The following is a 230,686-nucleotide window of genomic DNA, read 5'->3' as shown; positions in this document are numbered from 1 at the left end:
CAAACTGTATTGCCCATCTTCATACTCCGCCATTACTTTCCTCTATTGCTGCTGAAGCGATGATTGCTGCGCTTAATCAATCGATGGATTCGTGGGATCAAGCCTCATCAGCAACCTACGTAGAGCAGAAAGTAATAGATTGGGTATGTAAAAAATACCAATTAGGTGCAAAGTCTGATGGTGTATTTACCAGCGGTGGGACACAAAGCAACCTCATGGGATTATTGCTTGCCCGTGATTGGATAGCAGACAAAGTAAGCCAACATTCGATTCAAAAATTGGGCTTACCAGAGTATTCGAGTAGATTGCGTATAATATGCTCTAAAAAATCACATTTCACCGTGCAAAAATCTGCATCTTTGTTAGGATTAGGTGAGCGTTCTGTATGTTGTGTTGAGACAAACTCAAATGGCACTATTCATATCAATTCATTAGAGGAAACACTTGGTGAATTGAAAGCAGAAGGGTTAATTCCGTTTGTTTTAGTGGGAACCGCTGGTACGACAGATCACGGAGCCATTGATGATTTATCTGCATTGTCCTCTATAGCACAAGCAGAAGGTATGTGGTTTCACGTTGATGCCGCTTATGGTGGCGCATTAATATTAAGTGAGAGTAAGCAACGATTAGCTGGCATTGAACATGCCGACTCACTCAGTGTAGATTTTCATAAATTGTTTTACCAAACCGTTAGTTGTGGTGCGATCTTAATTAAAGATAAATCTAATTTTGGTTACTTGCGACATCATGCCGATTACTTAAATCGAGAAGATGATGAACTGCCTAACTTAGTCGATAAATCCATCGCGACAACGAAACGTTTTGATGCCTTAAAAGTCTTTATGACAATGCAAAATGTAGGGGCAGAGCAATTAGGAAAAATGTACGACCATTTATTGATACAAACCAAACAAGTCGCAGATTTAATTCAAAACAATGATCGTTTTGAATTACTGGCAGAACCGTCACTTTCAACCGTATTGTTTCGCTCTAACAGTAAAATTATCAAGGATCTAGATAAGCTAAATAAAACAGTCAGGCTAGAAGCGTTAACGCGTGGTATAGCCGTGTTAGGTGAAACGGTCGTTAATCATAATGTCGCGTTGAAACTAACCATCTTAAATCCATGTTTGAAGGTTTTAGATTTTGAATCTTTATTGGAACAAATTGATAACTTAGTAATTGAACAAGAACAAATAAGGGTAAAACAATAATGTCTATTCTACAAATTGGCGCTGGTGGCGTTGGATGGGTTGTTGCACATAAAGCAGCACAAAATAATGACACACTGGGTGATATTACGATTGCTTCTCGCACTATTGAAAAGTGTGAAAAAATTATCGAATCGATTAAGGGTAAAAATAACCTGAAAGATACGACTAAGAAATTGGAAGCAAAAGCAGTTAATGCTGATGATGTTGATGCACTTGTTGCTCTTATCAAAGAAGTTCAGCCTGATCTTGTTATTAATGCTGGCCCTCCTTGGGTTAACATTTCAATCATGGAAGCGTGTTATCAAGCACAAGTTTCTTACTTAGATACGTCTGTTGCTGTTGATTTATGCTCAGAAGGCCAACAAGTGCCTGAAGCTTATGATTGGCAGTGGGGCTATCGTGAGAAGTTTAAAGAAGCGGGCATTACCGGTATTCTTGGTGCGGGTTTTGATCCAGGTGTGGTTAGTGTTTTTGCAGCATATGCGGTTAAGCATTTGTTTGATGAGATTGAAACTATTGATGTAATGGACATCAATAACGGTGATCATGGTAAAAAGTTTGCGACAAACTTTGATCCAGAAACGAACATGCTAGAGATCCAAGGTGATTCTTTCTACTGGGAAAATGAAGAGTGGAAACAAGTACCATGTCATACCCGTATGTTAGAATTTGATTTCCCACATTGTGGTAGCCATAAAGTATATTCAATGGCGCATGATGAAGTTCGTTCAATGAAAGAATTTATTCCAGCAAAACGCATTGAGTTCTGGATGGGCTTTGGTGACAAATACTTAAATTACTTTAATTGTATGCGCGATATTGGTCTGTTAAGCCCAGAACCATTGACTTTGCACGATGGTACTGTTGTTCAGCCACTACACGTATTAAAAGCATTATTACCTGATCCAACCTCACTGGCTCCAGGTTATACTGGACTAACGTGCATCGGTACTTGGGTTCAAGGTAAAAAAGACGGAAAAGATCGCAGCGTATTCATCTACAATAATGCTGATCACGAAGTTGCTTATAAAGATGTAGAGCACCAAGCTATTTCTTATACTACAGGTGTACCTGCAATTACTGCCGCTCTGCAATATTTCCGTGGTAAGTGGGCTGAAGCGGGAGTATTTAATATGGAGCAGTTAGACCCAGATCCGTTCCTAGAAACAATGCCTGAAATTGGCCTAGATTGGCATGTTCAAGAGCTAACGCCAGGACAACCAGACATTAAAACTCTAAAATAATAGAGTATATCTATCGTCATTATCAATGATGGTGAATTAATTTTAAGCCGATGAATTCATCGGCTTTGTTCGATTTATAGAGAAGAGAATCATGACAACTCAATTGAAAAAAAATGAGTTAAAAACCCCATATTTCATGATTGATGAAGCCAAGCTGATAGCGAACCTTGAAGTAGCGAAGCGCTTGAAAGATCTTTCTGGTGTTAAATTGGTACTGGCATTGAAATGCTTTTCAACGTGGGGCGTTTTTGACATCATCAAGCCTTATCTTGATGGTTCAACCAGCAGTGGTCCATACGAAGTAAAATTAGGCCATGAAACCTTTGGTGGTGAAACGCACGCTTACAGTGTGGGTTACAGTGAAGATGACGTAAAAGAAGTGGTCGACATTTGCGATAAGATGATCTTTAACTCACAATCGCAATTAGCCGCTTATCGTCATCTTGTTGAAGGTAAAGCGTCGATCGGTCTACGCTTAAACCCTGGCGTAAGCTATGCAGGACAAGATCTTGCGAACCCTGCGCGTGAGTTTTCACGTTTAGGTGTACAAGCGGATCAACTCGATCCTCTTGTGTTTGAAAGCTTGAATGGCGTTATGTTTCACATGAATTGTGAGAATAAAGACGTTGATGTCTTTTCATCGCTATTAGATGCTATTTCAACTAAATTTGGTACACATCTAGATAAATTAGAGTGGGTGAGTTTAGGTGGTGGTGTTTTCTTTACTTGGCCTGATTATGATGTTGAAAAACTGGCATCAGTACTAAAAGCTTTTGCTGATAAACACCAAGTTCAGTTATATCTTGAGCCGGGTGAAGCAATCATCACTAAAACCGCGGATCTCGTAGTAAGCGTGGTTGATATTATTGAAAATGGCAAAAAAACGGCCATTGTTGACTCTGCAACTGAAGCGCATCGCCTTGATACGTTAATCTATAATGAGCCTGCCTCAATATTAGAAGCATCAGAAAATGGTGAACACCACTACGTTATTGGCTCATGTTCATGCCTAGCTGGTGATCAGTTCTGTGAAGCCCAATTTGAAAAGCCATTAGTGATTGGTCAAAAACTGCATATGTTGGACAGTGCCGGTTATACCATGGTGAAATTGAATTGGTTTAATGGCTTAAAAATGCCTTCGGTATATTGCGAGAGAACCACCGGAGAGATCGAGATTTTAAATCAATTTGGCTATGATGATTTTAAGCGTTCATTATCACAGTGGACGGTGAGTTAATCCTAATTCAGAGTCGTTAGAACTAAAAATGGCAGCGTATTTAGGCTGCCATCTTTAATTATGTCAACCAAGCTTAGATAATAGTAACGACCATATCATTACTCAGTGCTTCAATCTCTGCTGCTAAGTCATTTATATTAGCTGATATCGGTAACTTTAAGCTTAATGTAGCGGTAAATACACTGGTGCCATTTGCTGGAACTCCAATACGATGACTGTCCATATCAATCAATTCAACCGATTCTTTTTGCAGTATATTACTGATATCATTGACGATACCGGCTCTGTCTTCTGCATCTACTTTCAATTGAGTATGTTGACTTTCAATAATCGTTTCTAATGCGTCGGTAAAAGTAACCAGTAAGTCATCTTGTGAGGCAAAGTAGTCTTGGACCGCTTTTTTATGAGCCGTAGGGACTTCTATTTTAATTACTGCAGAAATATGGGTATCAAGGTAATTGATTTTACTTACTAACCATTTTCCCCCTTCTTCATGAGTCACCGAAGCCAAGCGTTTAATTAGGTCTGGGCTAGAAATACCAACAAAAGCAGCAATAAATACACTTTTCATAGTGAAGCCTCCAACTAAGGTTATTATTGTTCTATTCAATAAGTAATAGCATTAGTATCAGTGTAGACGTCTTGTTGTGAAAATGTTTGATAAACATCAACATATTAACCGCTCAAATAGATCAACTTCAAAGTTTACTGTTCTATTTTGTCTCTCTTAGTTCTCGTGCTTAGTATTTCTGAAAGAGAGTGCATTTCTGGTAAAATTTGATGAATTAAATGCAGTTGTTGCAATACCATTCTTACTGAATTTTCATCTTCATCACGCCATTCAGAAAGCTTCCTTTCAATGCTCTCTTCCGCAAAAATATTTAATCTATCACTGCAATCCGTATTATTGAGTTGGCATTGAATTTGATTTAAATGCGCATGAATAATACGGTGAGACTCTGCGACTAGCTGATGTGTTTCTTCATCTTTTAAGCGCGTACGATGAGCACCAAGAGCTGAAATATAACTTAACATCGCATGGCATAAGCAAAGAAAACGGAATGATTCATCAACTGCGGTTTGATACTTACCGGGTTCGATAAGCATATTGCTGATTGCAGAGCTAAGTGCCGCTTCATTATTGTGAGCTTGTCGACGAGATAAGCGGTACTGTAAAGAATCTTTTTTGCCGGCTCGATATTGTGAAATTATATTAGCTAAATAATCTTGATGGGCATTTACCGTATCAGCCATGACCTTATGTAAACGCTTAGATTGCCAGTCGGGTAAGATGTAAGTTACAGCAACTACGGCTAAAATACAGCCAACAATAGTATCACCTAATCGAGGTAGAATAACCGCATAACCTTCACCTAATTGGTTAAAACAGAACAGAACCAAAATGGTGATAAAGGCCGTTGCAAAGCCGTAGTTAGCAAGACGGAAAGCAAAAAATAATACTCCGGCTATGACCATGAGAACCAGTTGACTATCAAGAGACGGGAACAGGACTAAGAGTGCGGTTCCTGCTAATAAACCAATAATAGTTCCTGCAACACGAGCAACGAGTTTTTCTTTTGTTGCGCTGTAGTTTGGCTGACAAACAAACAGAGTGGTTAATAAAATCCAATATCCACGATCTAAATCAAAGGCTTGAATAATGCCATACCCAGCAGTGAGGGCGAGAGCCATTCTAATAGCATGACGGAACAGAACGGAATCAGTTGTCATGTTTGCTTTTAAACGCTGCCACATTGCTTTTGGCGTGTGTGCAACTTGGTCTGCTAAAACGGTGTCTTCTTCAAGCTCTAAACTGTGTTCAGGGTTACTGATATTGGCAAATTGGCGCTCTACTGTCGCTAGATTACTAAACAAATATTCAAGCTGAATAACAGATAATCGCCATTCTGGTCGTTGTTGTTCCTTTAATGCAATTAACGATTGTTGTAACTCGTCTAAAGCAAAAATTGAAGTTTGGGCATGTTGATAGGGTAAGCCAAGCGATAAGCAGCGCGCAACTTCCTTACAGGCTAAAGATTGGCTATGAAGCAAATGCTTAAAGCGAAAGAGAATATCGCTACGATTAAAGGTATTCGCAAGATCTTGATAGCGATAATGGCTAGAGCTGACGCGTTCATGAATATCTTGGGCAATGAAATAGATCTTTAAAAAACGGTCACTGGCTCCCACAACATGTCCGCCTTGAGCACGAGTGAGTAACGACGTTTTACTGTTATTTAGTGCTGTTACCATCTGAGCATTATTTTTGGCTTCTTGAAGACGGTACGGTTGAGGCGTTAAGTTAGTAACCGGATGAAATAGTTCACTTTTAATATCTAAATATCTTGCCATGGTTTCAAATACGGTGGCGAGATTTTGTTGCACAGGCTGCAAAGGCCAGAAAATTTGCCAAATAAGTGAGATGGAATAATACCAAGCGGCACCTCCTAGCAGTAGCATCGGTTGATACCACAGGTTTGGACTATCAGCAGCCCCCAGCATGGTATAAATAGCAATCAGTAATGAACCAAACGCGATACTTGCGTAACGAGGCCCCAATGCCCCAAGCATAATAAAGGAAACTGTTGAACAGAAGAGCCCAATCGCAAATAAAATAGGGGTATCAAAAAGTAGCTCGATAGAGAAAGCAGCAATAGCAAAACAGATAAAGGTTAAAAAAAGCGCCTTAAGTCGGCCTGAAAGTTTATCTTCTGTTTCAGCTAAAGCGGCAGCAATGATGCCAAGGATTAAAGGGATAATTGCAGTGTTTTGTTCTAAATACCAACAAGGAATGACAGCACCAACTAAAGCGAGCAATACTCGAACGCTAAAATTGATGGTTTTATTGGCCCAGTATTGGCGAAAAATTTGGCGATAAGTCACAATAGGTATTATCTAATCGAGTGGAAAAAATCCATCATAACAAAGTCCTATCGATAAAAAAGTATAAGAGACTAGATCATTGTCTTAATACTGATCTGGGACAACAAAAAAAGAACCTGATATCCTAGGCACTCTTCGAGTTAACTTATCTTTAGGTAGTATTGAATCATGCAGATCAAAGCAACCACTTTCGCTCAGTGGTTAGTTCAGGGTGACTATTATCAGCTTGAATTAGAAGCAGAGCAGCTGTTGTTTACCTCACATAAATTCCAAGTATCGGTGCCATTTGATAAATGGAGTGGAAAGGTGACTTTTCAAAGAGGGTTGGTTTGGGGTTCTCTTTGTTTTTACAATCGTAATGAGAAAGTGGCATGGCGAGTTTCAGGCTTACCGTGGCAAGAGTGTGATGCCATTATCAATACGGTTTTAAATGCCTATGCCGATTGGAAAGAATCTAAGATAGCGATGTTAAATCAGCTAAAACCACAAATGCTGGATTTAGTAGAGAGTTTTGTTTCTCAACGTCGTTTTCTTAAACAAACTGAAGCCTTAATGATGGTTGAAAAGCTGTATGATCTTTTTGAGCAAACAGGTCTTTCAATACCACTTGCCGAGCAGCTGCAACCAGACTGTATTGCTCCGGTATTAAATTGGCTCACCGATCCAGAAGAGCAACTAAAAGAGCTGAATGAAACATGGTTAGAAGCGCAAAAAGTAGAATGGAAAGCGTTCTTTTCTGAATGTGAATCTCAGCCATTAAATGAATCTCAACAAAGTGCATTATTATTAAATGAAGATCACACCTTAGTATTAGCTGGGGCGGGTTCAGGAAAAACCAGTGTACTTGTAGCACGAGTACGCTATTTAATTGAAAGTGGCCAAGCTCAAGCTGATGAGATTTTATTACTTGCTTTTGGTCGTCAAGCAGCTCAAGAAATGTCAGGTCGGATTATAGAAAAGCTGGGATCTGATATTGGACAAAAAGTAAAAGTAGCGACCTTTCATCAACTTGGTTTAGATATTATTCGTCATGTTGAATATCAACAACCAAAACTGTCTTGTTTAGTGACCGATGTTAAGTCACGTAAAGAGTGGTTTAGTCATGTTCTTGATTCTGAATGGAAAAATGCGACAGCAACCAATCGTTGGAAAAAGCACCTTAAAAAGTGGCCGATAGCCTACTTGAGAGGGGATGTTGATTTAAAAGAAGAGTCACATAACGAAAAGTTGCAAGAGTGGCTGTATAAGCAAATTTGCCAATTAAATGCTTTGCAACTTGATAAGAAAGTGATTGTTGAACGAATTGAAACCCATGTGGATTCTGCTCGTTTGAAAAGTGAATTAAATATCGTTTGGCCATTTTTTAAAGCGTATGAGCGAACATTAAAGCACGAAGAAGCCATTGATTATGAATTAATGATTTCAAAAGCTAAGCAATACATTAATGACAAAAAATACGATTTGCCTTGGTCTTTTGTGATGGTTGATGAGTACCAAGATATTTCGCCTCAACGTTTGGATTTAATTGAAGCGATTTGTCATAACGAAAATACTCACAATACTAAAGCGACGTTATTTGCTGTTGGTGATGATTGGCAAGCTATTTATCGCTTTGCAGGGGCAGATGTATCGCTAACGACTGGATTTGAAAAGCGTTTTCAATCAACTCAAATAGCTCAGTTATCGACAACTTATCGCTTTAATGATCAAATTGGTGCGGTTGCGAATCGCTTTGTTCAAGAAAACCCAATGCAGCTTAAAAAAGAGTTGATAAGTTTTACTAAGCAAAAGAGAAAAGCGGTTAAAGTCATAGAGCACAGTTCAATAGAAAAAGAATTACTGTCTTTATCTAAGAATGCGCGTAAAGGTGAGAATGTCGTTATTTTAGGGCGCAATCATAACCATAAACCGGATAATTTTGACGAATGGCTGAAATATTACCCAGGGCTAAACTTGGAATATAAAACCTGTCATGCCAGTAAAGGAACCGAAGCGGATTATGTCTTTATTGTGGAGATGACAGAGGGGCAGTTCCCAATGAAATCAAGAGCAGAGTCGCTTGATGGGGCGTTACTTCCTCACGAAGAAGAGTTTAGTTATGCGGAAGAGCGTCGTTTATTTTATGTGGCATTAACCAGAGCAAAAAGAAAAGCGTGGGTGGTTTATCACGGTAAACCTTCTCCTTTTGTTCAGGAATTAGTAGATAAAGATTACCCAGTGATCATTGAATAATATGTAGCTATATCATAGTTATAAAAAAGCCCTTACTTCTATTGCTGACTGTGAGTAATAGAAATAAGGGCTTTTTATTTATTTGAGAGAAAGAAAAGTAATTATAGGCGTTCTGCTAAATACGCTTCGTAATCAGGGATTTCAATTTCAAGCTCTTTAGTCATATTTGGTGATGTGATCATTAATTTCGCACTAGAGCGGTTCATTGCAACAGGTACGTTCCAAACTGTCGCGATACGTAATAATGCTTTTACATCAGGGTCGTGAGGCACTGCGTTGAGGGGATCCCAGAAGAAGATCATCATGTCGATTTTACCTTCTGAAATCAATGCTCCTAATTGTTGATCTCCCCCCATAGGCCCACTTAATAGACTTTTAATTGCTAGGCCAGTTTCTCTGCTAAGCATGTTGCCTGTAGTACCTGTACCAAATAAAAAATGACCTTGTAATGCTTCCTTGTTTTCTTTTACCCAACGTAGAAGTTCTGGCTTGTAATGATCATGAGCTACAAGCGCGATATTTTTATGGCCTGGGATAATCCGTGTTGTCTTTTTCATTAAGGTTCCTTATTTTTTAATTTCTTACAGACTAATTCTTTTTTATCTCAATCAAATGACAATGCAATTATTGTGGTGCTGCCACAAAAAACGTTGGACGGTATTCCGCCGGAGAAAGAGAATCAAGTAATACATTTTTTGGTAAATATTGAGGTGTTAATACCTCAATGGTTGGCGATAATCTAAAAGGCAATGGAGACTTATTTAAATAGCCAATAGCTTGCTGAATACTGAGTCGGCCTTGTAGTACCATTTTATCGGTAGGAGAAAATAACACACGTTTACGAAGTAAACCGCGATAGACCGCATGGCTTAGATAAGTTGAGACCAGTTTTACTTGGTTTTGCATCTTTCGGCTCGCTAATTCGCTGATAGCCACCTCAATTGCGACAGCACCACCGACCAAATAGTCTAATTTTTCACTTTGAAGCGCATCTTGAATAAGATTACGTTGCAGCTCTTTACTGTTATCGCCCCAATAGGTTGCACTAACGATAATATCGCTCTCTTTAATTGCATCATTAAAGCCTTTGGTTACTGGTTTTGTACCCCCACGAGTTTTAGGTCCAGGAAGCCACCCGACATAGGTAAGCCCTGAATCTTTTGGGTGCTTCTCGGCAAGAAATTGACCCGCTTTAAACCCCATTTGGTACCAATCAACGCCGACTTCGCCTAGATGATAAGGCGCATTCGGAGGGTATGAACTGATTAATTGATTTACTGTTGCAAAAACAGGTATGTTTCCAGTGAGCGCTTTTAAGTCATTTTGATAAGCAACGGGATCAACCGTTCCTAAAATAATTGCATCTGCACCAAGTGAGACACATTGCTTTATTTGTTCTTTTTGACGTTCCACATTTGGGTAGCCGCCAGACTCATAGACAGTTAATTCAACGTTATTGAGTTTTGCCTCCTCAACCATGCCGTAATTAACAGAAAGCCAGTAAGAATCTTTTAAGTGTGGATAAATAGCACATAATTTCCATGGTTCATTTGCGTTCGCAAGGGGAGACAGCAAGATCGAAAATAGTAGAATAATTATGGGATTAAAAGTAAGTTTCATGGTCTCTTCGCACTGACTTTAGGTTGGTGATATGATACTCGCATTACTTCTTTTTCTAAAGTGTATTCAAGATTATGTTATTTGCTTCTACAGGGATCGGTCGCAAGCTGTTTCTTACTTTCATGGTAATGATCGCCCTGATGGCTTTTGGGTCTGTCGTGGGGGTTCTTGGCTTCTCATATGTTGAAAAAACCGAAAGAACGGTGATTGATTCTGCTATTCCTGCGGTAATTGAAGCTCGTTATATCTCGGACTTGAGCACTAAGATCATTTCTACATCCCAGTTATTATCCCAAGTCGATTCTGAACAAGAGCGAAAAACTTACGGTAAAGAGTTATTCACGTCGATTGAAAGTTTATACGTTCGTTTAAAAGGGTTAGGGGTCTATCCGTTTGATAAAGCGCTACTGACTCGATTGGATCGTCAAGTTCAAGAGATCGTCGATAATTTAGCAACAATGGGTAATAACGTTGGTGAAAAGGTCGTTTTACATCAGCTTATTCAAGAAAAAAGTCAGAAATTAACAAAAACCGCACTGCAGTTAGAAGAGCTATCACGCTCTCAAGTATTGAATTCGAATACAATTACGATTGCAAATGTCGTTAAGATCTACGATTTAGTCGATAATGGTGATAAAGAGGCTGTTTATAAAGCATTGGATACTTTGGTTGAGATCGATCTTGATTTAGCGGAACGGTTACATGAATTACGTCTATTGACCTTTAAAGTCGTCAATACTATCGATGATGCACGAAATAGCCACAATATCGCTAAAGTTGAGAAACTGCGCCAAGATTTTACTCGTGATATGACGATTATTACTCGTCGTGTGCAAGCGGTAGAAGATCCGAGTCGAACGCAACAAATGTTAATGCTAGCGAATAATCTTACCAAAAGTGAACGCCTTTTCAGTGAACTGATCCAATTGGTTAATATTAATAAGAAACTCAAAGCATTAAGTGACGAGAATATACATCAATTTCAAGAACTAAACCTCACGATAGCTCAGTTGCTTGAACAAGCCAATGACGTAACTCAGCAAGCGGTTGCTGATGTGAATTTTGTACTTAAAGTGGTACAGCAGCTACTGATCTCAATCACCTTATTAGGGCTATGTTTAGTTATTTATATTATGTGGCGCTATGTTTATGCTCGCGTGATCATGAGATTAAACCAATATGAACAAGCGATTACCGATGTTGCAAATGGAAAACTGGATATTGAGTTAGATACCTCTGGTGATGATGAACTAGCTCAAATGGGGCGCTCGATCTTAGTTGCCCGTGATACAGCACAAGAGCTTCAAGATTATAAAGACAGTTTGGAATTACAAATTGCACAGAGAACCCAAGAATTAAAATCCAGTAACGAACTGTTGAATGTGGAAATTATCAATCATGACAAAGCACGAGATTTAGCAGAACAAGCGAACCGAGCGAAATCTGCATTCTTAGCAACCATGAGCCATGAAATTAGAACACCTCTTAATGGTGTGCTCGGTACAGGAGAATTACTCCGAGGTAGTGGCTTAACGGCACAACAGAAGCAATATGTCGATATCATTAACCGCAGTGGTGAAAACCTTCTTGATTTACTTAATGATATTTTGGATTACTCAAAAATAGAAGCCGGTCATTTATGTATTCGGGCAGTCAATTTTAATATTCATTCAATGATCTCTGATGTTCACCACCTATTTAGCTCCAGAGCACAACAAAAAGGTATTACCTTAGCGTTTGATGTTCCTGCTGACTTACCTGCGTGGTGGATTGGAGATTGCACTCGAATTCGACAAGTACTCAATAACTTTGTTGGTAATGCGGTTAAATTCACTCATACCGGAAGTGTCACAATTCAATTACACGTTATTTTAGATACCACACTGCTATTTGAGGTTGTAGATACTGGTGTTGGAATTGCTAAACATGAAATTGGCAGCTTATTTGAAGCCTTTACTCAAGCTGAAGAAGGTCAGAAAGTGTATGGCGGCACAGGTTTAGGGTTAGCAATTAGTCAGCGTCTTATTGAAGCGATGGATGGTGAAATCGGTGTGGAATCTAAAGAAGGGTTAGGGAGCACATTTTGGTTCTCTTTAGAATTAGAGGAAGGGCACTGTATTACTGTACCTAACGAGGATAGCATTATTCCCGAAGTACCTTCTGCTCATTTACTTTTAGTTGAGGATAACCCTGTAAATCAAATGGTTGCAGTTGGTTTTCTTGAACGTTTAGGGCATAAAGTAACCGCTGTTGATACAGGTTTACTTGCCGAAGAAGCCTTGGAAAAAGAACAGTTTGATATGTTACTTCTTGATATTAATTTACCAGATACAGATGGCGTATCATTACAAAAAAGATTAAGAGATATTGAGCAAGAAAAAGAAGGTAGCAATGAATACACCCCAATACTTGCTGTTTCTGCTCATGTATTTGATGAAGATGTAGAGAGCTATTTAGCTGCAGGCTTTGATGGTTTTTTAGCAAAACCTTTAGTTGAAAATCAATTAATTAAAATGTTGAATCGCTTTTTGAGTGAGGCGTATCAAACTCAAGGTATAAATGAGTGTATCGAGACTGAGAATTGGCCCCAAATGGCCACTGAGATAACAGAAGAGAATTCAATGATATTAAATGAAAAAGTACTTCAAGGTGATTTAGCTGTATTAGGCGAAGAACGCATGCTTAAAATCATTGGTTTATTTAAACACTCATCTAAAGAAAATGTCCTTTTATTGCAAAAAGCGATTAACAGTGGAGAGGCGTACCAAGTAAATCAGTTAGCTCATAAGTTGAAAGGTTCAGCAGGAAGCTTAGGACTAATGCAGCTTCATGCTCTTTGCCATGCTTATGAAGATAATGGTAAAAAAGGGAATGTCTCAGACTGTGATTCAATAGAGTTAAATAAAGTTTATGAAGACGCATTGGTAGCGATTGAGCAGTTTTTCGACAAGTGAAATTAAATTCAAAAACATTTAATATTAAAATAAATTTAATTTCATGTATTCATGATATTTATCAGTTAATTATTGTTATTTCTTTATATAATTCAATTTATTAGTTGTTTTTATCTTGGAGAGATTAGTGAAACAAATTGGACGTTTATCGGTAGGATATAAAATAGCAATTCCATTATTGGCGATTGTTTTTCTATTTAGCATTATTTCTATTTTAACGGTTGTAAAATTAAATCAGCAGGAAGAGATTAACTATAAGCTTGTTGAACTTGTTCAACCTGTGAATGAAAACTTGGAAGATGCTTATCGAGATCTTTATCAAGTAACAGCGGCAGTGCAGGGGCTAATGTTATCAACAACAGTAGCAGAAATTGAGCATCATACTTTTGAATTTAAAGATAATGCATATAAAGCACTTCCTCGCATGAAGAAAGTACAAGAGCTCTATCAAGCAAATATTTTGCCTTCTAACACACAGTTTGAATTGACTACTTTAATTACGGCTGCAGAAAAATGGATTCAACTATATGAACCTTTATTTTCTGACCCAAATAATGCTCAACAGTACTATCAACAAAATAGTGAGCAGTTAGATGAACAATTTAAGACTATGCGTAAGCAATTAAAGTCTATTAGTCGTTTGATCATGGCTGAGCAACTTAAGCTAAGGGAGTTGAATCGTGAAGGTATCGACTCTATAAAGCTTATTGCAGAGGTTGGTGCAGGAAGTGCAATCCTGTTTGCTTTATTTACTATTTGGTTACTAATTAAGTGGATTGTAAAGCCGATTAAATCTCTTGAACAAGCAATGTCAGATGTTGCTTCTGGTGATGGGGATCTAACACAACGTATTATTGTGTCTTCTGAGGATGAAATTGGAAAATTAGCGCAAGCATTTAATTTATTTGTCTCAAAAATCCATTGCACTGTATCTGATGTTATTGTTTCATCTAATACCGTTCGAACTGAAATGGATAATATTCAAGGTATAACAAAAAATATTGCTGAGTTTTCTTCGAGTCAGCAACAAGAGAGTGAAGTTGTTGCTGCTGCTGTACATGAAATGCAAGTGACAAGCAGTACTGTAAATGAGAGTGCAAATGAAGCAGCTCAAGCAAGTCTAGGTGCAACATCAGAAGCCGAAACAACAGAAACTATTTTACAACAGACGGTTATTTCGATTCAAAGCTTAGCGGATGAGATTACACAAGCTGGTTCAGTCATACATACCTTAGATAGTGATGTATCTAATATTGCCTCAATACTTGATGTTATTAAAGGCATTGCTGAGCAAACAAACTTACTCGCATTAAATGCAGCAATTGAAGCGGCTCGTGCCGGCGAACAAGGTCGTGGTTTCGCTGTTGTAGCAGATGAGGTAAGAGCGTTAGCAAGTAAAACTCAAGACAGCACTGGTGAAATTCAGAAAATGATTGAGCGCTTGCAAGCTGGAGCAAAAGAAGCGGTTACGGCAATGGAATCAAGCACTCAAAGTGGCCAAGAAACGATTGAATTAGCAAATCAAGCTTCAAAGTCATTACAACAAATTACGAGCGCTATTGTTATTATAAATGACATGAATACTCACATTGCAACCGCGGCTAATGAGCAAAATCATGTTAGTGGTGATGTGAATGCTAACGTGCAACGTATTGCAGATAATAGTACGCAAATGGTAGTTATGGTGAGTAGTTCTGAGAATGCTTGTATTGCTTTATCTGAGCAGTGTGAGCGATTAGATGATTTAGTTTCGCAATTTAAAGTTTAGTATTTATATTAATTTTAGTTGGTAGACAAGGTTATAAATAAAGCAGCCCATAATACGTTATGGGCTGTTTTTTTACTTATGGTAGAGAGTTATTTATTATCTAAGACTGATGAAATAAAACGCTCTTTTGTTTCTTTATCTGCTTTTTCATACCAATAATGCAGCATTTGCTCTGCAGTATTTTCACCTTGTTCGTTTTTGATCTCTTTATGAGTAACGGTCACCATGCCTTCTTTGAAAGCGGCAGGGTTACTTGTGGTATTAAATTGTGCTAATTCAAATTGAATATTACGACCCACTTGAACACCATGGTGAATGAGTTGAGCTTGAGCAAATGGGATTGTTTTTTCGTTTTTATCAATTAAGTTCCAATTCAGCTCAGTATTAAAAGCTTCTGCTTTTTCTGGTGAATTATAGGTTGGGAATTTAAACGTAACGTCAGTATCTGACGCTGAAAATTTAGAAATGATAATGTCACTCGATACAATGATATTATCTTTTCCTTGCTTAAATACTGGGTTATATCTAAAGGCAATTTGGTGCTCGCCATTTTCTAATTCAAGCGTAGATGATGTTGAGAAAAAAGAACTTTCAAGTTCCACTTCTTGGTTATCAACCAGTAATAGCTCAACGTCACCAGGAACGGTTAATTGAATCGCAGCTTGTGCACTGACAGAAGAGAGAATACAAAGGCTGGCAGCAAAGAGAGAATGGATTTTCATTTAGTACACCTAATCATAATAATTTGATTAAGTGTACTTAGATTATAAGTGTAAGGGAATGATAATATTGATTTAGAAGTTGTAGCTAATTCCAGCATAAGTTGTGCCAAAGTCATAACCAATACCATCCATTATTGCACGCGCAATATTATGACCAGCAGTAAGACTAAAGTGTTCATTGATGTCATACCCCGCTTCAAAGCCATAAGATAGGCCTAAAGCACTACGACTTTGGCTTCCTTTTCCTATATAGCCTAAGTTGTTGTCTTCTAGGTAAAAATCAATATCCATATCTAGATAGTAATAACCATAACCAAACATACTGGTAATAAAGAAATCTGATTCAAAAACATAAGCTCGATATTTTAAATTTGCTCCAAAAAAGTGTGCGTCAATATGGCTTTTAGCGTATTCATTACCTTCTTTCCAATCATAATCAAAACTCCCCATATTATTATATTCAAGCTCTACTGACATATAAAAGGTTTCACTTATCGGGAAGTCATAACCTCCTTTTAAATTAAATCCTCCATCTAAGTCAGTTTGTACTCCCAAGAAAGTGACGGAAGAGTTTTCGATATTGGTTGTAATGTAATAACCTGATTTGTCTGCTTTTACTGAAAATGAAAAAATAGTAATTAAAAAGAAATAATAGAATCGCATAGATATATCACCGATAAGTATTTATTTAACCTAGTCTAGTTTGTTTTGAGAGTAAATTAAACAATTTGGTAACATTTTCATACATAGTTCCCAACAACCTTCGGTAATATTTACTCACAAAACAAAAATACGTTATATTAGAATTCACCTCGCTTTATAAACGTGTTTGGAATTATTTTATGTCAACAATTCGAGTGCTTGTTTCTATTTCTTATGATCCTTGGTTTAACTTAGCCGTTGAGGAAAGTATCTTTCGTTCTATGCCTAACGATCAACGTGTGCTTTTTTTATGGCGCAATACAGATTGTGTCGTAATAGGCCGAGCTCAAAATCCATGGAAAGAATGTAATACTCGAAAAATGGAAGACGATGGAATTACTCTTGCTCGCCGACAAAGTGGTGGTGGGGCTGTATTTCATGATTTAGGTAATACTAATTTTACGTTTATGACAGGTAAGCCAGAATACAATAAAGAACAGTCGACTCGTATTATCTTAGATGCGCTTACCACACTGAACATAGAAGCAAAAGCGACGGGGCGAAATGATCTCGTAGTTGAGAGTAAAGAAGGGGAAAGGAAGTTTTCAGGCTCAGCGTATCGAGAAACAATGGATAGAGGCTTTCATCATGGAACTTTGCTATTAAATGCTGATCTAAGCCGACTAGCGAATTATTTAAATCCAGACCCTAAAAAACTTCAAGCAAAAGGCATTACCTCAGTACGTTCTCGCGTGACCAATTTAAGTGAAATCAATCCAGATATTAGTCATGAAAGTGTTTCAGAGGCTATTTTATCGGCTTTTTTCTCTTATTATAATGAAACGGTAGAACCTGAATATATCTCACCGGATTCATTGCCAGACTTACCTAATTTTATCGCTAATTTCGAACAGCAGAGTAGCTGGGATTGGAACTTTGGTCGTAGCCCTGAGTTCACGCAAACATTAAGTGAGCGTTTTGTATGGGGTGGGGTAGATCTTCATTTAGACATAAAAAAAGCCCAGATAGTTAATGCAAAACTCTTTACTGATAGCCTTGATCCTGCACCATTAGAGATGTTAACAAACGTCTTGATTGGCCAACCTTATAACGTTGAAACGTTCAACCAAGTTATTAATCAGGTAGGTGATGTTTTTCCTAACAATCTAAATGAACTCGCAGAATTAAAAGCGTGGATTAAAACGGCTATTGCATAAATAGAGAGACATAAAAAAGCCCCTAGCTAGTAGGGGCAAAAGTTTCCATCGCTTTGTTATTATTTGGTATTCAATTAACCAAAGTCGCCGTTTACGTAACCTTGCGTGCGGTCGTCTTTAGGGTTTGAGAAAATAACGTGTGTGTCATCGTGTTCAACTAATTCACCCATTAAGAAGAAAGCCGTTTTATCTGAGATACGACGAGCTTGCTGCATTGAGTGAGTCACAATAACAATGGTGTAATCCTTCTTTAGGGTTTCCATTAGCTCTTCAATCTTATGCGTAGCTATTGGATCCAGTGCCGATGTTGGTTCATCCATTAGAATAATATCTGGCTCCATTGCAATCGTGCGTGCAATACATAGACGTTGTTGTTGGCCGCCTGATAATCCAAAAGCATGAGATTTTAAACGATCTTTAACTTCATCCCATAATGCAGCACTGCGTAATGATTTCTCTACAACGGCATCTAATACTTTCTTATCTTTCACGCCTTGTGCTTTTAAGCCATACGCAACATTTTCATAAATACTCATTGGGAATGGGTTCGCTTTTTGGAAAACCATTCCTACCTTGATACGCAGGTCGGCAACATCAATATTACCGTAGATATCGTCACCATCTAGACTTACAAGCCCTGTGATTTTTACGCCTTCAATCAAATCGTTCATGCGGTTCAAACAACGAAGTAAGGTTGATTTACCACAACCAGATGGCCCTATTAACGCGGTCACTTGTTTTGCAGGAATAGGTAAGTTAATGCTTTTTAGTGCTTGGTTTTGGCCGTAAAAAAGATCTAGATTTTCAATATTAAATTTGTTCATTGTCGTTTCCTTACTGACTGCATCTTATGCCGTGCAATCAGCGAATAATAAGTGATAATTAATAAGTTGATTAATAAATTAGTAAGACGCTTTGCTGATTTTTCGAGCCAATAACTTGGTTAGCGTGTTAATTATTAATACAAGCACAATCAATACTGTTGCTGTGCCGTAAGCTTGGTTCCACTCTTCAATCGTAAATAGCTCTGTGGTTAGCTTGTATAGGTGAACCGTTAACGTTCGGCCTGAATCAAGCAGTGAATCAGGAATACGAGCAACCATACCTGCCGTTAAGAATACAGGAGCCGACTCACCAATAACGCGACCAATACTCAAGATAACAGAAGTGATGATACCAGGCATCGCACTTGGTAAAATCAGACGCCAGATAGTGTATATTTTTGATGCGCCTAGTCCGTATGAGCCTTCACGAAATGTTTGAGGTACTGCCATCAATGCTTCTTCGGTGGTACGAATGATTACAGGCAAAATCAAGATACTTAGTGTTAATGCACCCGATAAGATAGAGAAGCCTAAACCTAGAATTCCTACAAAGAAAGTCATACCAAACAGACCAAAGATAATCGATGGAATACCAGCTAATGATTCAGTACAAAAACGGATAACCTTGACTAGTTTACTGCCGACTTTGGCATATTCTGTTAAGTAAATGGCGGTCATGATCCCAAGTGGCGCAGCAACGGCAATCGATGCTAATACCATATAAAGAGTTGCGACAATCATTGGGAAGATGCCGTGCTCTTCGCCTGTACGAGTATAATTATCTGTGATGAATGACCAGCTTACGTGTTGTAGGCCATTCGATAGGATGTACCAGATAATCCAAAATAAGAAACCGACGGTAACTGCTGCTGATAACCAAATGAATCCTGCGGCAATTTGGTCTTTAATATGACGTTGCTTTTTTAATTTATTCATTGTCTTATCTCGCTGTTTCACGATTTAGATAAAGAAGGATGCCATTAAGAGACATGATAAATACAAGAAGCACAACGCCTGTTGCATACAATGCACTGGCGTGAATACCACTTGCATAAGACATTTCAATCGCGATGTTTGCTGTTAGCGTTCGAGCTGAATCTAAGATACCTTCAGGCATTGCTGGTGCATTACCCATAACCATGATGATTGCCATGGTTTCACCAAGAGCACGAGCGATACCAAGAATAACGCCTGTCATGATGCCTGAACGAGCAGCAGGAAGAAGAATACGGAAGATGGTGAATATTTTAGAAGCACCTAACGCCAATGAACCTTCTTTGTACGTTGCAGGAACGGCTCTAATCGATGTTTCTGATACTGTAATTACAGTAGGTAAAATCATGACGCCTAGTACGATAATACCAGCAAGGATGGTGTTACCTGCAGGAACTTGGAATACGTCTTGGATTAATGGAACAATAATAACCAGACCAAAAAAACCATAAACAACGGATGGGATACCAGCAAGTAGTTCAACGGCTGGGCGAATAATATTAGCAACGCGCTTTGGTGCGATTTCAGCGATAAAAATAGCGGTTAATATCCCAACCGGAACACCAACAACGACAGCACCAAGAGTAGAAACTACTGACGCTACAATCATGGTGAAGACACCATACAATGCAGGTGGTAGCCAATCTTGTCCTAGGACAATGCCACTTACGCCAGCTTGTTGAAATGCAGGGATACTTTCTTTAACGATAAAGTAGGCAATAGTAGCCAAAGATAGCGTACCGATGACGGCACAGCTAAGAAATAATGCATGGAAAATACGCTCTCGCCAATCTACGCGCTTCTTTTGGCGTAATGGACTTTGAGACGGTTTATCTTGCTTGAGTGTATTTTGATTATTCATTGCGATGGTCATAATAAATACTCACATGTCGAAAAATTCGAAATGGAAAAATGCCTGACCTTCGCAGGTCAGGCAAAAAGGTAATAATTAGTTTACTGAGATGTAGCCTTTCTTTTCTACAAGATTTTGAGCTGTTTCTGATGTCATCCAGTTTAGGAATTTGTCAGCTTCAGCAGATGGCTTACCTTCTTTGTAAAGAACAAGGAAAGGACGAGATACTTTGTATGTGCCATTTTTAATGTCAGCAACACTTGGTTCTACGTTATCAATAGCCAGTGCGTGAACTGAGTTATCAACGGTGCCTAGAGAGATATAACCAATGGCATATGGGTTACTTGCAACCATTGTTTTTAGCGCACCGTTACCATTAGCAACTTGAGCTCGTTGCGAAATAGCAGAAACTTTCATTCCAGATATTTTCTTCTTAAGGCTCATGATGTCTTCAAATGCGCCACGTGTACCTGATGCTGTATCACGAGTGATAGCAACGATTGGCTTATCTTCACCACCAACCTCTTTCCAGTTTTTAACTTCGCCTTTATAGATAGCAGTCACTTGCTCTGATGTTAGTCCTTTAAGTGTATTGCTTGGGTTAACGACAACCGCAATACCATCATGTGCAACAATCAGTTCTTTTAATGTTGCTTCTTTTTCTGATGATTTAAGGTTACGTGATGACATGCCTAAATCAGCAGAGCCATTTTTTGCCGCCTTTACACCAGCTGAAGAGCCAGGTCCTTGAACTTCGATGTATACGTTTGAATGTTCTTTCATGTAAGTTTCAGAAAACATTTCCATAAGAGGTGTCACGCTGCTTGAACCAACGGCAGAAATAGTTTCTTTCGCTGATGTTGGTAATGCTACTACTGAACTCAGAATTGCTAGTGCGCCGATAACTGACTTTTTCATTTTCATTTCCTTTATGAGGCATACGTGCCGGATTAAGTTGACGAGGCCACTTTAGAAAATTTATGTGACAGTAATATTTCAGTTTTCTTAAAAGTGTATGACAGAAGGGAGAGGTGGGAATTTTTATTAAGTGATTTTTTTTATTTCTATTTGTTTTTAATAGATATTTTTATTGTTCGAATAAAAATAAAGGCGGTGAGCCTTATGGGGTCACCGCCTTTAATTAAATGAATAAAACTGTTTTTAGTAGCTGCAAATAGAACAATTAGGCATTTTTGCTAGCTTCATTTCACGCCAACTCATAGAAAGTGCATCTAGCATTAGCAATTTACTGATTAATGGCTGACCATAGTTCGCTAATACTTTAATAGCTTCTAGCGCTTGTGTAGCACCAATGATCCCAACAACAGGAGACATCACTCCCGCTTCTACACAGGTAAGTGCTTGTTGACCAAATAAACTGCTTAGGCATTGATAGCACGGCTCGTTAGCTTGATAAGTATAAACACTTACTTGACCTTCCATTCGAATCGCAGCACCAGATACAAGCGGTGTTTTAGATTCAAAGCATAAACGATTAAGTTGATTGCGAGTATCTACGTTATCTGTGCCATCTAAAACCAGATCATGACTTGCAATAAGTGAACGCAATTCATCATCAGATAAGCGCTTATCAAACGTATCAATCTGGCAATGAGGGTTAATGCGATTTAATGCCATTTTTGCAGAGATGACTTTTTTCTCACCAATCGTCTCATCACAATGCAGCACTTGACGTTGTAAATTAGAGAGCTCAACGGTATCGTCATCAACAAGTGTGATCTTACCTATCCCTGCGGCTGCTAGGTATTGGCTTGACGCACAGCCTAAGCCTCCGGCACCAATAATAAGTATTGAGCTCTCTTTTAAGCGTTCTTGGCCATCAAAATCAAAGTTGCGTAAAATGATTTGACGGTTATAACGTAGCATTTCTTGATCGGTTAATTCAGTCATTGAAAATACTCTTAATATAGAGAGGAATTAAACAATTCAATAGTGACCATTTCACCGGCTTCAACACGGCCACGTTCTCGCTCTAGTACCACAAAGCAGTTAGCCATGCTCATTGAACTAAACGCGCCTGAGCCTTGGTTGCCTGTGGTTGCTACTTCAAACTGACCTTGAGTATTAATAGAGTAAATACCACGTTGGTAGTCAGTACGACCTGGACGTTTTTTAAATAGAGTCGTTGCAACGGCAGGAATCGCTTTTGGAGCTTCCCACTGCGTATGACCTGCTAATTTCGCTAGCATTGGTTGTACTAATACGTACATGGTTAGCATGGCAGAAACAGGGTTCCCCGGTAATCCACAGAAATAAGAGTCTGGTAAATTACCAAATGCGAAAGGTTTACCTGGTTTTATTGCTAGCTTCCAGAAACCAATTTGGCCAAGTTCATCTAGAATGTCTTTTGTATAATCCGCTTCACCGACGCTTACGCCACCCGAAGTAACAACGACATCCGCTTCTTTATCTGCTTTTAAGAACACTTCTTTTAGTGTTTCAGGACAGTCAGGAATGATGCCTAAATCAATGGCTTCACAACCAAAGCGTTCGATGAGTACTTTGATACCATAGCGGTTACTGTCATAGATCTGACCATCTTCTAGCGGCTGACCTAGTGGTTTAAGCTCATCACCTGTCGAGAAGAAAGCCACTTTTGGTTTATTAACTACCGGAATATCATTAATGCCTAACGAGGCAATTAAGGGAATATCACGCGGTGTTAAGCGGTGACCTTTTGCTAATACAGTTTGACCTTGAGCAACATCGTCACCAATTGGGCGAATGTTGGTCTGTGGTTTTACATCAGCTAAAGTAAGATCAAAGGTAATGTTGCCTTCTGAATCAGATGTCAGTTCTTGCATAATAACAGCATCGCAACCTTCAGGGATTTTTGCGCCTGTCATGATACGAATGGTTGTTTTCTCTGGCCATTGACCTTCAAAAGGAGTCCCAGCAAAAGATTTACCAGCTAGAGGTAGTGTTAAAGATTGTTTTAAATCAGAGATACGAACGGCATAACCATCCATTGCAGAGTTAGCAAACGGAGGAACATTGATTGGTGAACAAATGTCTTCAGCCAATACAAAGCCAATTGCGTCAGCTAATGCTAATGTGCTTGTTGATGAAATAGGAGAAACTTGAGATAAAAGGGTCTCTAAAGCGGTTTCTACTGGGATCAAACCTTGAGTTGCGCAGCAATCCATCATGGTACTCTCTAGATTAATAGTAATAATGACAGAACATTACCATATTTTGACTAATAACATCTAATAGACCTAGCAAAATCAGGGTGTATTTCTGTCACAGAGCGGGTATCCTTAGCGAAGTTCAATTGATTATGGAATTTGGAGTATACGATGTCATCACTCAGTGAATCAGCCATATTAGTACGTGACGCTCTCGTTGCGCGTGGTCTTGAGACGCCAATGAAGGAAAATGGAATTAGTCGCGAAGAGAAAAAAGAACGTATAAAAGAACACATGCGTGAAATCTTAACGTTATTAAGCCTCGATCTTACTGATGATAGTTTAGAAGAAACACCTCATCGAATTGCGAAAATGTACGTAGATGAAATTTTTTCTGGTTTAGATTATACAAACTTCCCAAAAATCACTGTAATTGATAATAAAATGAACTGTGATGAAATGGTGCGAGTAAACGATATTACGCTAACCAGTACTTGTGAACATCACCTAGTCACTATTGATGGAAAAGCTACGATTGCTTACATTCCTCGTGAAAAGATCATTGGTTTATCAAAAATTAATCGTATCGTTCGTTTCTTTGCGCAGCGTCCACAAGTTCAAGAGCGTATGACACAACAAATTTTAGTGGCATTACAGACCTTACTTGGCAGTGATGATGTGGCGATTACGATGGAAGCGACGCATTACTGTGTTAAGTCTCGCGGTGTTATGGATGCAACAAGCAGCACGACAACAACAGCGCTTGGTGGGATTTTTAAAAGAAATCCAGCAACAAGACATGAGTTTTTAAGCGGTATCCGCTAGATATTAGTTATTTAAAGATTAAAGATAACAAACAGACAGTAGAAAGCCCGTGATTTAATAAGTCACGGGCTTTTTTATCGTTTAATTTTTACAGAAGGGGACTGAACATTGAGAAGAAGCGTTCAGTAAATCTATGCGGTAAGTTTCGCTGTTGCCATACCGCAAGTTCAATAGGGGTCGATTGTTCTAGATAACCGTTTAAAACCCAAGCTAGTTGTTTGGTAAATTCAGGATCATCAACGATTAAACTGACTTCAAAATTTAACCAAAAGCTACGCATATCTAAATTAACGGTACCGATAATACAATAGCTATCATCAATCACTACTGATTTGGTATGTAGTAGGCCGCCATTGAATTCATAAATATGAACGCCTGCTTTTAATAGAGTCTCAAAGAAAGATTTTGAGGCCCAGCTAACCATTAAAGAATCATTCTTTTTAGGCAAAATTAGCTTAACTTCAACCCCACGATGAGCAGTAGTCCGTAACGTATGCAACAGTATTTCGCTTGGTACAAAATAAGGCGTAGTGATGGTGATTGATTTTCTTGCCTGATTTATTGCGGTAATTAGAACTTGTTGAATAATATCATCTGGCATACCAGGCCCAGATGGAACCACTTGTGTTGTATGGTTAAATGGGTCGATTGAAATAGGGCATTCAGGCAGGGCGGGTAATTCTCTTATCCCTGTTTCTACTTCCCAATCCCATGCGTGAATGGTATTTAACACGGCGACGTTAGGTCCTGTAAGACGAATCATAACATCTACCCATTGTCCTACGCCTGAGTTTTGTTTGAAGTACTGAGGATCAACCAAGTTCATTGAGCCTGTGTAAGCCACCTTATTATCAATGATAACTATCTTACGATGTAGGCGTAGATCTAATCGACGGAAGAACATACGAAATGGACTTACGCTTAATGCTTCTACGATGTTAACACCCGAATCTTTAAGCAGCTTTGGCCAGTGACTTTTGAAAAAATCGATACTACCTGCCGAATCTAAAAGTACGTTAACTGTTACTCCTCGTTTTGCGGCTTTGATTAATGCACTGGCAACACTATCGGCTAATCCACCATGATGCCAAATGTAAAACTCCATATTGATTTCATGTTCTGCTGTTTCAATATCTCGAACAATCGCGGTTAGTATTTCTGAGGGGGTATTAAGTAGAGATAAGGTGTCCCCACTGAGTGCGGGAATGCCTACTCTATTAGAACAAAGGTTGTGTATTGATGAAATTCGATGAGATATCGAGTTTGGTTGGTGATGCTGACAGTGATGAACTTGTGCAAACCACTCTTCATAAGGCGTAAACATTGCTTTCGCTCGCTCGCCTCGGGTACGGCCTAAATTTAACTCACCAATAAGAAAGTAAGCGATTACCCCAAGAACAGGGATAATGTATATGATCATTAACCAGGCGAGTGAGACGCCAACGGGTCTTGGTTTGAAAACAACACGTATGGTTACCCCAGCTACTAAAAGCCAGTATAAGATAAAACCGATAAGAGTAAGCGCTTGATAAAATTTATCCATTAGCCTTCGATAATAAGAATAGTAAGTGAATCTATATTAAATCAGGAGTCGCAAGAAATAAGTAGGAATTAAGGAAAATATTTACAAAATAAAGGGTATTGATGGTTTTGTAAACACTTGAGTTAAAAAAGAGGGCTATACGTTAAAAAATATAGCTATTGGGGTTTCAATTTTATTCTCAAACTGTTTTACTTGCAAATATTGAGCATTACTTAACATTTTTTAGAGTGTACATAATTATATACACCACTTTGATGCTCATATACAAACACAGTGCATATGCAACAATATAGAATAATTGGAGAACTTGTGGCTATGAGCAATACCACTAAGCCCCGTGATACCTGGGGTTCAAAATTAGGATTTGTAATGGCTGCAGCAGGATCTGCTGTTGGTCTTGGTAATATTTGGAAATTTCCATATACAGCTGGTGAGAATGGTGGTGGTGCATTTGTTGCTATTTACTTATTCTTTGTAATTTTTATTGGTTTTAGCGTAATGCTAACCGAATTTGCTATTGGCCGTCGTACTCAAAAATCTGCAGTTGGCGCATTTAAGTCAACAGATCGTCGCTGGACGTTTGCAGGTGTTATTGGGGTTGTCAGTGGTTTATTAATAATGGGCTTTTACCCTGTTGTAGGTGGTTGGGCTATTGCTTACATCGGTAAGGTTGGTACAGGTCTTTTAGATGCGCCTGAGGCGATTGGTGATAGCTTCGGTGGGTTTATCTCTGATCCAGTGCAACCATTAATGTGGATGGGCTTCTACCTACTGCTAAATATCGTTATCGTAATGAAGGGTATTTCTGGTGGTATCGAGAAGGCTGGTAAGGTATTGATGCCTTTACTATTTTTGATTCTTGTTATTGTTTCAGTAAAAGGACTAATGCTTCCTGGTGCAATGGCAGGTCTTGAATTCCTATTTAGCCCTGATTTCTCTAAGATTGACAGTAACGTTATTCTTGCTGCACTTGGTCAAGCATTCTTCTCTCTGTCTCTGGGTATGGGTTGTATGATGACTTATGGTTCTTACTTGAAGAAGAAAGAGAACTTAGTTCAAACAACAGCAATGGTTACTGCGATGGATACGGGTGTTGCTATCCTTGCTGGTGTTGCAATGTTCCCTGCAATGTTTGCTTTCGGTATGGCACCAACAGCTGGCCCTGGTCTAGTGTTTGTTGTTGTTCCTCAACTGTTTGCTGAAATGGGCGGTGTAATTGGTCTTTTACTTGCTCTGATGTTCTTCATTGGTTTAAGTGTTGCGGCATTAACATCTTCAGTATCTTTACTAGAAGTTGTGGTTTCTTACTTAATTGATGAGAAGAAATTTACTCGAGTGAAAGCCGTAATTGCAGCAAGTACTGTAATGGCTATTTTATGTGTATTTGCTTCTTTATCGTTAGGCGGCTTAGGGCCAACTCTGTTTGATACTGGTGCATTTGATATCTTTGATTTATTAACAGACAAGATCTTCCTAGCGGTAGGCGGTATGTTGGTATGTATCTTTGCTGGTTGGAGACTGAAGCGTGAAGATCTTGAAGATGAGATCACAAACGGCGGCGAAGTGAAATTCCCATTGTTTGGCCTATGGTACGCTCTAGTTAAGTACATCATCCCTGTTGCAATCGCAATCGTTGCATTTATGGGTATCTCATCTGGATTTGATGGTGGCAAAGGTCCTATCATGTTACTAGGTGTTGCTATCATTGCTGGTTCAGCGCTAATCTCGAAGAAATTCTAATCTAGATAGCACTGGCAGCAAGTAGATAAATAAAAACGAGAGTCTCATCGCTCTCGTTTTTTTATGTCTAAAATTAGGGAATATCAATTCAAGTACTATTTGATTAATCATTAATTGTATAGCTATACACAAAACATAAAAGTTATAAATATAAAAAAGCCTGATAAATAATCAGGCTTTAATTTTAAATTTTAGTGTTCAATTAGCTTATTCAATCTCGCCATCAATGTAATACCACTTACCATTTTCTTTTAAGAAACGAGAGTGCTCTTTTAATTGATGTAGTTGACCATCTTCAGAATAGGTAGCTTTGAATGATACAAAACCTTCATCGTCAGTTTGATTAGATAAGTGCGCGGAGATCACTTTTAGTTTACGCCAATTGAGCTGGATTGAATCCTCAATACCTTCTCTAAATTCTTCCGCTTTACATGATGGATGATAAGTATCAATAATGTATTGGGTGAGCTGTTTTACATGAGCGCTGTAACGAGAGCGCATTAATAGCTCAGGTGTTGTTGCTAAGACGTGGTTGTTGTGAATTGGCTCACAACACACTGAATAATTCTTCTTGGTGCCACATGGACAGTGATTCGATTTAGACATGAATAGGTATTACTCTTAGTTTGCTATGTCATCTACCCATTCGGCAGATTCTTTATAGCAGGTAGTAAATTCTTGTTCGCTCATCTTTAATGCTATACAACATTTCGATACGACCGACCAATTGGCTTTTTCATAACTTTCAATTGCCAATATCAGCATACCAAGGGCTCCTTTACGTTCTGTCAGGGCCAGTTTTATTTCTGTAGAAATAGGCAAGTGTTGAATTAAGCTATTTAAAGGTTGGTCTAATAATGGTTCTAACAATGAAAATAAGCCGACCAAAAAGGCTTGGCTTGGTTCAAGGTTAATATTTGTTTTCGTCACGATAAGTTCACAGAGCTTAGCTCGATGAATGGATAACGTATATAGGGATTGCGGTTTGTGTTGTGTCGCGTGAGCTACAGCAACTAAAGAGACAAATTGACGTAGTTTCGTTTCGCCTAAATAAACTAATGCCTGTTTAAAAGAGGTGATAGGTTTATCAATAATAGAAGAGGCATTAACAAAACGCAGTAATTTATAAGACAGTGATACATCTTGTACTAAGTATTTTTCGACCGCATTAAAATCAACAATAGGTGCTGAAATTTCTTGATACAGCTGCATTATTGATAATTGATTAGGTTGAATTGCGCGTTGTTGTAGCATTTCTGGTTTACTAAAAAAGTATCCTTGAAAATAAGTAAAGCCAGCTTCTTTGGCTTGTTCAAATTCCTCATAGGTTTCTACTTTTTCAGCTAAAAACGCAATTTTATATTTATCACAATGACGGATAAATAGTTTTGCTTTTAATATTGGGATCGCACGGATATCAAATTTAATGATATCAATATAAGGAAGAAATGGCGTCCAGTCTGGGCTCGGCTCAAAATCATCCAGTGCGAGTTTATACCCACGTTCTGAGAGAGTCTTAATAGCATCAAGAAGTTCTTGATTTGGAATGCAATCTTCAAGTATTTCAATAACTAAATTATTAGAATTAAATAGCGCAGGAACAAGGTTGATTAAACTCTGCTGAGGAAAGTTCACAAAACCTAATTTATCATTGGTTGCATTACAGTGTGAGCTAAGAAAGTGGTCAGACAATAATCGACTTGTTGCTTCTTCCGCTTCAACGGCTGGAAACGTATTTTTTGGTCCATCACGGAACAATAATTCGTAACCAATTGTATTTTTCTTTATATCTAAAATTGGCTGACGGGCAACATATGAGTACATAACAACTATTCTCTACAGCGTGTTGAATCGAAACTTGAGTCATCATAATCCCTTTATTACAAAAAGACTATGATTCTCCTTATGGCAAAGATAAAGAGGGGTCAGTAATGTGATTTATTTAAAACTTTTATTATGAAGCGTATATTTATTGTTCTTATATTCGAGAATAGATCCTTGTGTATACCAGTCTCCTAGCACTATACGGGTCATTTCTTTAGTCTTGTGATTAAAAGTATGCACATTAGGACGGTGTGTATGACCGTGGATCAGTCTTTCTACCCCTTCTTCTAACATCACTCTTTCAACTTCACTTTGCGTTACATCCATTATAGTCAATGTTTTGTGTTGCTTCTTTGCTTTTATTTTATCTTGAACATTTTTAACTATGCGCTGGCGTATAAATAGGGGAATGCGATTGAATACCCATTGCAGCCATGGTTGATGCACTTTAGCGCGAAACTCTTGATATTTAATATCATCAATACACAGAGTATCTCCATGCATGATAAGCACTTTTTCGCCATCGAGTTCAATGACTGTGTGATCTGCTAAAAGTTGAACGCCTGTTTCTTTGCAAAAACGTTTATTTAATAAGAAATCACGATTACCTTGAATGAAGTAACACTCAACACCTTGCTGAGTTAGGGCTTTAAACGCTTCTTTAATTAGGACATTAAATGGTGAATTATCATCATCGCCAATCCAGAATTCAAATAAGTCGCCTAAGACATACAATTTATCTGCGTGAATAGCTTCATTCTTCATAAAATCGATAAAACAATCTGTGATATCGGGACGAAGTGGGGAGAGGTGGAGATCTGAGATGAATAAAATAGTCATAAAATGCTTTTAGTCATGAAAAAGATGCCAGCCCGAGAGCTGGCATAAAAACAGAATTATTCTGTAATTGTAGTACCAGTGATGAATACTTCTTCAACTGGAACATCTTGGTGTACATAACCGTAGTTACCAGTTGCAACGTTTTTAATTGTATTAACTACGTCCATACCTTCAACAACTTCAGCGAATACACAGTAACCCCAACCATCCATAGACTCAGATTTAAAATCTAGGAATTTGTTGTCGTTTACGTTGATGAAGAATTGAGAACTTGCAGAATGCGGTTCCATAGTACGAGCCATTGCTAATGTACCTACTTTGTTGCTTAGGCCATTGTTTGCTTCGTTTTTGATTGTTGCACGGCTTGTTTTCTCTTCAAGACCAGAAGTCATACCGCCGCCTTGAACCATGAAGCCATCAATTACACGGTGGAATAGAGTATTGTCGTAGAAACCTTCTTGACAGTATTGTAGGAAGTTAGCACAAGTAGCCGGTGCTTTGTCTTCGTGAAGTTTAACTGTGATGTCACCAAAAGATGTGTGAAGGATGATCATTGAATTACCTTTGTAATTGTATTAAATAGAATTTGATTTTACCTAAGATTAACGCGGATCTACAGGGAATTTTCTTGCTATCATTACTTAATATAGGTTTAATAGCCTTTATATATCCTTTAAACAAATAATGAGTAAAAAAAGAGCATGTTGAAAATATATAACTCAATTACACGTCAAAAAGAAGAATTCAAACCAATTACCGAAGGTAAAGTCGGTATGTATGTGTGTGGGGTTACCATTTACGACTTGTGTCACATTGGTCATGGTCGTACGTTTGTCTCTTTTGATGTGATTTCTCGTTATTTACGTTTCTTAGGTTACGATCTAACTTTTGTTCGTAATATTACTGATATTGATGACAAAATCATTAAGCGTGCTGCTGAAAACGGTGAAACGTGTGATGCATTAACGGAACGTTTAATTGCAGATATGCATGCTGATTTTGATTCGTTGAATATGAAACGTCCAGATGTTGAGCCAAGAGCAACTGAATATATTGCTGAAATTGTTGCTTTGGTTGAGCGTCTAATCGAGCGTGGTTTTGCTTATGTTGCGTCAAATGGTGACGTAATGTTTGAAGTAAAGAAATACGATGAATATGGCCGCTTATCGCGTCAAGACCTTGAGCAACTTCAAGCGGGTTCTCGTGTTTCTATTGAAGAAGCAAGTGTTAAACGCAGTAGCATGGACTTTGTTTTATGGAAAATGTCTAAGCCAGGTGAACCAACATGGGAATCTCCATGGGGAGCGGGTCGTCCAGGTTGGCACATTGAATGTTCTGCGATGAACTCTTCAATTTTAGGTAACCATTTTGATATTCATGGTGGTGGCTCTGATTTGATGTTCCCACATCATGAAAATGAAATTGCACAATCATGCTGTGCTCATGACTCTAAGTATGTAAATACATGGATGCACAGTGGCATGGTTATGGTTGATCGTGAAAAAATGTCTAAGTCACTAGGTAACTTCTTTACTATTCGTGATGTATTAGCGCATTACGATTCTGAAACAGTGCGTTACTTCTTAATGTCTGGTCATTACCGTAGCCAATTAAACTACAGTGAAGATAACCTGAATCAAGCTCGTTCATCACTAGAGCGTTTATATACCTCTTTACGTGGTCTTGATCTAACTGTTACGGCTGCAGGCGGAGAAGAGTTTGTTACCCGTTTCTCTACGGCGATGAATGACGACTTCAATACACCAGAAGCTTATTCTGTTCTGTTTGAAATGGCCCGTGAAGTAAACCGCCTAAAAACAGAAAATATAGAAGCAGCATCGAAATTAGGCGCATTAATGCGTGAGCTAGCGGATGTATTAGGTTTGTTATCACAAGATCCAGAAGCTTTCTTACAAGGTGATAATGGCAGTGACGATGAAGTTGCTGAAATTGAAGCTTTAATTAAAGCGCGTAATGATGCTCGTGCAGCAAAAGATTGGGCAGCTGCTGATGCGGCTCGTGATGCGATTGCAGCATTAAACATTGTTTTAGAAGATGGCCCAGAAGGGACGACATGGCGTCGTAAGTAATCTTAACTAATTATATTAAAGGGGCTGGTTTTCCAGCCTTTTTTATTGCCAAATTTATAACTTTTTAAACTTTAATAGAGGACACATTTGTGGCTCAAATGTACTTTTATTACTCAGCAATGAATGCGGGTAAATCTACAACACTTCTTCAATCATCTTTTAATTATCAAGAACGCGGAATGAATCCTGCTATTTTTACTGCTGCGATTGATGATCGTTACGGTGTGGGTAAAGTTAGTTCTCGTATTGGTCTAGATGCTGATGCTCATTTATTTAATACAGATATGAACCTATTTGAAGCAATTAAAACGCTTCATGAAAAAGAGAAACTTCATTGTGTGTTAATTGATGAATGCCAATTCTTAACGAAAGAGCAGGTTTATCAATTGACCGAAGTCGTGGATAAGTTAGATATCCCAGCATTATGTTATGGTTTAAGAACTGACTTCTTAGGTGAGCTGTTTGAAGGAAGTAAATATTTATTGTCTTGGGCTGATAAATTAGTTGAGCTTAAAACAATTTGTCATTGTGGTCGTAAAGCTAACATGGTTATTCGTACTGACGAACATGGGGTTGCTATTGCTGACGGTGATCAGGTTGCTATTGGTGGTAATGAATTGTATGTATCAGTTTGCCGTTTGCATTATAAAGAAGCACTAGGTAAGTAATACAGAACCTTGGTAACTTATACTTAGAGTAAAAAATGAAAGGCCATGTTCAAATAAACGAACGTGGCCTTTTTTATATTTATGGATTATTAAGGGTATTAGTTACAAGTAGAAATACCGACGCTTTTCCATACTCCCCAATCACCAGATTGGCTTGGGTTATCGCCTGTAGTCCACCATTTAGCTTCCCATACACTGCCTGAATGTGAAACTTGGTCTCCGCCGTTATAGATTGCAGATGAGTCCCATGCATTATCACAAGTGATAGGAGGTTCTCCCGCATCTTTCAGAACAGTTAGGGTAACGTTTGAAGTATCTGATGCCTGACCATCATTCACTGTGACAGAGAAAGTAAAAGGAGTATCTACAGTATAAGAGCCTGCTGTAAAGGTTGCTTGAGAGCCAACAACAGTAGCATCAATACCAATAGGGATTACCCATGAATAGGTTAATGGATCACTGTCTGCATCAGTTGATGTTGATGCATCAAGCGTAACAACATCGCCTTTGTTTACTGATATTGGAGCAACGATAACAGCTACAGGTGGGGTATTTACCGGCCCTGTACCTTCAACACTTACGGACACTGCTACTGAGTCAGATGCAGTAGCACCTTTATCATCAGTAACGGTTAGCGTGAATTGAAGTATTTCAGACTGAGTTAACGTATCCGTTGTAAAGCTTGGATTAACTGCATCTGCACCATTTAATGTAACGCTAGATCCAGAGACTTGCGTCCATGCATAAGAAACAATAGAACCATCACTATCAGATGATGACGAAGCATCAAGCTGTACCGATGCAGGGGCGATAACTGAAACATCTACGCCAGCATTAGCCACTGGTTTTTTGTTTGCAGGAGGAGTAACTGTACCGTCACCAGCAAGCCCTTCTTGCATTGCATTTAGAATGTCACCATTATCTGCATCGATTTCCCATGCAAATAAACCAGCTAAACCGAGTGAACGAACATACTCACCTTTAGCTAATACCGACTTCTTATTATCGTAAGTAACAAGATCACCATTACTAGGATCATAAGCATAAGCGGCTTGAGCGACTTCATCATAACCAACTTCAACACCGACTTTATCTACGTAGCGAGTCACGACATCTTTATAGTCAATTACACCTGCTTCCCAAGAACCAGCAACTTTACCATTACCAACACCAGTCATTGGGTTTGTTGGATCAGTCATGCTTTCACGCGTGACGCCTGTCCAACCACGAGCATACATTGCAGTACCTACGACTAATTTTTTAGCGTCAACACCTTGGGCAAGTAGTAAGTCAATCGCATTTGTAATGGTGTATGCTGGGCCTTTACGCGGTTCACCTTTATCATCAAGACCAGTACCATCGCATTCACCTTGTGACATATGTGAGCCACAATTTAATGCAGTTTGATGGCCAACTACGTTGTTCCAACCGCCGAAGAAATCGTATGTCATAGCAAAAATATAATCCATGTACTGCGATGCAGCAGCATAGTCAACATCTTCAATCTTGTCATAGCCAGCACCGATTGCAGAGGTTAACTCATAGGTTTTTCCTGTTTCTGCACTTAGCTCATCGAGCATTGCTCTTAGTTCTTGCATTAGGGCTACATAAGCTGGGCCGTCATTTACAGGATCACCACCAGTTGCACTTGCACCATCGCCGCCAGGGAATTCCCAATCAATATCTACACCATCATAAAACTTCCATGTTTTAAGAAATTGCTTAACAGAAGAAACAAAGATGTCACGTTTAGATTTATCAACAAAGTCATAGAAAGGATCTGATAATGTCCAACCTCCAATAGAAGGAACAATTTTTAGGTCTGGATAGCGTTGTTTAAGAGCCATCATTTGACCATAAGTCCCTTTATAAGGTGTGCTGTGGACATGACCTGATTGAGGTTGTGGCATTTGTACTGCTGCCCATGGGTCATGGATAACCACTTCATAATCAGGAGTTCCAGCACAAGCACGATTAAGAGCAGCTAAACTATTGCCATTTTCAATCTCACCTAAAGAGGGGTTAGGGCCACAAATTGGAACAAAGCCATAGAGGATATGAGTGAGGTTTTGAGCAGGGATCTGATCAACTGCAAATTTACGTCCATAGACGCCCCATTCAACAAAATAAGCACCTGATACCATTCCTTCTGGTGTTGTGTAATTTCCGTTTGTTGGGTCAATATTCATTGGTAGGGGATCTAAATGACTACCATCAGTATCAGCAACGACAATCGACTTTGCATCACTGGTGCTACATTCTTCTGTTGCTCCAGCGCCATTACAAAGTTGTACTGTCATCGAATATTGGCCACCTTGACGAACTTGAAGAACGGTAGAGGCTTTTTGTGAAGCAGCAGGAGAAACGGCTTCTTCATGAACAACAACCCCATTTAATAGCACGCGCCATACTTCCGCTGATTCTCCAGACCATCGGTCCCATGTTACAGGAACTTCTGCAAAGTCTTTTAGCGTGACAAGATCTTTATATGATGTAGCAGCTTGATCTACTTCAATAATAGCAAAATCTGTTTCCATCCAAGAAATAATGGCTTGTCCTGGCGTTGCTGCATAAGTTGGGGCTGAGAGGGCAAGAGTAATTGCCGCGGAGCACAGCCCCAGTTTATTTTTAAACATAAATAACATCCTTGATTGATTAATCCAGTTGGATTACAGCTGAAATACTCAGCTCTGCTATTTATATTTGTATGTATTTTATAAATTTCCAGTTGTTGTATTTAGTTTGGCAGCAGGCTTATACATTCAACATGCTCAAAATGTAACCAGTATAAAAAAGTGAAGGCTCACTCGAAAATATTGTTTTTACATGTTGTGTAATTGGGTGAAGTTATTTTTCGAGTGAAATTAATGTTTTTTTAGGTGAAGGAGCAGATTAATCAATGAATTATCGGTTATTTTGTTGAGTAAATATTGGTTTTTTATATTGTAAACTGTATCTAAAATGTTATTAACGGTATTGAATTCTAGTCTTTGCTAGTTTTCTATATATTTGAATACGGCTATAGGCTAATAACTGGTCATTTATGCTGTAAAATGTGATGATTTTAAAAATTATCAGGTGTTTTGTGACAAAAATGTGGCAAAATGCTTCGATGGTTGCTAATGTCCCACACGATTCTTCGAAGGATTTATTTTTTTTAAGACGTATTTAACGTTTTTTAGATCATAAATGATTGGCAAGTCGTTCTGCCCGAAGAGTGTCATGGATGCAAAATAGAATGTATTGGAGTTAATGCATGTATAAGAATAAAATTACACAAGCAATCTTGCTTGGTGGCCTGTCACTAACACTAGCTGGCTGTGGAGATAAAACTGCAGAGCAACCAGTTAAAGAAACAAAACCTGCTGAAAAACCAATGTCGACAGAAGTGGTTTATGCTGATGTTCAAGAACTTACACGTGGTAACGGTACTGAAGTTGCTACTCTTGATCCTCACAAATCTCAAGGTGTTCCTGAATCTCATGTAATTCGTGATCTACTAGAAGGTCTTGTAAACCAAGATGCTGATGGTAATACTATCCCTGGTGTTGCGGAAAGCTGGGAAACTGCAGATAATAAAAAATTCATTTTCCATTTACGTGAAGACGCTAAATGGTCAAATGGTGATCCTGTAACAGCAGATGACTTTGTATACAGCTTCCAACGTGCTGTTGATCCTGCTACAGCATCACCATATTCTTGGTATATGGAATATACTAAGATGGTAAATGCAAAAGACATTATTGCTGGTAAAAAAGACAAGAGTGAACTAGGTGTTAAAGCGGTCGACGCACACACACTAGAAATTCAACTTGACACAGCAGTACCATACTTTGTAATGATGATGGGTCACACAACAGTGAAACCTGTGCATCAAGCAACTGTTGAAAAATTCGGTGATAAGTGGACTAAACCAGGTAACTTTGTTGGTAATGGTGCATTTGTTGTAAATAGCTGGGTTGTAAATGAGCGTTTAGAACTGCTTCGTAACGAACAATACTGGGATAATCAAGATACAAAACTTGATAAAGTAACGTACCTACCAATTGAAAACCCAGTGGCAGAAATGAACCGTTTCCTTTCTGGTGAAATTAACTTTACATCAACACTGCCTACTGAACATTTCAAGCGTCTAAAGAAAGAGAACCCAGAGTCTGTTTCTGTTGAAGGTAGCCTGTGTACTTATTACTACTCATTCAATACTCAAAAGAAACCATTTGATGATGTTCGAGTTCGTAAAGCAATTTCTTACGCAATCGATCGTGATATCGTATCTGGCGCAATCCTAGGTCAAGGCCAAAAACCGGCTTACTTCCTAACGCCTGAAATCACAGCTGGATTCAATCCAGAGCTACCAGCTTACGGTAAGATGACTCAAGATGAGCGTAATGCAGAAGCAAAACGTTTACTAACAGAAGCGGGTTTTGGTCCTGAAAATCCACTGAAATTTACTCTTCTATACAACACATCTGAAAACCATAAGAAAATTGCTGTTGCAGCAGGTTCTATGTGGAAGAAGACACTTGGCCTAGAAGTTTCTCTAGAAAACCAAGAGTGGAAAACCTACCTAGATTCAAAAGACCAAGGTCAATTTGAAGTAGCACGTGCTGGCTGGTGTGGTGATTACAATGAAGCATCTTCTTTCCTTACTCTAATGGTGAGCAAAAACACAACAGGTGGTAAACACTACCTAAGTGCTGAATACGATGCGTTAATCGAAAAAGCTCTAAAATCAACGTCTGAAGAAGAGCGTACCGCTATCTACCTACAAGCTGAACAGCTTCTAGCTAAAGATATGCCAATCGCACCTATCTATCAGTATGTTCGTTCTCGTTTACTTTCTCCACAAGTAGGTGGCTTCCCAGCTGAAAATGCGGAAGAGAAAATCTACTCAAAAGATCTATATATCAAAGCTAAGTAATCATTAGCAAATAAAACTATAAAAAAAAGCCACTGCACGCAGGATAGCGTGTAGTGGCTAGATCTATCTTTATTTTATTTTTGTCACAGACTGGAAGAGTGAATTATGTTTCAATTCATTATCAAACGGATCCTTGAAGCAATCCCAACTATGTTGGTATTGATCACCATCTCATTTTTCTTAATGAGATTCGCCCCTGGTAACCCATTTTCTACCGAACGCCCACTTCCACCAGAAGTAATGGCGAACATCAATGCAAAATATGGTTTAGATAAGCCTGTATTTGAACAATACACAACTTACCTTGGAAACATTCTGCAAGGTGATTTTGGCCCATCATTTAAATACCAAGATTATACAGTTAATGAACTTGTTGAAGCGGCATTACCGGTCTCTGCAATAGTAGGTTTTTTTGCCTTTATCTTTACTGTAGTACTTGGTGTATCAATTGGTACGCTAGCCGCATTGAGGCAAAATACCTGGCTTGATTACAGTATAATGTCCACCGCCATGGTCGGGGTGGTAATGCCATCCTTTGTGTTGGCACCTGCTCTTATTTATTTATTTTCTATTGAGCTTGGTTGGTTCCCAGCAGGTGGCTGGCATGATGGTTCATTTAAATACATGTTCTTACCAATCTTGGGTATGTCATTCCTGTACGTTGCAACTTTTGCTCGTATTACCCGCGGTAGCATGATTGAAACTCTTAACAGTAATTTTATCCGTACTGCTCGTGCAAAAGGGCTAAGCTACCGCTACATCGTTCTAAAACATGCGTTAAAACCAGCAATGCTGCCTGTTGTTTCTTATATGGGGCCCGCATTTGTAGGTATCATCACCGGTTCAGTTGTTATCGAAACTATTTTTGGTTTACCAGGTATTGGTAAGTTATTCGTAAACGCTGCTTTTAACCGTGATTATTCGTTAGTAATGGGGGTTACCATTTTAATTGGTTTCCTATTCATCTTATTCAACGCGATTGTTGATGTATTACTAGCTGTAATTGACCCGAAAATTCGTTTTTAATAGGGGACGGACGTATGTTAACTAAAAAAGAAAATTTAGAAGCGATCGAATCTTTCTCAGAAAATCTTGAGATTGAAGGTCGTAGTTTATGGCAGGATGCTCGCCTACGTTTCATGCGAAACAAAGCAGCAATGATCAGCCTTTGTGTACTTACAGTAATGACACTAGCGGTAATCTTCTTACCAATGTTCAGTCAGTACGCTTATGATGATACGGATTGGTATGCACTGCACGAAGCTCCAAGTGCTGCTCACCTTTTTGGTACGGATAGTTTAGGTCGTGACTTATTTGTTCGTACTCTAGTTGGTGGCCGTATCTCATTAATGGTAGGTATCTTAGGCGCATTAGTTGCGGTACTTATTGGTACTCTTTATGGTGCCACATCAGGGTTTGTTGGCGGTAAAGTTGACCGAATCATGATGCGTTTCATTGAAATTTTATATGCGGTTCCATTTATGTTCCTAGTAATCGTACTAGTGACTTTCTTTGGTCGTAATATTGTACTTATCTTTGTTGCTATTGGTGCGATAGCTTGGCTAGATATGGCTCGTATTGTACGTGGTCAAACGCTTAGTTTGCGTAGTAAAGAATTTATTGAAGCAGCCCACGTTTGTGGTGTGAGCAAGTGGGGTATCATCACTCGCCATATCGTTCCAAACGTATTAGGTATTGTTGCTGTTTACTCAACACTACTGATCCCAAGCATGATCTTAACGGAATCTTTCCTATCTTTCCTAGGTCTTGGTGTTCAAGAGCCAATGACAAGTTGGGGTGCTTTGCTTCAAGAAGGTGCTCAAACAATGGAAGTGGCGATTTGGCAGTTAACTTTCCCAGCTTTATTTATGGTTGTTACCTTATTCTGCTTTAACTATGTAGGTGATGGTTTACGTGATGCGCTGGATCCAAAAGACAGATAACCCTCTGTATGGACAGTTAGTTATTAAACAAATTTGAGCAGGAAAGAATTATGAGTTTATTAGATGTAAAAGATCTGCGTGTAGAGTTTACAACTCAAGATGGCAACGTAACCGCAGTAAATGACTTAAACTTCTCACTACAACAAGGTGAGACATTGGGTATCGTAGGCGAATCTGGTTCTGGTAAATCACAGACTGTATTTGCATTAATGGGCCTTTTGGCTAAAAACGGTATCATTACTGGTAGTGCAAAATTTGAAGGGAAAGAAATTCTTAACCTTCCTGAAAAAGAGTTAAACAGCATTCGTGCTGAGCAAATGGCGATGATTTTTCAAGATCCTATGACATCACTTAACCCATACATGAAAGTTAGCGAGCAGCTAATGGAAGTATTAATGCTGCATAAAGGCATGGGTAAAGCGGAAGCGTTTGAAGAATCAGTTCGCATGCTAGAAGCGGTTAAAATACCAGAAGCTCGTAAACGTATTACTATGTACCCTCATGAGTTTTCAGGTGGTATGCGTCAACGTGTAATGATTGCGATGGCATTATTATGTCGTCCTAAGCTACTTATTGCGGATGAACCAACAACAGCACTAGATGTAACTATCCAAGCACAAATCATGCAGCTATTGAATGAACTAAAAAGTGAATTTAATACCGCTATTATTATGATTACCCATGACTTGGGTGTGGTTGCAGGCTCGTGTGATAAAGTATTGGTGATGTACGCAGGTCGTACAATGGAATATGGCTCAGTGAATGAAATTTTCTATGAACCAAGCCACCCATACGCAGAAGGTCTGTTAAAAGCTATTCCTCGTTTAGATCAAGAAGGTGAGATTTTACCAACTATCCCTGGTAATCCACCAAACTTACTTCGTTTACCTACAGGTTGCCCTTATCAAGAGCGTTGCCATCGTGTAATGGACCGTTGTAAGCAAGAAGCTCCGATCCTGCAACCATTTGCAGCTGGTCGTTTACGTGCTTGTTTTTCTGATCAGGAGACGTGGTAATGTCAGCAGATAAAAAATTAATACTAGATATAAAGAACTTAAAAGTTCACTTTAGCATTCCATCAAAGTCAGTATGGCCTTGGGCGAAACCTGCAAATTTGAAAGCCGTAGATGGGGTTAACGTTCGTTTATATGAAGGCGAAACTCTGGGGGTTGTAGGTGAATCTGGCTGTGGTAAATCAACATTTGCTCGTGCCATTATTGGTTTAGTAGAAGCAACAGAGGGTGAAGTGGTTTGGTTAGGGCAAGATCTAACTAAGCTGGAAGATGAGCCTCTACGTCAGAAGCGTAAAGAGATCCAAATGATCTTCCAAGATCCATTGGCATCTCTTAACCCACGTATGACAGTTGGCGATATCATTGCTGAGCCACTGCAAACCTTTTACTCGAAGTTAACGAAAGAAGAAGTGAAAGATAGAGTAAAAGAGATGATGGCGAAGGTAGGCTTATTGCCTAACGTAATTAACCGCTATCCTCATGAATTTTCTGGTGGGCAGTGTCAGCGTATCGGTATTGCTCGAGCGCTTATCTTAAAACCAAAAATGATCATTTGTGATGAGCCAGTATCAGCTCTTGATGTATCGATCCAAGCACAAGTAGTAAACCTACTGAAAGAACTGCAAAAAGAGCTTGGTCTAAGTTTAGTATTTATTGCCCATGATTTATCAGTAGTAAAACACATCTCTGATCGCGTACTGGTTATGTATTTGGGTAATGAGGTTGAACTTGGCGAGTCTGATGCGTTGTTTAGTGATCCTAAGCACCCATACACTAAAGCACTAATGTCTGCGGTTCCAATTCCAGATCCAAAGCTTGAGAGAGCAAAAGTGATTGAGATGCTAGAAGGTGATTTACCTTCACCTATTAATCCACCATCTGGTTGTGTATTCCGTACTCGCTGTCCACAAGCAACTGAAGCGTGTGCACAAACAAGGCCAGAGCTAAAAGGAACAGATGTACATGCTGTTTCTTGTTTGGCAGTAACCGATATTTAATATAAAAATAACCACTATTATCAAGATTGATTGTGGTGGTTTATTTACAGTTTAGATGTATTCAGCCTGTGACAGGCTTGAGCGCGATAGTCAATTTATATCGCGCTTTTTTTATATTTAAAATTCAAATGTTATAAATGTATAAAATTGGTTAAATGTTATTTAATTGATGCCGATATAAAAATGAACTCATATTAAAAGGATATTATATGCATTCGTTATCCCTTCAGTGGAAGATAACCATTGCTGCCGCAATTGGACTTTTTACGCTCGCATCATCATTGATTGGTTTCTCAATCTATTCTTCGATTGAGAATCAGAAGATCGTTCAAAAACAAACATCAGATTCTGTTATTCAACAAACTCAAACGTTATTAATGGCAGAAGCAAAAAATCAATCGAAGCAAATACAGACTTACTTAGATGAGGCTATTTATCGAGCAGAGATGCTTGCTGAAAGTGCGCTGTTTTTTCAAAAGAGTGCAGAAGATACTTTTATGGATAGTAGTGATTTACGCCAATCTTTAAGTGAGATGATGAAGAGGCCTGTGGAGCAATATTCTAATATTTACGGTACTTACAATATTTATTTACCTGACATGTTAGATGGAGAAGATTTTAACTATCATGATGCTGCTTATGCGAGTTCAAATAAAGTAGGGCGCTTTGCTCCTTACTGGTTTAAATCGGTCTCTGATAACGCTCAAATGCGTGTATTTTCAGAGAAAGAGTTAGCTAATACAGCTGAAAAATCTAATGGTGATGCTGCGAATTATTGGTTTACCTGTAGTTTAAAAGAAAACCGATTATGTATTATGGACCCTTATTATTACGACAGCGATGGCGTAACAAGATTAATTAGTTCTATTACTGCGCCATTAATAAAAGAGAATGAAATTATCGGTATGGTTGGTATTGATCTTGATATTGCCCGATTATCGGGATTAATTACTCAAGCCGATAAAGCGATATTTAATGGTGAAGGGGCGATCTATGTGGTTAACGGAAAAGGGCAACTCATCTTATCTGATCAGAAAGAGGCAGCCTTTGGTCAGAGTCTTGGATCTTACAATCGTACATTATCCTCTGTGCCTTCTTGGGTCTCCCAAGGGACGACACAATTAATATGGTCGGATAGCCAGGATAAATTATTTGTCTTTGTACCTATTAATTTAAAATCGCAAAATTGGGGAGTAATTATTGAAGTTGATAGAAAAACTGTTTTCTCTGATGCTAAAAAATTAGATCAATTGCTTATAGAACAAGGTAATGAATTTTTATTTATGCAGGTTGGTGTTGGCCTAGGATTGACCTTTTTAGTTTTGATGGCTTTATGGTTTGCAACAAAGCAGATTATTAGACCTATCTCATTAGTCGCGGCACGCTTAAAAGATATTGCTTCTGGTGAAGGGGATTTAACCCAACGTTTGGTTATACAGAGTAAAGATGAAGTAGGGCAACTGGCACATTGGTTTAATGCTTTCTTAGAAAAACTGCAATTTACAATTAAAGATGTCGCTCAAAGTAGTGATGAGCTATCTAATGTTGCTGCGCGATCGAGTGTTATTGCAAGTGAGTCTAAAGAAGGTAGTGATGTTCAATTTAAAGAAGTTGATATGGTTGCAACTGCTGTTGAGGAGTTAACTCAAACAGCAAGCTTAGTGGTTGATCACTCTACATTAGCAGCTGATGCGGCTAAACAAGCAGAATCAGCATCAAACCAAGGAAAAGAGTTAATACTCACAACTGAATCTGTGATCCAATCTTTAGTCGCTAATATGGAAAAAGCGGTTCCCGTAGCCCAAGAATTAGAAAGTAATAGCATTAATATTACGACGATTTTATCGGTTATCGAAGGTATTTCAGAGCAAACAAATTTATTAGCATTGAATGCAGCTATTGAAGCAGCACGAGCAGGTGATCAAGGGCTAGGTTTTGCTGTTGTGGCTGACGAAGTTCGTCAACTTGCAAGTCGTACTGGGGATTCTGTTGATGAGATCCGTACGGTTATTGAGCAGTTGCAATCAGGAACTAAATCAGTCGTTTCTGCAATAACCGAAGGAAATACGATAGCGCTAGATGGTGCATCAACTATTAAATTATCAGTAGAAAGTTTGCAGCAAATCAGTGATGCGGTGGTAACGATACAAGACATGAATATGCAAATTGTAAGAGCAGCAGAAGAGCAACAAGCGGTATCCAATGAAGTTAATCAAAGTGTCAGTAATATCAGAGATTCAAGCCAAAAGATGCTAGAGCAAGCGAACTTAGGTGAAGAGGTTGGTTTAGAACTGTCTTCTTTATCTACGCAACAAAAAGAGCTGATGTCACAGTTTAAAGTCTAAGGCTTTGTGCTATGAAAATAAAAACGCCCATGAAGTTAAACTCATGGGCGTTGTTGTTTAATCTGTACAATTAATTACATTGGTAAAAAATCAGATTAGTATAGTGATTGCTATTCTTCGTCTTCTTCTTCTGATTCTACGAACCAGTAGCCTATATTAACAAACTGCAGTAAGTTAGATACTGAGTGTGGATCTTGCAGTAAATTCTCAATATCAAGCAGTGTAAATTCTGATGTTTCACATAGAGCAATGACATCATTTTTTACAGCTAGTGGGAAAACATAGCTTTCGCCATCAACATAAAGCGTCATGTTATCTTCACAAGCTTCTGTTTCATGATAGAAAGCACGAAGACCTGCAACTTTGATCAGAGCTTGACCTGATTGTAAGTAACCAAGTAACTCTTCAGTTGTCCATTTTTCAGAATCAGGAAGGATATTTAAATGATGGCGAGAGTTACTTAAATATTCACCCATAAATTGTTTAAGGCTCTGTTCATCAGACATGGCATTTAACATCATGGTTTTTAAGCCTTCAAAGCTTTGCGTTGTAATCTCTGTTCCGTGAGTTTGCGCTTTAAGCTCTGGATTGTGGTAATGCACATCACTTTTTTCATTTTCAATAATGAAATCCGCAAAATTACTCACTAGCTCTTGTTCTTTTGGAGAACGGAAGCCCGCAGAATAACTCATTGATGGTTCTAATGCATAGCCGTCATGTGGGAAGCCTGGTGGAATATAAAGAATGTCACCAGGTTCTAAGATTTGATCGATAATAGGATCAAACCCAGTGATTTGCTTTAATGCACTATGGCGGTGCTCTTCTTGATATTCACCGATATCACCCACACGCCAGTGACGCTTACCTTGGCCCTGAATAATGAAAACATCGTATTGATCAATGTGTGGACCAACGCCACCATCTGGCACAGAATAGCTGATCATGATGTCATCAAATAACCAGTTCGGCATTTGTTTGAATGGTTTAAATAGCTCAGCAGCACCTTCGTGCCAATGGTTCGCGGCTTGAACGATAATAGACCAATTGGTTTCACCCAGCGTATCGAATAGTTCTTCGCTTAATGGACCGTGTTCTGCTTTCCATTCGTTGTTTAAGTTAGAAACAAAGCGAGAATCTACGTCATTTTCTAGTGTTAAACCGGCTAACTCTTCAGGCGTTACTGGATCTTGAAAGTTTTCAAAACCACCTTTGATGATAACGGGTTTTTTCTGCCAATATTCTGAGAGAAACTCTTGTAGTGAAAAGCTTAATTGATACATGATTATTTTCCAATAAAAATGCCCGATAGTCGGGCATTTAGAATAAATTTAGGGTGAAGTTCGAGCTTAGAATTTCACGTTGTTATGGTATTGGCTCAGGATCTCTACCATTTTTTCCATGGTTTCTTTAGAAGGAGGGTTTACTCCATCAAGAGGGTATTCAAGTCCCATCGCTTCCCATTTATGCGCACCTAATTGGTGGTAAGGAAGTAGTTCAATTTTCTCGATATTATCCATGTCTTTAATGAATTCACCAAGTAGGTGTGCTGATTCTTCATCGTCAGTATAGCCAGGAACAATAACGTAGCGGATCCATGTTTTCTGGCCAACTTTATGCAAATAACGCGCAAAATCTAGAACTCGAGTATTCGATACACCAATTAGTTCTTTATGCACGTCATCTTTCATCTGTTTAAGGTCAAGCATAACAAGATCAGATACTTCTAATACTTCATCGATTACATCGGTGTGCTTACGAATATAGCCATTTGTGTCTAGACAAGTATGCATGCCTTCAGCTTGTGCTGCACGGAAGAAATCACGAACAAATTCAGGTTGAAGCATCGCTTCGCCACCAGAACAAGTAATACCGCCGCCAGACGCTTTCATGAAGTGGCGGTAGCTTTTAGCTTCTTCAATTAATTCAGTTACGGTAACTTCTTTACCTTCATGGGTATCCCAAGTATCGCGGTTATGACAATACATACAACGCATTAAGCAGCCTTGTAAAAAGATGATAAAGCGAATACCTGGACCATCAACGGTACCACAAGATTCAAAAGAGTGAATACGACCTACAGACATGACGACATTTCTCCGAACTATAATTATGTAGTCATTTTATTACACTTTGGGCTAATTAAGTAGGGTAAACCAGAGAGAAATAGGGGGAATTATGAGGAAAGTGGAAATAAAAAAGCCCCACCAAAATGGCAGGGCTTAATGCTACTTAATTAACGCTGAAATTATAAAGTTTCAGTGAAAGTACGTGCGATTACGTCTTTTTGTTGTTCAGTAGTTAGAGAGTTAAAACGCACAGCGTAACCCGATACACGGATAGTCAGTTGTGGGTAGTTCTCTGGGTGCTTAACTGCGTCTTCTAGAGTTTCACGGTTAAGAACGTTTACGTTAAGGTGTTGACCACCCTCTACGTTAGCTTCGTGGTGGAAGTAACCATCCATTAGGCCAGCAAGGTTAGAACGACGGTTGTCATCGTCTTTACCTAGTGCGTTAGGAACGATAGAGAATGTGTAAGAGATACCATCTTGTGCATCAGCAAACGGTAGTTTACCTACTGATGTTAGTGATGCTACAGCACCTTTCTCATCACGGCCGTGCATTGGGTTAGCACCAGGAGCAAAAGGAGCACCTGCTTGACGACCATCTGGTGTGTTACCAGTTTTCTTACCGTATACAACGTTAGATGTAATAGTAAGGATAGATTGAGTAGGGATAGCATTACGGTACATAGTAAGCTTACGGATTTTACCCATGAACGTAGAAACTAGTTCACATGCGATATCATCAACGCGAGCGTCGTTGTTACCAAATTTAGGGTAATCACCTTCGATGTCGAAATCGATAGCGATGCCATCTTCGTCACGAATTGGTTTAACTGTAGCGTATTTGATTGCAGATAGTGAATCGGCTGCAACAGATAGACCAGCAATACCACATGCCATTGTACGACGAACGTCACGGTCATGAAGAGCCATTAGAGACGCTTCGTAGCTGTATTTGTCGTGCATGTAGTGGATAGAGTTCAATGCTGTAACGTATTGAGTTGCTAACCAATCCATGAAGTGATCTAGACGATCCATTACTTTAGCGTAATCAAGAACTTCATCTGTCATTGGCGCTTCTTTAGGACCAACTTGGATTTTCAGCTTCTCATCAACGCCGCCGTTGATAGAGTAAAGCATTGTTTTCGCAAGGTTAGCACGAGCACCGAAGAACTGCATTTGCTTACCAACGATCATTGGAGATACACAACAAGCGATTGCGTAATCGTCAGAACCTAGGTCAGGACGCATTAGGTCATCATTTTCGTACTGGATAGAAGAAGTATCGATAGATACTTTTGCACAGAAACGTTTGAAGCCTACAGGCAGTTGCTCAGACCAAAGAACCGTGATGTTTGGCTCTGGAGAAGGACCCATAGTGTAAAGGCTGTTTAGGAAACGGAAGTTAGTACGTGTAACTAGTGTACGACCATCAATACCCATACCACCCATAGATTCTGTAGCCCAGATTGGGTCACCAGAGAACAATTCATCGTATTCAGGAGTACGTAGGAAACGAACCATACGTAGCTTCATTACGAAGTGATCGATCATTTCTTGAGCTTGTTCTTCAGTTAGAAGACCCGCTTCGATATCACGTTGGATGTAGATGTCTAGGAAAGTCGAAGTACGACCTAGAGACATTGCAGCACCATTTTGAGATTTAACAGCAGCTAGGTAGCCGAAGTAAGTCCACTGAATAGCTTCTTGAGCTGTAGTTGCTGGCTCAGAGATATCACAACCGTATTTAGCTGCCATAACTTTGATTTGACCTAGAGCACGGTGTTGCTCAGCAATTTCTTCACGAAGTTGCATTGTTGCTGTTAGATCTTCGCCTTTTTCAAAACGTTCTTGTAAAGAAGCGAATTGAGCTAGCTTGTCTTTGATTAGGAAATCAATACCGTAAAGTGCAACACGACGGTAATCACCAATGATACGACCACGGCCGTATGCATCAGGAAGACCTGTTAGAACACCTGATTTACGACAGTTTAGAATGTCTTTAGTGTAGATATCGAAAACACCAGCATTGTGTGTTTTGCGGTATTCAGAGTAGATTTTTGAAACCATAGGATCAAGTTCACGATCATATGCTTTACAAGAACCTTCAACCATACGTACGCCACCGTTAGGGATGATTGCACGTTTTAGAGGAGCATCAGTTTGAAGACCAACGATTGTTTCTAGGTCTTTGTTGATGTATCCAGCGTCATGGGCTGTAATGGTAGAGATAAGAGAGGTATCAAAATCAACAGGTGCATGAGTTGCGTTTTCCTGTTTGATGCCTTCCATTACTTTAGCCCAAAGCTTGTTAGTTGCTTCAGTACCTTCAGAAACTAGGAATTCTTCGTCACCTTCATAAGGTGCATAGTTCTTTTGGATGAAATCGCGAACGTTAACTTCGTTTTGCCACTCACCGTCTGCAAAACCTGTCCAAGCTTTAGCAAATTGCTCTGCCATGATATACCTACCTTTCTTAGTAGAAAAAATACGTACTACTTATAATGAGTTGAGTTACTCATATCCCCATAGAGAGGTTAAATAGTACACTCTAATATTAATAACAATATGGATGATTATAAAACCTAGCTTATAAGCATTCATATTGCGACTAACCGTTCGATTTTTCAAGAATACATTAAACTTTTTTTGTAAACCTTAAACTAAATCAATAAATCTTCAATTTTTTTAATAAAGTTGGGGTAACTGTTGACGCTACCCCATAAGTATTATAGTTCTGAACCTAGATTACCATACTAAGTTACAGAAATGCAGGAATGCCGTACTGACCTTCAAGCATACCAACCGCTAGCATAGCGATTAAACAAATCACTAATACACCACCTGGAATAACGATACGGTCAATAAAAGAAAGGTTCTTAGGACGTTCTTTATCACCGATTAAACCGTTGTTATCAAGTAGCATTGTCATAGCCCAAGCTAATACAGGGTTTGCAACAGCAGCAGCAAAGATACAGATACCCGCAGATTGTGCATCTTTATTTTCTTTAACCATTTGTACGCCAGCTTCAAGCATTGGTAAGAATACACCAACCAATAGAGCCATACACATTACTGGTGGCCATACCGCAACATCCATTGGGAAACCAAGGATCGCAATAGTCATTACAATAATACCAAGAAGAATAGCACCGCCTGGAATAGGGCGTTTAGCAATAGCCGCTGGGATCATGTATGTCCCCCAAGACGATGTAATGTTACCACCACCAACAGCAGTACCTACCATTTGACGGATAGAACACATTGTCATTGTATCATCAACATCCATCAATACTTTTTCAGTACGACGTGGGTAGTTTAGCTCTTGGAAAATACGGTGACCAAGGAAATCTGGAGACCACATTGCAACAGCAAGAATTGCAAATGGTAAAGACGCTAAGAAGTGTTGTAGGTTTGGAAGACCTAGCATCCAACCTTCAGTAGTAGATCCCCACCAATAAACAGGGTTTAGGTTAGGAATACCCATCTGAGTTTCAAACTTAAGGTCAAAACCAGCGCCTAGGGCAAGCGCTACTGCTAAACCAGCAAATGCACAAGCAGGAATAGCTAACCAGCGTTTGTTAATACGAGCAAGGTAAGCGTATAGAACGATGTTTACTGCAAGTACGACTAAGCCAATGTAGCCTAAACCACCTTCAAGGCCAGTAGACCAAGATTGGATTTTACCAATTTGCCCCATTGCGCCGCTAAAGCCTAAGAAAACAAGAAGACCACCTGCGACTCCTTCAGAGGTCAAGTTAACAAGCTTGGAACCCCCTTTGAAGTAACTTAATAGTAATCCGAATACACCTAATAAAATGGCAAGAGCAAGAGGGTGTGCACCGGCTAACGCGATCGCACCGATAAGTGGGATCATTGGGCCGTGATTACCTGCAAGGTTAGCGCGAGGGTTAAAGAAACCAGATGCTAAAATACAGAATAAAAACGCAGGGATTAGCATTTCAACACGAGCAACTTCAATGGCAAATTCTTTACCTAAGTTGATGTGCGGCCATGCTTGTGTAAGACCATCGGCCCAAGACATCATTACAGCAGAGTACATCGCGATGATACCAATAGTACCTGCTAATGCTGGAACAAGATCTTCAAGTTCGAAACGGAAATCACGGCCAGGTAGGTTTAAACCAAAGCGACGCGGTTTCATTATTTGCAGTTCATGATCTAAATAGTCTGAACGGCTATTGAACTCAGAAGCTGGGCGGTGTAACTCGCTATAGCTTTTTTCGTTCTGATCTTTGTCTATAGACATAGAATCCTCATAAATAGAATTTTAAGTAATTAAAAATCAATAAATAGATATTGATGTTGTTTTTGTTATTTTCGCCGAGTGTAGCACACGAAAATTAAGCCAATGATTGATCTTGATCACTATATAATTGTATATGAAAGAAAACTACAAAATGAGACCGTTAATACTTTGGTGTTATTATGTTAATGATAGAAATAGTGATAACTTTTTCCTTTATAAACATACCACTACAGTGTTTTTGATGCATTTCTATAATGATATCAACAATATTGAAGTTGTTAATATTTTTTAATAAATAACAAATAATAGCAGTAATTCATTTACATGTACCACGCATTTTATGTGCCTTAATGGTTATATTTAAACATAAATTGCCACAATTCAATGTTTCATTATTGTTAATTTTATTGTGCATAGAAATGTTACAGTAAAAGTAATAAGTGACTAATATTGATTTTTATATGAATTAAAATTCCTTATGGATTTGGTTTATGTTTTCCCCTCATAGTTTGGTTAATAAATTGTTGCTTGTGATAATTTTGAGTGTTAAATTCTAAGAATAAAGAGAAAAGCAAACGATTAACGTGTGATTGAATTAGGAGTATATGGCGCATGAAGGATGCTGTCGCGCTAGAAGTAAAAGACTTACACAAGCACTTTGGGCAAAATGAAGTTTTAAAAGGCATTTCGTTAGAAGCCAATAAAGGTGATGTAATCTCTATTATTGGTTCGTCTGGTTCAGGTAAAAGTACTTTCCTACGTTGTATCAATTTACTTGAAACACCAACTCAAGGAGAAATTTGGGTTAATGATGAGTTGATTGAAATGAAAAACAATCGTTTAGGAGAGTCAATTCCTGCGAATGAAAAACAAGTTCAACGAATTCGCTCACGTCTTGCGATGGTTTTTCAAGGCTTTAACTTATGGTCACATATGACAGTGCTTCAAAATGTTATAGAAGCACCGATACATGTTTTAGGCGTCCCTAAAGCAGAAGCGATTGAAAAAGCTGAGCAGATTTTAAAGCAAGTAGGCTTGTATGAGCGTAGAGATTATTACCCAGGACATTTATCTGGTGGGCAACAGCAACGTGCAGCCATTGCTCGTGCTTTAGCGGTTGATCCTGAAGTTATGTTATTTGATGAGCCGACCTCAGCGCTTGACCCTGAGTTGGTTGGAGAGGTTCTCGGAGTAATGCGAGATCTTGCTGAAGAGGGGCGCACAATGTTAGTGGTAACACACGAAATGGCGTTTGCTCGTGATGTATCAAATCATGTGATGTTCTTACATCAAGGCTTGGTGGAAGAGCAGGGCGATCCCGCTAAGCTTTTTACTAATCCAGAATCTGAACGTTTAAAACAGTTTATTTCATCTATTTATTAGAAGTCGATGAATACCAGAGCAAGAAAAGAAACACAACAAATAGTATAAATATAAAAATCGTTAGTTACAGGAGCAAGGAAATGAAGAAGTGGTTACTAGCAGCAGTTGTTGCATCTACAGCCGTTACTGGCGCAGCTCAAGCAAAAGAATGGAAGCAAATTCGATTTGGTATTGAAGGGGCTTACCCTCCTTTTAGTTGGACAGAGCCATCAGGTGAGCTTAAAGGCTTTGATGTTGATATGGCTAACGCACTATGTAAAGAGATGGAAGCACGTTGTAAGATCGTAGCGCAAGATTGGGATGGTATTATTCCATCACTGCTTGCTCGTAAATATGATGCAATCATTGCAGCAATGTCGATTACTGAAGAGCGTAAAAAGAAAATTGATTTCACTGAAAAATACGCACTAATTCCAAATAAATTTGTAGCCAAAAAAGGCACAGATTTAGTAATGACAAAAGCGGGTCTTAAAGATGTAACTGTCGGTGTTCAGCGTGCGACAACACACGATAAATACCTAACAGATAACTTTGGTAAAGGTGTAGATCTAAAACGTTATGGTTCATTTGATGAAGCTTATCTAGATCTTAAAGCAGGTCGAATCGATACTGTTCTTGGTGATGCATCTGCATTAGAAGAAGGTCTTCTTAATAAACCAGGTGGTAAAGCATATGAGTTTGTTGGACCATCATTAACAGATCCAAAGTGGTTTGGTGACGGTTTTGGGATTGCGACTCGTAAACAAGATAAAGATTTAACTAAGCAACTAAATGCAGCGATTCAATCACTGCGTGAAAAAGGCATTTATCAAGAAATTGCCGCTAAATACTTCAACTATGATGTTTATGGTGAATAAGCAGTAGTAAGTATAAAAAGGGAAGAGGCACGTCTAGTGTCTCTTTCATTATTTCTAATAGTTATATCCACTCCAATAAATAGCGACTGATTTTTATTGGAGTAGGTATTAAAGCGAAAGCTTGGAAGCAGTATGTTAGATTTACAAGGATATGAATCCTCCATCTTAGACGGAGCAATAGTGACGCTACAAGTTGCATTATTGTCTCTTATCTTAGCTGTGTTTCTAGGTTTACTAGGCGCACTGGCTAAAATGGCGCCTTATCGTTGGGCGAGAGGAATCGCAACTATTTATACAACGGTTGTCCGTGGTATCCCCGATCTTGTGTTAATGATGTTGTTATTTTTTGGCGGTCAGATGCTGCTTAACAACGGGTTGTACGCAACGAATGAGTGGATTAATGAGTGGATGACTAATTCAAATCCAGATCATGAGTGGTTTTCTTACCTTCCAGACTATATTGAAATTAGCCCATTTATCGCCGGTGTTTTAACTATTGGTTTTATCTTTGGTGCTTACATGGCTGAAACTTTCCGTGGGGCAATCATGGCAGTTGACCGTGGTGAGATGGAAGCAGCAAAAGCCTATGGAATGAGTGGCGCAATGGCATTTCGTCGTATTTTATTTCCACAAATGATCCGTCATGCCTTACCTGGATTTGGTAATAATTGGTTAGTTTTATTAAAAACAACCGCGTTAGTTTCGATTATCGGTTTAGAAGATATGGTTCGAGTCAGTTCAATGGCGGCAGGAACCACTAAAATGCCATTTACGTTCTATATGTCTGTCGCATGTATCTTTTTACTTTTCACTGCTATATCAACAGGTGCTTTAAAGCTTGTTGAACGCAAATTCAGTATTCATATGAGGTAAGCATGGATTTTTCAATTATTATTGAGAGCCTACCTGTTTATTTAGAAGGGCTTTGGACTACAGTTTGGTTAGTGGCACTTTCTCTCGTTATTGGCTTGTGCATCGCAGTACCTTCTGCGATAGCAAGGAATAGCGACAACCCATTAATTTGGGGGCCAGCTTGGGCTTATATTTATTTTTTCCGCGGAACTCCGTTATTAATCCAGTTGTACCTTATTTACTATGGTATGGATCAGTTCTTCCCAGTGAAAGATACACTATGGGAGCACGCATCATTTTGTGCTTTAGTGGCTTTTGCTCTAAATACAGGGGCATACACTTCTGAGATTGTTCGCGGTTCAATTAATGGTTTACCACAAGGTGAAATAGAAGCAGCGAAAGCCTATGGTATGAGCCAATTTCAAACCTATAAACGCATCATTTTACCAAGTGCATTGCGTAGAGCACTTCCAGCTTACAGTAATGAAGTTATCTTTATGCTTCATGGCTCTGCTATTGCGGGAATTGTGACCTTGATGGATTTAACGGGCGCAGCTCGATTGGTAAATTCTCGTTATTATGCGCCGTTTGAGTCATATATTGCAGCAGGTTTATTCTATATGTGCTTAACGTTTATTATCATTTTTGTATTTAAACAATTAGAAACTCGAATGCTTAGATTTATGAGACCGCTAAGTTAACTGTTTTTTAAGTACTAATCAAAAAGAGCACTGAATGTGCTCTTTTTTTTATAGCTATGTAATTAATTAGATGATCTATTTATTACGCAGAAAAATCGCTTAAGAATAAGGCGTAAATTATTATAAATAGTTATTCTACAATAAAAATTTTTAACGTAATTATTAAGTGATTTAACCAGTAATAATGATTAGATAATTACTGGAATTGGTATTAATATCAATAGAACAAGTAAATGGTCAGATTGTGCTCTTGAGGAGATGGTTATGAACTTATCATTTTTATTGATAAGGCTAGTAAAATTAGTCGTGATTTGTGCATTGTTTTTAAGTGTTTTTGATTTCATAGAGCATGGTGAAATACTTTGGTACCAACGCTGGTTCTAATTGTAATGATAAAAAAAGAGCACTTTTATGTGCTCTTTTTTATTTTATAACCATTAATTAAAATGACGACTATACTGCGTTATTAAAAAATAAATTAACGTCAGTCAGTTCACTTATCTCATCTAAGTAATTTTTTAGGTGTGGAGGAAAATCCAAGCCTTTTACTACCGTCAGGTTACGAAGGAATGGGAACAAATTAATGTCATCCCAAGTGATCTTATTGCCCTTTTCTGATGGTAAAGTAATGAAATTAATGTCAACCAAAAGAGGCTTTAACATATTAATGTATTCATCACTTTGAGCAAGTGCCTCTTTAAAGCTCATGCCAATGAAGGCTTCTTTTTTCTCAGTATACCAAGTGACAGCTTCAGGGCGTTGAAACTCTTGTAAATTTAGTTGAGTCCAGCGAGGGAATGTTAAGTTAAAGAACAAAGGACGAGCGGTATCTAGCCATTCTGAAATTTCATCAGCGTGGGTCGCTTGCTCAATAACAGAATGATGATCGTGTTTATCAAAAAACTCTGCGATATCAAGGCTTTCAGCCATGTAACTACCATCTTCTTTCTCTAAAATTGGAACCATATTTGCACCGACTTTTTCGATTCGGCTATCAACATCATCATTTTGCATATAAATGAATTTAATAGGCAGTTTTTTAATACCTGCCACCATTTTAGCTTTCATGCAAAATGGGCAATGTTCAAATAAGAATAATTTCATACTACTTCCTTATTAAAAAAGCCTCACTTATAGAATATAAAGTAAGGCTCAAATCGTTATTTAAATGTAGACCAGATTGGCGCGTGATCAGATGGTTTCTCAATGCCGCGTAATTCGTAATCAATACCGGCTTCAGTACACTTAGCTGCGAGTGTTGGTGTCGCCATTACCACATCAATGCGAAGACCGCGGTTATCAACAAACCCCTTAGAGCGGTAATCAAACCATGAGTACTGATCAGTGACATCAGGATGAAGGTTACGGAAGGTATCTTCAAACCCCCAATCTTTTACTGTTTGTAGCCATTCACGTTCTTCTGGTTGGAATGAACACTTACCTGTTCTTAACCAACGTTTCGCATTTGGTTCACCAATACCAATATCTAAATCAATAGGGCTGATATTAATGTCACCCATAATAATGAGTTCTTCATCGCTATTGTGGTGAGTGTTTAGATGCGTCATTAAATCTTTATAGAATTGACGTTTATACGGGAATTTAGTTTCATGCTTGATGCTATCACCCTGTGGGAAATAACCGTTCATAACAGTGAACTGTGAGCCATCTTCACGTTGATGTGTTGTCATGATCATGCGTTTTTGATGCTCTTCGGTATCAGTATCAAAACCGTACTGAACAGAGATAGGCTCTTGCTTGCATAACATAGCAACACCGTAATGCGCTTTTTGGCCATGGAAGTAGACTTTGTAGCCCATAGCTTCAACAGCTTCGACAGGAAACATCTCGTTATGTACTTTGATCTCTTGTAGACCAATAACATCAGGGTTGTGCTTATCAATAATAGCTTGAAGTTGATGAAGGCGAGCACGAAGGCCATTTATGTTGAAACTAATTACTTTCATTATAGTTAAAGTCCTTGTATTTATTTTGAATCCTAAACGAAGGCAGGATCTTTTAATACAATGATATTACCATTATTTTAAGTGATAAGTTAATTCATTAGCTTGGAAGAAGGCTGACAAGTCTCACAGCGCCAAGTGCATTTCTGCTGCCCAAAGCCTGCTTTTATCCATGCCATCGTGACGCTAGCTGAAGGGTTACAAAAAGCCTCTTTATTACATAAGCTACAGATTTTCCATTGGGAAGGTTCTTGCTGCTTTTGAGTTTGTACTATGTGCATTTTAATGCCTCTTTTATATTATCGAAAAACAAAGTAACTGTATATTTGAACAGTGATTTTAGCAAGCAATAAAAAGAGGAAATTTGCCATTTTATTTATTACAGGCACAAAAAAAGCCAACTCATTTCTGAATTGGCTTTTCGATCTCTATCGAGATAAATAATGGTGGGGGGGGACGGATTCGAACCATCGAAGCTTACGCGGCAGATTTACAGTCTGCTCCCTTTGGCCACTCGGGAACCCCCCCAACGAGGATTTTTATACTTAACTAACTCGTTTCCCAACGGAGTAATCAAGTTATCTTAATCGTTAATACAATTAAGAAGAATAATGGTGGGGGGGGACGGATTCGAACCATCGAAGCTTACGCGGCAGATTTACAGTCTGCTCCCTTTGGCCACTCGGGAACCCCCCCAACGAGGATTTTTATACTTAACTAACTCGTTTCCCAACGGAGTAATCAAGTTATCTTAATCGTTAATACAATTAAGAAGAATAATGGTGGGGGGGGACGGATTCGAACCATCGAAGCTTACGCGGCAGATTTACAGTCTGCTCCCTTTGGCCACTCGGGAACCCCCCCAACGGAGATTTTTATACTTAACTAACTCGTTTCCCAACGGAGYAATCAAGTTATCTTAATCGTTAATACAATTAAGAAGAATAATGGTGGGGGGGGACGGATTCGAACCATCGAAGCTTACGCGGCAGATTTACAGTCTGCTCCCTTTGGCCACTCGGGAACCCCCCCAACGGAGATTTTTATACTTAACTAACTCGTTTCCCAACGGAGTAATCAAGTTATCTTAATCGTWAATACAATTAAGAAGAATRATGGTGGGGGGGGACGGATTCGAACCATCGAAGCTTACGCGGCAGATTTACAGTCTGCTCCCTTTGGCCACTCGGGAACCCCCCCAACGAGAGATTTTTATACTTAACAAGAGTTTTCCCAACGACCTTGCCAAGTTCGGAGCGAATAATAGCAAACTTCGTTTTTCTGTAAAGCACTTTTCTTTGTTTTTTGGTTTGAATGATTGGTTTTTCGTCAAAAAGGGGTAAAAAGCCCCATTTTTGAACAAATAATATAAAAAAGGGTCATATGGAAGTGATTGTTTTTACAGTTTATTGCACCATCTTTACATTCATTGACGAACAAAACCGCTTTCACTTGGTAAACTAGAGTCAGTAAGTAATTTTAATAATTCAAATAATAAGTATCAATATGAATCAAACTAAGTCTATTACTCTTGCTGTTTTATTAGCATGCACTTTATCAACACCTTCTTATGCTAAGAAACCAAGAGGAAATCAATCGGTTGCTGTTGTCTCTGAAGAGGTTGCAACACATGAAATATCTCAATCATTATCTTTAATCGGTAAATTAGAAGCGGCAGAGTCTGTCATTATCTCTCCTGAGGTTTCTGGAAAAATTGACCGAATTGCGGTTAAGGCAAATCAAGAGGTCAAAAAAGGCCAGCTTTTAATTCAATTAAATGATGATAAAGCCAGTGCTGCTATTAAAGAGGCTCAAGCGTATTTAAATGATGAAAAACGTAAACTAAAAGAATTTCAACGCTTAGCGAAAAAGAATGCTATTACTCAGACAGAAATTGATGGCCAAAAAGCCAGCGTTGATATTGCCCAAGCACGTTTAGAAGCGGCAAATGCAAATTTATCAGATCTTCACATTTCAGCTCCTTTTTCTGGCACGGTCGGATTCATCGATTTTAGCCGCGGAAAAATGGTTAATGCTGGAGCTGAATTACTGACCTTAGATAATTTGTCTTTAATGCAGTTAGATCTACAAGTACCAGAGCGTTATCTTTCTATGTTATCTACAGGCATGAAAGTAGATGCTATGAGTCAAGCATGGGGAAAAACGGTATTTTCAGGAAAAGTAGTAGGTATTGATTCTCGTATTAATGCTGAAACCTTGAATTTACGTATCCGTATTGAATTTCCAAATAAAGATCTAAAAATGAAACCGGGTATGTTGATGGCTGCAGAGTTGGACTTCCCTGCGATTAATGCACCAATAATTCCAGTTCAAGCATTAGAGTACTCAGGTACAAAACGCTATGTTTATGTCATCGGTGATGATAATAAAGTGACACGTACTCAAGTTACACTGGGCGCTCGTGTTGAAAACCGTGTAGTGATTGAATCTGGTTTAGAGATTGGTCAAGATATCGTAGTTCAAGGCTTAGTTAATATGCGTGAAGGCGTAACCGTTAAGTTACTTGAACAAGAGACTCAACCTGCTGCTAAAGGACAATAATCATGTGGTTATCTGATACCTCAGTAAAAAGGCCCGTGGTTGCCATTGTTTTAAGTTTGTTGTTGTGTGTGTTTGGTGCGGTGTCGTTTAGTAAACTAGCCGTACGTGAAATGCCTGATATTGAAAGCCCTGTGGTTTCTATTAGTACTCGTTATGAAGGCGCTTCGGCGACGATTATTGAAAGTCAGATCACGACTGTATTGGAAGATCAGCTTTCAGGTATTAGTGGTATTGATGAAATAGAGTCAACCACTCGTAACAGCATGTCTCGTATTACCATTACCTTTGATTTAGGTTACGACTTAAATACCGGTGTGAGTGATATTCGTGATGCGGTAGCTCGTGCCCAGCGAAGTTTGCCTGATGAAGCGGATGATCCAGTTGTCTTTAAGAATAACGGCAGTGGCGAAGCGTCTTTATATATCAATTTAAGTTCAAGCGTTATGGATCGAACTGAGCTTACCGATTACACCGAGCGTGTATTGGTTGACCGTTTTAGTTTGATTACAGGTGTGAGTTCGGTTGATATTTCAGGTGGTCTTTACAAGGTTATGTATGTAAAGCTCAAACCTGATTTAATGGCAGGGCGAGGCGTTATTGCTTCTGATATTACCGCAGCACTTCGTTCTGAGAATATCGAAAGCCCGGGTGGTGAAGTACGTAACGACGCCATTGTGATGTCGGTTCGAACTGAGCGCCTCTATAACCAAGCAGAAGACTTTAATTATCTTGTAGTTAAAACCGCCAGCGATGGAACATCAATTTATCTAAAAGACGTTGCAGATGTGTTTATCGGTGCAGAAAACGAAAATTCGACCTTTAAAAGTGATGGTGTTGTTAACGTAAGCATGGGCATTGTTCCACAATCTGATGCGAATCCATTAGATGTGGCGAATTTAGTTCATGAAGAAGTAGAGAAGATCCAACAGTTTCTACCTGAAGGTACTCGTTTAGCCATTGATTATGACTCTACCGTGTTTATTGATCGCTCGATTTCTGAGGTATACAGCACACTCTTTATTACGGGTGGTTTGGTTATCTTAGTGCTCTATATCTTTATTGGCCAAGCACGAGCAACGTTAATACCGGCAGTTACCGTACCCGTTTCATTAATTTCGTCGTTTATGGCGGCGTATTACTTTGGTTTTTCAATTAACTTAATCACCTTAATGGCACTGATCTTATCGATTGGTCTAGTGGTTGATGATGCCATTGTGGTCGTAGAGAACATTTTCCATCATTTAGAAAAAGGGGAGTCGCCACTATTAGCCGCCTATAAAGGTACAAGAGAAGTGGGTTTTGCTGTAATAGCAACGACCTTGGTTCTGGTAATGGTATTCTTGCCGATCTCATTTATGGATGGTATGGTTGGTCTACTATTTACTGAGTTCTCAGTATTGCTTGCGATGTCGGTCTTATTTTCTTCTTTGATAGCTTTAACGCTGACTCCAGTGTTAGGCAGCAAGATCTTAAAAGCGAATGTTAAACCAAATCGTTTTAATCTCTTTGTCGACAAACTGTTCGCTAGTTTAGAAAGAGGTTATCGTAAATCGGTTAGTAAAGCGGTGGCATGGCGTCTATTGGCTCCTGTGATTATCTTAGCCTGTATTGGCGGTAGCTATGGGCTAATGCAGCAAGTCCCATCACAATTAACACCGCAAGAAGACCGTGGTGTATTATTTGCGTTTGTTCGTGGTGCTGATGCTACCAGTTATAACCGAATGAGCTCAAACATGGATATTGTTGAAGAGAGATTGATGCCATTACTTGGTCAAGGATTCTTAAAATCATTCAGTATTCAATCACCTGCATTTGGTGGTAATGCAGGCGACCAGACTGGTTTTGTTATCATGATCTTAGAAGATTGGGCAGACAGAGATCTGACCGCTCAAGAAGGATTAGGCTTAATTCGTAAAACCTTAGTCGATATTCCAGATGTTCGTGTATTCCCAATGATGCCAGGCTTCCGTGGTGGTTCAAGTGAGCCTGTGCAATTTGTGCTTGGCGGTTCAGATTACAAAGAGCTACAAAAATGGGGTGATGTATTAAAAGCAGAAGCGAATAATAGCCCATTGATGGAAGGTGCAGACATTAACTATTCTGAAAAAACACCAGAGTTAGTTGTGTCAGTTGATCGCAACCGTGCTGCAGAGTTAGGCATTAAGATCTCTGATATTTCAGATACCCTTGAGATCATGCTTGGTGGTAAAAGTGAAACAACGTATGTGGATCGTGGCGAAGAGTACGATGTGTATTTACGAGGTGATGAAAATAGCTTCAATAATGCTGCGGATCTTAGCCAAATTTACATGAGAACGGCGACTGGGGAATTAGTTACTCTTGATACGGTAACTAAAATCAATGAAGTTGCGTCTGCTATTCGTCTATCACACACCAATAAACAGAAATCCATTACCTTAAGTGCCAACCTAAAAGATGGTGCAACGCTAGGTGATGCTCTGGATTATTTGGATGCGAAAGCGATTGAAATGTTACCGAGTGATATTTCAGTAGCTTATACCGGCGAGTCTAAAGACTTTAAAGAAAACCAATCAAGTATTTTGGTAGTATTTGGATTGGCGCTGCTCGTTGCTTATCTTGTTCTTGCGGCACAATTTGAAAGCTTTATTAACCCAATGGTGGTGATGTTTACTGTTCCAATGGGGGTATTTGGTGGTTTCTTAGGGCTAGTGATTATGGGCCAAGGACTGAATATTTATAGCCAGATTGGTATGATTATGTTGATCGGAATGGTAACCAAAAACGGTATCTTGATTGTTGAGTTTGCGAACCAGTTGCGAGATAAAGGCATAGAGCTAGAACAAGCGATTATTGATGCATCAGCTCGTCGTTTACGTCCTATTTTAATGACAGCATTTACGACATTAGCAGGTGCTATTCCATTGATCATGTCTACAGGCGCTGGTTATGAAAGCCGAGTGGCAGTAGGTACGGTTATCTTCTTTGGTATGGCCTTTGCGACTTTGGTAACGTTATTTGTTATCCCTGCGATGTATCGATTAATTTCAGGACAGACGCACTCTCCAGGTCATGTGGAAGCGTTATTAAATAAAGAATTAGATCATGATATTACAGGGCGTATTTCGCATTAATATTGAAGTGATAATTCGATAAAAAGAAAGGCCATTACTTACTTTGAAGTGATGGCCTTTTTTTTAATTAAATAATTATACTTACAGCTTAGCGTTTAAATCAGCCATTACTGCGTCTTTATTTTCTAAATACTCATCTAGACCATTCCTACGTAAGTCACACGATGGACAATCACCACAGCCGTCACCAATCACACCGTTATAGCAGGTTAGTGTTTGGTTGCGAACATAGTCTAGCTTTCCGTATTTATCAGCCAGTGCCCACGTTTCAGCTTTGTTTAGCCACATCAATGGCGTATCAATACGAAGTTTACGATCCATACCTAAGACGAGAGATTGGTTGATTGATTTTACAAACTCATCACGGCAATCAGGGTAGCCAGAAAAATCAGTTTCACACACACCAGTGATCACAGATTCAGCACCTAATTGATAAGCGTAAATACCAGCAAGGGTTAAAAATAGAATATTACGACCAGGAACAAACGAATTTGGTAGGCCATTTTCTTGCAGTTCGTGAGAGACAGGAATGTTATCGCGAGTTAATGAACTAACAGCAAGCTCATTAAGTAAACCGACATCCATCACTTTGTGAGAGGCTGCACCCAGTTCAAGCGCGACTTTTTTGGCTACTTCAATTTCCTGATTATGACGTTGGCCATAATCAAAAGTAATACAATGAACATGATCATATTGAGTAAGTGCTTGAATTAAACAGGTAGTGGAATCTTGACCGCCACTAAATACAACGATTGCTGTAGACATAATAGAATGAATCTCAGTAGGATTATTTATTGGTATTGTAATAAAAAAGCCACCGATGATCGATGGCTTTTATTGTTATTACCTATTGGTTTAATCCTAACGGGACGTTATTATTTTATTGGTTTTTTATAATTGACCCGTTTTCTCAAAGCGGCTTAGTTGTGCTAAAAACGGAGTTAAGTCGCCAATGTTATTAGCCACCCATTGATCATTATAGTAGGTATCAAGGTATCTCTCGCCGCTATCACACAGTAAAGTCACGATTGAGCCTTTCTCACCACGTTGTTGCATTTCACAAGCCAATTGCAACGCGCCAAATAGGTTAGTACCAGTAGATGCTCCCGCTTTTCTGCCGAGGATGCTTTCTAGCCAACGCGCTGTTGCTACACTTGCTACATCTGGAATCGTGCGCATTTCATCGATAACTCCAGGAATAAAGCTTGGCTCTACACGAGGACGGCCAATGCCTTCGATTTTACTGCCACACTCTAATGTTAGCTCTTTATTGCCCGTTTTATAGAACTCATGGAAAACTGAATTTTCAGGGTCGACGACACACAATTTAGTATTGTATTTTTGGTAACGAATAAAACGACCGATGGTTGCAGAGGTACCGCCAGTACCTGGGTTCATTATGATCCACGTTGGTTCTGGGTGATCTTCTAATTGCATTTGACTAAAAATACTATCGGCAATGTTGTTGTTTCCACGCCAATCTGTTGCACGCTCTGCGTAAGTAAATTGGTCCATATAGTGACCATTTAACTCTTCTGCAAGTCGACGAGATTCAGCATAAATTTCATCAGAACGTTCTACAAAATGTGCTTTGCCACCGTAAAAATTGATCATCTCGATCTTTTTGCTTGCTGTTTTACGAGGAACAACAGCAATGAATGGCAAACCAAGTAGGCGGGCAAAGTAAGCCTCTGACACCGCAGTGCTACCTGATGAAGATTCAATAATTGGCGTATTTGGACCAATCCAACCATTAGAAATGGCATAAAGGAAAAGAGAACGAGCTAAGCGATGCTTAAGAGAGCCTGTTGGGTGTGTACTTTCATCTTTTAGGTACAAATCAATGCCATCAAGCATAGGTAAATCAAGTTTAATAAGGTGCGTATCTGCAGAGCGTTGGTAGTCCGCTTCAATTTTACGAATAGCGTTGTTAATCCAGTTATGATCTGTACACATAATGCTTTCCTTAATACTGTTAATGCAAATAGTAGCGATGTGATTAATTTACCTCTGTACGTTGAGAAAAACTTTGCTATATTTACTTTAAATTAAGTATAAAAGAGAAAGTTTTTCTATTTTGGAGTTTTTATGGGAAAGCATGAGCTAGATAAGGTCGATACTACCTTACTTTCGTTACTGCAAAAAGACAGCACCATCTCGTTACATGATTTAGCAGAAGCGGTTAACTTAACTACAACACCGTGTTGGAAGCGATTAAAACGTCTAGAAGAAGATGGGGTGATTGAAAAGAAAGTAGCTTTACTTAATCCTGAAAAATTAGGGTTAAGCTTTAATGCATTTGTATTGATAAAAACATCCAATCACTCACAAGAGTGGTATAACCAATTTGTGGATACTGTTTCGGATTTCCCTGAAGTGATGGAATTTTATCGAATGGCGGGAGAGTATGATTACATGATGAAAGTGTTATCAGCAGACATGAAAGCCTTCGATGGTTTTTATAAAAAACTAGTCAACAGTGTTGATGGGATCTCGAATGTCACCAGTACATTTGCGATGGAGCCTCTAAAATATACAACAGAGCTACCGTTATAGTTATATGGTAATTATGTGTGAAAAAGAAGGTCAGGTGGTAACTACCTGACCGATAAATTATATGATTGAAGAGGTGGGTTTATTTTTTCTTCATTCTCATCACGCCTTCCTGCATAGCTGATGCAACAAGTTCACCTTTTTGATTGAATATTTCCCCACGAACTAGGCCACGAGAACCACTCGCATTGGTACTTTCAATAGAGTACAACAACCATTCATCCATCTTAAATGGACGGTGGAACCACATTGAATGGTCAATCGTCGCCACTTGGAAGTTTGGCGTTAATAAGCTGACTTCATGTGGATGAAGGGCGGTTGGTAAGAATCCCCAATCAGATGCATAAGCTAATAAGTATTGATGGATTAATTGGTCGGCTGGTAGCTCACCATTGGCCTTAATCCACAGATGTTGTGTTGGCGCCGCTTTTTTAGGGGCTAGTGGATTAACAATATTAACAGGACGAACTTCAATTGGTTTTTCACCACAAAATATTTTTTGAACCGCGGGTGGAAGGACGTGTTTAATGGCTTCTGCAAGTTGTGTTTCTGAGGCGAAATTTTCAGGCCCTGCGATATCAGGCATACTTGATTGGTGCTCAAAGCCCGGCTCATCACCGTGATAAGAAGCGGTTAAGTAAAAGATAGGTCGGCCATTTTGAATCGCTTTAACGCGACGTGTGCTGAAGCTTCTGCCATCTCTTAAATTTTCCACATCATAAATAATCGCTTTTTCTGGATCGCCAGGATAAAGAAAGTAGCTATGGAAAGAGTGAACGGTTCTAGCATTATCAACAGTATAACGAGCAGCAGAAAGTGCCTGCCCAATGACTTGGCCACCATACACTTGTGGCAATCCAAGATTTTCACTTTGACCTCTAAATAAGCCTTGTTCTAATTGTTCTAACTGCAATAGTGTAAGTAATTCATTTAATGGTTTATTCATTCTATATGCCTTAATGCCTCTGACGTGATTACTCTATTGTGAGTCAGATTCAGGTTCAGTTCAATAAGTTAAACACTATGTTAACTGAGTCAGATTTGTATCAAAACTGTGCAATTTTACTCTGGTTGAGTTAGTTTTCTGTCAAAGATGAAGTCGTTAAGCAGACACGGTGAGATATTAGGTCTATATTCGTGTCAGTTTGTTAGATAACGATAATATTATAAGAGAGAAAAACATGAAAAAATCATTATTAATTGCTTTTTCTGTAGCGACAGGGATCACGATGGTTGGCTGCAATTCAACAGATAAAGCAGAAAAAGAAGTGGTTAAGCAAGAAGTGGTAGTGCAAGAAGATATGGCTCAAACAGATGCGTCTGGCACTGAAGTAATTGAAGCATCTGAAACACAATTAGTGACAGGTAGTGTTGGTTACCGTGAGCGTATTGCTTTACCTGCAAACGCGGTGATTACCGTAACATTGGCTGATGTGTCTTTAGCGGATGCACCATCAAAAACGATTGCTGAGCAAACTTTTGAAGCGGCAGAAAAGTCATCACCATTTGATTATTCTTTAGAATTTGATACGGCTGATATTCAAGCGAATCATCGCTATTCTGTACGTGCAACAATTAAAGTTGATGGTAAGTTACGTTTCACAACAGACACAAACTACGCTGTGATCACTGATGAAGCAAAAACAATGCAACAAGATTTATTGTTAAAAGGCGTTCGTCAATAATATTGATTGGCTTTATGTAAACAGGCCGTTGTGTCTTAAGGCATGACGACTTGTTTAAAATGGCAAATTTTCCCATCTTCTCGAATCAATATCCCTTCTTCTTCAAGCAATCTTCTCTGTTTTTCAAATTTATCACCTAGTAATGAAATCTTCCCCTGTGCATTGACAACTCGATACCAAGGTAACAGTGTATCTTCTGGGAGTTTAGCTAACACTTTTCCCACGTGTCGTGAGTGATTAGGAAACCCTGCTAACGTTGCAAGCTGTCCATAAGTGACGACTCGGCCTGACGGTACGTAATATAAATTCGTATAAATACTTTGAGTAAATTCATCCATTGAAATAAATATCTTCTATTAGAAAAGAGAGATTGGTCAGTGATAAAGCTAAGTATTACCGCTAAACTGAAATAGTAGCAAAGTAAACCGCTTTGTACCAAGGAGGGCTAGCGATGGTATTAACCGTGTTGTCTATTATATTAAGTATCCTACTTGTTGTTGTTGGCGTATTGGCTTTTGGGATTAGTGGAGGAGAGCTTCCTTTACTTGCTTTAGCCATTCCTATGTTATGGCTCATTCCTCAAGGTGGTGTTGCTACATGGGTGTTACTTGCTGGAATGTCATTGTTTGGCTTAACGCTCAGTGAGCAGCCATTATCACTCTCGATTGCTGTTTGGACTCTATTTCCCTTATTAATGGTGATTTTTTCACGACGAAAAAGCATTCATCTGGTGGCCTTTATTATTGCGGTTGTGGTGGCAATGGAAGCTGGGATCATGGCCTTACAATATGAAGGTAAATTAGAAGGCAGTGCCTCTTTAACATTGGTTCAAATAATCAGTGTTATTTTGGTCTGGATAGCGGCGAGAAGTTGGAAACCTGTGAATCGAAATGCGTGGTGGCCTCTGGTACTCGTTATTCCATTATGGATAGGGGGCTTACAACACGCGGCACTTGTTGCCTTGTCAATTACTGGTCTTATTGTATGTTTACAGAGTCTTGGACGATCTAAATATAGAGATTGGCTTTCTATGCTATCGTGGCTTTTACCCGTCATTGCCTTTGCAACCTTAATTATATCTCCTAAGTTTGAGGTGCCAGCATCGGTCATGGTTTCTTGGCTAATGATTTTAATGATTGGGTGGGTTACTGATTTTATGATGCAAGTAGATGATGAACCTATCGATTAAGCGATTAAGTTCATCATCTATATTTACTGTTAAGCGTTAATGGCTACGACAGTTGTTTCTTTTGTTTTTGTATTATCGCACTTAGTTTCAATCGCCTCTTTAATGGCTTCAGAAGATTGAATTAAATCATCGTAATGGCATGCTTGATCTCGACCGCGCCCTTTTGCTTCATACAGCGCAATATCAGCAAGTTTGGTTAAATCATCTGATTGTTGCCCATTTTTAGGGTAAGTAGAAATACCGATGGAAACACTTAGTTTCCCTAACGATAGTTCCTTAATTGCAAGGTGGAGATCACTTACGGAAGCACATAGCCCGTTTGCTACAGCAAGAGCGTCTTCAGCATTGGTACTTGGTAAGATAATAGCGAGCTCTTCACCACCAAGACGACAAATTGTATCTTCGCCACGCATTGTATTAAGCAGTAAAGTACCAATAGTTTTTAGGACATAGTCACCAGCATCATGGCCGTAGTTGTCATTAAAGCGTTTGAAATGGTCAAGATCTAGCATAAGAATAGACATTTCTTGTTTATGTCTATGCGCACGCATGATTTCTTGATTGATGGTTTCTTCGTAGTAACGGCGATTGTATAAACCGGTCAATGGATCACTGATCGCTTGTTCTCTCAGTTTTTCTTGTAAGTTTAAGTTAGCTAAAGCTAGACCGAGATGTTCTGCAACCGTAAAGGCTAGTTTTTGTACATCAGGCTCTAAATCTTCTTTATCACCAAGGTAGATGTGCATCATACCGATAGTATTTCCATGAGCAGTCAGAGGAATACAAAGTGTTTGATCTTCCCCTGTTGCTGACATATGAGAGCAAGGCAACGTTGTGTACTTATCGTTTGCTAGGTGGAATTTACCTTTACGTAGCGCCCAGCACTCTTCTGGTGCATAAGTTTTGCTTCCTGGCCATACTCCGCCCCAGTCAAGCTTAACAAGCAATTGGTTACGAGAAGAACGCATTAATGAAATAACGCCATTTACGTTACCAAGAATTCGAGGAAGGATATCTTCAACCACCATCTGAGCTTCATTAATTGAATTACAGGCAGCAAGCATAGTGGCAAGGCGATGTAATAATTCAATCTCTTGAGTACGCTGTTCAATACGATCTTCTTGTAAATCTTGCTCATTTTGTACTTGCTGCTGAATCAATTTGTTACTTAATAAAGAAGAACCAATAACAAGTGAAATATTAATACCCATTAAAATTATTAGGATATTCATCAATTCTTCTACCATTGCGTCTATACGCGTTAATGGTGTCGCGACTCTAACAATATAAGTTTGACCTTGGTAATCGAATGATTGTGCTGAATACAGTAAATTTTTAAAGCGAGAAGTACTGAAGCGGGTCGTGGTGCCATAATTTAAGTTTTTAGCGTCAACAACTTCTTTTCTATTTAGGTGGTTTTCAAGTCGTAATACGGCTTCTAAAGAAATATCACTATCTGCGATAGGTGTACCATCAGCTTTGATGATTGTTACGTGATCTTCTTTAGCTAGTTCTAGCTTGGTTTTTATATAAACATCTAAGGCTTTTAAATCAGAAAAAGAAACTTGATCATCATTTATTTCTTTTATGACGCGTGAGATTTCTTCAGACATTCCACCTTCGACCTTTTTTTCAAGCCAATCAGAAAGTGTTGAGTTAAAAATAAATAAACCAAGAGACATAGTAAATATCATGCATATGATAGGTAGGTAGAGCCATTTTTTGCTGATTGTGTTTTTGTTCATCTAACAATATCCAATAATTCATTAGGCCAATTAATCGGCTTTAATACCATATATAGGGTATCTGAATTAAAGGTGAAATAATAGATTATTTACAATAAAGTTAATACGATGTGATTGATAAGGTTGGTTGGTTAAGTTTTTGTTCTGAATGATTTTAATTTGAAACTGTAAAATAAATAAGTTAAAACGAGGAGATGCAGATACTGCCTTTAGCTTAAAACTAAGAACAGTATCTGAAATTATGAAGGAGAATTATTGTGAGCTAATTTATAACTGCTTTCTTAGTTCACATCTTGTTTCCGATGAAACAACAGACCAATGTGTGCCTTTAATTGCTCCCTCAAGAGACCACAATAATTCATCACTAACATGGCTAGAATGAGTTTGTTGAATTGCTTTATAAGCATTTACTGAGCCTGTACTACGTAGTTCTTCTACTGTATTAATCCCTGCTTTCTTTAGCATTCTTTCTGTAGCTAATCGAAGGTTTGGTAAATCTTTAATACGTGATGGTTCTGCGGTTTTCTGTTTTTCTTTATCTTTTTTCGCGACATCTAAAGCTATAACAGCTTGAAGCAAGATGGAATCTGGTTCATTCCAACACTCCTCAGGAAGAGCAAAATATTTAGTAACAACTGGAAAACCACGTTTTTTATAAACGTAAGGTTCAAATCCTTGCTCTTTAAATAAATTAATCGTTTCTTCGCTTGATCGTAAATGCAGTTTGTCTTGAACGACAAGGGCAAACATAGTGTCATCTATAAAGACACCAAAGCCACCAAACATTGAACGCGAAGAGATCTTCCCAAGAGAGGAAAGTAAACGAAGTGATTCTTTTAGTATTGGTTTATCCATTGCAATAATTCTCGGTTAGTAAGTCTATGTCACTAAACAACTGAGCCCGAGGAAATAGTAGCAAGCTTAAAAGAAATCATTGTTATTTTAACGTAAAAATTAACAACGATTGACAGAATACTCGCCGTCGGCAACCCCGCTACCTTATATATAATACGTAGGCCGGAAGCTTTGCGTCCTATACTTTCGCATAGTTTGCCATGTTCGTGACACTATTGATGATATAGCAATCAATAAGGTGTGTTATAGCAAAAAACGCCATTATGTGATCTTGGTTCACATAATGGCGTTGTTTTTTTGTTATCTCTGTTCAAGTTTTAAATAAAAAAGAGAAATAAATAAGTTTTTGATATAAAAAGAATTGTAATTATTATTTTAAACGATTAAGAACACTACTGCGAGAAACAACCTCTGGCTGCATTTCAAAAACACGACGTTCGTGATGTTTATCCTTAATTCGCTCTAATAATATCTCTACCGCGGTTTTTCCTACACGACGTTTAGGTTGGTGGATCGTCGTTAGCGGTGGTGAGAAGTAAGCTGAAAGTTCTATATTATCGTAGCCAATAACAGAAATATCTTCAGGCACTCGCAAACCAGATTGCTTAATTCGACTGATTGCAGCCAGAGCCATTATATCGTTAAAACAAAATAAAGCAGTTGGACGTTCTTGCATGGCTAATAGTTTATCAATCGCTTTTGATGCAGAAGCGCATTCAAAGTCACCTTCTAATATCCATTCTGATTTAAATGGTAAGTTAGCTTCTTCATGAGCGCGTTGAAAACCATGAACACGTTCTTTACATGTGGTTTTTTCAGCTTGACCTGTAATACAAGCAATTTGAGTATGGCCATTTTCGATCAAATGTTTTGTTGCTAAATAGCCACCTTTTTCAGAGTTATCAATGATTTTATCTGTGTGTGGACTATCAGGGCCCCAGTCCATAATTACCATTGGTAACTCGGTATTCTTTTCAAGTAGTGCTAATAATTGTTCATTAAGATCTGAACACATAACCAATAAGCCATCTACTCGTTTTTCAGAAAGCATACGAAGGTAATGTTTTTGTTTATCTAAATCGCCCTCGGTATTACACATAAATAGTGTGTAACCTTGTTTGTAGCAGTAGTTTTCAACCCCATGCATTACTTCAGCAAAAAATGGGTTAAATGATTGAGTTACTAGCATACCAATAGTACGTGTCGTATTGCACTTTAAACTACGAGCAACAGCACTTGGTGCATAGTTAAGTTCTTCAACTGCTTCCCATACGCGCTTTTGAGTTGCTTCGGCGACAAAGCGTGTTTTGTTAATTACGTGCGATACCGTGGTGGTTGAAACCGAAGCAAGTTTTGCAACGTCTTTAATAGTAGCCATATAAAAGCCTTAAATGATTATTAAGGGGCTATTTATCTTCCAACAAAAATGAGTTTTGATCTGTAAAGAACTGATGGAAGATAAATAGGCCCTAAGTCTAGGTATAAATAAAAAGGTATAAATAAAAAAAACCGCCAAAAATGCGGTTTTCATTTAGTTTTCAAATTTTATCGTTTGCGTTCACATTTTATAGGTAAAGCATAGTGCAAACAATTATTGATTTAATAAATTTTGGTTGTAATCTGATTTACATCACGGACTTGTTAGTTTATTGCATCAATTTTAGCATTTATATTACTCACCGGTAAGGAAAGTCGCATCTAATCGTAAGAACGCAACTAAAAAGTCGGTAACAGAAGCATAAAAACCAAACTCATCTCTTTCTTTACATATTTGACTAAATCTTGGAACCCATGAAAGTAATTGTTCGTTGATAAACGTTAGTTGAGCATTCATGTAAGTTTCAAAATCTTCTTCAGATGATTGCTGATTTGTCATGGCAATTAAGTTACCAAGAAAATCTAATTCAATAGCAATATGGTCAGCAGGTTCGTTAAACTCAGACTTTTGTGCAATGTCATATTTTGAAAGTAGATCTCGCATATCTTGAGCTGGCTTGCCATTTAGGATGCCTGCCTTGTCTAAATATATCGACGCGTAAGGCAGAGCACTGTTTTTATCCGAGCCTAGAAAGGCTTGACAGAAATCAGCAGATAGCTCAAGTTGCACGTCTTCGCGGCTTTGTAATTGATTTAGTTTTTCAATTAAAGCATTCATCGATGTCGCTAACGTTGGAGTTTCAGCCAAGCTTGCTAAAAAAGTACGTACTTCAAAACTGTTGTACTGATCAAGCTGCTCAGTTGTTAGTTCATTAGCTAATAAGCTTGAAAGCCACCAGTAAATTTCAGCGCGTTGTTCATTAAATGCTGTTAATTCGTTCATTTATCTTTTACTCCAAAAAGTTTATTTAAGAATTGTACTGGATAAGTATGAAAAGGAATAGCACCTCTCATTAACAGGGTGTATAAATATATGAGTAAAGATTAATGTTCGATTTTTATTAAGAATTGTCTTGAATCAATTAAAATACAGAAATATCAATTGAGAATTGGCATTATTACAAAATATGAATAGAATAAGATAAGAACCATCCTAATAACCATAAAAAAGAGAAGATTATGAGCTATCACATTTTAGTTGTTGAAGACGAAGTGGTAACTCGCTCTAAACTTGTAGGCTATTTTGAAGCCGAGGGATATCAAGTGAGCGAGGCTGAAACAGGGGCAGAAATGCGAACTATTTTGGCTGAACAAAAAGTTGATTTAATTATGCTTGATATAAACCTACCAGGAGAGGATGGTTTATTGTTGGCGCGTGAATTACGCAGTCAGTCGAATATTGGTATTATTCTTGTTACAGGACGAACAGATAGTATTGACCGCATTGTTGGTCTAGAAATGGGGGCTGATGATTATGTTACTAAGCCTGTTGAATTACGTGAGCTATTAGTACGAGTGAAAAATTTATTTTGGCGTATGTCGTTAGTCAATGAACCTGTTGAAGTGGATGAGTCGAGTATTGTTCGCTTTGGTGAGTGGACTTTTGATATCCAACGTCGTGCTTTGTCAAATAATGGCGAGCCAGTAAAACTCACGAAAGCAGAATATGAATTATTGGTTGCTCTGTCTTCATACCCAAATACGGTTCTATCACGTGAACGTATTTTGAATATGATCAGTCATCGCGTAGATGCCCCAAATGATAGAACGATTGATGTACTGATCCGTAGAATGCGAGCAAAAATGGAAGTGGATCCAAAAAATCCTCAAATTTTTGTCACTGTACACGGTGAAGGTTATATGTTCGCAGGAGATTAATTTTCATAAACTGCGATAGATAATACAGAAAGCCACTCAAAATTGAGTGGCTTTTTTTGTTGTTATATCAATGTCAATACTGATTTCGCCTCATACATAAGAAAAGCTGTCTTTAATTTTTGTTTGTACTACTATGTTATGTGATGTCTATTCAAAAATAATTATTATGGGTTAGTGATGAAACAATTTTTTAAAATGGCAATGATTGCCTCTGCGTTAGTCGGTGTGGTTGGCTGTCAGAGTACTGGTGGTGAGTCAGCAGTGGCTGTAACTGAGCAAAATGACAAAGTACAATCAGTATCGACATTTGATGCGCTTCAGAAACAATATTCATTAGATAAAACAACTTTTGATTCTGTAGACTCTTTTTCAATTTATTCAGAAGCCGCATACGCGACAATGATGGAAGAGTGGGCTGAAGCAAAAGAGATCTTTTTAGAAATTGAAAAAGAGCCAGGGCTAATTAATGAAGAGTACTCAATGTTCTCTTCGGGTTCTTATGCTGCAAAGTACATGTCTTTAGTTGCAGTTGCCGATAGTGAACTTTCGAAACTTAAACGTTATAAAGCAACGGCAGATGTCGTATTGTCTGATGCTATTGCACAGATGGCATATTTGATTGAGATTGATGCTAAAAAGTATTACTCACAAGAGTTTTCAAGCCTAAACACTCAGTATAAAGCACTCTTTGTAACTGTGGTTGAAAACGATATTGCTGAAGCTCAAACTAAGCAAGCATCATTTCTAACCAATGCAAAAGTTACAGAGATTAAAACAACATTAAAAATTCATGTTGAGCCACTGGAAAAAGAGTTTTCTGACTTATCTCGTAAGGGATTTAAGGCCATTGCACCAATTAGCTATGGCCAAGCTAAAGCGGAATTAGATAAAGCTAAAAAAGCAGTACAAGCAAACAATCGTGATAAAGCATTAATTGTTGATGTTGTTGCTAAAACACGTTTTCAACTTGATCATTTAAAAAACATGGCAGCTGAAGTGAAATTACTGAAAGCAGTTAAAAATGGCCAATTTGAGCAACCAGTATTAGAGTTTGAAAATAAATTATTATCTATTTCACAAGCAATTAATGGTGATGATTACCGTAACCAACCATTAAGAATGCAGACTGAGGCGGTTTTGGTTTCAGTACAGCAAATGCATGAGATTAATAATACGGCTGATCTAGAAGATAAAATCAAAGAGCTTCAGGTGCAAATAAAAACACTGGAAGTGACAGTTGAAAAGCAAACTGGCGATCGTGCTAATGTTCAAAAACAAGTGGTTGTACTGACACAACAACTTGAGCGAAATGATAACTTAATTAATAATTTGAATGGTGTGATTGCTTCTTATAAAGAGAAAGAAGCGGCAGAAAAAGCAAAGAAAGAGGCAATAACTGCAGAGCCAGCCACAGCAGAAGAAAATGCGGAACAAGCGGCAGTTGCAGAAAACAATCAACCGGAAGAGCAAGCATCAGCAGAAACGGCAGTAGTCGAAGAGGCTCCAGTAGCTGCTGAACCTATCGCAGAAGCTCAAGAAAGCATCGTAGAAGAGACAACTGTTGCTAAAACTGAATTGGTTAAAGCGGATCCAGTGACTACTGACGTTGTTGAGGCAAAGGTAGAGACTAAGTAATTGTAGATATAACTGACAGTTCGTCAGCGTCTATACAGCGAAAGCACCCTATGCATTGGTTTAGGGTGCTTTTTTATTGGATATTTATCCGTTTCTGCTACACTTCGGCTGTTCACTTTTTTGAGGTACATCATGACATCACCAGAACCTAAATTAACCCGTTTAAATAAATTCATTAGTGACACGGGTTATTGCTCACGAAGAGAAGCAGATAAGCTTATTGACCAACAACGTATTACAATTAACGGCAAAGTCCCTGAAATGGGAACAAAAGTAGCTGAAGGTGATGAAGTTCTGGTTGATGGAAAACCATTAAAAGAGAAACAAGATCGTATTTATATTGCATTTAATAAACCCGTAGGGATTACATGTACGACTGAGCGTCATGTTGAAGGCAATATCGTTGATTACATTAATCATGAACAGCGTATCTTTCCAATTGGTCGTTTAGATAAACCTTCAGATGGCTTGATCTTTTTAACCAGTGATGGCGATATTGTAAATAAAATTCTTCGTGCAGGTAATGCGCACGAAAAAGAATATGTAGTACGCGTTGATAAACCGATCACTGATGAATTCTTAACTAAGATGGCGGCGGGTGTACCTATTTTAGATACGGTTACTTTACCATGTAAGATTGAACAAGAATCTCGTTTTGTTTTTCGTATTACCTTAACACAGGGACTTAATCGTCAGATCCGCCGCATGTGTGAATACTTAGACTATGAAGTATTTAAGCTAAAGCGTGTGCGTATTATGAATATTGATCTTGGCAAATTAGCATCAGGTGAATGGCGTTACTTGAGTGCAGATGAAATGGACCAAATTAATAATATGATTGGTTCATCTAGTAAGACGGAAGAAGCTTCTCGTAAAGTTCAAGAGATCGATGGCAAAGTACGAGTAATTAAAAAAGCAAGTTCAGGACGTAATCATCATTCGAACAATACGTTTAATGAAAAGCGTCGTGAAAAAGCAAAAGAAGAACGATTTGGTAATTCTGCGCCTAAACGAAGAAATGATCGTAAAGAGCAAGGTAAGCCACAGTCAGAAATTAAAGTTTGGCGTCCGAAATAGACCGTTTTTTCAACATCTTAACTGTTTTTTAAGTTATTTGGCGATAAAGTCTACAAACAGAGTGTCAAATGCAAATTTTTGTTTGACACTTTTTTTAAATCGGTTACATTAAGCCCCGTAAGAGAGATGGCGCCTTGGCAGAGTGGCTATGCAGCGGATTGCAAATCCGTGGACCTCGGTTCGACTCCGGGAGGCGCCTCCATTTCTTAGTGATTTATGCGACACTAGCTCAGCTGGTAGAGCGCAACCTTGCCAAGGTTGAGGTCACGAGTTCGAGCCTCGTGTGTCGCTCCAGATTTTGTAAAAGGCAGTCAATTAACATTGGCAGACTGTTTTAAAGATGGTGTCTAACCGTTCTTTTTAGAACACATTGGTTAGGAGCATCGCAATAAAGAATTGCGTGCCCTGGTGGTGGAATTGGTAGACACAAGGGATTTAAAATCCCTCGGCGTTCGCGCTGTGCCGGTTCAAGTCCGGCCCGGGGCACCATCTATTTATCATTCAAGTGTAAATTTGAATGATGAGAAGTGTAGTTCATTAACGAACTAATAAAGATAAGTGTGAAAGTATATATGGCGCCTTGGCAGAGTGGCTATGCAGCGGATTGCAAATCCGTGGACCTCGGTTCGACTCCGGGAGGCGCCTCCACTTACTTTAACAATAAGAATTAAACATTACTGTTATTACGGTGATGAAAGATGGTGTCAACCTTCTCATTTATTGAGAACATGGTTAGAAGCATCGCAAGAAATTGCGTGCCCTGGTGGTGGAATTGGTAGACACAAGGGATTTAAAATCCCTCGGCGTTCGCGCTGTGCCGGTTCAAGTCCGGCCCGGGGCACCATCAATTAAAAAGGCTCATCAGAAATGATGAGCCTTTTTTCCTTTCTGCTAAGTCATATTTTCTACTGTAACCCCAAGTTCAATAATTATCTGTAGTGATTTTTTGCTTAAAAATGGATCATTGAATTAATCACATTGGTATTATTATCAAAGCAGTAGCTGACTTATATTGCTAGTAGACGTCTAGATGTAAACATTTCCAAACCGCCGAACTTACTGTATAATGCGCGCCTTTCTAGTTGTTTATCTTATTAATGCTTCAAGGCTAACATTATGAACCTTTCTGCTAAAACCGTTGTTGTTATCGCTATTGGTGCCGCTCTATATGGTATCGGTGGCCTACCAATGTTTGGTATCCCAGTCTTTGCTAATACCACGCTAAAACCAGCTATGGCTGTACTTGCTTTATTTTCAGTACTGTACGGGCCGATAGTAGGGTTCCTTGTTGGATTTATTGGTCACTGGGTAACGGATTTATTCGCAGGTTGGGGTGTTTGGCTTACTTGGGTTTTAGGTTCAGGTATTGTCGGTATGATTATTGGTTTGTTCCCAATACTGACAAAGAAACGCATAGAGTCAGGACTTTTTGATAAGAAAGATTTCTTCATCTTTGTCATGTTAGCGTTTGCAGGTAATGTGATTGGTTACGGAACATCAGCGTTTTTAGATACTATCCTATACGCAGAACCGTTTAGTAAAGTATTTATGCAACTGTGCATCATTGCGGCAGGTAATACCGTACTAATTGCTATTGTAGGTTATTTTATTCTAACTAACCTCGCTAAGCGTAAGAAACAAAGCACAAACTTAACAGAGGCGCCATAGTTAATGAGCGTAACCTTTTCGAACTTCTCTTTTCGATATGTGTCACAGGATAAACCGACGCTTAAAAATATCAATCTAAGGATAGAAAAAGGCGAAAAGATATTAATTATCGGGCCAAGTGGCAGCGGTAAATCAACATTAGGTCAGTGTTTAAATGGCCTAATCCCTCATACCATTAAAGGCGAGATCCAAGGTCAACTTTGCCTTAATGAACATGATGTTTCTGATTGGAAAATAGAACAATACACAGAGAATGTTGGCACCGTTCTTCAAGATACCGACAGCCAATTTGTCGGTTTAACGGTTGGAGAAGACATTGCTTTTGCCCTTGAAAATCAAATGGTTTCAAGAGCGGAAATGTACCCAATTGTTCGTGATACTGCAAAAATAGTGGATCTTGAGAACTTACTTAATAAATCACCTTATGATCTTAGTGGCGGTCAAAAACAGCGAGTGTCATTAGGTGGGATCTTAGTTGACGACGTCGATCTACTGTTATTTGATGAGCCATTAGCGAGCCTTGACCCTAAAACGGGCAAAGCGACTATTGAAATCATTGATGAGTTACATAAAAGCAGAAGCAAAACCGTTGTTATTATTGAGCATCGTCTAGAAGATGTTTTGCATTGCCCTGTCGATCGTATCATTTTGATGGATCACGGTGAGATTGTTGCAGACATGACACCAGATCAGTTGATTCAATCTTCACTATTAATGGAGTATGGGATCAGAGAGCCTCTGTACGTATCGTTACTTAAACGATGCCAACTTGTGCTTTCAGCTATTCCTCATATTAGCCATTTACCATCGATCCCAGCGGAATGCTTGAGCTCTGCAGTGAATGCTTGGTTTGATGATAGTCAATGTAATGGTTCAGAGATGGCCAAGCAGGACGCATTATTAAGTATTGAAAACTTAACCTATTCGTATGATGGTGAAATAAACGCATTAGAAGACGTTTCTTTTACTATGAATAAAGGTGAGTTTGTTTCTATTCTAGGTAAGAATGGCTCGGGTAAATCAACAATTACTAAGTTAGTGATGGGAGTGTTACAACCAGATTGTGGTTCTATTAAATTAAATAATCAAGATCTAGCAGATTTGTCTATTTATGAGCGCTCTCAAAAGGTTGGGGTAGTATTACAAAACCCAAATCACATGATCTCGCATCACCTAATATATGATGAAGTAGCGTTTGGCTTAGTTAATAGCGGCTTCTCTGAAAAAGAAATTGAAGAGAAGGTACTTTACGCATTAGAGCTATGTGGTTTAAGTCGTTTTCGTCACTGGCCGATTGATGCGCTTAGTTATGGTCAAAAGAAGCGTGTAACGATCGCATCTATTTTGGTTCTTGAACCAGAGCTATTGATTTTAGATGAACCAACAGCTGGGCAAGATTACAAGAATTACACTTCAATGCTTGGTTTTATTAATCAGCTTAACCAACAGCTAGGTTTAACCGTAATTATTATCTCTCATGATATGCATTTGGTTCTTGAACACACGACACGATCTATTGTCATTGCTGATAGCAAATGCATCGCTGATCAGGACGTAACCAAGGTATTTAGCCAGCCAGAGTTATTAAATAAAGCAAACTTAACTGTAACAAGTTTGTATGAATTAGCTGAGAAATTGGAGATAGAAAATATCACTGGTTTTATACAGCAATTTATTAATGAAGAGCATGAGAGTAAAAAGAATGTCCACTAATAAACAGAGTTTTGGTATTAATTATGTGGATTTGGACACTTGGTTACATCATTTAAATGGGGTAACTAAGTTTCTGCTGTTCATTACGTGGATTACCGTAGTTCTGACTACATTTGATTTACGTATTATCATTCCATTGATCTTATTAGGTTTATATTTATTAAAAGCCACAAGAGTGCCTTTTACTGCTTATAAACCATTATTGATTGGCACTGCGACAGTATTGAGCATGAATGCGGTATTTATGTTTTTGCTAGCGCCGAATCAAGGTAATGAGCTATTAGGCTCAACAACGGTATTAATGCCTATTTTTGGTAGTTATGCGATTACTCAAGAGACTCTGTTTTATCTAATTACGGTGACACTTAAGTACTTTAGTATGTTTCCAATCGCATTGGTTTTTGTATTTACGACTCACCCAACAGAGTTTGCTGCGAGTTTAAATCGATTAGGCCTGCCTTATAAAATCGCTTATGCCGTAAGTTTAACACTAAGATACTTACCTGAAGTAAAAAGTGACTTTATAAATATAATGCATGCTCAACAGGCCCGTGGTGTTGATTTATCTAAGAATGTTCCCGTTTTTACTCGAATTAGTAATATAGCTAAAATATTAGGCCCATTGATCTTTTCAAGCTTAGATAGAGCTGATGAAATTTCAAACGCGATGGTATTACGTGGTTTTGGGCGTGGGAAAAGCAGAACGTGGTTCAGTGATAAGGCGATAACTAAGACAGACAAAGCTGTCATGTTTGGCTTATTCATTATTGTTATTTTAGCTATCACAAAGCGAGTCATGGATAGTCAGCTATTTTGGTATCCATTTAATTAGGCGTGCTATCAAAGCGAATTGATTATAGAGTATTGACGATTAAAAAGTAGGCATAGTACCTACTTTTTATTTTTTAGATTGTCCAAATTCTTCAATAACATCAGAGCTAATGTTTTCATGGCTAAAAATGAGCATTGAGGTTAGTTTTTCTACCATAGCCTCAGGCTCTAATTCACTGAATATAACTTTGTTGATTAACTCTTTAATTAGTAACTCTTCGTGCTCTAAAAAGCCACGAGCATCGATCTCGACAGGTATATCACTTGGCATACGATCAAACTGTAGAAATGCCATATTATGATTTACGTTTGAGGTTAATAACTGCTCAGGAAACCATTCTTCGCCCGTGACGACTTCTAAGTCATTACCATAACTTGTTTGAATATCTTGTAAATTTTGTATCAATTCAGAAATTTTCACAATTTTTTCTCAAGAGGTGAATTACTATTTACTGTAACGACACTATACTTAAATTCTATAGTTGATTGAAATTATATTTTACTTCAATTGCTTAGAGCGTTTACCTTTTAACCAATTAGATTGATCCCACTTAGAGTATTTCTTTTGTATAAAGACATTTTAAAAGTAACCCCAACGATATTATTATCGACAATTTTATTTTTCTTCAATAGTGCAGTAGCTTCTGAAGAAGAAGTCATTACTAAATCTTCTGTTGAAAAAGAAAAAGATTGGGGTATTGCTGCAGTTGTTAGAACAGCAAGCATCCCATACACAACAGATACCGAAACTGTTTCAACATTTATACCAATGATGTTCTTTGAAAATGATTATGTGTTCATTAATGGAATGGAAGGTGGCGTCTATTTATATCAAGAGAGTGATTGGCAACTAAGTGCGTTAATGCGATTACGTTACTTTGATTTGCCTAAGCAAGCTCAAAATAAGGCGGGTGGTGATGTCGTTGATACTGGTTTTCAAGCTCGCTATCAGATTAATAAAGAGTGGTACTTTGACTCTGAGCTTATGGTAGATCCCGAATTTCGTTCTTATATGAATTTTCGATTGGGTGCTGAAATTGAAGCAGGCGATTGGTGGTTTAACCCAAGTATAGAGGCCCGCTGGAAAGAGGCTGAATTTAATAGTTATTACTATGGTTTAAATGAAGAAGCTAACGACACATTAAGCGCTGGAGTTGATGTAAAAGCGGGGTTTATGTCTCGTTATCATGTTACGTCTAATTTATATCTTCTCGGTGGTAGCTATGTATCTCGTTTAGATGACAGTGCCTATAGTAGTCAATATATTGATAATCGTTGGGAATTTGAATACTTTTTAGGTGTGGGCTTCTTTACAGATAGCAGTACTTCTTCTCGCAAAGATATAACAAATAAGCCATATTTACGTATAGCACATGGCTGGGCTACACCATCTAATATTGGCGATATTATTAATTTAGAGTCAGAAAAAGATCCACACAATAATCAAATGACGTCTGTTTTTTATGGTTTACCACTAACAGATGAACTGTTTTCATTACCTATCGATCTTTATCTAACTCCAGGTTATGTTCAACATTGGCAATCAGATGTCCAAAACTTAAGTTCAGAGTTTGTAGTAGCGATTAAAGCTTATGCGACGATTCCATGGCCAACTAAATGGCGATTTGGTGTTGCCGAAGGCTTATCGTATATAAATCATGTTTCCTACATTGAACAGTCTGAAATGGATAGTAAGGGATATAAAGAAAGTAAGCTCTTAAACTATCTAGATTTCTCTTTTGATGTCAACTTAGGTGATTTGTTTGATCAGCGAGATTTAGATGGTGTTTGGCTTGGTTATAGTATTCACCACCGATCTGCTATCTTTGAAAATTCATCCCAGTATGGACGTATAAAAGGTGGCAGTAATTACAATAGTATTTATATTCAGTTTGATATTTAATTTAAAATAAAATATTTATAATCAATGGTTTAAACGATTTTTTTGTTTTCATTTAATTAAGTGCAATGCGGTATGTATTTGACGGTCGTCAAGTAATTGTACTAGTGAATATTTAGTGTCATATCTTTGTAATATTGCTTTGCGCTGCGAAATAAGTGAGTTATTATTTTTGGAATAAAGATCATATTTTGATGGCTAGAGTAAAGGATTACGATGCGGATATTTCAAAAAATAACAATAGGAATGTTGATTATTTCCATTGGAGCTTTAATTTGGTATCACTTTAAAGGTGATACTAAAATGCTCACCATTAACCCAGAAAAATATCAATATTACGCCGCAGATGATAAAAAAGTGGGTGGTATAAGTGATGCTATTTTAGTTGAAAAAAATGGCAAACCATCCATGCGTTGTACGATGAAAAAAGGTAAGTATGCATGGCCATATTGTGAAGTTGCGATTCATTTTTCTGATAGTATGTTTGAAGGTGTTGATCTCTCTTCATATTCAAAACTCATTTTAGATATTGATTACAAAAGCGCTGATCCAAACGGGCGTTTACGTGTTTATTTAAGAAATAGTAATCCGATTTACACTAAACGAAATGATGGAGCATCATTAAAATTTAATGGGGTAGAGTATGAACCTGGTTTTAATGCTGGTCCCAAAGAAATTGAGTTATCAGACTTTCAAGTTATGACTTGGTGGATAGCGGATTATAAAGTCCCTGTAGAACATGCAGCCCCAGAGTTTTCGAATATATCTATTATTGAAATAGCAACTTCATCGACGGTAAAGAGTGGTGATTTTGAAATGACCATTAATAGTATTGAGCTACGTGGGTCATGGATTAAAGAAAATACATTATTGAAAATTATTTTATATGCATGGTTAGTTATTATCATTGCCTATATTTTATATGAACAAAAAAGATTAAATAAAAACCTCAAAGTAAGTGCTTATCGTGAAAGCCGTTTACGTAAATTAAACGATAGCTTAAAAGAGAAGAATGTTGAATTTGCCGAGCTTGCTCATCGAGACTCATTAACAGGAGCTCGAAATCGAAATGCAGTACGAGATTGGCTAGATCAAATGTCTCAACAAGTTCGTTGGGGTAAACAGACGTTTTCAGTGATCTATATAGATATTGATTATTTCAAAAAGATCAATGATAAGCTCGGTCATCAAACTGGAGATGATATTTTAAGAGAGTTTGTTTTGGTGGTAACTAGTGCGATTAAAAGCACGGACTTTTTGGTTCGTTGGGGAGGAGAAGAGTTTGTCGTTTTCTGTCCAAATCATAACGCGCAACAGGCAACAGAAAAAGCAGAGCATATTCGTAAAACGGTTGAGCATCATTTATGGTGCCACAATGAATCGCTGACTTGTAGTTTGGGTGTTACTGAAATGAAAGATGAACGCATAACTGAAGTTATTGCCCGTGCAGATGATGCGTTGTATAAAGCAAAAAATGCTGGGCGAAATAAAGTCATAACCAGTGTAAGTGTAGGTAATGTAAGTACAAGCTCACGCTATATGTGATGAAGCGTATATGAAGTAACTCTATTTAGATGAGAATCAATCAAAGAAGTTGAAAGCCTGATTTCGATAAGCTATCGAAATCAGGCTTTTTTGTACCAATATAATTAATTAGATAATTTCTGGAATTGTATTATTCAATTGGAATCGAATCTCTGTTTATCGGTTCTTTGGGACCAAGAAATTTAGGTTGTACATTAAAGATATATAAATCAAGTATTGCTTTGGTTCTCGCTAGCACTTCTCTAATTCTTATTTTTGTATTTGCCCATCCGCTAGGGGAAGGAACAACTAAGCAGACGGTATCCATAGAGAAATGATTAGCAATGAAGAGTGCTCGTTGGCAATGAAATTTCTGAGTCACAATGGTAAGGCTATTAGCTTCAAAAATCTGTTTAGCACGCTGTACAGAGTCGAGAGTTCTAAAACCTGCGTAATCTAATGTAATATTCTCTTCAGGGATCCCTGCTTTTAATAGATCTCTTTTCATCGTCCAGGGTTCATTATATGAGCGATGAGCATTATCACCACTTAATAAAAAATGCGTTACTTTATCCTTTTTATATAACTCAATCGCCGCATCAATACGATATTGATAGTACGGATTTAAAGTTCGTCGAATGTATTTACTCGTTCCAAGAACTAAGGCAGTGTCTTGGGTCGGTATCGATTCAATGTCTTGATACAGTTGAGATCCTGTTGAGAGTGAAATGGTGACATCTGCTAATAATACGACAGATACAATAACCCCGATAATCAGCACTGTTATTTTTAACCATTTTTTAATCTGGTGTAAATTCGGGAGTTTCATTGAACCTCAACTTGGTAGATTAGGCGTTATACTTGACGATTTTTTTGTGCCCACATACCAATAATAATAAAGGTAGAAAGAACAATAGCAAGCATAAAAGCAGGCTCAATAGAGCGCAGTGCAGATGTGAGAAATGGCGATGCTTTTACAATCAATAAACCATAACCAAAGGCATTAACACCGATAAAAGCCACAGTGCGAATTAAAAAATGTTTACCAGATAAAAAAGCACGAAGTGCTCTATTAATGTCACCACCAAGCATAACTAATGCGCAAGCGATCATAGCAACAGAGATATCAGATAAGTATGGGGTTAAGTAGCTTCCCATTGAATTGAAGAAAGAAATAACGTGATTCATATAATGAGTCTTTAAATATCGTAAGGTTAATTAATGGCTATTAGAAACATATAGTTGAAAAAAAACCAGAGAAATCTTCTCTGGTTTTGATTTTGGTGGAAATTTTTAATTAAAACGCAGTTCGTTTGTAGCGACGATATACTGGTTTCCAGAAGTACTGGTCAATTTTTTGATGTAATGCTTCGTCAGTGATTTCTAAAGCATAGCCTTGTTCAATCGCTTTTTTAGCAACAGCAAAGGCAATTTTCTTTGATACTGTGTGGATCTCTTCCAATGGTGGTAGAAGCGCACCAGAACCATTAATAGCAAGAGGGGAACACTCTGCTAATGCACGGCTTGATTCTTGTAGCATTTCATCAGAAACACGAGTCGCTTTAATTGCTAAAACACCTAGACCAATACCAGGGAAAATAAAGCTGTTGTTACATTGTGCAATTGGGTAAGTTTGACCATTATGAGTAACAGGATCAAACGGACTACCTGTTGCTACTAATGCTTGTCCATCAGTCCAACGAATAATGTCATTTGGTGTTGCTTCTACACGACTTGTTGGGTTTGATAATGGGAACACAATAGGGCGTTCACAGTGTTTATGCATCTCTTGGATAACTTCTTTGCTAAATAAGCCAGGAGCACCAGATACACCAATTAACACTGTTGGTTTTGCATTACGCATAACATCTACAAGTGAGTAGTTAGGTTCTTCAGAAACCCAGTCTTTCGTATTTTCAGCTTTTTGTACTAAACGTTGTTGGAAATCAAGTAGGTTTGGCATGCCTTCTTGTAATAAGCCCCAACGGTCAACCATGTACACTTGCGAGCGTGCCTGAGCATCAGAAATACCTTCAGATACCATTTGAGCAATAATCGCTTCAGCAATACCACAACCCGCAGAGCCTGCACCTAAGAAGGTAACACGTTGCTGTGCTAATGAACTGCCCGCCGCTTTACAGGCTGCAAGTAGTGAACCAACAGTAACCGCAGCAGTACCTTGAATATCATCATTAAAACAACAGATACGATTTTTGTAACGCTCAAGTAAAGGCATTGCATTTTTTTGTGCAAAATCTTCAAATTGAACAAGAGCTTGAGGCCAACGACGTTGAACTGCTTGAATAAAGTCTTCAACAAACTCAGCGTATTCATCACCAGTGACACGAGGGTGACGCCAGCCCATGTACATAGGATCTGCAAGACGTTGAGGGTTATTAGTACCTACATCAAGAACGATAGGTAGGGTATGCGCAGGACTAATACCACCACATGCGGTATACAGTGCTAATTTACCAATTGGAATACCCATACCGCCGATACCTTGGTCACCAAGACCAAGAATACGCTCACCATCAGTAACAACAATTACTTTTACGTTTTGGTTTGCTGCGTTATTTAGTAGGTCATCAATGCGGTTTTTGTTCTCATAAGAGATAAATAGACCACGACCACGACGATAGATGTTTGAGAAGTTTTCACACGCAGCACCAACAGTAGGCGTGTAAATAATTGGCATCATTTCACTGATATGGTTTTGAACTAAGCGATAAAACAAGGTTTCATTCGTGTCTTGAATATTACGTAGGTAGATATGTTTATCCATATCATTTTCAAAACTTTGATACTGCTTATAAGCACGACCAGTTTGTTCTTCGATGCTTTCGATAGCTTCAGGAAGTAAGCCTTCTAAGTTAAAATATTTACGCTCAGTAGTGCTGAATGCGCTGCCTTTATTTAGCAGAGGGGTACTTAGAAGTGCTGGGCCAGCATAAGGGATATATAGGGGACGTTTGTTGTTATTCATTGTTATGCTTCTTCAAATCAAGAATGAACCACAGATCCTATGCCTACTTTACTTAAATATCAAAGCGTGATTGAAAATAAAGTGCGAATACAGTCATGTTTTTATCAATCAAATCCGCTAGAGTAGTGAAATATTCTATTATTTTACGGTTTGTATGTTTTTGTTACCAATTAATGCCATTCGTTCTGATTTTTCTGCTTCTATTTTAGATAAAAATTTAGTGGTTCAATCTGAAACGGGATCGGGAAAATCGACTCATTTACCTTTATGGGCATCAGAGTACGGTCGCGTATTAGTTATAGAGCCAAGAAGGATCGCTTGTACCGCATTGGCTGAATATTTAGCAATGCAGAATGGTCAGGCTGTGGGTGAAGATATTGGTTATGCGATCAAACTCGACAGTAACTATAGCGAAAACAGTAACATTGTATTTGTTACCCCCGGAATCGCATTAAAGTGGTTTATGGAAGATAAATTAGTCACATTTCCATTCATTATGATTGATGAATTCCATGAGCGTCGCTGGGATACTGATCTGTTAGTGGCTTTATTGCGTGATCATCAACAGCACCGTCTTATTTTAACCTCGGCTACGATAGAAAGTAAGCCACTAGCGAGTTATGTGAATGCCACGGTTTTAACGGCAGAAGGTCGACAATTCGCCGTTAATATATCAAATGTTGCTGAACACCCTCAACAGATGCCATCGATAAAAGACTTAGATCTTCACGTGATCTCAATGCTACAAAGTATTATTCAGCAAGGCGAAACCGGCGATATCTTAGTCTTCTTACCAGGAAAGAAAGAAATCACGCAATGTGCTCAAATTGCGACGAAAAAATTCCCTGATAGTAAAGTGATCCCACTGTTTGCAGGCGTTTCTGATACTCATCGGCATCAAGCATTAACGAAATCTTCCCAACAACGAATTATCTTTGCAACCAATGTGGCAGAAACCTCGCTTACGATCCCCAATGTCACCGTGGTTATTGATTCAGGATTAGAGCGAAGAACGCACCAGCGAAATGGCCGAACAACACTATCTCTGCAAGCCATTTCTAAAGCGAGTGCAGATCAGCGAGCAGGACGAGCAGGGCGAACTCAAGTGGGGCAAGCGATTAGATTGTATGGAGAGCATGCCCCATTAGAAAAAATGACACCCCCAGAATTACAAAGAGAAGAGTTAGTTGAGGCTGTCTTAGCGGCAGCCAGCTGTGCTCGAGCTTTACGAGAGATGACATTCTTAGAGCCATTACCAGAAAAATCGTTAGCGTTAGCCGAAGAAAAACTACAACAAATGGGTGCGATAAACCGTGATCTTGTTATCACAGATTATGGCTTGCAATTGTTTCCCTTGCCCATTGATACCCTTTTTTCTCATATGCTTTCGGTAGTGAAAGGGCGATCTGAAAAAGAAACTGTTGCAGATTTAGTGGCGGGGCTTTCTGTTTCAAACAAATTATTCTCAATCGCTAATTCAGAAATGGCATTAGATGAGTTTTTGCGTTGGAATCCACAATCCTGTGATCTAGTGACTTTAGCCTCTATTGTTCGAGGCCATGATTGTGATGGATTAATTATTGATGATGAATTGCGTAAAGAAGCTCAGGCATTAGCAAAGCAGATCCGCAATGAATTAGGGTTACCAGAGCTAGCTGTCAGTAGCCGTTTGAAAAGAGAAGCGGTATTACTTCAATTGGTAAATAAATTACCTGAATTAGTCTTTGTTCGTAGAGAAAAACGCAGAGAGGCTTTTGGCAATGGTTATTTAGAAGTGGTTCTTGGACGAAATAATCATTTTTTACCTATCTATGAAGCCGCCATTATCTTTAATCAGTTTTCTTTACCTGGAAGAGGCAATAAGCAAACACTGACAATTGCAACGGCATTAGCACCGATAGATATTTCTTGGATTATTGAAAGTGAATTGGCGGAATGTCGAGTTGGTGAATGCATCAATGATAATCAAGACATTAAAATAGCTCATGATTATTACTACGCCAATCGACTATTGAAAACGGTTTATGTTGAACCGGCAGAAGAGGATGCGATTGCGGCGATCGTCTCACAAGTGATTGAAGGTCATATTCTGCCCTTATTTAAAGATAAAAGAGAGGCAGAAATTGCCGCTTGGCAGCTTTATTGTCAATTAAACGGCAATAAGCAGAGTTCAGCGATGACTTTTGAATATTGGTTTACCCAACAGCTAGAAGAGCTTGGCGTTACTTCACTAGACGACATGGCAATGTTTGATGAAGATGACTTTATTTTTGATGGCGTTCCTGAGTGGGAGTTGGTTGATTTTATGAAAAAATACCCTCAAATCGTGGTATTGCCTGACATTACAGTCTCTGCCGAATATTTCCCATCAAGTAAGCGAGTGGTATTAACCTACATGAAAGGGGATAGAAGAGGGGATCTTAAGCGGTGGGAGCTTCCAACTTGGTTAGGTTGGCGAATTCAGTATAAAAAAGCAAGTCGTAGTATTGATGTTAAATAATTCAAATAGATAAAGTTAAATGTCGGTATGTATTTTGCTTATCAATACAAAAAGGCAAGTTACTGACAAAAGGTCAATTATGAAAAAATGGATGCTACTGATTGCATTGGCTATTCCTCTCGTAACCTCAGCAAAAGAATTAAATCGTATTCATGGCTATGAAGACAGTTATGTATTAGGTACTTATACTGATGAACTGAATAAAGACACTTATGTTGCCGGTGGTTTTGAAGATGCGGATGGCTTACAACAAGTTGAAGTTAAATTTCAATTTTCGTTAGCCGTTCCAATTATGCCGATTAATCAAAGCACGTCAGTGATGTTTGCTTATACTCAGAAATCATTATGGCAGTTGGGAAACAATGATATTTCATCCCCTTTTAGAGAAACCAACTATAAGCCACAGTTTTTTTTAATGCATCAATCAAATATGCTGTTATTTAATAACGCTGAGATTGGTTATGTACATGAGTCAAATGGTCAGACGGCGAGTTTATCTCGCAGTTGGGATCGAGTGTATGGAGCGTTAGAGCGTATTGATGGTCCGGTTCAATATGGCTTTAGAGCGTGGTATGTATTTGCAGAAGAAACACCAGATGAAGACATGACGGATTACTTAGGTGATTACGATGTATGGGTTAAGTTAGGAAATGATATTGGTCAGTTTAACACGCGTTTTCATTATAATTTTGGAACAAACAAAGGCGGCGCAGAAGCGGGTTATACCCTGTATCTAAATAAATTTGTTAGTTTGTATGTTCAGGCATGGAAAGGGTATGGTGAAACCTTGATTGATTATGACCATGATCAAACCCGAATTGGCTTAGGTATGAAGTTAATTCCACCAAATTAATTTAAATATTAATGTGTAATGATTAAGCCTCGATGTAAATTGGGGCTTTTTTATGAAAGTTAATTATTATATTTAGCGGGTTAATGTGTAGAGGGAAGTGAGGCTTGTCATACTATGATGGCGATCATTGCTATCATTTATAATATGCATTACGATCGCGCCAGTTTTTTTCTAGGGAATACAATATGATTATAATGATGTTGTTGAGTTTTGTAATCATCGCTGCGGTATTGTGGTGGTTTTACAGTCGAGATAAAGCGGCCTCTTTAAATCCAGTATGGATGATATTTTTTGTTGTAATCAGCATGATTGTTATTTTTTCTTCGGGTTTACGCCCAGAGAAGTTTGCTGTGAATAATAAAGTGATTACAGAACCTTTAGGCCCATTATCGTATGATGATAAAATGCGATATTTAGAAGATCAATTAAAAGCGTCACCAAATAATTCTGATCTATGGTTTGAAATTGGTCAAGGCTACTTACTAAATGGTGAGTTTAATAACGCGAATATTTGTTTTGATTATGCACTGCGCCTCTCTGATGAGCCAACAGCAAATCAATACGCTGCAAAAGCAACAACTCAGTATTACGCACATTCTCAAATCATTAATGAAGAGATACAAACTTTACTTAATAAGGCATTAGAGCTTGATGAGTATAACCAAGCGGCATTAACCTTAATTGCTTCCGATCATTTTGTGACGTTCCGTTATCAAAAAGCGATTAATGCTTGGCAGAAGATTTTAGATTCAGAAAGAGTTGATGTAGATAGAGTCACTATTATTAATTCAATTAACCAAGCGAAGCAATTAATGCAGGCTCGTCGCTAGTTAAAGATATGAAAAAGCCGACACTTCAAAGGTTGAAGTGTCGGCTTTTTTATTGGTACTTAGCTAATGAGATTTAGCTCTTTATTTGACGATTATTTTATTGGTGCATAATCGGTTGATTCACGTTCTTTTGCTTGGTTTTCCCACTGAGGAACCACGGTTTCTAAGAAGTGTTTTTTCTCAGCTTCCATACCTTTCATATCCATACCCAATGCTTTTTGTGCCGCCGCTTTGGTTGAAATATCTGGTATAGCGATAGGGTCCGTAATCCCTTTTTTCGCTAGTAGACGGATCAGTTTGGTACGAGCATCTGCTGCTTTATCAACCGCAGTCCCTAGTACTTCTAGAGCAACTTCAGGTGCATGCATATGAACACCATGTGAAGCAATCGCATAATCCCAGCGCCATTGTGCATGACGAATATCTTGTAGGATTGGCTCCATTTCTTTTTCAGTTGCACCAGCATCCCATGCAGCTCCAGCTTCAAAGTGAGCGGCCACGATTTGACGTTCAGCGGTTAGCTTCATTTTAAGTACTTGTGCTTTACGACTAGCAACAACACCTTGTAGCATTTCTTTAGATTGTGTATGACAGTTTGCACAGGTATCTTCAAAGCGATCGAATGGGTTACCGACTTTATGATCAGTATAAACGGTGCCATCTTCTTTTTTCACTTTTGGCATATGACAATCAACACAAGTTACGTTGTTTTTGCCATGGATACCATCACGCCAAGTTTCATAACCTGGATGTTGTGCTTTTAGCATTGGCGCTTTAGATACTTTATGCGTCCAGTCTTTAAAGCCAATTTCGTCATAGTACTCTTCCATTTCATCAACCGTGGTGCCTTTATCCCAAGGGAATTTGACGGCTTTGGTTTTTCCTGTGAAGTAGTATTCAACGTGACATTGACCGCAAACAGCAGCTTGTTGGTCTAAACGAGATTGATCCCCAAAAGGTTTACCAATCGCATCCATTGCACGTTCAACATGAGGTTTAGTAATCGCTAAAGCGGGTTCGCCATTTTTAAAGCCTTCACTACGAGTGTCATGACAATCGGCACAGCCAATCGGGTTTTGAATTTCACTCCCTAGACGAGCCCATTTACCAGAGAAATAGCCATCTTCGCCTTTCTCTTCGATTACACGGCCAACATCAGGGCTTTTACAGCTCCAACATGCCATTGGCATTGGGCCAGAGTTTTCATCGGTAGGGCCTGCAGTGCGGAGGGTTTGTCTTACATCATCAATCGCATAAAAGTGGCCACGTGCTTTGTTATAGTCTTTAGCAAAACCATAACCTGCCCACATGATCACCATATTTGGATCTTCGGCTAATGCATCTTCAATTTGTACGCTATCAGAGGTAGAGCGCCATGATTCATATTGATCGGCATGCTCTTTTGCATAAGCTTCATTGCGAGGGTCAACTCGCTCACTGTTTTCAGATGCAGCAAAGCTGTGGCTACTTAATAATAACGTAGTCACCATGGCAATTGCAGCGGCTGAACGACGGGTCCATTGCTTTTTCACTATTGGTATCTCCAAATTCTTGTAATTAATTTAGCCAAGCGTTGTGAAAGCGACTATCAATCAGAATTGGAAACCCTACAAGTCTAACGTAAATGCAAGTTGGTGATTTTTTCATCGGACTTAGTGTTGATTTACATCAAGTTACATAGGTGATCTATATCACCAATAAATACAAGTAACCCTAAAGTGGTATTTCTAATGCATCTTGTTAAGAATGGTTCTTATTTTCGTTAAAATACAACAAGATAATGGTTTATTGACAACTATCACAAAAGTAGTAGAAGGTTAGCTTTGATTTGATACAACTTGTATTATTTAGACACATTTAGTTATAAAATACTCTTGTTAAGCGTTGTGGCTAAACTATCCAATGAGAATTGATATCAAAGATGAAGAGGAATCTTCATTATTATAATCACTCATCCTCTATTTATTTGTTAACGGTTCGCTGTATTCAAATAGTATAGAAAGGGAAGGATATACAATGGGCAAAGTCAAATTAGCCATAGCCACAATGTTGAAGCTTACCTTCGCATTTTGTCTCTATGGTTTGTCTCTGAATGTTGCAGCAGATGAATCGCCCCAAGTTAAGGCTGACTCATCAACTCGACATGAGGTGACATTAATTCGTGACCGCGATTATGCGTGTACACAATGTCATAAAGACGAAAAAGAAACTCTCAAAGGCTCACACGGAGAAAATTCATTCGCGACTCTTAAGCGTGATGTGAATTGTGTTGAGTGTCATAAATCAATTGGGCCTGATCACCGAGACGGCGCATCTCAAGTTACCAAATATTCTGCGGCACAATCAAAACAAGGCACGGAAAAAGTGACCCTCTCGTTTGATGAAATTTTACAAGCTAATAGCCAATGTACTGATTGTCATACCTCAGAAAAATTACGTGATGATAGCTGGACGCACGACGTTCACGCCAAAAACTTAACCTGCTCATCTTGTCATATCGTTCATGGAGAGAAAGAGGCTGTGCTTTCTTTTGACCACTCTGCGAAGATCAAGATGTGTGTTGATTGCCACGCTGATTTTAATCAGAAAGAAAATAAGCTAGGAGAATAGTATGAGTTGTTCTAGACGAAATTTTTTAGCTGGTTCTGGTGCGGTTATTTTTACTACCGGAGTTGCAACCACGTCATTAATGAGCAGTAAAAAAACGCTGGCTTATTCGATGGAAGACGGCGCGAAACGCTATGGTATGGTTCATGACGAGACAGCTTGTATTGGCTGTACGGCGTGTACGGAAGCGTGTCGTGAAGTGAACAGTGTGCCAGAAGGCGTTTCTCGATTAGAGATTATTCGTAGTGAACCAAAAGGTGAGTTCCCAGATGTAGATTATCGTTTTACGCGTAAGTCATGCCAACACTGTGAAAATGCACCTTGTGTGATGGTGTGCCCGACTGGTGCTGCATACAAAGATGAAAAAACAGGAATTGTGGATGTTCACAATGAAAAATGTGTGGGTTGTGGCTATTGTTTAGCGGCGTGTCCTTATCAAGTGCGTTTCTTTAATCTTGTGACTAAATCTGCGGATAAATGTGATTTTTGTCGTGAGACTAATTTAGCACAAGGTAAGCAACCTGCTTGTGTTGAATCTTGTCCCACAAAAGCACTAATATTTGGTGATTTAAACGACAAAAATAGCGAGATTAATGCGGTACTGAATAATAATCCAGTTTATCGTGACAAAGTGGGTCTAGGCACTAAGCCTAAGCTATATAAGATCCCACATCAAAAAGGGGAGATTTAAGATGAGTGCATGGGAAGCTGCGTTTAATTTTGACTCTTTGGTATGGGATTGGATCATTGCGATCTACCTTTTCTTAGCGGGCATGTCTGCTGGTGCGGTCATGATATCCATTTACTTAAAACGTAAAGTGATTGAAGGAAACCCTGCAGATAACGGCATAATCAAAGCGACGGCAATATTAGCGCCATTTGGTATTATTGCCGGTCTTACTATTTTGATTTTCCACTTAACTAAACCGTTATCTTTTTGGAAAATTATGATCTTCTTTAACCCTACGTCAGTAATGTCGATGGGGGTTATCTTGTTCCAAGTGTATATGGTCGTACTGTTTGCTTGGATAGGGGTTATCTTTAGAAAAGATATCATGGGGTTCTTAAAAGGAAAGTTTGGTTTTATCGACACGATTTTGTTGAAAATTGAACAGTTTGAGAACGCATTAGAAATTTTCTTAGCGGTGCTAGCGGTTATGCTGGCGGCTTATACTGGTTTCTTATTATCAGCTTTACAAACCTACCCAATGTTAAATAACCCGGTATTGCCGATTTTATTCTTGTTCTCAAGTTTATCTTCCGGTGCGGCGGCGTGTTTATTGTTTGGTGTACTTGGATTTAAAGAATCAAGTCATAGTACGTCGGTAAAATGGATTCATAATTTTGAGCGTCCAGTTGTGGTGTTTGAATTATTTGTTCTTATCACTTTCTTTACGGGATTAATCTTTAGTGGAGGTCAAGGTGAAGCGGCTGCATGGGCTGCTATTGGTAGTGGCTTTTGGGGAACTTGGTTCTGGGTTGGGGTGATTGGCTTAGGTATGCTGACGCCGTTAGCTCTTAATGCATTTACGCCAAAAGAAGTCGCTCATGGCAAAGGCTTTATTTTTGTTGTGACATCACTAAGTTTGATTGGTGTATTAATGCTGCGTACGTTTGTACTCTATGCAGGACAAATGACCGTCGTATAAAGTGTAACGCCATATCAGTGCAGCCTTGTTTATCAGGGTAATACAGATATGGCGTTTCATCATTATTAAATAATTTATTGAAAATCAATGGAGCAGTATGATTGCTGAAATCGGTCAGTTTTGGTTAATAGCAACGATGATATTATCATTTGTCGCTATGGGCTCGGTTGGATATGGCCTTATTAAAAGTAACGAACAATGGTCAATAGCTATTTTTCCTCTTTCTTTACTGAGCTGTTTTTTTTGTATTCTTTCGGTCTCTGCGCTTGGCTATGGTTTTTATATCGATGATTTTTCGATCCGATACATTGCTGAACATTCTAATTCAGCGTTACCTGTCTTTTTTAAAATTGCCGCTATTTGGGGAGGCCACGAAGGCTCATTATTGTTCTGGGTATTAACCTTAACGTTGTGGGCAGCGCTTATAACGCTAAATAGAAAACGGATTGAACAGGCTTATGTCGTTCGTGTTTTATTGGTGTTAAATACACTGATTGTGATTTTTTCCACTTTTACTCTTTTCGCTTCAAATCCATTCATCGTCTATCTAAATACGCCATTAGAAGGTCGAGATCTGAATCCAATGTTGCAAGATATTGGATTGATATTTCACCCACCATTACTTTATTTGGGTTATGTTGGTTTTGCCGCTACGTTTTCTTTTGCTCTGGCAGCGCTAATGATGAAAGAAGTTCCATTAGCATGGGTTCGTTATGCAAGAAATTGGACCTTACTGGCATGGGCTTTATTGACGGCAGGGATCAGCCTAGGTTCATGGTGGGCATATTATGAATTAGGATGGGGTGGTTGGTGGTTTTGGGATCCTGTAGAAAACGCCTCTTTGTTACCTTGGTTAACTGGGACTGCGTTATTACACACCTTGATAGCCAGCCATAAACAGCAACAGCTACTTAAAACTTCTGTCGTTTTAGCGTTGCTTACGTTTAGTTTGAGTATTCTGGGAACTTTTGTGGTGCGATCGGGTGTACTGACCTCGGTTCACGCGTTTGCGGTTGATCCTACTCGTGGCATTATTTTGCTATTGATCCTTTTTGCTGTGCTTTTGGTCTCATTTTCTTTGTATGCACTTAAAAGTAAACAGTTAAATAGTAAATCGATCACTGAGTTGATGAGTCGCGATTTTCTTTTTCTACTGTTATCAGGACTGTTTTCAATAGCGACAATAACCGTGTTGCTAGGCACTTTTTATCCTATGATTTTTCAAATTTTAGGATTAGGAAATATCTCTGTTGGTGCTCCCTATTTCAACCTACTGTTTGTGCCTATGGCGATAATAGCGCTGTTGATGATGGCAGTTTCAATTTTTGTTCAATGGGGTCAAAAAACAGAGATAGCGACCAAAAGAAACGGCTTACTATTAGTTCTCGGTTCGATAACCAGTGGCGTGATTATCTACCGACTTCAATACAGTGAGTTGTTTATTGTGCCATCGATTATTTGGGTATTATCTGTCGCTGTTATTGGTGGTTCATTATGGGTAATAAAACAATCACAAGGAAAAGCGCTTGGAATGGCAGTGGCACATATAGGCGTTGCCGTTGTGATGATTGGGGCGGCAATGAATGGCTATCACTCTTTTGAAACCAGTGCCAAAATGGAACCAGGTATTACAGCAAAACTAGCCGATTACGACATTACGTACTCTGAAACGGAACTATTGGTTGCTCCGAACTATACCGCAGAACAAGCCAATTTAGTGATCAGTGAAAAGGGAAAAGAAATAGCGACAGTTCAGCCACAGCGTCGTCATTATCAAGTACGTGTGATGAACATGAGTGAACCTGCGATGCATTGGTTTTGGCATGGTGATATCTATGTCACTTTGGGTGAAAAACTTAAAGATGGTAGCTTCGCGCTTCGCTTACAATATAAAGCGTATGTAAGATGGATATGGTTTGGCTCTATTCTAATGGCATTAGGTGGTATTATCGCCATCATTAAAAAGAAAAAGCGGAAGAAGCATAAAGGCACTCTTGATGAAAACAGGCTCTAAGAAAACAATAGCGAAAATAGGCCTAGCCGTTAGTGTATGTATTGGTATTTTTATCGTATTACTTAGCGGATTAGAAACCAAAGAATCAAGTACTTCAAAAGCGATGGTGGGTGAGAGTGTCCCTGCTTTTGAATTGCCAGAAGTCATGGATACGTCTGTATTATTAAATGAATCTTTATTTCAACAGCAACCATTAACTTTATTAAATGTCTGGGCTGCTTGGTGTGGTATTTGTAAAACCGAGCATCAGTTTTTACACCAATTAAAAGAGCAGGGCATAACCATCATTGGTTTAGATTATCGAGATGATCGTATAGCAGCTAAACAAGTGTTAGAGCAGACAGGATCACCATACCAAGCCGTGATTTTCGATCCAAGAGGATCACTTGCAATGGATTTAGGCGTTTTTGGTACACCGACGACTTTTTTAATTGATCAGAAAGGAGTGATATTACATCGCTTTACTGGCGCTTTAGATGAGAAAAAATGGCAACGTGAATTTGCTCATTTCTTTAAGGAATAATAATGAAACGATGCAAAGAATTACTGTTCTTAATTATTGTATTATTCAGCTCTATATCTGTTCAGGCTAATTCTGATAATGGTTCAATCTTGTTTGTTGGCGCGGACAAAGAGGTGATTGAAAGTGTTGAATTGTTTGAATTTAATTCACCTGAAGAGCAGAAGCGCTCTATTGATTTAGCGAAACAATTGCGTTGCCCTCAATGTCAAAACCAAAATTTAGTAGAGTCAAATTCTCCAATAGCTAAAGACTTACGCTTAGAAGTCTATCAGCAAATCAAAGCAGGTAAGAGTGATAAAGAAGTGGTGGCATTTATGACGCGTCGTTTTGGGGATTTTGTTTTATATGAACCGCCATTAAATGCGAAAACCTATGTGCTTTGGCTATTGCCGTTATTGCTGCTTATTGGTTTTGGCATTATGGCGGTTAAATCAGTGAAGAAGAATCGTAAAGAGTCTTCCTAGCTTGCTATCGCTGCTGGCTCTGCTTCATAAGACCATTCAACACAATACTTTGCTAATATTTCTAATGAATCCAAACAATGATGCGGAGACTGTAAATTTTGCTCAGCTAGCGCTACTGGGATTTCAGTGCAACCAAGAATAATCGCTTCTGCGCCTTGGGATAACATATCTTTAAATACAGGTAGCATTAACGCTTTCCCTTTTTCAATGTTTCCAGCTTTAACTTCGTAGATACCTTGCATAACTGCTTGTTGCTGCATGTCATTAGTTTCAATCACATCAATATCATACTGGTTGAGTTTCTGTTGATACATTCTTGCTTTCATTGTTGCTGTTGTTGCAAGTAATCCAACCGTTTTATGTTTACGTATTTGGGTCTCTTGTACAACGCTATCAATGATACTAATGGTATGAACATGACTAGTCGCGCTTAACTGTGAATACCAATAATGTGCAGTATTACATGGAATAACAATGCACTCTGCACCAGACTGTTCTAACTGATCAAAGCTGTGTTTTAATTCAGGGTAAGGATCTTCACCATGGCCCATAATAAATGCCGTCCTATCCGGAATTTGTGGAACACTACTCACTACCATTGGAATGTGTTCTTGATCATTATGTGCTGGTGTCTGGGTGATTATTTTCATCATAAACTCAACCGTTGCTAATGGCCCCATCCCACCTAAGATACCTAGTTTTTTATTCATAATATTAATCTTGCTAATGCAGAAGTTGAATAAATCATGTCAGTCGTTGTGGTTTTTGTTAAATGCTAAGAATTATAGTTGTATGTCAAATCGGCATAGCTAAAAGCGTAAAAATTAGAATTAAGTCTCAGTAAGTCGTTTTTTTGGATGATCTCTATACATTTGAGACGAAATTGTTTTCTTTGAAAGTGATTTATTAGAGTTATCTAGCATAAAAATATTATGTAAATCGTAATAATGCATTTTAGGAATAGTGATGTTCGTCCCTTTAAAGGACAGTGAGAAAATGACATGAATGTAGAAAGTAAGTGGCTAGAAGATTTTTTAGTGCTAGCAAAAGTGCGGAACTTTTCTCAAGCCGCGGCATTAAGGAATGTAACTCAACCCGCGTTTAGTCGACGGATTCGTTTATTAGAAGATACCGTAGGTGCTGAGTTAATTGATCGAAAAAGTAAACCGATTGAGTTAACGCCCAGTGGGAAACTATTTCGGATAACGGCGCGAACATTGGTTAATCAAATAATGACGGGTATTAATCAGATTTCAGATTTATCACGATTGGGAGGTAACGTTGTACAAATCGCGGCAGCTCATTCATTAGCTACAAGTTTAATTCCTACAATACAAAGCTTGTTACCAGAGAGTGATTACAAACCGATATTAAGTGTTGAGGCAATTGATGTTGATCAGGCGACCAAAGAATTAAGAGAGGGGGCGTGTGATATTTTATTGGCTTTTGATGATGAAATCCTAAGACTGCCACCTTACCAATCTCAATTACTGTCTAAAACAGAATTATTACCAGTAAGTGCTTGTAACGAGCAAGGCAAGGCGATCTTTAATTTTGATAGTGGAGAATCTTTACCATGGTTAGCTTATAGCTCAACGTCATACATGGGGAGACAAGTTGAAACAGTGCGAGAGCAAGTGCAATTAAACCCAATATTCTCGTCATCAATGACCGATATGTTGAAAATGTTGGTTCTTGATCGTCAAGGCATTGCTTGGTTGCCTGCTTATAGTATCAAAGAAGAGTTAAGACAAAAAAAAGTCGCAATCATTGGTGATCCAACATTACGACTTTCTATTGAATATTACGCTTATCGCTATCAAGCTAGGTTGCATCCAGCAGGCGAGAAGGTTTGGAGTATTTTATGTGAAATAGAGTCTTAGTTTTTACCTATAGGCTCTTTTTCTAAGTTAATAGTTGGAACACATAAGATCAGAATAGATGCACTGATAATTGAAGCCATCAGATCGGTCGGCCAGTGCATACCAAGCCAAACACGACTAAAGCCAACACCAACTCCCCAAGTAATAACAGCAGTGGTTAAAATGTAGTGCTTATTTCGTAACAAAAATCCCCCCCAGAATAAAACACAAATAGCAGCAAATATAGTATGCCCTGATGGAAATGAATAGTTAGTGCTTGCTCGCCATTGTTCAATGCGGGCTGGACTTACTTTATTTTCTGCATGGCTAATAAGTGCTTGTTTACTGTCTTCATCTAATGAGTAAAAGCCTTCAGTACTGTCAATAAGATCAACTTGTACTAAGGCTTGTGTATATGGACGAGGGATCTCAGTTATTGCTTTCACACCGCTTTTAAGCATAAAACTCAATACGAGAAGAATGCCAAATTGCATATATAAAGAGAGTGTTTTTTTAATAGATAATCGCTGAATAATAGGGATTGAACAGAGAATAGCTAAGGTAAGAATAAATAGGTATTCACCTGCTGAACGACTAAACCATTTAAGAAGATCATTTTCAAAAGGTGGTAATGGCGTGAATAAATCAGGTCTAGGGGCCAATAATAAAATTATCCCCATTACTGAAATAAACAGAAAAAAAGCGATCAATTCGTAAGAGCGATGTTTAGGAGAAAAAGAAAAAAACATAATTATTCATTTAATAGGTTTTAGTGGGATGAGTTTACCTTTATTCGCTTATTAATAGTCAGAATAAAGCAAGGAAGGCCGCTAATTTCATAGTTCTTTGCCCCTATAGTGTAACAATTTATTATGATAAATAGATGCTCTATATCTATAAGATATTTTATTGGAATAAATCGTCAGACACTCTTTTATTTAAAGAGTTCGATTATTTTATAGGTGTTTATAGGATCTCTAACCACCCAAAGGATACTGATGCCATCCTTGTATTCATTCATCTGAGCCATAGTTTATAACTATTATTGGTAAAACTGATAGATAGCTCTACGAATAAAGATTCTGCTTATACGGAGCCTTTTTTTTGTTTATAAATCATGGTCTAATTACAGTTCAATCATTATTTGGTATCAACATGTCTTCAGTTATTCGTCGAGCAAAAGAAACCGATCTATTTTGCCTAAACTCAATGATGTATCAGTTGCATGATGAGCATCATCAACAGTGCCCTGAATTATTTAAAACGGCGTCTGAAATTGAAGAAGAGAAAAGTATCTCTCGTTATTTAGATGATCCAGATTGCATGGTGTACGTGGCAGAACTTGAAGGTGTTGTTATTGGATTTGTGACAGGGCATTTTTGTGAATTGATTTCAACTGTAAGTAAACCTGTCATGATGGCAACAATAGATGAACTGTATGTTGAATCACAACATCGTAGAGAAGGTGTTGCTGAGCAATTAATGACACGAATTGAACAAGAGCTAAAAGACTATGGTGTGAGAGAGATTTTTGTTGAAGTGTGGGATTTTAATCAAACCGCGATAAATTTCTATCATCAGCAAGGCATGACAGATCATATTCACTATTTGCGAAAAGCATTAAAAGAGAGTGAGATATGAATAAGTTTTTTACTTTTGCTTTATTGCTTACAACATGCCTTTCAACCCTATTTTCGACTTCAACGATCGCGAATGAAGCCCCTATCTCAAAGGGCGCTGTGTGCGTGGTGGATGATGGTTTTCGTGTTGTTCTCATTGAAGAGTTAATTACGGGAAAATTATCACTGCCTGGAGGCTTAATTGATGAGGGAGAAACTCCACAACAAGCGGCTGAAAGAGAAACGTGGGAAGAAGCAGGCTTAGTTGTTACCGCAAAAGAGATACTGCATCAAGACGAAAAAGCGATAATTTACCGTTGTAGTAGTGACTCGGACATTATCGTATTTGATTTGGAGACCAGTAATGGTTTGTATCGGATCCCATCATGGTTTGCACCACATTATGGTGTAGAGACTGAAGCTGTATATTTAACAGAACCTTACAAAATAAAGTCAGATAAATATCGTTATCCAGAACAGTTAGAGCAACTTAAACATTGGTTTGCTAAGCCGTTAGAGAGTGATAATAAAATCACATGGGTGAATAATTTAGTTGATCAAGCCTCTGATATCCATCAAGTTGAATTACAGTTATTGACGTCATTACGAGCAAGTATAGATAGTTTACCTGCAATTATTAATATCAGTATTAAAATGTTTTTTACGGTAATTAATGAAACAGGGACTGAAGCTTTTTTCTATTTTCTATTTATTGTTGCTCTTGTTTATTTTGGCCGTGAAAGCGCGCTCACCTTACTATTTGGCATTATTTTAACCATTGTATTTGCCGAGCTAGCTAAGCAAGGGTTAGGGTTACCTCGACCATTTGTTTATGTTCCTCAATTACAGTTAACTCAAGCAAATGGTTTTGGATTACCAAGTATGAATGCCATGTTAGCCACGGTTATTTATGGGGTATTTTATCTTTCACTAAAGAGAAAGCAGATTTCATCAATAACATTGCATCGATTTGGTCTATTCTTTATTGGATTGATTATAACTCAATCAATTGCTCGAATTTGGCTTGGTATTCACTTTTTGAGTGATGCAATTGTGGGTATAGCATTAGGCGCGATGGTTATCGTTCACTTTTCGAGCTTACAGCGTAAGCATGGTGATTTGTTGTATCGCGTTATGGCAAGTTTACCGTTTTGGGTAATCATAGCTTTAGTCACAAGTGGTATTGCTTTTACTATGCAATATATGAATTATTTATATATGGCGTCACTATGCTGGGGTGTCATTTTAGCTATTCTGTTATCAAAAGAGCAGCCCATTCTAACTATTAAAGATCGTTTGGTTACCTTGTTTGTTTTATTGATTATGGTAGTTAGTGCGCGTTTTGGTACGGGTTTACTATTAGATTCATTAGAAGCCAGTTCAGTAACAGTTCTAACAGTAAAATCGATCGCGAATTTATCGCTAATACTTATGATCCTTACCATATCTGCTTGGTTGCCACGCGGATTAAATCATAAAAAGAAAAATAAATAGAAAGAGAGACTGAGTAGCCTTATTTATGTGGAAGGCTACTCGGTAACGTACTGGAATAGGAAGTAAATGATTGGTTTATTTTGAATGCTTTTCTAACCACTCTAATGCTTCATTTTGGATTAGCACTCTTTTTGTTTTGTTTAGCTTCTTGCCAGAAAAGTCACGATATTTATCCGCATTAGGGTAGGCTTTTGCAGCGGCTAAATTAAACCAAAAATAGGCTTTTCCCATATCCTGTTTAACTTCAGAACCTTTAAAGTATAAAAAGCCCAAATTACGCATTGCGGTTGGGTTTCCAGCTTCTGCCGCTTGTATATAAAGCAATTCAGCTTGATGCGTACTTTGAACTAAGTCTTTACCATTAAGATATAAATCAGCTAAGTTATTCATAGCATTGCTATTATTCATTTCAATGGCTTTATTATACCAGTCAATAGCGATTGAGAACTTCTCTTGGCTTTCATAAATCTTACCAAGATTGTAGTAGGCCATGGAACTTTCATTTGCTGCAGCTTTAGTAAAATATTGAATGGCTAAGTGTGTATTAACGTCAGTACCAATACCTTTCGCGTAAATTACACCTATTTTATTTTGTGCTTCGATAGAGCCATTATTTGCGGCACTTGTTAACCAAGTGATGGCTTCTTTATAATTATCTTGGTTTAAATAAGCAGTACCTTTTAGATAATCATTGTGAGCTTCAGTATTAGCTAAGGCTAGAGAGGAGAATAATGACGCCGATAAGATTAGGGTTTTTAACATTAATTTCATTACAGAACCAAGAAGTTAGCCAATATAGAATGCCATTTTATCAATAAAGTATGGTGACAGCGAGAGATAAATTAATAGGGGCTTGATTCTATATTTTAAAAGGCACTTTATTAATTATAGAGTGCCTTTTCAATCATTACTTACTTTGTATCGCAATCGCGGGCGGATAGATATCTGATTTTCTAAACTCTTGCATCACACGCAGTGTAATATCCGTCTCAAATAACTTTTCAAATTTAATATCAACGACATAGGCTTTACACGTCAATTGTATAGCTAAGTAATTATCCGTTATTGTCTGCTTTACAAGTACGACGACAGGCTTTGGTAAATGGATATAACGACTTGATGATGCTGCTTCTTGAATAATATCACGAGCCGTATTTATGTCTTGATCCATTCCAATGTAAAAAGGAATAACGACTTGCATATCTAGTGCGCCGTAGTTTCCACTCATCGCGACTTCATTTAAGAATTTATTGTTTGGGATTGTAATGATATCGTCGTTTAATGTTTGCATACGGACTGAACGTAAACCAATGGCAATAATGTCCCCATAATGCCCTTCGAATGTCACTCTATCCCCAACCTGAAAAGGTCGGTCAATCATGATGGTTAAACCCGCAATGAAAGAAGCAGTAAGGTCTTTTAATGCAAAACCAACAGAGACGGCGAGAGTACCCCCTATCAACGCTAATACTCTTTCATCGACTCGAAAACTAAGCATGAATACCGCCATACCCGTCGACATATAAATAAAGAATTGAAAGAAAGATTGCAGCTTTTGCATCAACATTCGACGCTGAGCAAACTGGCTACTGATCCCATCAACAATAGATTGTGTAAAGCGGAGCAATAACCATGCAACAAATACAATGATGAATGAAAATGCGACACCACTCCAGCGGATCAAACTTGCGAATTGATGGAGATTATCAATTGATTGAGGATCTTCCGCTAATGCGGTATGTCCAAAGCTGAATGCAATAAGAAAGACAAATAATCGAAACATATCATTTCACCAGTAAGTGTTGACGATGTAAAACATTAGTAATGTGACGGAACCAGTGATCGGAAATACGAGCTTTTTCTTCGTTCCATTCAATGTATCCACGACTTTGAAAGTATCGTAATGTACTGATCACTTCAGCTATGCTTAAACGACTGCATTCACAGACATCAGCAGGAGAGGCAATCTCCAGTTGTACAATCGAACGAAGTACTGCAAGCATTGGCTTAGGCATTGTCTCTAAGTCATCTGAATGAGGGGCTTTAAATAAGCGAACCAGCACTGCTTCAGTGTCTTTATCACGATGTAAAGATAATCGGAAAAAGCGTAATGCAACCGTAGGGTTACCATCCGAGTAATCCCATAAAATACGATAGAAGCCATTTCTAGCTCGCTCTTCTTCCGTTAAATTTTCCTCATCCCATTGTCTTGGCAGAATTAAGCCATCAAATGAAATAGAAGGCACCGTTTCATTAGTTTCTGGATTTTGTGTGGTGGTAATACGAGACTCAAGCAGTTGGGCTATCTGTTTTTCCCCCCATTTAGGCATGAAGGTAACCAGATCAAATAGCAAACGCTCTCCACGAGCTCGATCGATAAAACGCCAGCTCGATTTTTCAATAGCTAAAACAACGCGATGACTTTTACGAGCGCGACGCAATAAGTTGGTCAGTTTCATTAAATCAGCTAAACCATTTACTTTAGGCTTAACTAAGCGCTGTGCATTATCAAAAGCCAATAGGTAACAAGTTTCACTATTTCGTAAGTGCTGAAGAATATCTCTTTCAGTCGATTCTTCAGGTAATCCTAACTGTTTAGCAAATTCTGGTAATAAAGCAGAGTAGCCGTCATAAGGGCAATTTAAATACAGTGGCTGTGCATTTTTAACTTTATTTATAATTCGATTAAGTAGAGTGGTTGTACCAACGCCTCGTTCTCCTGAAAGAACACATACGGCAGGATTATCTGTTAATAAGTAACGAGAAAGTGCCGTCATTTCTTCTTTTGCATACTCTTCAATTAATGTTGATTCTTCTGAGCCTGGAGAAATATAATCAAAAGCGGCAGAGCCTTTGATTCGAACTAGGTTAGATTGTACACGTGAGACTTCTGTTTGTTTTGCGACTTCAATTCTAAATAAATACGCGAGAGCATGACTAAACGCGGTGTATTGGGACAGTACGCTAATAATATTGTGTTGGATTGATCGCCAAGAGAGCCAAACCGCACCACTAGCCGTCGCTGCGATAGAGATCAGAAATGTATTTTGATTTCTTACTGCCCATTGAATAGATACTGGCAATGGATCTAGGAGATGAATCTTTTCAAAGACCGTTTCTTTCCATTGCTTTAGGGTATAAACCGTTAGGAGGACAAAAAATAGATACACTAATGAATTGATCCATGCGTAAATTGTACCTTCACCAAGAGTGCGAGATGAAATCTGTAAAATAACACCGGCAACAATCCCTCCCCAAACATAGTGACGAATAGTGGCTAATCGACGAGCAATAACCTCTTTCTTATTATGTTTACTGTTACGGTAAATAAACTCTAGAATGAAGCTTACGGCAATAGAGCCACCTAAAATCCACCAGGTAAAGATCTCAAGGAAAATAAGATGTTGTAGGCTTGGAAGTGTCGAGATAATTCGTAATGTTACAGTAATTAATAGTAACCAAGCTATCGCTTTATGGGCACGAGTAAGGTACCAAATAGCCCTAATAATGATATTGGGTTTTGTCGAGCCTTCTAGATTTGATTTTTTAAAGTCATTGATTAAACGAGCGCTATTTTTTAACCACCAACTGAATACAAAAAAGACACACAATACTTTGAAAATAACACTGATAATAGGTACCGGTGAAATTTGTAAATCGTGTAATAAATTTTTGAAACTTCGAATTTGATAATGCAAATAATACTCAATGTTCAATCGAGTGATTGACAGCTCAGAATAGAATTGAGTTACGCCATAGGGACCAAATCCTGTTAACTGATCTCTAGTTGTTTGGTCAGTTAATTGTAGCAATAGCTGCTTACTAAGATTAAGAGAATTTAGTGATTGGTGATCCGCTTCAACGACTAACCAATGAGCTTCATCACTATTATCTCGATAATCAACCAATGCTTTTTCAAGACCTTCGGCATGCTTTTTTTGCTGAGTAATTGTCGTCGATAATAGACGCTTTACCTGAGAGTAATCGTTTTTAGAGAAAAAGTGCTGCTCTGGTAGAGCCTGAATATTTTGCTCAATTTTTTGTGCTTGTGGCGAGATCTCTATTGGCTGTTCATCAGAAAGCCCCCAACTTGCATAACAAGCTTGAGATAAAGTGAAAAGAAGCATAAATAAAAAATAACGAGAGAGCTTTTTCATATAGACCAAATACAGAGTAATTTAATATTACCTTAGCGAATTTTTTGAAAAAAACCAGTAACAAAGCTAGGAATGGAGATGAAAATATAGATATGGCTTATCATTCTATTTATTTCTCTCTTTTTTGATTAAAAATATAAAGATAAGCCTATTTTGCAAAAGGTATTAATTCTAATTGGTAGGGAAAGGAACTAGAATAGAGGGATAAAAATGTATTCCTCTTTTGATGATATTTATATGTATTGGTTCTTATTTTTTACTGGCGTAATTTGCTTAATTGTTATGATTTTGCACTTTCAATCAGTTGAAAAGAAAAAAGTGTTAGCGGCGCAACGAAGAAGCAATTATTCGCCTTCTTCTCCTATCGTCGTTTTTGATGATGAAACAGACAGAAAAGATAAAATTGAGCGTGCAAATAAAGGCAATATCACCGCTCAGCTTGCCTTAGGGGCAGATCTAGAATTAGTCGACCAAAACGGAGCCATTAAATGGTATCTCAAAGCGGCAGAGCAAAATAGTCAACAAGCTTTTTATGCACTCGTTCGTCTTTATGATGATAACTATGATGATCCTGAATCGAGCGAAAAATCCAAATATTGGGCTGCTCGATTAGGCGATTCAAAAGGCAAGCAGAGTTCAACATTTAGGTTAGGCAAGCTGTACCTTGAAGGAGTTGGTTGCGAAAAAGATATTGAACTTGGAACCCAAACTATTACAGCATTAGCATTAAAAGAACATTTAGAGGCGCAGCTTTTTCTCGCTCAATGGTATCAAAAGCTTCAAGATGGTCATCCTGAAGGTTTCTATTGGATGTTAAGAGCTGCGTATCAAGGTGATCCCAAAGCAATGGTGACTGTCAGTTCCTGTTACTACCACGGGATAGGGGTAGAGAAAAATATTTATAAAGCGATTTATTGGACAGAGCGTGGAGGTGAACTTAAAATTCCTGAGTCACAACTTCGCTCAGCTCAATATAATCAAAAGATATCTTCTTCTCATAATGCGGTTGCTTATATTTGGGCTTATCTCGCGGTTGCGAGTGGTTATGAGGAAGCTCATAGTTTAAAGAATGACTTAGAAGCCAGTTTGCCTTTAGAAAATTTGTTAACGATTCAAAATGTGGCTCGTAAGTTACATGGATTGATGGATGAAAAGCCGGTAAAGAAACATTCGGTAATTCGTTTACTTAATAAGTTCTATGTAAGAGAAAATTACTTTCCGCCAGAAGACATTAATGATGAGTGTGCAATGTATACCAACTAGATTTCTTTCTTGGTGTTGTAACTAAATCAGTAGATATACCAATTAATAGATACAAAAATGCCAGCCTGTGAGGGCTGGCATTTTTTATACTTGTCGAAATATTTATCGATTAATCATCACGCATAATACCAAGAATACTTAGTAGGCTGATGAAGATGTTGTAGATAGAAACATACAGCGTAATCGTTGCTGAGATGTAGCTTGTTTCACCGCCGCGGATGATTGATTGTGTTGTAAGCAGAATCGCACCAGTAGAGAAAAGAATGAACATGCCGCTCATCGCAAGGTGTAATAAAGGCATTTGTAGGAAGATATTCGCTACCATACCAATTAGAAGCACAACGAAACCAGCCATTAGCACACCGTTAAGGAATGATAAATCACGCTTAGTTGTTAATGCGTAAGCAGATGCTGCCATGAATGATAATGCAGTACCGCCAAGAGCTGTTAGGATAACATCGCCCATACCTGCACCAATGTACATGTTCAGGATTGGACCAATGGTGTAACCTAAGAAGCCAGTAAATAAGAAGGTAAATACCAGCCCCATGCTGTTGTTACGGTTTTTCTCTGTTAGGAACAATAGGCCGTAGAAACCAACAAGCATAATGATAATACCTGGACGAGGTAAATTCAGAGCCATTGATACACCAGCAACAAGCGCCGACCATAACAGTGTCATAGACAGTAAGAAATAAGTATTACGTAATACTTTATTAGTTGACGCAATAGAACCGACTGATTCAGTTTGATAAGATGATTGATTAAAAGCCATGTAGGGCATCCTTATGAAAAAACAAGTTTATTCTTATGTTAGAGTATCAAGTATACAACAAGTTCAAAAAACTGGTATACAAAGACAAGTTAGCAAAGCCAAACAATGGGCTTTAGATAACGGTTATACGTTCAATGATACCTTTATAGATCAAGGTGTGTCCGCTTACAAGGGAAATAATGTTTCAAGCGGTGAACTTGGGTCTTTTATTGAAGCTGTTAAAAGTGGAGCAGTTCCTAGAGGATCTATACTTGTCATTGAAGCATTAGACCGATTATCACGACAAGATATTTCGAAAGCAATGCGCCAGTTTCTTGAGCTAACTGGTTTAGGACTTGAAATAGTCACGCTTTCTGATAACCAACTATATTCAGAAGAATCAATCGGCGAGAATGGCATGCAGTTGATGATGTCTTTAATGTTTATGATGAAAGCAAATGAAGAATCGAAGCTTAAATCTGAGCGCATTAGTGACGCCAAAAAGCGAGCATATGATAAAGGTGTAAAAGGCGAGGGACTTGTTTCGGGACATATTCCATATTGGTTAGTATGGAATGGCAAACAATTTAGTGAAAATCACCATGCTGATGTTATCCGCACTATTTTTGAGATGGTGAAAAATGGATTATCATTTTCACGAATTGCTGAGTGTTTAAATAACGATGGAATACCATTACCACCAAGTAATCACGAAAACCGTAAAAACCGAGCAATAAAATGGACGGCTACACGTTGTCAAAAAGTAGTACGTGATAAAAAGGTTATCGGCTTACTAAAATCAAGTAAGGGTGATGTTTCAAACTATTACCCTGTTACCGTATCACTTTCTGATTTTTATGAAGCACAGGCAATCGTTGACGCAAGATCACAAAGAAGACCGAGCCAAAATACAATGACTAACTTGTTTAGTGGTTTTATTAAATGTGATGAGTGTAAAGGTGGGTTAACTATCAGAACTGGGGCAAAGCATAAAATGACACCGACCGTTATTAAACGAAGCGGTTTTACATTTATGTGTAATGCTAAAAATAATAAGGGTTATAAGTGTGATTTTAAAACGATGCACAGTTTTTCATTTGAAAAGATGATCCTTGAATGTATCCCATTGCTTGATATATCACCTATTAAAGATGTAGATAAACGTCCTGCACTAAGATCTGAAATGGATGAGTTAAATCAACAGCAATCCAATCTTGTTGATAACTTAATGAACCTATCAGGAAGTGCAGCAGATGCTATACAAAAGCGTTTACAAGTTGTATCAGATCGTATTGATGTAGTTTTAAACCTGTTAGATGATGAAGAACAAAAACAAAACATTGAAACACCTAAGATTACTTATTCAAATGATGATATTGAATCTATTTTAGATAAAGGTAATGTTGATTTAAGACAGAAAACTAATAATGCCTTACAACTGTTAGTTAAAGATATATATATTAATAAAGGTTCAACACGTTGTAATGTTGAACTATATAATGGTGAAATATATTTTATATCTTGGGATAAAGTAAATGATTATTCAAAAGTAAGATATTCCAAACATAACAGCGATACATGGCATTTAATCAGAAACAATGCCATGTAATACAACATATAAACCGTCCTTTGTGGCGGTTTTTTTATATCTATCGGTTGTGTAGTATCTACTTGAAATGTTTGTGATTTTTTTCACGGACACGGATCACGGTTTTATTTTCTTATGTGATATATATTTCATCCAAACAACGAAACTAATAAATAAAAGTAAATAATATAAGATATTTTTAGGTACTTTTAATAATCATGTCATATTGAGTTATAGGCGTGAATATTTCGCACGCCTGAATATAAGGATTTAATAAAATGAAAAAGAAACGATATACCAAAATAGAAAAGAAACGCCTTGTCGGTCTGATGGATGAATATCAAATTGAAAGCATTGAAAAAGAATATGGTCTTTCACGTTCAAGTTTGTACCGATGGCGTAATCAAATAGACAAGGGGATTTTATGATTGATTTTGATGAATGGTTAAATCTACCAGAAGAAGAAAGAAAACGATTATCGGAGGACGATGAATAATGAAATACCATATTAAGAAAATACCAATAATGATCGACGTTAATAATCTGCAATGGTTGAACAGCCGTGCTGAAAGTATTGCAAAAACAGTAAACAAACTTATCGAAAAAGAGCGCATTCAAAGAAGTGCTAACAATCAAGGGGAAAACGATGGAAATAAACCAAAATAATATTGCAGTAATAAGCGACAAAAAAGTGAATGGGCAGAAAGTTATTGCCGGTGATATTTCACTTAAAGACCTAATAAGCAAGACCAAGGATGGCACATATAAGCAACTTGTTTTAGCTTATCAAGCAGCCAAGAAAACAGATGCCCAAGCAAAGAAAGAAGATTACGTCCCAAGTGTGATGCCACATGCTTTTATTTCGGATGGAATAGTAAAACTGAAAGATGATAAAGACCAATATCAGCATGAAAGATGGGATCTTTCAGGAATTATTCATTTAGACTTAGACAAAATTGATATTGATATCAACGAAGTTAAAGCCAAGTTGCTGACAACAAAACCTATTGCATTGTTTACGTCCCCAAGTGGAAACGGCTTAAAGTGTTTTTGGGCGCATGATCTAGAGAGTACGCTTGCTAATAAGAAGAACTTTCAACGCATAGCACAGCACCATATCAGACAGCTTTTGAGTGATCTTGGACTTGGCAAATATTATGATGGCAAAGTCTATAACCCTAACAGACAATGCTATGTAAGTTATGATGAAAACGCATATCACAGTGAAGCCAACAAAGCCCTGACACTATCAAAGACAGCAACTTGGTATCTTTCCAAGCTTGCGGAAGTAAAGGCGTTAGAAGACCGTATGCAGGCTATAAAGGCGACTGCTACAGGTACAGTAAGTCAAACACCTAACCAGTCACGTATTGATTATATTATTGATAAGAACGCCGCAAACGCTAACGCTATTTCTAACAGTGGTTATAATGGAGCGTTTAGCCTTGCAACAGTAATGATCCGTTGTGGCATGGATGATATAAGCATTGAAAATAAGCTTGCAATCACATTTCCAAGCACTAAAAATTGGGGCGGAGCTACTTACAAAGACCAGATACAAGCAGCAAGAAACCTTGTAAAAGATAGTCGTTTTGATTTTGCGGAATCAATCAAGCTTGTTTTATCTAATGAAGACGAAACAGCGCTGAAACAGTTTAAATCAGATCTGGCACAACTACAGGACGAACTTAACACCAACAAGCCAATCAAGGCTAAACGTCAACCATTAGGTACTATTGACGTTGTGAGTGGTTTGCCCAGTACTGGTAAAACATACGAAGCCATTAAGCGCATTACAGATGCCCAGCGAGGTATATTTGTTTATGCAGTTCACGACATAAACACGATGGGTTGGCATGATGGTAGCCGTGTAAAAGAGATTGAAAACTATTGCACTGAAAACGATATAACGTGCCCCGATATTGTTCGTATTGCTTCAAGTGATCAGGATGGTAATAAACTTGACGGTATTATGAAGCAAGCACAGGATGCAGTTTCAAATCTATCAGATTATTCTGTAATCTTTATCACGCACAAAGGTTTGGAATACTTAGATTTTGGTATATTTCAAGATCTATCAGATGGTGGGACACACCTTATTGTTGATGAAGTGCCGAGCATATTTGAACTTAGAAGTGAATCAGCTTCACTTGGGAACTATAATACGTTGCTTTCATATCTTGAATATAAACAAGAAGATGATCATATTGTGGCAAGTAGCTTATCTGATAAAGGTTTTGATTTACTTGCGGCAGAAAGTGATCGAAATAATGACTGGTATATTACAAAGTTACGAGAGCTAACTAAGCTTAATATACAGAGTCGCTTTATATATAATAAAGAAAACTGCAATCTTAAAACACTTTCCATTATTGATATTGAAAAGCTACTACAGTTCAACAGTCTAACTTTGATGGGCGATGATGCGCATAACAGTATTCTATGCTTACTTTTAAAGGATCGTGTAGATATCAATGTTCGCAGACTTACACCAAGACACGATAAAATTGCACATCGTTTCAATGGGATATACTACTGTACTAACTTGACGTATGGCACAGCTAAAGTGAACAGACACCCTGAGATATTACAGGAACTGTCCAAGGATATATTTAAAGTTGGTGTTATTGATCATGATATTGAACAGCACTTATGCTTATTTAATAAACAAGAGTTAGAAGTTGATACGTTTGGTACATCTTATCAAAATATGTTTGGTGCTGATGGTCTTTATACTTTACGTGGCACGACAAAAGATGATGACGCAGGATCTAAAAATCTAGTTTATGGCACTGCAAATACACACGGCAAGAATAATCTACAGTCGTTTGAGTTGGTTGCTTGTTTATATTCATTAAAGCCAAGCCCAATACAAAATGCTTACTTACTTGATCGTGGTCTAACACAGGAGCAGATATACCGATGGACTGAATACAACAGCCATATGCAAAATGCTTTTCGTGGTTGGTTACGTGATCCGAACAGTAATAGTAAGGGTGTTTTAGTGTTGCCTGATATTGCTTCATTTAACTACTTTGTTGATCGTATTCGTGAAGAGTTTGGGGATAGTGAGGCTGATAGCATTAAGGCAATGGGAAAGTGTATTGATAACCCAATCGTGGAGGATTTGTTTATGCCTAAGAAATCAGGCCGCAAGACTAAAACAGGTGACGAAGCACTTACAGCAACGCAGAGAAGCAAGCTGCGAAAGTGGCGAAACCATAAAGACCTTTCACCACAGTTCGTTGATGATAAGTTTGCTTCATTAGGTGTGGCAATGTTTGAAATGAAATTGCCTACTTTGAAACAAGAGTATGGCACTTATAAACCGCCTAAATCAAACGCAGAGCGACAGAGGCGCAAGTGTGAAAAAGTGAAACAACAAGCCACAGAGGCCGATGGTTTTGACGCACTAAAGAAGCAGTTTGGATACGACGAAGATAAACCGTTTGTATATGGCGGTAAACCTTTGTAAGGGTTGGGTTAGTTGATACACGAAAAAGGGCACGAAACCCTTAAATAGGAATAACTGATTTAAAGCGTGCCTTTTTCCGTGGCACTTATTTCGGGGTGCACAAAACTGTTTTGTCTATAAGGAAACTAGCACCTAAAAACTAAATTGAGCATACACGGCATACAGAGCATACACGGCATACAAGAAAGGTTTTCGTGGCATACCAAGCGGCATACAAATAGGCATACATAAGATAAATACTTCTGTTATTAACAGGAGCCGCAATGATTAATCCCAACGAATACACCCCACTAACTGAAGATGAAGCCTTGGAATGTATTATTGAAAATATATTACAAGGCACAGGAAAGAATAATACATTAATAAGACAGCACCATGAAGAAGCACTTATATTATTCTATCAGTGCCTACCCCTACTACAAGAACAAGGAATAATAATATGATTGGTTAGATCTACCAGAAAGAAGAACATTATATATTATTAAAATGATCATATTAATATAAGTCGTTGATATATAGTGCGTTAGGGGGTATCCATAAGGCAGGTGCGCACCCCTTTACAGCGGCGTGTAACCTTTCTTCACGAAATATAACCCCAAATACCCTAAAAATACCCCAAATAGCACCCACAAAAAAAGCCAGAGTGAATAAAATCACTATGGCTTACCGCACATCCCATGCGTCGTATTTAATATACGTTTTGACTTAATATTACAAAAATATTGATATTAAGATTTTAAACTATCTAATTTTATGGCTTCAATTTATTAATGTAAACGATGCGATTCGTGTTGCACTTTCAAGTTCATAAGTAAACAAACTTAATATTTTATGTTTTATGATAAATTGACTGGAAAATGTCCAGTAATCGATAATACCATTATTACCAATCATTAGTATTTATAATAATACAGGGGGGGAACGTGGGAACTATATATTTACTATATGAGATTGCCACGATTAACTGTATTAACGCTATTCTAAACTTTCAATATTTCCCCTGTAATAAAATCCAACCTTAAAATATTAATAAATACACCTATACAAAACGAATTTCTTTTAATGCGTTGCTTTTAGTTGAACTCAATAAAAAAGCGTAGGTGTGTTTCAGTTTAATAAAATAAATCACCTGTAAGCCACAAAAGAAATAAATCAAAAATAATAAACTTACAGGTGGATTTAATATGGATATTAAACAACTTATCAAAAAACAAACGGACTTTAATAATAACTTAGAAACAACAATCACAGACTTAAACGACAAGATTGACGCTATTCAATATAAGGCAGATAAAAAAGAACTACGCGAAAGCCGAGCAACAGTTGAAAAACAAGACCCACGCGAACCGAAAACAAAGAACTTTCTAATCAAAGATTTTACTAATTCAGGTCAAAAAGATTACGCACAGTTCAAAGCACAAGTAAAAGGCTTACCGCTTGATGGCAATACGGCACTATACGAAGAAACTTTAAACGTAGAAGTACTAGAGCAAGCGATCCAAAACAACGCAGTTTTAAATGCAATCGGACAACGCGCAACCACTAACCTTACATATCGTCGTACTGTACTAACACAACGCCCACAAATATTGTTAACAAAAGAAAATACAACTTTCACGGCAGTAAGTGAAACAGACGCAACAAACTACAGTTCTATTTCTGGTTTGTTTACAAAGGCTTTCGCATTTCCACGCCTTACAAATGAAGTACTAGAACAAAGTGATGCAGATGTAGAAAGTAATCTATTGAAACTACTTTCTGAACAGTTTGCAATCACAATGCAAGATCAAATCTTACACGGTGACGGAACAGAAACAGCAGGTGTTCAACAGCTTAAAGGTATCTGTAATGCAGCGATTGATCGCGCAAATGCATACGCTGAAGCACTAAAACCAAGTGCAACACGTGCACGTGACATTCTTGCAGCAGTAAAAGCAAATGCCGCTGATATTGGCACAACAGCAGCAGAGATCGAAGCGTTCTTATATACATTAATGCTTACAGTTCCTGAACGTTCGCAAGCAACAAGCCAGTTCGCAATGAATGAAAATACACTTTCTTTCCTGATGCAAAATCTAAAAGATACACAAGGTCGTTCGCTAATCAATCTTGAAATGATTAAAGATAACGGTGTTTGGGTTCGTCGTATTAATTTATTCGGTGCAACTATCATTCTAAATGAAACTATTGACGATATTGGAGCAGGTAATGCCCCGATCATTTTCGGTGATTTCACAGCCGCGTATGAAATGCTTAAACCGTCCCAAGGCGATCACTTCCTAGTAGATCAGTACACAATCCCTGACACAGTTGGTTATTATCAAGATATGTATTTCGGTTCTGTAGTAGCAGATCATGAAGCACTAGCCGTACTAGTTTGCGTAGCGTAATGGAGGTTTAGATTATGAACTTTCAAGAGCATTTAACAAAGTCGTTAAACTACGCGCCAACGCTATCAGCACAAGAACTATCAGACCAAATCACTGAGCAAGCATTTAACAGTTCTTCTTTATTGCAGAACGTGGGAATGCAGATTGCAGACAATCCAAGTTACCGCAATGTATTCGTTACGCACCCAAGTATTTCAGAAGTAACAGAGGGACAAGTGATCCCGACTTCTACAGTACAGAGTTACGTTACGAAAGCAGCCGATTTCACGAAGATTGCAACGAGCATTGAACTATCTAATGAAGTGCTTACGTTTTCTAAGTTTGATATTGAAGCAAACACAGCAATGTTAGTGGGCAATGTTACAGCAGACAAGATCGCTGGTTTAGTTACTGACAACTTAAAGATACGTGAAACGCTTACGCCTGATCGCGTTATTGGTGAGGACGTTCTAAAAGTTGTTTCTGGTATTGCTAACGAATGGGGGAGTGATGCGGCAGGCATTTACACCTTACTTGGTAACGTTGTTAAAACGATCCCTGATGTATACGACGCGAACAGCAAACTATTCTGCAACAAAGAAAATCTAGTTGATTTCACTACAGCGTTAACGAGCCAAGGCGATCAAACGTGGCTAGTTCAGAACGGATTGCTATTCGGTCGTTATGAGATCGTTGTTTGTGATCAGTTGCCAACAGGCACAATGTACTTCGGTGACTTAGAAGCAGCGTTTGATGTTGTAGCGTTACAGGGAAATCAAATTGCTGATCCATATACAAAGCCTGATGTGTTGAAAATCACGAACACAAGCAAGTTTGCAACAGTAGCAAAAGACGCTATTGGAATCACCGCAGTAGTGCAAGAAGTCTAATAAAAGGAGCATTTATGAACACTAAGTTTTTAAGTGCCCCAGTTCGAAAACTAGAGCAGGGCATTGTCACTGTAAAAGTTGCAGAACTAGACGGAGCACAAGCGGATCGAGTCGGTGACGTTTACGCGCAAGAGTCTTTTGATAAAACCATCGCAGAGTTTGAAGAAGGTCAAAACCCTATCGCTTTACTTTTTAACCATGACTATGCACGTCCAGTAGGCCGTATTAATAAGTTTTGGAAGGAAGGAACAGATTTAATGATGGAGGCTGAAATCAATCAAGATATTGAAGACGGTAAAATGATTAAATCAATGATTGAGCAAGGCACGATCAAAAACACTTCTATTGGCTATCAAATCAACGACGAACAATACGACAGATCAAACAGCAAGAACATTCTACTTGATATCACATTACTTGAAATATCATTTGTAGCAGTGCCCGCCGATCCTAAAGCACAGATTGTAGATACTAAATCAATCACCGAACTATCTATCAAAGATGCTTCACATGCTTTACGTGGCGCAGGATTTACAAAAAGAAAGACTGATTTCATATTGATGAACGGCTTCAATGCTACTGAGAAATCAGTACAAGATGAAGCACACGATCTAAAGATGAAATATTTACATAGTTATAGAAAAGATCACGAAAAAGCAGAATCAGAAAAGGCAATGCTTGAGCATGATATTCAAAAACTATCAAAGTTATTCGGTTGTCGTTTTGGTTAGTTGGTATTGGCTACAACAGAAAAGATTGAAGAAACGAAAGCAGTTCTTCAGACAGAATAAAAAATAATATTAAGGGTTATCCGAGAGGGTAGCCCTTTTTTTATGTGGGGTAACAATAGAAAGGAAGTAGCAATACAAAACTTAGATATTTAACGTATTCCGTTGATTCATAAACCATATAGAAATTGCAAGGCATTCAACTAAAAAATACAGACATAGATCACAAAAAAATGTTTATTTTTCATACATTACAAAGAAATCGAGAACAATCTTAAAACAGTGGTGAAGCTAGAGTCACCCGTATAATATGCTTGATCTAGATCAAAGTATTTTATTTGTAGATCGAGCTTAATATCACCCTAACGACAGGACTATGTTGTGCTTAACGAGCAAGTGGACACAAGATGTAGTGTTTGTCGGTTGGTTTGTGTGATATGCATCACGTTTTTTGGTGGTATTTTGATTTTCTTCTTTTTTCTAATAAAGAAAAGATATGTGTGAAAATAGCCAATATAAAGCGCCATGATACGCAGTGGCGTACTAAAATATCATATTTGATATAATGATATCATTTGATATCAAATATCCCTTAAAATGCGTTACAGGGCGTTTTTATTGAGATCTTATGTTTTAAAAGTAGATCGAAGAAAATAATGATGCTATCTTAATGAACATGGAATACAGGGTTTGTTTTTCAATACGTTAAAAACAAAAAAGCCCTGATTCCAAAATAATGGATTACAGGGCTTTCTTGAAATCCGAAATCAACCACAAGAATGGGGAAGTCAGATAAAGTTTGATATGTTCTTTGTTAGGCAAAATGTTTAGATTCTATACTTTCGACGGTTCAAGAATTTGAACTATTTCGTCTAACGCGCTATCAAAATAACATCGTGTGGCAGTAAAATGCAACGGCTTTTGTTCTTTTCTTGTGGATTTTAAAATCCAAATGGAGAATGAACTTATGGATTTGCTTGTAAAATTAGTAACTAAAGCGTCTTTTGTTGGAACTAAGCTTTTGAAACTGTTTCAACTAATAACGTTATTTACTAGGGCATGGGATTTTATAACTGATAGTTTTGATAACTTCCTATAATAAAATAATGATAGAGCCTACTTCGGTAGGTTTTTTTATGCCTGTCTTTTGGTTGTGAATATCTATGTATAACTATGTATAAGTTGTGGTTTTGATCGGGGTGAGGCAGGGTAAAGGACAGCCAATGAACAGACATATAACTAATAAAGATAAAACGAAAGGAAACAATACTATATCTTGTATGAGCCTTTGATTGTGGATATAATCTGTTTTGTTGATTAGTAATCGACAACGATTTAATGATATTTAAAGATTTCTTTTGCAAGTGCTTAGTAACCACTTGTAAAATCAGATATTAGAGCAACGTGGGCGATACCCTGAAATAAGGCTTCGCACGAATATGGGACACCGATACTGTATTGTCTATCATGGTACAGTGGTGACTTGAACCCACGTTGCTTTAACCTATTAAGGTTGAACAATGATAGAACTTACCTACAGCACTAAGCGTGTTTTAAAACAACTTACCTACCTTACAACAAATCATTTCAGTCATTTTGAATGGTTTTATCAATCACATCAACAGCTTGCGCGTTTTCTTGATATGTCGATATCAACAGTTAGACGATCAATTGAAACCCTTATCAGTCAAAAAATACTAGATGTCGATCACCGAAAGGGAACTTCTAATATGTATCGTTTGAACCTAGAACGTTTAGACGAACTTCTTACAGAAGAGCCAACCCCAAGCAACGAGAAGCGTGTTAGTTCACTTATTGAAGTTTTTAGAAATACTATTGTAAAGCGTGAAGATAAATCGTTTTTAGATAACTTTGTTAAGTATGGGATTAAGCATGAACCTATCTTTAAACGCTTTGTATCCTTCACTGTAGGCTATAAGAAATGGCTTCAAGGTGTTATCAGTGATAATGATTTAGAATCTTTTTTGGTGGGGCTTATAGTATACAGAAATAAAGTAGGTGTTATTCAGCGCAATACTTTATTTGTTTGTAGAGCCGACTCTTGTGTATGAGTTTGGCCGAACATTTGATTATTCATCGTATTCCCCTTGGAATGGACAGACATAAATATATAGACAGTTATGGTGCCTATAGTTCAAAAAATCAAGTAAGTTCTAATTTTTGAACTGAATTAATTGAGCTAGAAACCATTTTACATCAGTGCATTAACTTAGCTTGTGTACTTTGTAAGCATCTGTAACAAAAAAGCAGTAATCAAACGATCACTGCTTTTTAGTCTTACTCTTCGAGATAACCTCGTGATTTTAGTGATGCAAGATCTGACTTAAGAATAGCTGAGTTCTATCAGATTGTGGATTCTCAAAGAAATCGACGGGATTATTTTCTTCAATAATCTCTCCAGCATCCATGAAAATTACCCGATCGGCGACTTCTTTAGCAAACCCCATCTCATGAGTTACGCATAGCATTGTCATCCCTTCATCCGCGAGTTCAACCATTACATCAAGTACTTCTCGAACCATTTCAGGATCGAGCGCAGATGTCGGCTCATCAAATAACATCACTTGCGGATTCATGCATAGCGATCGAGCAATCGCTACACGCTGTTGTTGCCCACCAGACAGTTGGCCTGGGTATTTATCGGCTTGATCTGGGATTTTTACACGCTCAAGAAATTGCATTGCTAATGCTTCCGCTTCTGCTTTTGGCATTTTCTTTACCCAAATAGGCGCTAAAGTACAATTTTCAAGTACGGTTAGGTGAGGGAAGAGGTTGAAGTGTTGGAAACACATACCGACTTCTCTACGTACTGCTTCTATATTCTTTAAGTCTTCGGTAAGTTCTGTACCTGAAACGTAAATATGTCCCTTTTGGTGTTCTTCTAGGCGGTTAATACAGCGGATCATGGTTGATTTACCCGAGCCAGAAGGGCCACAAATAACAATCTTTTCGCCTTTTTTTACTTGTAAGTTGATGTTCTTAAGCACATGAAATTCGCCATACCATTTGTTCATGTCATCTAACTTAATCATATAATCTTGTTGAGTTGTCATAACTACATCCTTGAATTCTGTTAATTATCGCTTGTGGCCTGTATGAAGTTTGTTTTCTAAATAGATGGAGTATCTCGACATAGAGAAACAGAACACCCAGAAAACCAAAGCGACAAAGACATAACTTTCTGTTGAAAACCCTAACCACTCAGGATCGGTATTTGCGGCTTGGCCAATACCGAGCACATCAAACATACCTATAATAAGTACCAGACTTGTATCTTTAAATAAGCCAATGAAGGTATTTACGATTGATGGAATAGTGATTTTTAATGCTTGTGGCAAGATGATTAAGCGCATCTTTTTCCAATAGCCCAATCCAAGTGCATCAGCCGCTTCATATTGACCTTTTGGTATTGCTTGTAAGCCACCACGAACCACTTCAGCCATATATGCGGCACTAAATAACACCACACCAATGAGTGCTCTAAAGAGTTTATCTAGCTCCATACCTTCAGATAAAAACAGTGGAAGCATAACCGAAGCCATAAAGAGAACTGTGATTAATGGAACACCACGCCAAATCTCAATATACACGGTACACATGCTGCGAATTATTGGCATTTCAGAACGGCGGCCTAGTGCAAGAGCGACACCAATAGGAAGCGAAACAACGATCCCCACTATGGCAATAACCAGAGTGATTAATAACCCACCCCAAAGGTGTGTATCAACAACCGGTAAACCAAATACGCCGCCATACAATAAGAAGGCTGCAAAGAATGGGAAGATGTTTACAAATACTAACCAAATAGCCACTTTTTTAGGTGTATGTTCATAGGCTAGTAGAGCTACAAAGATAGCTAACAGACCATAAAATAGCTGAGGTCGCCAGAGTTCATCAGTAGGATAGAAACCATACATGAACTGGTCCCAACGAACGTTGATCATTACCCAACAAGCGCCTTCACTTGAGCAGGCATCACGTGTTGTTCCTATCCAATCGGCATTGATTAAAGCCCAATTGACCGCATTCCATAGACCACTAAATGCTAAATACGCAATAATAATCGTCAGAATTGAATTAATAGGACCGTTAAATAGATGTTTCTTAAGCCAAGTTATTGCACCAACCGTGTTTGCTGGTGGCGGAAGATCTGGCTGAAATTGATGTATGCTCATGATTACCTCTCAACCAGTGCGACTTTACTGTTATAAATATTCATCAAAAATGAGGTCAATAGACTTAAGGTTAGATAAACCGCCATTGTCATTGTGATGATCTCAATAGCTTGGCCTGTTTGGTTTAGCGTAGTACCTGCAAATACAGACACTAAATCAGGATAACCAATCGCCATTGCTAATGAGGAGTTTTTCGTTAAGTTTAAGTATTGGCTTGTTAGAGGGGGAATAATGATGCGCATCGCTTGTGGGATAACGACAAGTTTGAGTGTTTTATTTCTAGGTAAACCTAAAGCCATTGCTGCTTCTGTTTGTCCATGGCTAACCGCGTTAATACCTGAACGAACAATCTCTGCAATAAAAGAAGCAGTATAAACACTTAATGCTACAACTAATGCGGCTAATTCAGGAATAATACTAATACCACCTTTAAAGTTAAATCCCTTAAGTTCTGGGTACTCAATGGTGATAGGCATTCCTGAAATAAAGTAAGCCATCGTTGGTAAACCAATAATGGCTAATAGTGAATATCGAAGCAAAGGGGTTTGTTGACCAGTAAGCGTTTGTTTGTTCTTTGCCCATTTAGATAAAAAGATAATAAAGACAATCGCAATAATTACTGCCATGCCGATAAGGTTAGAACCTTCTTCAAATATAGGTCCTGGAAAGAATAATCCACGAACATTTAAGAATACGCTTTCGCCTAAACTCAAACTTTGGCGTGGAGATGGGAGTGCTTGTAATACAGCGAAATACCAAAAGAAAATTTGCAATAAAAGGGGGATATTTCGGAACGTTTCTATATAGACGGCAGCGCATCGACTGACGAGCCAGTTGTTAGATAATCGAGCAATACCAACGGTAAACCCAAGTACAGTCGCAAATAAAATCCCTAAAATAGAGACTAATGCTGTGTTTAAAAGCCCAACAATAAAAGTGCGTCCATAGGTGTGTGTTTCATCATACTCCACTAAAGATAAACCAATACCAAAGCCAGCCTCTTGATTTAAAAACCCAAGACCAGTCGCGATACCACGAGATTCTAAATTGGATAATGCATTGTTAACTATGGAATAAAAGAAAAATACAAGTGCAGCAACTGCTATCACTTGGAATAAAATCGCACGAAATGTTGGATTATAAAAGAGGTTTTTATTTTTAGATGACATACAACTACAACCTTAAATCCATTTATCAAAAGGGGTGAAAATTCACCCCATAAAATTGTGTTATTTATCTTTATGATTAGTTGATTAACGAATTGGAGCGGCGTACATGAAACCGCCTGCATTCCAAAGGGCATTTACGCCACGTGAGATTTGTAGAGGAGAACCTTCACCAACCGTGCGCTCAAAGCTTTCGCCGTAGTTACCCACTTGTTTCACGACTTGGTAGCCCCAATCATCACGGATCCCTAAGCCTTTACCTTTAGGGCCGTCAACGCCAAGAATACGTTTGATGTTTGGATCTTTTGATTTTAGCATTTGGTCTGCATTCTTAGAGCTAATGCCGTATTCTTCAGCATTAATCATTGCACTCAACACCCATTTATTGATGTTGAACCATTGGTCATCACCTTGACGAACAACTGGTCCTAGCGGTTCTTTTGAAATGATTTCAGGTAATACTTGTGCTGTTTTTGGATCTTTTAGATTCAAACGAAGGGCATATAAGCCAGATTGGTCAGTAGTTAGGACATCACATCGACCTGCATCAAAGCCTTTAGAGGTTTGCGCCGCGGTATCAAATACAACAGGTTTGTATTCCATGTCATTGTTACGGAAGTAATCGGCAAGATTAAGCTCTGTTGTTGTTCCTGATTGAACACAAACAGATGCGCCATCAAGTTCTTTTGCACTGGTTAAGCCAAGGTCTTTTTTCACCATGAAACCCTGACCATCATAGTAGTTAACACCAACAAAATTTAAACCTAAAGAAGTGTCGCGGTGTAGTGTCCATGTTGTATTACGAGAAAGAACGTCGATTTCACCCGATTGTAGTGCAGTAAAACGCTCTTTTGCAGTTAGCGGAACATATTTAACTTTTGATTTATCGCCTAAAACAGCTGCGGCAACCGCTTGACAGAATTCTACATCAATACCTTCCCATTCACCTTTTGAGTTTGGGTTTGAAAAGCCAGGAAGGCCGGTACTAACACCACATTGTAAATATCCATTTTTTTTCACTTTTTCTAATGTACCGTTTGCAGCAACAGCCTGTGTTGATAGCAGCAATGCAGAAGCGGTAAGTGCAGCATAGAGTGGGGTCGTTTTAAATTTCATCTGTGTTCTTCCTTGTAATCCATTATTGAATTGGCGTATCACAATCTATTGTGTTGTGTTGGCCATTGGTAACGGGTCGCTCAGTTTGTAAGCAACTGTATTTAAAACATATAGAATAGTTATTAATTTGTGAAATCATGTACTGTCTAAATTATAGGCAAAGAGATCTGTGTTTTCCAAAAAATATAGTGGATTGAACTGCAATATTAACTTTATCTAGTGTAATTTATCTGGTCTTACATCTATAAATGTAACAATATTGTTAATTTATTTATTTTTTGAATCTGTTAAGTAGAAATGAACAAAATAGTGAATAAATACCTTCTTTTGTTAAAGCAAGGTATAGTGAGTCAAGAACATAAAACGTAAGGATAAAAGCAGTAATGAGATATTTTCCCATTTTTATGGATATTCAAAAGCGACCAGTCTTAGTCATTGGTGGTGGGGAAGTTGCGTGTCGAAAGATTGATATGCTATTGCAAGCAGATGCAGATATTACTGTGGTCGCTCCTTCGATCAAATCCTACTTGATGAATTATGTAGAAGAAGGAAAAATTCACTATATAAAAGGGTTTTACCATAGTGAATTATTAACAAAAGAATATGTGCAAGTTTGGGCAACGACGGATAACTCAGATCTAAATCATCAAGTTTATCGTGATGCACATGACGCTCGTATTTTAGTGAATGTTGTGGATGATACCCCACACTGCGATTTTATTACCCCATCAATGGTGAATCGCGGGCGAGTACAAGTTGCTATATCAAGTGGTGGTTCATCACCAGTATTGATTCGTATTATACGAGAGCAAATAGAAACGCAATTATCGACAAAAGTAGCGATGTTGGCTGATTTTGGAGCAGATAAAAGAAATGTAATTAAACAACACTTTTTAACCGTAGACGAAAGAAGAAAGTTTTGGGAAACCTTTTTACGTGCGCCAGAAATAGAGACACTTACAACTCGTAATGAACTTGAACATCTTTTTAGTCAGCACCTTTCAAAAAATATTGAAACAACGGCTGAGCGTAATTGGATTGAATACCATCAAGAGACGGAAATGTTGACGTTAAAATCGTTACGTTTGATGCAGCAAGCCGAATGGGTGATCTGCTTTGAAGACTGCCCATCTGAATTTGTTGAATTATGCCGCCGTGATGCAGAGCGCTTATTTGTTAGTTCAGAGCAAGAAATCGTCGAATATTTGGCTCAAGCAGAACGAGAAAAAATTCGAGTTACGATCTTAATGAAAAAAGGTCACCTTGTGCGTAATGAGAAATTACAGAGTTACTTATCAAGTGACATCTATGTGCCAACACTTTAAGGAAAGTGGATGCAATATTTAACAATAAAGGATGCCATAGAAGAGCAAATAGAAAGTGGCATGCTTGAACCTGGGCATAAGCTGCCTTCGGAAAGAGTATTAGCAGAAGCATTTTCAACGACTCGAATTACGTTACGTGAAGCGCTTAATTATTTAGCTTTATCAGGAAAAGTATACAAAGAAGAGAGAAGGGGGTGGTTTGTATCAAAGGAAGCCTTGGCGTTTAATCCACTTGCCGAAATAGATCTTTCATTGGCATGTAAGCAAAAAAATAGATCTTATAGCATTAAAACGCTTGATTCAAAGCGTCTATTAGCACCTAAAATTGTGGCTGACACATTAAAGTTAGCCCCTTTTTCCTATGTTTTAATGTACAGTCGATTGATCATGCTAGAAGGCAGAAAGGTAGCCGTTCAATATCTGTATCTGCCAGAGTTATTATTCCCATCATTAAAAAATATGGATAATGATAGTAACGTTATAGAGCTTCTGAAAGAGCATTATGCCTTAGAAAATAATAACTTATCGTTAAAGCTTGGTGTTGGTCCCGCGACAGAATTTGAGTCCGATATATTGAATATTAGTTCAGGAAGTATGTTGTTGGATATTCAGCAATCTGCAATAAATAACGATAAAAAAGGCTATTTATTACAGGTGACCCGCTGTTGTCATGATGCGATTGAGATTAAGATTGATTAAAGTATTTAGAAGGCATTGAGTTGTTTTATTTGATTAATTAACTCACCTTCGGTGACAGGCTCTGAATCAAGGTTAAATTCAGCAGAAGCACCACCTTTTAACATATAGACAGTAGTACCGCAGTGATCATAATGGAACCATTTGCCATCAATACATACATCGGTATAGCACTTAGGGTTTCTTAATAACGTCATAAAACCCCTCCTTGATACATTTTGTTAACAAATTCAAGGTATCGTGGAATAGAGACATAACTTTTGATCTAAATCAATTGAAACCTTATTTGATGTGCATTTGTTGCTAAATTGTTAATTTAGTCGCTTTGGCGCTTGAGCTCCAGCAACAGGTCGATTAACTGAAATAGTTCGACCTTTTTTAAGCCCTTTTTCGTAATCCGCTGTCATATTAGCCATGGCTTCACGTAGCTGTTGCTTAAATGTTTCGCGGTCGATATTTTTAAATTCTTTATCGATGTAATCATTAATTTTGTTGGCTGATTCATCATCGGGTGCAATGACGGGTAATTTTTCAAGAGCGCCTTCAATCCAACCAGCTAAAAATGAATTCACTCGTTTAGTGACTTCGAGTTGTCCTTTGCCAGAGCCTGCAAAACTATTTTTAAACTGACCTGTTTGTTCATTCATTTCGCGATAAACAATATCGAAGGCGAAAGCCGCAAAAATAGCACGATCAGCAGATCCAATAAATTCGACTTTTTTGAGTCCTTTATGATTTAGCAATACGGCTTCAACACCAAATCGAGTATTGATACCACGAATGATCTTTAAAATATTGCTGCCAACGTTACTTGGGAGTAGATGAGTACTTTGGGTTTTTCCCATCTTGATAAACTCAATGTCATCTTTTTCAAGACCATACTTAAGCATAAGGCGATGCGCCATCTTAATGGCTTGAGCGGCTTCATTCACATTAGCTGAATTACCGAGTTCAAGACATTTAGCGATCTTTTTTAGAGCCTTTTGCTTTGTAGACGACATAGATTTACCTTACTTTTTAGCGGGTCGTTATTTTACCTGTCTCTTATTTGATTTGGAAGGTATTTGGTATTCAAAAGATGTAGAAGAGGATTTAATAATGAGAAAAGAAGAACTTACTTATATACTTAGGGTTGTGGATGGTGCTCTTTATGTCTGTCAACAATCACAAAGAAACACCATTGTCTTAACTATTAAGCATTAAGGGGGAGAGTTAAATCCCTAATTCATCAAACAAAGAGTCATCAAAATCTTGAGATGTTGTATCTTTTATCTCTGAGGTTTTATTATTGCCTGATTTGTGTTGCTCAAATAGGTCATCAGCATCAAACTCTTCTTCCTGTTCAAAGCCTTCAAGCTCAATAAACTCGGTCTTATCCATTGCCAATTCAAGATAGAAAATATGATTATTTGCAGTAGTAAAAGTCACTCGACGTGCCTGAGGTCGATCTAAATTAGTATCAACAGAAAGGATGACTTGTTTGTTTAACGTCAGCATCTTTGGTTGGTTTTGAGAAATTGTGGTTTGCAATGTTTTTCGGATCTGCCCGGTAAAATCACCAACGATTTGGTTCATCAATTCACCAAGAACATCTCCAACTTCATCTGAAGTGTGTAAAATGGCCAACTCTTCATCAGGCATACCCATATTGCGCATATATCTTGTATACAACTCTAGTGCAGCATCTTTAGTAAAGTTAGTTACAACCAAACCAGAGAAGCCACCATCAAAAAGAACAAAACAACCAAAGTCAGGCTTTAAGCTTGTCTTTGTTATTTTTTGAACCATTGATGAATAGTTAACAGGACTTTGCGTAGCCTTAGTTAACACCCCTGACATTGAACGACATAAAGTAAGAAGAATATCGTCAGTCGTAATGGTTTTTGTTTTATTTTTTCTGGTTGCAGGTTTCATAACGTTCTCTATAAAAAATGTGCCATCGAATCTCTAGCAGAATAACATCTCGTTTTTATTCTGTGTAATGGTTCGTGTTGATCTTTCGTTTTACTGACTCTTATGAGACGAGTCATATTATAAATATTTAACGGATATAGCATAGCTTTGATGTTTTATCCATGCGAGATGTTGTAAAGTGTCTAAAGAACAACATTAATAGTGCTGAGGGATCAGCGATTTTAGGAGCATGGAGCAATGTTACCAGTATTACCATTTCAGTCGTCTATCGACTCAACGGTACTTGAATATTTAGATCAATTAGCAAAAACCGATTTTAGTGGTGATGTCGAAACGACGTATTCAAGTCGTTTGGCAGTTGCGACCGATAACAGTGTTTATCAACAATTACCTCAAGCCGTTTTACTTCCAAAAACAACAAAAGACGTTGAATGTTTAGCTTCTCTAGCAGACAGAGAACATTATAAAGCGGTGACTTTTTCTCCTCGTGGTGGTGGTACTGGTACCAATGGTCAGTCACTAACGAAAGGCATTGTGGTCGATCTCTCTCGTTACATGAATAATGTGTTGGAAATTAATGTCGAACAGGGTTGGGCGAGAGTTCAAACAGGGCTAATTAAGGATCAACTTAATGATGCTTTGCGCCCGCATGGCTTTTTCTTTTCTCCTGATTTATCGACCAGTAATCGAGCGACTATTGGTGGGATGATCAATACTGATGCATCCGGACAAGGCTCACTAAAATACGGTAAAACATCAGATCACGTATTAGCAGTAACCGCAGTTCTGGCCAATGGACAGTGTTTGGATACATCACTTTCTTATGATGAACAATCAGAAGCTGTTCGTTCTGTTTTAGATATTACTGCAGCAGTGTGTCGCGATAAGCGTAAACAGATTGAAGATAAATTTCCGCCATTAAATCGTTTCTTAACTGGATACGATTTAAAAAATGCGTTAGATACAGAAACGGACCAATTTGATATTACACGCGTACTATGTGGTGCAGAAGGTTCATTAGCCTTTTTAACCGAAGCGAAAGTAAATATTACGCCCATTCCAAAAGCCAGAACCTTAATCAATGTAAAATACGATACGTTTGATGCTGCATTACGAAATGCGCCATTTATGGTTGAGGCTAATGCGCTTTCTGTTGAAACCATCGACTCAAGAGTATTGAATTTTGCAAAGCAAGATATTGTTTGGCATAGCGTTAGTGATTTAATTACTGATGTTCCAAACAAAAAAATGCTTGGCTTAAATATGGTGGAATTTGCAGGAACAGAGCCGGAAGTGGTTGAACAGCAAGTTTCGGTTCTTATCGCAAAGTTAGAGCAACTTATTGAATCAGAATCTGCCGGTATTATCGATTATCAAATAACGCAGGATGTTGCCAGTATTGGTCGTATTTATACGATGCGAAAAAAAGCGGTGGGTTTATTAGGCGCAACAAAAGGTGCCGCTAAGCCTGTTGCCTTTGCTGAAGATACTTGCGTACCACCAGAGAATTTAGCCGATTTTATTCAAGAGTTTAGAGCGTTATTAGATTCACATAAGCTGAACTACGGGATGTTTGGCCATGTTGATGCCGGCGTATTACATGTACGCCCTGCGTTAGATATGTGTGATCCAGAGCAAGAAGCGTTAATGCACGTTATTTCAGATCAAGTGGTTGCTTTAGTTTCTAAGTATGGCGGCTTAATGTGGGGAGAGCACGGTAAAGGCTTCCGTTCAGAATACGGACCTGAGTTTTTTGGTGAAGAGCTATTTATTGAGTTAAGACGCGTTAAAGGCGCATTTGACCCTGACAACAAAATGAATCCAGGTAAAATTTGTACTCCGCTTGAGAGTGATGCTGAATTAGTCAAAGTGAGTGATACAAAGCGCGGTTATTATGATCGCCAAATTCCAATTGAAGTAAGAGATAGCTTTAACCAAGCGATGGAATGTAATGGTAATGGATTGTGTTTTAATTATGAAACGAGCTCTCCAATGTGTCCATCGATGAAGGTAACTGCAGATCGTCGTCACTCTCCAAAAGGCCGTGCAGGGCTTGTTCGTGAATGGTTACGTCAATTATCAGAGCAAGGCATTGATCCTGTTGAGCTAGAACATGATCTTTTAACAAAACGTCCATCAATTAAGCAAATCATTGATCGCATTCGTAATCGAATAAATAAAGACAAAGAGTATGATTACTCGCATGAAGTGCATGATGCAATGATGGGGTGCTTAGCCTGTAAAGCGTGTGCAAGTCAGTGTCCAATTAAAGTGGATGTTCCAAGCTTTCGTTCGCGTTTTTTAAATATCTATCACAGCCGTTACCAGAGGCCAATAAAAGACTACATGGTTGCAAATATTGAAACCATGCTACCTATCATGGCTAAAATCCCCAAAGTAGTTAATGGTGTATTGAAGCAACCGGTAACTAAAGCTTTGACGAAAAAAACATTAGGCTATGTTGATATGCCTTTACTATCGATTCCCACGTTAACTGAGCGTTGTCAAAAGAAAGATATTTCTCAATTTAATCTAGAAGAATTGAAAGGTTTTTCTGAAAAGGAGCGTCAGAAGCATGTCCTGATTGTTCAAGACCCATTCACTAGTTATTATGATGCCGGTGTAGTGAGTGATTTCGTTGAGTTAATTCAACGACTTGGATTGAAACCAATATTGTTGCCATTTAAACCAAACGGTAAAGCACAACATGTGAAAGGCTTTTTAAAGCAATTTACAACGACAGCGACAACAACGAGTGAGTTCTTAAATCAAGTTGCTGAATTAAAAATTCCAATGGTTGGCGTAGATCCTGCTTTAGTTCTTTGTTATCGAGACGAATACAATGAAATTTTGACGGATAATCGTGGTGATTTTACTGTACTGACAGTGCATGAGTGGCTGTATCCTAAATTATCCTCTTTTGATAAAGCGACAGTATTTGATACAAGACCTTGGAAACTATTTGCTCACTGTACTGAAAAGACAAAAATGCCTAATGCAGAGAAAGAGTGGGGTGAGATATTTACTCACTTTGGGTTAACGCTTAATACCGTTCCTGTTGGGTGCTGTGGCATGGCAGGGACTTATGGTCATGAAGCAGATAAATTAGAAACTTCAAAAGCAATTTATGATTTAAGCTGGAGAGGCAACTTAGCTAATTTAGATAAAGAGCGTTGTTTGATCACAGGGTATTCATGTCGAAGTCAAGTAAAACGCTTTGAAGGAGAGCAGTTGCAGCATCCTTTACAAGCAATATTGACGAACATTTAAATAGCTTAATTTTGCGCTATTGTGTGATAAAATAGCGCAAAATTTCCGTGAAGTAACCCCCATTATTTTGCAAAAATGTTGATTTTGTATCTATTTTAAGGTTATTTTATCCTTTACGGGTTGGTGTGTTGTTTTGTTACTTTTATTCGAGTTATATGATAGATGAGCAGTGCTGAGTTAATTAGACGTATTCCACAAATGAATGTGTTGGTTTTTACTGAAAAAAGAGAACGTAGTACTCAGATCCGTCAGTTTTTCCAAAAAGCGGGCTTTAAGAGTGCTGATTCTTTTAATATCAGTATGAGAGCTTCAGAATTGCCTGTTTATGACTATTATTTTATTGAATATCACTATGCTGATCATGAAGTGATTTGTGAGATAGTTAATCACGCACGTGAAAAAGCTAAGTTTGGAAAACGTCCTATTTTTATTATCGACATTGATAATGATGATTCATTAGTTGATGATATTAACGCGAGAGAGCTCTTCCCGGATTTTATTGTTAATAGCCCAATTAATTTTGGTTATATAGATGATCTAATTAAAAAATCTTTTAACTTAACACTACTTATAGAAAAGTTAGTGGGTGAAGTAAAAGGGTCTCAATCTGCTTTTATCCAACGAGCACAGACTTATTCTGGAACGTATAAAAATCGTATGCTGCTCAATATGACCCTAGAAGAGTTGTATAAAGCAAAAGATTTTTCGACTTTTAAAAAGGTGTATCAGCGCCACGATAAAAGCGAAATAATGCCACAGAATTTAATGGCGTATTGTCATGTGGTAGAAAAACCAAAAGCAATCCCTGTTCTTGAGCTTTTACTGCGCTCTAAAAAGTACTTATTCCAAGCAAATTTAATGCTTGCTGATATTTATACAGAAGCAAAACAGTTATCTAAAGTCCAGACATCTTTAGCAAAGGCTTTTGAAAATAATCCGAAAAATGATAAAGCTTTCTATTCTTATTTAACATTTATTATTGAAAATAATGAACCCGCATTAGTGCATAATATGGTAATGAAACGTTTTTATCATATAGGCATTAATCCTACGACTCTAAATAAGATGATTATGGATATCGCAGACGTTGTTTATAAGTCAAGTATGACCTTGAATAAGGAACAATATCGTCGTTATTTTGGTCAACTTATTATCACGTTAAAAAAACGTATAGCGATGGATAAGCGCGATGAATTACAAGGTTACATAAATATTTTCATTGCTCGTCAACTATTTAAGCAAGGAAAACGTTATAAAGCGAAAGCCATCGCAGCCACTTGTTATCATCGTTTTTTATCTGAGCGTAAAGTCGCATCGGATGAATTTAGAGTGGCCACCTTTGGTGTTCTAGCCATGGCTGGTGAAGTTAAGTTATGTGTTGCTTTGTATAAAGTATTTGATCAAGCGGGTTTGAAAAAAAGTGCGCCGTTATTGTTACAACAATCAATGGCTCACTTTCAAAAATTGAATAAAGTTTATCAATGGTTAAGAGCTCAAAAGTCAGCAGATGATAATAGTGCACAATTGACTAAAATTGGCCAAACTTACCCGTACTCATCAGACTTGAATTATATGCTTCTGACTTTAACGCTAAAAGGGAAGAATTTAATGAAAGCACCAGAAAACATTAAGCAATGTTTAGCCGTTATACACAGAATGGAAAGAACTAATAATACGGCTGGGTATGAAAATGTGATGTCTTCTGTTGAGCAAAATAAGAAAATCTTAATTGATGTTTTGTTAGGTAGTTCATAGAACTGTTTATTTTTCTTCTCAATAGGTTTCACCCATCACAGAGATAGGAAAGAGTGATTTAGCTTTTTTCCAAAAATAGTCCACACTTAAGTTATCAAAACTGATTGATAGCACGTTAGGGGGCTATAATGGAAAATAAAAAAGTAAAACAATACATGAGCGCACGACCTCTTTATTTGACAGCGGATATGTCATTATCAGCGGCTTTAGATCAATTTATTACTTCGCAACATATTGGTGGTCCAGTTGTGAATGAACAGCGAGAGGTCATTGGCTTCATCTCAGAGCAAGATCTTATTAAATCGTTAATTGGGGTGAGCTATCACTGCCAAGACACTCATTTAGTCTCTGATGTGATGAGAACAGAAGTACTTACCGTCACACCTGAAGATACCATTATTGATTTAGCTCAGAACATGACAGATAACAAACCTAAAATTTACCCTGTAGTAGAAGAAGGTAAGTTAGTTGGGATAATCACTCGTCGAAATGTACTTCAGGCATTGAGTGAGTCAATTGGACATTGTTTCAAACACCCAGTGTAGATATTATCTCTATAACATTTTGATATAATTAAAAATTAAGACACTTCGGTGTCTTTTTTTATATTTGAGCAAACTTATCCTTGACCTTGGAGTTAACTCTAAGGTCTATAGTTAGTGTAGATAAACAAATTACCTAACAGAAAGGATTTTCTCATGTGTACTACTCATAAAACCACACAGAGCCATGATCATAAACATAACCCATCAAGTTCGTGTTGTGCTGCTGCACCAAAGATCACGGCAATAAAGGCAGAAAGCGCGGTTGCTGATTGCTGTAGCAGCGTTGATAAATCAATAGATGCGGACTCATGTTGCGGAAGTGATCCTGGAGAATCAGACCCCTTAGTTGTTTCCCCTGTAACACCAAATAGCGCTTCATTATCTCGCAGTTGGCTTATTGCTGAAATGGATTGCCCAAGCTGCGCTGCAAAATTGAAAAAAGCTATACTAGCGATTCCAGATGTCATTGATGCTAACGTTATTTTTGCAACCGAAAAACTGACGGTAAGAGCGAAGAACGAAGCGGTATTTGAACAAATTATTAGTGTGGCTAAGACCACAGGTTTCCCGCTATCTGATATAGGTGCAAAAAACACATCAGAGAGTGAATCTCAGCCGTTCTGGAAAAAGAATATATTATTGTTAACCTTGGTTGCTTTCTTAGTTATCGCAACAGGTATTAACTTAGTCAATAAAGAACTAGGCACCATCGCTTTTACTGTCGCGGGTCTATTTGGATTAATTCCTATTGGACGTAAAGCGATTCGTTTAGCGATAAATGGATCGCCATTCTCAATCGAAACTTTAATGACGGTAGCTGCAATCGGTGCTGTTTATTTAGGTGAAACGGTAGAAGCGGCCATGGTTATCTTATTGTTTATGTTAGGTGAACAATTAGAAGGCTATGCATCGGCAAAAGCGAGAAGTGGTGTAAAAGCATTAATGGATTTAGTGCCTGATACTGCAGTTCGTATTAAATCGGATGGCACTAAAGAAGAAGTTCCAGCATCAGAATTAAACGTAGGAGATAAAGTTCAAGTTTCTCCAGGCGATCGTTTAGCCGCAGATGCAATTTTACTTTCTGAATTCGCTTCTTTTGATGAAAGTGCACTAACCGGTGAGTCAGTTCCTGTAGATAAAAAGGCTAACGATCCATTAATGGCTGGTTCTATTGTTAATGATCGTGTGATTGAAATTCAGATCACTTCGGCACAAGGTGAGAATGCGATAGATCGTATTTTACATCTGATTGAGGAAGCAGAATCTCGCAAAGCACCTTTAGAGCGTTTTCTTGATAAGTTCAGTCGTTGGTACACGCCAGCAATGATGCTGATGTCATTACTGGTTATTATTATTCCACCATTGATGTTTGGTCAATCATGGGACACGTGGATTTACCGTGGTTTAGCTATGCTACTGATCGCTTGTCCTTGTGCGTTAGTGATATCAACACCAGCAGCGATTACTTCTGGTTTAGCTACAGCGGCAAAACGCGGAGCTTTGATTAAAGGGGGCGCTGCATTAGAAGAGCTTGGTCATATTCAAAACATCGCATTTGATAAGACGGGAACACTAACCCAAGGTAAGCCAATACTGACTGATATTCGTGTTTTAGTTGAAGCTGAAACCGAAGAAAGTATTTTATTGCAATCAGCCGCGGTTGAAATGGGCTCATCTCACCCATTAGCAAGAGCCGTAATAATAAAAGCGCAAGAACAAGGATTAACTGTTATTGAAGCCGATGACCGTGAAACAGTGGTTGGCAAAGGTATTAAGGGTACCGTCAATAAGCAACGTATTGAATTGTATGCACCGCAGCAGTTTGATGGTGAGGTTATCCCTGAAATTGAGAGCCAAATCGCACTTCTAGAGCAGCAGGGTAAAACGGTTGTATTAGTCCTTATTAATGAGCAGATCTCAGGGTTACTTGCGTGGCGTGATGAACTGCGTCCAGATGCAAAAATAGCCGTTGAGAAGTTAGTTAAATTAGGTATAAAACCAATCATGCTTACTGGCGATAACGAACGCGCAGCAAAAGCTATTGCTGAAGAGTTGAATATTGACTATAAAGCGGGTTTATTGCCATCAGATAAAGTGAAATACGTTGAGCAGTTAACTGCGCAGGCAAAAACGGCAATGGTCGGTGATGGTATTAATGATGCGCCAGCAATGAAGACCGCTTCTATTGGTATTGCTATGGGTGGAGGAACCGATGTTGCTCTTGAAACCGCAGATGCGGCATTAACTCATAACCGTTTAGAAGAACTAGCACCAATGGTTGCGCTATCAAAAGCAACATTAAGTAATATTCGTCAGAACATTACCTTAGCGCTTGGTTTAAAAGCGGTATTTTTAGTCACCAGCTTGTTTGGTATTACTGGCTTATGGGTGGCAGTTTTAGCTGATAGTGGTGCGACAGCCTTAGTAACTTTGAATGCACTGCGTCTATTACGCTTTAAAGAAAAATAAACGTACGATACACGCCATTTTATTTGTTTAGAATGGCGGTTTTTTGTTTATGGATGTGCAAGAGTAAGATAAGCCGACACATCAATCTCATCAATTTGCTCTGGTTTTAAAAATTTGTTGGCGTACTCAAGGTAAACTTTATCTTCTAAAAACAGTTGGAATATCTCTTTATCTATATGCTGATTTTTTGCCATGAAAGCCAATATTTTTAATGATTCAGACAGTGTCTTTGGTGTTTTATAAGGGCGATCACTGGCAGTCAGTGCTTCAAAAATATCAGCAATAGCCATCATCCTTGCGGTTACCGGTAATTGAGATGCAGGAATAGCATAAGGGTACCCTTTACCTGACATTTGTTCATGGTGCCCACCTGCAATTTGAGGGATGTTTTTAAGGTGTTCAGGATAAGGCAATTCTTTAAGCATATTAATAGTTTGAATAATATGGTCATTAATTAAAAAACGTTCTTCATTGGTTAGGGTTCCTCGCTGAGCAGAGAGGTTATATATCTCGCCGTGATTAAACTTATTCTGGTAAGGTTTAAGATTAAACTGTTCATCCGCTTTTCGGTTTTGCTCCCAAGGAATGAGATGACTACTGCTATCTTGCAAAATGGATTCAATAGTCGGAGTGATTTTGTCTGCATCAGGCAAGCGCTGTTTTTCTTCCCATGATAATCCAAGTTGTTTATCCAAGGTGCGAATAAAGGTTCTTTTCGCTATTTTATTTAGACGTTCAATATTGTCTTCACTAAAAAATTCAGCACCGAGGTTAGATTGGGCAATAAACGCAAACTCTTCATCCAGTTCTTTAATTATATTATGGTAATTACTTTCTAATTCTGGTGTGTTTTGTCTACTTTTAAGCAGTTCATGTAAGTAAGACAGTTCAGCATCTCGTTTTAGAATTTCATAGCGAGTTCGGATCTCATGAATACGATTTGTAAACATATCCAGTTTTGTTGCTTTATCTATTACGTGATCAGCAGTGGTAAGCTTGCCACAATCGTGAAGCCAAGAAGCAAGGTATAATTCTTCCCACTCCTCATCATTCAATGAAAATTTATTCCATTGATTTTGATTTTCTTGAGCTGCTTTTGCTAGCATCAATGTTAATTCTGGTACCCGTTGACAATGGCCTGCAGTATGAGGAGATTTTGCATCAATGGCAGAGGCAATCGATTTAGTAAAAGAAAGCAAAAGGGCTTTTTGTTGCTCTAGAAGTTTTTGTTTATCAATGGATACTGCGATTATTTGCACTAAACGTTCAATAAATAATAGTCGGTATTTAGGGACAGTATGATTAAGTGGAACTTCAATGACTAGGCAGCCAATGAGTTTTTTCTTATCATTATGTAAATTGAAGTAATGGACAGAGGCTTCATAGTAATAAGATTGTTCTTGATTCTTGATAGGGATCTTTTTCTTACCTTCGATACTGCTTAATGTATTTTCGTTATCCGTAATATAAAGATAACTGTGTCCTGTCGTAATCTTATGGATTTTTTTATCAACAATCGCGCCTAATTGAAATAAATTACCGCTTTTTGCAATGATAAAAACCATTTTTAAAATATCATCAATAGTTTGATCCATCGTTTCAAGCGTGCTGCTGAGGTTATGAATTTCTTTAACAATCGAATCTTGCTTTTTCTGTTGATTAAATTGAAAGTGATTTATTTTTTGCGCGTTTTTAAGCAGTGTAACTAATCGATTTGATATGTAAGAAGAGGATAGAAATATAATCAATATCGCGAAAAATATGTAGGCGATGACATTCAAAAATAAATCATTAGATATAGTATTAAAGTTATGATTAATAACACTTCCAGGGATGAGAGATACAAAATACAGAGAGCTACGATTTAATTTGTGGACAAAAGCGGTGTAGGTAGAGCCATCTAGAGACACGGTCGCATGCTCATCATGTAGTACGCCTTGTAGTTGTGAATAAGATAAAGGAGTAGGGACATGGTCTGAGTAAATTATCTCTTTTAACTGGTAATCATAAAGATAAAATCCGACATTTCTTTTATTTACAAGTTCGTGGTCTGTTGTTTTAAAGAAAATTGAAGTCGATATTTGTAAGATAATTTTTAGATTCGTATTTTTAGAGCGGCTTAAATAAAGATACTCATTATTGAAGGTATATGTTTTGTTTGTTTTCCACATCTCCTCCAATGATAAACGAGTTGCATATTCTGCTTCGATGGTGCCGTTAATATTTTTTAAATTAATACCATTATCTTCAATGTCATAGATATATATATTAGTTAATGCAGGAGAGTGAGAAAAAGCAGAAGATATAAATTTGATTAGTGATGGTGGGATATTATTAATATCCAATGAGCTTATATCAGAGATTTCTTCTGCTAATGCGTCTATTTGGTATATGGTGAAGTTTACATTATTACTGATAATTTTCTGGTGAAGCTCGGCAACATCAGCGATATGTTCACTTGATAGTTTTGTGACAGCGCTTTTTATATTGATATATAGATGTGCTGAAAATAGGGCGAAAATAGTCGCAAAAATAATAAATAAGTACGTTTTTAATGAAACTCGTTTCATAAGAACTCTCTTCTCGTTGAACTTTATATTTTTATATTAATGTAGAGTATAAAAACAAATAAAACCAAATGTTTACTTGAAAATCTAAAAGTTTTATCCAAAACTGATTAGATACGTAATAAACATAGGTGACTCAAAATGGATTTGTTGTCTTCTTACTACTCTACTCAAAAGAAAGTGATGCTGAAGGTCTTACCATCTTCATTGCTTATCAATATTTTATCATTAGCGATTCCGTTAGTGGTGCTACAAATTTATGATCGAATCCTACCAAATCAAAGTTATGGCACTGCTGTATTGCTAGTTTGCGGTGCCAGTGTTGCTATTTTACTTGATGCATTTCTACGATTTGTTCGTTCTTGGATTCTAGCTGCCGCCTCAATCAACACAGAAAAAAATATGTACTCCTATATATTACATCAGCTCACTGAGTTACCAGCAAAAGAACTGTTAAGTTTAAAACCCGGTAATTTGCAAGAGGGATTAAAAGGGGTTTCTTCAATCAAAGAATTTTATTCTGGTGGTCTATTAAGTGGGCTAATTGATGTACCTTTTGTTTTGATTTTTCTCTCATTGGTTGCTTATGTTGGTGGGGGGCTTGTTTTTATTCCAATAATTGTTTGGATAGCTGCGGCCCTGTTTGTTTGGTTGTTTTCAAGTAAATCATATCAACACGCAAAAATAGCTGCGGAGAATGAAATTAGCCGTATGAACTTTTTAGTCGTGGTATTTACTATGCTTGAAGGTGTGAAAAAACAGGCAGCAGAGTCGAGAACATTTCAATACTTTAAACAATTAAATCAGAATCGATGGTTGTCCGTCGCTGAATCTGAACGAAATACCGCTATTGCTCAGGAGTGTATTCAAATAGCCGCGTTGGGAACCTCTGTGGTTATGGTAATTATTGGGAGTTTGTCTGTGCTATCTGGTGATTTAACCACTGGTGGATTAGCCGCTTGTTCTATTTTGTCGGGAAGAGCGGTTGCTCCTATGAGTGCTTTGGTCGGATTGAGATTGAAATACAGTTCGTTTCAAGTTGCAAACCATTCAGTCAAAGATTTATTTGAGAACATCGCATCACATGAAACAATTAAATCAGAAAAATTACCGATGTTTGAATCCTTAACAGCTGAAGGCTATACGATTGAACGCTTTGGTTCTTGTTACCAATTAGATTTTTGTGTGCAGCAAGGAGAAATTATTGCCTTAAACGGTAAGGATACCGACTTACTTAGTCAGGTGATGGCTAACCTCTCAGGATTAGACGCAAAGGCCGGAGGCCAATTACGTTGGAATAACAATGTATCTGTCGGTGATTATTATGATTATCGCCATCAAACTGCATTTGTAACCAGCCGTCCAATTCTTATTTCAGGATCTTTATTAGATAATTTGACAGGCTTCAACGTTGATAGAGTAGGAGATATTCAACCTCTAATAGAGGCGCTTGGCTTAAATAGCATCATAGCGGATCTTCCTAATGGTTTGGAAACAAAGGTCGGTGCTCAATTAGGAGAGCAACTAAGCCAAGGTGCTATCAAGTTGGTGTCGTTAGTATGTCAATTAGCAAAACCGACACCGTTACTGTTTTTGGATAAACCAGAGATAGCCCTAGATATTGAGTCTGTAACAAGGTTAGCAAAAGTGCTGTCATTGTTATCAAAAGAGGGCAAAACAATTATTTTAAATACAGACCATCCTAGCTTAGTTGAATTAGCTCAAAAACGAGCTGAGCTTATGCCATTACAAGGAGAAAGTTAATGGATAAGAACTATCAATCTCAAGTCATTGATTTATTGATGGCGATGGACGTAAATACGAATGTTCATGCCTTTAGTCGAGAGTGGATTTCATCAAATAAGCTTGAAGGTGTTAATGATATTTTTACCTTATTGGAGCGGTTAGGAATTGCTTATACTGTTCACCCTTATTCAAGGGCATTAGCATCAACGTCACATTTAGCGGCACTGTATATAAATGATGATGAAATTAAAGTATGTCGATTTTTATTGAATGAGTTTCAAGCTTATCAACAAGGTGAGTTTGAAAGCGAAACCTGGCCTGAAAATCAGCTTTCTTCTCTTGTCGTTCTTATTCATGAACAACCTAAAGAGAAAAATGCACCAGATTGGGTAGGTGAGCGGATTGGTAAATTTAAACCATTACTACCTAAGCTTTTATTGGTTAGCTTTTTTGCTAATCTATTTGCGTTAGTTATCCCCTTTATTACGATGTCAATTTATGATCATGTTATTGGTGGGGACGCAGAGCATGAATTGCTTGGGATAGCTATTGGAGCCGCTTTATTATTTTTAATGATGCTTTTGTTAAAGGTAATTCGAAGCCAATTACTTACAACGATTTCAAATCGGATCAGTCGAGAAATATCAGAAACTGTATTATATCGAGTTTTTCGATCTTCATTATTAGCTAATCGCTCATTACCATCATCTGCATTAATGTCTCGACTCACTACAGCTGAAAGCTTTAAAGGCTTACTTCAAGGCCCACTAGGCGGAGCATTATTTGATTTACCTTTTGTTTTGCTTTTTCTTATTGCAATTGGCTTTTTAGGTGGTTGGCTCGTTATCGTTCCTGTCATTTCTTTACTTTGTTATTATGGGTTAGCCCATCACAGTCAAAAAAAATTAGCTAGGTCTTCCCATCAAACAACAGTTTCAGGCACAACACGTTATTCATTATTATTTGAATTGAATAGTAAATTAGCTTTTATACGTAGTGCGAACATGAGTAAATTTTGGATAAAACGTTTTGAAAAAGCTAATGTTTTAGCGGCAAAGAACGGCTTCTTTCATAATGCGCATCAAGCCAAATATACGTCAATTTATTATGCATTAGGCCTACTCAGTACATTGGCAGTAGTGGCTCTTGGTATTGATCTTATTTTTAATCAAGTGATGACCGCTGGGGGATTAATTGCCACCATGATGCTTATATCAAGGGTCACGGGACCAGCTCAAATGCTCGCTAATAGTAGTGCTCGTTTTACTCAAATTAAGCAAGCAAAATTACAAATCAATCAATCAATGAATCAAAAAGTGGAAGGTGACTTTTCATTTCAACACCATTCATTACCGTCAGATAATCCAACAATAGAGTTAGAGCAAATTACTTTGCGTTTTCCACAGCAAATGAAACCTGCACTTTCAGGACTGTCTTTGAAAATAGAATCAGGCCAAGTTGTTGCTATTACAGGACCAATGGCAAGTGGGAAAACGGCGTTACTTGAATTATTGGCAGGGTTAAATCAACCACAGAATGGGGTAATTAAGGTTAATAACCATAATTTGTCACAATATGACCCCCAAATATACAGACAATGGTTAGGGTACTACTCAGCAAAGCCTGAATTATTACTATTAACTGTTCGTGAGTTTGTGAGTGATAACAAAAGCATTGATGATGCTCTTATTATTAATGCAATTAAGCTGGTGGGTGGCGAAGCATGGTTTAGAACATTACCTAGCGGTTTAGATACTCAGCTAAATGAATCTGTTGTAGTGAAGATCTCTCACGCTTTATCTGGATATGAAGCAAAGGTGTTATCACAGGCGAAGCTGTACCTTCATGAATATCCACTGTATTTATTAGATAATCCGGTAATGGATATCCCATCTCGAGATCTTTTTCAGCAATGGCTATCGCAACGCAGAGGACGATCGACCATTGTTTTTTCATCTCATGATCCTGAATTAATAAAGCTAGCAGATCAAGTGATAGTGCTTGATGGTGGGGCACTTGTATACGCAGGGCCATTACCAGAAACGTCGAATTTAGAATCAGCATCGGAGGCATCTCTATGAATAAACAAAATGTAGATATTATTGAATCAAAAGTCACGGCTCGTTTATTGACATTGAGTACTTACTTTATTGCTGTTTGTTTGATTTTATTTATAGGGTGGTCGGTATTTACTAATGTTGATGAGATTGCTAAAGCAAAGGGGTCAGTTATTCCTGAAGGAGAGCGTCAAATCATTCAAAGTGAGACTGGTGGTCGGCTTAAATCAATTCTGGTATCTGAAGGTGATTTAGTCGTAAAAGGACAAACACTGATTGAGTTTGACTCTAAATTTCAAAATACAGCTTTGGATGAATTGAATGCCCAAAGAGCTGCTTTAGAGCTTACTATTGAACGTTTGAATTCATTAGTCGAAACACGAGACCCTGATTTTTCAAAATACGCCGATTTTTATCCTAGGCAAGTATCACAGCAGTTAAAACAACTTGCTGCTGAGAAAGAGTTATTTTTTCAAAAGCGAAGTGCTGTGATTAAAGAGCAAGCTCAGGTCGCTGCGGAATTAGAAGGATTACAAACTGAGTTGCCTGTTTATCAACGTCAATTGAATGCAACAAAACAAGAGTTGGATATTTTAGTTAAAGGGCAGAAAGCGGGTAATATTTCTAAGCTAAGAGTGCTAGAAATGAAGCAAAAATTAGCGTCGATTGAAAAAGAAATCCAACAAGCAAAGAGCCAAGAGAATGTGTTAAAGCGTAAAGCGGAAACCGTGGTCGCTCAGTTAAAACAGTTGGGGGCAGAGGCCAGAGTTCAGGCGAATATTGAGCGCTCTAAAGCCGAAGCAGATTTAAGTGGTTTAAAGGCTCGTATTCGCTCAGGTAAAGAAAAAGTATTAGATACTGTTGTTAAATCGCCAGTAAAAGGGTTGGTTCAAAGTATCCCTTCTACTCAAAATGGAGGGGTAATTACTCCCGGCGGGACGATTGCAGAGATTGTTCCTGTCGATGGAAAGGCAAGTTTTAAAGCTCGTTTATCTCCTAGAGATATTGGCTTTGTCTCCATAGGGCAACCGGCTCGAATTAAAGTGGATGCGTTTGATTACAGTCGCTTTGGTGCGTTAAAAGGGGAAGTAGAAAAAATATCACCGACAACCAGTAAAAGTGAACGGGGTGATATTTATTATGAGGTTACAGTTTCGGTTGATAAGCCATACTTTAGAGATAATCCTGAAAGTTTTTCTATCCTGCCTGGTATGACTGGTGAGGTAAACATTACCACTGGTGAGAAGTCAGTATTCCAATACCTATGGAAACCGATTTACACCAACGTGAGCGCGGCGTTTGGTGAAAGGTAATCGTTATAGATAATTACTGAGAGTAAACTAATAAGAACAATAAAGCATAAAAAAGGAGCACACATCATGTGCTCCTTTTTTGATTGCCATTTTCTCAATTTGTATGTTGTTTAGAGATAAATAATGGGAGCAAGTAATGCTCCCGAACCTGTTTACTTTAAGTTAAGTGTTATGAGTTAGGGTCTATATCTGGTAACCCGTCGATATCATTGTGATGATGGTGCTCATCATCTTGGTTATGGTTGATGTTTGCATCATGGTGTTCCAGCGAATCTGACATATCCAAGTGTGTACTGTCATGGCTAAATGAATTTGGTTGGTCTACTTGTGCAAGCACGATGTCCATATCGGTAGGTTGATCGTGCTCAACCGGAGATGTCGTATCTTCTTGTATACCTAAGGCATCTAGGTATGCGGCAGCACCATGGTGACTGGTTTTCTGATCTGATTCATGGTGAGCGTGTTGGGTTAAATCTAGATAACTGTCATCGCTTAGTGTAACCGTAAAGTCCGCTTGTGAAGTCATGTCTGGCTCATCATGTTGTACTGGAGGCGGTGGTGGTGGAGCAGGGTGAGCAGTCGAAATTGGTGATACATCCATTCCTGTCAGGGTTGTTTGATCGATATGATGACCACTGTGACCGTGTACCGATTGAGAGTGTAAATGTAGATGAACTTCAACATGGGAGTTTTGAGAGCCTCCGAGTGTTAGCACAAATGTGTCAGTTTCATCAGTACCACCATAGTTTCCCCCGCTATGTGTTTTGATGACACCAGAACTCGGAGCATAGTCATAATGGAGTTCACCAGTTGCAGGATTCACATTCAGCGTTCCAAATTGGCCTTGTAGGTGAGACAGGGAATGGCCATGCCCATCAGAAATCCCCCAACCAGTTAGCAAGCTTGGTGTGCCTTGATGAATAATGGGTGGTATACCAAGGGTTGCATGGAGATCTTGATGTCCGGCACCTCCTGATATTCTGGGTGGGTTAAGTAATGTTGCGTGGGGTATCGCATCGGTATGACCATTGATGGTCATCGTAATCTCTTGTGGTACTTTTTGGCCGTGCCCGTCATCAACAAGCAAAGTGAACTTGTCTTGCAGCGTATCGTTATCGTTAAGGGCATTTACAGCGGGGTTGTTGTTATCTAGGTGATAAACCCAAGCGCCACTATGCGAATCAAAAATAACATGCCCATAGGCCGCGCTGTGTGCTGGGTCTAGAGCTACGGTGGTGGTATCACCATCGACATCATTGATGATCAGTTGGCCCGCGGGGTTAAGACCTGAATCTTCATCGACCGAATGTTGGCCGACAACATGACCTGCTTGTGGCTTCTCTGATACAGTCGGTAGATCATTGGTTCCGGTAATAGTGACCACGATGTCATGGTGCGTACCATCTGCAGATTGAACCGTAATGGTTTCAGTATCCGTTTGCCCTTGACCTAGTTGTTGAACGATTGAGTGATTATTGTATAAGTTATAAGTCCAATGACCATTTGCATCGATATGAGCATGCCCATAGCCTTTGCTTCCTGCTATACCAGATCCACCTTGTACCGGGATAAACCCTGTTGTTCCATCAGGGTCGCTTACCGTTAAGGTGCCTGATGCTTGAAGTGTCGTGTCTTCTTGGGCAACCCCTGTGGAGTCTCCACTGAATGTTGCAGGGTCAGCGACACTCGCTATATTAATGAGTATTGACCCTTCTTTTGAATCAAGATGACCATCGTTTGCGGTAAATTGCACCGCCCCTAATCCGCTGACACCGGAACTATAGTAGTTGTGAGTTGGGGTGAAGATGAGTGATGAAACGTCGGAGGCGCTGACGTCATCACCAACATTTACTGTGGTGCCGTTCAGCGATAACACGCCATGGGCGACATTGGTAATCGTGAGATGGTTTAACGCATCGCCATCAATATCAGAGTATTTAAAGTCAGCAGTGGTGAACGCATGAGGTTTATCTTCTAAAGAACTAATAAAACTCGATCCAACGATAGGTGCATCATTTACTGCATTAACATCCACTATCATTGTTGCACTTGCTGAATCTTGATGGCCATCATTTGCAGTAAATGTAAATTGCGCATAGTTTGCACCGTTTTCATTACTGATTGGCGTAAAGGTTAAATGACCTGCGTCTAAGTCTGCCTTATTGATTTGCTGGTTGGCGGTTACGGCATTACCGTTTAAGAGTAATAATCCATGACTCGGTATGCTGCTAATAGTCACGAACTGTAAAGTGTCGCCATCTTGGTCACTGTAACCAAATTCACTGGTTGTAAAGGTTCTGGTGATGTCTTCATTTGTAGAAACGGTTTGCGCTGTAACCGTTGGCGCATGTTGTAGGGGAGGGGTGACTTCAATAGAGAGCGAATTTTGAGAAGAATCTCCTATTGGGTTACCACCATCATCGCCGACACGATAAACCATACTTGGCACTTTACCTGTAAAGCCGGCTTCCGGGGTGAAGGTATAATGACCATTCGCTTCGATCGCGAGTGTACCGATACCGGCCATAGTATGTGGTTGCCCCGGCCTTACCGCGACATAACCTGACACGGGGTCTTTTATTTGAATATCTTGCAACACCAGATGTGCGTTGGAATCGGTGTCTGTCGCTGCACCACTCAATCCTTGACCCGTCCCAGAGCCAGTAATTAGGTTCCCTTCAACTGGACCACTATGTTGAACACCGGAATCACTGAGGCTGTGAAGAACAGGATCATCGGTGGTTCCATTAATCGTGACGGTAATTGAATGCTTGGTACCGTCTTTTGATGTGACTTCAATGCTGTCAGTGAGCGTTTGTCCATTATCTAAGTCTTGAATCGGCGTGTTGTTGTTGTTTGCGGTATAGAGCCAAGAGCCATTAGCCTTAATGACAAAGTGACCATAGGTTCCATCTTGTGATACAAACTGCTGACCTTTGAGGTCTAATGCTGCTTCACCTTGTCCGTCAACATCAGAAATAACCAGGTGTCCATTACAAACAAGGGCATCTGGAATGGTTGCTGACCCCGTGGTATGCACGTTGTGGTGAATGTTTGTATCTTCACCTATGCTGCCGGAGTCGCCGGTAAATGTGGCGGCATCGGCTACAGGATCAATATGAAGAGTGTTAGTAGCCTCTTGTGAGTAAACATGCCCATCGTTAACTGTATATTTAAACTGAACATCGCCATTAAAATCTTGCGCAGGAACGAACTGAAGTTTACTGATGTCAGCTGTAGGGATGTGTTGCCCCGCTGTAACATCGTGTCCATCAAGCACAAACTTACCTTGTGTTGCTGATGGTAGATCTGTGATTGCTATGGAATGTAGCGTATCGCCAGTGTCGATATCACTGAACCCAAACTGACTGGCTTGCATTTGGTAGTGCGTGTCTTCAGTGCCATGTGCAAGTGTCGTCGCAGTGATGGTCGGCTGATCATTGGTGCCTGTCACCGTTATTGTTATATCGTGGGCAGTGTGGTCTGCAGAATAAACTCGATATACAACCTTTTCTACTTCACCTTCAGCTAACGATTGCAAGCGACTGTTAGCTACTTCATATCCCCAAGCGCCACTAGGTGTAATGCGTAAAAAACCACCGAAGGGATCGTGAATCGCCTGTTCTCCTAACTGATTGACCTGAAAATGGTCTTGCCCTGCATCAGGATCAGTGACACCCAGCAAACCCGATGCGGCAACAGGGTGTAATGAACTATGACCAACATTATGATCTTCTATAATCGTCCCAGTATCATCGCCAGAAATCACAGCTGCATCTCGAGTGGGAGCGAGAGTTATCGAGGCTGATGTAGCCACAATTCCACCATGTGCATCCTGTACATCATAGGTAAAGGAGGCTTTGCCGTTGTAATCTTGTGTAGGATGAAAGGTGAAGGTTCCGTCGTGATTATCGGTAATCGTTCCATGATCAGCGATAAGATTAGCTACAGAGAGTTTCCCCGTGTCATTGTGGTCGATGTCTGTAGCGTTGGCGAGTAAATCAGAAGCGTGTAGAACAACATCTGTATCTTCAGTACCAGCCGTAAGTGTAACTGCGGAGCTAACAACTGGAGCATCATTGTCACCTTGGATAGTGACTTGAATTTGATGAGGCGTACCATCAGCAGAACGTACAGTAACAGTATCAATTAAAGTTTCACTACTACCGAGAGATTGAATCTTTGCGAGGCTATTATCAATTTCATAGCGATATGAACCATTGGATTGAAGAATGAGTTTTCCACCTTCCTGTGTTGTATATCCGGTATCCCATGTGCCTGTTTGTTGGTTTTGATGAAGATTCCCATCAAAATGATCTTCTCCAGCATCGGCGTCAGTAATGGTCAATTGGCCGTTGTATATGATCGTATTACCGGAGTTTAGGGTAAGGTTATGATCCTCTTGAACAGTAAAGGTGTCTTGTCCGCCAATTGTTGCACCGTCATTCGTTCCGTGTACAACTAACGTTAGAGTCTTCGTATCCGTACCACCATTATGGTCATCCACTTTTACCTGAACATGTATAACTTGGTCATTGTTTACTCCCAAGTTTTGATAACTTGCATGGGAGGGGTCAAAAGTGTAACTACCATCATTGTTAAAGGTTAAGCCATCTACAGCTTTGTCAATAGTGAAGGTATGCGTGTCTTTTGTATCCACATCCGTGGCATGCATCTGACCAGATAAAAGGGTTCCACCTTCAGTTACCGATTGTGATTGGGCAGAGAGGACTGGTTTATCATTGGTCCCCTCAACGGTAAACTCCACTTTGTGTTGAGTTCCATCAACGCTGTGAATGGTATACTCCTCTTTGAGTGTTTCACCCTCTGAGAGATGTTGTACTAAATAATTACTTATATGGTAGTAATAGTTACCATTACTATTCACCTGAAGATCTCCACCATGAGACCCTTGATAAATACCACCATAGAGCACATCTGGGAATTGCGACTGTGCAGGACCATCAGGGTCAACAACATGGAACACACCAGAAGCTCCAAGGAGATGCCCACTGGAGATATCCACATTGATATCCTCTTTAACCCCAGAACCGGAGCCTGTAATAACCGCCGCATCACTGGTTGGTGCTAACGTCATACTCGCTGAAGTCGCTGTACTGCCAGCATGTGCATCTTTTACATCATAGCTAAAAGAGACTTTCCCATTGTAATCTAGGGCAGGATGAAAGGTAAAAGTACCGTCATGATTATCGGTGATTTTGCCATGGTCGGCGGTGAGGTTGGCCACTGAGAGTTGCCCTGCATCATTGTGGTCGATGTCTGTAGCGTTGGCGAGTAAATCAGAAGCGTGTAGAACGACATCTGTATCTTCAGTTCCTGCAGGAAGAGTTGTTACCGAAGAAACCTTAGGGTCATCATTTGTACCGTGGATTGTGATCTGAATTTCATGACTTGTTCCATCGACACTGTGGATTGTCACTTTATCGACAAGAGTCTCTGTTGACCCAAGATTTTGAATTTCTGGTTTACGATTATCAATTGTATAAGTATAAGTACCATCTTGTTGTAAAAGTACCCACCCACCCATTTTTGTATCATAGCCAATTCCGTGATAGGTGTGGCCTCTTTGAATATCAAATTGAGCTTCACCTTGGTCCGGGTCAACAATATCTAATTTTCCATCAAAATGAAGATTATATTGTGTATCAATATAACCACGATCTTCTGTCACATTCCCTTGATCAATTCCAGTAATAGTCGCAGCATCGCCAGTTGCTTGTAAGTGTAAATTCGCGCCTGTTGCAGTGATACCACCATGCGCATCTGTCACGTCATAGCTAAAATGAACTTGTCCGTTATAGTCTTTGGTTGGAGTAAAAGTGTAGGTGCCATCTTTGTTATCAACAACAGAACCGTGATCGACTAACAGATTAGCAATGGAAAGTTTACCTGCATCATTGGCATCCACATCAACAGTATTGGCAAGTAAATCAGCCTTGGTGAAAGTTAGCGCTGTATCTTCTGTACCTGTGACAAGTGTTACTTCAGAACTGATATAAGGTCTATCATTATCGCCGTGAATGGTAATCACAATGTCTTGAGCCGTACCATCTTTAGAATAAACGGTAATCGTATCCGTTAATTGCTGCCCATCGCCTAATTGATCGATCTGTGTGGCCACGTTTTGTTGGTTACTACCGACGGTAACTTTATAATGCCAATTGCCATCTGCATTTAGTATTAATTGACCATAAGTGCCATGGTACGAGTAGCCTACGCCTTTTGTGTCAAATTGTGCTTCGCCAGTGTCTGGATCAATAATCTCTAACTTGCCATCAGTGTATAAAGGGTCATTGGTTAATTTAGCCATCCCAGGCTGTGCGTAGTTTGGTGACCGGTCATGATAGGTGCCATGCCCTTCATCGACATCGCTAGTTGTAGTTCCTGTGATTACTGCTGCGTCCCCAACGGCATCAAAATGAAGTGTATTTGTAGCTTCTGTAGAGTCGGTATGCCCATCGTTAACAGTATATTTAAACTGAACATCACCATTAAAATCTTGCGCAGGAACGAACTGAAGTTTACTGATGTCAGCTGTAGGGATGTGTTGCCCCGCAGTAATATCGTGACCATCAAGTACAAACTTACCTTGTGTTGCTGGTGGTAGATCTGTGATTGCAACTGAATGTAGCGTATCGCCACTATCAACATCCGTAAATCCAAACTGACTCGCTTGCATTTGATAATGCGTGTCTTCAGTGCCGTTACTTAGCGCAACTTGGGTAACGGTTGGTGCGTCATTGGTGCCAACAACGTCTATGTGCAACTCGTATGCCGTTCCATCATAACTATGAACACGGTAGACAACGGTTTCAGTTTGTCCTTGAGCAAGGTGTTGCAAATTGGCATTATTAACGCTGTACCCCCAATTGCCCATGCTATCAATACGTAACATGCCACCAAACGGATCGTGAACTGCTGTTTCACCAAACTGGCTGTACTGGAATTTATTCTCCCCGCTATCTGGATCCACAACTTGTAGCTGTCCATTTGCAAGTTCAGTTGTGACGCCAGCATTGTGTCTGCTGTGTGAACCATCTTCAGTGACGTGGTCAGTCGATACTTCACTAATAATGGCTGAATCAGATGTTGCAGCAAGCGTTGTCGACGCCGTTGCTTGTGCTGAGCCTCCATGAGCGTCTTTTACATCATAAGTGAAGTGAACTTGGCCGTTATAATCTTTGTCTGGATGGAAAGTAAATGAGCCATCGGGGTTATTCGTTACTGTACCGTGATCAGCCGTTACAGCATCTACATGCAAAGTGCCAGCATCGTTCTTATCAATATCACTCGCACCAGCTATGAGCTGAGTTTGAGTGATATGTAGTGTTTGATCTTCGGTACCCGTAGGCAACACGCGACTTCCAGTAACGGTAGGCGCATCATTGGTACCAGTTATGGTGACTTGTAGCTCTTGCATGGTTCCATCAACAGTATGCACTGTGACTTTATCGATATAGGATTGCCCCTGACCCAGAGACTGGACTTGGATAATATTATTATCAAGTTGATAGTGCCAATCACCGTCCGGAGTTACGATGACCTCTGCACCAAGTGCGGAGGTATAACCAATGCCCGCATAATTGTGCGCGTGTATTACAGGATCAAACTTAGCCTCTCCAGAATCGCTATCGGAGACATGCATTTTCCCACCTGTTAACAACCATTGCATACCATTGATACGATCTTCTGTTACCGCGCCTGTGGTTGTCCCCGTAATGACAGCTGCATCGTTTTTACCGTTTACAACTATTGTAATTTGGTGGGGTGTACCATCGGCTGATTGAACACTAATAATATCTTTTACTTGCTGACCTTGCCCAAGTGCTTGAACGGTCGGGTTAGTATTATCTAGATCGTATGTCCATGTGCCGTTATCAGTTAAGTGCAACGTACCTAAAGTTCCAATAATATTGGTATTTGAGAAGTGCGCTTCACCGGTATCGACGTCGGTGACAGTCAGTGTGCCGGAGGTATGAAGTTGAGATTCTTCCGTCACCGCACCAGAATTTGTGCCTGCAATCACGGCTTTATCATTAGTGCCATTAACCGTGATAGTCACTTGATGAGGCGTGCCATCGGCAGAATGAACGGTGATGGTATCGGTTGCTGTCCTGCCTTTACCTAATGCTTGAACTGTCGGGTTTGTGTTATCTAAATCGTATGTCCACGAACCGTTATCTGTTAAGTGCAACGTACCTAAAGTTCCAATAATATTGGTATTTGAGAAGTGCGTTTCGCCTATATCAATATCCGTAACAGTCAGTGTACCTGAGGCGTGAAGTTGAGATTCTTCTGTTACTGCACCAGAATCTGTGCCTGCAATCACGGCTTTATCATTAGTGCCATTAACCGTGATAGTCACTTGATGAGGCGTACCATCGGCAGAGTGTACCGTGATGGAATCTGTTGCTGTTGAGCCTTTACCTAATGCTTGAACTGTAGGATTAGTATTATCTAGATCGTACGTCCATGCTCCAGAGTTAGTGAGGTGCAGAGTGCCTAGTGAACCTGAAATATCAGTGTTTGAAAAATGAGCCTCACCAAGATCAGGGTCTATTACTGTCAGCTTTCCGGTGACATGAGTTGTCACATCTTCGGTTGTTGTCGCAGAGTCTTTTCCTGAAATAATAGCTTGCTGCTGTGAGTGCTGTAGAGGAGGTGTGCTTAAGGTCGTAGGGGGGGTAACCAACATAGCAGGAGCTTGGTTGATTGTATGGTTTTGCACTGGCGTAGGAAGAATCCCAATAGGAGTTATTGCGTGTGAGGCTAAATGGGAACTACTTCGTGCACTGGGCGTTGCCATTGGAGTGTGTTCATTCGCATCATCTTGGTTAGGTTGAATATTACTCATTTTGTTTTCAACAATAGGAGCTAGAGGTGAAATGAGTGACTCATTATGATGAGAATTCGACACATCTAATGTACCGCTTTCTATATTTGAGTCTTTTTCTTCAATATTGTCTTCTGATGTAAGAGTTTGAGACAAAGAAAAACTGGGTAAAATTAACATTAATTGAGGATATAGAGAGAGTCTCTTTGCTAAATAGGTTTGGTTTTTATTTTTTTTATGTTTAAGCGGTGACTTTTCTTTTTTCGAATTTAAAAGTGATTCAGCTTTATTATTTGAGTTATTTTTCTCTGACTGCTTATTCATCCGTGACCTCAATATACAATATATAACTTATTATAAGTTAAGGATATGAGAGGGAAAAAAGCCAATCCTAAGGTTTTTAATTATTAAAAAAGTGATATTGAGAGAGGTAAATTAATTTTGTTGTTCGTATTTCGTTTTTTCTAGAACATCTGTGAGTTCAAATATTGAGCATGTAATTATACTTATTGAGTTTGAAATTATTGTAAGGCTCTGTCAGTAGAGTTAATCTTGAGTATAAGTTAATCGATAATCTTTATTTTTTGTGATGCCAATCGGTTTTCTTTGCAAGAGTGTAGCTTATCAACATTCCTTTCGGGATCTTAATCACAATAATGCAAAGGTCGTTTGGGTAAAGTAACTTCATCGAATCAAATATAACTAATTAAATTAACGCGACCCTACAATCGCAAGGAGTTAACCATGACAGCAGCAGTATTCCATTTAGGCGTAACACAGGCAGATCTTCAAGGTGCAGAAATGGCGATCATTCCTGGTGATCCAGCACGTGTTCAAAAAATCGCAGAGCAAATGGAAAACCCTAAATTTCTAGCAAGCCACCGTGAATACACAGTGTACTTAGCTGAGCTAGATGGCAAGAAAATTGTAGTATGTTCAACGGGTATTGGTGGTCCATCGACTTCTATTGCTGTTGAAGAGCTAGCGCAATTGGGTGTTCGTACTTTCCTACGTGTAGGTACAACAGGCGCAATTCAACCGCATGTAAATGTAGGTGACATGATTGTGACTACTGGTTCTGTTCGTTTAGATGGTGCAAGTCTTCACTTTGCTCCAATGGAATTCCCTGCAGTTGCTGACTTTGATGTTGCAACAGCAATGCGTAAAGCGGTTGTTGACCAAGGTGCAACCGTTCACACAGGTGTTACAGCATCAAGTGATACTTTCTATCCAGGTCAAGAACGTTACGATACGTTCTCAGGTCGTGTTGTTAAGCGTTTCCAAGGTTCTATGCAAGAGTGGCAAGACATGGGCGTACTGAACTTTGAAATGGAATCAGCAACATTATTAACAATGTGTGCAAGCTCTGGTTTACGTGCGGGTTGTGTTGCGGGCGTAATTATCAACCGTACTCAAAAAGAGACACCTGATCACGCGACATTAAAAGAAACTGAAGCACGTTCAATCAAGGTTGTTATTGAAGCTGCTCGTAATCTTCTATAGTAGAAGAACATAAAAAGATATTAAGATGCCGTTGGTTCAAATGAATCAGCGGCATTTTTGTATCGAGAGTACACGGCAGAAAATAAAAAAGACCAAATCATCGGTCTTTTTATTGTTAAATTAGTTTAGCTCAATGATTAATGACCACCAGCGGCTAAGAACCAATTTAGAAGATGCTTTTTAAGATCGCCCAATTCATCAGGGCCAATAATAGCTAAGCCTAAATCTTGTGCTCGCATAATGTCGTTATTACGTAGAGGGCGGAAGCTTACCAACATGGCTCGTGCTTGTAAGCCACCTAGAAGGTCACGTAACGATTCTAATTTATAGAGAGTGTCATCGCCATCATCTCGCATACCTTTAGTCTTACATTCAATGATATGCAGCTTGTTATTTACTATGCTAACCACATCAAGTTCATTACGAACGTCTTTCGTTCCAATTTCACGATGAACTTGAACATTCAATGAATGGTCTTGCAGAGTAGGTAGGTATTGTTGAATATCAACCACGGTATTATGAACTAAAATTTCTAACCACTCACCGTTAGCTAAGCGTCGTGCTTCTTCACAGTCGAAAGTTAATGTGCCGTTTTCGTAGGTAGCTAATCCTGTTTCAACAAGATCAGTTAGCAACATATTTAGTTCTTTGTAGCTTTGTTGTTTTTCAGTTACTTCTACATCTAAACGTTGCTCTTTACGACAAGTCGTCGCTAAGTAGTTTAATGTAGCAAGACCTGGGCCTAATTCTAGTGCATTACTTGCCCAACGCTGGCAAAGCTCACGCAGACGTTTATCAATGCTTTCTGGAAGCTCAGATTCAGAAAACTCACAACGCGCACCAAAGATAGCGAGGTAATCACTTAAACGGATATTATCTGCTACATGCTTTTGTTTTCTGCCGTCAGGATAAAGCCAACATAATTTATCGCTGAATGGTTCAACAACAAAAATTGGCCAATGATATGAACGAAACACTTCATAGGCAGAAAGAAGACGGTGTCGAAGACCACAACTTGCATTTAGCTTAATATCACTAAAGTGTAGCTTCATTTCAGCAGCTAGTGCTTGTAAAGACTCTTTGATTAAATGGGTATCTACGATATTTGGTATTTCATAGAAATCAGAGGTGATCCCTTTATATTGAAGTATGCTTTCTAAACGATGAAACATGTCTTTTTGTGTTTCGTCGCCAATGAAAATCATATGCTCGCCTTTTACGGAGAGATCAAGAAGGGGAGTTACAAGACGGACGGGGTCTTGATCTAATATGCCAACATGCGTGATCATGAAATAATCCTTGTAATGGTGATTACACATAAACGAAGCAGAAGGCATGTGTAACCGAATAATTATAATTTTAATGAATACTAATTTATAGAATCAGTATAGCTTTGTTATTCAATACTATTGTAATGAGGGGCTTAATGATAAAAATCAACCCACTGTTAAATATTCTTATTTGGGCTTAATAAAAAAAGACGATAGAATAGGTGTACATGTCTTAAATACAGAATGAACTATGAGCTATTTACCTTTAGATGAATACAACCGCAAATGGATTTTCACTCATCAATCAATGCCAGTTGATGATGCATTACTACCATTAATTAAGCCATTCACTCAAGCAAAATCTGCTCAGGTTTGGAATGACTTTATCAGTGCGAATAGTCCAACCGCAGATCATTTTGGTTCAAAAGAATGGCCAATGAAAAAAAGCTCATGGAGTAATGAAATTGATTGGCAGCACCGTTGGGATAGTGACAACGAAGCATTACCAGAAGAGGTATTAGAGTTCATTGATTGGGCTGATGATGTGACGGTATATTTTTGTTATGAAAAATATAACCTGATTGAAACTTCTTGGGGAACGTTTAAGCAAACATGGAAAAACTTCTTATTTTATGATGATTTACCAATTCTTATCGGTAAAAAGAAATCACAAGCTTTATGGTTTAATTCAAAAGGCAAAGTGAAACTAGGCTCAAGAAGTTAACTTAGGTCGTTATAAAACATTCAAATGAAGAAAGGCTCACAGTCATTGACTATGAGCCTTTTTGTTTGATTAATGAAATAGTTTAAGAATGAGTTCTTGAAAGAACATACTCAGGAGCGTGTATTTCAAGATAATGTGAAAAACTATCTAGTTCAGTTTTTAAATCTTCAGTGCTTGCTCTATTTAAATGGATGATGAAACGTTGAAACTCATTGATATCCAATATCTGTTTATTATACATAATCCATTCAATAACCAACTCTTGAGGGGCGGGGATAATTCCACTGAACCTCTTAGCCGCATTGCGTAATTCTCGAGTACCGAAGCGAGACCAACCAACAAAATAAAGTAACACCATAGTCGCTAAAATAACGATATGGATCATTCAGGTTACCTTCAAATTGTGATGAATTTAGTATACTTAATTCATCACAATTTTGAAGGAAATTTTAGTTTGTTTGCGTAGCTTTGACAAAAATGACGCAAAAAAGACTCTTTGTCTTATTTTTGTCATTGGTTAAAGCTAATTAATTAGACGTAATCCTGCAGGTAAGGCATCACCAAATAAACGTTTAGAATCGGCTTCTGTTAGCGCTTGTTGACTAGATACTAATTCTATCCAGCTTTGTGGAGAGCGACTCTTCTTCAGTTTATCAATGATACTTTGACGTAGCTCATCAGAGACATCTAAAGTTCTATCACCGGTTAATCGTGCCATCATAACAGCGGCAAAACCTGCCATTGGTTGTGCTTTCCAATCTTGTTCTAGCAGTGTAGGTAGCCACTGAGCAATTTGGCTTGCCGGAATAAGGTTATGCTGACTTCCATAAAATGGAGAACGAGAACAAATACGACCCAATGCCCACCAATGTACCTGCGCTTGATTGCCATTTTTAGCATGACCTAACACCCACGTTGAGATTAATGTTTTATCTTCAACATCTAGATGTTCTAGAGCTGCAGCTAAGCGAACCATCGCCTCATAGCTTTTGTTTGTCGCATCTTCTAGTGTTTTAGGGTTACGTAAAGAAGCTGGATGCAAATATTTAGCAATATCTGCCAAAATGGTTTCTTGTTGCTCTTGGCTTAAACCACCAGAGATACGACGCCAGAATGTCCACCAATCATTCCAAGATTGCTTTGATTCAAACTGAATACCTTGTTGATAGGTTTCCCATGCTTGGCTAATTTTCCATTCGTCAGCAGGGTATCCAAAACCAGGGCGTAGTGCAAAACCGGTCATTTTTAACCAGTTTTGTTCATGTTTATCAGAGCGACGACGACGTTTTTTACTGTCTAGTAATGCGGTTGCTAGTTCCCGAGAGGTAATTAAATCCCATGATTCACGTTTACCTATCAGCTTCTCTATGTTTTTAGAAAAGGCTTTAATCGCATTAGGATTTAGCTTACTACCGCCATAGGCTTCTTTTATGTTTGCAATTGCATTTGGAAGGCGAGGGGGAAGGCTAATCTGGTCTGCAAGGTTAGCTCCTTTATTCGAAGCTTGGTTACGTACTTCAAATTCTACTAACCAACGTTGCGAATCATCCTCAACAGAAACACATTCAATCTTAATGGTGCCGACTTCAGTAAATTGACAAGCTAAGGTTACTTCAACGCGATCTTTTTGGTTGGCGTGTAATTCTTCTTTTGATTTACTTGATTCAAGTGTTACGACATAAGGCGGTAAGCTAACAAAACTTGGATCGGCTAACTCAGTGATCATGCCCGAGGTAGCAAGTTGGTCTTTTGTCGTTGAGAGTAGGTTGAATCGAACTGGCTCACCTAAAGTTAACGAAAAACGGCGGCTCGTCATACGAATTTCTTCACCTTCGTCGCTGCCTTTTGCCAATAAACATAAACCTTGTGGTTGTTTATTTTTCTCTTCTAACTGTAAATAGAATGAACGCGCAGAGCCACCGCCAATTTTTAATTGTGCACCATGGCGTGCTTTACCATAAGCTACGGCACCATAAGCAACAGCTAAATCTGGATGAGGGTTAGATAATTGAGTGACAGTGTCACCTTTCCAGTTATTCATTAATTCAAGTGAACGTTCAGCAAGGAGAGGGCTGTTAAATACGCCACCGTTTAATAATAGGCCAACAGGAATAGCACGATCTTGATGAGCAGCTAAATCACTATCATCCCAACCTAATGCTTTTGCTGAGACTTCTTTATGATTATCTAAAAATTGCGCAAGATGTTTACTGATCGCAGGATCAGAAGCGTAAGGTAAGCCAAACTCAACAACAGCGGCTTGACGTTGATTTGGGCGCTCATTAAAGTCAGTCAGTGGTAAGAACCCATCAAGCGCAATTTGATGAACTTCTTCTTTAGTTAACTCAACTTTACGACTGCCACCTAATAATTTAGAGCCAGACCCTAATAGAGTGATATGGCCAGATTCTGGTGCATTAGCTGACAGTAAACGTTCTTTGGTTTTACGCGTTTGTTGAATAAGTTTAGTTAACGCGGCTGCCGTCATTTTCTTACCGCTATCTAAGCGTTGTTCAGCCAAATGCGCTAAGGCTAAATCGATGTTGTCACCGCCTAACATTAGGTGATCACCAACGCCAATACGGTCAAGTGCCAATTCGTCTTTATTAAAACGCGCTTGGATTAAACTTAAATCGGTAGTGCCGCCGCCTACATCGCACACCACCATTAATGGTATGTTCTTTAGAATGTCTTTTGCAGTGTCTTGATGATGGTGATACCAGTCATAACAAACGGCTTGTGGTTCTTCCAATAGAATGATCTTATCAAGACCTGCCAGTTTTGCGGCTTGTATAGTAAATGAACGAGCACTCTCATCAAACGAAGCAGGAACAGTAACAACCACTTCTTGAAGTTCCATAGGGGCATCAGGGTGGTGGTAATTCCAAGATTGACGAACGTGATTTAAATAACTCGCACTGGCAACAATGGGAGAGACTTTTTCAACATCTTCTGCGCCTGCCCAAGGCAGAATATCTGAGGTGCGATCGACTTTAGTGTGAGATAACCAACTTTTAGCACTGACTACTTGGCGACCTTCTACCTTTGAGCCTAATTCACGTGCCCATTCACCAATGATTGCGTTCTTTATTTCGCCATCAATCGCTTTTACATTCCAAGGTAGCGTTAAATCGTTATCGCTAATCTGGCTTTGTGACGCATGGTAGCGAAACGAAGGGAGTAGAGGTTTTCGAGCAACTTCTCCTGGTCCAATTAATTGGTCAATATTGAAGATCTCAATAGGACTGGTTTCGATACCAAGAGAGATGTCAGTATAAGCCACAACAGTGTGAGTAGTACCAAGATCGATACCAATTAAATAACGATTAGAAGAACTCATAAAAACTCCAATGAAGCTGCAATAAACGAGAAGGCGGCAGCGATAAAATATAGGGGCATATAATAAAAGAGTTCAGACCCTATAACGGTGACTGAACTCTTAAAGAAGCATATTAGTGAAGATTAATAACCAAATTATGCTTCACGAACATCAAACTCAACGTGCCATTTCTCACCGCTGTCTGCTGCAATGGCTTCAAGATAAAGAGTACCAAGTTCTGTCACTTTAGACGCTAAACGAACAGGAACAACTTCACCTGCAGAGCGACCTTCAGTAACTGGAAGCGTTACTTGAATAGCTGGAAGTTCTTCTAGCTCTTCTGGCATCCAGAAATCAAGATGAGTACCCGCTTGATCGTCACGACGAGTCGTTGAACCATAGAATTTAAACTGTACCGGCTGACCAATTACCAAACCAAATTGTTGGCTAGGAACATCAGCATGAGAACCTTCTTCCATACCAAATGGAGCGACACACAGTGCTTCCATTGGTGGTTCCATTCCAGGGATCGCTGGCATAGAGCTTTCGATACCTACGTAATAACTTGATGCGATACCACCACGGATACGAACGCCTTTACCAGTACGAACAGAACCGTAGTAAGAAGCACCAGAAGCAACGGCTAAATCAAGGTCTAGACCTTCAAGTAGTTTTGCGTCTTCTGCTTCTGCGTCGATTAACCAGTCATTAATAATGCCAAGTAAACGCTCAGCAAGAAGGTTTGATTTTAGAACACCACCGTTTAAAAGGATTGCAGTAGGTTTAATAAAATCAGCTTCATTTTGTTGACCAAAGACTTCATCAGTTGCTGCTTGTTGACGAGTTAAAAAGCTAGCTAGATGACGAGTTACCGCCGCATCTTGTGCGTAAGGTAGACCCATTTGAGTCAGTGCGCCACGAGCAGATTGAACAGGGTGCTCAGTAACAGGAACAACAGGGAAGAAACCTTCTACCAATGTTTGTTGTACTTCTTCTTGAGTCAGTTCTGTTTGCAGTGTGCCACCTAACAATTTAGACCCACGGCTAGGAACCACAATTGGAACTGCACGTAATTCAGCATCGTTTAATAGCGCTTCTTTAGCATCACGACAAGCGTGAGTCATCACTTGAATTTGCCAAGGTTGCAGTTGTTTACCTTCTTGCGCTAGCTTCATCTTTAATCGATAAGCCAGAGCTAAATCCATATTGTCGCCACCAAGAAGAATATGATCACCTACCGCAACACGGTTTAGGCTTAAGTTTCCTTCTTCTTCAGTCACGGCAACTAATGATAAATCGGTAGTACCGCCACCGATATCAACCACTAAAATTACATCACCAACAGAAACTTGGTCACGCCAAGAGTCGCCGTTGTTTTTGATCCAGCTATATACAGCAGCTTGTGGTTCTTCTAATAAAGTAAGGTTACGAAAGCCAAGATTATTTGCAGCTTCTGCCGTTAAATCACGTGCAGCTGGGTCAAATGATGCTGGTACCGTAATTGTAATGTCTTGTTCATTTAGAGGATGCTCAGGATTTTGAAAATCCCACGCATTTTGAAGGTGCTCTAAATAACGTTTAGTCACTTCTAGTGGTGATGCTTTGATCACTTCTTCAGGACTATTTAGTGGTAAAAAAGCTTCACGACGGTTTACGCCACCATGACACAACCAGCTTTTTGCACTTGCGATTAAACGAATAGGAGTTTTGCTACCAAGGTTACGAGCAATATTACCTACAATCGCGTTTGGTTTAGTTGTCCAAGGAAGGGTAGTATCGCCTTCTAACAATTCTGCTTCATGTGCTTGGTACATAAATGATGGCAGTTGTGATTTTTCTTCAACTTGACCAGGTGCCGTTAGTTGAGGAATTGGCATCACTTGAACACTCGCGTCTTCGTTATGTAAATCAACATAAGAAAGCACACAGTGAGTAGTACCTAAATCGATGCCGATACTAAATTTTGTTTGTTCCATTATAGCTCTACCTCTGCAGGAGCAACGATTGTTGCATCATAACCGTCGGCCAGTTTAGGAAGTTTCACTTCGGCTACTTTCCAACCACGGTGGATAAGCGTGCCGTTAAACGGAGCTTCACCAACTACATTACCGGTTAAACGAATTTCTGATGGGTTAAAACCAGCAGGGATTGATAGACGAGACTCTTCTTCTTCAGTACGAACAGGTGCAAGTGTGAAGTATTCTGATAATACTTTTTGACCACCTTCATGAATAACACGAGCGGCAGCGCCAACTTCAGCATCAGCGAAGCCTTTAAGGTCTTCTTGCATAAAGTCAATGAAGCGTGCTTCTTTTTGTAGAAGCGATAATAGTTGTAGAGCTGATTCTGGAGCCGTTGCTTTTACTTTAGGCTCTACTTCAATGATTTTTTCAATGATCTTTTCTACTTCAACCACTTTTTCGATTTCTACGATCTTCTCAACTGGTTTTTCAACGATCTTTTCTTTTTCAATTTCAACAATCTTTTCGATTTCTACCGTTTTGCCTTTTTTCATCGCGTAAAGTAATACGAACAAAGCAGAAGTACCGAATAGAACAATGTGTCCTAAGTCGAAAGTAGAAGGAATAGCATTTACGTCAAAATTCATAATTCATTCTCTATATTTTTGGGTGCAATGCACTAAACGTTTTTAACTAAATTGTGGTGAATTGTAGCATATTCAAGGGATAAGAGATAAAAGAAGCGCTTTAAAAATGGATAACAGACACCGTTTGGCGCTATTTTGAACAGATTGCAGTTAATGTAATAAAATTTTAGTTTTGTTGGGTATTTAGTTTCGTTCGCTCTTAATAAGGACTAGAATTAGAAACATATCAATTGCTTGAGGGAAGAGCGTGCTTAAAAATAGTTATTTCTATGTAATAACCAGCTTTATCTTAGCGCTTTTTTTTAGCTTACTTTCAATGAGGGTTGTCTATAAATCAGACTTAGACAACAACAAGGAAAATTTCTTTAAAGAGGCTGATCGTCAGTCGGTATTACTCTCTCTTCTTATTGAAAAAGATATTGATTTTATTGGTGCCGGAGCTAATTTTTATCAATCCGGCTCCAAGCAAGATTGGCTGCAATTCCCACTCTTTGCCAGCTCATTACTCTCTAGTTCAGAAAGTTTGATTTCATTGCAATGGATGCAAAGAATTCAAGAAAATGAAATTGAGCAACATACTAAAAATGTTCAACAAGTTTTCCCTTCATTTAACATTTATACCGTCCCTAAAGATCAACCCAAAACGTTTGGTTATGTGATGAAAAATCATGAGCCCATTTATGTTGCAACCGATATTTATCCAAGAGATGAAGCAAATATACCGCTATTAGGTTTCTATTCGTCCCGTGAGCGTTTCCAATTGGTTCTTGATGAGTTTATGAAAACAGGACGTCCAAGTGTGTCGGATAAAATTCGCTTATTGCAAGACAGTTTAGAGCAGAATGCACCAAAAACAGGGATGCTTGTGTACCACCCCGTGTTTACTACGGATAAACAAAATATAAAAGGAGTGATGATTGGGGTACTTCGTATTACTAGCTATTTTGAGCAATTGATTTCATCAACCTCATTAGGTGAATCTTTAGTGGTACGTATTATCGATACGGGTTTTGATGCTGAAGATGATCCAATCATGTTTCAGAGTACCCAATGGGATGATTTTAGCGAGTTAATCTATACAAGTAGTATAAAAATAGAAAACCGTGTGTGGAAGATTGAATATAAAACCAATGAAAAATTGACTGATTATCAGCGCCTAACTCTGTTTTGGATGTTTATTGGTTCTTTGGCGATCTCTTTTCTAATTGCGATTCTTATTTTTATGGTCACACGAGATAAATATAGGATAGAAAAGTTACTAGCAATAAGAACTAAAGAGTTACATTATTTAGCCATGCATGATGATCTTTCTGGGTTATTAAATCGCAGAGCGATCAGAGACATAATCCGAGGGAATATAGAAGAGAAAACCTCGTTTGCATTACTGTGCTTTGATATTGATAACTTTAAGCAGATTAATGATACTTATGGTCATCCTGAAGGGGATAAGGTGCTGTGTCATATTAGTCAATTAGTGTCTGAATATTTAGATGAATCGGCTTCTTTTTCTCGACTTGGTGGTGATGAGTTTTCGATAGTAATTAAGCTTGATACCATAGAAGCGTTAACTAAAATAGCTAATGACATTCATCATGTGGTTGCTAAATCGCCAACTCAGTTTGAGGGATTTGATATTAAACAAACTATCAGCCTGGGTGCTTCCTTATGGAAAGGTGAAACGAAAGAAGCATTAATTAAAGCGGCTGACCAAGCGTTATATCAAAGTAAGATGAAAGGAAGAAACCAAGTCACAATCTGCGATTGAATTTTCAACAGTTAGTTAGCATAGTATCGCGCTTAGTCTTTTGTTTAGGTAGAATAGCGCTCCTGTTTTGTTTGAGTACCAAGGATCTCCATGAACTTTAATCGTATCGTCTGTTTTGATTTAGAAATGTGCTGTTGGAATGTCGATGGCAAAGGAACAACAGGGGAGATTATTGAAGTGGGGTTAGCTGAGATCGACTTGACTAAAGGTGAAGTCGTTAAGCGTGCACAATATTATGTTAAGCCTGAACACGATGAAATTTCAAAGTTTTGTGTTGAGCTGACAGGGATCTCTCCTCGAAAAATAGAAAAGCAAGGCCGCCCATTAGTTGATGTATTGAAGTCTATGATTAAGAACTTCGGCGGAACGAATAAAATATATGCAGCATGGGGACATGACGAGCAGATACTTGACGCAGAGTGTAGAGCGAAAGGTATTGATATTCCATTTAGTGAGTTTTTGAATTTAGCGACGATTTATCGCATTAAATCACGTAAGAAAAATGAACGAATGGGTCAACGAAAAGCGATGGAAGAGCTAGATATCGAATGGGAAGGTAGACAGCATTCAGGCTATGTTGATGCTTACAACCTTGCGCAGTTAGCATTGAAAATATTGTAGAAATATTTATTCCAGATAATAAAAAAGGAGCTAAGTTAGCTCCTTTTTCGTATCTCTTTATAAGAGATTATTTATTATCGCGCTTATATAGTTCAACAAATGAACGTTGATAAGCGGTTGCAATTTTAGTTAGTATGTTTCTAGCCATAACGTTATCTTTTATATTAATTGGGCGAGTTATTCGTCTCCGTATGGCGCGCATTATAGAGTTAAATTATATTATTTCTAGCAAGTAAAATTGTTTTATAAGATTAGTTTTTCTAATGTAATGATTAGTGTTAAAAACGATAGTTTTGTATTAATTCTTTCTGTTGTGACGCGATTCCTGCAACCTCTTCGGTTGACTCGACAAATGCACTAAGCTGTAATTCCATCTCCTCACCTTGTCTGTTTATGTGACCAATATTGTTGCTTACCTCTGTAGCCGCTTGAGCTTGCTCTTCAGCCGCGACAGAGACTTGGGAAATCCGGTCACTGACTAGGGTGACAGCGTCTGATATATGCTCAAAGGTTTTGCTGACGTCCATACTTGACGCTAGAGCAAGTGACATTTCAGTCTGGCTAACAGCGATGGACGACTTTGCCTCGTTTGCAGCATCCAATAATGCAGTCATTGTTTCTCTAATATTACGGGTTTGGGCTGAAGTACTGCCAGCTAACTGTCTTACTTCGTCAGCAACGACTGCAAATCCTCGGCCTTGCTCTCCTGCACGAGCCGCTTCTATTGCCGCATTTAATGCCAGTAGATTAGTGTTATCTGCCAAGCTTGCAATTACACCAACCATTGATTGTATTTTATCGACTTCACGATCTAGTGTTTCCATCGCTATTACGTTTTTACTTAACGCCTCATTTAATTGAGTTAATCGGCTGTTATTACTGCCAATCACGGTTACGCCATTAGTAGCCGCTTGAGTCGCATTATAAGTTTCCTGATGAGATTCTTGGGTTAACTGGGCAATTTCACTAATAGATAAATCTAATTGACCGACAATAGAAGCCATTGAGAGTAATGCTTCATTTTGTTGTGTTAGCCCTGCTTCAATATCATTGGAAACACTACTCGTGATTTCAGAGGTTTGATACAGGACATCACAATTGTTTGAGATATTAACGATAGAGTGTGTGGTAGAGGTAATCACTTTGTTCAAATTTTTAGCGATTATTTGCATTTCTGCAGGACCTACCTCGGGAACCTTGTGTTTATAATTATGGTCTGAAAGCTGTTTTAAATGATGGGTAATATTTTTTAATCCAACTGACATCCATGAGCGGATCCAAGTAGCTGCTATCCAAAGAGTAATGATTAAAAAGCAACTGCTGATTAAAATTATCTTCTTAAAAACATCAATAGAATTGTCGACGAGCTCAGTTCGTTGGGCTAACGATTTCTCCATTGAAAGAGCGATTTTACTAAGTAGGGTCGTTGCAAGAAAGGAAGTCTCTGAAGCCGCAGAGATTAACTCTTTTTGTTCTTTTACTAATGACAAAAAAGTAAGTCGTTGATTAGGAATTGAATCATCTTGACGCATCTCATCCATCACGATCTCTAATGGGGCACTTAGACTCATGTAGGTATTAAGATCTGGATACTCGATTGATAAATCATCATAAGCTAACTCTAATGCCGCTATTCGATTGTAAATTTCACGATACCATTTTTGAGCAGTCATTATGTTATCTTCTGCTATTAAGGTTAAGAAGGTAGTCTCTAATGCCATAGCACTAGATACAAAGCGGTTTGATGCATCATCAGCGTTAGCATTATCACTAATAAGGAATGCACTGATACGATTCATTTCAGGTCCAATAGAACTTAATCCATAACGCAGGGAAGGGGTCTTTTCTTTGATTTTTGAAGAGAGTAAAAGCGTGTTTTTTTGAATGGATAAGATACGTGATGATTGCATGTTTAATGCTTGTATATGCGCTTTTAATTGATGAATTTGATTTATCGTTAACTCCCCATTTTGATTTAATGAACGTTGTTGTAATTGACGAATTTCTGCTATTGATTGTTGATGAAGCTCGGTAATAACATTTTGGATGTTAGTTAAATCATTTGAGTTTTTAGCATGCAAGCCGTCATTCATGAATTTTACTTGTTGAAGTACATTTTTTGTTAGTTCCGCATTGGATAAAGCAGAGGGCAACATCGTTTGGCTGAGTTGAGAGAATTGCTGGCCAACTCGATCAATTCCTCGGCTGCTAATTAAAGAGAGAAGGATAAAACAGATAACAATGCTGGTTAATAATAGGGTGAAGACGTGAAGCAATGAAATGGGGGATTTCTGAAAGGGTTTCATCTATAACCTACACAAATAGAACAAGAAATTATGTGTTAGATAGTAAATAAGACGAATGACGTTAGGGTTACAGAGATATGTCAGTTTTATGAATCAAAAAAAGGAAGCCAAATGACTTCCTTTTTGTTTTATAAGTAGTTAATTACTGATAGAAGATTACGCTTGTGCACTTTCTACTTGTTCATCAGTACTTTTTTCACCAAGAACTCGGCTTGTAATTGTACCCGCTGTCATTGCACCACTTACGTTAAGAGCAGTACGAGCCATATCAATAAGAGGTTCGATAGAAATAAGTAGAGCTGCAATTGTGACAGGCAATCCCATTGCAGGGTAGATACCCGCACATCCATTTTGACCAATAGTGGCACCAAATGTAGCTGATAAATTCGCAATCGCCGGTGGAACACGTAGCTTAGTAATTTGAGCTTCAACGTTTAGTGGGATTGTTGCTGCTGAGCTACGAGAGCTGAATGCAAACGTCAATACAGGCCAAATTTTCTTGAAGTAATTAACAGGGTTTACACCAACAAATGAAACCAATAAACCGTGAACTACAAACATCAGAAGAATTGCGACATAAGAAGCAACAATAAATCCAAGGAGATTTAAAATATCGGCAGCATTGGATGTAGCAACAACTTTAGTTAATAGCGCTAAGATACCGTAAGGGGTTAAAGCCATGATCATCTTAACCAAACGCATTACAATTGATTGGGCTACATCAACAAAAGTATTAATTGGGCCTGCTAACTCTTCTTTCTCTTGGCTGACTTTACGAGCTGCGATACCAGCAAGGATAGCGAAGATTACAACCGCAATAATAGAGGTTGAGCGAGTTCCGGTTAAATCAGCAAATGGGTTAGTAGGAATAAAGCTGACTAACATTTGAGGGATAGTTAAATCACTAACACTGCCAATGCGAGACTCTAATACGGCAACACGAGCTGTTTCACGAGCACCTTCAGTTAAACCTTCAGCAGAAAGTCCAAACATCTGTGTTACACCTATACCAATAAGTGCAGAGATCATCGTCGTTATTAATAAAACACTGATAGTTACGCCACTGATTTTACCTAGTGAACCTGATTTATCGAGTTTAACAACCGCAGAAAACATAGAAACTAATACTAATGGCATGATAACCATTTTTAGTAATCCAACATAACCGCTACCCACAATATTGATCCAATCAAGTGTTGTCTTGATTACAGTACTGCCTTCGCCATGAATTACATGAAGACCTAAACCATAAAGACTACCAGCAATTAAGCCGATAAGAACAAGGCGAGACAGCGTATATTCTTTGCGCTGTTGGGTATTAAGAAAGAAGATAAGACCGATAAAGACGATCAAATTGATGATAACGGCTAATGACATACTGCTTTTCCTGTTTATTTAGTGCGCTCGTTATGTGTCGATTTGAAACAAGCTCTTTGTATTTAAAGGCATAATAACGGTAAGCCTGTCGGTAAGATAAGTGATAAAAGTTATCATATATAACCAAATGGAATATATATTGATTTTTTGGTTATGGTTAAAGCAATAAGGGGATAAATTGAGTATTTGTAGAACAGAATAGGGGGATGAGGTACCATTTCTAAATAATAAAAAGTGAGTGGAAGGAAAAGTAAATGGAACATGAATTCTGGGAAAGTAAGTGGGCAAGCAATGTTATTGGTTTTCACCTACCTGATACAAATCCAATTTTGACTCAATATTGGTCAGCGTTAAAGCCGCAACGTAATGATACGGTATTTGTTCCTTTATGTGGTAAGTCGATGGATTTAGACTGGCTTGCTGAAAAACATAATTCAGTCACAGGTGTTGAGCTAAGTAAAATAGCCGTACGTGCTTTTTTTGCTGAGCGCTTATATACACCAACGGTTACTGCACTAACTAGCACTCTTGAGTTATACGAGTTTGATGAGTTGACTATTTATTCTGGTGATTATTTTACCGCACCAATTGAAGCCACTGACTTGATTTATGATCGTGCAGCATTAGTCGCTCTACCGAAAGAGGTGCGTGAAGAATATGTACAAGTATTACGTTCTCGCTTAAAAGAGGGCGGACGCATCTTATTGGTAACGTTAGATTATGACCAACCTGAAATGGCAGGGCCTCCATTCTCTGTGCCAGAAGAGGAAGTTCGTTCACTATTTTCTGGTATGACAGTTACTCGCTTGCAGCGTGATGAAGCAGATGCTGAACATCCTAAGATTAAAAAAGGATTATCACGCTTTGCAGAAGAAGTGTGGCTGATTGAGAATTAGAAAGTAGTCTAAATCTAAAATCATCAACAAAAAAGCCGTCAGATTTTTAATTTGGCGGTTTTTTTGTTGATGATGTGCCATTCATCATAAATCTTGTAATCTAAAGTCATCGTTACATAAAAATGTGATCATGCATTATTTATAAAGTAGGAGATGCCTTTATGCTTCTTTACCACCTTACAAATAAGATAATGATAATTATGAAAAAACACATACTGGCGTCTGCAATTTTACTTTCATTAAGTGGTTATGCCATTGCGGCAGATGGCGATATCGTTGATGTTACTATTCTTGGTACATCTGACATTCATGGACATTTCATGCCTTGGGATTATGCGAGCGATAAACTCAATATGAAAGGCAGCTTGAGTCAGATAGCGACAAAAGTAAAAACAATTCGAGATCAGCAAGAAAATGTCATTTTAGTTGATGCTGGAGATACTATTCAAGGTAACTTTGTTGAAACCTTTAAAGATGAACCGACTGATCCAATGATGCTTGGTTTTAATGAAATGAAGTATGATATTTGGGTTTTAGGAAACCATGAATTTGATTTTGGATTAGATGTACTTAATCGCTCATTAACTCAATTTAAAGGCACATCATTAGCAGGAAATATCAAGCGAGAAGACGGCAACCCATTTTTACCAGCCTATAAAATCATTGAAAAAAACGGCATTAAAATCGGTATGATTGGTATGGATACACCAATGACTCAAGTATTTGCTGCAGGTACAAATCGCTTAGAGGGAATGACGTTTACTAATCCATCCCTTGAAGTGAAAAAAGTCATCAAACAGATAGACGATAAAGTAGATGCGATTGTATTAGTTGCTCATATGGGGCTTGATAATGAGAATAACATTGAAGCCACAGGTGTTACTGACATCGCGAATGATAACCCAGAAATTGACGCGATTGTTGCAGGTCATATGCATACTCGCATTGATAAAGCGACAGTAAATGGTGTGATTATTACCGAGCCAGATAAATATGGACGTGCACTTTCTCGTATCGACTTACAATTTGAAGAGAAGAATGGACAGTTTACTCTCGTTAATAAAGATAGCTTCACCTACAAGATAAAAGGTGTTGAGTCAGACGAGAAAATGGAAGAATTATATGCACCTTATCATAAGCGTTTGCGTGAGAATGCAAACCGTGTGGTGGCTGAACTACTTGGTGTTGATTTAGTACCAGAGAATGAAATCATAGGTATACCACAAGTTCATATCCAAGATACGGGGATCAGTGCTCTTTTCCAAGAAGCGAGTATGCATTACGCACCATTGGCAAACGTGATTGCTCTGCAAATTGATAACGACATGGCAGAACTCGATGTAGGTAAAATTAAAGCTAAAGACATTGCCTATAATTATCAGTACGCAGGCGGTGAAATTACTGTTTATGATATGACGGGCAAAGAGCTTAAAACTTACATGGAATGGTCGGCAGGTTATTTCAATAGTGTAAAAGAAGGGGATGTGACTTACAGTTTCAATCTTGATCGTCGCTCATCAAAATATTCAACCAATGACTTCTTTGCCGGGGTAACTTATACCATTGATTTAACCAAGCCTGCGGGAGAGCGTATTGCCGATCTTAAATTTTCTGATGGCAAAGCAATAACAAACACGACTCCAATTCGCATTGGGATGAATAGCTACCGCATGGGACATTTAACCAAAACCGGTGGGGTACTTGAAGGACGAACTTTCCCTGTATTGTTTGATACAGAAGAAGAATTTGGTGAGGATGAAGGGACGATTCGTAATTTAACCATTCGATACTTAAATGAAGTTAAAAATGGGAAATACGAAGGTAAACCAATGAGTCGCTGGGCACTAAGTGGTCTTGATGGTTATGAAAAAGAACGTGAAATTATAAAAGACTTAGTGAACAGCGGGAAAATTAATGTCCCAACCAGTGATGATGGCCGTTATACCAATGTTGAGTCTATTAATGTGAAAGATAAGATCTTTTCAACGGAAGAAGAATTAACTACTTATCTCGCTAAGCTTAAACAAGAGCTAAAAACGGCAACGACAGAAGCAGAAAAAGCACGAATTCACCGTGATATGGTAATAGCTAAAGCACTGAACTAATTTCACTATAAACTAAAAAGGTGACCGTATTGATTGGTCACCTTTTGTTTATTTATAATATAGAAAGTAAATGAAATTAACGCTGCTCTAAAGGATACGAGCGGTAACTCCACATACCATAAACACGTAATGCATCACGGTAAATACCTAATAATTCACCGCCTGTTGGGACTTTCAATTCTTCTAATGGACGATCGTTAGCGGCATACGTATCAAACGTGATCCCTTTAGGGCCAGTCTGCCAGCTAGCCACTTCAAATAATGTTTGTCCACGGCGAACATGGCTTGCTGAACTAATAATGGTAGCGTGGTCAATATCATGTCGAGCTAATGCATAGCTGCTGTATAAGGCATTTTCTACCGTACTTCTGGCGTAGTTATCTTCAATAATACGAGATTTTTCAATCCCATTTTTCACTAACCAATCGGCCATTAACTTACCTTCGGTTTTGTGATTTTTAGGTACGCCGCCAGTCACTACGATGTAAGTGTTAGGATTCTGTTTCGCCATCGTCAATGTTGCATTAAGTCGATCAATTAAGATTTGATTCATGCTGCCATCTGGGTTTAGGGCATAACCTAAAGTGATAATTGCATTGTTGCCTTTGACTGGTTTTTTGATTGTATTGCTTAATGGTGTTTCAATAATTCTATCAATAGTCGACATGATCTTTTTCAAATCAGCCACACGACCTTTGTTTAATTGCTCTAGAGCGTTTAAATGTTTGGTTACTTCGCTTTTGTTGTCTTTAAAGTTTTGCCAAATAACAAGGTATGAGTGTGCATCTACATCATCAGGAGCAACGTCTAAAATTTGAGTGAATAACTCAATTGCTCGGTCTACATTGCTGTTATAGATCTGAGCATTGGCTGCTGAAAACAGTAAATCAACGCGATAAGGTTCAAGTTTATAAGCATCAAGTAAGTTGTTAGTGATCATCTCCATGTTACTTGGCATTTTCGCCGTAAAGCCTGCATGAGAGATGCGTGATGGATTTTTGAATACCTGATAAGCATCATTAAGTAATTGGTCAACTACCTGACGCTGAGAAGTCATTTCTGTGTAGTTTACTTGTGGTTGAATAGCATCCAGTGCTGCAATGGTTGGTGTTGAATAGAGAGATCCAGAAAGGATAACAGCTAAAGAAAGAGTTAAGAATGTGCGCTTCATGATGATTCCAACTGTAATACAAAAAAACTTATTCTATGCCCTATAAAATGAAGGTGTTGTGAATAATATCGTGTTTCTTTTGTATACTTCTTAATATTTATAAAGTATGAACGAACATCGCAACTACTTTCTAAAGCTTTATTTATGTATTACAGCAATATCATTTAATTACGTTATCAAGGGTTCGTATTTTATATAAATAACTACAATTTATTAACTTGCCAAACTGATCACAGAATTATCTCTCTTAGAAAAGCACAATGCACTCGCTTTCGAACGAAGCTTTTTTGCTTCTCGTTCGAGCTTTATTGATACCATCGCAAAATAATAATGGAGTTAACTATGTTTGGTATATTTAAACCCCAAGCGCATATAACACGCCTCGCATCTAATCAGATAGATGGCACTTATACGCGTTTACGTTGGCAATTGTTTATCAGTATTTTTGTTGGTTATGCTGGTTACTATCTTGTTCGAAAGAACTTTAGCTTGGCAATGCCATATTTAATCGATCAAGGTTTCAGTCGTGGTGATTTAGGCGTTGCATTAGCTGCGGTATCTATTGCTTATGGTCTTTCAAAGTTCTTAATGGGCAGTGTGTCTGACCGTTCGAATCCGCGCTATTTTTTAAGTGCTGGTTTGTTAATGTCTGCGGGCGTTATGTTTTGCTTTGGCTTTATGCCATGGGCAACAAACAGTATTACAGCAATGTTTATATTATTGTTCTTAAACGGTTGGTTCCAAGGCATGGGTTGGCCAGCTTGTGGTCGAACGATGGTGCATTGGTGGTCACGTAAAGAGCGTGGTGAGCTAGTTTCGGTATGGAACGTTGCACATAATGTGGGGGGCGGTTTGATTGGCCCTCTTTTCTTATTAGGTCTTTGGGCTTTTAACGATGATTGGCGCTCAGCATTTTATGTTCCTGCAATTTTTGCCACGTTAGTTGCTGTATTTGTGTGGATGACTCTGCGCGATACTCCTCAATCTTGTGGTCTTCCTGCGATTGAAGAGTACAAAAATGATTACCCAGATGATTATAATAAGTCTCATGAAACAGAGATGACGGCAAAAGAAATCTTCTTTAAGTACGTATTTAATAATAAGTTACTTTGGTCGATTGCGATTGCGAATGCCTTTGTATACCTAATTCGTTACGGTGTTCTTGATTGGGCTCCAGTGTATTTAAAAGAAGCAAAAGACTTCACGGTGGATAAGTCATCGTGGGCGTATTTCTTATATGAATGGGCCGGTATTCCTGGGACGTTATTGTGTGGTTGGATCTCAGATAAAGTATTTAAAGGACGTCGTGCTCCTGCTGGTATTTTATTCATGGCTCTTGTGACTATTGCGGTGTTGGTTTATTGGTTTAACCCAGCAGGTAATCCAACAATTGATATGATTGCTTTGGTGGCTATTGGTTTCTTGATTTATGGCCCTGTTATGCTTATTGGTCTTTATGCACTTGAGCTTGTTCCTAAAAAAGCAGCAGGTACTGCAGCAGGCTTAACCGGGTTATTTGGTTACCTTGGTGGGGCGGTAACGGCAAACATTATCTTAGGGTATACCGTTGACCATTTTGGTTGGGATGGTGGCTTCATGATTTTAGTAGCTTCTTGTGTTCTGTCTATTATATGTTTGCTTTATGCTTTCATCGGTGAAAAAGCACACCATAAAGCAAAAGAGAAAGAACAAGCGGCAATGTAATTAGCAAATACAAAAAAGGGCTGTAATAATTACAGCCCTTAATATTATTTAAAATGAAATCTTATAGATAAAGTTTTGCAAGATCGCTTGCTTCTACTTCTTTACCTTCAAGTTGCTGGTTCCAGTTTGTACCAACTAAAACACCATCTTCAGATAAAGTAACTAACCAATCTTCAGCGAAGATATCTAGTGGAATTTCTGTTACTTCGAAATCAGCCCACTCTTCAACGTTGTGAAATGCTGCATCTTCTTTATTAGACCAGAACGGCATTACTTCAGAGTTTTCGAATTCAGTAGACTCAACAGAAATCCAACCTTCTTCGTTATAAAGACTCCAAACTAGCTGAGTTTCTTTCGTTTCTGCAATGAAAAGATCTAGGTTTGCTTGAGTATCTGACGTTAATTTGCTCATGATGATGTCTCGATTAAAATAAACATGACAAATAATAAAGGATTATGAGATTTTTGATACTTAAATTTGGCAAAAACTATGTTATAAAACTATCAATTAATAAATTTATAACAACAAATTAACCATAATGGCTTTGCGCTTTTAAGAATTAGTATCCTATGATTAAGGAACTAAAGTGAATATTAATTTGTTGATGCAGTTAAATGGATTTTAGGTGGTTACATGAAAGAGACGATCATTCCTTCCCAAGTAGAAATCAAAACGATTGAAGGCAATGCTTATTCGTTAAATAAATCAGGGGTCCCAACAAAAGTTAATGTTGGACAAAACCTTGAGCAAGATTCGGTCTTGTTTACTGATTATGAGGCGAAAGTTATTGTGCAAATTCACGGTAAATTGGTCACGATTGACAAAAACTGTATCAGCTGTCTCGATGAAACGAAACCTGAAGATCCTCTTCAAATACAACCCATTGATGGGAAGGTTGAATTCGATCCTACACAATCTACAGATGGTTTAGATATTGCCGCAATTCAGGCTGCAATTTTAGCAGGGGAAGATCCGACTGAAATTTTAGAAGCAGCTGCAGCTGGCGAAGGTGGTGGTTCTGCAAACAATGGCTTTGTTGTTATTGAATATGGCTATTATTCAGATATCGCAACAACCAATTTTACCACTTCAAATGCCTTTTCTTATGATAATCAAGAGTACATTGATAATTTAAGTGGCGGCGATGCGAGTAATCCTCCCGCAACCCCTATTATTACTCCTAATAATGAAGGGATAACAAAAGAAGATGAAGTTTTAGAATCTTCTGGTCAACTTGCAGTCACGAACCCTCAAAGTAACCTTTCTTATACTTGGTCAATCACAGGTAGCCCGACAAGTGAATTTGGTACGCTTTCTCTAAATCCAACAACAGGTCAATGGGAATACACGCTAAATAATAGTGCATTGTCTGTTCAGTCTTTAGCTAATGGTCAGATAATTACTGATGTATTTGAAGTGTCGGTATCTGCTGGTGGAAACCTAACATCAACTCAACAAGTCACAGTAACCATTGTTGGTACTAATGATGATCCTATTATCTCTGGAATTTCTATAGGTGAGTTAACGGAAGGGGATGTTGATGATGCAGATCCAACAGTTAGCGAAACATTAACCGTTGCTGATGTAGATACATTAGATACTCATTCTTGGACAGTTGATGACGGTGGGAATGGTGAGTATGGCGTCTTAACGGTCAATAATGGTGTGTGGGAATATGCGCTAGATAATTCTCGTGATGAGACTCAAGCGCTTGGTGTCGGCGATAAGGTTACTGAAACATTTACCATTCAAGTTGATGACGGTAATGGTGGTATTGCTCAACAAGAAGTGGTTATTACGATTAATGGTACTAATGATGAGCCTGTGATTAGTGGTACAAGTACAGGTCGCGTTGTTGAAGATCTAATTGATTCTGCTGACGGGCAATTAACAGCTATTGATGCTGATGAAGGCGACTCTGTATCATGGTCGGTCACAGCTCCCAATCTAGGTGCGTACGGTACGCTTGCTATTGATAGTACAGGTAAGTGGACTTATAGCATTGATAATAATTTATCTTCTACTCAATCATTATCATTTGGTGAAACTCAAATTGAAACATTTGAAGTTGTCGCTGATGATGGTAATGGAGGACAAGTCACGCACACTATTACTATTGATGTAACTGGTACCAATGATAACCCTGAAATTACTGATACCTCTGTTATTTCAGGAGCTGTAGAGCATCGAGGGACAGAAAGTGCGACGGGCGATCTGGTTTTTGAAGACGTAGATACTCTGGATACTCATACATGGGCGGTTCAACCAAACTCAAACAGTGAATTAGGTAGCTTTTCTGTTGATACTTTTGGTAAATGGACGTTTGCTCTTAATTCAATGTCAACAGCGGTTATTGGACTCGGCATAGGGGAAACGCTTGATATCGTATATCGAGTTGAAGTCACGGATAATAATGGCGCTACAGATTTTCAAGACGTTACGATTACGATTACTGGCTCAAATGACGGGCCTGTAATTAGTGGGTCAGACACTGGTTCTGTTGTTGAAGACGTATTGGCAAGTGTGTCAGGGGAACTTATCGCAACAGATGCAGATGAAAATGATTCAGTATCATGGTCAGTTACTGATGGTGCAGGAGCGTTTGGTTCTTTAGCGGTAGACAGCGCAGGTAAGTGGACATACACCTTAAACAATACGTTAGATGTTACTCAAGCTATTTCTAAAGATGAAATTAAAACTGAGACATTTGAGGTTGTGGCTGATGACGGTAACGGCGGGATAATTAAACACACGGTAACAGTTGAAGTTACAGGTACCAATGATATCCCAGAAATTACAGATTCGTCAGTTGTCACTGGTGATGTTGCAGAAGTGAGTGCTTCTGCAATTGGTGATTTAGTTTTAGAAGATATTGATGCATTAGATAGTCACCTATGGACGGTAGAGCCGAATGACAATGCAGGGTTAGGTACGTTTACGGTTGACTCAAATGGCCGATGGAATTTTGATTTAAATACCAATGCAGCTGTTTTCCTAGCGTTAGGTGCTGGCGAAACCTTAGATGTGATTTACGTGGTTCAAGTTGATGACCAAAATGGTGGTCTTGATACTAAAGAAGTGACGATTACTGTAACTGGTTCTAATAATGGTCCTGTTATTGGTGGTACCAGTACGGGTTCAGTCGTGGAAGACACCGTAGAAACAGCATTTGGTGAATTAGTTTCTGCTGATTTAGATACAACTGATACAGCTACATGGTCAGTACAAGCTCCAAGTTCTGGTTCTTATGGTGAAATTACGGTTGATGCGAATGGTAAGTGGACCTACACCATAGATAATTCTTTAGCAGCAACTCAATCATTATCACAAGGCCAAACAGAGACTGAAACATTTACCGTTATTGTTACCGATAATAGTGGTGCACAAGCAGCACAAGTTGTGACTATTGATGTCACCGGCACCAATGATCTTCCAGAAATCACCAACACATCAGTTATCGCAGGTGCCGTTGAGCATCGCGTAATGGAAAGCACTACTGGTGATTTGGTGGTCGATGATGTCGATGGGCTAGATACTCATACGTGGGCTGTGCAATCTAATTCCAATGCAGATCTAGGTGCTTTCTCTGTTGATGGTAGTGGTAAATGGACGTTTGATTTAAACAGTGCTTCAGCAAGTGTAATTGCTCTGGGCGTGGGTGAAACTCTTGATATTATTTATGTCGTTGAGGTTGCCGACAATCATGGTGGAACCGATCTACAAGAAGTGACCATTACGGTCACAGGCTCAAACGATGGTCCAACTATCAGTGGCACAGACACAGGCTCTGTTGTTGAAGATTCAGTTGCCGTTGCAGAAGGGCAACTTGAAGCAACCGATGCAGATATTACAGATACCCATGCATGGACTGTTACTGATGGTGCAGGTACCTTTGGTGCATTGACCGTGGACGGCACGGGTAAATGGACATACACCCTTAATAATACAAAAGCAGATACTCAAGCGATCTCACAAGGTGAAGTGAAAACCGAGACATTTGAAGTTGTGGTCAATGATGGTAAAGGTGGAACTGAAGTACACACTATTACGGTAGAAGTAACCGGCACTAATGATCTTCCGAGTGTTGCAGGATCGTCAGTGATCTCTGGAGATGTAACCGAAGAGACTACTCTGAGTGCAAGTGGCGATCTGTTTGCTGATGATGTTGATACTTTAGACTCACATACATGGACATTACTTACATCTAATACTGATCCATACGGTTCAATTACGATAACAACGAATCCCGATGGATCAGGTAAATGGGAATACACTCTTAATAATACTGCGGCACAAGTTCAAGCATTAGCGAATGGTGAGACTCATACTGTTGAATATCAAATTCAAGTCGATGATGGTCAAGGTGGCTTAACCACAGAGACTGTTTCTATTGAAATCACAGGTACTAATGATGAACCTGTGGTTTCTGGTCAAGCTATAGGCTTAGTAAAAGAAGATACGGTTACCCAAACTGAAGCTGAAGGTCAATTGACCGTCGATGATGTTGATTTAATCGATGTTCACGCTTGGAGTGTAGACAGTAATAGCGGTACTTATGGATCGATTGCGATTGATCCTGTAACCGGTAAATGGGTTTACACCATAGATAATACATTACCTGCCACTCAAGCCTTAACTGAAGGTCAAAGTGTAGAAGATAAGTTCACGGTAACGGTTGATGATAATCAAGGTGGAACAGATACGATTGAAATCGTCATTACTGTCGTAGGTACAAATGGAGTACCTGTTATTGGTGGCGATACTGTCGGTGATGTAACTGAAGATATAGCACTAACCACAACAGGGACATTAACGGCAACAGATGAAGATGCAACAAGTGCATTCGGTTGGGATATTGTTGGTTCAGATACGGGTACATACGGTAAGTTTACACTTGATGCTGCTACTGGTGTTTGGTTATACACCTTAGATAATGATGCGGCGCAATCTCTTGGTGCTGGCGATGACCCAATAAAAGAATACTACACCGTAGAGTTGAGTGATGGCGCAGGTGGCGTAATTACGGAAACAATAGAGATCACAATTAACGGAACCAATGACTTACCTGAATTATCAGGGCAATCAACAGGTTCGGTGAAAGAAGATTCTATTGAAACCACTGAAGGCCAATTAATTGTTGATGACGTTGATTTAAGCGACACTCATACATGGGATGTTCAGCCAGCGAGTGGTACCTATGGTTCGATTACTGTTGATGGAAATGGCAAATGGGTTTACACCATCAATAACGGGTTAGACGCAACTCAACAACTTGCCGAGGGAGAACCTGGTGAAGATAAATTCATCGTTACCGTTAATGATGGGCAAGGTGGAACCGCGCAAAAAGAAATTGTTATTTCACTAGAAGGAACTAACGATTTACCTACTGTTGTAGATAGTCATGACACAGGAACGGTTATTGAGGATGGAGTGCAAACGATTTCAGATACCTTAATCGTGGAAGATGTTGATATTTCTGATACTCATAATTGGTTTGTTATTGGTGCGTCGGAATCGAAATTAGGCAGCTTTTCTATTGATGCCGCGACGGGTGAGTGGACTTATGTTCTTAAAAATGACGAAGCTCAGCTATTAGCAAAAGATGAAACAGTTGTTGAAAGTTTTGTCGTTGTCGTTGGTGATGGAAATAATGGTTATGCCCAACATATCGTTGAAGTATCAATTATTGGTACTAATGATAAACCTGAAATTACAGGTAGAACAACAGGTACAGCCGTAGAAGATATTATACCGACAGCAACAGGTGCATTAACTGCAGTCGATGTTGATTTTACTGATGATCACACTTGGCTTGTCGATGGTGGCGGTGTTGGTAAGTACGGAACAATGTCTGTAGATAGTGATGGGAACTGGATTTACGCATTAGACCCATTGAATTTAGACACTCAAGCTTTAGCGGAAAACCAACAAGAATTTGAAACATTTACTATCAATGTCAATGATGGGAATGGTGGAACGAATGCCATCATGATAACGGTTGAAGTCTTAGGTACAAATGATGCTCCTATCATAGGTGGACGTACAACTAGAACCATTACCGAGGATGATGCTGCTTCGGTTTCGGGTAAATTAAAAGATGGTGATGTCGATTTAACAGATTCACATACTTGGACATTACTTACCGACGCACAAGGCGATTATGGCTCATTATCACTAAATGCGAACGGGAAATGGACCTATACAATTGATAACACGTTAGCGTCAACTCAAGGGTTACTTGCGGGTCAAAAAGAGACCGAGCAATACATTATCCAAGTTGAAGATCAATATGGTGCCATTGATACAGTTACAGTTACTGTCACAGTTAAGGGTACCAATGATATCCCTGAATTATCTGGTGAGTTAACAGGGAAAATTGAAGAAGATTCAGCAATTACTGAAATTGAAGGGCAGTTAGATCCTGATGATGCAGATATTGGAGATTCACATACTTGGGCATTGAGCTCTGAAACTGGTTCATACGGTACTCTCTCAATCGATTCATCAGGTAAATGGGTTTACACCTTAAGTAATAATAAAGATTCGGTGCAACAATTATCGGAAGGTGAAGAAGTTACTGATACCTTTACGGTTACCGTAAAGGATGGCAGCGGAGCAAGTACGCAAAAAGACATCATTGTCACAATTGTGGGTGACAATGATGAACCATCAATTACGGGCGCAACAACAGGCAGCACCATTGAGGGGACTACCGGTAAAGATATAGCAACCGGTGATTTAACTGCCGTTGATATTGATCATCTAGATACTCATTCATGGTCAATTATGACTCCTGAAGGCGTATATGGAGCCTTAAGTATTGATTCAACTACTGGTCAATGGACATATGAACTTGATAATTCAAAACCAGCCACGATTGGGATCGCATCTGGTCAAATAGTACAAGATAAGTTTGTCGTTCAAGTGGACGATGGAAATGGCGGCACCAATCAGATTGAAGTGATTATTGATATTGCAGGAACCAACAGTTCTCCTGGCATTATTGGTGATACTACTGGCGAAATTAAAGAAGACGCTGTAAACAATGAAATCACAGGAGAGCTGAAGTCTGGCGATCTAGATTCAACGGATGTTCTCGAGTGGGAAATTATTGGTGCAGCAGGCCAATATGGTCAATTTAACATTGATCAAGACGGTAATTGGACTTATGCACTGAATAACAGTAATGGTTCTGTTAATGGCCTAAAAGAAGGTGCAGAACTTGTCGATTCAATCATGGTAAAAGTTACGGATTCATTTGGTGAAGTATCAGAAGTTGAAGTGAAAATTACTATAGAGGGAACGAATGATGCGCCAGTATTAAGTGGTGCACTGACAGGTACGGTAGTTGAGGACCAAACAACAGTTATTGAAGGACAATTGCAAACATCTGATCCTGATATCGGCGATGTTCATGGTTGGAATCTTGATAATGGTGTTGGTCAGTATGGCTCGCTAACCATGAATTCAAGTGGTAAATGGACTTACTCTTTAACTAATTCATTATTGGCTATTCAAGCTCTTGGACCTAACGATACTCTTACCGAAACATTTACAGTAACAGTAACAGATTCACAAGGTATCGCATCAACTGATGATGTAGTTATTACTATTCAAGGTACTAATGATCTTCCTGAAATTACTGGTGGGACAACAGGTGAATATATAGAAGATTTATCACCTGATACAGTTACTGGCCAGCTTGTAGCTAGCGATGTGGATGCAGGTGATACTACTTCATTTGAAGACCGAACTTATGTAGGTAACTATGGTACGTTTTATTTAGCAGCTGATGGCTCATGGCGTTATGAGATAAATAAAGATTCAGCAGCTATTCAATCATTAAATGAAGGTGAAAAGATTTCTGAGACGTTCACTGCTGTTGTCCATGATTCTAACGGTGGATTTACGAGTGAACAGATAGATTTCACCATTACAGGTACTAATGATTTACCTGTGGTATCAGGTGATAATTCAGCAACCGTGATTGAAGATGCACAGGATTTCTTACCTGCTGGTGAAGCGTTTAATGGACAATTTACGAAAGTAACAGGAAATGTGATTGCCGATGATATTGATTTAGGTGATGACGTTGTTAGCTGGCAGGTTAGTAATGGTAGTGGCGTTTACGGTATTTTTACTATTGATGCTAATGGCCAATGGACTTACTTATTAGATAATACGGATCCAGATACAAATGCATTGAATTTCGGTGACGTTCGAACTGAAATATTCCAAGTTACGGCAACAGATAAACATGGAGGAGTCTCTGAACCGTTCGACGTAACAATTACGATTGAAGGTAACACCGATCCAGGCGGTGGCGGTGGCGGTTCATACGATGAAACAATAAATATCGACTCAATAGAAGAAGGTGTTGATGGAGATGGTAATCCAATTGGTGGTGGTAGTTCTGGAACTATAGATCTTCCAAGTGGCTGTGAAATTACCAGTGTCGATGGAACCTCCTCGGTTGATGGTGGATTATTTGGTTCATTAACCGTAGATAACAATGGTGATTGGGTTTATAACGTTGCTGATGATAAATCGTATGTAGATTCATTATGTGAAGGCCAAGAAGTTACAGAGAAGTGGGTTGTTACTGTTCAAGTTAGTTGTGTTGAACCTGATGGAACTATTGTAACTAAAACAGAAAAGGTCTTAGTTAATGTCACAATTACAGGCTCTAATGATATTCCTGTGATTGTTGCTGACACACCAACGGGTGAGCTAGGGGAGGTTGTTGAAGATGATATCCTTGAAGTTTCTGGTCAGTTGGAAGTCGTTGATCCTGATACATGCGATAGTCATACATGGTATTTAGTTGATGTCGACGGAAATAAGATTGGCGCTTTAGACTCAAGTGGTGAAAATATAGTAATCCAAGGTACTTATGGAGAGCTAACACTGGATCAAGCGACTGGAGATTGGACTTATAAACTGGATAATGACAGTGCGATAGTGCAAGCCTTAACGCCAGATCAAATTGAGAAAGAGTATGTACGCGTTGTTGTTGAAGATGATAAAGGCGCGGTTAGTGCCGATTCGACTATAAATATCAATGTAATTGGTGTTGCGGATGATGTGCCTGCTGTTGAGATCATTAAAGAAATTGAATTTAAAGAAGATGGTAGTCCACTAACTCAAACTGGGGTATTAGATAATGTTGCTGGTTTAACACCAGATTTAACTTGGAATCTTGTTACTGGCGATGGTTCATATGGACATTTAACGTTAGATAATAATGGTAATTGGACTTACGTTCTTGATAATGATTCGTTAGCTGTTCAGCAACTAAATGAAGGTGAGCTTGTTACGGATACCTTTAGTGTTACGGTTGTCGATAAGTTTGGTAAAACGGTTGTGGATGAAAATGGCGACCCGGTAGAAATGATCTTCAAAGTGGAGGTTACAGGCACAAATGATGCGCCAGATATATCAGGTCAGTTGAATGGAACTATCTCCAATATAGATTCAGATAGTAAAATATCAGGAAACCTTAATGATGGTGATGTGGATACGGGAGATACTCACACTTGGTCTGTAGCTGATAATCAAGGCGATTATGGTCGTCTTATTTTAATCAATGGCAAGTGGACATATACACTAGATACAAGTATTGATGCAGTTAAAGTGTTAGGTATCGGAGAAACATTAACTGACACTTTTGAAGTGACAGTTGAAGATGCGGCAGGCGAAACGTCTACAAAAACTGTGACAGTAACTATTGATGGTTCAAACTTACCACCAGAAATAGCTCAAGATGATCAAATCATTATGGAGCTAAAAGAAGATGAAACAATTACTGATTCTAATTCACTAATAGCAACTGATCCAAACGGCGATACGGTCACTTTTGACGCTAAAACATTAACAGGTACTTACGGTACTTTTACCGTTGATACTAATGGCGTTTGGACTTATACCTTAGATAACGATGCCGCTCATATTCAAGGATTAAAAGAAGGTGAAGTGGTTTCAGAGGTATTCACTGTATTTGCTGTTGATTCCCATGGAGCAAAAACAGAACAAAAAGTAACGGTAAATATCACAGGAACAAATGACGATCCTAAAATATCAGGTATGGATACTGGCGTTGTTCAAGAAGCTGATGGCAGCACAACAACAGGTAATTTTGTTACTTCAGATGTTGATGTTGGAGATAATGTTACGGTTACTGCGGGAGTTCAAGGTAATTATGGTGTTGTATCGGTCAATGATGCAACTGGGAAATGGACGTATACCGTAGATGGCAATGATCCTACTGTAAATAGTTTATCTAAAGGTGAAACACTGACAGATACCGTTACTATCACAGCAACGGATGAATTTGGTGCTACTACTGATATGACTATAACCATCATTATTAATGGTGAAAATGACGCACCTGATTTAGTTGTTACCGTACCACCAGAGTTAACAGAAGACAGTGGCGTTACAGGTGCGAACACTATAGAAGCAACAGGAAACTGGGATAATGGCGATCCAGATACATCGGACACACACTCATGGCAAGTATTGAGTGGTGATACTTTGGGCACGCTTACCTTTGAACCAAATGGTGACTATAAATTAGTTGTTGATAATACCGCGGTAGAGATCCAACAGCTTGGCGTTGATGAATCGCTAGATTTAACTTATACCGTTAAAGTTACAGACGAACATGGTTTAAGCAGTACACAAGATATTACGTTCACTGTAAATGGCACAAATGATGATCCAGAAGTCGTTAATACCAGTATTATTTTGGTGGATGTCGCAGAAGACGGAACATTAAGTAAATCAGGCCAATTAGATATTACAGATATTGATATTACTGATACGACATTTGAGTTTGATGTCATTACTTCTCCAGCAAATGCCTATGGTGTCGTTACTGTAGATGACAATGGTAAATGGACTTACGTATTAGATAACGATAAAGCTCAAAACATCGGTAATGAAGTTATAACTGAAACGTTCACTATTCAAATCGATGATGGTAACGGTGGAGTAATCGAACAGGATGTTACCGTAGAGATTACTGGTACAGATGATGATCCGATTATCAATACAGACATAACTCAAGTAACGGAAGGCACTGTTGTAGAAGATGGAACCTTGACAGCGACTGGGCAGGTTGCTTTTGTGGATCCAGAAGGTGACCTTATTGATTACAATGTGATTAATCCACCGACTTCACCTTATGGCACTCTTACTGTAGATGCGAATGGTGTATGGACGTATGAATTAAATAATACCTTGGCTCAAGAGGTTGGCGCTACAGGTACTCAAGAAACGTATACCATCGAAGTAAAAGATCAAACTGGCGGAACAATACAACAAGTTATTACTATCAATATTACGGGTGAAAATGATACACCAACGATTGATGCATCAAGTGTCATCATTGGCAGTGTTAGTGAAGACGGCACAGCAACGGCTATTGGTCAATTAGATGTGTCAGATATTGATTTAACGGATACCAGCTTTTCTTACACCGTTATATCTGGCCCAAATACAGCGACAACACCAGGTGATATTGCTGGTTTATACGGTGCTTTAACCGTTGATGGTAATGGTGAGTGGACCTATTTACTTGATAACGACAAAGCTCAAGTTCTAGGAATTACCGGTGCGACAGAAAAATTCACGATAGAAATCGCTGATGGAAATGGTGGTACGGTAACTCAAGAGATTACAGTGAGTCTTTCAGGTAATGATGATCAACCAATCGTCAATGCAGGGGTTGCTCAAGAAACAACAGGAGCCGTTGTTGAAGATGGTGAACTGCATGCTGAAGGTACAATTACTTATCTAGATCCAGAAGAAACAGATATAGGCTATACCGTTTCAACGTCATCCACCCCCTTGTATGGAACATTTATCGTTAATGCAACAACAGGTAAGTGGGAATATGATCTAGATAATACACTTGCACAAGCGATTGGTGCTGATGGTGCCCAAGAGTCTCTTGTTATAGACGTAACTGATGTAACAGGGCAAGTGACTCAACAAATTATAACGATTGATATTTCTGGAGAAAATGACTCCCCAGTGATAGCAGGAACAAGCACTGCAGACGTGAAAGAGGGCGTGGTTGAAACGGCCAGTGGTCAATTAACAGCAACCGATGCTGAAAATGATTCAATAAACTGGCAGCTTGCTTCTACATCTTCAGCAACAGGAGCTTATGGAACACTAAGTATTAATGCTGCTGGATTGTGGACATATATGTTGCTTGAAGACAGTACATTAGGGCTGGCAGCTGATACAACAGATGAGTTTATCGTAGAAGCATCTGATGGCAAAGGCGGAGTCACTCAACAAGTTATCACCGTAGTTGTTGCCGCGCCAACTATCGTTCAAGGATTTAGTGGCTCAGATATTTTAACCGGAACGACCAATGATGAATTGTTATTTGGTAATCCATTAGACTTATCTGATGTTGGTACTGCTGATACGTTTACTTGGACAAATGCCTCTATTGGTGGTGATTTTGCGAGAGATGTAATAAAAGACTTTGATCTTAACAGCGATAAGGTTGATTTAAGTGACATTGCTAATGTTACCTCTGTTTGGGATTCAGCAACGCTAGCTTCTCAAATTCAAGTGTCAGAGGTAGATGGCAGCACTGAAATTTACATTAATGAAGCTGGTGGTACAGTACAAACCATTGTTATTGATGGTATTACTCTTGATGAGCTAGCAGGAGAGTCCACCGCAGGTATGACGGATGCTGAAAAGTTGAATTCATTAACGAACTCTGGACATTTAGTGGTTTCAGATAGCTTTGGTAATGAAGATGACAATATCCTATATGCATCTGGTCAAAATGATATTTTAACCGGTGGTGGCGGTAATGATGTCTTTTATTTTGCTGAAGAAATTGCAGGAGATCTTATCAATCCAGCTGAAACTCAAGTTGAAGATTTTGCCCTTGATGGAGTTGCTGCAAATAATGAAGCAGACATTTTGGATTTAGCCGATTTACTACCAGATAGCGTGACATCAGCATCAACCATTGACGATATGTTACAGCACATAGAAGTTAACATTGATGACGGTAATGCTCAGACGGTTTTATCTATTACTGATGATCAAGGCAGTCAAACTAATATCACCTTAAAAGGCGTAGATAGTGGTGCGTTAGGGATTAGTGATTTAGGCAGTATTAGCGATCATGATGTTCTCGATAAACTTTATAATGAGTTCAATGCATTTAAAGTCGACTAACAGAACTACTGCTTTATGAAACTAAAAAGGCGAGAGGGGTTAACCTTCTCGCCTTTTATTTATGTTTGTATTAAATAAATATTATACAACGCGACAAGCAAAGCCTTTTAGGTAGAAACCTTCAGGGTAAGCAGAATCCAGAGGGTGATCCGCTGCTTGCTCAAAACGCTCGATAAACTGAACCGTACGCTTAGCATCAAGAGCAGCATCAGCAACGATTTTTTGGAATAAGCCCGTATCCATCAGACCAGAACAAGAATACGTTAATAGCGTACCGCCTGGATTTAGGATCTGCATAGCAAGCATATTGATGTCTTTATAGCCACGACATGCACCAGTAAGCTGGTTTTTAGATTCAGCAAATTTTGGTGGGTCCATGATCACAACATCAAATTTTGTGCCGTTATCACGGTATTCTCGCAATAGTTTAAATACATCAGCGTTTAAGAATTCAGCTTTAGATAAATCGAATCCGTTAATCTCTGTGTTATTTTTTGCGTTATCCAGTGCCAGTTGGGAAACATCAGCATTGATAACGTGTTTTGCACCACCTTTAAGTGAGTACAAACCAAAACCACCTGTGTAAGAGAAACAGTTAAGTACCGTTTTACCTTTTACGTATTTACATGAGCGCTCACGGCTATCGCGTTGGTCAAGGTAGAAACCTGTTTTATGACCATTGACGATATCAACGCTAATTTTCACGCCATTCTCTTCAATGATTACAGACTCAGGTGGCTCTTCACCGTGTAGAACGCCAGTGCGTTGTTTTAGACCTTCTTTTTTACGAACAGAAACGTCAGAACGCTCGTAAATATTACATTCTGGGTAGCATTCGATTAATGCTTCTACCAACATATCTTTAGTTGCTTCTGCTCCAGCACTTAAAAGCTGACATACAAAATAGTTTTGGTAACGGTCAATCGTGATACCTGGTAAACCATCAGATTCAGCAGCGATTAAGCGATAGCCAGTTAAGCCTTCACGCTCAGCAAGAACATCACGTAAGCCTTGCGCTTGATTTAAACGACGAACAAAGAAATCTTTATCAATTGCTTCATTTTTATCAAATGTCCAAACACGAGCACGAATTTGAGATTGTGGAGAAAACGCACCACGAGCAAGCCACTCGCCGCTGTTTGAATAGATCTCAACTGTTTCACCTAGCTCTGCTTTCCCATCAATGCGGTCAATACCACGAGAAAAGATCCAAGGGTGACGGCGACGTAATGCTTTATCACGTCCTTTTACTAAATAGATTGAAACAGTCATATTGATGCTCTGATGATAAAATTGAGTCGATATTCTCTGTGATGCGTATCATAAAAGCAATGAATAAAATGACTTATATATTTGATGGGGGGGGAATCGAAGTAAAAAGGGGGTAATCATGGAGAGATTAGTACTCCCCATGATAATAAAGTATTAAATAATCTTATTTAATAGTGAATAATTCAAGTTGTGAGCGTTGCTGTTCAGCTAATTCAGATAAGAAATTTGATGCCTTACTTGATTCTTCAATTCCAGTTACGTTTTGGTTAATAATTTCTTTAATACCAATAACTGTACCTGTAATTTCTTCAACGGCATTCGATTGTTGTAGTGCAGCAGAAGCCATTTCAGTTGAACTGCCATAGATTGACTGAATCGCACTGTTGATATTAGCTAGGTGATCGTAAGATTGAATAGAGGTTTCACGAGTTAATGTTATGGTTTCTAAACACCCATCCACTTTCTCTGTTGCATCTAAAGAGTAAGATTGCAGTTCAGAAATGATTTTTTTAATGTGAACTGTCGATTGCTGGGTTTTCCCTGCTAAATTTCGAACTTCATCAGCAACAACTGCAAACCCACGGCCCATTTCACCAGCTCGGGCTGCTTCAATTGCAGCATTTAAAGCAAGTAAATTTGTCTGCTCTGATATGTTATTAATAACGGTCGCGACTTCTTCGATACTTACGCAGTGAGTCCGTAGATTTTCGACTACAGAGGCGGTTTCACTTAATTGAGTTGTTAAATCATCAGCGCGAATTTTATTTTGCTCAGCAATTTCTTGGCCTAACTCACATAACGTTGCTGCTTCTGTTGCTTGTAGCTCGGTATTTTTAGCTGACTCAGCAACTAAGTTTGAAGAGGCAGATAGTTCGGTTACTGCTGCAGCTATTTGTTCTATTTGTGCACTTTGTTCTTCTGCGTTACTTGAACTTTGGGTCATCACACAGGCAAGTTCGGTTGAAGAAGAGGCTACATCGTTGCTTTGTTCTCTAACAGAACTAACCATATTGGCCATGTTTTTGATCGAAGCATCTAGATTAATTGCAAGCACAGCAAGTTCATTCGTACCTGATAAATTAGTTAATGTAGTTAAATTTTGCTTAGCCATTGCTGATATCGTTCTCGCAATAGAAGCTAAAACATTATTAATATTACGAGCTAGAAGTAGGGCAATAAAGGTTGAAAGTAATGCAGCCCCAAACCATGACCAAATTTGTGTATTTTGTACATTTTTACTTGCTGCAAGAGAACGCTCATTTAATATCTGAGTATATTCAATTTGACGTGCATTGACTGTTGAAATGATACTTGTAATTTCATTAACAAGTGTTGAACGAAATTTTGATTGTTCTGTATTTGATTCTAAAGCTTCGATACTTTCATGGTATAGCGCTAAATAAGCACCGAATATGTTTTTATTAAAAGATTTAACTTCTTGATGTTGATTATATTTTTCTATAAATGATTGAATGGAAACAAGGTATTTATCTGCAATTTTTTGTTCATCTAAATCTCTGCTACTTACCATTCGATTTAAACTATCATAAAATCGCTCAATATCAGTAGTGAACATAATTCGCTCTTTTTCCCAATCTGATTCTGAACCGTTATATACTGAACCAATAAAAGTTAGCATTTCAACCATTGGTTGCCAAAATATTGGAGTTGCAATCTGAGCTTCATATAAATTAGTAAAGATTTGAACTGAAGTATTAATGCTCGTTTCATAACTATCTAAATTTTTTTGTAATTGTACTAAATCTGACTTACCAGTATCACTTAAGACCTCTGATATAAGAATACGATCTTTAATATGAGTACTTGTGGTGATAAATGCTTTTTGTAAGTTTTGTTGAGCATCTAACATTGCTTGTCCAGTTTCAGACATAGTATCTCTATTTTGTACTCGAACTTCTTGCCAAAAATAGCGTAGCTGCATAATTTCATGGCCTAAAGCCGTTCGTTCAGCTGTTTGCATAATGTTACTTTCTACCTCGTTATTTCGACCGTCGATTAAAAAAGCAACAGTTGCAAATAAGAATAATGAAGTGAAAACAGGGGCAAGAAGTAACGCAAGTAACGGTTTATTTAATGAAAGTTTAAATATAAAGGAGTGGTTCATGTTTGCTCTCCTGAATATATGCGAGTCAGTATTAATAATCGTCATATATCCAAAAATAATATGTATATAATTATAAAAAGTATTTGGCGCTTAATTGACAAAGCGCTTGAGAGCGGAATTTATAGTAAAAAAAAGTAAAAAATCGTGATGTGGTTATCATTAAATCGAGGGTGTGCATACTATTAATAATAAAATTGTTACTAAGTGTAATAAAGCGTCAAAATAACATTGACGTATATATTTTAGTGGAAATATCTAAAGTCACTCATATAGAATACATATAAGTGACTAGAGGTTATTATTATGCTTTTAATCCATTAAGCAGTAATTCTAAATCTTGGCCCTTTAATCTAAGTTGCTCGATATTAGATTCAGAATCTTTGATCATCTTATGAACTTGATTTGATTGAGTTCGAACATCTTCAACCGTTGAAGCAATACTCACCGCCACTTCGCCTTGCTGGCTAGCCGCTGTTGCAATTTCATTGTTACTTTGTGCAATAGTATTGTTACGATCGGCAATGTGTGAAATATCGTTATGTACCTGCTGCATTAACTCTTGACCTGTTTCAGCGTTACTTACTGTATTCGATGTCAGAGTTAAGAGTGATTTACTGTTATTTTGTAGCGCTTCAATCATTGATTGAATTTCGACGGTGGCTTGTTGAGTTCGGCTTGCCAATGTACGAACTTCATCCGCAACTACAGCAAATCCACGGCCTTGCTCACCAGCTCGTGCGGCTTCAATCGCTGCATTTAATGCTAATAAGTTAGTTTGTTGAGAAATACCATTGATAGTCGCGACAGCATCATCAATTTTTGCTGCATTGTCATCTAATTCTTGAACAGCATGGGCAGCTTGATTTATCTCTTCTGATAAGGCTTGAATCGCTTTTACGGCAGAATCCACTTGGGATTGACCAAGACGAGCCGAATCCATTGCATCTGTAGATTGAGAAGAGGCTTCGTGAGTGTAATTAGCTACTTCTTGAATTGATGTCGCCATCTCTTCTGTTGCACTTGATAGTAAATCGAGTTGTGTAAGTTGCTTATCAGAAGCATCTGAACTTTTATGGCTGTTTTGACTTAACTCAGAGCTCATCTGTTGAATTAAGGCGACAGATTCTTGCATAGCTAAAACCAATTGTTGTTCGCGTTCTGCCAATTTATCAATAGTAATCGCAATAACACTGAATTCATCTCTCACAGGGAAGAAATTCATACGTTGTGTTAAGTCACCAGACTCAAGCGTTTCTAAGGCTTTATTCATAGTGAACATCGCGCCACCAATGAAAGTCATTATGTAATAAACGCCGACAGCCATTAATAATAGAACAGCAACAATTAAAGAGATTTGTAAGCTAGATAAAGTAGACCAAAGCGTGACATTTGAGTCTGCACTGATACTGTAATTACCAGAATTAACAAATGCAGTATGTTCGCCTGAACCAACTGCAAACTCAGCGGATTGAGAGAGAAGATTCACAGCATCTTGTCGAGAAATATTTTGCTGATCCAACATAGAGGCAACGAATTGAACTTCGTGATCTAATGTTTCAGCCATCATGCTATCAGCAGCAGAATCCATAATTGCTGTTAGACTTAAAAGGGCGATAATTGGAAGTAAGAATAGTAGATAAAACTTTTCTTGAATTTTTAGATGGATAAGGTATTTATCAATCCAGCGAAATGCTGACTCTTTCATATGAGATCCGTATATATGATGTGGAAATTGATAATATCTCATGATTAAGAAATTTTTATTATAAATTACAGTTATAGGTGAGTTATGTCACAAAAATCAGTTAAGTTCACTGTAAAGGGAAAAGTACAGCGTGTGGGTTTTCGTTTTCATACAGCACATACGGCATTGAAACTTGATTTAACAGGTTATGCTCGAAATCAAGCAGATGGTTCTGTTGAAGTGTTGGCTTGTGGTGAAGAAGATAAAGTGAAGGCGTTAGAAGAGTGGTTGAATACTGGGCCTCAATTAGCTCGTGTAGATTCTGTCGAGCGCGTTGAAACCCAGTGGCCAGAATTATCTGATTTTAAAATGTATTAAGGGTGGAGAACTAAAGCTTAAAGACATTTTGCTGGCTTTGGTAAACCAGCCAGTTTTGTTGCTTGTTTTGCAGGGCCTAATTTAAATAGTGTAAATAGGTATTTACTGTTGCCTTTTTCTGGACCATGCGCTTTTTCCATCGCTTTTACTAGCATACGAACTGCAGGCGATGTTTTGAACTCTTCATAAAAAGAGCGAACAAAACGAACGACTTCCCAATGGGCTTCCGTCAGCTCGATGTTCTCTTCTTGTGCTAAAAGTGGAACTAACTCTTCACACCAATCGGTATGATTCATTAAATACCCTTGAGCGTCGCGTTCAATGTGCTTACCGTTAAATTCCATACAGCCATCTTAATGATTAGGATTGATGCGTTAAGTTTAGCAAAGGGATCTCCATTCGGGCAATCGAATCCATAAATAACGGCATAGTTTGACTATTTATCAAGCGTGTTTTGCGTTTTCTAGTCGTGGATTATTACAATAGAGTAAAACAGATTTTTGTCTCACGAGGGTAGATAGAGCCAAGAATGTGATAGAATCCTTGCAGTTAATGAATAATAAAAAATTCAGTAGGATATATTTTGAGTCAATCAAATCAAAATTCAGCAGCAACACTTAGAAAAGCCCTAAGTGAATGTATGCTGCGTGACCGTTTTCGCCTAAGTAAACGCATTCATGGTGCATCACGCATTAAAAAAGAAGAATCAAGAAATGCCGTGTTTGATGAAATTGCATTAGACATTGCACAATCTATGCAGGTTGCTAATAATCGTGAGATGGATCGTCCGACGATCAAATACCCAGATCTGCCTGTTAGCCAAAAGAAAGATGACATTGCAGAAGCCATTGCCAATAACCAAGTCGTCATCGTTGCCGGTGAAACGGGTTCAGGTAAAACCACACAGCTACCAAAGATTTGTTTGGAATTAGGCCGTGGTAAATTCGGTAATATCGGTCATACACAACCACGTCGTCTTGCGGCTCGTTCGGTTGCGGATCGTATTGCAGAAGAGATGGAAACACAGCTTGGTAGCCACGTTGGTTATAAAGTTCGATTTAACGATCAAGTGTCAGAGCGCACACAAGTTAAATTGATGACGGATGGTATCTTACTTGCTGAAATCCAAAACGACAGATACTTAAATCAGTACGACACCATTATTATCGATGAAGCACACGAACGTAGCTTAAATATCGATTTTATCATGGGTTATTTGCGTGAATTATTGCCAAAACGTCCTGATTTAAAAATCATCATAACTTCGGCAACCATCGATCCTGAGCGTTTTTCAAAGCACTTTAATAATGCACCGATCATTGAAGTATCAGGTCGAACTTTCCCAGTAGAAACACGTTATCGTCCAATTGTTGAAGATGGCGATGATACCGATAGAGATCAATTAGAAGCCATTTTTGATGCCGTCGATGAGTTGTGTGAAGAAGGGTTAGGGGACATTCTGTTGTTTATGACAGGTGAACGAGAAATTCGTGATACCGCAGAAGCACTAGAAAAACGTAACCTACGAGACACTGAAATTGTGCCTTTGTATGCACGTTTGTCATCTCAAGAGCAAAACCGCGTGTTCCAACCTCATGCTGGTCGTCGAATTGTATTGGCAACCAACGTGGCAGAAACGTCGTTAACCGTTCCTGGTATTAAGTACGTTATTGATCCGGGTACTGCGCGTATTAGTCGCTATAGTTACCGAACTAAAGTGCAACGTCTGCCAATTGAAGCGATTTCACAAGCAAGTGCCAATCAGCGTATGGGCCGTTGTGGTCGTGTATCTGAAGGTGTGTGTATTCGTCTGTATTCAGAAGAAGACTTTGTTGCGCGCCCTGAGTTTACCGATCCTGAAATTTTACGTACTAACTTGGCGTCTGTTATTTTACAAATGACCGCGTTAGGTTTAGGTGATATTCAAGCCTTCCCATTTGTAGAAGCGCCAGATAATCGTAATATTCAAGATGGTGTCAAACTGCTTGAAGAGTTAGGGGCAATTAATCCTAACGCTAAAGACTCAAAGAAAAGCTTAACGAAAGTGGGGCGTGAATTGGCTCGTTTGCCAATCGATCCACGCTTAGCTCGTATGGTTCTAGAAGCGCCAAATTACAATGCATTGCAAGAAGTGATGATCATTGCGGCAGCACTGTCGATTCAAGATCCTCGCGAACGCCCAAGTGACAAAAAACAACAGTCTGATGATAAGCATAAGCGTTTTAATCATGAAGATTCAGACTTTTTGACCTTTGTGAATGTATGGCAACATGTGAAAGAGCAACAAAAGGCCCTTTCAAGTAACCAATTTAGAAAGCAATGTCGTAAAGATTTCTTAAACTACTTACGTGTTCGTGAGTGGCAAGACGTTCACTATCAATTAAGCCAAGTAATGAAAGAGCTTAATTATAAAGTGAATCAAGAAGCGGCAGGTTATCAAAGCGTACATACTGCAATTTTAGCCGGTATGCTTTCTCACATCGGTCAAAAAGACCAAGAGAAAAATGAATACCAAGGTGCTCGAAATGCGCGCTATCATATTTTCCCTGCATCTGGCTTATTTAAGAAGCAGCCAAAATGGATAATGGTTGCAGAGCTCGTTGAAACCTCGAAATTATGGGGTCGTATTGTTGCGAAAATTCAGCCTGAATGGATTGAACCACTAGCAGGTCATTTAATTAAACGCAGCTACAGTGAACCGCATTGGTCGAAAAAATCTGCTGCAGTAATGGCATACGAGAAAGTTACTATTTACGGCATTCCAATTGTACCTAAACGCCAAATTAACTATGGTTCGATTGATGCGCCGGTATGTCGTGAAATATTTATTCGTTCAGCACTCGTTGAAGGAGATTGGAATACTAATCATAAATTCTTCAAAGAAAACCGTAAGCTATTGCAAGAAGTTGAAGAGTTAGAGCATAAATCACGTCGTCGCGACATCTTGGTTGATGATGATCAGCTTGCTGAATTTTATGATCAACGCGTAAATACCGATGTTGTATCAGGTCGTCATTTTGATTCTTGGTGGAAGAAAGCACAGAAAGAAACGCCGGATTTACTGAGCTTTGAAAAAGAGATGTTATTCCGAAATGATGCAAGTCATGTAACGGATCTTGATTATCCTAACTTCTGGCACCAAGGTAACTTAAAACTGAAACTTAGTTATCAGTTTGAACCAGGTCAAGACAGCGATGGTGTTACTGTTCATGTACCATTGCCAATTTTAAACCAAGTAACGATGGATGGCTTTGATTGGCAGATCCCAGGTTTACGTCACGAAATGGTTGTTGCTTATATTAAGTCACTGCCAAAAACGATTCGTCGTAACTTTGTGCCTGCTCCGAACTATGCCGATGCGTTTTTATCTCGTTCAACGCCATTTGATGCGCCGTTATTAGATAGCCTTGAAAAAGAGCTGCGACGCATGACCGGGGTAGAAGTGTTACGTGAAGATTGGAAGTTAGAGCAAATTCCAGATCATTTAAAAGTAACCTATCGCGTTGTTGATCATCGCAATCGTAAGCTAAAAGAAAGCCGTGATTTATATGATCTAAAAGATGGCTTAAAAGATAAAGTTCAAGAGACGTTATCTCAAGTCGCAGATGATGATATTGAGCAAAAAGGGCTTAAAACGTGGAGCTTTGGTGAGCTACCTGCACTTTACACACAGAAACGTGGTGGCTTTGAAGTTAAAGCTTACCCTGCAATTGTGGATGGTAAAGACAGTGTTGAAATCAAACTGTTTGAGACAGAAGAAGAGCAGCACAATGCAATGAAAGCTGGTCAACGTCGCTTGATCCTTCTTAATGTTCCATCGCCAATTAAGTACTTACATAGCAATTTACCAAACAAGTCGAAATTAGGTTTGTACTTTAATCAATACGGTCGAGTGTTAGATTTAATTGATGACTGTATCGCTTGTGGTATTGATAAGTTGATTGAAGAGAAGGGCGGCCTAGTATGGGAGCCTGAAGCTTTTGAGAAAATGAAAGAGCACGTTAGAGCTGAGCTTGGAGATACGGTCGTTGAGATAGCCAAACAAGTTGAAACGATTTTGACAACGGCATTTCAAATACAGAAAAAACTAAAAGGCCGTGTTGATTTAAGTATGGCATTTGCGCTTTCTGATATTAAAGCACAAATTGAGAACTTAATTTTCAAAGGCTTTGCGACAGAGTGTGGTTGGAAGCGATTGGCAGACATTCATCGTTATATGAAAGCGATTGAACGTCGAATGGAAAAATTGCCAATTGATCCTAATCGAGACCGTATGCATTTACTTAAAGTGGAAGGTATCAATAACGATTATAAAGAGTTGTTGAATAAAATCCCGAAAGGGCAGCCAACCCCAGATAAGGTAAAAGAGATCCGTTGGATGATAGAAGAACTGCGAGTGAGCTATTTTGCTCAGCAACTTGGGACACCGTATCCAGTTTCTGATAAACGAGTTAAAAATGCCATTGCCGATTGTTAAGGTATCCCCTAGACTATAGGTAATGTCGGCATATTAATTGCTTTACTATAAATAAGATTAAAAAGAGTGGCAAAGATTGCCGCTCCCTTTTTTGAAAATAGGATTGAAAATGAAAAAGACACTTTTAGCGTTAGCTCTAGCAAGCGTATCAGTAACAGCGGCTGCTGATTCACTAATTTATGGTGGCCTACAAGCAGGTTCTGCTGATTACAGAGGCGAAAGCTCAACGGTATACGGTGCACATATTGGTACTGGTATTCTTCCTTTCATTGGTTTAGAAATGGGTGCTTGGAACCTAGGTTCTTATGATTTTGGTAACCAAACAACAGATGTAACTTCTGTTAACTTTGCTGTTAAACCAAGCATCGACTTTGGTCCATTACACGTTTATGGTAAAGCGGGCATGCACAGCTGGGAAGCAGATGGTTACCGTAAAGACGACGGCGTTGACCCATTCTTTGGCCTAGGTGTTGAATACAACATCCTACCAATGTTCACAGTAGGTGCTGGTTACAACAACTTTACTGTTGGTAGTGAAAACATTGATTTTGCTTCTGTTAACCTGACAGTACACTTCTTATAATCACGATATTAGTCGTAGTTATTTGAAAGAATACAAAAATGGCGACCGTATTGGTCGCCATTTTTTTAAGCTAAAAGTGAAAGATTAATCAACTAATTGATATTCTTCTTTTAATACTTTAATGATTTCTGCTTTTGGGTTTTCACTTAGTGTGATTGGTGCGCCAGTAATTTTAGCCGCTATATCCAAATACGTTTTCGATAGTTCCATCATCGCTTCTAACGGAAGTGCATTGTCTTGAGCTAATACAGAACGTTCTTCCATACGATTCTTATTTAATAAGATATCAGGATCAGGGAAATGGTTAAGTAAGAACTGACGGAAACCTTCTTTAGAGTTTTCGATAATATGGCCAGAGCGATACGCATTTTTATCCCAAATACGTGAAGAATCAGGAGTACCTACTTCATCCATATAAATCAGTTTTTCATTGCCATCGGCATCATTAACGTAACCAAATTCAAATTTTGTATCAACAAAGATTTGATCGATTTTGTTTAATGCTTTAGAGATAACCGCAAAGCCTTCTTTAAGAAGTTTCTCGTATAAATCAATATCTTCAGTGCATGAGAAGTTGAATTTCTCATAGCTATCTTCAATATTTTTACGAGTGATGTTCACATCATCAACTTCTGGTACGCCATCAATACCTTTTAAAATGCCTTTGGTTGATGGAGTTAATAGTAATTCAGGTAATTGCTCATCTTTTTCTAAGCGTTCTGGAATTTGAATACCACAGAATTCACGTTCACCATTGGTGTAAGCACGCCACATGGAACCTGTAATATACTGACGACAAATAGCCTCGATCATTACCGGTTTTGCTTTTTGCACAATCCACACAAATGGGTGAGGGATGTCAAGAATGTGACTATCCGCTAAGTTGTTATCTTTAAATAACTGAAACCAGTGATTAGAAATTGCGTTTAATGCAGCTCCTTTACCTGGAATACCTTTAAGGCCGCCTTCACCGTGCCAAATACAATCGAATGCTGAGATACGATCGCTGATAATCATGATAGCCAGAGGGGCATCCGCTGCAACATTGTAGCCTTTTTCTTTAATAAGGCGGCGACTGTCTTCTTCTGTTAACCAATATACAGAGCGTACTTTTCCGCTGTGTACTGGTTTATCAGTGCGGATCGGAAGATCATCATTAACAGCAAGTACTTGTTCGGCAAAATTCATTATTGAATTCCTATATAAACTATTTAAATACAGGACGCATCATACCAGAACTATTTTGTACTTCCAGAACAAAAGCAAACGTTTGCTATTCTTTTGTCTTAAAAATCTATGTTGAGATGAGGAGTGGCGATAAGTTAAACTAAACAACCCAAATAAATAGTAAACAAGGGCAGTTATGCTAGGTAAAAAGACCATCGCACTAGGTATTCTAGTTATGTCATTCAACAGTTGGGCAAGCATGTGTCCTGTCGTCGTTAAAAATGATGTACTATTAAGCCCAACAGGTGATATGAAAGTTGAAAACCCTCAAGATAAATTAAGAATTGATCAGGAAGGGCGTGTCTTTGTTAATGGCAAAGAGATGGATTTGACTAAAGAGCAAAAACTGGCCATCGAAAAGTATCAACAACAAGTTGCAAACTACATTCCTACCGTCGTAGATTTTACCGATAAAGGAATAGCGGCAGCTAATGATTTTGTTAATGAAATCGAAATCTCGTTTGATGCTCAAGGCTCATTTGATTCAGTAAAAAACAAGATTGATGAATATGGCGTAACTGCTAAGCAAAAATTCTATCAAGGAAAAGATTTAATACTTGAGCATGACTTCTTCAAAGAAGTGGATACAACATGGAAGAATGACTTTGAAGTGATGATCCAAAGCTTAGATAAAGAGCTTTTCGCCAGTGTATTTAATTCATTGTCAGATAAAATGCAAAATGGCGAGTTAAACTTTTCAGAATTGCAGCAACAATTTGCTGACGTTCAAACGTCCATCAAGACAAAGATGAACGAAAACAGTAAAGAAATTAAAGCTGATGCTCAAGAGCTATGTGATTCAGCAAAAGAGATTGCAGAGCAAGAAAAAACACTTCACGAATTGGTGCCAGAGTTACAATCGTATCCCGTTTTTACCATTTAATTACAAATAAAGAGATAAAGAAAATGTTCGACACAGCCCAAACTATTATATTTTCAAAAACAGTATGTCCATTTTGTGTTAAAGCAAAAGCAATTTTTGACGATAAGAATATAGCGTACAAGGTATTAACTTTGGATGTTGATTTAAGTAAAGATGAAATGGTGTCATTAATTCAAGAAAAAGAAGGCATTGCAGTAAATACAGTTCCTCAAATCTACCTAGATGGTAAATACATTGGTGGACATGACGATTTAGTGGCGTTTTTTGAGCGTCAAGAGACCGACATAGATTTAGATGACTTTGAACTGTAGAATACAGCTAACTAATTAATATTTGCAGTTTAATTTATAACTGTAATAAATACTAAGAGTGATGGATATGTGGGATTCTCTTCTAACGTTAATACAGGATGACAATAGCGTTGTTTTACGTTTTCCTGATAAGTTTCAGCCGGATGCTGAACCAACTTTAAAAGGGTTTAAAGATTCTTTAGAAGAGATGGGTGCAAATGGTTTTTTCTTTGATGAAAAAATCATCACTACAATTATTCATGATATAAAAGGTGGAATGGTAACCAATCATCAGAATCGTCAAGTAGCTGAACGCCGTGATGCAGAAGTGATTATTGCTTTAGAAGAGCGAGACATGAAAGCAACGATGGCGGTCGTTGGTGCTTATGGTGGGCGAGATATTCAAAGTAGCGATATTATATCGGCTTTGACGAGCATGGAAATCACTCGTGGTATTAGTAAAAATGCATTAAAGAAAATTATGGTATTAAGCCGTAATTTAGAGGCGGGAGAGAAAATATCTCTTCTTGTCGCTAAAGGTAAAGAGCCAATTGATGGTGAGAACGCAAGCTTTACTCCTTTAGTTGAAGACTTTCGTGAGCAAGCATTACAGCCTCAAGAGAAAGAGGGCGAAGAAGATAAAGTAGATATGCGAGATCTCGGTGAGACAATCACTGTGGTCGAAGGAGATGAACTCATCCGTCGCATACCTCCAACAAAAGGCATTGATGGTTTTACGGTAACGGGTGAAATAATTTCAGCGACACCGGGCAAGAATATCAAGCTTAGGGCCGGTAAAGGCGCAACTATTTCTCCAAATGATCCAGAGTTAGTTATTGCTGCGACGTCAGGAATGCCTTGGATCAATCAAGATGGCGCTGATGTAGATAATGCGCTGTGCTTAAATAACGTTGATATCTCAACAGGCCATGTGAAATTTAAAGGCAGTGTTATTGTTAGTGGTGATATTGCGGCAGATATGATCGTAAAAGCAACGGGCAGTGTAACGGTTGGTGGCTTTATTGAATCTGCAGATGTTCAGGCTCATGGTGATGTAATTGCCATGAAAGGGATCATTGGCCACCATGTTGAAGAGGGCGAGGAGCACACTTGTTTTGTCAAAGCAGGTGGAAAGATTACCGCAAAATTCGTGCAATCAGCCAATCTGCAAGCCTCTGGTGATATCGAATTAGGATTACACGCCATTCAAAGTTTTGTGAAAAGTAAAAATTCGGTCACTGTAATGGATAAATCGGGTCGTAATGGCTCGATAGTTGGTGGTGAAATTTATGCTGGCGCTAATATTACAACGGTAAACTTAGGCGCAACGGCAGGGACAGAAACGTTAGTAAAAGCATTTACTCGTTTTGATAAGTACAAAGAAAACATTGCCGATCTAAACGCTAAATACAAAGCTGCTCAAGAAAACACAATGAAAGTAGTACGTGCAGAAATGGATTTAGCAAAAATACCAAAAGCAGATCGTACCCCAGAGCAAGTTGAACGTGTAAAAACGATGAAAGAAGATTCAAATAAAGAGATCACTCTTTCAATGAACCGCTTTCAGTCTGCAGAAGAAGAGTTAAGAAAACAATTAGGCGAAAACGTTGTCAAAGTAACCGAACGTGTTTATCCAAAAGTGACAATTCAATATTCAGATGAGCAGGTAACAACAAAACGTGAGCATAGCCCATGTAAGATTTATTTTAATGAATATGAGATTAAAATCGATCCCATCATCTCTAAAAATACTAACCTTATTGATGGTTAGTCACCTGTTGTTCCAATGATAAAAACCGCTCTTAGTAGCGGTTTTTTGTTATTAAAATGTAGGTGTGTAAACAACGTGTTAGAGCAATGATAAGGTTAAGAGCTAAGAATTATTAAGTGTGATCTCTATCCAGTTTAAAACTTGCGGTGGTTCTAATATTCGGGATACTTATAGCCATGAAGAAAAACATTTGTGCTTTTCAATAGGATGTTGAAAGTAGATGTGGGAATATATCGAGGCAAATTATGGCTAATATCATCGAGTTTGATTACAGTTCATTTCTTATTAATTCAAGTAATCAAAAATGGACGTTTTCACAAGCGCTAAAAAGTTTGATCCCAACTTTTGGTACCATTTGGAATGCGTCAGTACATGACTCAACGTCTACACAAGAAAGACTACGTCTAGAAGCTTTACAAGTCCTCTCTTCGCATATTAATGATGAATCCAATATTATTCGTTTAATTCGTTTAGCTCGAATTGAAGGGATTAGTGACTTAAAAATAAAGTTACCGTATACATTAGACGATGAACAAATCCTTTATATTTTAGACAATACTCATACAGAGATATCTCAAAAAAATGATGAGTTTGATCTTCTTCTAGTGCATTTAAATGAGCCATCACTTAAATAAATTTATGGTTTTCGTAAATAATAGTTTTACGGAAATTATTAATTTATTAAAACTATTATCTTGTTGAAACTGTTACCTTATTGAAACTAATGAAGCACTGTCATTTTTCGGTTCAATGTTACCCATTGAGAGTCTGAAAAATAGTAGCAATTAGAGTTACAAATAATAGCGCTTGCGGTACCACACTGTTTTGCCTTCTCTATGGTTTCTATTTCTGATAAATGGTGTGATGGCTTTAATCTAACCAATCGATTTAATTCAACCCCATGCATAAGTAGAGTTTCACAGCTTGGCATTGATGTATTTGCAGTAATGAATATCCACTTATTTTGTTTTGATAAGCTTTTTAATGTTTGTATAAAGTGCGATTCACACTGTGCGTTTACTAAGTTTGCAGCACTAGTTACGTGTTGTGAGATAGAGTGATTAAATGAGTTTGAGTACGTATTTAATGTCATTGCTCTGTTCATAATAAAATACCTGTTCATCCATACAGTGTGTATTTATACAGTACTTTTAATTTGGTTATTGATCAAGCTATTTTTTAGTATTTATACGGGGTTTCATTTTAATTAAATTTAATTGTTCTGCTATAACGTATTGATATTTATTGGTTATGAGATAAATATGATCAAGAGTAAACGCTAGCTGAATTGATTTGATATAATGCTTAACAGAACTTTCAGATTAAAAAGCGATATGTACGATAAATCATTACTAGAGCCAATTAACTCATTTTTACTGTGTGAAACACCGGATGAGTGGATTGAAGAAGCAAAAAAGCCTGAGAATTTATCTGTTATTTTACGTGATCATTTAATGTGCGAGCTTAAAGCTGCGCAGAGTGCACTATACTTAATTCGTAAATACGCAGTGGATGCAGAGAGTACGAATGTACTGCTTGATTGGTTTAAGCCTTACGAAGATTTTGCTTATAAAAAAACAGGTACTTTAGAGACTCTTAAAGGGAAGAGTAATATCTCTAAAAAGATCACGGCACGTAAAGACTCACCGTACAGCCAAGATTTGATTGATAAGATGGTTCTATTGATTAAAGAAGAGTTGCATCATTTCTATCAAGTATTAGAAATAATGGATCAGCGTAATGTCCCATATCAAAACATCAGAGCTGGTCGTTATGCAAAAGGCCTTTTCACCAATATTATTACGCACGAGCCGTGCACGTTAATTGATAAACTAATTATTGGTGCATTTATTGAAGCGCGTTCTTGTGAGCGCTTTGCCAAATTAGCGCCGTACCTAGATGATGATTTAGCGAAGTTCTATATCTCTTTATTACGCTCAGAATCTCGTCACTATCAAGATTACCTTACCTTAGCAGAACAAGTGGCTGGTGGGGATGTGAGTGAGCGTGTCGCCCATTTTGCGAAGATAGAGGCGGAGCTTATTCAATCATCAGATACAGATTTTAAATTTCATAGCGGTGTTCCAACAAAAGTATAAATATTGGAACTGTTTGTGGAGATATAAAAAAAGATCGCTTAGTGCGATCTTTTTTTGAATATCTCAGCAATCATCAGTTTATTCTTACTGATTAAGTCACTTAATAGCTGTTAAAAACTAGATTACCATTTTTTCTTTGGTTGGAATAATACATCGATGTCATCATCTTTGTTTTTATCTAATTTATCTTGTAGCTCTTGGTCTTGTTTCTTTTTCGTCTTATTGTTTAGTTCATCAAGCATATCTTGCAGTTGAGTACGTGCTTTATTTGAGTAGCCATCGTTTTTACTTGATAGGGCATCGATGCCTTTTTTCAGTAATTGACGAGCAGTACCTGCTTGCCCACGTTGTGTTGCTTCTTTAGCACGCTTCACTACATTTTCAATATTAATGCGAACTTGAATTGATTCAAGACGTGCATTTTCGGCAACAAAGACTTGAGTGTTCACTCGGCCTTTTTTATGTTCCGCTCGTAATGTATCACGCAGACGTTTTACTAACTTAAGCATGATAAGTGCTTGTTTATCATTACTCGGCACTTTGAAGTTTGTGCTATCGCCACCAGTATAGTTAGTTTTTAGCTGCTGAAGCTGTTGCTCCATATTTTCAATACGTGAAGGATAAGAGCGATCGTTCGGCTCTAATTCTGCAATAGCGCGTAATGCGTCCAGAATTCGTTGATTAAGACAAACTAATAACTCTTTGCTGTAAGGTAGGTGATGAGCATTACCGATTAATTCTTCAGTTGAGTCAATGATAACCATATGTTTTGCAGACTCTTGTTTTTTAGCAGATTCAATCTTTGTTCTGTATTGAACAATGATGTTATAGCCAATAATCAAGGTAAGTAGAATCGCAAAAAGTCCAATAATAAGAGCAATATTCATATTTTTATCATACGTCCAATAGTAATTTTTCCAGTGTAACAGCTTGTAATCTAAATGAATAGCAAGGGCTTCATTCTTAAGACCAAATTACTCGAAAGTAATTTATCATACTAGTTATTCCTTAAGCTTATCGACAGCTGTTCACATTTCTTTAATTTTTCTGGCTAAAAAACAAACAGTTGATGAAAATTAGGTTGAAGCCTTTGAAAATAGATGGGAATGAGTATATAACTATATCGTATAAGTAAAATTTAATTTAATGTAAAGGATTACAGGTAAATAACATGAAATTACAACAACTCAGATATATTGTAGAAGTGGTTAACCATCGCTTAAATGTGTCTTCAACCGCAGAAGCTCTTTATACCTCGCAACCTGGTATCAGTAAACAAGTACGTTTATTGGAAGATGAATTAGGTGTTCAAATCTTTGAACGAAGTGGTAAACATCTAACTCGTGTTACGCCATCAGGTGAAGAGATTGTTAAAATATCTCGTGAGATCCTTTCTCGTGTGGAGAGCATAAAGTCAGTCGCTGGTGAACACACTCATCCAGAACGTGGTGTGTTGAATATTACCACGACACATACTCAAGCTCGTTACGCATTGCCTGATGTGATTAAAGGATTTAAAACACGCTACTCTGATGTTTCTTTACATATGCATCAAGGCACACCAACACAAATGTCTGATGCTATAGCCAAAGGTACGGCAGACTTTGCTATTGCCACCGAAGCGCTGCATTTGTACCAAGATGCGATCATGCTCCCTTGTTATCACTGGAACCGTTCTATTGTGGTGACAAAAGATCATCCATTAGCTCTTAAATCAAACGTAACAATTGAAGATTTAGCCGCTTATGACTTGGTTACTTATGTCTTTGGTTTTACTGGTCGCTCAGCACTAGATAGTGCATTTAATAAAGCAGGACTAAAACCAAAAATAGTCTTTACAGCAACAGATGCTGACGTAATTAAAACGTATGTTCGTTTAGGCATCGGCGTCGGCGTTATTGCAAGTATGGCTATGGACCCTGATCGTGACTCAGACTTGGTAGCTTTAGATGCAAGCCATATATTTGATGCAAGTACAACAACGATTGGTTTCAAACGTGGTTCATTCCTAAAAAGCTACATGTTTGATTTTATGGAACGTTTTGCACCGCACCTAACGCGCCCAATTGTAGAGCAAGCAACAATGCTTAAAAATAATCATGAAATTGAAGAGATGTTTAAAGACATTAATCTCCCTGTCCGTTAAGATCCCCCTGATACTATTTTCAGGGCCGCTCTCATGCATTCTCAGCAGTTTTTAGACATAGACCGTTTGTTAACCCAGACGGTCTTTTTTTGGCAATTTTCTGCGTTTCACAGTTCAGATTATCCTTGGCGTTCAACACATAATGAGCTCAGTCAGTGGTTAGATTCGTTAGCACCTTGTGAAGTGCTGCGATTAAAGTCTGAACCAGAAGAGTTAGCGCAGATCCTTTCAACCTTCATCCCTGAATTACAAGCACTGTATAAACTTGGACAACTGCCAGAATTTCACGCCCCTCTAAAACAGATGCCAAAAGGCCTAGATAGTGGGATAAATGGTCGTAAATGGCAGCAAATTACGAAACTTAGTGCACTAGGGGCTGATTACTATCAACCAGAGAATGAATGGCTAGAGTGGTGTGGTGGTAAAGGATATTTAGGGCGTGTATTAAACGCGACAACAGCGAAACCCGTTACAACCTTAGAGTGGCAACAAGCCTTGTGTGATAGCGGACAAGCTTATGCTGATACACATCAATTAGCGATGACCTTTGTGCAAGGGGATGCACTCTCTGAACGCTGTGGTGAGTTAATCAAAGAAAAACAACATGCTGTAGCGCTACATGCGTGTGGTGACTTACACATCAATTTATTGAGAGAGGGGATCGTTAATCATATTGATGCAGTTACCATTTCACCGTGTTGTTTCCATCTCACAAAAGATGAAAGCTATGTCAGTCTCTCAGCATTAGCCAATCAATCTGCATTGGTATTATCAAAAGAAGATTTACGCTTACCATTACAAGAAACGGTGGTTGCAGGACAACGAACCTTACAGCACCGTGAGTTAGAAATGTGCTTTCGTTTAGGCTTTAAGGCATTACAACAATCATTGAGTGAGAGTAATGCATATCTTTCTATCCCAAGCATTAAAAAATCATTATTAAGTGATGGTTTTGAAGCCTTTTGTGATTGGGCTGCTGAGAAAAAAGAACTGATATTACCAGACAACACAGATTATGAATTCTGGCTAGAAAAAGGAAAGACAGCTTTTGTTATGATGGAGAAATGCGACTTGATCCAACACTTATTTAAAAGACCGTTAGAAGTGTGGCTCTGTTTAGATCGCGCATTATTAATGGAAGAGTCAGGCTATGAAGTACGAATAGGGCAGTTTTGTTTAAAAGAAGACACGCCCCGTAACATTGTTATTCAAGCAAGACTATTTAAGTAAGGCTATTCACCCACGAATTTTCGTTGCGTAAAACAGAAAGTAAAAGTCGTCGTTGAATTGATGAAATAAAAAAAGGCGCTAAATTAAGCGCCTTTAATTATTTCATGCATGCTCGGAGGATTAAAGAACCGCCGCAATTCCTTTACATAAAGGAAGCATATTGTCTTTTGTCATGCCAGCAACACTGATACGGCCAGAGCCTACGATATAAATAGCAAACTCATCTTTTAAGCGGTTAACTTGCTCTTTAGAAAGACCAGAGAAAGAGAACATGCCGTTTTGACCTTCAATAAAGCTAAAGTCAGCAGCAACGCCTTGCTCTTTTAATGTAGCTACAAATAGGGTACGCATCTCTTGAATACGATCACGCATTTCAGCTACTTCTTGTTCCCACTCTGTACGTAGTGCATCATCATTTAAGATATGCGTAACAACAGCAGCACCGTGAGCAGGTGGGTTAGAGTAGATAGAACGAATGATTGCTTTTACTTGAGAGAAGGCATCAGAAGCAACAGCTGCATCTTTTGCTACCAGCGTAAATGCACCAACACGTTCGTTGTATAGACCGAAGTTTTTCGAGAATGAACTTGCTACTAATAATTCAGGGCAGTACTGAGCAAAAACACGTAAACCAGAAGCATCTTCTTCAACACCTTTTGCAAAACCTTGGTATGCAAAATCAAATAAAGGTAATAACCCTTTTTCTGAACACAGTTTTGCTAATTCTTCCCATTCAGCAGCCGTTGGATCGATACCCGTTGGGTTATGGCAGCAACCGTGAAGTAAAACTACATCGCCTTCACTTGCTTGCTGAAGATCAGAAAGCATCGCAGCGAAGTCTTTTGATTTAGTTTCAGCGTTATAGTAGCTGTATTGCGCAGTTTCAATTCCTGCTGCAGTAAATACACCAATGTGGTTTGCCCACGTTGGATTACTGATCCAAATTTTCACGTCGCCTAATTGACGTTTAATAAACTCACCAGCAACACGTAGTGCGCCTGTGCCACCGGGTGCTTGAGCTGTTTGAGCGCGTTTTTCAGTGATAACTTGAGCATCAGCACCAAATAATAGTTTTTGAACTGCAAGGCCGTATTCAGCAGTCCCTTGAATTGTTAGGTATGACTTTGTTTTTTCAGTATCAAGCAATACCGCTTCTGCTTTTTTTACTGTTTTTAGTACAGGAGTTTGACCTGCTTCGTTCTTATAAATACCAACACCAAGGTTGATTTTTTCAGCACGAGGGTCATTTTTAAATTCGTCAGTAAGCCCAAGTATTGGGTCAGCTGGAGCGGCAGAGATTTTTTCAAACATAGTCATCATCCATGGTGAGAGGTTAAATATAAATAAAGAATCAATATCCGTTATTTATACCTGTTAACCTTGTAAGTTTGCAACGGTTAGATAACGAAATGATCAAATTTTTTTAATTAAAGATAAAAATCGAATTGAGATGGGATAAAAGACAACAAAGCAGCACATAAATACCGCTCTGTTGTGAGATTATCTGTATTGACTAATAAGTGATTTTAACTTTATTAGAAGCCGAAATTGCATCTTCAATTGCTAGTTCTAGGCTATCACGACGAGTAATCGCTACACCTAAACGACGACGGCCATCAATCTCTGGTTTACCGAATAACTTAACTTGAGTTTGAGGCTGGCTAAGTGCGTCGGCTAATCCATCAAAGCGGATATTAGTTGATGTTCCTTGGCCTAAAATAACAGAAGAAGCAGAAGGGCCATATTGAGTAATGCTGTTAATTGGCATTCCAGTAAAGGCGCGAACATGCAAAGCAAACTCAGACATTTCTTGAGAAATAAGCGTAACTAAACCAGTATCGTGTGGACGAGGTGAAACTTCATTAAAGTAAATGTTGTCACCCTTAATGAATAGCTCAACACCAAACAAGCCGTAACCACCTAGTGCATTCACTACTTTTTCAGCAGCGTCTTGAGCCAGTTTAAGTGCGGCTTCTGTCATAACCTGTGGTTGCCATGATTCACGGTAATCACCATCTTCTTGTCTGTGACCAATTGGCGCACAGAAATGAACACCATCAACCGCACGAATAGTTAGCAGTGAAATCTCATAATCGAAATCCACAAAACCTTCAATAATGACTCGTCCAGCACCAGAGCGGCCACCATCTTGAGCATAATCCCAAGAGGTTTTAATGTCCGCTTCGGTTTTAATTACGCTTTGGCCTTTACCTGATGAACTCATTACTGGCTTGATAACACAAGGCATACCAACAAACTTAACCGCTTCAACCAATTCTTCATAAGTATCTACAAAACGATAAGGAGAAGTAGGAAGTTCTAATTCCTCAGCGGCTAAACGACGAATGCCTTCACGGTTCATTGTTAGTTTTGTTGCATTTGCTGTAGGGACAACATTAAGGCCTTGTTTCTCTAACTCGACTAACTTATCTGTAGCAATGGCTTCGATCTCAGGAACAACGTAATCAGGCTGTTCTTTTTGGATGATCGCTTCCAGTGCGTCCGCATCTAACATATCAATGGCATAGCTACGGTGAGCAACTTGCATTGCTGGTGCGTTTAAGTAGCGATCAACAGCGATGACTTCTAAACCAAGGCGCTGACATTCAATAGCAACTTCTTTACCAAGTTCACCAGAGCCAAGTAATAATACTTTTGTTGCAGAAGAAGATAGAGCGGTACCAAACATAATAAATTCTCATGTGATAGTGAGTGTGAATATATCGACATGATACTAAAAATCACCAAATACGCAAACGTTTGCCTTTTGTTTTTTTATTATCCTAATTTTTATAAATTTGAAGGCAAGTCACACTATTGAGTAATTTATTGGCAGTGTGAATATATGGAATTGTATTCAGTCATGTGATTGGTATGCTGTTTTTTTTTAAACAAATAGTTGCATTTAGTTTATGGATGACAAAACCATGTATGTCCCTCATTCAGGACCGACACAGCAATGGGCATTTTACGGCGCATTAGAAAATAAAAAATTTGTGGTAAGTGATTGTATCGACATAAAAGATACCCCAAATGGCTTGGGAAATCCTACATGGTTAGCACAACAGAACGTTGCCAAAGCAAACGCACCAGCGGTAGATCTTTTATTAAAGAAAGGCGCGATATTTGTTGGTAAAACTCAAATGGATGAATTTGGTTTTGGTCTGCATGGCCGTAACCCGCATTATCCAACGATTAAAAACTCAAATTGTGAAGGTCGATTAATTGGTGGCGCATCTTGCGGTGCCGTTGCCGCGGTTATCAATGGAGAGGCCGACATAGGTTTAGGCACTGATCTCAATGGTGGGATCCGTGTACCTGCGTTGTATGCTGGATTATATGGGTTCAAATCATCATCCAGTGCCGTCAATATGAATGGTATTTCTTGTATTGCGAAAGAAGAGACTTCTCTGGGGTGGGTTGCTAAGAATTTATCCGATATTAGAAAAGTTGCAACTATACTAACGCCGATGTCGCCGCTTATGACAGTAGATCGCATTGTGGTATTAGATAGCTTATTTCAAGATATTCCAGACGAAGCAAAAGTAAAATTAGAGAAATTAATCGCCTCATCACCTTATAAAATTGTTCGTAGTAAAGCGATCAGTAAAATCATTACTAACAAAGCGGCAGAAAGCTTTAAAGTGATCTCAACAGTTCGAGGTTTACGTAATATTGAACCTTGGATTGAAAGTAATCATCCAGTGTTAAGTAATGAAATTAAAATGCAAATGAAGTGGCTCTCAACATTAAAATACAAAGATGAGAGAATTGCATTAGAGCAGCGAGATCTTGTTCAATCCGTTTTAGAATCACTGTTGGATGAGAAAACCTTGTTGTTAATGCCAACCACAACAAACATTGCACCACCAGTAACCGCGTCAGATGAGCAATTATATAAGCTTAATTCAGTCATTTTGAAATACACCTCATTAGCAAGCTTAGCTGATCTACCTCAGCTGCATTTACCTTGGTTTTCCGTAAACGATTCACCATGGGGGATCTCGTTACTGGGTAAAAAGGGTATGGATAGACAATTGATTGATGCAGCAATTCGTTGGAAACAAAATCAATAGACTTATTTGCTTGATGCGTTTTTTAGAAATAGAAAATAGACAGAGCCGTTGAGATTTGAAGTTAAAAAAAGAGGAGCAAATTAGCTCCTCTTTTTTTGATTGACTCTTAATCCACTTATATCGCAGCGTACTCTAAAGTCACTTCAGGGCTAAGAGCCTCTAATGTACTTTTAGTTATTGCTAAGTGACTAATTGCGCCTTTATGATTTTCAACCAAGGCTGCTGCTGTTATCTCTGATAAACATTCACGAGACATATTGGCATGGATTAGGGCAACTTGAAGTGGTGGTAAGCTTGGGTTGAATGCCGCATTCTCAGCGTACATACCGTGATAAACATGACCGCTCTTCATTTCAAGTGCAATACCACTGATATTATGTGAATACGGAGCATGACTTTGATTTGCTGCTTTCAATGCGTTAATTAATAGATCAGAGCCAGCATCTAACGAAAGATCATGTGAAACCGACGCCAATAGACCGCCTTCAATGCCTAGATCTTTTGGACCAAAAGATTCAGGTAAATATTCTTGTAGAGACTTCTCATCGCGCTCAGGCAATTGAATCATCAAGCTATCAGCCGTTGTTAGCTCGTTCATGAATTGACGACAATGACCACAAGGGCTGAAGTTGATAGTGATATCAGAAATACCCGTTTCACCTTTGATCCACGCATGGCTAATAGCAGATTGCTCAGCATGAATGGTTTGGCCTAACTGAACCCCACTAAACTCCATATTGGCACCGAAATAAAGGTTGCCAGAGTTACCACGTACGATAGCGCCAACATAAAAGTTAGAGATTGGAGCAACAGAGAATGCCGCAGCAAGAGGAAGCAAGGCTAAACGTAATTCTTTATCATCGAGTTTGCTCTCAGCGAGTAAAGCTTGAAACTGCGCTTTAGTAATGACGCCTTTAAATTGGGTATTGATTAAAGAAGCTAGTGCTGATTGTAAATCTGCAGGCAGATCAGAAAGGGCATTTTCTAAGCGTTGTTGTACTGCGGTAGAGTGTAGAGTGGTCATCGGTGTGATCCTTTTTAATTTCTTCTGGGCTCATTATTAGGGACTATAGCCATAGAAACATAGATCAATATCACACTCATTGATGTAAAGATACATTATTTACATCAATGAGAGAGAGGTCACACTGGTTTGGTGGGATTTTAACCGATTACCCTTTTATAAATACCAATAATGAGTAAATAAGAGGGGCAACCAATGAAGTAATTATCCCACAGATAACTAAAGCGAGAGAACTAAACGCCGCATCTTGAGAATCAACCTCAGCCGCTTGGGCAGTACCAAGGGCATGAGAAACATTCCCCATGGTTAACCCTCTTGCCAGTGAGCTTTTAATTCCTAACATATTATAGATAGGGTAAGCACAGATAGCGCCCATCAAACCGGCTAATAAAACCAAGATAGCCGCAATCGCTGCTTCACCTTCAAGTTGACTTGAGATAGCCATCGCAATCGGTGTGGTAACTGATTTTGGTAATATACTTGCAACCAATTGCATATCTGCGCCCATCCATACTGCTAAGAACGCACCAGACAGCATTGAAAACAGTGAGCCTACAGAGCACGCCAGCAGAATGATTTTCCAGTTTTCACGAATATGAGGTAATTGCTCATATAAAGGGTAAGCCAAAGCAACGACAGCAGGTTGCAACAAGTAACTTAAAAACGCATTGTCAGCGTAATAGGTTTCATAAGGCACCTGTAAGACCATCAAGATTGGAATAACGATACAAACACTCAATAATAATGGGTTATTGATTGGGTGAGGGAAACGCTTCGCAAACCAACGAGCCGAATAAAAAACAATAACGGTTAAAATAACCCACATTATTTATTTCCTCTATCAAGGCGATCAATAAATAACGATAGGCAGACTAAAACCAATAATGAGCCACCAGCGGTACTCACAATGATTGGAATCGCATTGTTGATTAACAAATCGAAATGCGTCATTAACCCAACGGAGATCGGAATAAATAAAATTAACATATTACGCATGAAAAATTGGCAACCTGTCGCGGCCCAGTCCGGCCTGCATACACCAATAACCATAGCGGAGAATAAAATAAGCATTCCAAGAATACTGCCGGGTACTGAAATATTTAGCCAAGATTGAATGCCGTTTCCAGCAAACAGTGAGGCGAAAATCCATGCGAAAGAGTAAAGATATTTAATCATGATACTAACTGTTGTACGTAATTATAAACGGCGCGAAGAATCGCAGTCTTTTTTTCATTGCCTTCCGATTCAAGGTATAGGTTTTCAAAACTTGATTCATATTCTGGCAAATGAGTTTGGAAATAATCTTGTAAGTGAGCTTGCCACTTTAATTGCTCAGTCTCGTTTAGCGTGTGCGGGAAATTACGCGCACGGTAGCGGAACAATAAAGGCTTAATGCGAGGATCACTAACATTAGGTTCAAAATCGATAAGCTGCTCAGGGGTTGATTGACGGATGATATCAATCGTCGTTTTATCAGCATGAGAGAAGAAACCATCATATAGAAGGGTATCTACATTGGTTGATTTCTCATAATTAGGCTCAATGCTGTAAAGCGCAATTAGCTTTTGTCTGATCTCAGGATTATCACGGATCACTTTAAGATTCTTTAAACACGCCGCTCTGTCTACATTTAGGTTTTCAGCATTCTCAGCCGTCAATGTTTTAGCAGGCGCAAGAATAGGGCACTTGTTTAAATGTACTAATTTTACAGGAACCGGTAATTCATCAGGCGCAAGATCAGCACGTTTGGTATAAATGCGTTGATGTAATTGCTCTGCATCTAATTCTAGGAACACTCTTGGGTCTAATGCTAAATCAATCGTAATGACAGCGTTGTTATTCGTTGGGTGCCAAGCAACAGGCACAATCCAACTGATATTGCCTCTATCTACGCCAAACATACCAGACACGTGCATTAACGGTGTCATTTCAACAATATCGATTAACGTTGCCGCTTTCTTTTTATGACGCATAGAAAGCAGGTAGTTAAACATTTTTGGTTGTGCTTTCTTAACGACTTTGGCTAACTCGATGGTGGCAATAACATCGGCCATCGCATCGTGGGCATTTTCATGTTCAATGCCGTTTGCTTGAGAGAGCTTTTCTAATCTAAAGGTTGGCTTGCCTTCTTCGTCTTTTGGCCATTCGATGCCTTCAGGACGTAGGGCATAAACAGCACGCATTACATCAAGTAGATCCCAACGTGAGTTACCGTTCTGCCAGCTCCAACCATACGGTTCAAAGAAGTTACGATATAAGGTATAGCGAGAAACTTCATCATCAAAACGAATGTTGTTATAGCCTAGCGAGCAGGTATTTGGTTTTGATAGTTCGTTATGGATTTGAGTAATGAACTCAGGCTCAGACAGGCCTTTATTTACCGCAGTTTGTGGCGTGATGCCAGTAATTAAACAGGCTTCAGGAGAAGGTAAATAATCAATTGGAGGGCGGCAGTAAATAACTAATGGCTCACCAATGATATTGAAATCTTCATCGGTACGAACCCCTGCGAATTGGCATGGGCGATCGAGAGATGGGCTAGTTCCCCATGTTTCATAATCAAAGAAGAAGAAGGACGGGTCATTACTACTATTCATGGCTATATTCCAAAAGTATCGTATTCATATAATATGCCTAATTAAACAAGGAGTTAAAGTATTAAAAGTCTATCTATTCAATGTGCCATATATAGATAAATAGCGCTTAATATTCGCACTTTCGTCCAAATCGGTGTCCAATTTTGACTTTTAGTGCGTCCAAAAAATCACTTAAATTCAACGAAAATACTGTCCGAATTTAATTCACTAACCACATAGCCCAGCTCAATTAGCAATTGGCGTAATGGTTGTACTAAAGCATAGACTGCTTGGTCTGTTTCATCTTCTATTTCAAGATATGAGATATCAATCACAGTGTTTAGTTTACCAAGCTTTATTGCATCATTAATAGCGGTAAACGAACGAATTTTTAAATTTTCAAATAAATGCTGCTGTGCCTGCAAAGCCATTAACTTTGCTTGCTGTGCAGTAATTAACCTTTCAGGCTCGCTATGCAGGATCAAACTCTGCTCTAAGCGGTTCACAATCTCAGAGTTAACCGAGCGGCCATTAAGTTCTGCAGCTTTATGAATTTGATCTTTAAGTTCAGTAGGGACACGAACATTAATCTGTGGTGGTCTTGCCGTCATGATTTAACCCAATTTATAGAACAATTTGACAATGGTAGCCAATTGCTACCATAATTCAATGGTAGCCAAATGGATACCATTTGAAATCAAGTTAAAGATTGGGGCGGAGCCATGAATCAAAAGACAGCAAAAAGACCGAATCCATACGGATTAAGATTATCGGATGACTTAAAAGCAGAGCTAAAAGGAAAAGCAGCAGAATCACAACGCTCATTGAATGCAGAAATCATCTATCGACTAACGCAGTCACTTACCAAGCAATCAATTTAGGGCAAGAACATGGCGATTTTAGACAAGCAATTGAAAGCCATTCATAAGCAAGACTACACAGGAACGCCAGAACTCAGTGATGGTGAAGGCTTGGTGGCGCGTATAACCCCAAAAGGGAAGATAACTTTTCAGTATCGATGCCGATTCAATAAGAAAAACCTAAGAATAAGAATTGGACGTTACCCAAACATCAGCATTAAAGAAGCGCGACGCATTCACCATGAGATGATCGAGTTAAGAGAGCAGGGCAGAAACCCAGAAATAGCGCTCACAGGTGAGACAGAATTTGTAACTTTAAATCAGTGCCTAGATTATTGGTTTGATAATCACGTAAAGCATTTAAAGAAAGGAACAATTGAGCTGTATGTGTCTGTAGCCAAAAACTACTTCTATGATGCGTTCCCTGAAATGAATGTAGAAACCATAACAGCGCGAGAGTGGATGGTATGGTTAGATAAAATCGCAGAGAAGAATCCTAAAATGGCCAATTCAACCTTTGCCAAGATGCGAGCTTGTCTAAATTACTGCAAACATAAATTCTTAATTGATAATACAAACTTCGAGCGATTACATCAGCGCCATGTAGGTACGCCATCAGAAGTAGGAACAAGAGTGCCAACGTGGGATGAACTCAGAGAAATTTGGGTAGCCATTGAACGGACGCAAGCAAGTACTGCCAATAAGACGCTGCACCAGCTGACTATGTTATGGGGTAATCGACTTTCAGAACTGCGATTAGCAAGAAGAAGCCATTTTGATATGGAAAGAGGGATTTGGACCGTACCTAAAGAGCTAAGTAAAACAGGTAAGCCGATCCGTCGCCCAATACCAACCAAAGTGAGATCAATACTAGAACGAGTAATGGCAACGTATGACGATGTGTTGTTCCCTGGCTTTGATTTGAATACACCAATAACCATATCCGCCGCGAACAAATATATTCGTCGTTTACGAGCAACGTTAAAACTTGAGTATTGGCGAACGCATGACTTTAGACGTTCGTTATCAACAGGCGCTTCAGAGCTTGGTGTTATGCCGCATGTGGTGGAGAAGATGCTAGGCCATGAATTAGGAGGAGTTTTATCCGTATACAATAAGCATGATTGGTTAGATGAGCAGTTAAAGGCTTATGAGTGTTATGCGGAGAGACTGGATCTATGAAGGGTAGTAAATTATTTTTCTATGCTTAAGGTTATAATGAATGCTCCAAAGTTATGGAGCATTGTTATTTATCTATTGTGGTAAAGAGAATTACTTATTTTAAGTGTAGATGCTAGCTCTGCATAGATGAAATCGTCATCTGTTGGCTCCGTAGTTTCGGTAAGAGCAGTCGTGTCAAAATGAACGTAATCATTATCATTTGTTTCTATGGTATTTGTTTGGAGTGTTGAGCTTAAATGAATCTCATCATTATCAACAGATTCTGTAGTTTTTGTGAAGGTTGTTGTGTCATAAATATGCATATTTATTTCATCAAAATCTACAGATTCAATTGTACTAGTTAATAGTGTTGTATCGGTAGCCAGTATTAGTTCATCTTGATCTGTTCCTTCTATTGAGAAGGTTTGTGCTGTTGAGCTTAACTTTTTACATGATTGAATTGCAAATTGTTCACTATAATTCATTATATATGGTTTCACTATTGCTCCTTAACTATTGCTAGTAATGTATCTCCAATAACAAAGTCATCACTAACTGTAATGACGGAGTAATTATCTGATAGATTAAGTGATGTTACTACAAATTTGAGTGTATCTTCACCTTCTTTGTTTGATTTCGATAATAAGAATAAGACATTAGTATTAGGGCTTAGTATTTTTGACAAATTTGATAGTTCATTAGGTGAAAACATACCTTCTGGATTTATTAAAATAAATTCATTATCAATTCTTGAAGCTATTTCGTTATCTATTATATTATTAACATATGGATTTATAGTAATGAATACATATAGTAAGAAACTTATTGATAAACTAAACATAAAGCTTTTCTCTATGTTTTTTACTAAGGAAGCATAAAAGTGTTGTTCATCCTTAGCTGCTTGCCAATCTATATAAATATTATTAGCGAGTAAAGATGGTGTTGGTAATTTTTTTATTGACGCAAATGTGCTTCGTAATGTGTTTTTAATTTGTAGATATTTATAAATAAGGATTAACCCACTTAAAAGATGAATGAATGACATTAATAAAAAGAATAGTAATAAATAACTTATAATGCCACCATTAAAGTAAGTTATTGTTATGCTAACTAAGTATGAGAATAGCCCTGCATAAAATAATGATATGGAAACATAATTATTTACTTTGTTATTTAATATGTTAATGCTATTTGTAACGTCATCATATTTATATTTTACATATTCTAGTCTTAATTCTGGTTTATTACCATTTTGTTTTAGTTTTCTAAAGTTTGTTTTCAATTCATCTTTTTTTTCTTCGGTTATAAAATTTGTGAAACTTTCTAACTTTATTATGTGTAAAAAATTAAATTTGTATTTTGATACGGTAAATAAATAAAGTTTTGTATGTCCCAAAGGAAGGGTTAAGATAGATAGTCTTAGAGACTCATACCAGTTTGTATTATATTCTAATGTTCCAAAATTATTATCGTTTGATATGTGAAGTACAGGAATGACATTAAATAACTTGGTAGTTATGAATAATATTTTTAATAGAAAAGAAGGAAGGTTATGCAAATCTAGATCCTTAAATTTATACATCAGTTAGGTGGTTAATAATAGCATGTGATATTTCATACCCAGTTTCTAGTTCTAACCATGCCCATTGTCCATTAGCATTCATTTCTAAGAAATACCAATTACTATCTTTTATTAAAAGATCAAAACATCCAAAATGCATATTACATAGTTTCATGTAATTTAAACACTTTTCTTTTATTTCGTTAGGTATATCAAACATGCTGTATGAAACGGTATTATTTGGTTTTCGCCAGTCGATATTATTAGTAGATGTTATTTTTACAGGAAAAAAATTATTATCAATGACAGTTACTCTAACTTCATAATCCTTTTCTATATAATCTTGGAGATATACTGGACTAAATTTAAATAAATCAGTATTAAATGAGGGGTTTATTTTATTTGTTTGCACAAATTCTTTTGTATCGTTAGTGGTTATTTCTCCAACAGATACGGGTTTAATAATTCCATTAGTAACGGTGAATTTATTTAATATTTCATTATTATTTGTAATTGCCATATTAGGAAGCGAAAACCCGACTTTTTTAACGAGAGATGCTTGTACTATTTTATTATTGGCTTTCCTCATTATTGATGGGCGAGTTAAGACTTTTCCTTCAAAAGATTCAGTAATTCCTTCTATAATGGAATAAACTTCTTTATGTATGAACTGATGGTATTTAATATTAAATCTATCATCTAAAATTTCCATTGTTGGTTTTCTAAAATAGATAGATAGGCAAGTAGATGATGTTATTTTATTATTATTATGCTCAATTTTAAAACCTTCAGTATCACAAGTGATTTTATATTCAGAAAATACATCGATATTAAATCTGAAAAATAAAATCTCAGGGTACTTTTTGATAAGATAATCACACGTTTTATCAAATGTGCTAGTTATCATTAAAATCTGTTTACTCATTACGATCATTACTCATATCTATTAAATTCAGTTAGGATATTACCATTTATGGCATGGATGTATTCTTTTTAATTTAATCAAAATAAAAAAGTTAGCAATGTTTTATGTTAAAATATTTGTTGCGAGCCTAAGTTATGTGCTAAAAAGACAAAAAGCGTCAGCACTTATTGCCTTTTCTTGTTTAAAATTCAATTTTAGTATTAACTACCAATCTTCAATTTCCACTCTTCAACAGCAGAACGTAACCATCTAAGTGGCATTCTTGTCACTGGTGCTGGAAAGCCTCGGTTCTTACGCCACATATATACAGTTGCTTTACTGGTGAGGCAAAACATATCTAAAACCTCATCATGGCAGATCAACTGCTTTGATGATTTAGGATAATCAGCACCAAGTTCTTCTTCAATCTCTTTGCTTGGAGCAGCTGATGGTAAAGGCTTTACTGAATACGAAAAAGCCATATTTGTAGGATAGTTATTTTCCATAATTAACCCTTATTCTTTGTTGAGAATGAATAACACACATAAAAAATCAAACAGCCAATGCCATAAATCGCTAAGCTCATTGTGAAGCCTCCTTGCTTGGTTCAAATATTCGTACACGATTAATAGTATGGAAACAGTTGCTATCACCTTTAAAAAGGCCGCCTTCTTTCAACTTGGCGCAACCTTGTGGTAATTGCTCACCACACATTTCACACGTACCAAGATCATCTTCAATCTTTGGTATCTCGGAATAAACCCGATGAATTAACGATTGGAGAGCTTCTTCACAGCTATACGCTTTATCAGGAAAGGCGAAGAACTCACAAATCTTGCTTAACTTGTTTTGCTCAACAGAGTGCAAAGGAACGCGAAGATCAATCACACCGTGTTTCTTTTTGTTATTACGTAACTTTTGAGCGCGTTTACGGTTTTGTTCTTTAATTTTGTCTATTGAAGGCATAGTCTTTCACCTTCTGAACCATGTATTGGCGTATTTACGTGAACGTTCTTACCATCATGAGAGCCTGTAAGGTAATCAGAGATAGAACCACCTTTACGCTGTCTTGATTTAGCCTTTTTCTCACTGTATGCACCAATGTGTTTACGATAATTTGTAATGCGTTCTTTCTCTTCTGGTGGTAACTCTTCAACATCTAAGTTACGTACAACAGAATTTACCCAGCCGTCACAATAACAATCTGCTCGCTTTGTTTTATTCTGTTTAGAAGTGCGAGGGTGGAYAGTAGCCAAGAACGCTTTACGAGCCAGTTTCAATTGACGAAAAAGCACATCAAAWGCATAAGCAGACATCATGGCCGTGTCTTTTCTACCTATRAATTTAAAATTATTTCCATGATACGAATACTGAAGAAGCACYTCACACTTAAACGAGCTGGCGATACTTGTCCCAAGATTTACAGCGTAAGCAACTGGCTTTTTCTGGATCTTAGAAGCAGTGGTGGTGGCTCCCATTTCAATGAAGTTAATATCATCTTCTGAAAGACCATACTTACGCATTAATTTATGAGCCATTGCCAAAGCGGTTGCAGCTTCATTTGGGTTGCCTGATTTRCCAASCTCAAAACACTTTTTGATTTTTTCTAAATGACGTGGATTCATGCYGCTTTMCCTTTCTTTGTTGGCTTCTTAATTGGCTTAAGAAGATTKCGAGCTTTTGCTAAGCATGAATCAAACACTCGGCCTTTGGTGAAAGTACAAGTGGTRCGATAGAAACGRAGARCTTCTTGAATGCCTCGGTTAATATCAGACGTTTCATAGCCGTCAGTTTGTAAAGCGGCATGTATATGTTTGCCAATAAACGCTTCTTGACTGTTTTGATAAGTTAATAGACTCATTACACATTTCCTTTTGGGTGAAACCCAGCAATCAGCATAAGTACTTGTAATTGGTGGTCAGCCAGTTATATACTGATTGCGAGTTGAAAGACTCATTGCACAAAGTTAGCCCTTATTGGTTTGGTCACTGATAAGGGTTTTCTTCTATCTGGTACTTAGTAAACCCCACATCAATAACTCAATCTGCTATTAATATTCTCAGCGGTGATTTGCAGCTTCTCAATTTTCGAGATTAGCTCATCACTTACTTCTGCTGTAAATGTCTCCAACAGCGACTTCGCCTCAACTTCAAAAGCCTTAAACTCATCGCGGATAGGGTGGTTTTGTGCTGTCTGGCTTACAGCAATATTGCCTAAAGTAATACTCTGGCGAACTTGCTCAGCCGTTGAGGCAAGTTTTGATAAATGGATTAACGAAAGTGTTTTCATATTTAGTCCTCTGTACTCATTTGATGATTTAAATATACATAACGTATATATCGTTGTAAATACAAAATGTATATTTATTTTCTTTTGGAGAGTTAATGACTAAAATTTAGGCATAAAAAAACCGCCACTAGGGCGGTTGATTAGGAATGTATATTGTTTAAAACAGTTTCATTTTGGCGTCTATAACAACACCAATGATCTTACAGTTTCCATTTATCGGAAGCATTGGGTAATCAGGGTTTAGTGGTTTAAGGTATTTTTGCCCAGCATCAATGATTAAGCGTTTAAATGTCGCTTCATTCACATCAGATAATTTGGCAATAACAAGTTTACCACTCTGTGCTTCAATACATGGATCAACTAATACCGCAGTACCTTCAGGAAAGCTTGGCGATGAGTTTGATGTCATTGAATCGCCTTTAACCCTTAGCCAGAAAGAATGCTCATTCGCTTTCTCTGTGGTGAGTAAGAACTCATCTACCTCACATAGTGAGTAGGGTTCGCAAGCCTCAGTCCATGCACCTGCTTGCACAGCACTGATTACTGGAAAGCTACTCTTGTATGCAAGTTCTGGTGATGGCGTTGTATTCTCAAGAGATGGATATTCAAGAGAGCCATCAGAATTTAGGATCAACTGATCTAACCTCAATTCTTTAAGAATCTTAGCTATGATTTCAAGGCTAGGGTCACGTCGTCCATTTAACCAATGACCTAAACCTCCAGGGGTAACTCCGATTTTTTCAGCTAATGCTTCTTGAGTTACTGATAGCTCCTTTAGGCGAGCTTTCACCATTTCAGTCCAATTCATTTTCATAACTCAACTATACAAAATGTAATAAACCATTCAACAAACACTATGTACATTTTGTTGATATTTATATGTACGTTATGTATATTGTAGTTCATCGCGTACATACAAGAGGTACTTATATGTCAAAGATTAAAGAAATCAGGGGAGGTGCTCTATTAACTCAAGCAAATTTAGCGACAAAACTTGGTATCTCAGCTTCTGCAATCAGTCATTTTGAAAAAGGTCGTCGTTTCCCTGACATAAACACTTGTTGGCGAATCGTTACTGCATTGAACGAGCTTGGTGCGAACTGCCAATTTACGGATGTATTCCCAAACCCGATGAATATTAATCATACGGAAAAAGAATAAAAACAGGTGAACCATAACACTCTGGATAAATAACCAGTACTAAGGACAAACCATGATAACCAGTTTAAAAGGCGTTATGCGTAACGCCATAGAAGGGTGGCGATGCGAAGTAAGCAAAGAGTTTATTGCTCAGAAAGTCGCAAGCGCTTATTTCAAAATGGGCTTACCACAAGAAGTCGATGCACAACGTAAAGAGCTGCTGAAAGTTCCTGGTGCGGATGACAAGAACAACACTCAAAACTTCTTTCGCTACAACGAACGAAGCAGTGTTGAAGCCAAAGCAACCATTATGGATTTATTACCAGCGATTATCAGCGTCATGCCAGTGGATAAGGCGTGTACTGCATTAAACCAATTTTTAAATCCACTTGGGTTCTCTGTTGCTGCCATTGGAGCAAATCAAACTCAAGTCAGCCGAGATCAACTCTTGGCGCAATTTAGTAAAGAATCGGGTGAGGCACTTCGTTCTGTACTTCTGTTAAGCGAAAACGCAAGCATTGACCAGCTACGCGCCGCTTTTAAAGAAGTTCAAGAAAGCGAAGGTGCTCATGAGCCAATTTTAAATTATCTAGAAACTTTAATTTCTAATAAGAAATAAGGACTTTGTGCAATGAGTCTTTCATATCAAAACATCCACGGCCAAATGCAGTGGATAGCAAGTAACCGTTTCATGCGCTGCGTTGTGACCAAATGCGAAGCTGAAGCCATTTTTAACCAGATGAAACAAAGGGCTAATCAATGAGTATGATCTTAATGGCAAAGGCCATGAGCATTAAAGTGGGKAATCCTACTCGTAAGCTTGTTTTACTTAAATTGGCCGATAACGCGAACGATAACGGTAARTGCTGGCCATCGTATGATCACATTGCTGARATGTGTGAAATYGACCGTCGAACTGCCATGCGTCACATCAAAGCATTATCTGAATCTGGCTTAGTAACTCTSACTTATCGTAAGGGTGAAAAGGGYAATTCTAGCAACATTTATCACCTTCATTTAGATGGTGACAAATTGTCACCCCCTAGTGACACACGATCACCAAGGGTAGTGTCAGAGGATCACCAACCTAGTGATCCTGTGTCACCCAGAACCAGTCATAGAACCAGTCAATTAGAACCAGTAAAAAATATAAAAAAATCTTTGRTYGAAAATTCTGAAATTCCTGAAGAGTTAAATCTGGTTGCATGGCAGCAGTGGCTTGAGTAYCGAGCAACCATCAAGAAGAAATACAAAACCCAACGTGGTGAGCTWACTGGCATCRCYAAGCTGCTTGAATTATCTCGCAACGATAAAAAACTACAGCAACGAATTATCGATCAATCCATCGACAACGAATGGCAAGGGTTGTTTGAACTCAAGACGAACACAGCAAGCCGCATGAACGAGATTGCGGAATATTCACCAGAGCTTGATGCGTCGCAGTTTGCCGCTCCCAAAGGTTACTAAGGAATTATCATGAATTTAATGGCTAGATTACAACAAATCGTTCCAGCGCATATTGTTCCCCACACACCAGAACGCATGGCACAAATTGCGAAGGAGTGCGAGCAGAGCGCATCAGACAAAGCACGTGACAGCTACCGAACAAGCCAAGTGCAATCTATCTTTGGCCGCAGCGGTATCAAGAAACGTCACCTAAATTGCAGCTTTGAAAATTACATCACTGAGAGCCAAGGCCAACGCCAAGCGTACAACCAAGCCAAGAACTGGTTAGTGAATTACCGCAAGGGTGCAACAAGCAGTTTTGTTTTCTCTGGTACACCAGGCACAGGTAAAAATCATTTGGCGTGTGCGATTGCGAACCGATTGATGGCACGTAAAACCTCAGTGCTTGTGATCACCGTAGCGGATTTGATGCTTAAAATTCGTGACAAGTACAAACCAAACTCAACCACGACTGAAGCGCAGTTTATGAAGTACCTCGGCAATCTGGATGTATTAATTCTTGATGAAGTAGGGCTGCAACGCATGAGCGACCATGAAAAACTGATGATGAATATGATCATCGATGCACGTTACACCAACGAGAAACCAACGGGCATTCTTACCAATCTTCAAACTGAAAATTTAACAGAGATGTTAGGACCACGAGTGATGGAGCGTTTGCTAGAAAATAACGGCGAGTGGGTAACGTTCTCATGGCCGAGCTTCAGAAAGAATAAGAAATTACAGGCGGTGTCATGAAAGGGATTTTTTACAACGCAGGTGGCCAAGCCGTCAAGATGGAGCCATTAGTATTAAGCGCTGATTGGGACCAAGCGATTGCAGAAGCTGCTAAACATATCAAAGGTGAGGTGATCACCATCGCAAACCGTTTTGCTCTTGTTGGTATTGGTAAAACAAGAGTGCTTATTGTGGATGAGAGTAACAAATGAATATTGAACGTGTGATCGCAAAGTTTGATTTAAAAGGGATTAACTACGAGCCATCAAAAGGCGGCAAAGCGTTAATGACATTAGAAGAGTATCTTGCCACAGTAGGGATAGCATGGAAGCAATCACCAGTAGGGTTCTTAGTGTTGTTCGTAGAATGTTTGAATGATGCACAATCAGCAAAGCAGTTATTCAAAGCAACAATGATTGAAGCAAATGAGATCATGAAAACATGGCGTGGAACGTATCCAGATAAAGCACTCAATGCACTGTGCATCACCGCCATTGCAGAGGCAACGCAACCATTAGGCCAAATCTGCCCAGAGTGTAATGGCTCAGGAAAGGTGAGAAGTAAGTGTAACCATTCAGTGAAATGCCCATGCTGTGACGATGGGCGTATTAAGTGGACTCAAGAAACCCGTTTTGCGTATTTTTGTTTAACTTTGAGGATCACATACTCACGCTTTTGCCGTTACATGCCAGTTATCAAAGCCTTGGTGGATTGGCTTTCAGATAAGAGGAACGCGGCGGCGTTGTCGGTGCAGGGGAGTGTGAGTGAGGAGGATAGTTTAGTTGCATGTTAAGCAGTTTTTTATTGGCTTGGCTAAAATGGTTTTAACTAAAATGTGAAATTAAATATTTACTAGCGCTGGGAATTACTTTTAAAGTATTGATTAACAGTAACAAAGAGCCACTAGCGTGGCTCGGAAGAGTTTTCAGAATTGAATTTACAGACCACAAATCACCAGGTTAAGAGTCAGTTTCTTCTACTGAGAAATTTATCGTTTGTATAGCTCGTTTGCTACGGTGCAGATTAAGCCTAAATTCCTCACTTATTAGAATGCCAAACTATAGTAAATTATTCTGATGTATCTGTTATGTTAAATTTGTTCTGAAATCATGAAGTTTTCATAATCGAGTTCATCTAATGATAGATCTTTTTCTCTTAGAGCATTAATCATTACGTCGTAGGATGATTTATGAACATGAAAAAGATCAAGTGAATCAAAATCTTGAATGTCATCATAAATAGATCCTATGATTAAAGTGTTATATGAACTATGTAAGTAGCTTAGTAGATTATCAACTAATTGAGGGCGAACATGACCGTAAAACGCTCTATGAGTAAGCTTGTTTCTAACTTTATAAATACGAAATAGTTGGTTCTTTACATCGTTCTTAGTTGCTTCAATCCTTTTTAATAGTTTTTTAGATGAACCAAAACACTCAAAAACATGTATTATTCTAAATATGACAAATTCCTCACCTAGTTTTGTTAGGTTTTTGTATATATCACGCCTATTACTTTCAATTTTCATTAAGTCAAAGTAGGCATCAACACTTAAATCTTTGATTTTAATTGAGCTGCTTGAAGTTTGACTAACCCATGAGTTTGGCATGTTAACCAACCTAGTCTCAAGTAACGATTTTGTATATCTAATCCTAATATCAACACTTTGAGAGCTATAAAATAAAGGCACGTAGTTCGTAATCCCTGATATTATATTTCCTTCTGTTTTTTCAAAAATGCATTCAAGAGCAATCCATAAGCCTAGCAATTTCTGTTCAAGAGATGTTGATTCTTTTGCAATTCTTAGATAACGCAAAGATCGGCTTAATACTTCATATCTATCAAGTGTTATAGAGTTTCTAAATGATATTTTAGTTGACTCTGGTATTAATTCTAATGAATCGGTGTCTTTGTTTGTAATAAATTGCTTTAATCTACTAATATTTATGGTTTGATCATGGAGTGAGGTTCCAGAGTTAAATTCGGTTAAGCAAATGGGAGAGTATTTCAGATTATATTGCGGCTTATCTATACTCATAAAGTCGACAACTTTATCTAGAACTTCGTTTGCCTTCCATGCAGCTGAAACATAATCTGTTGTATTCACAACAACTTTTGCCACAACTGACGAATCAAAACTTACAGCTAATTTTTTATAGTTACTCTCACTTATTAGATCCTTACGTTCTAAAAATTCTACATCTAAAATCTTTTTTGCCTCAAGGAGATACTTACTTAAAGGGGAAACCAAAAAATATACATTATAATCACTAACTCTTGCGGTCAATTTATCAAGGCAGCTAGTAAATTGCGCAGAGAAACTTCTTCGTCCATAATTCTTAATTCTAGTTAAATACTCCATTCTATTAAAGAGATAGGTAGGTGAGTATCCTTTCCATAGTAGGTAGCCAATATACATCTTTGTCAATTTATATATATCATCCATTACTCTTGATTTTTTAGTTAGGTCAACACTACCTATCACACTTGCTTTTAATTGTTTTTTTAATTCAATATAATATTTATCTTCTCGATTAAGAACAAGGTTAACCATCGTTTTAAGTTCTAAAGCAACAGGCTCACTTAATGAGTCTTTATTTAACTCTGTATTACTTAATAATAAATCATATAGCCCTTTCAGCACTTTCTTAGCTACCAAATCTGATTTAAGAACATTTTTATAGTCATTTAAAAGTATAATTAATAAATTCCCATTTTTAGGATCGATTAGATAGTCATCAATAGATTCAGCAATTTCTTCCGCACCAGACATTATATTCATAGTTTTAGACTGATAAAATGAAGGAGTATTTACAAATAACATTTCTTTCCACACTTCAATGAAAAACCTATTTCTAAAATCTAAAAATGGCAAGCCATCCCATGTTGTACATGTTATTTTTCTCATTTATACTTTTTCCTTAAATTATTTAATATTAATGTCTTGCTAAGCTGCGAATTTGGTTAGCTGACAAAGTTTACTTAACTTCAAATTAAAAACGCCGAGACTTCATGTGTCCGTTTGAGCCATTTGTTAGTTCTGTATCTTATTGTGGTATCTATAATCTGCAACGGCGACTTTATTTGTTTCATTCAAATCGATGTCTGGAAAGTTAATCTTTATATGCTCAATTAGGTTATGATAATCCACTTCAAATTGTGTTACATCTGAAAGGTAGCTATTTTCATACTTTTCACATTGGTTCCAGTCACCAAGCTCATGGGGCTTAATGAAGCGATGTAAATCAGCGTGACTAGATTGGCGAAAGTAAAAGCCATGTGAGCAGAATGCACTAAACGACTGGTAAAAAGCACGAAAGAAGGTTAATAACTGTTTATCATGTATGATAAAGGACGATGATTCAGCCAGACCCTCTACTCCATAGAAATAGTGCAAGGCAGGTGCGTAAAATTGTGAGTAATGCCCTCTATCAATCGACACATCCAGCTCATGTGTATTGAATGACTCTAATATCAATTTTATAGTAGCTTTATCTTTTAGCTCTTGAGTTGATAGCTTCTGTACTCTAGATAAATCTTCTCGTCTCTGTTTTCGAATAAATATATAGACAGCAACTGCTAGAAATACCACTCCTAACAGAATCATTAATATATCAGGAGCATTACTAATTTCAGCAGTAAACGTCGTATTACCATTTTGCACAGAAACTACTGCAGAGTAAGCCAATACCGAAGGAACACCAATAAGTAGGCTGCCAAGAGTCAGAAATGTACCAATGATTCTATTTTCTAATTTTGGATTTAACGTGGAATCAAGTTTTTTAAGAAGAATATCTTCAAGTGTCATTATTATATTTGCTCGTATTTATCAAAAAGGACTAATATTTAAGAATCAGGTTCATAGACTTAATAGGTAATCATCATACCTATTTTTTAAATTACTTTATACAAAGTATCATACGGAGTTTGACATTCGCCCTAAAACTCCGTAATATTACCACATTGAAGAACCTCGCCCATCCGGCGGGGTTTTTTTATACCTGCAATTTATGACGTTTACTGGCACCTTTCGGGGTGCTTTTTTTATGGGTGAAATATGCAAGAAAAGATAAGTTCTTTATCCGCGTATGTCTCTGGTTGGGCTTTTGCTTTGTTTGGTGCGTTCTCATTGCAAGATTGGATGAGCMTCGTTGGTGGGGTGTGCGTGGTGTCTACCGTGTTCATTAACCGYCATTACAAAAAGAAAACGCTCGAAGAAATTCGCAAACGTCCCATCAGCGAGAAATTATATGAAGAGATTAGCGACTAAAGCCATTTGTTCAGTGGGAGTCATACTGGGCGTTGTCTTTGGCATTGATTCCAATTTGGCTACCAGCGAACAAGGTTTATCGCATATCGCAAATTTGGAGGGGTGCCGAACACAGGCCTATCAATGCAGTGCCAATGTATGGACTGTCGGGGTAGGCCACACCAAATCAGTAAAACCCAATACTGAACTTTCAAACCAAGATATTGCGACCCATTTTGTAAACGACATTTCCTCTGCAGAAACCATTGTAAACAACGCCCTTAAAATTGAAGTTACCCAAGCTCAATACGATGTGATGGTGAGCTTTGTGTTTAACCTTGGTGCTGGTAACTTCCAACGCTCAACACTGCTTAAAAAATTCAATCAAAACGACATCACCGGCGCGTGTAATGAATTGCTTCGTTGGGTGTATGTCGATGGTAAAGATTGTCGAGTAAAAGAAAGCAATTGCGCTGGCATCGTCAAGCGTCGTCACATTGAGCAACAAGCGTGTTTAAATGGATGGTGATATGGCATTTTCAATCAAGAACGTGGCGTTGTATTTGTCCCTTGGCTTATTACTCGCTTGTGGGCTTTCTAT

The 230,686-nt window shown here is 38.5% G+C and carries 180 protein-coding genes, 10 tRNA genes, 1 pseudogene and 1 riboswitch (1 of these 192 cut by a window edge); of the genes and pseudogenes, 99 read left to right on the top strand and 92 right to left on the bottom strand.

Features of this window, described 5'->3' with window-relative positions:
* The 3 genes and pseudogenes from ED622_RS06505 to nspC all read left to right on the top strand — a co-directional run.
* Positions 1-1,214, top strand: a pseudogene (locus ED622_RS06505) (aspartate aminotransferase family protein) (its annotated part extends 286 nt beyond the left edge of the window); the annotation flags it as partial.
* A complete protein-coding gene (locus tag ED622_RS06500; RefSeq protein WP_122033118.1) occupies positions 1,214-2,458 on the top strand; it encodes a carboxynorspermidine synthase in 1,245 nt (414 codons plus the stop codon). The pseudogene ED622_RS06505 and the gene ED622_RS06500, both read left to right, overlap by 1 nt.
* Positions 2,459-2,561: 103 nt before the next feature.
* Complete coding sequence (gene nspC, locus ED622_RS06495) at positions 2,562-3,695, top strand: carboxynorspermidine decarboxylase (protein ID WP_174213432.1); 1,134 nt, start codon at positions 2,562-2,564, stop codon at positions 3,693-3,695.
* A gap of 73 nt (positions 3,696-3,768) precedes the next feature.
* Here nspC and ED622_RS06490 read toward each other — a convergent pair whose 3' ends face one another.
* Together ED622_RS06490 and yccS are read right to left on the bottom strand one after the other, a co-directional pair.
* Positions 3,769-4,266: a glycine cleavage system protein R gene (locus ED622_RS06490; protein WP_122033116.1), complete on the bottom strand. Its 498-nt coding sequence runs from the start codon at positions 4,264-4,266 to the stop codon at positions 3,769-3,771.
* Between the two features lie 134 nt (positions 4,267-4,400).
* On the bottom strand, positions 4,401-6,578 hold the full coding sequence (gene yccS / locus ED622_RS06485) for a YccS family putative transporter (protein ID WP_122033115.1): 2,178 nt from the start codon (positions 6,576-6,578) through the stop codon (positions 4,401-4,403).
* A 168-nt stretch (positions 6,579-6,746) separates the two neighbouring features.
* On the opposite strand from yccS, the gene helD reads away from it, so the two are divergent.
* On the top strand, positions 6,747-8,810 hold the full coding sequence (helD, locus tag ED622_RS06480; RefSeq protein ID WP_122033114.1) for a DNA helicase IV: 2,064 nt from the start codon (positions 6,747-6,749) through the stop codon (positions 8,808-8,810).
* Between the two features lie 101 nt (positions 8,811-8,911).
* Here helD and ED622_RS06475 read toward each other — a convergent pair whose 3' ends face one another.
* Both ED622_RS06475 and torT read right to left on the bottom strand, forming a co-directional pair.
* Complete coding sequence (locus tag ED622_RS06475) at positions 8,912-9,367, bottom strand: methylglyoxal synthase (RefSeq protein WP_122033113.1); 456 nt, start codon at positions 9,365-9,367, stop codon at positions 8,912-8,914.
* Between the two features lie 67 nt (positions 9,368-9,434).
* On the bottom strand, positions 9,435-10,430 hold the full coding sequence (torT, locus tag ED622_RS06470) for a TMAO reductase system periplasmic protein TorT (RefSeq protein ID WP_122033112.1): 996 nt from the start codon (positions 10,428-10,430) through the stop codon (positions 9,435-9,437).
* Positions 10,431-10,504: 74 nt separating this feature from the next.
* Here torT and torS point away from each other — a divergent pair, with 74 nt between their 5' ends.
* Both torS and ED622_RS06460 read left to right on the top strand, forming a co-directional pair.
* Positions 10,505-13,384, top strand: a complete 2,880-nt coding sequence (gene torS / locus ED622_RS06465) for a TMAO reductase system sensor histidine kinase/response regulator TorS (RefSeq protein WP_122033111.1) — start codon at positions 10,505-10,507, stop codon at positions 13,382-13,384.
* 127 nt (positions 13,385-13,511) lie between these two features.
* Positions 13,512-15,152 (top strand): methyl-accepting chemotaxis protein, encoded by a 1,641-nt coding sequence (locus ED622_RS06460; RefSeq protein ID WP_122033110.1) that lies wholly within the window; start codon positions 13,512-13,514, stop codon positions 15,150-15,152.
* A gap of 89 nt (positions 15,153-15,241) precedes the next feature.
* Here ED622_RS06460 and ED622_RS06455 read toward each other — a convergent pair whose 3' ends face one another.
* Both ED622_RS06455 and ED622_RS06450 read right to left on the bottom strand, forming a co-directional pair.
* Entirely contained in the window at positions 15,242-15,874 is a 633-nt protein-coding gene (locus ED622_RS06455; protein WP_122033109.1) for a DUF2057 family protein, read from the bottom strand.
* A gap of 72 nt (positions 15,875-15,946) precedes the next feature.
* Positions 15,947-16,537, bottom strand: a complete 591-nt coding sequence (locus tag ED622_RS06450) for a porin family protein (protein WP_122033108.1) — start codon at positions 16,535-16,537, stop codon at positions 15,947-15,949.
* A 179-nt stretch (positions 16,538-16,716) separates the two neighbouring features.
* Between ED622_RS06450 and ED622_RS06445 the strand changes: the two genes are divergently transcribed.
* Positions 16,717-17,733, top strand: a complete 1,017-nt coding sequence (locus ED622_RS06445; RefSeq protein ID WP_122033107.1) for a lipoate--protein ligase — start codon at positions 16,717-16,719, stop codon at positions 17,731-17,733.
* A 74-nt stretch (positions 17,734-17,807) separates the two neighbouring features.
* Here the strand turns inward: ED622_RS06445 and pstB are convergent, their stop codons facing one another.
* The 6 genes from pstB to moeA form a co-directional block, all read right to left on the bottom strand.
* The gene (gene pstB / locus ED622_RS06440) at positions 17,808-18,557 is read right to left on the bottom strand and encodes a phosphate ABC transporter ATP-binding protein PstB (protein ID WP_045102397.1); all 750 of its coding nucleotides are present in this window, start codon (positions 18,555-18,557) and stop codon (positions 17,808-17,810) included.
* A gap of 78 nt (positions 18,558-18,635) precedes the next feature.
* The gene (pstA, locus tag ED622_RS06435; RefSeq protein ID WP_045102396.1) at positions 18,636-19,493 is read right to left on the bottom strand and encodes a phosphate ABC transporter permease PstA; all 858 of its coding nucleotides are present in this window, start codon (positions 19,491-19,493) and stop codon (positions 18,636-18,638) included.
* A gap of 4 nt (positions 19,494-19,497) precedes the next feature.
* The gene (pstC, locus tag ED622_RS06430; RefSeq protein WP_045102395.1) at positions 19,498-20,424 is read right to left on the bottom strand and encodes a phosphate ABC transporter permease subunit PstC; all 927 of its coding nucleotides are present in this window, start codon (positions 20,422-20,424) and stop codon (positions 19,498-19,500) included.
* 75 nt (positions 20,425-20,499) lie between these two features.
* Entirely contained in the window at positions 20,500-21,321 is an 822-nt protein-coding gene (locus ED622_RS06425) for a phosphate ABC transporter substrate-binding protein (protein WP_122033106.1), read from the bottom strand.
* Between the two features lie 243 nt (positions 21,322-21,564).
* The gene (gene moeB, locus ED622_RS06420) at positions 21,565-22,314 is read right to left on the bottom strand and encodes a molybdopterin-synthase adenylyltransferase MoeB (protein WP_122033105.1); all 750 of its coding nucleotides are present in this window, start codon (positions 22,312-22,314) and stop codon (positions 21,565-21,567) included.
* An 11-nt stretch (positions 22,315-22,325) separates the two neighbouring features.
* Positions 22,326-23,570, bottom strand: a complete 1,245-nt coding sequence (gene moeA / locus ED622_RS06415; protein WP_122033104.1) for a molybdopterin molybdotransferase MoeA — start codon at positions 23,568-23,570, stop codon at positions 22,326-22,328.
* Between the two features lie 153 nt (positions 23,571-23,723).
* Here moeA and folE point away from each other — a divergent pair, with 153 nt between their 5' ends.
* On the top strand, positions 23,724-24,377 hold the full coding sequence (folE, locus tag ED622_RS06410; protein WP_122033103.1) for a GTP cyclohydrolase I FolE: 654 nt from the start codon (positions 23,724-23,726) through the stop codon (positions 24,375-24,377).
* Between the two features lie 88 nt (positions 24,378-24,465).
* On the opposite strand, the gene cls is transcribed toward folE, so the two are convergent.
* On the bottom strand, positions 24,466-25,920 hold the full coding sequence (gene cls / locus ED622_RS06405) for a cardiolipin synthase (RefSeq protein ID WP_122033102.1): 1,455 nt from the start codon (positions 25,918-25,920) through the stop codon (positions 24,466-24,468).
* A 309-nt stretch (positions 25,921-26,229) separates the two neighbouring features.
* Here cls and ED622_RS06400 point away from each other — a divergent pair, with 309 nt between their 5' ends.
* A complete protein-coding gene (locus ED622_RS06400) occupies positions 26,230-27,660 on the top strand; it encodes a sodium-dependent transporter (RefSeq protein WP_162922473.1) in 1,431 nt (476 codons plus the stop codon).
* Positions 27,661-27,867: 207 nt separating this feature from the next.
* On the opposite strand, the gene ED622_RS06395 is transcribed toward ED622_RS06400, so the two are convergent.
* From ED622_RS06395 to ED622_RS06380, 4 genes are all read right to left on the bottom strand, one after another.
* Complete coding sequence (locus ED622_RS06395) at positions 27,868-28,266, bottom strand: YchJ family protein (RefSeq protein WP_122033101.1); 399 nt, start codon at positions 28,264-28,266, stop codon at positions 27,868-27,870.
* Positions 28,267-28,281: 15 nt separating this feature from the next.
* On the bottom strand, positions 28,282-29,484 hold the full coding sequence (locus ED622_RS06390; RefSeq protein WP_122033100.1) for an EAL and HDOD domain-containing protein: 1,203 nt from the start codon (positions 29,482-29,484) through the stop codon (positions 28,282-28,284).
* Positions 29,485-29,598: 114 nt separating this feature from the next.
* Entirely contained in the window at positions 29,599-30,324 is a 726-nt protein-coding gene (gene lpxH, locus ED622_RS06385) for a UDP-2,3-diacylglucosamine diphosphatase (protein WP_122033099.1), read from the bottom strand.
* Positions 30,325-30,380: 56 nt separating this feature from the next.
* Positions 30,381-30,878: a peptidylprolyl isomerase gene (locus ED622_RS06380; protein WP_122033098.1), complete on the bottom strand. Its 498-nt coding sequence runs from the start codon at positions 30,876-30,878 to the stop codon at positions 30,381-30,383.
* A gap of 147 nt (positions 30,879-31,025) precedes the next feature.
* Here ED622_RS06380 and cysS point away from each other — a divergent pair, with 147 nt between their 5' ends.
* Together cysS and ED622_RS06370 are read left to right on the top strand one after the other, a co-directional pair.
* Entirely contained in the window at positions 31,026-32,414 is a 1,389-nt protein-coding gene (gene cysS, locus ED622_RS06375) for a cysteine--tRNA ligase (RefSeq protein WP_122033097.1), read from the top strand.
* 89 nt (positions 32,415-32,503) lie between these two features.
* Positions 32,504-33,082, top strand: coding sequence for a thymidine kinase (locus ED622_RS06370; protein WP_122033096.1), 579 nt, complete (start codon positions 32,504-32,506; stop codon positions 33,080-33,082).
* A 98-nt stretch (positions 33,083-33,180) separates the two neighbouring features.
* Here ED622_RS06370 and ED622_RS06365 read toward each other — a convergent pair whose 3' ends face one another.
* The gene (locus tag ED622_RS06365) at positions 33,181-35,718 is read right to left on the bottom strand and encodes a glycosyl hydrolase family 18 protein (RefSeq protein ID WP_122033095.1); all 2,538 of its coding nucleotides are present in this window, start codon (positions 35,716-35,718) and stop codon (positions 33,181-33,183) included.
* Positions 35,719-36,338: 620 nt separating this feature from the next.
* Here ED622_RS06365 and ED622_RS06360 point away from each other — a divergent pair.
* From ED622_RS06360 to ED622_RS06335, 6 genes are all read left to right on the top strand, one after another.
* Positions 36,339-38,003, top strand: a complete 1,665-nt coding sequence (locus ED622_RS06360) for an ABC transporter substrate-binding protein (protein WP_122033094.1) — start codon at positions 36,339-36,341, stop codon at positions 38,001-38,003.
* Positions 38,004-38,108: 105 nt separating this feature from the next.
* On the top strand, positions 38,109-39,029 hold the full coding sequence (gene oppB, locus ED622_RS06355) for an oligopeptide ABC transporter permease OppB (RefSeq protein ID WP_122033093.1): 921 nt from the start codon (positions 38,109-38,111) through the stop codon (positions 39,027-39,029).
* 14 nt (positions 39,030-39,043) lie between these two features.
* Positions 39,044-39,946 carry an oligopeptide ABC transporter permease OppC gene (oppC, locus tag ED622_RS06350; RefSeq protein ID WP_122033092.1) on the top strand — a complete coding sequence of 301 codons (903 nt, stop codon included), beginning with the start codon at positions 39,044-39,046 and terminating at the stop codon, positions 39,944-39,946.
* Positions 39,947-39,996: 50 nt separating this feature from the next.
* A complete protein-coding gene (locus ED622_RS06345) occupies positions 39,997-40,962 on the top strand; it encodes an ABC transporter ATP-binding protein (protein ID WP_045102376.1) in 966 nt (321 codons plus the stop codon).
* The gene (gene oppF, locus ED622_RS06340; RefSeq protein ID WP_122033091.1) at positions 40,962-41,957 is read left to right on the top strand and encodes a murein tripeptide/oligopeptide ABC transporter ATP binding protein OppF; all 996 of its coding nucleotides are present in this window, start codon (positions 40,962-40,964) and stop codon (positions 41,955-41,957) included. The genes ED622_RS06345 and oppF overlap by 1 nt, the downstream gene beginning before the upstream one ends.
* A 209-nt stretch (positions 41,958-42,166) precedes the next feature.
* The gene (locus ED622_RS06335) at positions 42,167-44,302 is read left to right on the top strand and encodes a methyl-accepting chemotaxis protein (RefSeq protein WP_122033090.1); all 2,136 of its coding nucleotides are present in this window, start codon (positions 42,167-42,169) and stop codon (positions 44,300-44,302) included.
* Positions 44,303-44,412: 110 nt separating this feature from the next.
* On the opposite strand, the gene ED622_RS06330 is transcribed toward ED622_RS06335, so the two are convergent.
* The 4 genes from ED622_RS06330 to ED622_RS06315 all read right to left on the bottom strand — a co-directional run bounded on the left by ED622_RS06330 (position 44,413) and on the right by ED622_RS06315 (position 50,634).
* The gene (locus ED622_RS06330) at positions 44,413-45,582 is read right to left on the bottom strand and encodes a cupin domain-containing protein (protein ID WP_122033089.1); all 1,170 of its coding nucleotides are present in this window, start codon (positions 45,580-45,582) and stop codon (positions 44,413-44,415) included.
* Positions 45,583-45,648: 66 nt separating this feature from the next.
* Positions 45,649-46,386, bottom strand: a complete 738-nt coding sequence (pflA, locus tag ED622_RS06325; protein WP_122033088.1) for a pyruvate formate lyase 1-activating protein — start codon at positions 46,384-46,386, stop codon at positions 45,649-45,651.
* A 161-nt stretch (positions 46,387-46,547) separates the two neighbouring features.
* Positions 46,548-48,824, bottom strand: coding sequence for a formate C-acetyltransferase (gene pflB, locus ED622_RS06320; RefSeq protein WP_122033087.1), 2,277 nt, complete (start codon positions 48,822-48,824; stop codon positions 46,548-46,550).
* 301 nt (positions 48,825-49,125) lie between these two features.
* Positions 49,126-50,634, bottom strand: a complete 1,509-nt coding sequence (locus tag ED622_RS06315) for a DUF3360 family protein (protein WP_122033086.1) — start codon at positions 50,632-50,634, stop codon at positions 49,126-49,128.
* Between the two features lie 612 nt (positions 50,635-51,246).
* Between ED622_RS06315 and ED622_RS06310 the strand changes: the two genes are divergently transcribed.
* From ED622_RS06310 to ED622_RS06295, 4 genes are all read left to right on the top strand, one after another.
* The gene (locus ED622_RS06310) at positions 51,247-52,017 is read left to right on the top strand and encodes an ABC transporter ATP-binding protein (protein ID WP_122033085.1); all 771 of its coding nucleotides are present in this window, start codon (positions 51,247-51,249) and stop codon (positions 52,015-52,017) included.
* Positions 52,018-52,097: 80 nt separating this feature from the next.
* Complete coding sequence (locus ED622_RS06305) at positions 52,098-52,874, top strand: ABC transporter substrate-binding protein (protein WP_122033084.1); 777 nt, start codon at positions 52,098-52,100, stop codon at positions 52,872-52,874.
* 132 nt (positions 52,875-53,006) lie between these two features.
* Complete coding sequence (locus ED622_RS06300; protein WP_122033083.1) at positions 53,007-53,747, top strand: ABC transporter permease; 741 nt, start codon at positions 53,007-53,009, stop codon at positions 53,745-53,747.
* Between the two features lie 2 nt (positions 53,748-53,749).
* Entirely contained in the window at positions 53,750-54,427 is a 678-nt protein-coding gene (locus ED622_RS06295) for an ABC transporter permease (RefSeq protein WP_122033082.1), read from the top strand.
* A gap of 453 nt (positions 54,428-54,880) precedes the next feature.
* Here ED622_RS06295 and grxB read toward each other — a convergent pair whose 3' ends face one another.
* The 8 genes from grxB to ED622_RS06255 all read right to left on the bottom strand — a co-directional run bounded on the left by grxB (position 54,881) and on the right by ED622_RS06255 (position 57,591).
* On the bottom strand, positions 54,881-55,531 hold the full coding sequence (grxB, locus tag ED622_RS06290; RefSeq protein WP_122033081.1) for a glutaredoxin 2: 651 nt from the start codon (positions 55,529-55,531) through the stop codon (positions 54,881-54,883).
* Positions 55,532-55,587: 56 nt separating this feature from the next.
* Positions 55,588-56,394: an exodeoxyribonuclease III gene (xthA, locus tag ED622_RS06285; protein WP_122033080.1), complete on the bottom strand. Its 807-nt coding sequence runs from the start codon at positions 56,392-56,394 to the stop codon at positions 55,588-55,590.
* A gap of 89 nt (positions 56,395-56,483) precedes the next feature.
* Positions 56,484-56,672: a hypothetical protein gene (locus tag ED622_RS06280; protein ID WP_122033079.1), complete on the bottom strand. Its 189-nt coding sequence runs from the start codon at positions 56,670-56,672 to the stop codon at positions 56,484-56,486.
* A gap of 163 nt (positions 56,673-56,835) precedes the next feature.
* Positions 56,836-56,919, bottom strand: a tRNA-Tyr gene (locus ED622_RS06275).
* A gap of 84 nt (positions 56,920-57,003) precedes the next feature.
* Positions 57,004-57,087, bottom strand: a tRNA-Tyr gene (locus ED622_RS06270).
* A gap of 84 nt (positions 57,088-57,171) precedes the next feature.
* Positions 57,172-57,255: transfer RNA gene (locus ED622_RS06265), tRNA-Tyr, on the bottom strand.
* 84 nt (positions 57,256-57,339) lie between these two features.
* A tRNA-Tyr gene (locus tag ED622_RS06260) sits at positions 57,340-57,423 on the bottom strand.
* An 84-nt stretch (positions 57,424-57,507) separates the two neighbouring features.
* A tRNA-Tyr gene (locus ED622_RS06255) sits at positions 57,508-57,591 on the bottom strand.
* A gap of 306 nt (positions 57,592-57,897) precedes the next feature.
* Between ED622_RS06255 and ED622_RS06250 the strand changes: the two genes are divergently transcribed.
* Together ED622_RS06250 and vexH are read left to right on the top strand one after the other, a co-directional pair.
* Positions 57,898-58,953, top strand: a complete 1,056-nt coding sequence (locus ED622_RS06250) for an efflux RND transporter periplasmic adaptor subunit (RefSeq protein ID WP_122033078.1) — start codon at positions 57,898-57,900, stop codon at positions 58,951-58,953.
* Positions 58,954-58,955: 2 nt separating this feature from the next.
* On the top strand, positions 58,956-62,066 hold the full coding sequence (gene vexH / locus ED622_RS06245; protein WP_122033077.1) for a vibriobactin export RND transporter permease subunit VexH: 3,111 nt from the start codon (positions 58,956-58,958) through the stop codon (positions 62,064-62,066).
* Positions 62,067-62,147: 81 nt separating this feature from the next.
* Here the strand turns inward: vexH and queC are convergent, their stop codons facing one another.
* Positions 62,148-62,831 (bottom strand): 7-cyano-7-deazaguanine synthase QueC, encoded by a 684-nt coding sequence (queC, locus tag ED622_RS06240; protein ID WP_122033076.1) that lies wholly within the window; start codon positions 62,829-62,831, stop codon positions 62,148-62,150.
* Between the two features lie 126 nt (positions 62,832-62,957).
* Positions 62,958-64,022: a PLP-dependent cysteine synthase family protein gene (locus ED622_RS06235; RefSeq protein ID WP_122033075.1), complete on the bottom strand. Its 1,065-nt coding sequence runs from the start codon at positions 64,020-64,022 to the stop codon at positions 62,958-62,960.
* Positions 64,023-64,154: 132 nt separating this feature from the next.
* Here ED622_RS06235 and ED622_RS06230 point away from each other — a divergent pair, with 132 nt between their 5' ends.
* Positions 64,155-64,622, top strand: a complete 468-nt coding sequence (locus ED622_RS06230; RefSeq protein WP_122033074.1) for an Lrp/AsnC family transcriptional regulator — start codon at positions 64,155-64,157, stop codon at positions 64,620-64,622.
* Between the two features lie 79 nt (positions 64,623-64,701).
* Here ED622_RS06230 and tesB read toward each other — a convergent pair whose 3' ends face one another.
* Positions 64,702-65,565, bottom strand: a complete 864-nt coding sequence (gene tesB, locus ED622_RS06225; protein WP_122033073.1) for an acyl-CoA thioesterase II — start codon at positions 65,563-65,565, stop codon at positions 64,702-64,704.
* Between the two features lie 235 nt (positions 65,566-65,800).
* Here tesB and ED622_RS06220 point away from each other — a divergent pair, with 235 nt between their 5' ends.
* Positions 65,801-66,304, top strand: coding sequence for a YbaY family lipoprotein (locus tag ED622_RS06220; RefSeq protein ID WP_122033072.1), 504 nt, complete (start codon positions 65,801-65,803; stop codon positions 66,302-66,304).
* A 35-nt stretch (positions 66,305-66,339) separates the two neighbouring features.
* On the opposite strand, the gene ED622_RS06215 is transcribed toward ED622_RS06220, so the two are convergent.
* A complete protein-coding gene (locus tag ED622_RS06215; protein WP_122033071.1) occupies positions 66,340-66,642 on the bottom strand; it encodes an MGMT family protein in 303 nt (100 codons plus the stop codon).
* Between the two features lie 113 nt (positions 66,643-66,755).
* Between ED622_RS06215 and ED622_RS06210 the strand changes: the two genes are divergently transcribed.
* Positions 66,756-67,493 (top strand): hypothetical protein, encoded by a 738-nt coding sequence (locus tag ED622_RS06210; protein WP_122033070.1) that lies wholly within the window; start codon positions 66,756-66,758, stop codon positions 67,491-67,493.
* 29 nt (positions 67,494-67,522) lie between these two features.
* Here ED622_RS06210 and ED622_RS06205 read toward each other — a convergent pair whose 3' ends face one another.
* The 4 genes from ED622_RS06205 to torD all read right to left on the bottom strand — a co-directional run bounded on the left by ED622_RS06205 (position 67,523) and on the right by torD (position 72,413).
* Complete coding sequence (locus ED622_RS06205) at positions 67,523-69,238, bottom strand: GGDEF domain-containing protein (protein ID WP_216822078.1); 1,716 nt, start codon at positions 69,236-69,238, stop codon at positions 67,523-67,525.
* A 267-nt stretch (positions 69,239-69,505) separates the two neighbouring features.
* The gene (locus ED622_RS06200) at positions 69,506-70,093 is read right to left on the bottom strand and encodes a TfoX/Sxy family DNA transformation protein (RefSeq protein ID WP_122033069.1); all 588 of its coding nucleotides are present in this window, start codon (positions 70,091-70,093) and stop codon (positions 69,506-69,508) included.
* Between the two features lie 126 nt (positions 70,094-70,219).
* Positions 70,220-70,303, bottom strand: a riboswitch (cyclic di-GMP riboswitch).
* Positions 70,304-70,463: 160 nt separating this feature from the next.
* On the bottom strand, positions 70,464-71,471 hold the full coding sequence (gene purR, locus ED622_RS06195; protein ID WP_122033068.1) for an HTH-type transcriptional repressor PurR: 1,008 nt from the start codon (positions 71,469-71,471) through the stop codon (positions 70,464-70,466).
* 294 nt (positions 71,472-71,765) lie between these two features.
* Positions 71,766-72,413 carry a molecular chaperone TorD gene (gene torD, locus ED622_RS06190; RefSeq protein WP_122033067.1) on the bottom strand — a complete coding sequence of 216 codons (648 nt, stop codon included), beginning with the start codon at positions 72,411-72,413 and terminating at the stop codon, positions 71,766-71,768.
* A 236-nt stretch (positions 72,414-72,649) separates the two neighbouring features.
* Between torD and torR the strand changes: the two genes are divergently transcribed.
* The 11 genes from torR (at position 72,650) to ED622_RS06135 (ending at position 80,273) form a co-directional block, all read left to right on the top strand.
* Positions 72,650-73,348 carry a two-component system response regulator TorR gene (gene torR, locus ED622_RS06185; RefSeq protein ID WP_122033066.1) on the top strand — a complete coding sequence of 233 codons (699 nt, stop codon included), beginning with the start codon at positions 72,650-72,652 and terminating at the stop codon, positions 73,346-73,348.
* Between the two features lie 177 nt (positions 73,349-73,525).
* Positions 73,526-74,983, top strand: a complete 1,458-nt coding sequence (locus ED622_RS06180) for a hypothetical protein (protein ID WP_122033065.1) — start codon at positions 73,526-73,528, stop codon at positions 74,981-74,983.
* A gap of 132 nt (positions 74,984-75,115) precedes the next feature.
* Entirely contained in the window at positions 75,116-76,060 is a 945-nt protein-coding gene (gene rluF, locus ED622_RS06175) for a 23S rRNA pseudouridine(2604) synthase RluF (RefSeq protein WP_122033064.1), read from the top strand.
* A gap of 128 nt (positions 76,061-76,188) precedes the next feature.
* A tRNA-Cys gene (locus tag ED622_RS06170) sits at positions 76,189-76,262 on the top strand.
* A gap of 16 nt (positions 76,263-76,278) precedes the next feature.
* Positions 76,279-76,354: transfer RNA gene (locus ED622_RS06165), tRNA-Gly, on the top strand.
* 108 nt (positions 76,355-76,462) lie between these two features.
* Positions 76,463-76,549 (top strand) — tRNA-Leu (locus tag ED622_RS06160).
* 85 nt (positions 76,550-76,634) lie between these two features.
* Positions 76,635-76,708 (top strand) — tRNA-Cys (locus ED622_RS06155).
* A 109-nt stretch (positions 76,709-76,817) separates the two neighbouring features.
* A tRNA-Leu gene (locus tag ED622_RS06150) sits at positions 76,818-76,904 on the top strand.
* Between the two features lie 272 nt (positions 76,905-77,176).
* Positions 77,177-77,728 carry an ECF-type riboflavin transporter substrate-binding protein gene (locus ED622_RS06145; RefSeq protein ID WP_122033063.1) on the top strand — a complete coding sequence of 184 codons (552 nt, stop codon included), beginning with the start codon at positions 77,177-77,179 and terminating at the stop codon, positions 77,726-77,728.
* A gap of 3 nt (positions 77,729-77,731) precedes the next feature.
* Positions 77,732-79,441, top strand: coding sequence for an ABC transporter ATP-binding protein (locus ED622_RS06140; protein WP_122033062.1), 1,710 nt, complete (start codon positions 77,732-77,734; stop codon positions 79,439-79,441).
* Positions 79,431-80,273 carry an energy-coupling factor transporter transmembrane protein EcfT gene (locus ED622_RS06135; RefSeq protein ID WP_122033061.1) on the top strand — a complete coding sequence of 281 codons (843 nt, stop codon included), beginning with the start codon at positions 79,431-79,433 and terminating at the stop codon, positions 80,271-80,273. The genes ED622_RS06140 and ED622_RS06135 overlap by 11 nt, the downstream gene beginning before the upstream one ends.
* A gap of 66 nt (positions 80,274-80,339) precedes the next feature.
* Here ED622_RS06135 and ED622_RS06130 read toward each other — a convergent pair whose 3' ends face one another.
* Entirely contained in the window at positions 80,340-80,693 is a 354-nt protein-coding gene (locus tag ED622_RS06130) for a hypothetical protein (protein ID WP_122033060.1), read from the bottom strand.
* A gap of 192 nt (positions 80,694-80,885) precedes the next feature.
* Here ED622_RS06130 and ED622_RS06125 point away from each other — a divergent pair, with 192 nt between their 5' ends.
* The gene (locus ED622_RS06125) at positions 80,886-82,175 is read left to right on the top strand and encodes a MipA/OmpV family protein (protein WP_371413431.1); all 1,290 of its coding nucleotides are present in this window, start codon (positions 80,886-80,888) and stop codon (positions 82,173-82,175) included.
* Between the two features lie 300 nt (positions 82,176-82,475).
* Complete coding sequence (locus tag ED622_RS06120; protein ID WP_254052600.1) at positions 82,476-83,717, top strand: GGDEF domain-containing protein; 1,242 nt, start codon at positions 82,476-82,478, stop codon at positions 83,715-83,717.
* Positions 83,718-83,847: 130 nt separating this feature from the next.
* Here ED622_RS06120 and ED622_RS06115 read toward each other — a convergent pair whose 3' ends face one another.
* The 3 genes from ED622_RS06115 to ED622_RS06105 form a co-directional block, all read right to left on the bottom strand.
* Positions 83,848-84,525 (bottom strand): vancomycin high temperature exclusion protein, encoded by a 678-nt coding sequence (locus ED622_RS06115; RefSeq protein WP_122033057.1) that lies wholly within the window; start codon positions 84,523-84,525, stop codon positions 83,848-83,850.
* Positions 84,526-84,551: 26 nt separating this feature from the next.
* On the bottom strand, positions 84,552-84,884 hold the full coding sequence (locus tag ED622_RS06110; RefSeq protein WP_122033056.1) for a DUF3392 domain-containing protein: 333 nt from the start codon (positions 84,882-84,884) through the stop codon (positions 84,552-84,554).
* A gap of 109 nt (positions 84,885-84,993) precedes the next feature.
* The gene (locus ED622_RS06105; RefSeq protein ID WP_122033055.1) at positions 84,994-86,682 is read right to left on the bottom strand and encodes an NAD-dependent malic enzyme; all 1,689 of its coding nucleotides are present in this window, start codon (positions 86,680-86,682) and stop codon (positions 84,994-84,996) included.
* A gap of 154 nt (positions 86,683-86,836) precedes the next feature.
* On the opposite strand from ED622_RS06105, the gene ED622_RS06100 reads away from it, so the two are divergent.
* The 3 genes from ED622_RS06100 (at position 86,837) to ED622_RS06090 (ending at position 90,865) form a co-directional block, all read left to right on the top strand.
* Positions 86,837-89,182 carry a helicase-related protein gene (locus tag ED622_RS06100; RefSeq protein ID WP_122033054.1) on the top strand — a complete coding sequence of 782 codons (2,346 nt, stop codon included), beginning with the start codon at positions 86,837-86,839 and terminating at the stop codon, positions 89,180-89,182.
* Between the two features lie 79 nt (positions 89,183-89,261).
* Entirely contained in the window at positions 89,262-90,035 is a 774-nt protein-coding gene (locus tag ED622_RS06095) for a phospholipase A (RefSeq protein ID WP_122033053.1), read from the top strand.
* A 185-nt stretch (positions 90,036-90,220) separates the two neighbouring features.
* Positions 90,221-90,865, top strand: coding sequence for a heme lyase (locus ED622_RS06090; RefSeq protein WP_122033052.1), 645 nt, complete (start codon positions 90,221-90,223; stop codon positions 90,863-90,865).
* A 92-nt stretch (positions 90,866-90,957) separates the two neighbouring features.
* Here ED622_RS06090 and nrfA read toward each other — a convergent pair whose 3' ends face one another.
* Positions 90,958-92,397: an ammonia-forming nitrite reductase cytochrome c552 subunit gene (gene nrfA / locus ED622_RS06085; protein ID WP_122033051.1), complete on the bottom strand. Its 1,440-nt coding sequence runs from the start codon at positions 92,395-92,397 to the stop codon at positions 90,958-90,960.
* A 484-nt stretch (positions 92,398-92,881) separates the two neighbouring features.
* Between nrfA and nrfB the strand changes: the two genes are divergently transcribed.
* From nrfB to nrfF, 6 genes are all read left to right on the top strand, one after another.
* The gene (nrfB, locus tag ED622_RS06080; RefSeq protein WP_122033050.1) at positions 92,882-93,475 is read left to right on the top strand and encodes a cytochrome c nitrite reductase pentaheme subunit; all 594 of its coding nucleotides are present in this window, start codon (positions 92,882-92,884) and stop codon (positions 93,473-93,475) included.
* 1 nt (position 93,476) lies between these two features.
* Positions 93,477-94,163, top strand: a complete 687-nt coding sequence (nrfC, locus tag ED622_RS06075; RefSeq protein WP_122033049.1) for a cytochrome c nitrite reductase Fe-S protein — start codon at positions 93,477-93,479, stop codon at positions 94,161-94,163.
* A gap of 1 nt (position 94,164) precedes the next feature.
* On the top strand, positions 94,165-95,121 hold the full coding sequence (nrfD, locus tag ED622_RS06070) for a cytochrome c nitrite reductase subunit NrfD (RefSeq protein ID WP_122033048.1): 957 nt from the start codon (positions 94,165-94,167) through the stop codon (positions 95,119-95,121).
* Between the two features lie 97 nt (positions 95,122-95,218).
* A complete protein-coding gene (locus ED622_RS06065) occupies positions 95,219-97,135 on the top strand; it encodes a heme lyase CcmF/NrfE family subunit (RefSeq protein WP_122033047.1) in 1,917 nt (638 codons plus the stop codon).
* Entirely contained in the window at positions 97,119-97,658 is a 540-nt protein-coding gene (locus tag ED622_RS06060) for a DsbE family thiol:disulfide interchange protein (RefSeq protein WP_122033046.1), read from the top strand. The genes ED622_RS06065 and ED622_RS06060 overlap by 17 nt, the downstream gene beginning before the upstream one ends.
* Before the next feature lie 2 nt (positions 97,659-97,660).
* Positions 97,661-98,122, top strand: a complete 462-nt coding sequence (gene nrfF / locus ED622_RS06055; RefSeq protein WP_122033045.1) for a heme lyase NrfEFG subunit NrfF — start codon at positions 97,661-97,663, stop codon at positions 98,120-98,122.
* Here the strand turns inward: nrfF and ED622_RS06050 are convergent.
* Complete coding sequence (locus ED622_RS06050; RefSeq protein ID WP_122033044.1) at positions 98,119-98,832, bottom strand: aspartate/glutamate racemase family protein; 714 nt, start codon at positions 98,830-98,832, stop codon at positions 98,119-98,121. The two genes, nrfF and ED622_RS06050, sit on opposite strands and share 4 nt — an antisense overlap.
* A 291-nt stretch (positions 98,833-99,123) precedes the next feature.
* On the opposite strand from ED622_RS06050, the gene ED622_RS06045 reads away from it, so the two are divergent.
* On the top strand, positions 99,124-100,005 hold the full coding sequence (locus tag ED622_RS06045) for a LysR substrate-binding domain-containing protein (protein WP_122033043.1): 882 nt from the start codon (positions 99,124-99,126) through the stop codon (positions 100,003-100,005).
* On the opposite strand, the gene ED622_RS06040 is transcribed toward ED622_RS06045, so the two are convergent.
* Positions 100,002-100,733 carry a phosphatase PAP2 family protein gene (locus tag ED622_RS06040; protein WP_122033042.1) on the bottom strand — a complete coding sequence of 244 codons (732 nt, stop codon included), beginning with the start codon at positions 100,731-100,733 and terminating at the stop codon, positions 100,002-100,004. The two genes, ED622_RS06045 and ED622_RS06040, sit on opposite strands and share 4 nt — an antisense overlap.
* 406 nt (positions 100,734-101,139) lie before the next feature.
* Between ED622_RS06040 and ED622_RS06035 the strand changes: the two genes are divergently transcribed.
* Together ED622_RS06035 and ED622_RS06030 are read left to right on the top strand one after the other, a co-directional pair.
* Positions 101,140-101,625: a GNAT family N-acetyltransferase gene (locus ED622_RS06035; protein WP_122033041.1), complete on the top strand. Its 486-nt coding sequence runs from the start codon at positions 101,140-101,142 to the stop codon at positions 101,623-101,625.
* Positions 101,622-103,097: a phosphatase PAP2 family protein gene (locus tag ED622_RS06030; protein ID WP_122033040.1), complete on the top strand. Its 1,476-nt coding sequence runs from the start codon at positions 101,622-101,624 to the stop codon at positions 103,095-103,097. The genes ED622_RS06035 and ED622_RS06030 overlap by 4 nt, the downstream gene beginning before the upstream one ends.
* A 75-nt stretch (positions 103,098-103,172) precedes the next feature.
* Here the strand turns inward: ED622_RS06030 and ED622_RS06025 are convergent, their stop codons facing one another.
* The 3 genes from ED622_RS06025 to ED622_RS06015 all read right to left on the bottom strand — a co-directional run bounded on the left by ED622_RS06025 (position 103,173) and on the right by ED622_RS06015 (position 107,254).
* Positions 103,173-103,868, bottom strand: coding sequence for a tetratricopeptide repeat protein (locus ED622_RS06025; RefSeq protein ID WP_122033039.1), 696 nt, complete (start codon positions 103,866-103,868; stop codon positions 103,173-103,175).
* Positions 103,869-104,004: 136 nt separating this feature from the next.
* Positions 104,005-104,880, bottom strand: coding sequence for a mechanosensitive ion channel family protein (locus ED622_RS06020; RefSeq protein WP_122033038.1), 876 nt, complete (start codon positions 104,878-104,880; stop codon positions 104,005-104,007).
* A gap of 1 nt (position 104,881) precedes the next feature.
* The gene (locus ED622_RS06015; protein WP_122033037.1) at positions 104,882-107,254 is read right to left on the bottom strand and encodes an ATP-binding protein; all 2,373 of its coding nucleotides are present in this window, start codon (positions 107,252-107,254) and stop codon (positions 104,882-104,884) included.
* A gap of 210 nt (positions 107,255-107,464) precedes the next feature.
* Here ED622_RS06015 and ED622_RS06010 point away from each other — a divergent pair, with 210 nt between their 5' ends.
* Positions 107,465-108,517 (top strand): tetratricopeptide repeat protein, encoded by a 1,053-nt coding sequence (locus tag ED622_RS06010; RefSeq protein ID WP_254052599.1) that lies wholly within the window; start codon positions 107,465-107,467, stop codon positions 108,515-108,517.
* Between the two features lie 109 nt (positions 108,518-108,626).
* Here the strand turns inward: ED622_RS06010 and ED622_RS06005 are convergent, their stop codons facing one another.
* A complete protein-coding gene (locus ED622_RS06005; RefSeq protein WP_122033036.1) occupies positions 108,627-109,292 on the bottom strand; it encodes a Bax inhibitor-1/YccA family protein in 666 nt (221 codons plus the stop codon).
* Between the two features lie 13 nt (positions 109,293-109,305).
* On the opposite strand from ED622_RS06005, the gene ED622_RS06000 reads away from it, so the two are divergent.
* The 9 genes from ED622_RS06000 to ED622_RS19985 all read left to right on the top strand — a co-directional run bounded on the left by ED622_RS06000 (position 109,306) and on the right by ED622_RS19985 (position 120,393).
* Positions 109,306-110,880, top strand: a complete 1,575-nt coding sequence (locus ED622_RS06000; protein WP_122033035.1) for a recombinase family protein — start codon at positions 109,306-109,308, stop codon at positions 110,878-110,880.
* A 257-nt stretch (positions 110,881-111,137) separates the two neighbouring features.
* On the top strand, positions 111,138-111,287 hold the full coding sequence (locus ED622_RS05995; RefSeq protein ID WP_122033034.1) for a transposase: 150 nt from the start codon (positions 111,138-111,140) through the stop codon (positions 111,285-111,287).
* A gap of 67 nt (positions 111,288-111,354) precedes the next feature.
* Complete coding sequence (locus ED622_RS19930) at positions 111,355-111,525, top strand: hypothetical protein (RefSeq protein WP_162922472.1); 171 nt, start codon at positions 111,355-111,357, stop codon at positions 111,523-111,525.
* Complete coding sequence (locus ED622_RS05990) at positions 111,506-114,334, top strand: BT4734/BF3469 family protein (RefSeq protein WP_122033033.1); 2,829 nt, start codon at positions 111,506-111,508, stop codon at positions 114,332-114,334. Before ED622_RS19930 ends, ED622_RS05990 begins: the two co-directional genes overlap by 20 nt.
* A gap of 263 nt (positions 114,335-114,597) precedes the next feature.
* Entirely contained in the window at positions 114,598-114,777 is a 180-nt protein-coding gene (locus ED622_RS05985) for a hypothetical protein (protein ID WP_122033032.1), read from the top strand.
* A gap of 741 nt (positions 114,778-115,518) precedes the next feature.
* The gene (locus ED622_RS05980; protein ID WP_122033031.1) at positions 115,519-116,724 is read left to right on the top strand and encodes a phage major capsid protein; all 1,206 of its coding nucleotides are present in this window, start codon (positions 115,519-115,521) and stop codon (positions 116,722-116,724) included.
* Positions 116,725-116,738: 14 nt separating this feature from the next.
* Positions 116,739-117,593: a phage major capsid protein gene (locus ED622_RS05975; protein WP_122033030.1), complete on the top strand. Its 855-nt coding sequence runs from the start codon at positions 116,739-116,741 to the stop codon at positions 117,591-117,593.
* 14 nt (positions 117,594-117,607) lie between these two features.
* Positions 117,608-118,324: an HK97 family phage prohead protease gene (locus ED622_RS05970; protein WP_122033029.1), complete on the top strand. Its 717-nt coding sequence runs from the start codon at positions 117,608-117,610 to the stop codon at positions 118,322-118,324.
* 1,517 nt (positions 118,325-119,841) lie between these two features.
* Positions 119,842-120,393, top strand: coding sequence for a hypothetical protein (locus ED622_RS19985; protein WP_174213431.1), 552 nt, complete (start codon positions 119,842-119,844; stop codon positions 120,391-120,393).
* Positions 120,394-120,645: 252 nt separating this feature from the next.
* Here ED622_RS19985 and ED622_RS05960 read toward each other — a convergent pair whose 3' ends face one another.
* The 4 genes from ED622_RS05960 to ED622_RS05945 form a co-directional block, all read right to left on the bottom strand.
* Positions 120,646-121,395: an amino acid ABC transporter ATP-binding protein gene (locus ED622_RS05960; RefSeq protein WP_045102311.1), complete on the bottom strand. Its 750-nt coding sequence runs from the start codon at positions 121,393-121,395 to the stop codon at positions 120,646-120,648.
* Between the two features lie 24 nt (positions 121,396-121,419).
* A complete protein-coding gene (locus ED622_RS05955; protein ID WP_122033028.1) occupies positions 121,420-122,517 on the bottom strand; it encodes an amino acid ABC transporter permease in 1,098 nt (365 codons plus the stop codon).
* 2 nt (positions 122,518-122,519) lie between these two features.
* Entirely contained in the window at positions 122,520-123,686 is a 1,167-nt protein-coding gene (locus tag ED622_RS05950; RefSeq protein ID WP_122033027.1) for an amino acid ABC transporter permease, read from the bottom strand.
* A gap of 84 nt (positions 123,687-123,770) precedes the next feature.
* Complete coding sequence (locus ED622_RS05945; protein ID WP_122033026.1) at positions 123,771-124,799, bottom strand: amino acid ABC transporter substrate-binding protein; 1,029 nt, start codon at positions 124,797-124,799, stop codon at positions 123,771-123,773.
* A gap of 383 nt (positions 124,800-125,182) precedes the next feature.
* On the opposite strand from ED622_RS05945, the gene ED622_RS05940 reads away from it, so the two are divergent.
* Entirely contained in the window at positions 125,183-126,124 is a 942-nt protein-coding gene (locus ED622_RS05940) for a bifunctional precorrin-2 dehydrogenase/sirohydrochlorin ferrochelatase (RefSeq protein WP_122033025.1), read from the top strand.
* Between the two features lie 9 nt (positions 126,125-126,133).
* Positions 126,134-126,823, top strand: coding sequence for a GntR family transcriptional regulator (locus tag ED622_RS05935; RefSeq protein ID WP_122033024.1), 690 nt, complete (start codon positions 126,134-126,136; stop codon positions 126,821-126,823).
* Positions 126,824-126,828: 5 nt separating this feature from the next.
* Here ED622_RS05935 and ED622_RS05930 read toward each other — a convergent pair whose 3' ends face one another.
* The 3 genes from ED622_RS05930 to ED622_RS05920 all read right to left on the bottom strand — a co-directional run bounded on the left by ED622_RS05930 (position 126,829) and on the right by ED622_RS05920 (position 128,734).
* The gene (locus ED622_RS05930) at positions 126,829-127,017 is read right to left on the bottom strand and encodes a hypothetical protein (RefSeq protein ID WP_122033023.1); all 189 of its coding nucleotides are present in this window, start codon (positions 127,015-127,017) and stop codon (positions 126,829-126,831) included.
* Positions 127,018-127,131: 114 nt separating this feature from the next.
* A complete protein-coding gene (locus ED622_RS05925; protein ID WP_122033022.1) occupies positions 127,132-127,821 on the bottom strand; it encodes a DUF2786 domain-containing protein in 690 nt (229 codons plus the stop codon).
* A gap of 211 nt (positions 127,822-128,032) precedes the next feature.
* Positions 128,033-128,734, bottom strand: coding sequence for a DUF3334 family protein (locus ED622_RS05920; RefSeq protein ID WP_122033021.1), 702 nt, complete (start codon positions 128,732-128,734; stop codon positions 128,033-128,035).
* A 237-nt stretch (positions 128,735-128,971) separates the two neighbouring features.
* Here ED622_RS05920 and ED622_RS05915 point away from each other — a divergent pair, with 237 nt between their 5' ends.
* The 4 genes from ED622_RS05915 (at position 128,972) to ED622_RS05900 (ending at position 136,773) form a co-directional block, all read left to right on the top strand.
* Positions 128,972-132,004, top strand: coding sequence for an FAD-binding and (Fe-S)-binding domain-containing protein (locus ED622_RS05915; RefSeq protein WP_122033020.1), 3,033 nt, complete (start codon positions 128,972-128,974; stop codon positions 132,002-132,004).
* A 198-nt stretch (positions 132,005-132,202) separates the two neighbouring features.
* Positions 132,203-133,759, top strand: coding sequence for a hypothetical protein (locus ED622_RS05910; RefSeq protein ID WP_254052602.1), 1,557 nt, complete (start codon positions 132,203-132,205; stop codon positions 133,757-133,759).
* A 128-nt stretch (positions 133,760-133,887) separates the two neighbouring features.
* A complete protein-coding gene (locus ED622_RS05905) occupies positions 133,888-134,304 on the top strand; it encodes a CBS domain-containing protein (protein WP_122033018.1) in 417 nt (138 codons plus the stop codon).
* Positions 134,305-134,457: 153 nt separating this feature from the next.
* Complete coding sequence (locus tag ED622_RS05900) at positions 134,458-136,773, top strand: zinc/cadmium/mercury/lead-transporting ATPase (protein ID WP_122033017.1); 2,316 nt, start codon at positions 134,458-134,460, stop codon at positions 136,771-136,773.
* Positions 136,774-136,820: 47 nt separating this feature from the next.
* Here ED622_RS05900 and ED622_RS05895 read toward each other — a convergent pair whose 3' ends face one another.
* Positions 136,821-139,343, bottom strand: coding sequence for an HD-GYP domain-containing protein (locus tag ED622_RS05895; protein WP_122033016.1), 2,523 nt, complete (start codon positions 139,341-139,343; stop codon positions 136,821-136,823).
* A 138-nt stretch (positions 139,344-139,481) separates the two neighbouring features.
* Between ED622_RS05895 and ED622_RS05890 the strand changes: the two genes are divergently transcribed.
* The 3 genes from ED622_RS05890 to ED622_RS05880 are packed head-to-tail and all read left to right on the top strand — an operon-like array spanning position 139,482 to position 144,456.
* A complete protein-coding gene (locus ED622_RS05890; RefSeq protein WP_122033015.1) occupies positions 139,482-141,104 on the top strand; it encodes an ABC transporter transmembrane domain-containing protein in 1,623 nt (540 codons plus the stop codon).
* Entirely contained in the window at positions 141,104-143,167 is a 2,064-nt protein-coding gene (locus tag ED622_RS05885) for an ABC transporter transmembrane domain-containing protein (RefSeq protein ID WP_122033014.1), read from the top strand. The genes ED622_RS05890 and ED622_RS05885 overlap by 1 nt, the downstream gene beginning before the upstream one ends.
* On the top strand, positions 143,164-144,456 hold the full coding sequence (locus ED622_RS05880) for an HlyD family type I secretion periplasmic adaptor subunit (protein ID WP_122033013.1): 1,293 nt from the start codon (positions 143,164-143,166) through the stop codon (positions 144,454-144,456). Before ED622_RS05885 ends, ED622_RS05880 begins: the two co-directional genes overlap by 4 nt.
* A gap of 169 nt (positions 144,457-144,625) precedes the next feature.
* On the opposite strand, the gene ED622_RS05875 is transcribed toward ED622_RS05880, so the two are convergent.
* Entirely contained in the window at positions 144,626-153,634 is a 9,009-nt protein-coding gene (locus ED622_RS05875; RefSeq protein ID WP_122033012.1) for a VCBS domain-containing protein, read from the bottom strand.
* 420 nt (positions 153,635-154,054) lie between these two features.
* Here ED622_RS05875 and udp point away from each other — a divergent pair, with 420 nt between their 5' ends.
* Complete coding sequence (gene udp, locus ED622_RS05870) at positions 154,055-154,813, top strand: uridine phosphorylase (protein WP_105054938.1); 759 nt, start codon at positions 154,055-154,057, stop codon at positions 154,811-154,813.
* 137 nt (positions 154,814-154,950) lie between these two features.
* On the opposite strand, the gene ED622_RS05865 is transcribed toward udp, so the two are convergent.
* A complete protein-coding gene (locus tag ED622_RS05865) occupies positions 154,951-156,102 on the bottom strand; it encodes a DUF1887 family protein (protein WP_122033011.1) in 1,152 nt (383 codons plus the stop codon).
* 232 nt (positions 156,103-156,334) lie between these two features.
* On the opposite strand from ED622_RS05865, the gene ED622_RS05860 reads away from it, so the two are divergent.
* Positions 156,335-156,808, top strand: a complete 474-nt coding sequence (locus ED622_RS05860; protein WP_122033010.1) for a DUF2947 domain-containing protein — start codon at positions 156,335-156,337, stop codon at positions 156,806-156,808.
* Between the two features lie 82 nt (positions 156,809-156,890).
* Here the strand turns inward: ED622_RS05860 and ED622_RS05855 are convergent, their stop codons facing one another.
* From ED622_RS05855 to ED622_RS05840, 4 genes are all read right to left on the bottom strand, one after another.
* On the bottom strand, positions 156,891-157,193 hold the full coding sequence (locus ED622_RS05855; protein WP_122033009.1) for a hypothetical protein: 303 nt from the start codon (positions 157,191-157,193) through the stop codon (positions 156,891-156,893).
* A 138-nt stretch (positions 157,194-157,331) separates the two neighbouring features.
* Entirely contained in the window at positions 157,332-160,148 is a 2,817-nt protein-coding gene (locus ED622_RS05850; RefSeq protein WP_122033008.1) for an Hsp70 family protein, read from the bottom strand.
* Positions 160,149-160,282: 134 nt separating this feature from the next.
* Entirely contained in the window at positions 160,283-162,103 is a 1,821-nt protein-coding gene (locus tag ED622_RS05845) for an Hsp70 family protein (protein WP_122033007.1), read from the bottom strand.
* On the bottom strand, positions 162,103-162,735 hold the full coding sequence (locus ED622_RS05840; RefSeq protein WP_122033006.1) for a DUF2760 domain-containing protein: 633 nt from the start codon (positions 162,733-162,735) through the stop codon (positions 162,103-162,105). Before ED622_RS05840 ends, ED622_RS05845 begins: the two co-directional genes overlap by 1 nt.
* Positions 162,736-162,982: 247 nt before the next feature.
* Between ED622_RS05840 and ED622_RS05835 the strand changes: the two genes are divergently transcribed.
* Entirely contained in the window at positions 162,983-164,500 is a 1,518-nt protein-coding gene (locus tag ED622_RS05835; RefSeq protein WP_162922471.1) for a sensor domain-containing diguanylate cyclase, read from the top strand.
* 90 nt (positions 164,501-164,590) lie between these two features.
* The gene (locus tag ED622_RS05830) at positions 164,591-165,121 is read left to right on the top strand and encodes a 3'-5' exonuclease (protein ID WP_122033005.1); all 531 of its coding nucleotides are present in this window, start codon (positions 164,591-164,593) and stop codon (positions 165,119-165,121) included.
* 278 nt (positions 165,122-165,399) lie between these two features.
* On the opposite strand, the gene ED622_RS05825 is transcribed toward ED622_RS05830, so the two are convergent.
* Both ED622_RS05825 and ED622_RS05820 read right to left on the bottom strand, forming a co-directional pair.
* Positions 165,400-167,427 carry a methyl-accepting chemotaxis protein gene (locus ED622_RS05825; RefSeq protein ID WP_122033004.1) on the bottom strand — a complete coding sequence of 676 codons (2,028 nt, stop codon included), beginning with the start codon at positions 167,425-167,427 and terminating at the stop codon, positions 165,400-165,402.
* A gap of 156 nt (positions 167,428-167,583) precedes the next feature.
* Positions 167,584-168,804: an L-cystine transporter gene (locus ED622_RS05820; protein ID WP_122033003.1), complete on the bottom strand. Its 1,221-nt coding sequence runs from the start codon at positions 168,802-168,804 to the stop codon at positions 167,584-167,586.
* 254 nt (positions 168,805-169,058) lie between these two features.
* Here ED622_RS05820 and ED622_RS05815 point away from each other — a divergent pair, with 254 nt between their 5' ends.
* Entirely contained in the window at positions 169,059-169,700 is a 642-nt protein-coding gene (locus ED622_RS05815; protein ID WP_122033002.1) for a thiopurine S-methyltransferase, read from the top strand.
* 200 nt (positions 169,701-169,900) lie between these two features.
* Complete coding sequence (locus ED622_RS05810; RefSeq protein WP_122033184.1) at positions 169,901-171,805, top strand: bifunctional UDP-sugar hydrolase/5'-nucleotidase; 1,905 nt, start codon at positions 169,901-169,903, stop codon at positions 171,803-171,805.
* 76 nt (positions 171,806-171,881) lie between these two features.
* Here ED622_RS05810 and ED622_RS05805 read toward each other — a convergent pair whose 3' ends face one another.
* Positions 171,882-172,976, bottom strand: coding sequence for a YdcF family protein (locus ED622_RS05805; RefSeq protein WP_122033001.1), 1,095 nt, complete (start codon positions 172,974-172,976; stop codon positions 171,882-171,884).
* 342 nt (positions 172,977-173,318) lie between these two features.
* Here ED622_RS05805 and glpT point away from each other — a divergent pair, with 342 nt between their 5' ends.
* Positions 173,319-174,680: a glycerol-3-phosphate transporter gene (gene glpT / locus ED622_RS05800; RefSeq protein ID WP_122033000.1), complete on the top strand. Its 1,362-nt coding sequence runs from the start codon at positions 173,319-173,321 to the stop codon at positions 174,678-174,680.
* A gap of 61 nt (positions 174,681-174,741) precedes the next feature.
* On the opposite strand, the gene ED622_RS05795 is transcribed toward glpT, so the two are convergent.
* A complete protein-coding gene (locus ED622_RS05795) occupies positions 174,742-175,092 on the bottom strand; it encodes a DUF2750 domain-containing protein (RefSeq protein ID WP_122032999.1) in 351 nt (116 codons plus the stop codon).
* A 222-nt stretch (positions 175,093-175,314) separates the two neighbouring features.
* On the opposite strand from ED622_RS05795, the gene ED622_RS05790 reads away from it, so the two are divergent.
* Positions 175,315-187,896, top strand: a complete 12,582-nt coding sequence (locus ED622_RS05790; protein WP_122032998.1) for a retention module-containing protein — start codon at positions 175,315-175,317, stop codon at positions 187,894-187,896.
* Between the two features lie 81 nt (positions 187,897-187,977).
* Here the strand turns inward: ED622_RS05790 and ED622_RS05785 are convergent, their stop codons facing one another.
* The 3 genes from ED622_RS05785 to ED622_RS05775 all read right to left on the bottom strand — a co-directional run bounded on the left by ED622_RS05785 (position 187,978) and on the right by ED622_RS05775 (position 192,998).
* A complete protein-coding gene (locus ED622_RS05785; RefSeq protein WP_122032997.1) occupies positions 187,978-189,168 on the bottom strand; it encodes a class I SAM-dependent methyltransferase in 1,191 nt (396 codons plus the stop codon).
* A gap of 163 nt (positions 189,169-189,331) precedes the next feature.
* Positions 189,332-191,293: a methyl-accepting chemotaxis protein gene (locus ED622_RS05780; protein ID WP_122032996.1), complete on the bottom strand. Its 1,962-nt coding sequence runs from the start codon at positions 191,291-191,293 to the stop codon at positions 189,332-189,334.
* 301 nt (positions 191,294-191,594) lie between these two features.
* Positions 191,595-192,998 (bottom strand): methyl-accepting chemotaxis protein, encoded by a 1,404-nt coding sequence (locus tag ED622_RS05775; RefSeq protein ID WP_122032995.1) that lies wholly within the window; start codon positions 192,996-192,998, stop codon positions 191,595-191,597.
* A gap of 84 nt (positions 192,999-193,082) precedes the next feature.
* Here ED622_RS05775 and yccX point away from each other — a divergent pair, with 84 nt between their 5' ends.
* A complete protein-coding gene (gene yccX, locus ED622_RS05770; RefSeq protein WP_122032994.1) occupies positions 193,083-193,355 on the top strand; it encodes an acylphosphatase in 273 nt (90 codons plus the stop codon).
* 17 nt (positions 193,356-193,372) lie between these two features.
* On the opposite strand, the gene ED622_RS05765 is transcribed toward yccX, so the two are convergent.
* On the bottom strand, positions 193,373-193,699 hold the full coding sequence (locus tag ED622_RS05765) for a TusE/DsrC/DsvC family sulfur relay protein (protein WP_122032993.1): 327 nt from the start codon (positions 193,697-193,699) through the stop codon (positions 193,373-193,375).
* A gap of 296 nt (positions 193,700-193,995) precedes the next feature.
* On the opposite strand from ED622_RS05765, the gene hrpA reads away from it, so the two are divergent.
* Both hrpA and ED622_RS05755 read left to right on the top strand, forming a co-directional pair.
* Positions 193,996-197,832: an ATP-dependent RNA helicase HrpA gene (gene hrpA, locus ED622_RS05760; RefSeq protein WP_254052601.1), complete on the top strand. Its 3,837-nt coding sequence runs from the start codon at positions 193,996-193,998 to the stop codon at positions 197,830-197,832.
* Between the two features lie 109 nt (positions 197,833-197,941).
* Positions 197,942-198,415 (top strand): outer membrane beta-barrel protein, encoded by a 474-nt coding sequence (locus tag ED622_RS05755; protein ID WP_122032991.1) that lies wholly within the window; start codon positions 197,942-197,944, stop codon positions 198,413-198,415.
* A gap of 84 nt (positions 198,416-198,499) precedes the next feature.
* On the opposite strand, the gene ED622_RS05750 is transcribed toward ED622_RS05755, so the two are convergent.
* On the bottom strand, positions 198,500-199,603 hold the full coding sequence (locus ED622_RS05750; protein WP_122032990.1) for a phosphoribosylaminoimidazolesuccinocarboxamide synthase: 1,104 nt from the start codon (positions 199,601-199,603) through the stop codon (positions 198,500-198,502).
* Positions 199,604-199,778: 175 nt separating this feature from the next.
* Between ED622_RS05750 and ED622_RS05745 the strand changes: the two genes are divergently transcribed.
* From ED622_RS05745 to ED622_RS05730, 4 genes are all read left to right on the top strand, one after another.
* Positions 199,779-200,525 (top strand): DUF2884 family protein, encoded by a 747-nt coding sequence (locus ED622_RS05745; RefSeq protein WP_122032989.1) that lies wholly within the window; start codon positions 199,779-199,781, stop codon positions 200,523-200,525.
* A 23-nt stretch (positions 200,526-200,548) separates the two neighbouring features.
* Complete coding sequence (locus ED622_RS05740) at positions 200,549-200,836, top strand: glutaredoxin domain-containing protein (RefSeq protein ID WP_122032988.1); 288 nt, start codon at positions 200,549-200,551, stop codon at positions 200,834-200,836.
* Between the two features lie 67 nt (positions 200,837-200,903).
* A complete protein-coding gene (locus ED622_RS05735; RefSeq protein ID WP_122032987.1) occupies positions 200,904-202,586 on the top strand; it encodes a DUF342 domain-containing protein in 1,683 nt (560 codons plus the stop codon).
* 245 nt (positions 202,587-202,831) lie between these two features.
* Positions 202,832-203,221 (top strand): transporter, encoded by a 390-nt coding sequence (locus tag ED622_RS05730; protein WP_122032986.1) that lies wholly within the window; start codon positions 202,832-202,834, stop codon positions 203,219-203,221.
* A gap of 86 nt (positions 203,222-203,307) precedes the next feature.
* Here ED622_RS05730 and ED622_RS05725 read toward each other — a convergent pair whose 3' ends face one another.
* Positions 203,308-203,691: a hypothetical protein gene (locus ED622_RS05725; RefSeq protein WP_122032985.1), complete on the bottom strand. Its 384-nt coding sequence runs from the start codon at positions 203,689-203,691 to the stop codon at positions 203,308-203,310.
* A gap of 229 nt (positions 203,692-203,920) precedes the next feature.
* Between ED622_RS05725 and ED622_RS05720 the strand changes: the two genes are divergently transcribed.
* The gene (locus ED622_RS05720) at positions 203,921-204,685 is read left to right on the top strand and encodes a tRNA isopentenyl-2-thiomethyl-A-37 hydroxylase MiaE (protein ID WP_122033183.1); all 765 of its coding nucleotides are present in this window, start codon (positions 203,921-203,923) and stop codon (positions 204,683-204,685) included.
* 122 nt (positions 204,686-204,807) lie between these two features.
* Here the strand turns inward: ED622_RS05720 and ED622_RS05715 are convergent, their stop codons facing one another.
* Entirely contained in the window at positions 204,808-205,572 is a 765-nt protein-coding gene (locus tag ED622_RS05715) for a DNA repair protein (RefSeq protein WP_122032984.1), read from the bottom strand.
* Positions 205,573-205,856: 284 nt separating this feature from the next.
* On the opposite strand from ED622_RS05715, the gene cysB reads away from it, so the two are divergent.
* The gene (cysB, locus tag ED622_RS05710) at positions 205,857-206,831 is read left to right on the top strand and encodes an HTH-type transcriptional regulator CysB (RefSeq protein ID WP_122032983.1); all 975 of its coding nucleotides are present in this window, start codon (positions 205,857-205,859) and stop codon (positions 206,829-206,831) included.
* Between the two features lie 33 nt (positions 206,832-206,864).
* Positions 206,865-208,061: a methyltransferase gene (locus ED622_RS05705; RefSeq protein ID WP_122032982.1), complete on the top strand. Its 1,197-nt coding sequence runs from the start codon at positions 206,865-206,867 to the stop codon at positions 208,059-208,061.
* Between the two features lie 120 nt (positions 208,062-208,181).
* On the opposite strand, the gene ED622_RS05700 is transcribed toward ED622_RS05705, so the two are convergent.
* Both ED622_RS05700 and purT read right to left on the bottom strand, forming a co-directional pair.
* A complete protein-coding gene (locus ED622_RS05700; RefSeq protein WP_122032981.1) occupies positions 208,182-209,372 on the bottom strand; it encodes an amino acid aminotransferase in 1,191 nt (396 codons plus the stop codon).
* Positions 209,373-209,574: 202 nt separating this feature from the next.
* Positions 209,575-210,750, bottom strand: a complete 1,176-nt coding sequence (gene purT, locus ED622_RS05695) for a formate-dependent phosphoribosylglycinamide formyltransferase (protein ID WP_122032980.1) — start codon at positions 210,748-210,750, stop codon at positions 209,575-209,577.
* A 223-nt stretch (positions 210,751-210,973) separates the two neighbouring features.
* On the opposite strand from purT, the gene ED622_RS05690 reads away from it, so the two are divergent.
* Positions 210,974-212,137, top strand: coding sequence for an amidase family protein (locus ED622_RS05690; RefSeq protein ID WP_122032979.1), 1,164 nt, complete (start codon positions 210,974-210,976; stop codon positions 212,135-212,137).
* Between the two features lie 115 nt (positions 212,138-212,252).
* Here ED622_RS05690 and cdd read toward each other — a convergent pair whose 3' ends face one another.
* From cdd to ED622_RS05665, 5 genes are all read right to left on the bottom strand, one after another.
* Positions 212,253-213,161, bottom strand: a complete 909-nt coding sequence (cdd, locus tag ED622_RS05685; RefSeq protein ID WP_122032978.1) for a cytidine deaminase — start codon at positions 213,159-213,161, stop codon at positions 212,253-212,255.
* Between the two features lie 148 nt (positions 213,162-213,309).
* Entirely contained in the window at positions 213,310-213,987 is a 678-nt protein-coding gene (locus tag ED622_RS05680) for a CidB/LrgB family autolysis modulator (protein ID WP_122032977.1), read from the bottom strand.
* Positions 213,987-214,337: a CidA/LrgA family protein gene (locus ED622_RS05675; RefSeq protein ID WP_122032976.1), complete on the bottom strand. Its 351-nt coding sequence runs from the start codon at positions 214,335-214,337 to the stop codon at positions 213,987-213,989. Before ED622_RS05675 ends, ED622_RS05680 begins: the two co-directional genes overlap by 1 nt.
* The gene (sbcB, locus tag ED622_RS05670) at positions 214,334-215,758 is read right to left on the bottom strand and encodes an exodeoxyribonuclease I (RefSeq protein ID WP_122032975.1); all 1,425 of its coding nucleotides are present in this window, start codon (positions 215,756-215,758) and stop codon (positions 214,334-214,336) included. The genes ED622_RS05675 and sbcB overlap by 4 nt, the downstream gene beginning before the upstream one ends.
* Positions 215,759-215,925: 167 nt before the next feature.
* Positions 215,926-216,348, bottom strand: coding sequence for an Arc family DNA-binding protein (locus ED622_RS05665; protein ID WP_023603441.1), 423 nt, complete (start codon positions 216,346-216,348; stop codon positions 215,926-215,928).
* A 111-nt stretch (positions 216,349-216,459) separates the two neighbouring features.
* On the opposite strand from ED622_RS05665, the gene ED622_RS05660 reads away from it, so the two are divergent.
* Together ED622_RS05660 and ED622_RS05655 are read left to right on the top strand one after the other, a co-directional pair.
* The gene (locus ED622_RS05660; protein ID WP_122032974.1) at positions 216,460-216,618 is read left to right on the top strand and encodes an Arc family DNA-binding protein; all 159 of its coding nucleotides are present in this window, start codon (positions 216,460-216,462) and stop codon (positions 216,616-216,618) included.
* 9 nt (positions 216,619-216,627) lie between these two features.
* Positions 216,628-217,779: a site-specific integrase gene (locus ED622_RS05655; RefSeq protein ID WP_122032973.1), complete on the top strand. Its 1,152-nt coding sequence runs from the start codon at positions 216,628-216,630 to the stop codon at positions 217,777-217,779.
* A gap of 68 nt (positions 217,780-217,847) precedes the next feature.
* On the opposite strand, the gene ED622_RS05650 is transcribed toward ED622_RS05655, so the two are convergent.
* From ED622_RS05650 to ED622_RS05610, 9 genes are all read right to left on the bottom strand, one after another.
* Complete coding sequence (locus ED622_RS05650; RefSeq protein ID WP_122032972.1) at positions 217,848-218,258, bottom strand: hypothetical protein; 411 nt, start codon at positions 218,256-218,258, stop codon at positions 217,848-217,850.
* On the bottom strand, positions 218,258-219,316 hold the full coding sequence (locus ED622_RS05645; RefSeq protein ID WP_162922470.1) for a hypothetical protein: 1,059 nt from the start codon (positions 219,314-219,316) through the stop codon (positions 218,258-218,260). The genes ED622_RS05650 and ED622_RS05645 overlap by 1 nt, the downstream gene beginning before the upstream one ends.
* Positions 219,317-219,332: 16 nt before the next feature.
* A complete protein-coding gene (locus ED622_RS05640; protein WP_162922469.1) occupies positions 219,333-220,244 on the bottom strand; it encodes a hypothetical protein in 912 nt (303 codons plus the stop codon).
* Positions 220,245-220,444: 200 nt separating this feature from the next.
* Complete coding sequence (locus ED622_RS05635; protein WP_122032969.1) at positions 220,445-220,729, bottom strand: AlpA family transcriptional regulator; 285 nt, start codon at positions 220,727-220,729, stop codon at positions 220,445-220,447.
* Between the two features lie 76 nt (positions 220,730-220,805).
* Positions 220,806-221,189, bottom strand: coding sequence for a hypothetical protein (locus tag ED622_RS05630; protein WP_122032968.1), 384 nt, complete (start codon positions 221,187-221,189; stop codon positions 220,806-220,808).
* Complete coding sequence (locus ED622_RS05625; RefSeq protein ID WP_122032967.1) at positions 221,177-221,848, bottom strand: DUF2786 domain-containing protein; 672 nt, start codon at positions 221,846-221,848, stop codon at positions 221,177-221,179. Before ED622_RS05625 ends, ED622_RS05630 begins: the two co-directional genes overlap by 13 nt.
* Complete coding sequence (locus tag ED622_RS05620; RefSeq protein WP_122032966.1) at positions 221,845-222,084, bottom strand: hypothetical protein; 240 nt, start codon at positions 222,082-222,084, stop codon at positions 221,845-221,847. Before ED622_RS05620 ends, ED622_RS05625 begins: the two co-directional genes overlap by 4 nt.
* A gap of 170 nt (positions 222,085-222,254) precedes the next feature.
* Positions 222,255-222,512, bottom strand: coding sequence for a hypothetical protein (locus ED622_RS05615; RefSeq protein ID WP_060990846.1), 258 nt, complete (start codon positions 222,510-222,512; stop codon positions 222,255-222,257).
* Positions 222,513-222,669: 157 nt separating this feature from the next.
* The gene (locus tag ED622_RS05610; RefSeq protein WP_371413430.1) at positions 222,670-223,320 is read right to left on the bottom strand and encodes a LexA family protein; all 651 of its coding nucleotides are present in this window, start codon (positions 223,318-223,320) and stop codon (positions 222,670-222,672) included.
* Positions 223,321-223,442: 122 nt separating this feature from the next.
* Here ED622_RS05610 and ED622_RS05605 point away from each other — a divergent pair, with 122 nt between their 5' ends.
* From ED622_RS05605 to ED622_RS05580, 6 genes are all read left to right on the top strand, one after another.
* On the top strand, positions 223,443-223,673 hold the full coding sequence (locus ED622_RS05605) for a helix-turn-helix domain-containing protein (protein ID WP_045102190.1): 231 nt from the start codon (positions 223,443-223,445) through the stop codon (positions 223,671-223,673).
* Positions 223,674-223,725: 52 nt separating this feature from the next.
* Positions 223,726-224,271: a toxin YdaT family protein gene (locus ED622_RS05600; protein WP_122032964.1), complete on the top strand. Its 546-nt coding sequence runs from the start codon at positions 223,726-223,728 to the stop codon at positions 224,269-224,271.
* A 140-nt stretch (positions 224,272-224,411) separates the two neighbouring features.
* The gene (locus ED622_RS05595; RefSeq protein ID WP_122032963.1) at positions 224,412-225,119 is read left to right on the top strand and encodes a helix-turn-helix domain-containing protein; all 708 of its coding nucleotides are present in this window, start codon (positions 224,412-224,414) and stop codon (positions 225,117-225,119) included.
* Positions 225,120-225,128: 9 nt separating this feature from the next.
* Entirely contained in the window at positions 225,129-225,857 is a 729-nt protein-coding gene (locus tag ED622_RS05590) for an ATP-binding protein (protein WP_122032962.1), read from the top strand.
* Positions 225,854-226,048, top strand: a complete 195-nt coding sequence (locus ED622_RS05585; protein ID WP_122032961.1) for a hypothetical protein — start codon at positions 225,854-225,856, stop codon at positions 226,046-226,048. Before ED622_RS05590 ends, ED622_RS05585 begins: the two co-directional genes overlap by 4 nt.
* Positions 226,045-226,629 (top strand): hypothetical protein, encoded by a 585-nt coding sequence (locus ED622_RS05580; RefSeq protein ID WP_122032960.1) that lies wholly within the window; start codon positions 226,045-226,047, stop codon positions 226,627-226,629. Before ED622_RS05585 ends, ED622_RS05580 begins: the two co-directional genes overlap by 4 nt.
* A 297-nt stretch (positions 226,630-226,926) precedes the next feature.
* Here the strand turns inward: ED622_RS05580 and ED622_RS05575 are convergent, their stop codons facing one another.
* Both ED622_RS05575 and ED622_RS05570 read right to left on the bottom strand, forming a co-directional pair.
* Entirely contained in the window at positions 226,927-228,744 is a 1,818-nt protein-coding gene (locus ED622_RS05575; protein ID WP_122032959.1) for a hypothetical protein, read from the bottom strand.
* A 126-nt stretch (positions 228,745-228,870) separates the two neighbouring features.
* The gene (locus ED622_RS05570; RefSeq protein ID WP_122032958.1) at positions 228,871-229,644 is read right to left on the bottom strand and encodes a hypothetical protein; all 774 of its coding nucleotides are present in this window, start codon (positions 229,642-229,644) and stop codon (positions 228,871-228,873) included.
* 249 nt (positions 229,645-229,893) lie between these two features.
* Between ED622_RS05570 and ED622_RS05565 the strand changes: the two genes are divergently transcribed.
* Together ED622_RS05565 and ED622_RS05560 are read left to right on the top strand one after the other, a co-directional pair.
* Complete coding sequence (locus tag ED622_RS05565) at positions 229,894-230,106, top strand: HP1 family phage holin (protein WP_122032957.1); 213 nt, start codon at positions 229,894-229,896, stop codon at positions 230,104-230,106.
* Positions 230,087-230,614 (top strand): lysozyme, encoded by a 528-nt coding sequence (locus ED622_RS05560; RefSeq protein ID WP_122032956.1) that lies wholly within the window; start codon positions 230,087-230,089, stop codon positions 230,612-230,614. The genes ED622_RS05565 and ED622_RS05560 overlap by 20 nt, the downstream gene beginning before the upstream one ends.
* Positions 230,615-230,686 lie beyond the last annotated feature (72 nt).

Source organism: Aliivibrio sp. EL58 (assembly GCF_900312675.1).
Classification (GTDB): Bacteria; Pseudomonadota; Gammaproteobacteria; order Enterobacterales; family Vibrionaceae; genus Aliivibrio.
This window is presented reverse-complemented; position numbering and strand designations above follow the sequence as displayed.

Coding starts and splice junctions, on each gene's coding strand:
- ED622_RS06500 (WP_122033118.1), top strand. CDS start 1,214: ATGTCTATTCTACAAATTGGCGCTGGTGGCGTTGGATGGGTTGTTGCA.
- ED622_RS06490 (WP_122033116.1), bottom strand. CDS start 4,266: ATGAAAAGTGTATTTATTGCTGCTTTTGTTGGTATTTCTAGCCCAGAC.
- helD (WP_122033114.1), top strand. CDS start 6,747: ATGCAGATCAAAGCAACCACTTTCGCTCAGTGGTTAGTTCAGGGTGAC.
- ED622_RS06475 (WP_122033113.1), bottom strand. CDS start 9,367: ATGAAAAAGACAACACGGATTATCCCAGGCCATAAAAATATCGCGCTT.
- torT (WP_122033112.1), bottom strand. CDS start 10,430: ATGAAACTTACTTTTAATCCCATAATTATTCTACTATTTTCGATCTTG.
- torS (WP_122033111.1), top strand. CDS start 10,505: ATGTTATTTGCTTCTACAGGGATCGGTCGCAAGCTGTTTCTTACTTTC.
- ED622_RS06455 (WP_122033109.1), bottom strand. CDS start 15,874: ATGAAAATCCATTCTCTCTTTGCTGCCAGCCTTTGTATTCTCTCTTCT.
- ED622_RS06450 (WP_122033108.1), bottom strand. CDS start 16,537: ATGCGATTCTATTATTTCTTTTTAATTACTATTTTTTCATTTTCAGTA.
- ED622_RS06445 (WP_122033107.1), top strand. CDS start 16,717: ATGTCAACAATTCGAGTGCTTGTTTCTATTTCTTATGATCCTTGGTTT.
- pstB (WP_045102397.1), bottom strand. CDS start 18,557: ATGAACAAATTTAATATTGAAAATCTAGATCTTTTTTACGGCCAAAAC.
- pstA (WP_045102396.1), bottom strand. CDS start 19,493: ATGAATAAATTAAAAAAGCAACGTCATATTAAAGACCAAATTGCCGCA.
- pstC (WP_045102395.1), bottom strand. CDS start 20,424: ATGACCATCGCAATGAATAATCAAAATACACTCAAGCAAGATAAACCG.
- ED622_RS06425 (WP_122033106.1), bottom strand. CDS start 21,321: ATGAAAAAGTCAGTTATCGGCGCACTAGCAATTCTGAGTTCAGTAGTA.
- moeB (WP_122033105.1), bottom strand. CDS start 22,314: ATGACTGAATTAACCGATCAAGAAATGCTACGTTATAACCGTCAAATC.
- moeA (WP_122033104.1), bottom strand. CDS start 23,570: ATGGATTGCTGCGCAACTCAAGGTTTGATCCCAGTAGAAACCGCTTTA.
- folE (WP_122033103.1), top strand. CDS start 23,724: ATGTCATCACTCAGTGAATCAGCCATATTAGTACGTGACGCTCTCGTT.
- cls (WP_122033102.1), bottom strand. CDS start 25,920: ATGGATAAATTTTATCAAGCGCTTACTCTTATCGGTTTTATCTTATAC.
- ED622_RS06395 (WP_122033101.1), bottom strand. CDS start 28,266: ATGTCTAAATCGAATCACTGTCCATGTGGCACCAAGAAGAATTATTCA.
- ED622_RS06390 (WP_122033100.1), bottom strand. CDS start 29,484: ATGTACTCATATGTTGCCCGTCAGCCAATTTTAGATATAAAGAAAAAT.
- lpxH (WP_122033099.1), bottom strand. CDS start 30,324: ATGACTATTTTATTCATCTCAGATCTCCACCTCTCCCCACTTCGTCCC.
- ED622_RS06380 (WP_122033098.1), bottom strand. CDS start 30,878: ATGATCATCCTTCACACATCTTTTGGTGACATCACAGTTAAACTTCAC.
- cysS (WP_122033097.1), top strand. CDS start 31,026: ATGTTGAAAATATATAACTCAATTACACGTCAAAAAGAAGAATTCAAA.
- ED622_RS06365 (WP_122033095.1), bottom strand. CDS start 35,718: ATGTTTAAAAATAAACTGGGGCTGTGCTCCGCGGCAATTACTCTTGCC.
- ED622_RS06360 (WP_122033094.1), top strand. CDS start 36,339: ATGTATAAGAATAAAATTACACAAGCAATCTTGCTTGGTGGCCTGTCA.
- oppB (WP_122033093.1), top strand. CDS start 38,109: ATGTTTCAATTCATTATCAAACGGATCCTTGAAGCAATCCCAACTATG.
- oppC (WP_122033092.1), top strand. CDS start 39,044: ATGTTAACTAAAAAAGAAAATTTAGAAGCGATCGAATCTTTCTCAGAA.
- ED622_RS06345 (WP_045102376.1), top strand. CDS start 39,997: ATGAGTTTATTAGATGTAAAAGATCTGCGTGTAGAGTTTACAACTCAA.
- oppF (WP_122033091.1), top strand. CDS start 40,962: ATGTCAGCAGATAAAAAATTAATACTAGATATAAAGAACTTAAAAGTT.
- ED622_RS06335 (WP_122033090.1), top strand. CDS start 42,167: ATGCATTCGTTATCCCTTCAGTGGAAGATAACCATTGCTGCCGCAATT.
- ED622_RS06330 (WP_122033089.1), bottom strand. CDS start 45,582: ATGTATCAATTAAGCTTTTCACTACAAGAGTTTCTCTCAGAATATTGG.
- pflA (WP_122033088.1), bottom strand. CDS start 46,386: ATGTCTGTAGGTCGTATTCACTCTTTTGAATCTTGTGGTACCGTTGAT.
- pflB (WP_122033087.1), bottom strand. CDS start 48,824: ATGGCAGAGCAATTTGCTAAAGCTTGGACAGGTTTTGCAGACGGTGAG.
- ED622_RS06315 (WP_122033086.1), bottom strand. CDS start 50,634: ATGTCTATAGACAAAGATCAGAACGAAAAAAGCTATAGCGAGTTACAC.
- ED622_RS06310 (WP_122033085.1), top strand. CDS start 51,247: ATGAAGGATGCTGTCGCGCTAGAAGTAAAAGACTTACACAAGCACTTT.
- ED622_RS06305 (WP_122033084.1), top strand. CDS start 52,098: ATGAAGAAGTGGTTACTAGCAGCAGTTGTTGCATCTACAGCCGTTACT.
- ED622_RS06300 (WP_122033083.1), top strand. CDS start 53,007: ATGTTAGATTTACAAGGATATGAATCCTCCATCTTAGACGGAGCAATA.
- ED622_RS06295 (WP_122033082.1), top strand. CDS start 53,750: ATGGATTTTTCAATTATTATTGAGAGCCTACCTGTTTATTTAGAAGGG.
- grxB (WP_122033081.1), bottom strand. CDS start 55,531: ATGAAATTATTCTTATTTGAACATTGCCCATTTTGCATGAAAGCTAAA.
- xthA (WP_122033080.1), bottom strand. CDS start 56,394: ATGAAAGTAATTAGTTTCAACATAAATGGCCTTCGTGCTCGCCTTCAT.
- ED622_RS06280 (WP_122033079.1), bottom strand. CDS start 56,672: ATGCACATAGTACAAACTCAAAAGCAGCAAGAACCTTCCCAATGGAAA.
- ED622_RS06250 (WP_122033078.1), top strand. CDS start 57,898: ATGAATCAAACTAAGTCTATTACTCTTGCTGTTTTATTAGCATGCACT.
- vexH (WP_122033077.1), top strand. CDS start 58,956: ATGTGGTTATCTGATACCTCAGTAAAAAGGCCCGTGGTTGCCATTGTT.
- queC (WP_122033076.1), bottom strand. CDS start 62,831: ATGTCTACAGCAATCGTTGTATTTAGTGGCGGTCAAGATTCCACTACC.
- ED622_RS06235 (WP_122033075.1), bottom strand. CDS start 64,022: ATGTGTACAGATCATAACTGGATTAACAACGCTATTCGTAAAATTGAA.
- ED622_RS06230 (WP_122033074.1), top strand. CDS start 64,155: ATGGGAAAGCATGAGCTAGATAAGGTCGATACTACCTTACTTTCGTTA.
- tesB (WP_122033073.1), bottom strand. CDS start 65,565: ATGAATAAACCATTAAATGAATTACTTACACTATTGCAGTTAGAACAA.
- ED622_RS06220 (WP_122033072.1), top strand. CDS start 65,801: ATGAAAAAATCATTATTAATTGCTTTTTCTGTAGCGACAGGGATCACG.
- ED622_RS06215 (WP_122033071.1), bottom strand. CDS start 66,642: ATGGATGAATTTACTCAAAGTATTTATACGAATTTATATTACGTACCG.
- ED622_RS06210 (WP_122033070.1), top strand. CDS start 66,756: ATGGTATTAACCGTGTTGTCTATTATATTAAGTATCCTACTTGTTGTT.
- ED622_RS06205 (WP_216822078.1), bottom strand. CDS start 69,238: ATGAACAAAAACACAATCAGCAAAAAATGGCTCTACCTACCTATCATA.
- ED622_RS06200 (WP_122033069.1), bottom strand. CDS start 70,093: ATGGATAAACCAATACTAAAAGAATCACTTCGTTTACTTTCCTCTCTT.
- purR (WP_122033068.1), bottom strand. CDS start 71,471: ATGGCTACTATTAAAGACGTTGCAAAACTTGCTTCGGTTTCAACCACC.
- torD (WP_122033067.1), bottom strand. CDS start 72,413: ATGAACGAATTAACAGCATTTAATGAACAACGCGCTGAAATTTACTGG.
- torR (WP_122033066.1), top strand. CDS start 72,650: ATGAGCTATCACATTTTAGTTGTTGAAGACGAAGTGGTAACTCGCTCT.
- ED622_RS06180 (WP_122033065.1), top strand. CDS start 73,526: ATGAAACAATTTTTTAAAATGGCAATGATTGCCTCTGCGTTAGTCGGT.
- rluF (WP_122033064.1), top strand. CDS start 75,116: ATGACATCACCAGAACCTAAATTAACCCGTTTAAATAAATTCATTAGT.
- ED622_RS06145 (WP_122033063.1), top strand. CDS start 77,177: ATGAACCTTTCTGCTAAAACCGTTGTTGTTATCGCTATTGGTGCCGCT.
- ED622_RS06140 (WP_122033062.1), top strand. CDS start 77,732: ATGAGCGTAACCTTTTCGAACTTCTCTTTTCGATATGTGTCACAGGAT.
- ED622_RS06135 (WP_122033061.1), top strand. CDS start 79,431: ATGTCCACTAATAAACAGAGTTTTGGTATTAATTATGTGGATTTGGAC.
- ED622_RS06120 (WP_254052600.1), top strand. CDS start 82,476: ATGCTCACCATTAACCCAGAAAAATATCAATATTACGCCGCAGATGAT.
- ED622_RS06115 (WP_122033057.1), bottom strand. CDS start 84,525: ATGAAACTCCCGAATTTACACCAGATTAAAAAATGGTTAAAAATAACA.
- ED622_RS06110 (WP_122033056.1), bottom strand. CDS start 84,884: ATGAATCACGTTATTTCTTTCTTCAATTCAATGGGAAGCTACTTAACC.
- ED622_RS06105 (WP_122033055.1), bottom strand. CDS start 86,682: ATGAATAACAACAAACGTCCCCTATATATCCCTTATGCTGGCCCAGCA.
- ED622_RS06100 (WP_122033054.1), top strand. CDS start 86,837: ATGTTTTTGTTACCAATTAATGCCATTCGTTCTGATTTTTCTGCTTCT.
- ED622_RS06095 (WP_122033053.1), top strand. CDS start 89,262: ATGAAAAAATGGATGCTACTGATTGCATTGGCTATTCCTCTCGTAACC.
- ED622_RS06090 (WP_122033052.1), top strand. CDS start 90,221: ATGATTATAATGATGTTGTTGAGTTTTGTAATCATCGCTGCGGTATTG.
- nrfB (WP_122033050.1), top strand. CDS start 92,882: ATGGGCAAAGTCAAATTAGCCATAGCCACAATGTTGAAGCTTACCTTC.
- nrfC (WP_122033049.1), top strand. CDS start 93,477: ATGAGTTGTTCTAGACGAAATTTTTTAGCTGGTTCTGGTGCGGTTATT.
- nrfD (WP_122033048.1), top strand. CDS start 94,165: ATGAGTGCATGGGAAGCTGCGTTTAATTTTGACTCTTTGGTATGGGAT.
- ED622_RS06065 (WP_122033047.1), top strand. CDS start 95,219: ATGATTGCTGAAATCGGTCAGTTTTGGTTAATAGCAACGATGATATTA.
- ED622_RS06060 (WP_122033046.1), top strand. CDS start 97,119: ATGAAAACAGGCTCTAAGAAAACAATAGCGAAAATAGGCCTAGCCGTT.
- nrfF (WP_122033045.1), top strand. CDS start 97,661: ATGAAACGATGCAAAGAATTACTGTTCTTAATTATTGTATTATTCAGC.
- ED622_RS06050 (WP_122033044.1), bottom strand. CDS start 98,832: ATGAATAAAAAACTAGGTATCTTAGGTGGGATGGGGCCATTAGCAACG.
- ED622_RS06045 (WP_122033043.1), top strand. CDS start 99,124: ATGAATGTAGAAAGTAAGTGGCTAGAAGATTTTTTAGTGCTAGCAAAA.
- ED622_RS06040 (WP_122033042.1), bottom strand. CDS start 100,733: ATGTTTTTTTCTTTTTCTCCTAAACATCGCTCTTACGAATTGATCGCT.
- ED622_RS06035 (WP_122033041.1), top strand. CDS start 101,140: ATGTCTTCAGTTATTCGTCGAGCAAAAGAAACCGATCTATTTTGCCTA.
- ED622_RS06030 (WP_122033040.1), top strand. CDS start 101,622: ATGAATAAGTTTTTTACTTTTGCTTTATTGCTTACAACATGCCTTTCA.
- ED622_RS06025 (WP_122033039.1), bottom strand. CDS start 103,868: ATGAAATTAATGTTAAAAACCCTAATCTTATCGGCGTCATTATTCTCC.
- ED622_RS06020 (WP_122033038.1), bottom strand. CDS start 104,880: ATGTTTCGATTATTTGTCTTTCTTATTGCATTCAGCTTTGGACATACC.
- ED622_RS06015 (WP_122033037.1), bottom strand. CDS start 107,254: ATGAAAAAGCTCTCTCGTTATTTTTTATTTATGCTTCTTTTCACTTTA.
- ED622_RS06010 (WP_254052599.1), top strand. CDS start 107,465: ATGTATTCCTCTTTTGATGATATTTATATGTATTGGTTCTTATTTTTT.
- ED622_RS06005 (WP_122033036.1), bottom strand. CDS start 109,292: ATGGCTTTTAATCAATCATCTTATCAAACTGAATCAGTCGGTTCTATT.
- ED622_RS06000 (WP_122033035.1), top strand. CDS start 109,306: ATGAAAAAACAAGTTTATTCTTATGTTAGAGTATCAAGTATACAACAA.
- ED622_RS05995 (WP_122033034.1), top strand. CDS start 111,138: ATGAAAAAGAAACGATATACCAAAATAGAAAAGAAACGCCTTGTCGGT.
- ED622_RS19930 (WP_162922472.1), top strand. CDS start 111,355: ATGAAATACCATATTAAGAAAATACCAATAATGATCGACGTTAATAAT.
- ED622_RS05990 (WP_122033033.1), top strand. CDS start 111,506: ATGGAAATAAACCAAAATAATATTGCAGTAATAAGCGACAAAAAAGTG.
- ED622_RS05985 (WP_122033032.1), top strand. CDS start 114,598: ATGATTAATCCCAACGAATACACCCCACTAACTGAAGATGAAGCCTTG.
- ED622_RS05980 (WP_122033031.1), top strand. CDS start 115,519: ATGGATATTAAACAACTTATCAAAAAACAAACGGACTTTAATAATAAC.
- ED622_RS05975 (WP_122033030.1), top strand. CDS start 116,739: ATGAACTTTCAAGAGCATTTAACAAAGTCGTTAAACTACGCGCCAACG.
- ED622_RS05970 (WP_122033029.1), top strand. CDS start 117,608: ATGAACACTAAGTTTTTAAGTGCCCCAGTTCGAAAACTAGAGCAGGGC.
- ED622_RS19985 (WP_174213431.1), top strand. CDS start 119,842: ATGATAGAACTTACCTACAGCACTAAGCGTGTTTTAAAACAACTTACC.
- ED622_RS05960 (WP_045102311.1), bottom strand. CDS start 121,395: ATGACAACTCAACAAGATTATATGATTAAGTTAGATGACATGAACAAA.
- ED622_RS05955 (WP_122033028.1), bottom strand. CDS start 122,517: ATGAGCATACATCAATTTCAGCCAGATCTTCCGCCACCAGCAAACACG.
- ED622_RS05950 (WP_122033027.1), bottom strand. CDS start 123,686: ATGTCATCTAAAAATAAAAACCTCTTTTATAATCCAACATTTCGTGCG.
- ED622_RS05945 (WP_122033026.1), bottom strand. CDS start 124,799: ATGAAATTTAAAACGACCCCACTCTATGCTGCACTTACCGCTTCTGCA.
- ED622_RS05940 (WP_122033025.1), top strand. CDS start 125,183: ATGAGATATTTTCCCATTTTTATGGATATTCAAAAGCGACCAGTCTTA.
- ED622_RS05935 (WP_122033024.1), top strand. CDS start 126,134: ATGCAATATTTAACAATAAAGGATGCCATAGAAGAGCAAATAGAAAGT.
- ED622_RS05930 (WP_122033023.1), bottom strand. CDS start 127,017: ATGACGTTATTAAGAAACCCTAAGTGCTATACCGATGTATGTATTGAT.
- ED622_RS05925 (WP_122033022.1), bottom strand. CDS start 127,821: ATGTCGTCTACAAAGCAAAAGGCTCTAAAAAAGATCGCTAAATGTCTT.
- ED622_RS05920 (WP_122033021.1), bottom strand. CDS start 128,734: ATGAAACCTGCAACCAGAAAAAATAAAACAAAAACCATTACGACTGAC.
- ED622_RS05915 (WP_122033020.1), top strand. CDS start 128,972: ATGTTACCAGTATTACCATTTCAGTCGTCTATCGACTCAACGGTACTT.
- ED622_RS05910 (WP_254052602.1), top strand. CDS start 132,203: ATGAATGTGTTGGTTTTTACTGAAAAAAGAGAACGTAGTACTCAGATC.
- ED622_RS05905 (WP_122033018.1), top strand. CDS start 133,888: ATGGAAAATAAAAAAGTAAAACAATACATGAGCGCACGACCTCTTTAT.
- ED622_RS05900 (WP_122033017.1), top strand. CDS start 134,458: ATGTGTACTACTCATAAAACCACACAGAGCCATGATCATAAACATAAC.
- ED622_RS05895 (WP_122033016.1), bottom strand. CDS start 139,343: ATGAAACGAGTTTCATTAAAAACGTACTTATTTATTATTTTTGCGACT.
- ED622_RS05890 (WP_122033015.1), top strand. CDS start 139,482: ATGGATTTGTTGTCTTCTTACTACTCTACTCAAAAGAAAGTGATGCTG.
- ED622_RS05885 (WP_122033014.1), top strand. CDS start 141,104: ATGGATAAGAACTATCAATCTCAAGTCATTGATTTATTGATGGCGATG.
- ED622_RS05880 (WP_122033013.1), top strand. CDS start 143,164: ATGAATAAACAAAATGTAGATATTATTGAATCAAAAGTCACGGCTCGT.
- ED622_RS05875 (WP_122033012.1), bottom strand. CDS start 153,634: ATGAATAAGCAGTCAGAGAAAAATAACTCAAATAATAAAGCTGAATCA.
- udp (WP_105054938.1), top strand. CDS start 154,055: ATGACAGCAGCAGTATTCCATTTAGGCGTAACACAGGCAGATCTTCAA.
- ED622_RS05865 (WP_122033011.1), bottom strand. CDS start 156,102: ATGATCACGCATGTTGGCATATTAGATCAAGACCCCGTCCGTCTTGTA.
- ED622_RS05860 (WP_122033010.1), top strand. CDS start 156,335: ATGAGCTATTTACCTTTAGATGAATACAACCGCAAATGGATTTTCACT.
- ED622_RS05855 (WP_122033009.1), bottom strand. CDS start 157,193: ATGATCCATATCGTTATTTTAGCGACTATGGTGTTACTTTATTTTGTT.
- ED622_RS05850 (WP_122033008.1), bottom strand. CDS start 160,148: ATGAGTTCTTCTAATCGTTATTTAATTGGTATCGATCTTGGTACTACT.
- ED622_RS05845 (WP_122033007.1), bottom strand. CDS start 162,103: ATGGAACAAACAAAATTTAGTATCGGCATCGATTTAGGTACTACTCAC.
- ED622_RS05840 (WP_122033006.1), bottom strand. CDS start 162,735: ATGAATTTTGACGTAAATGCTATTCCTTCTACTTTCGACTTAGGACAC.
- ED622_RS05830 (WP_122033005.1), top strand. CDS start 164,591: ATGAACTTTAATCGTATCGTCTGTTTTGATTTAGAAATGTGCTGTTGG.
- ED622_RS05825 (WP_122033004.1), bottom strand. CDS start 167,427: ATGAAACCCTTTCAGAAATCCCCCATTTCATTGCTTCACGTCTTCACC.
- ED622_RS05820 (WP_122033003.1), bottom strand. CDS start 168,804: ATGTCATTAGCCGTTATCATCAATTTGATCGTCTTTATCGGTCTTATC.
- ED622_RS05815 (WP_122033002.1), top strand. CDS start 169,059: ATGGAACATGAATTCTGGGAAAGTAAGTGGGCAAGCAATGTTATTGGT.
- ED622_RS05810 (WP_122033184.1), top strand. CDS start 169,901: ATGAAAAAACACATACTGGCGTCTGCAATTTTACTTTCATTAAGTGGT.
- ED622_RS05805 (WP_122033001.1), bottom strand. CDS start 172,976: ATGAAGCGCACATTCTTAACTCTTTCTTTAGCTGTTATCCTTTCTGGA.
- glpT (WP_122033000.1), top strand. CDS start 173,319: ATGTTTGGTATATTTAAACCCCAAGCGCATATAACACGCCTCGCATCT.
- ED622_RS05795 (WP_122032999.1), bottom strand. CDS start 175,092: ATGAGCAAATTAACGTCAGATACTCAAGCAAACCTAGATCTTTTCATT.
- ED622_RS05790 (WP_122032998.1), top strand. CDS start 175,315: ATGAAAGAGACGATCATTCCTTCCCAAGTAGAAATCAAAACGATTGAA.
- ED622_RS05785 (WP_122032997.1), bottom strand. CDS start 189,168: ATGACTGTTTCAATCTATTTAGTAAAAGGACGTGATAAAGCATTACGT.
- ED622_RS05780 (WP_122032996.1), bottom strand. CDS start 191,293: ATGAACCACTCCTTTATATTTAAACTTTCATTAAATAAACCGTTACTT.
- ED622_RS05775 (WP_122032995.1), bottom strand. CDS start 192,998: ATGAAAGAGTCAGCATTTCGCTGGATTGATAAATACCTTATCCATCTA.
- yccX (WP_122032994.1), top strand. CDS start 193,083: ATGTCACAAAAATCAGTTAAGTTCACTGTAAAGGGAAAAGTACAGCGT.
- ED622_RS05765 (WP_122032993.1), bottom strand. CDS start 193,699: ATGGAATTTAACGGTAAGCACATTGAACGCGACGCTCAAGGGTATTTA.
- hrpA (WP_254052601.1), top strand. CDS start 193,996: ATGCTGCGTGACCGTTTTCGCCTAAGTAAACGCATTCATGGTGCATCA.
- ED622_RS05755 (WP_122032991.1), top strand. CDS start 197,942: ATGAAAAAGACACTTTTAGCGTTAGCTCTAGCAAGCGTATCAGTAACA.
- ED622_RS05750 (WP_122032990.1), bottom strand. CDS start 199,603: ATGAATTTTGCCGAACAAGTACTTGCTGTTAATGATGATCTTCCGATC.
- ED622_RS05745 (WP_122032989.1), top strand. CDS start 199,779: ATGCTAGGTAAAAAGACCATCGCACTAGGTATTCTAGTTATGTCATTC.
- ED622_RS05740 (WP_122032988.1), top strand. CDS start 200,549: ATGTTCGACACAGCCCAAACTATTATATTTTCAAAAACAGTATGTCCA.
- ED622_RS05735 (WP_122032987.1), top strand. CDS start 200,904: ATGTGGGATTCTCTTCTAACGTTAATACAGGATGACAATAGCGTTGTT.
- ED622_RS05730 (WP_122032986.1), top strand. CDS start 202,832: ATGGCTAATATCATCGAGTTTGATTACAGTTCATTTCTTATTAATTCA.
- ED622_RS05725 (WP_122032985.1), bottom strand. CDS start 203,691: ATGAACAGAGCAATGACATTAAATACGTACTCAAACTCATTTAATCAC.
- ED622_RS05720 (WP_122033183.1), top strand. CDS start 203,921: ATGTACGATAAATCATTACTAGAGCCAATTAACTCATTTTTACTGTGT.
- ED622_RS05715 (WP_122032984.1), bottom strand. CDS start 205,572: ATGAATATTGCTCTTATTATTGGACTTTTTGCGATTCTACTTACCTTG.
- cysB (WP_122032983.1), top strand. CDS start 205,857: ATGAAATTACAACAACTCAGATATATTGTAGAAGTGGTTAACCATCGC.
- ED622_RS05705 (WP_122032982.1), top strand. CDS start 206,865: ATGCATTCTCAGCAGTTTTTAGACATAGACCGTTTGTTAACCCAGACG.
- ED622_RS05700 (WP_122032981.1), bottom strand. CDS start 209,372: ATGTTTGAAAAAATCTCTGCCGCTCCAGCTGACCCAATACTTGGGCTT.
- purT (WP_122032980.1), bottom strand. CDS start 210,750: ATGTTTGGTACCGCTCTATCTTCTTCTGCAACAAAAGTATTATTACTT.
- ED622_RS05690 (WP_122032979.1), top strand. CDS start 210,974: ATGGATGACAAAACCATGTATGTCCCTCATTCAGGACCGACACAGCAA.
- cdd (WP_122032978.1), bottom strand. CDS start 213,161: ATGACCACTCTACACTCTACCGCAGTACAACAACGCTTAGAAAATGCC.
- ED622_RS05680 (WP_122032977.1), bottom strand. CDS start 213,987: ATGTGGGTTATTTTAACCGTTATTGTTTTTTATTCGGCTCGTTGGTTT.
- ED622_RS05675 (WP_122032976.1), bottom strand. CDS start 214,337: ATGATTAAATATCTTTACTCTTTCGCATGGATTTTCGCCTCACTGTTT.
- sbcB (WP_122032975.1), bottom strand. CDS start 215,758: ATGAATAGTAGTAATGACCCGTCCTTCTTCTTCTTTGATTATGAAACA.
- ED622_RS05665 (WP_023603441.1), bottom strand. CDS start 216,348: ATGACGGCAAGACCACCACAGATTAATGTTCGTGTCCCTACTGAACTT.
- ED622_RS05660 (WP_122032974.1), top strand. CDS start 216,460: ATGAATCAAAAGACAGCAAAAAGACCGAATCCATACGGATTAAGATTA.
- ED622_RS05655 (WP_122032973.1), top strand. CDS start 216,628: ATGGCGATTTTAGACAAGCAATTGAAAGCCATTCATAAGCAAGACTAC.
- ED622_RS05640 (WP_162922469.1), bottom strand. CDS start 220,244: ATGAGTAAACAGATTTTAATGATAACTAGCACATTTGATAAAACGTGT.
- ED622_RS05635 (WP_122032969.1), bottom strand. CDS start 220,729: ATGGAAAATAACTATCCTACAAATATGGCTTTTTCGTATTCAGTAAAG.
- ED622_RS05630 (WP_122032968.1), bottom strand. CDS start 221,189: ATGCCTTCAATAGACAAAATTAAAGAACAAAACCGTAAACGCGCTCAA.
- ED622_RS05615 (WP_060990846.1), bottom strand. CDS start 222,512: ATGAAAACACTTTCGTTAATCCATTTATCAAAACTTGCCTCAACGGCT.
- ED622_RS05610 (WP_371413430.1), bottom strand. CDS start 223,320: ATGAATTGGACTGAAATGGTGAAAGCTCGCCTAAAGGAGCTATCAGTA.
- ED622_RS05605 (WP_045102190.1), top strand. CDS start 223,443: ATGTCAAAGATTAAAGAAATCAGGGGAGGTGCTCTATTAACTCAAGCA.
- ED622_RS05600 (WP_122032964.1), top strand. CDS start 223,726: ATGATAACCAGTTTAAAAGGCGTTATGCGTAACGCCATAGAAGGGTGG.
- ED622_RS05590 (WP_122032962.1), top strand. CDS start 225,129: ATGAATTTAATGGCTAGATTACAACAAATCGTTCCAGCGCATATTGTT.
- ED622_RS05585 (WP_122032961.1), top strand. CDS start 225,854: ATGAAAGGGATTTTTTACAACGCAGGTGGCCAAGCCGTCAAGATGGAG.
- ED622_RS05580 (WP_122032960.1), top strand. CDS start 226,045: ATGAATATTGAACGTGTGATCGCAAAGTTTGATTTAAAAGGGATTAAC.
- ED622_RS05575 (WP_122032959.1), bottom strand. CDS start 228,744: ATGAGAAAAATAACATGTACAACATGGGATGGCTTGCCATTTTTAGAT.
- ED622_RS05570 (WP_122032958.1), bottom strand. CDS start 229,644: ATGACACTTGAAGATATTCTTCTTAAAAAACTTGATTCCACGTTAAAT.
- ED622_RS05560 (WP_122032956.1), top strand. CDS start 230,087: ATGAAGAGATTAGCGACTAAAGCCATTTGTTCAGTGGGAGTCATACTG.